Here is a 222,500-nt window from a genome sequence, read left to right as displayed (position 1 = left end):
ATCGTGCCGTTCAGGCAACCCGCCGACGGCAACGTCCTCAGCGTCGGCAACCGCACCCGCAACGCCCTGCAGCGCGCGCTGCGCTGCCTGGGAGAACGCGGCTTCGCCCTCCTGACCGAACGCTGGACCGCTCTCCGGCACACCACACTCAGCCCCAGCCGGATCGGCGATCTCGTCCGCGCCGCCCTCGTCCTCGTCCATTTCGAACACCGCCGGATCAGCTGAAATTCAGTGAGAAAACGTCATTGGTCGGCAGTAATTCAGAATGGAGAACAGATAGAAGAGTGAGGGAAGATATACGAGTCGGGCGTGCAATATCTCGTGGCATCAGCCGGCCATTCCTTCTGAAAGGAGGGACTACGTCATCAGTCGGGGCGCGCACCGGCCAACCCAACCGCGCGCTGACCTGGCGTTCTACGCTAATCCCCTCGGCCACTCTCAAGCGGTTGCCCATCGGCCTGCGAGTGGTCACTCCAACGGCCGGGTACTCAGAATGAAGAAGTTCACGTTGGACGTCCCGTCCAGGCCCCCAAGCAGCAGAATGGCGTGGTGCGCATATTGATCCTGGGTGGCTCATGGTTCGTCGGCCGGGCAGTGGTCGCCGATGCAATACGGCGGGGGTGGGAGGTCACCCTCTTCAACCGGGGCCGCAGTTCCATCGCTCCAGAGGGCGCCCACCTCATCCGCGGAGACTGGGAACGCGATACGCATCTTACGCAACTCGCGGCTTGCGGGCCCTGGAATGTAGTCCTCGATGTCGCCGGCGCCGTACCGGCCGTGGTGGGCAACATGGCGCGGGTCCTTGCTCCCGCCACAGAGCACTACGTCTTCATGTCCACCATCTCGGTGTACCGCGACTGGCCCTACCGGCCGGTGGACGAGTTTTCGGCCCTGTGGGACGGTGATCCCGACCTGGACCCCGGAACGCGGCGCTGGGATCCAGATGCCTACGGGCCGCTGAAGGTGGGCTGCGAGCTGGCGATCCGCCGGGAGTTCGGCGACCGGGCGTTGTTCGTTCGCCCCCATGTGATTCTCGGCCCCGGCGAGTACGTGGGCCGCCTGCCCTGGTGGCTGAGCCGGATCAACCAGGGCGGTCACGTTCTCGCACCCGCTCCGCCTGAGAGAAGCATTCAGCCGGTCGATGTCCGGGACGTCGCCCGGTTCACCCTCGACCTGGTCGCCGCCAACGCCACCGGCGCATTCAATATCGCTGCGCCGATCGGCCGGGACACCTATGCCGACCTCCTGCATGCGTGCAGAGACGTGACCGGCTCGGCCGCCGAGTTCGTGTGGGCCGACGAAGCGTGGCTCGTCCAGCAGGAGGTTCGGGAGTGGACAGAACTCCCTCTTTGGCGGACATTGCCAGCGGCATGGGCGATGGACGCCGGAAAAGCACAGAGAGCGGGCCTGGCCTGCCGTCCACTCCGCGAGACGGTCGCCGACACCTGGAGCTGGCTACGCGAAGGCGGCGTTCCCATCGCTCACGAACGATTCGCCGAACACGGCATCAGCGCTGAACGCGAGACCGAGTTGCTCACGGCGTGGCCGAACAGCCCACGAGACCCTGGGTGAAGGCAACGGCTGATGGCCAGATCACGGCCGCGGACATAACGTGCGGTCGGCCGATAACCGACCCCGGCATATAGGGCCAGGGCGGCGCATTCCTGGGAGTGCGCATGTCGCAGGCGCGGTAGTGGCCTGGGGCGGAGTGCAGGAGGCGAAGTCGGGTGCGAAGGGGCCCGCGTAGCCACGCCACCGGTCGAGATATGGGCGATTCATCCTTGGTGCGTCGATTAAGCCGGCTCTCGCAGCAGTAGCAGCGTCCTCACTGTCTGGCGGAATGGATCGGAGTTGCTCAACCCGAGGTAATGCTTGAACTGTAGGGCCGCTCGCCGCTTCCATGCCGCCGCTAGCATGATCGATGACTCTATGTGGTGGATCAACCCCTACTGGTTAAGGGATCCGAAGGTGCGCGTCGTCTTGCCACGCAAGAGCGTCCTGCCGCTCGTCGTTGTAGTCCTCGCCGCGACCGGTGCCGCAGTCGCCTGCCAGTCCGGCAGCACGACTCCAACACCCGCGCGGACGGTGGTGTTGCCTTCGGCCACCCCCACCCCGACGGAAAAGGACGCAGTCCTCGCCGTCTACCGCGCCATGTACCCCGCTGGACGCCGGGCAGAGCAGGCCAGCCCGAAGCAGCGCAGGCCGATTCTCGCGCAGGTAGCCACCCAGCCACTACTCGATCGGATGCTGCGAGGCATCACCGCACTTCGCGCCACCGGCCGCGTCACATACGGAATGCCAGTGCTGCACGAATTCGACGTCCGCATCGACGGGGACCGGGCAACGCTTCATGACTGCCAGGACGACCGAAACACCGGACAGGCCGACGATAAAACGGGCGAGGCTCTTCTCCGCGGCACAGAGAAGGTTCACTTGATCATCTCACTGCGACGCGGCATGGATAGAGCCTGGCGAGTCTCTCAGATGGAACAAAGTGATGAGCCATGCCTCTCCAGCTACTGAGCGCCGCCATCCTGGCCTTGGGAGGCGGCCCGCCCGACCCTGGAAATAGCGACGTACCCCAGGTGAGCACACTGCCCTGGGGCTACCACCTCTCCGCCGAGCAGACGTCCCGCAACAAGCCAGTGCCAGCGGCCAGTCAAGGAACTAACGTCACGTGCTCCTATCGACGATGGCCTATAAACAGGCCACAGGGCGGCGGCCATGAACGCGCCGGCGGCAATGCCCACTACCTCATCGAGTGTTCCGACGGCTTCCGGGACATCGCCTGGAACGCATCCGGAGATCACATATGGGTCAGGCCAGATACAAGTCCCGGCGCAAATGCCGAGAAACTCGCACGTCGTGCCTACAAACTGATCCAGATCACGCCACCGTCAGTATCGACCGCTCCACCGCGTGGACGGGACGGTCTGGTCGGGCTTCCGCATTGGTTCTGGCTTGCCGATGGGCAGTGGGTGGCCAAGTCCAAGCGGGTACGCGCCGGGACGGTCTGGGCGAAGGCCACCGCCACGCCGCAGCAGATGACCATTGACACCGGCGATGGCGAGACGCTGACCTGCAACGGTCCCGGCGCCGCCTACGATCTCGCCCGGCCGCCCGAGCGGCAGAAGACCACCTGTTCCCACCTATATGAGCGTCCGGCACATGCCTACCGGGTCACGGTGTCGGTGACCTGGGGCGGCAGTTGGCGCGGCTCGGGCGGGACAGGCGGCACGCTGCCGCCGATCACCCGATCGATCACCTTCCCGGTCCGGATCGTCGAAGCCCAAGCGCTCGTTGTGAGGAGGTAGATTCCTGCTATTGAACCGCATGCGACCAAGCTGGGTGCCATTCGGATTCTGGTTCACCGTCAGCGTTCCCACCGAATCTGCCTGTGGATGTTCATTCGCTGAGAAACATCTGGTTGTCGGCGTCGGGCCGCTGTTGCGTGGCGGAGAAGATCGCCCGAGCGCGCGCGATCTGCGCGGCGGAAGGCCAGCGGCTAGTAGCGGTGATGTTCGTGTTCATCCCTAGGGGCGACGCACCAAGAGATGTACGCGCCGGATGGGCCGGATGAGGACCCGTGAAGGCACCGCGGGGACACCCCCGCGTGACCTACTACGGGCGGGGTCCGAGTGAGATGGCGGGGCCTCGCGGGCCCTTATCGAGATTATGCCTACCGGCCTGCCCGCAGTGTGGCGACGCATCCGGCTCGCAGCTGTCGGCCAAGCATCAGCTGGATCACCGCTGAGCGTCCCGGCAGCGGCGGCCGGGACGCTCGCCGAATGGGTACTACGAAATACGGCGGCCGCACCATCGGTCAGTGCCGGTCATATGGCCTGTGCTTCACAGTACGGGTGATCAGTATGGACCTTTATCCGGTGATGAACGCCGCAGATAGGGTGCCCACGGTGAGCGGGGAACGATGGGCTCCTCGCACAGGCCGCTCAGCGTGACCAGGAGCTGCCTGCCGAGGAGGTCGGGCAATGTGCCGGTCTCATCGAGAGCGACCGTGATGTCCACCTCGACATGGCCGCCTGGAGAATGTATGTCGCCGAACACAGCGGCCGGTTTGGCCGCCGCCACGCTGAACGCCGATGCATCGCCGTCGCGGAGCCAGGGCAGTTGATCAAGGGCGGTCGGCATGCAGGGGTGGCAGGTGGGCGGCGTTCTGGTCCAGGGGGTGCCGTTTCCCCGAATGCGTTCGGCTTCGTTCGCGGGGAGCAGCCAGAGGGTTCGCCCTTGGGAGGTGCGGGCAGGATTTCCGCACATCTGACAGAGCCCATCTCGCATGCAGGTCAGTTGCCGAGCGGTGTGGATGGCATGGGACACCGGCTCCCCTCGACCGGCGTCGGAGGCGGTCCGTGCCCACAGCACGCCATACGTCCAATCCCCTTCCTGCGGAATGGGGTAGGCGAGCAGCCCACCGGTGGTGTGGCGTGGACGGCCGCCAAGCGGTGCCTCGCCGCTCCAGCGGGTCACGTAGGGGACGGTGAGCCCCCGCCACAGGGGCGGTCTCATTTGATGAACCACACCATCTTCCCTTCGGCACCGCGCGGGATGATCCCCCACGTCTGTGTGCAGGCAGTCACGATGGCCAGGCCCCGGCCGTGTTCAGCGAAGAGGTCCGGGACGGTGCGCTCGGAACCGGGCCGGAGCAGGGCCGCGCCGTGGTCGCTGACCCCGCCGTAGATGGTGCCGCTGGTGGTGGCCAGGCACATCTGGATCGGCGGGGTGGCGTGGGCGAGCGCGTTGGTGACGAGCTCGCAGATGACCAGGACGATGTCCTCGGTGGTGTCGGCGCGTCCGGCCAGTCCCCGGTCGGCCAGGGTCTTGCGAACGATCTCGCGGGCCTGGGACGCGGCGCATGGCGTGGAGGGAAGGTTCCACACCTGGATGGCGGTGGCAGGCGTCATGGGCTGGTTCCCGTCTCATATGGCGGAGCGGCGGTGTCGATGACGACACGGAGGATGCCGGCGGCCATATGCGGGAAGCCGACTCCGGCGAGAGCGAAGATCCAACGGCCGTGGCGGACGGTCTGAGAGGCCCTGTGGGTAGGCACGGCATTGCCCGGACACCGGGCCGCGTGCGGATACGCCCTGCCGAGTAATGCGCCGCCGCGAGTGGCGGGTGTGCCCGGGATTGCGGGATTATGGTGGGACATCGCGTTGAAGACCTCCGGTTTTCGACCTGGCTCCGCGCCGGTGCCGCATACACCAGCCTGGGGCGTTCTCATGTGCGGACGCCTCGCGTCGGGCGCGGGCGTGCGAACTTCTCGGGGGCGACCCCGATCCGTCGCGTTGTCCACCAGCAACCAGGTTCTGTACGCCACACTGGCGCCCAGTCCTGAAACTCTTCAGCTCCATTGGTCACGGCAGCTCCGCGGAGAAGGTTGGCCATGCAAACACATGGTGCGCCGCGTACCGTGTCCCACGCAACATGCGTAGAGAAACGTGTGTCATATATCCACAAAGGACGGCATGTGCCCGATATAGGCCCCTGCGTACGGAAAGGAAAAGCTCCGTGACCGAAACCGATCACAGTCCGACCGTGCGTCTGCGCCGCCTCGGGCAGGAACTGCGGCGACTGCGCGAAGAGACCGGCCTCACCATCCGAGATGCCGCCGCGCAGCTCGAATGGTCGGCCGCCAAGATCTCGCGTATCGAAAGCGGTCATACCAAGCGCGTTGACGCGGTGAACGTCAAAGCCCTCTGCGGCATTTATGGCGTCACAGATCAAGAGACGATCGGCGGGCTGGTGAAACTGGCGCGAGAGGCGCGCCAGCGAGGATGGTGGAACGCGTACCGAGATCTCTTCCCGGGCGCGTACGTAGGGCTGGAAGCCGAAGCATCTTCGATTCGGAACTTCGAGCTGGCCATCATCCCCGGCCTGCTCCAGACTCCCGAATACGCGGCAGAGATCGTCCGGACCGCTGGCGTCCGGGAACCCGATGAGATCGAACGCAGGGTGGCCGCACGAATAAAGCGTCAGCAACTCCTCAGCCAGGCGAACCCACCGCAGTTCTGGGCCGTCATCGACGAGGCCGCGCTCCTTCGCCCACCCGGCAGCAGAGAAGCACACGAGACCCAGCTCCGGCGCCTGCTGGACACCAACCCGTCCCGGCACGTCACCATCCAGGTGCTGCCCATGTCGGTGGGGCTGCACGCCGGGCTCGGAGGGTCGTTCGTGATCCTGGACTTCGCCCACACGGCGGACCGCAGCGTGGTCTTCGCCGAGACCCGAACGGACGGTCTGTATCTGGAGGAGCCCGAAGAACTGCAAAGTTATAACCTGGCGTTTCAGCACCTGTGCGCTTCGGCGCTCAGCGTCGATGCGTCGATCGCGTATCTGTCCGACCTGATCGACAAACTGTGAGGCACCGAAATGGATCTGACTCTTGCCGAGTGGCATAAAAGCTCACGCAGCCAGGGCACCAGCGCCAACTGCGTAGAGGTCGCCCGCAACCTGCCCGGGGTCATCGCCGTCCGTGACAGCAAGGACCCCGACGGGCCGAAACTCGCCTTCTCTCCCTCCGCCTGGAGCCGTTTCATCACCGGGCTGAAAAACGGCGACTACGACATCTAGATAAACGCAACGGAGCCCTCGGCCCGCACGTCAGGGCTTCGTGCATATTCCCAACCAGAGTGACCTCCCTCAGCCGGGTCGATTGACTGGCAAGTGAGGCCGTCAGCACAGATAGTGAGCCGGCGACGGAACCAGAACCCGTCTGGCATGCTGATGCCCGGACATGCGGGCTCCGGCCCGTGCGCCGCCTATAGAAGCGAAAGCGCAGGCGGGCGGCGCCCTTGTGGTGAGCGCCACCCGCCTGCGGCGCGGGGGCCACCTCCCCGCGCTGCGCGCGGCCCTGGGGGTGGGTGGGGCCGCTGCGCGGTCTGGATGGATTGAGCGGCGCGGGCAGGGAGAGCCACCTTTGACCCCACCCGCGCCGGGCGGGCCTCCTGACAGGCCCGCCGTCGGTGCGGCGGCGCGCTGCATCCCTTGCCACGCCGCCGCACCCGATCAGGTTGGCGGGGGCCGACCCGCGGCCCGCCCACGCCTTCGAGTGACCTGTCGGCACCCGGAATCCGTGTTGCCGAACCGGCGCATGGGCGTCATCAGCACCGCCCCGCCGACGCAGAAGGCCGACGCGGACAGGCGGACTGCCCGGTGCGCCTCATGCGCGTGTCGTACGGCATGGCGGCCTCCTCGCCAGGCCGCCGCGCCGAGTCGTCCAGGTCATAGAGGACGGCCCTGCCCCAGGCGTCACCGCGCACGAGGCAGAGGACCTTTTCCGAGCGGTTGGCGGTGACCAAGGTCGCGCCGTAGTCGTAGATCTCGCCGAACGCGGGCACCTGGGCGTGCCGTACCCGGCCACGCCCGCAGGGATAGGTGTCCAGAGCGCGTAGCATCCCCTGCGGCGCGTGACCGTAGTGGCCGTCCGTCACGCCACTCACGCCACTGTCACCGGCTTCGACATCCCAGACGAACACATGCCCACGTACGGGCTGGGCCTCCATGTCGAGGGAGGTCGTGCCCTCAGCGTGGCGCCGCGTCATGAGGGTCCTCCTCGTGCGGCGGGTTGATCCGAGCATGCTCTTCGGCCAGCGCCACAGCCGCTTCGTCCACACTGAGGTACACGGCAGCCGGTCCTGTACCACGGACTTCGACCGGGGGCTGCCGACAGATCCCATCCCGCTCCACGGTCACGACCAGGCCGCACCCCAGGGACACCCGTACCGTGCCGTACCCCCACTGAACCTCCGCACGGATGCCGAAGGATGCCAGCGCGACAACGAGTCGTCGGGCGGCCTCTCCAGCCGCGGCGTACCGCAATGGGTTGATGAGCATCAAGGAGTCCATTCAGCACTTCCCGGGGAAACCGTAGGCGTTCAGATCGGCCACGCCACCGACGAACATCGCAGTAGCGCCGTCTTCCGCAGGGCCGGGCTCCGGCCATCGTGACGCCTCGACCAGCCCGGGTTCTTCCAGTTCGCAGCCTTCCAGCAGCGCGGCGATCTCCTTTTCGGAGCGCAGTGCGAGCGGCGTCGCCGCCCCGGGACAGGCCATCGCGTCGTCCGAGCAGGCATGGGAAAGTACGATCTTGCTGCCTGGCGCGAGGCGGGCGCGCAGCCGCCGGACGAACCCGGCCGCCTGCTCGTCCGTGACGAAGTGCAATACCGCGCCGGCGATGACCACCACCGGACGCCGCGCGTCGATGAGCCGCGTGAGGACCGGGTGGTTGAAGGCGGCGTCGGGCCGCCGCACATCACCGGAGACCACGGCCACAGCCGGGCTCTCCAACAGCTCCCGGCCGCGGACGACGACCCGCCGATCGTTGTTCACATACGCGACGCGAGCCTCCGGATTGACTGCGCGGGCGGTCTGATGGAGCTTGCGCCGGACTGGCAAGCCGCCTTCGAAGTCGACGAACTGGTCATGACCACGCCTGCCGAGGTCATCGACCACGCGGATCAGGAAGTCGCGGTTCGCGCGCATGGCGGCGCGCAGTCCAGGCGCGATCCCCAGCCACGCCCCGACCTCCCGGCCGCCTGGGAATACGTCGATGCCGTCGCCCAGGTAGTCATACACGCGGGCGGCATTTAGCGCATATGGGTTGAATCTTATTGATGTTGCCTCCGCCGGCTGCGGCGGCGTCGTACTCTCTTCCATCAGGTCGCACCTCCATGCGGCCGGGGAATCCGCCGAGGGCTGGCGTCGCTCGGCGGGTTCCCGCTTCCCACCTATCTGCGGCGCAAATCAGGCTGAAATAATCAGAACCAGGACACGGGGCCGATTCCGCACCATCGTCGCCTCGCCGCATAGCGCCCGCACCACCTTGCTTACCGGCCGAGGCAGCACCGGGCATCCATCACGGAAACCACGCATTCATGAAATCCGCAGGACACGGGCCTGGGGAGGCGAGAGAGTATGACACCGTCGGATATCCATCCGTGTCCGCCCTGTTGAGAGGTGCGCGAACGTGGCAGACAGGTCACCTCAAGTACCGTCGAACCGGCTCAGAGAGGTGAGGAAAGCCCAAGGCTGGAGTCAAACAGATCTTGCTCGCGAACTGGCCAAGGTAGCACAGAACGACCCGCACCGGCCGACGAGAATCCCTGCGGTGGACAGCCTCAAGAGAATGATCTATGGCTGGGAGGCTGGCGATCATTCACCGAACGCCTTCTACCGCAGGTTGTACGCGCGAGCCTTCGGTATGAGCGAGGATGAGCTTTTCGGCAGCCCGGGCCATGATGCCATTCGCAAGAGCCTTGACGAAGCGCTGCTGACCGGGGCGATAAATGATTCGGCCCTGGAAGGGTGGGAGATCGTGGCCGCCCAGTACAGCCGGGCGGCTCACACCAAGCCGCCCGGAGTCCTCCTGCATGACCTTGGTGCCGATCTGGCCGACCTTGGCCACCTTCTGAACCAGCGGCGGGCGATTTCCACGTTACGCAGGCTCACCCGGGTCGCGGCACAGATGGCCGGACTCATGTGCCTGACCTACATCAAACTCGACGAACGACATGCCTTTCTGCGCTGGGCTCGTACGGCCCGCATGGCCGCGAGAGAAGCCGGCGACCCATCAGTGGTGTCCTGGGTCCTGGCCCAGGAGGCATACGGCCACTTCTACGCTGGCGACTTCACTGAAGCGATCAGCGTTACGAGAGAAGCGCAGGATATTCGCATCTCCTGCGTTGGCGCCGTCCTGGCAGCCGCCTTGGAGGCCCGCGCACAAGCGGCTCTTGGCCCGGCACGGGCCCCTGAAGCGCGATCGGCACTGATCAGAGCCGAAGCGCTACTGGACAGTCTGGCCCGTGAGGACGTCAATGACTCAGCGTTCGGCTACAACAGGGCGCAACTGTACTTCCATCGCAGCAACGCCTACACCCACCTTGGGGAAACCACGTCTGCCTGGGCGGCCCAGGAACAGGCCCTGGCGCTGTACCAGAAGTCGGACTTCGTCGATCGGGCGCTCACCCGCCTGGATCGCACGATCTGCCTCGCCCGGACCGGCGATAGCGCTGGCGCCCTGTCATACGCGGCCGATACGCTCACTCCTCTCACTCCTGACCAGCTCACCGGAATCATCACACTCCGAGGACTGGACGTTCTGAAGGCCATACCACCCCGACAGCGAGCCCTACCTGCTGCGGCCCAGCTTCGCGAGCTGCTGACTCCTCCAGGCAAGGAGAGGTCCGAACAAGCGTGACGATCATCGTTTCAGCCGCCACCCCTGACCACATCCCCGCCATGGCGGAACTGCTGGAGGAAATGGACCGCTTCTACGGCGGTGAACCCCAAGACCCTGCCGATGTCCGGGCAGGCCAGATCCGGCAAGCCCTTTTCGCGGACCCGCCCGCCGCATACGCACTGCTCGCTTGGGTGAATGATCGGCTGGCGGGCATCGCATCGTATTCGTTTCTCTGGCCTGCGGTGGGACTCACCCGATCGCTGTACCTGAAAGAGTTGTACGTAGCGAAGTCCGCGCAACGCCAGGGAGCCGGAACCGCGCTTATGCGGGCTCTCGCCAAGGTAGCCACCGCGCACAAGTGCAGCAGGGTCGAATGGACAGCCGACGCCGACAATGACGGCGCGCGCCGCTTTTATGAACGACTCGGACAAGAGGGGCTGGCAACAAAGGTGTTCTACCGTGCCGACATTGATGCGATCGGGCGCCTTGCCGGCGGTGGTGGATGAGATCCGCCGAGGCTTCAATCCTGTTCTGCAAGCGCGCCCTTGAGAGCAGACTGAAGGGCGGTCCTGCTTGGTCGGCGTGATCATGTCTGGCCGCACGCATAACGACTTAAAGGGACAATCAGTCGGGCCCGTGCAGTTCAGCCACAATGAGCGACATACTCCATTACTTTGGGCATTGCCGGGATACCTTACAAGGCAGTGTTCCGCCGACCACCTCGGCCGTCTCACCCTCCCCTTGACCAATTCCAGCGGCGCAGATAAGTGTATGTCGGTATATGACCCTGGCCGCAACTGGCTTGCAGCATTTCTGTGCGCCATAGCCGCTACTCAGCACCCGCACGAGCAGCTGATGAGTTCGATGAGTTGAGCCAGGTCGGTGTGAGTGAAATCAGCGTCCCCATCATCTGGCCGAATGGTTCAAGTTGCTAAATCGCAGGTAATACTTCAACGGCCCTGCCACTGCATGTCCGGTAGAGCCACTACTCTGATCGATGACTCAGCGTAGTTGATCAACCTCGATCCGCAAAGGTGCCCGCCCAGTGACAATCGTTTGGTTCTGCCGCAGGCGTGCCCTGTCATTGGCAGCGGTGCTGCTCGTCACTGGCGCCACGACAGCCTGCCGGTCCAACGGCAGTAGGCCTGAACCTACCCGAACCGCGGCACTGCCTTCAGCCACCTCTACTCAAACTCCGACAACAGACCGCAATGCGGTCCTGGCAGCGTACAGCGCCCTGTATCGAGAAGGCCAACGTGCCGAGCACGCTCGCCCCGCAGAGCGAAGAGCAATCCTCGGGCGGGTAGCGACCTGGTCCCTCTTGGACACGATGCTGGAAGGCATCGCCGCGCTTCGCGCTGAAGGGCGGGTGACCTACGGCTACCCGGTCATACACTTCTTTGACGTCCGGATCGAGGGCGGTCGAGCCTCTCTGCATGACTGCCAGGACGCCCGGAAGGTCGGCCAGGCAGATGACCGGACAGGAAAGCGCATCAGCCGTGGCCTCCCTGGTACCCATATGGTCGCCGCCCTTATCAAGGAGTCCGACGGTGTCTGGCGAGTCGCGAAGGTCGATCAGTTGAAGGTGCCGTGTTCGCCAGCGGCACGAAGCCCCTCCTTGTCGCTGGCTGGCTCTTCTTCCCTGTGACCTGAGGGCACCCGGCAAGGCTCAGGCGGGCCCGGCGGCACGCTACCGCCGATCACCAGGTCGGTCACCTTCCCGGTCGCCGTCGTCGACACAAGCGCTCGTTGTAAGGGAGTAGACCCTGATGCTGCTTCAGCGGCTCAAGCCGCCCGCAGAGACGGGCCAGGTACGTCCGTTGCCGGGGCGGCGTAGTCCGATGATGTTCCTGGCCAGCGTCGGGCTGACCGCGTTGGGGGCGTTGATCGCCTGGCAGGTGTACGGCGTCGCCGCGCATCGCACGCCGGTGCTGGTGATGGCCCGGGATGTGCCGATCGGGCAGCCGATCGCGGCGCAGGATCTGCGGACGGTGGCGCTCGGCCTGGATCCGGGCGTTCAGATGGTGGAGGCGTCCGGGAAGAGCGGCATCATCGGCTGGCGCGCCGCAGTCGATCTGAAGGCCGGCGGTGTGCTGTCCCGGGGTCAGCTGACCGACGCTGTGGTTCCGGCGCCGGGCGAGACGATCGTGCCGGTGGCGCTCAAGCCCAGCCGGTTGCCCGCCCGGGGGATCCGGCCCGGCGACCGTGTGGTGGCCGCCGCCGTATCGGACGGCGCCACGCCTGCCGACCATCCGGCCCGCGTGGATCGGGTCGGGCCGCTGGATGCGGATGGGCTGGTGGTGGTCGATCTGGTCGTCCCAGCCGCCGACGGGACCGCGCTGGCCCGGCAGGCCGCCGATGGGGAGATCGCGCTGGTGTTGCGGTCGCGGGCGGGGTGAGGGCCGGGATGTTGATCGTTGTGTGCTCGGGCGGGCATAGCCCTGGGGTCACCACGACCGCGTTGGCGCTCGCGCTCACCTGGCCCCGGGAGGTGCTGCTGGCCGAGTGCGACCCGGCCGGTGGCAGCCTGCTGTCCGGCTACCTGGCAGGCCAGCCGCAAGATCGTGGCCTGGGTGAGTGGGCAGTACGGTTGCGACGCGGCGGCGACCCCGCCGCCTCCCTCGCCGAGCAGGTCGTGCATCTGAGCAGCGGGCAGCGGATATTGCCGGGGCTGGCCGAACCCGCCCAACTGACATCGGTCCAGCCGCTGTGGCCGGCCATCGCCGAGGCCTTCGCCGCGCTGCCGGGTGATGTGATCGCCGACATCGGGCGGATCGGCGGCACGGACACCCCGGCGCCGCTCCTGGCCGCGGCCGATGAGGTGCTCGTGGTGGCCCGGCCGAGTCTGCGGGATCTGTCGGCGCTCGCCCCGCGGGCGAAGGCACTGCCGCGTGCGCGGGTGCTGCTGGCCGGGGCCGGTCCGTACAGCCGCCGCGAGGTCGCCAAAACGCTCGCCGTGGAGGTGGTCGATCATCTGCCGCACGATGTTCGTGCCGCGAAGCTGCTCAGCCACGGCACCGGCAACACCCGCTACCTGGCGCGTTCTCTGTTGCTCCGCGCGGCGCGATCGCTGGCGAACACCCTGTCCGAGCGGGCCCTCCCGGAGGTGGCACGGTCGTGAGCTTTGATGTGCAGCAGGCGGTGCGGGAGTTGCTGCCGCGCCTCACCCAGGCACTCGATGACGCCCACGTCAGCGGGGATGAGGCGATCCGGGAGTACGCCCGGGCGGCGATCACCGATCTGGTCCGCGCCTACGCCGACGGACGCGCCCTGGCCGGGCGGGACACCCCCACCCTGGCCGAGGAACGGTTGCTCGCCGAGGCCGCCTACAACGAGATCTTCGCGCTGGGCCGGTTGCAGCCGTTCATCGATGACCCACAGGTGGAGAACATCGACGTCAACGGCTGCGACCAGGTGTGGATCACCTACCGCGACGGCAGCAAACTGGCCGGGCCGCCGATCGCCGACTCCGATGAGGACCTGATTCAGGACGTGCGGCGGTGGGCCGCCTACCAGGGGCAGACCGCGCGGGAGTTCTCCATCGCCCGGCCCCGGCTGCACCTGTCGGCCGGGCAGCAGACCCGTATCGCCGCGCTGATGGGGGTCACCCCGCGGCCGTGTCTGTCGATCCGCCGGCACGGCATGCTGCACGCCGATCTGGATGACCTGATGGCCACCGGCACCCTGGACAAAGGCCTGCGCGCCTTCCTCGGCGCGGCGGTCCGCGCCCGTAAGGACATCGTGATCACCGGCGGGATGGGCGACGGTAAGACCACCTTCGCCCGCGCGCTGGCCGCCGAGATCGACCCCGACGAGCGGATCGCCACCATCGAGAAGGAGTACGAGCTGTTCCTGCACCACCAGCCCGGGCGGCATCGGGACGTGCTGGCGCTGGAGGCCCGGGAGGGCAACAGCGAAGGGCTGGGCGCGATCACGATGCATCAGCTCATCGCGGACGCGTTGCGGTTCAACGCCCGGCGGATCATCGTCGGGGAGGTCCGCGGGGATGAGCTGGTGCCGATGCTGGAGGCGATGAACACCGGCGGCGCCGGATCGATCTGCACCATGCACGCCGACTCGGCTGGGCAGGTGTTCGCCCGGATGCTGATCCTGGCCGGCTCGGGTGGGCTGGCCCTGCCTGCCAGGACGCTGTTTCGCACCATCGGGATGGCGGTGGACTTCGTGGTCCACCTGGGACACGAACTGCGCCACGACCTCGACGGCCCAATCAACCACCGCTACGTCGCCGAAGTACACGAGGTACTGCCGCCGGGAGACGGGGCGGAACCGGCGGTCAACCGGGTCTATGTGCCGGGGCCGGACGGCCGGGCGGTGTCGCACACGATTCCGCAATGCATGGACGAGCTGGTGCGGGCGGGGTTCGATTCGGGGTTGTTCACCGGCTGGGGGCTGGTGTGACCGGGCTGCTGGCCGCCCTTGCCGGGGCGGCGCTGGTCGCAGGGCCGCTGCTGGCCATCACCAACATGGTGCGCCCCGCGTCGCTACGGCCACCCCGTCCGAAACAACGACGGCTGCCGCCGATTTCGGCCAAGCCGGTCCTGTACGCGCTGGCGGCCGGTGGGGTGACGTGGTGGGCCACCGGCTGGCCGGTCGCCGCTGCCGGGGCCGCCGCGGGCGCGGTCACGCTGCCACCGATGCTGACCAACCGCGCCACGACCCGGCGGATCGAGCGCCTGGAAGCCCTGGAAGCCTGGACGCGGCATCTGGCCGATGTCCTGGGCGGCAGCGCCGGCCTGGAAGAAGCGCTGCGTTCCAGCGCGGACAACCCGCCCGCGCCGATCGCCGAACAGGTGCGGGCGCTGGCCCGGCGGCTGGCCTACCGCACCCCGACCGAACAGGCGCTGCGCGCGTTCGCTGATGATCTGGACGACCCGGCCGGGGACATGATCGCCGCCGCGTTGATCCTGGCGTGCCGGGCCCGCGGCAAAGGCCTGCGCGAAGTGCTGCAAAGTCTGGCGCGTACCGTGGCCAAGGACGTCGCCGCGCGGCGGGACATCGACGCGCAGCGGGCCACGCACCGTACCACCGCCCGGTGGGTGATCGGCGCGCTGCTCGGCTACACCGCCTTCGCCCTGGCCAACCGGGCCTATGTCGCGCCATTCGGCACGCTGGGCGGGCAGCTCGTGCTGGCGGCGGTGATCGGCTTGTATGCGGGGGCGTTCGCCTGGCTGCACCGCCTGGCCCAGCCGCCGAAGACCCACCGCTTCCTTAACCCATCCAGCGGGGAGCGGTCATGATCGGGCTGGTCCTGGCCTGCGGCGCGCTCATCGGCTTCGGTATCGCGCTGGCTGTCGTGGCGCTGCTGCCGGCCGCGCCCGCGCTCGGCCCGGCGATGCAACGCCTCCAGCCCGGCGCAAGCCGTCCCAGGGCTGCCGATTGGCGGGTGCGTCTGGCCGGAAAACTGCCGGTAACCGCCCCGCAGTTGGACCTGGCCTTGATCGGCAAAACCGCTGAGGACTACCTCGCCCAGAAGGGCCTGATGATCGGTCTTGGGGTGGCCGGGCCGCCGGTGCTGTGGGCCTGGTGCGCCCTGCTCGGCGTCACTCTCCCGCCGATCATCACCTGGGGGGCCTGCGCGGCGTTCGCCGTCGTGGTGTTCTTCGCCCCCGACGCCGCCCTCCGTGGCCAGGTGATGGAGGCGCGGGCGGCGTTCCGCCAGGCCATCATCGCCTACCTCGATCTGGTCGCACTCGCCCGCGCGGCCGGAGCCGGACCGGCCGACGCCTTGGAATCGGCGGCCAAGGCCGGGCAGGGCTGGACGTTCCGGCGGCTGGCTCATGCGCTGGACCCGGCCCGCCGCACCACCGGCGGCGCATGGGACGAACTCACCCGCCTGTCCGCCGAGATCGACCTCCCCCAGCTCGGCGAGGTCGCCGCCATCGCCCAGGCCGCCGGGACCCGGGGAGCGGGGATCACCGGCACCCTCATGGCCAAGGCCCAGTCCCTGCGCGAGGCCGAGCTGTCCGCCGCGACCGCCTCGGCCCGCTCCCGTACCGAGACCATGACCGTCCCGATGGCGTTGTCGGTCATCGGTTTCCTGCTCCTGCTCGGCTATCCCGCCTTCGCCCGGATGACCGGCGGCTGACCCACCTGGAGGGTGCTCATGATGATGTACAGATACCTGCTCGCCGCGACCGTCGCACGGCTGGAGGACCTGCGATCGGCCGCCGGACGACGCCGCGAACACGGCGGCTCGACAGTGGAGTGGGTGGTCATCGCCGCCGTGGTGTTCCTGCTCGCCGTCGCCGTGGGAGCCAAGCTCACCAGCGTCGTCAACGAACACCTCGCCAAGATCAAATGAGTCGGCGGGAACGGGGATCGGCCACCCTGGAGGCCACGGTGATCTACCCCGTGGTGCTCCTGCTGATCCTGCTGGCGGTCAATGCCGCGATGTGGTTCCACGCCCGCGCCATCGCGCTGGCAGCCGCCCAGGAAGGACTGCGCGCCGGCCGCGCCCACGGCGCCGACCTCACCACCGGGCAGACAGCGGCCCGCGACTTCCTCCGGCAGACCGGCGGCAACTTCCTCACCTCCCCATCGGTCCGCGCCGAACACGCCAGCGGCAGCGTGCAGGTGATCGTCACCGGCCGGGCGATCAGCCTGATCCCGCTGCTCGACCTGGGGGTGGAGCAGGTCGCCCGCGCCCCGCTGGAACGATGGACCACCCCATGACCACCCCGCCACAGCGGGGCTCGATGGCGCTGGAAGCGGCGATCATCGCCCCCGCGCTGGCCGCCCTGGTGCTGGCGGTGATCGGGTTCGGGCGGATCACCCTCGCCCACGGCGCGATCGACGCCGCAGCACGCGATGCGGCCCGGCAGGCGTCCCTCGCCCGCGACCCTGCCTCCGCCCGCACCCGAGCCGTGGCCAGCGCGCATGCCGCGCTGGCCCGTGAGGGCCTGGCCTGCACCCCGACGGTGACCGTGAACACCGCCGCCTTCTCCGCACCGGTCGGCGCACCCGCCACCGTGGCCGCCCGGGTGTCCTGCCGGGTGGACCTGGCCGACCTCGCCCTGCCCGGACTCCCCGGAACCAAGCACCTGACCAGCGAGTTCACCAGCCCGATCGACCCCTACCGAGCCCGAGGAGACACCCGATGAACGCCGAGCGGGGATCGGTCACCGCGTTCGCCGCGGTCATCGCGCTGGCGGTGCTGGTCTGCGCCGGGCTGGTAGTGGACGGCGGCGCCAAACTCCAGGCCTACCGCACCGCGTACGCGGTCGCCGAAGAAGCCGCCCGCGCCGGAGCCGGACACGTCAACATCCCCAGCGCCTATACCGGTGGCCGCATCGAAACCAGCCCTGCCCAAGCCGTCTCGGCCGCCCGCGCCTACCTGTCCGCGGCCGGACACACCGGCAAAGTCGCCCTGGCCGGTGGCCGGACGGTCCAGGTCACCGTCACCACCTCCCGGCCCACCCGTCTGCTGTCGCTGATCGGCATCGACCAGGTCACGGCCAGCGCCACCGCCACCGCGCACCTGTTCCACGGCATCGAACAAGGACGACCGCAATGACCTGGCCGCAGCACCCGATCCTTACCAAGATCACCGCAGCCACCGCGCTGGCCGCGTTCCTGGCCGGGATCCCCACCGTCCTGCTGACCTTCTTCTGGCCGATCGACCTGCCCACGGTCGATGACCTGGCCACCCCCGGCGAGCCCGTGGTGATCGAGGCGCTTCTGCTGGCCGTGGTGTGGACCTGCTGGGCGCTGTTCACCTGGGCGGTCCTGGCCGAGGTCGCAGGGGTGATCCGGAATCGCCCCAGCCGGATACTGCTGCCGTTCCAGCGCCTGGCCGCGTATCTGATCACCGCCATCACCGTGACCGCCACCGCGCCGATCGCCGCACCACGCGGCCTGCCCGCCGCCGCAGCGACGGTCACCCCCGAAGCATCGCCCCACTCACCGATCACTCAACAAGGAGCGGACGAGCCGGTACAGGCGCACAAGACCTACCTGGTGCAGCCCCGGGACACCCTGTGGAGCATCGCCGAACAGCACCTCGGCGACCCGATGCGCTACCCGGAGATCGCCGCCCTGAACCACGGCCGCACCATGCCCGACGGGCACACCTTCACCAGTGGAGACTGGCTCCACCCTGGCTGGACCCTGCACCTGCCCGCCGACGCCACCGGCACCAGCACCCCAGGCACCTCGCCGCCCGCCCGTCCCCGCACGCACACCGTCGCCCCCGGCGACACCCTGTGGGACATCGCCGAACACCACCTCGGCACCGGCCACCGCTACAAAGACATCTTCCGGCTGAACAAGAACCGCTCCCAGCCCGGCGGGGAGAGGCTGACCCGCCCCGGTGTCCTGGAACCCGGCTGGCGACTGATCCTGCCCAAACGCAAGCACCAGCTCCGCGGTCCCGAATCTGAGCAGCACCGCTCCGGCCCACCATCTCCCTCGGCAAACGCCGCCTCCGCGATGCCGTCAGCTCCCGCCCCCGCACCGCCCCCTGCACAGCCACCCAGCGAAACGGCTGTCTCTTCACAGCCAACGGAGGACAAGCCGACACTCGCCCGGCCTGCCGACCGGCAGACTGGCTCGCCCACGACGGCCGCCGAACCTGCCCCAGAACAGAAGCTTGTAGCGGCCCCTTCTCCCGAGGTGGTCACCCTGCCCGGCGGCGGCATGATGGCGCTCTCCTTCGCCGCAGGCGTGGCCGTCGCCCTGGCCGCCACCCGGCTATGCCGACGCCGCGAACTGACCGCACCCGGCATCGACGAACCGACGCACATGCCCACCCCCGAACCACATCCAACCGCCATCAAAGCCCTCCAACGAGCCCACCACCATCACACGACCGGCACCGGCACCGGCGCGACGGACGACTACACCCTGGTCACCTCCGCCTTCACCACCGACCCACCCGCCCTGCTCGACCTCGGCACCCGCGACCAGACCACCATCGCCCTCCCGCTTGCAGGGCTGAACCTGGCCCTGACCGGACCCGGCGCCGAGGACTGCCTGCGCGCCATCGTGCTCGCCCTGCTCGCCCACGCCGACCCCCACCGCGCCGACATCATCCTCCCCGCCCCCGACGCCGAAGCCTGGTTCGGCCCATCCATCCACACCCTGGCCGGCCACCTGCCCGGCCTGCGCCTGGTCGCCACCCTGGACGCGGCCATCGACCACCTGGAAGAACAATTCGTCACCCGCCGCCGCCTCCTGCGCGACCACCACACCGACGACATCGGCCAACTCCGCGAGAACGAACCCGGCGAACCCCTGCCCGCCCTGCTGCTGGTCGCCGCATGCCCCAACGGCCACCCCTACCTGGACACTCTCATGGGCATGGCCGCCGCCTTCGGCGCCGGAGCCGTCATCGCCGGGCACTCGACGTCGGGCACCACCTGTACCATCAACCCCGATCACACCGTCACCGAAGCCGCCGGCGACCTCGCCGAACAACTTCGTGACGCCACCGTGTTCCACCTGCCGCACGACACAGCGCAAGCGGCCCTGCACACCCTGGCCACCGCCCACGGCCTGCCCCAGCAACCCCCGAGCAGTTCCTCTGAGCAACCTGCGGACATTCCGCCCTCACCGCCCGCCGCAGGCAGCCCGCTGGTCCGCTTCGCCCTGGTCGGACCACCCGTCATCGAGGTCAACGGCACCACGGTGGACCTGTCCGGCCGCGCCAAAGCCCTGGAACTGTTCACCCTGCTCGCCGTCCACCCCGCCGGTCTGAACCGCGAACAGATCTGCGACCACCTATGGCCGGAACTGGAGCCGACCCTCGCCGGCTACCGCTTCCACGCCGCCCTCAAAGACCTCCGCGCCGCCCTGCGCACCCCCGCCAGCATGGACGGGAAGGCGGCCACGTTCATCGAACGCCACGGCACCACCTACCGCATCGGCCCCGGAAGCGTCGATGTGGACCTCTGGGCCCTGCACCGCGCCCTCACCGACGCCCGCACCGCCACCACCGAAGAAGCAAAGACACACGCGCTGGAGACCGTCGCCGGCCTGTGCCGCGGCCCACTGGCGCAGGGCCTGCACTACGACTGGCTCGACCAAGACCACCGCTGGCCCCTCACCATCGCCACCGTCAAAGCACTCCTGCAACTCGGCGCCCTGCACGAGCACACCGGAGACAACGAACGCGCTTTGGAAGCCTACGATCAGGCCTGCACCCTGGACCCTGACACCGAAACCGCCGCCCGATCCGCCATCCGCCTACTCCACCCCCTCGGCCGCACCGACGAAGCCCGCCTCCGCGCCCGCCAGCTCAAAACCCGCCTCGACACCCTCGGCGTCGCGCCTGCGCCTGAGACTCAGACCCTTCTAGAGGATCTAAGCACCCCTGTTTAGGGCTCTCTTCCATCTCCTCACCGTCCGGGAGCCGATCACCAATCGAATGGGCCCCGCAAGCCACCTGCATTATCGTTGAACGCGTCTAAATCGCCGGCCTTCAACCAGAGGTTACAGATGCTGCCCACGCAGCCGTCGGCCAGCCCGCTGGCGAAGCAACTGAATGAAATCGGCACTTCCGCCCGATAGCATCGCAGGTCAGCAAGTGTCGGCCCCGCGCGTGCGGGGGTGTTCCCTCGTTTCACCACTGCGCCGAGCACGGTCCGCCGTCGGCCCCGCGCGTGCGGGGGTGTTCCCGGCACCAGGGCCTCACGCTGCCGGGCGGGCCAGTCGGCCCCGCGCGTGCGGGGGTGTTCCGGGCCCCGGAGGGAAAGAGGTCCAGCGGTCCACGTCGGCCCCGCGCGTGCGGGGGTGTTCCCACCTGCTGCTGGGTGACCTTGATGCCGCGCGGGTCGGCCCCGCGCGTGCGGGGGTGTTCCGACCACATCCTCGCGCTGGCTGGAGCATGTGAAGTCGGCCCCGCGCGTGCGGGGGTGTTCCCTCGTTTCACCACTGCGCCGAGCACGGTCCGCCGTCGGCCCCGCGCGTGCGGGGGTGTTCCCGGCACCAGGGCCTCACGCTGCCGGGCGGGCCAGTCGGCCCCGCGCGTGCGGGGGTGTTCCGGGCCCCGGAGGGAAAGAGGTCCAGCGGTCCACGTCGGCCCCGCGCGTGCGGGGGTGTTCCCACCTGCTGCTGGGTGACCTTGATGCCGCGCGGGTCGGCCCCGCGCGTGCGGGGGTGTTCCGACCACATCCTCGCGCTGGCTGGAGCATGTGAAGTCGGCCCCGCGCGTGCGGGGGTGTTCCCCCGAAGCTGGCCGAACGGTCCCACGGTGTCGAGTCGGCCCCGCGCGTGCGGGGGTGTTCCCTTCTCGCACAGGCCAGAGCAGAGGAGGCACACGTCGGCCCCGCGCGTGCGGGGGTGTTCCCTCTGCCGCTCGTAGCGGCGGTGTTGCTGGAGTGTCGGCCCCGCGCGTGCGGGGGTGTTCCCCTCAAGGTCGGCAGCCGCGGCCGACTCGTCCAGTCGGCCCCGCGCGTGCGGGGGTGTTCCCCGGACGTACCCGGTCGTGGACCGCTGGGCGATGTCGGCCCCGCGCGTGCGAGGGTGTTCCGGGATCTCCCGCTGTGAGTGAGCCACAGGTGTTGTCGGCCCCGCGCGTGCGGGGGTGTTCCCTCCGGTGGGAGGATGCACTCGATCTGATCGCCGTCGGCCCCGCGCGTGCGGGGGTGTTCCTCGCGGGGTTCCTTGTCGGGCTGGTCTACCCGTGTCGGCCCCGCGCGTGCGGGGGTGTTCCACGGCATCCATGGACTTGCCTCTCTGTGAGGTGGTCGGCCCCGCGCGTGCGGGGGTGTTCCCCCTGCCGAGCCTGCGCAGCCGACCGACTCGCAGTCGGCCCCGCGCGTGCGGGGGTGTTCCGCTGGAGCTGATCCGCAAGCTGCTCGCGCTCGCGTCGGCCCCGCGCGTGCGGGGGTGTTCCCCGTACTGATGGTGCGTCCCTCCGAGTGATGCGGTCGGCCCCGCGCGTGCGGGGGTGTTCCCGCGCCCGCCCCCGTGGGACCGGATGCTACGAGGTCGGCCCCGCGCGTGCGGGGGTGTTCCCCAGGTGTCGCGAGTGATCGCCACTGCTCAGCTGTCGGCCCCGCGCGTGCGGGGGTGCTCCCGAGATCAAGGCGTGTGCCCCGGGTACCGGCGGGTCGGCCCCGCGCGTGCGGGGGTGCTCCTCGGACGACTGATGGCTCCTGACACAGTGGTCACTGTTGTGGGAAAGGCGTGCAGGCGACCCTCGACATCAAGCCCTGCCCGTGCCGATCGGTGAGGCTGGTCAGAATCCTTCTGTTGCCACCATAGGGCCGCCACGCAGGTAGTTCACCAAGGCGTCTCGGGTGGTCGGCACAAAAGGTACCGGGATCTCATCGACTGGCACCCACATCACCCGCGAGTGCTTGTGGGGTTCTGCGTTGACCGGCCGCCCCTCCCACTGATGGGCGACGAACACCACGGTCAAAAACCCGTTGGGAGCCTCGACCCCCCACGCGCCGTGGATCAGCCCGGCCACCTTCAAATGGCCGGGATCTGCCACCAAGCCGGTCTCCTCTCGCAGCTCACGGGCGGCGGTCGCGGTGATGACCTCGCCCTTGTCGGCCTTTCCGACAGGCAGGTCCCAGTGGCCGGCGGCGAACTTGGCTTCGGACGCCCGCTGCAGGAGGAGGACGTGCCCGGCGGTGGTGTCATGCACGATGACGGCGGCGACCAGCAGCGTGTGGGAGTCCAGAGCCGCAGGGAGGGCTGTGTCGGTCACAGGCCTGATCCTCTCAGATGAGCGCCGGCTGTAGTCGCTGTAACAGCGCGGCCGCGCCCGGCACGCCGCGGCGCCGGTACAAGCCGAGAGTGGAGCGCACGGACGCCAGCGCTGAGCGGGTGCGGGATGATGCCATACCCTCGGCCAGGTCCAGCGCCTGACTCCAGGCCGCCACCGCCTCGTCCGCCCTGGCTTGAGCGGCCAGGCAGTCGCCGAGATCCATGTTCGTGAGCAGGTGGACACGCGGGAACGCGATCGGGTCCCAGGAGGTGAAGGCTGCCCGATGCTGCCGTTCGGCGCCTACATGGTCACCGATCTCGGTCAAGGTCCGGGCCGTATGGGAGGCGACGGCTCCGGTGGCCGGGCCCATCAACCGGGAGTAGCCCGGTTGGGGTGCGTCACCTTTCGCCAGGTTGTCTTCAGCGGCCAGCAATGCCCGCGCGGCGGCAGGCCTGTCCCCGAGCGCGGCGTTGGCGCGGGCGAGGGTGATGTTCAGCAATGCCTGCGTGGAGCCGTCGGCGAAACCACGGGCCCGGTCGATCGCCCCTTGGGCGAGATCCCGGCTGTGAATGGACTGCTTCAAGCTGAGAGCCTGCTGGGCGATCGCGCGCATCATCCACGCGGCATGCGCGTGCGGGTCGGCTTCGACCGCGAACTGGAAGCCGAGGAGGTAGTAGCGCTGGGCGGTGCCGTTATGGCCGAGGTCGTGATGTTTCCAGCCCAGGAGCCAAGCCAGCTCTGCTGCCGCGCTGAAGGCGTCGCGACGGGTACCTTCGCTGGGGAAGCGGCCTGAAAGCATCGGAGCGGCGGTGTCGGCCAGATAGGTCGCGACAGTGGACAGCCCGTGCCCGCCGCCGAGGATCTCATCGGCCATGCTGAACGCCCGTGTGATCTGGCGGACCACGGCGACGTCCTCGGCCCCGACACGTACTCGCCCGGTGCGGGCTCTCAGAAGCCTGGCCACCGGCTCGTGGTCGTAGTGCAACGGCATCGCCACTGCCACGGCCGTGTAGACGGCGGCGGCCAGAAAGGGGCGGTTTTCGACGTCGGCCCGGCCGAGCAGGATGGACGTCTCGACGGGCTGCATGCTCATCAAGTCGGGGGCGATATCGGCGGCGAATCCGAGTTCTTCGAGGGTCACCGGGCGGCCTGCCAGCCGCGACAGTGCCTCGGCCAGGTAGCGGGCCGTTCGTTCGCTCGGTTCGGTGCCGGCAACCCAGTGCGCGACGGCGGACTTGTTGGTGCGCAGTGTCTCGCCGTGCTCGGCTGCGACCCCGGCCACGGTGCGGGCTACCCGGTCGTAACTGACCCCCGCTGCGGTGATCGTGTCGCGCAGTCGGTGGTTGACCGGGCGCTGATCACGGGCCTTGGGCATCACAACCCCGATCGGGTAAACCGGTTAAACCCTGTCCCACATCTTCGACCATAGCCCGCCGCCCGCAGCGCGTCATTCACTGAACACAGGCGCGATCAGCAGGCTGGGCTTGCCCCTGGGCCGCTGTGCACCGGTGACTTCGTGGTGGGGGAGGTGGGCAGGTGAAGTGTGAGACCTTCCTGTACGCGGCCCAGGCTGGATTCCCTCGCTCACCGCGCGCGATGTACCGGAAACTGCGAGCGCCGATGGCTAGGCTCCGCCCGGTGACCGGCGGCTCATTCGCCCGACCGGTTGAGGAAGACCGCGCTCGAAGACCGTTCAGGAACAGGGAAGGGACCGCTGTGACCGATGTGACCACCGACAGCAGCACCGGGCAGGCCCGGGCCAACGCTGAGCTGTTGCGTGAGGAACTCGTGCGTGACCTGCGTGAACAGGGTGCGATCCGGTCGGAGGCGGTGGCCGCTGCCGTCGCCACCGTACCGCGGCACGTGTTCCTGCCCGGTGAGACGCTGGCGGCTGCCTACGCCGCCGACAACGCGCCGATCGTCAAGTCCGATGGTCACGGGCTGACCCTCAGTTCGGTGTCGGCCGTGCACCTGCAGGCCACCATGCTGGAGGCGGCGGGGATCGAGCCCGGCATGAACGTGTGCGAGGTCGGCAGCGGCGGCTACAACGCGGCCTTGATGGCCGAACTCGTCGGCGAGCATGGCCGGGTCACCACGGTCGACATCGACCCTGACATCACCGAGCGCGCCCGCGCCTTCCTCGACGAAGCGGGTTACTCTCAGGTCGAGGTGGTGCTGGCCGATGCCGAGCACGGCGTGCCCGGGCGGGCCCTGTTCGACCGGATCATCGTCACGGCCGGTAGCTGGGACATCCCACCGGCATGGCTGGAGCAGCTCTCCGCAGGCGGCCGGATCATCGTTCCGCTGCGGCTGAAGGGCACGACCCGCTGGATCTCCTTCGACCGCGACCACACCGGAGGCCTGGTGAGCCGCGGCTACGGGCTGTGCGTCTTCGTCCCGTTCCAGGGGGCAGGTTCACATGCCGAGCGGAGCATCACCATGGAGGACGGGGTGGTGCTGCACCTGGACGACGAAAACGTCCAGCTCGATGCCGGGGCGCTACGCGCGGCGCTGCACCAGCCAAGGATCGAACGCTGGTCCGGGGCCCTGTTCGACATGCCCGACGAGCAGATGCTGTTCCTGCTCACCAACGACCCCGCCATGGCACTCCTGTACGCCGATCAGCCGGTCATCGACCGGGAACTGCTCGCCCGCCCTGCGCTGAGGGGTGTGCCCGTGCTGGTCGGCGGCGACAGCTTCGCCTACCGGGCGGCCCGGCCGAACGACGAGATGAGCAGCGGATACGAAAGCGGCGTCTACGCGCACGGCCCGGCGGCAGAGGACATCGCCGACCGATATGTGGGGCTGCTGCGCAGGTGGGCGGACAAGTACCACCGCCGCGGGGCCGCGTCCATCCAATACCTGCCCGAGCTCGCGACCCCGCCGGTCCCGTCCAGCGGTGTCATCACCAAGCGCCACGGCACTGTGGTGGTGACCTGGCCCTAGACCGCCAGCGCCGTCCTCGGGCCGAACCGGCCCAAGGCGGGGCTGGGGATCCCCATCCACCCCCATCAAAGGAGGGACCGTCATGATCGTCGAATCCGCGACGCTCACGCCGGCCGCACCCGCCCCGGTCCAGGCTCTCGCCTCCCAGCAGAGCCAGGACTGGACGGGCGAGGACTGGGCGGCCGGCCTTGACGTGAGCATCGTCGAGTCGGGCGTGGCCGCCGAACAGCTCATCCGCATGACCGACGACGGCTGCAACTCGACCTGTGCGACCGCCTGTATCAGCTGCGGCACCTGAGCCTGCCCGGCATCTGACACCTGACCCGGTGCGCCCGGCCGGCGCGACCTCCTTCACTTGCCCCGGCCGGGCCACCCCGACGACGGGAGCGCGATGTACCGGTACCTCGACGCAGCAGTGTTACGCGCCCCAGCCTGGCCCCCCGGACGGCAGCTCCCATCGTGGCCGGATCTGACCGGCGAGGACGGCGACGCGTCGTGGCGGCCCTGGCTCGAACGCATCTGGACGTTGCCAGGTTTCGCAGTGGCCCTGGAGCAGGCGAGCCCCGCTCTGGCGCGACGCCTGTGTGAGATCCGCTCCGGCGCCCACGTCACCGACAGCCGGGTGCGCAGCGCGGTGCTGTCGACAATGCGCTACCTGCTGCGCGCCACGAGCCGCCCCACCCCATTCGGCCGGTTCGCCGGCGTGGCTGCGGCCCGCGTCGCCACCGCGACGGGCCCGCCCTCGGTGCGCGTCGGGGACGCGCACCGCCCGGCGGCACGCACCGCCGCCGAATGGATCAGCGAGCTCACCCACCGCCTGGAAGGCGAGCGTGCGCTGCTGCGGCGCTTACCCGTGATGGCCAACGACCTGGTGTTCGAGCGGGACGGGCGCCTGGTACTCGACCACCGTGCCAGCTTCCGGACGGGTGGCGCTCCGCAGGAGGTGAGCGTGCGCGCCACGGGCCCCGCGCGCGCGGCACTGCGTCTGGCCCGCGACCCACTTCCGGGCGCAGACCTCATCGAGCGCCTGTCGGCGCTCTCCCCGGCGACGGACGTGAGCACGATCGAGGCGCTCGTGGCCGAGCTGGTCTCCCAGCGTTTCCTGCTCACCAGCCTGCGCCCGCCCATGACCGTATGCGATCCACTGCGGCACCTGCTGGAGGAGCTAGAGGCGGTGAACGCCGGTGAGCTCGGCGAGGTGGCCGAGGCGGCCAAAGGGCTGCGCGCCGTCACCGACGAACTCGCCCAGCACTACCCCATGCCCCCGCAGGCAACAGGCACTGGCGCGTCCCGGGGCCGAGCGGCGGCGACGATGATGGCAACGCTCTGCCCCGCCGAGCGGCCACCCCTCGCGGTCGATCTGCTCCTGGACGCGGAGGTGACGATCCCCGCCGCAGTCGCCGCCGAGGCCGCCGCCGCGGCGTCCGCGCTCGTCCGGCTGGCCCGCCGCCCCGCCATCTCCGCCGGCTGGCTGTCCTGGCACGCCCGGTTCCTGGACCGGTACGGCCCCCGCGCGCTGGTACCGCTGCGCGAAGCCGTCGATTCCGATGCCGGGCTCGGCTACCCGGCCGGGTACGACGCCCTGCCGGACAGCCGCGAGCCGGACGGGCAGGCGGCGTTCACCGACCGCGACCGTACCCTGCTGGTGCTCGCCCACCAGGCCGCGCTACGCCGCCAGCGGGAGGTCGTCATCGACGATGACCTCATCGCCGCCCTCGGCATTGGCGGCGGAGTCGATGCAGGCGTACGGGTTCAGCCCAGCGCGGAGGTGAGCGTCCGGATCGACGCGCCCAGCCTCCAGGCACTGGCCTGCGGCGAGTTCACTCTCGCCGTCGTCGGAACCTCGCGCGCCGCGGGCACCCTCACCGGACGGTTCATGGACCTGTTCGACGACGAGCACCGCGCCCGGCTGACCGCGGCCTACGCGGACCTGCCCACCGGCACCCGCGGCGCGCTGGCCGTGCAGGTGTCGGCGCCCGCGCCCTACATCAGCACCGACAACGTCGCCCGCACCCCGCGCCTGCTGCCGCACGTCCTGCCCGTCGGCGACCACCCCGCCGCCGATGCCGGGTCCAGCGACGGCGGCGGCACGCACCTCCTACGGCTGCAGGACATCGCCATCACGGCCGACCTGCACGGCCTGTATCTCGTCTGGCTGCCACGCCGCCGGATCATCGAACCGAGAACTTTCAACGCGGTCAACCCCGCACGGCACACCCACCCGCTGGCCCGATTCTTGATGGAGGCGCCCCAAGCACTGCGCGCCCCGTGCACCGGCTTCGACTGGGGCGCCGCAGCCACATTGCCCTACGTTCCCGCGCTGCGCTACGGCCGCACGGTGATCTCACCTGCCCGCTGGCGGCTGCTCACCGCGGACCTGCCCGGCCCCTCCACCGGCTGGGAGCAATGGGATGCCGCTCTGACCCGATGGCGGCAGGAGGTCGGCCTCCCGCCCGAGGTGTACCTGGGTGGCGGCGATCAACGTCTGCGCCTCGACCTGAAGGTGCAGGCGCACCGCGCGCTGCTGCGCGACCAGCTCGCCCGCACCGGCAACGCCATCATGACCCCGGCGCCGGCTCTCGGCGCGGCCGGGTGGATCGGCTGCCTCCCGCACGAGATCACGATCTCCTTGGCCACCACCACCCAGCCGTCCGCGCCGCCCCCGCTGGGCGGTGCGCCGCTGACGCGCTCCCACGGGCATCTGCCCGGCGGCGAGTGGCTGTCGGTGAAGGTGTACGGACATCCCGACCGGCAAAGTGCCATCCTCACCCGTCACCTGCCCCGGCTCCTCGGCCGGCTCGGCGATGGCACGAGCTGCTGGTTCCTGCGCTACCACGACCCTGACCACCATCTCCGCATCCGGCTACGGCCGCCCGCCCAGGACCCTTGCCGCATGAACGCCTCCGCCAGCGGGGTGGTTTCGGTGGCGGAGGTCCACGCCTGGTGTGAAGAGCTATGGCAGGCCGGGCTCACCTCCCGCGTCTGCCATGACACCTACCTTCCGCAGACCGGCCGCTTCGGCGGCGCCACAGCGTACCGGGCGGCAGAGACGGTCTTCGCCGCCGATTCGGCCGCGGCCATTGCCCAGTTGGCCGCCGTCGCCGACCGTACGGCGCAGCGCGCGGTGACCGGGGCCAGCCTGCTCGACATCGCCATCGCCTTCCTCGGCGACACCCACGAGGGCATGCGATGGCTGATCAGCCACGCCCGCACGGACCCGGCCGCCCCCGACCGCGACCTCTACCAGCAGGCGATCGCGCTGGCCGACCCCCGCGACCGCAGTGCCCTCACCGCGCTGCCGTACGGCGACCAGCTCATCGATGCCTGGCGGCAGCGAGCTCACGCCCTGGCCGCTTACCGGCAGGCACTGGAAAGCGGAGGGGAGCTCACGGCAACCGTGGTGCTCCCGGATCTGCTGCACCTGCACCACGCCCGGGTCGCCGGCGCCACTGCGGCCGGGGAACGCGCATGCCTGCACCTGGCCCGCGCCGCCGCATTGAGCTGGACCGCCAGGAGGAGACCAGCGTGACCACCACCGCCATTGACACCGCCATTGACACCGCCATCGCCACCGCCCATCCAGGCGTCGGCGCGGCCGCCGAGCAGGCGCTGGCCGCCACCGACCGGGTCGCCGAGCACTTGGCCGACCCAGCCTCCTGGGCGGCGATGCCCGCTGACGGCCGGCGCTGGCCGCAATCGCTCGCCGGAGGGGCGGCGGGCATCGCCCTGCTCCACATCGAACGCGCCCACAGCGGACGCGGTGCCCCGCAGACCGCGCACGCCTGGCTCCGGACGGCCGCCTGCGGACCGCTGACGGCCGCGAGCAACGCCGGCCTGTTCTTCGGCGTCCCGACCTTGGCCTTCCTCACCCGCGCCGCCGCCGGGCCGTCCTCCTGTCACAGGGGCGTTCCCGGGCGCCTGGATGAGGCGGTCGCACGGATCACCCGCGCCCGCTTGGACGATGCCCGCGCGCGCCTGCGGCGCGGTGAGCGCCCGTTGATGAAGGAATTCGACCTCATCCGCGGCCTGACCGGGCTGGGCGCCTACTACCTGTCCCGCCACCCGGGCCACCCGCTGCTCGGCGAGGTGTTGGCCTACCTGGTGACGCTGACCGAACCCCACGATGACGAGCTGCCCGGCTGGTGGACCAGCGTGTCACCCAGCGGCGAACCCCACGCCGACTACCCCCGTGGCCACGGCAACCTGGGTCTGTCCCACGGAATCGGCTCGGTCCTGGCCCTGTTGTCGCTGGCTGTACTGCGCGACAAGGCGACAGCTAAGGACGCAGGTGCGATCAAGGGTGCGATCGAACGGATTTGCGCCTGGATCGACCAGTGGCAGCAACACGACGACGCAGGCCGCCCGTGGTGGCCTGGCCTGATCACCCACGACCAGGTACGCGAGCGGCGAGTCGATCCGGCGCTTCGACCGCGCCCGTCCTGGTGCTACGGCATCAGCGGCACCGCCCGCGCCCAGCAACTGGCCGGCCTGGCACTCGGCGACGTCGCGCGCCGGCAGCACGCGGAGGGGGCCATGCTCGCCGTACTGCGCGACCCCGCCGAGATCGGACGGCTGCCGGAGGCCGGGCTGTGCCATGGCCTGGCCGGAGTGCTGCAATCGGCGTGGCGGATGGCCACCGACGCCTCCACTCCACACCTCACCCGGGAACTGCCCGCCCTGGCCGCCCAGCTCACCGCGCTTGTCACTGCGCTTGTCACCGGGCCCGCCGCCATCGGGACGTTCGCCTCCGAGGAGTTCCTGGACGGCGCCGCCGGGGCCGCGCTCGCCCTGCACACCTTCGCCACCGGCACACCCCCGGCCTCCGGGTGGGACGCCGTCCTGCTGCTGTCGGCCTGACGAAAAGGGGATTCCCCGTGGGCACCTCCTCCTGGCACCAGGTCAACCTCACCTTCCCGGATTGGAACCACGCCGAGCAGAGCGCGGCCACCGACCTCGCCCCCATACTGGCGGCGGCCTGCACCGACGAACTCATCGCCTCCTGGTTCTTCGTCCGTAAATCACCCTGCTGGCGCCTGCGCTACCTGTCCCAGACCAAGACAGCCACACCGTACCTGCGCAGCCGTCTGGCCACCCTGCAGCGCCGCGGGATCATCGTCGGCGCGAGCGAGGTGACCTACGAACCCGAGCAGCGCGCGTTCGGCGGCGTCGAGGCCATGCGTCACGCGCACGCCCTCTTCCACGCTGACAGCCGGTACTTCCTCGCCCACCTCACCGCCGACCCCGCAACCGCGCACCGACGTGAACTGGCGATCATGCTGTGCGGCGTCCTGCTCCGCGCTGCCGGACTGGACTGGTACGAGCAAGGCGACGTCTGGGCCCGCGTCGCCGAGCACCGTGACCTGCCCGACACCGTCCCATCGGGGGCGCGTTGTGCACTGGAGGCGGATGTGCGGCGGCTGATGAGCGCCACCGGCAGCCGGTGCGCCACACCCGGCTGGTTCGACGCCTTCGCCGCGGCCGGGCAGGACCTGGCCGCGCTCGCCGCCGGAGGCCGGTTACGGCGCGGACTCCGCGACGTACTAACCCACCACGTCATCTTCGCCTGGAACCGCCACGGCCTGCCCGCCTATGTCCAAGCCGCGCTGGCGCACCGCGCGGCGGCGATTGTCTTCGGCCCCAGCCTCGCCTCCGGCGCGGCACCATGACCCGACTCGACGCCATCGTCCGGCGCTTTCCGCTCATCCCTCGCCCCCGCCCGCGCTGCGGCCCGATCGAGGAACGCATCGCCGTAGCGCGCAAACTCGCTGACGACGCCACCATGAGCGCCCCGCACGAGGGGCTGGCATCAGCCGCACAAGCGCAGAACCTTTGCGCGCTGATCGCCAGCGACTGCGGGCTGCCCGACCTCGCCCGCGCCCTATGCCGTCAGCATCACAACGCCTACCTCGACGCCCGCCCACTGACCGCGCGCCAGGCACGGCTCGCGCTCGAACCGCTCGTCAACCTCGCCCGTATCCACATCCGCGCTGGTGACGGACTCGCCGCCCACGCCCTGCTGACCGACCTCTGGCGCGCGCTCAATGACTTCGCCCCTCTGACCATCGACGCGACCACGCTGTCGCTGAGCGGACTGACCGCGAACTCGGCCGATCTCAACGACGTCCGGACCTGGCTGTGGACGGTCCTGATCGCCGACGGGCCACGTGCCCTGATCAACGCCGGGCAATGGCAGCAGGCGCGCGAGCACGTCGAACGCCACCGCGGAATCGGGCACACCTTACTCGACGGCCGCCAGATCGCCGTCGTCGCGGCCCTCCTCACCCACGGCCCAGCCGCCGCCCTGCCCCTGATCGACCAGACCCAGCCGGCCCACTCCTGGGAGAAGGCCGTCCATGCCTGCCTCACAGTGCTCTGCCACAGCGTCGCCAGCGGCGACACCACCGCCCACGCGGCCACAATGCGCCGGCGCTACCTCCACCTGCCCGTCGAACCAGGCACCCAGCTCTTCCATGCACGGCTCGGACTGACCGTCATCGACCTCCTCGGCGGCCCTCAAGAGGAGCGGGCGATACCCGTCCTCACCCACCTCCTTGAGGAAATCCGACATGCCGCTGACGGATACGCGGCCAAGGAGGTGCTGACCGGCTTCGGCAGCGACGTTCTTCCCAGCCACACCAGGCAGGAACTGACCCGGATCGTTCACTCCTCCGGGCTGCACCAAGCAGGCGTCCCAAGCCATCTGAAAGCGGAATTACTCCACGCCGCGAATACCGGCGAGCAGGCTCTCCGCCGGATCCTCAAACTCACCCCCGGCGGGCGAGCAGGATAGGGATATATGGCCATCCCGCCCGTGGAACGCCCGTAAGATCAGCTGTCTCAGCCTCCGGCGGCCAGCATGGTGGCCGCCGAACTGATTGACCACGGCACGCCAAGGGAGGCCACAGATGCTGCCCACGCTGCCGCCGACCAGCCTGCCGACAAAGCAACTGAATGAAATCGCCACCTCCGCCCGATAACATCGCAGGTCAACAAGTGTCGGCCCCGCGCACGCGGGGGTACTCCAGCTGGTGGCCGTCGAGGTAGGCGATGAACGCCGTCGGCCCCGCGCACGCGGGGGTACTCCCCAGGGGGCCGCCAGCAACTTCACGGTCCTGGCGTCGGCCCCGCGCACGCGGGGGTGGTCCTCATCCAGGCCGGGGAAGCGCGGGAACGCAGAGGGCCACACACACGCGGGGGAAATTCTGTCTCTTGCTGGGGCTTGATGACTTGGCGCAGGTCGGCCTCGCGCACGAGGACGCCACCTCGGGAGCCGTGCTGGCTGGACAGCAGGGATGGACATCGACGCGACAACGATCAAGCCATCCACCGCAAGCGGGATGAGCACCGCCGCCAACTGGCCTTCATCTTGCCGCATGCACAACTCATGCACGTACCGAAAGGACGCCACAACCGCGACCACTACCGAGAGACCGCCGCCGGCAATCGTCATCCATCGAATACGCCGCACACCAGTCACTAGACGTCACCACCGCTCCCGCTCTTCACCGTGCTCCGCAGGGAACGGGTCCGGCGGCGCGGGAGAGGCCGGATCGCCTCTAGCGTCAGCCGCCGAGAACGAACTTCTCGGTCAGAAGGGAATGCCTTCGGATTCCCTAGCTCTGGGTCCCTGGCCGGGGGCACACACTTGACCAGCCATTAGCCCTCTGAACTGGGGCTTTACGTATCCCCTTCTGGCGATCATGTGCAGGCGAGTGCCATCGAATGCAGCCGCAGGTCCATGATCCGGGGACATACGCGGGATGATCTTGCAGCCGTTTCCCCAGGTCGGCGGCGAATCGGCCGCCTGGCGCGGGGCCGTCCCCGTAGAGTCCCACCGTGGCCCGCCGCATCGACTTCTACGACGATCCTGCCGCACCAGCGCCCAACAGCCTGGTGCCGTCGGTCAACGTCGTGGTCGTGAACGAGGCCGGCGACGTGCTGATGATCCGCCGTTCGGACAACCACAACTGGGCGGTGCCCGGCGGCGCGATCGACCTGGGCGAGTCCCTGCCGCAGGCGGCCCTCCGGGAGACGCTGGAGGAGACCGGCGTCCACTGCGAGATCACCGGCCTGGTCGGCACCTACACCGACCCCCGGCACGTCATCCTCTACACCTCGGACGGCGAGGCCCGGCAGGAGTTCTCCATCGTGCTCACCGCCCGCCATGTGAGCGGCTCACCACGGCCGTGCGACGAGTCCCGCGAGGTGCGTTGGGTGCCGCGCGGTGAGATCGGTTCGCTTCATGGATCGCTCCATGCGCCTGCGACTGGATCACTATTTCGCCGCCCGGCCGACGCCGTACATCGGCTGACTCCCGATCCTGTGAATGGCGAAGGCCCCGAGGAACCCCCGGGGCCTGGTTATGGGAGCTGCCGGATCACTCCTCCAGCGCCTCAGAGATCTTGCTGTTGGCGGGTGTCCGCTGTCCTTCGATGCATTTGGCGTAGACCTTCAGGAGCACGTCCACGCCGTGCCCGGCCCGCTTGGCCACTTCGGTCGCCGGCACACCGGCGTTGAGCCACAGCGAGACTGCGGCGTGCCGCAGGTCGTACGGCCGGGCCGCCAGCGGGGAGGCGACCTGCTCGGCGGTGAAGGCGGCCCGCCGCGCCTTCTGCCAGACCCCGGAGTAGGCCGATGAGGAGAACGGTCCGCCCTTGGAGGTACGGAACAGGTGCCCGTCGTCCGCCACGCCGTACCGGTCGATGTGCGCCCGCAGGATGGCCACCAGGACGGGCGGGATCGGGATCTCGCGGGTGTCGTCCTTGGCCCGGTGCTTCAGTCCTCGGGAGTCGTGAGTCTCACCGGAGTTGGTCCACCTTTTGTTGGCTTGAGGCTGTGCCTTCTCGACCGTGAGCAGCCCCCAACCCTCCTCAGGCAGATCGCAATTCTGACGGCGCAGGGCTGCAGCCTCCTCCGGCCGGAGCGCGGCGTAGTACATGCACGCGAACATCGCGTGGAGCCGACCTCCACGAGTCCGACCGACTGCGGGAATGGCTGCCAGCAGCGCGCGTGCCTGCTCGGGGTTGACGACCGTGCGAGGGTCGATGGCGCCCGCGACCTTGGGCGGAACCCACTTCGCGTGCAGCGGATTGGCGGGCAACTCCTTGTGTTCCACGGCGAGTTCGAGCAGGTGATGCAACACTTCCCGCTTGCGCCGCACCGTGTTGGCGGCGGCGTCCTTGCCGGTGAAGGTCACTGAGATCGCATCGAGTGCGGACCGGGTGACGCGAGGGTTTGCTAGGTCGGCCAATGGTAGTGACGCCTTCTCCAGCCAGGTCCGTACCGGCACCAGCGTGCCGGGTAGCACAGCGCGCCGGTTCTCAGGCAGCAGGAGGTGCGTACGGAGAACCTCGCGCAGGTCGCTGTCCGTCGGCCGCCTGGGCAGATCGGCGACCAGGGCGGGCACCAGCGACAGCAGGCCGTACACGTCGGTCTCCCGAGTCCGGGCCGCCGAGGTGCGCCACCGACTGGCGACGTAGGTCTGTGCGAACTCCAGGAACGTCGGTCCCTCTGGGGCCTTGGCGGCGAGCATGGACAGCGGCAACCCGGTGGTGACGTCGAACGCCTCCCCCGCTTTCGTCGCCTGCCGCAGGTCGGACAGGAAGCTCGCCGCCAACGCCTTGGTCCGGAAGCTCTTGGACTTGGCCTTACGGCCTACTGTCCACCGCGCGATGTAGGCCATCGTCTTGCGGTCGGATCGGTGCTGGATCTCGCCGAGCTTGACGTCATAGCTGGTGTTCACGCCACCTCCCGGAGAGAGTCGAGCCAGGTGAGCAGATCGCTCCGCCAGACGCGCAGCTCGGCGTTGGGGAGCTGGTGCACGCGGGAGCCCGTCCGAGTTCGCGCCAGCGGTAGAAGGTCCGGCGGGAGACGCCGCCCAGTTCTTCGAGGACCTGGACAACGGTCAGCAGTTCATCGCGACGCGTCATCGAGCATCACCCCCGCTCATCCGCGAGAGGGGTTTGCCAGTGAGGGCAGCAGCAAGGAGGGCGTCTCCGGCGGTCAGGCCCTTGCCGACGTACTGCCAGCGGGATACGACGAGAACCGTGTCTTCGGCGAAGAGCGGAAGACGGCCGGTGGTGACGTCGTCGCGTTGTCGTCGGTGTTCTTCGCGGACTGCGCGGAGTGCTCCGAGGGTTGTGGAGTAGCGGCGGGATTTGGTGGAGAAGTGGCCGCAGAAGCCGAGCATGTGCGCCCATTGGGTGAGGCGGTGGTCGGCGAGGTCGTCCAGGGCGCCCAGGCGCAGGCATTCGGTGATGAGGCGCCGGGCGTGGTCGCGCAGGGGGTGGTGGTCGAGTTCGTCGAGGGTGTGGACGCGGCGGTCCAGGGTGCCGACGCACTCGGCCGCCTTGGTCGCGTATTTGGCGATGTAGGCGGCGACGGCTTGTTCGGTGAGTTCGCCGCTCGTGCGGATGGGGCGGATGTCGAGTTGGTCGCCCCAGCGGAGTGTCCGGCCGTGGGCGGGGAGTGGGATGGTGACCGCGCCTGCCGCGTGCCGTACGGCGTCCGCCAGAGCGTCAGCGGTGGCCCACGGCGGTGGTGGCGCGGCAGGGCCGCCCGGCCCGTCGAGGCAGATCACGGCGTGGAAGTGGACGATGCCGCGCCGCTGGTACTCGGCGACCTTGGCGAAGGAGATCGTGACCTGGGCACGGAGTGCTGTGAGGGGCAGGCCGGAGAGTTTCGCGAAGCGGCGGCGCAAGGCTTCGGTGAAGCGTCGCCACAGTTCCGGGGCGAGCGCGTTGAACAGGACGGTGCCGGTGTAGTCGTAACAGTCCGGGCACAGCGGTTCGCCGAGCCGGGGGTCCTCGGAGGCGTGGCGTGCCATGCAGGCCAGGATGCGCCCGTGCGAGCAGGTAACGGCGTCGCGCCGAGGATGGCAGGGCCGGACCTTACCGCCTGTCTCGTAGCGGGTGTGGACGGCTCCGAAGGATGGGGCGGTCAGGGTGATGAACAGCGCGGGGTGTGCGGTGACCGATTCGGGGACGCCTTTGCCGCCGGCCAGGCCCGCGCGGATGAGCTGGTAGGTGTCGGCGCGGTAGATCTCGGCGCAGGCCGGGCAACGGGAGGCGCGGCGGGTCTTGCACGCCACGCGGAGGATGCCGTCGGGTTCGTCGCGGGTGGTGTAGCGGTGCAGGAGCCGTCCGGTGGCCTGGTCGTAGTGCTCGACCCGGCCGCGTAGGCAGATGGGCTGGTGGCAGCCGCCGGTGGCGCGGATCTGGGCGGCCCAGCGGTGGTAGTCGGATTGGTTGAGCCGGGCGATGAGCCCGCTCATGGCCTGGCTGCGGGCGTGGGTGCGGGTGTTGTGGGGCAAGATGGGTCCGTCCTGTCCGGTGTTCTGGTGGGATGGCCCCCGGCCTGGCGCGGATCTTGGCGGATGTGTGGCCAGGCGGGGGGCGTTGCGTGGTTATGCGCCGTGGTTGTCGATGCCGCTCCCGTGACAGTCGGCGCAGGTGTCGGCGTGGTCGGCGTCGCCGTTGACGAGCCCGGTCCCGCCGCAAGTACAGCAGCAGTAGCGCCGCGCCCAGCGGGTCATGAGGTCTCCTCAGGGATGACGCAGCCCTCGTAGGAGATCAGCGCCTCGTGGCGGGCGCGGCGTTCGGCGAGTACGGCGACGGCCCGGTATTCAACGGGTCCGAAGCGGATGCCGGTGGAGTAGTGGCCGTAGGCGGCATCTTCCTGGTCGATCGCCGAGTCGAGCAGGGCGGCAATGTGGTCGACCTGTGCGCACATCTCGGCGTCCTCCGACCTGGCCGGGAAATGCAGGACGCTGACGTCGCTTCTCGGGACGGGGATGTCCGGGTTGTCGTGCAGGAAGTCGGCCATGTCACGCAATCCGGAGATGAGTGCGGTGCGGTGGTCGTTCATTGATGTGGTCCCTTCAGGGGTTGGGTGCGCGGCGCAGAGCGCGGAGCAGGTCGGCGGCGAGGTGGTCGGAGACGCCCAGGCGGGCGCGGAGCACGTCGCTGGTGATGGGCTTGCCGTTCTTGGCCTGGTGGTCGTCGGCGATGCGGCGGGCGTAGTCGATCAGTGCCGGGTCGGGTGCGGGACCACCGTTCGGGCCCTCCGCTGGTGTGGCGGAGGAGGGGCCGGAGGTCTCGGCTGTGGCCGGGGACGTCTGCGGGACGTCCCTGGGCGTTTCGGTACGGCTGGCGGTGGCGCGGCGTTCCAGCATCGAGACGGCGACGAGGAAGGCACCGGCCGGGGTGGCGGCGGTGATCCGGCCCCAGAGGGTCGGTTCGGCTTGTTGCAGGTTGGCGGCCAGCGACAGGACAATCCCGCCGGACAGGACGAGGACGGGCCAGGAGATCAGGCCGCGTTTCGTCCTTCCGGTCTTGGCGTCGCGTTGCCGTTCGCGGGCGGCCATACACAGGTCAGGTCGATGCACACCGCGATGGCGTAGGACATCGCCCCGGTCTGGCCGTTGTCGTGGGCGGTGTCGCGGATGTGGGTGAAGGAGCCGCGCCCGCGATGGCGGCCAGGACCACCATCGGGCCGGTGTCCAAGAGCCGATGGATGAAGCGAGGCATGGCGATCCCCTTGTCGCGGTGTACGTCGTCGGGGCGGTCAGGAGGCGTGGGTGTCCTGCGGCTGGGCCGTCATAATGTCGGTCCAGGCCGGGGCGAGGTCGGCGTAGGTGCGGGCGGCGTGTTCGGCGGCCTGCTCGGTGACGTAGAAGGAGCGGGCGCGGTACCACTGGCCGTCGGCCGAGGCGACGATGGCCACGCCGGGTGTCTCGGCCGGGATGGCGCGGGCCGAGGCGAGCGCGGCGGGGTCGAGGTCGCCGAGGGTCATGGTGGCGGTCTCGGGGTCGTTGACCCGGTGGCAGATCCGCCCCGAACACTGGGCCCGAAGCGCGGTGACCCCGGGTCCAAGGTCGGAGCCGACGCGCTCGCCGCAGCAGAACAGGTAGATTCCGAACGCCCGCCCGAGCTGCGCCACCCGCAGCAGCGCAGTGGAGGTGTGGGCGATCTCGTCCTTCTCGCTCTTGTCGGCCATTAGGTACAGCTCGGCCAGTTCATCGACGAGGACCACGATCGGGGTCGGGCGCATCGCGGGCGGGAGCTGCCAGATGTTGCGGGCGGAGGCCATGCGGCACACGCCCATCCGGTCGTTCATCAACGCGACAAGGTCATTCAGCAGGTCGCCGCATTCGGCTCGGGTGGTGGCCAGTGCCGACAGCCGGGGCGCGTAGGGGGTGAACTCCACCCCGCCCTTGAGGTCGAACCCGACCAGCGCCACCGGCTGCGGCGCGAGCCCGATGAGCAGGGCGTTGGCGAGGTTGGACTTCCCCGATTGGGTGGCCCCGGCGTTCAGCCAATGCGGGACGGTGCGGAAGTCGATCGTCCACGGGCCACCGGTCTCCAGCCGTCCGACGGTGACCTTGAGCAGGTCGCCCGGCGTGGGCGAGGGGTCGATTTTGATCAGTGGGTCGCGGATGGTGGCGGCCAGCACCACCCGTCCGGGGCGTGGTGAGGTGACGCGTACGGCGTGCACGCCCCAGGAGTGGGCGAGCCGTTCGGCGGCTTCGGCGTAGTCGGCGGGGATCTGCCCTTCCAGGGTGTGCAGGGTGACGCGCCAGCCGTACCGGGTCGGGCACGGCGGCCACATGAACGGCTTGGTGTCCACGCTGATGCGCTGGAACTTGCGTTTGACCCGGACGACGCCGGTCGATGCGACCAGGCCGGGGACGGTGGTGAACCAGAACCGCTGCCGCTTCTTGGTCAGGCCGCAGCCGTGGGCGATCTTCCGCCAGGTCCCGATAACGCTGAGCGCGGTGAGCGGGTAGCCGACGATGAGCCAGTAGGAGCGGTGGTGCCAGTGGCGCCAGGCGCACAGCCCGGCCGCCGTGGCGGCCAGGACTGCGAGCAGCACGAGCGGGTCAGGCACCGGTGTTCGCCTTGGCCGGGAGGAGGGCGGTGGCGCGGTAGCTGATGCCCCAGCGGCCGGCGATCTCCCAGACGTAGCCGAGGAGGCCGACGGCGTTGACCGGGTCTCCGGCGGTGATGGGCGGTTCGCCGGTGATGCCGATCTTGAGGAGTTCGATCCGGCCGGACTCGTCTTCGACGGAGACGGTGACCTCGTAGACGGTGTTGCCGTTCTTGTCGGTCTTGATCTCGCCGGTGTCGCGGTTGAGGAGGCGTGGGCGCGGAGCTTTGACGCAGGTGATGGTGAGCTTGGCGGTGTCGACCGGGATCGGGACGGTGCGCATGGCGAATAGACCTCTCGTCGGCCTGCTGAGCAGGCGTTATGGGACGAGCGGTGCCGCGCCGTCAAATCCGGAGGCGGTAGCATCGAAGTGCCAACTAGGGTGCTTTCCGCATCCGGGCCTGGGCGGGTCTCCCGCTCAGGCCACTTTCATGTGTGGCCTTGGTTTCGTCGTCCGCAGGGCCGTTGGTGCGGTGCTGCCCGGTTCGGCCCTGGAACGCGAAAAGCGTTTGTGCTGGGCTGCGACCCTCCGGTTACGGAGAGTTCCAGCGACAACACAAACGCTACATCGCTCAGAGTGATTGCGCTAGTACTTTGAGTATCAGCACACGTACTTTTTCTACGAGTCTCTACGCTCCCACGCGGTCGGCCAGCGCCCGCAGGTCGGCGGGCACCGGATCCTGCATCGTCAGCAGGTCCGAGGTGACCTGCCGTACCAGCCGGTGATTACGGACCTGCTCCGGCGCGATCTCCTCCGCCTCCAGCAACGCGGCGGTGGCCGCCTCCACCTGACGCCGCTGAGCATGCGCCCGCGCCAGATCGATGCGCAGCCGCGCCCGCCGTTCCACCGACAGGCCGGAGACGTCCACAGTGGTCCCGACCCGCAGGGCATGCCCTGCGTCGCCGAGCTCCACCGCCACGGCCACCTCGTGCAGCACCACGTTCGCGGGCCCGAACTCGGTGTTGTAGTCGTTACGGCCCTCACCCAGCCGCGCGGCCATATCCCGTGCACCGGCCAGATGCCGGTATGCGGCATCGCCCTGGTTCAGCCGGGAGGCGGCCACCGCGCGCTGCAGCGTCAAGCCGCCCCACAATGACATCGCCTCCGGCTTGCCCTCGCCCGCCATGAACCACAGGGCATCGGCGGCGGTGCGGGCGATCTCCTCGGCCTGCTCGAAGTGCCGCGCCCCTAGGAAGACGAAGCCCAGCCGGAACGCCCCGGCCGCCATCATGAACGGATCCCCGGCCCGCTCGGCTGCGTTGATCGCCCGATCGCCTGCGATCCACGCGGCCTCCGGCTCGCCGAGCTTGGCCAGCGACGCCGAACACGCCTGATAGGCCGTGGCCAGCAGCCGGTACAAATCGGCCTGCTGCTTGGCCGAAGCCGACCGTACCCCGCTCTCCAGCGTGGGGATCAGGCCACGGAGCAGATTGGTCAGCTCCACGTACCGGCTGGCATGGGTCAGCTCCCACGCGCGGTCCACCTTCGGCGCAAGCTGGGAGGCGTGCGGCGCGGGAGCCGAATGCAGCATCGCCTGCAACGAATGCGCGCCCGACAGCAACAGCCGCAGTCCGGCCGTCCCGGGCGCCTCCTCTGTGGTGGCGGCGACCACCGGGGCTTCGGCGGCCAGTTCGGCCAGCGGCAGGTCCAGCACTTCGGCGACCTTCTCCAGCACCGACATGCGATCGACCTTGCGGACGCCGCGCTCGACCTGGGAGATCCACGCCACCGAGCGGTCCACCAGTTGCGCCAGCTCGACTTGGGACAGGCCGCGCCGTTTGCGTTCCTGGGCGATACGCCGCCCCAGCGCCCGCTGATACTCAGTATTCGCTTGGCTGCTCGCGTCGCTGGTCATGGCGTGGTGCCCTTCCCGCTGGTCAGTTCCAGCCGGTCGACCTCGATCGAGGCCAGCAGCTCTTCGCGTGCGGCGAGGAAGTGCTTGGTGTGGCCGGTGGCCTCGTGGGCGTCGAAGGCGGCGCGGTCGGCGTATAGCTCGTAGAAGATCCGCTGGAGCGGCTTGCCGTCCACGCGGTGGGCGGCGTAGACGATCGTGCCGGGCTCATCGCGGCGGATGGCCTCGATGGTGTCGGCCACCAGCCGATCGAACGCATCAGCGCTGGCCTCGTCCTTGCACGTGAATCGGACGACGAGTCCGAACATGGGGCACCCTCCCTCGGGTGTGGCGGAGCGGTCGGATCGCCGCCTGGTCGTTGGATCGGTCCTCGACGATCTGACCAGTACTTATTGTGCGGCGCAAGTACTCCAAGTCGCTTGTACTTGAAGTATAGCACCAGTACTTTAAATGCTGATAGCGCTATAGATGATCTGAGCTGCATGAACGCGAGGTCTCCCCGTGACGTACACCGACACTCCCCCCGCCTGCTCCGGCCGCCAGGCCCAGCGCCCCCAACGCTGGACCCGAACCTTCCCCGGCACCAAACGCCACATCGCCGAAGCCCGCCGATTCGTCACCACCTGCCTCGCCGACCACCCCGAAGCCGACACCGCCGAACTCCCCTTCTCCGAGCTCGCCACCAACGCAATCCGCCACACCAACAGCGGCCAGGCCGGCGGACGCTTCCAAGTCACCCTGCATCGCACCACCCGCCTGCTCCTGCTCACCGTCCTCGACGAAGGCGGCCCCACCACCCCCCGCCTCACCACCGCCGACGACCTCGACCTCATCGGCCGCGGCCTCCACCTCATCTCCCAACTCGCCAACGGCTGGGGCACCCACGCCACCCAATCCAGCCGTACCGTCTGGGCCCTGCTCCACCTCACCACCCCGCACCAGCCCGCTCAGTGATCAGCTACTGGTGCCTGGCACCCCACCCCCGACACCCCCAGCCCGGATACACCCCGCTGACCTGGACCCCACCACGCACCGACACCCGCCACCGCACCCTCGCCTGGACCTGCGACTGCCAGGAAACCGTCTACGAACTACGCGCCAGCGGCGGCCTGCTCTACATCACCCGAACCCGCACGCTCCCCATCAGTACCGACGTCAGCGAGACCCACCGCCTCCCCACCCGCGAAGGCTGGGACACCTGGCACGCACTCCTCGCCGGACACGCCCGATAGACATCACCTCGAGCGGAGCCCCCTGCTACACCAGGCTCGCGACACCAAGATCAATGGCACCGCAGTGCGTTGAGTTGGATGAGGACTTTCTCTACGTCTTCAAGGCCGGTCCGCCCGCGGCGGCCCGGCACGCGTCGGGCGATCGCTGGCCGCGCTGCGGCTCTTCGGCCGGTCGCGGCCAGCGTCGCCCATGCAGTCCAGCCGTCGCCACGACGGGAGCGATTGAAAGAAGGCTGTAGCCTCATCGCGGCGACGCATTCTGCCCGGACTGCTTTGCAACATCGCCGTATCCGACCGTCTTCACTGCGTCGTAAGCGAAGTTCAAAGAAACTGCAGTACCAGACCTATGTGCTCAATGACTTCCTTGCCGCCACCCGCACGTCCCTGGCACTCAAGACCGGTTCGTTAGGGGTGGCCAGGGCCGTGACGATCGCGGACTTCGGTGCTCACCGTACGAGCTGGGGCGATCGGCTCATTAGGGGATCATGGGTCGTGCGGTTCCGTCAGGGACCGTCACCTCTCGGCCCGGTGGTGTACGGCCCGCGATCGGTCAGCCGCTGGACGGCTAGCGACAGTTCGCCGGCACCACCGGGACGAGGGCGTCGGATCGGCATCAGGGAATCGCCCCGCGAGGGCCGCAGTAATGAGCTTCCGGCAGACGTCCTCCCCGTGATCAGAGGTGCAGAACGCCGATCGGAAGGACACGCACGTTGCACACGGTGGGCTGGGACTGGGGCGGCCGGACGCACTCGGTGACGGTACTCGACGCCCGCGGCGCGAAAGCGGCCCGTTGGACACTCCCGCACACCGAGGCCGGGATCACCTCCACGCTGCGCCGCCTGGCCGACTACGGCGACCCCGCCGAACTGCGGGTGGCGATCGAGACCAGCAAGGGCCTGGTCGTCGATCGGCTGCTGGCGGCCGGGCACCCGATCGTGCCCATCCACCCGGGTATGTTCACCGCGATGCGTCCCCGGTGGGGAGCCTCCCGCGCTAAAACCGACAGCGCCGACAGCTTCATGCTCGCCGACCTGGTCCGTACCGACGGCCATTACCTGCGGACCCTCACCCCCACCCATCCCAAGACGCTGGAGCTTCAGGCGCTGTCGCGGCAGCGCAGCGACCTGGTCGCCACCCGCACCAGCCTGACCAACCAGCTCCGCGCGTTGCTGGAAGCGCACTGGCCGGGAGCGACCCGGCTGTTCGCCACCATCGAGGCGGACATCTCCCTGGCGTTCCTGGAGCGCTACCCCACTCCCCAGGCCGCCGCCACGCTCACCCCCGCCCGGCTGGACGCCTTCCTGCGCCGTCACGGCTACAGCGGCGGCAAGAGCGGCGCCGACCTTATCCAGCGGCTGCGGTCGGCACCGGCCGCCGCCAGCCGGATCAGCGCCGAGATCATCGCCACGCTGGTCGGGACCCAGGCCGGCCAGGTCCGCGCCATCGTGCAGGCCATCAAGACGCTGGAAGCGGCGATCAAGCAGGTCTTGCACGATCACCCGTACGCTGAGCTGTTCCGGGCACTGCCCCGGGTCGGCATCGTCAATCTCGCCCAGATCATCGGCGAGGTCGGCCCGATGCTGGAACGCGGCCTGACCGCCGAGCAGCTCACCGCCGAGGCCGGTATGGCCCCGGTCACCCGGGCCAGCGGCAAGGTCCACGCGGTCGGATTCCGGCACGCCGCCAACCGCGCCGCCCGCAAGGCACTGCACACCTTCGCCGACAACAGCCGCCACGACGATCCCTGGGCCGCCGGCCTCTACCGGCGCGCCCGAGACCGCGGCAAGCGACACCCCCAAGCCGTCCGCATCCTCGGCCGCGGCTGGCTACGGATTATGTTCGCCTGCTTCCGCGACGGCACACCGTATGATCCCGCCGTTCATCACGCCCGGCACCGCGCGAATGCCGCTTAAAGAGGGCTGCCGCGGCGCTTCCGGTCCTCACTCGCTGGCGCTCGCTGCGGTCCGGGTCACCTTGCCACCGGAGCACCAGGGTTCTCGCCGCGCACCGGAACAGGGCGGACCCCCGCGAGAGTCCGACCGGCAAGGCTTCACCGGCGAGCACTCACGATCGTGCGAGCGCAGCCGATGGACAGCGGGCGTATGCCGGGCCGGAGACGCGGGGGTGATCTGCTCGGCGGGGTGTGGTCACACGGTGGAGGCGAGCCAGCCGATGGTCTCCACGGCGTGGACGCCGTTGCTCTTGACCGAGCCGGTGACCAGGACCTCGTTCAGGCGGATCAGGAAGCCCTGCTCGTTGACGTCGGCGATGCGGATGCCGGGCGGGTCGGAGCCGTTGAACGTCTGCGCGAACGGCAAGACGATCACCTGGGACCCGGCCGGGAACGGGGTGGGAAAGGTGACGCGGGTGAAGGTGGACGTGTTACCGCTGGCCGTCTCGACCGGATCGTCGGAGCCCAGCTCGACGACCCCGGTCTGGATCATGGACACGAAACGCTCTCCTTCCGCTATCAGGAACGACTCCCCCAGAATTCACTAGAGGTAGACATATCGATACTTACCGTTACGGAAGAGTGGGGTTCCTGACGTCGGGCCACGTGCTCAGGTTGACTCAGGAAACTGCCGCGGACCGACTCCGTCGGCCCTTGCCACCGAGCACCTTGGGCCGATGCGAAGGGATGAATGCAAGGGAATCTGGATCACCCCATGACGCCTTCCGTGCTACTGTTTTTCCGCACCCACAAGGGCGGGTGGCGGAACGGCAGACGCGGACGGTTCAGGTCCGCGTGTTCGAAAGGACGTGAGGGTTCAAATCCCTCCTCGCCCACCCATGGAGTTCTCCGGTCACCGCTAGATCGACCACTACGAAGGCCCGAGGGCACCCCGTACCCCAGACAGTCCTCCACTGGCACATGTCGGTAGTGGAGCTTGTCATCATGCACCTCTGCCGCAGCATGTCAGAGTGTCGAACAGGTAGGCCTCCTCCCGCAGGAACTCCGCCCAAGGTTTATCAAGTGCGTACTGACGGCCTCTGAACAGCTGCGACAGGGAGCGGCGAAGGGGAACTCCCCCCAAGTGGTGGACACGCTGATACTGGATCTTGCTTGATCCAGAGGAAGCGAGAAGACCGCCGATGGCGTTGAAGGACTACAGCGACGAGTTCAGGGCCGATGCCGTGGCCTTGTACGAGTCCACACCCGGGGCGACCTACAAGGGCATCGCCGCCGACCTGGCAGTGAGTAGGGGCAGCCTGCGCGAGTGGGTGGTACGAGCGCGTGCTCAGCGCGGTGAGGCACCGGGTAGACCGCCGACCGGCTCGACCACCGCCCGGAGTCAACAGCCCGCCGGCGCGGCCGATGAGGCCGCCGAGCGGATCGCCCAGTTGGAAGCCCGAGTGCGCGAGCTCGAGGCCAGCGAGAAGAAGCTCACCACCGAACGCGACATCCTGCGCAAGGCGGCCAAGTATTTCGCCGGGGAGACGTGCGCCGTGAGGCGTTGATGGTCCGTACGAAGGTGGAAGACCTTTGTCGTCCGTCCTGTCGTGGCAGGGCGGGGAAGCTGAGGGCAGCCTGGTCCGGGTGATGCCGGGGAAGGTGGCAAGCGGCCCTGACGAAGCCGGGACGTGCCAGTACTGCCAGATGGTGCGGGTCCGGTGAGCAAGGCGGAAAGGAGTACGCGAGGAACCGTCGTCATTACGTCCCTCAATGCGAGACCGGCTCGAACCTGGTGGATAGGGGCCGGGAGCGGCGCGCACCCGCCACCGGTGTGGTGGTCCGGGGAACTCCTGGGATGGTTTGTCTCTGCCGTCCGGGGAGGCCATGAGGAAGGCCCACGGCGTACTCATGGCGATGCCGCAGGGATGCAGGCGGGCTCCTCCTTCGCCGAGCGGATCACAGCGAACACGGGAACCACCCGGTTCCAGCTCCCGCGAGATGAGCCGCCAGCTCGGCGCGTGGGATAGGCGCATCGACCGCCGAATGGGCCGGGTGGGGCGGAGCCGCCATAGTACTTCGAGGCCGGGAGAGCCGGCCACTTGGGGAAGGGCGGCAGCGGAAGCGAGAAGACCTGGAGGCTGTAATGCCGAAAGATGCGCCCCCGAATGGGAGCGCCTGGCCAGATCAGGTCCCGTTGGGGCCTGGTCGGCGGGTATCGGAGATGCAGGCCAAGCTTCACCGTTGGGCGGCGGCCGATCCTGGCCGCCGGTTCGAGGACCTGTTCAATTTCGTGCATGACCCGGCGACGCTGCAGGTGGCGTTCGACCGGGTGGCGGGCAACCGGGGTGGCCGGACCGCGGGCGTGGACGGTGTGACCGCCGCCGATGTCCAGGAGCGGATCGGCCTTTCGGGCTTCCTGGATGACCTGCGCACTCAGCTCAAGACGGGTGCGTTCCGGCCGTTGCCGGTGCGGGAGAGGCTGATTCCCAAGCCGGGCAGGGCCGGGAAGGTGCGGCGGCTGGGCATTCCCGTGATCGCCGACCGGGTCGTCCAGGCGGCGCTCAAACTGGTGCTGGAGCCCATTTTCGAGGCCGGCTTCCTGCCGGTCTCTTATGGATTTCGGCCTCGGCGACGAGCTCAGGATGCGATTGCCGAGATCCAGCACATGGGCACCCACGGGTATCGCTGGGTGCTGGATGCGGACATTGCGGCGTGTTTCGACGATATCGATCACGCCGCGCTGATGGACCGTGTCCGTGACCGGATCAAGGACAAGAAGGTCCTGGCTCTGATCAAGGCGTTTCTCAAGGCCGGGATCATGACCGAACTCGGTGAACGCCAGGACACGCCTGCCGGGACACCGCAGGGCGGGATCATCTCTCCATTGCTGGCCAACATCGCGCTGTCGGTGCTCGATGAGCATCTGCACGGGCCGTGGCGGCCGGGCGGGGTGTTCTCCTCCCCGAAACGGAGGACCACTCTGCGGGCCAAAGGGGCCGCGACCTGGCGCATCGTCCGCTACGCGGACGACTTCGTCGTCCTGGTCAACGGCTCCGAAGAGCATGTCCACCAGGTGCGCGAAAAGATCGCTCAGGTGCTGGCCCCGATGGGGTTACGGCTGTCATCGGCCAAGACCCGGATCGTGCACATGAGCGAGGGGTTCGATTTCCTGGGGTTTCACATCCAGTGGCGCCGCAAGCGAGGCACGAATACCTGGCACGTTTACACCTTCATCGCCAAGGACCCGATCCGGCGGCTGAAGGCGAAGATTCGTGCGCTGACCCGCAAGACCTCACCGTTGAATCTGGACGCCCTGCTGGCCCAGCTGAACCGGGTCATGGGCGGATGGGCGTTCTACTTCCAGCATGCGATCGCCAAGCGCGTGTTCGCCAACCTGGACGCCTTCACCTGGTGGAGGCTGGCCAGGTTACTGCGCCAGCGGCATCGCTGGAGCTGGAAGGAGTTTCGCCGACGGCACACCACGCCCACTGGGCGATGGCTGCCGTTCTCGGCGAACGGGGTCACCTGGCGCGGCATCGAGAAGATCCCGGTCACCCGGTATCGCTATCGCGGCGCGCGTATCCCCAGCCCATGGGTTCAACCAGCCCATTAGACGGCAGCATCCGTGGAGAGCCCGGTACTCGGAGACGGGTACGCCGGGTTCGGAAGGCGGTCCGGAGAAACGGACCGGTCGCAAGACCGGCACCGCGCTCCGGGCCGACCTTACGCACTGGTGAACCGCTTCCAGTTCGTCTGCGACCATGCCGACACCTTCGGGGTGAAGCGGTTGTGCCAGGTGCTTGGCCTGAATCGGGCCAGCTACCACAAGTGGCGCGACGGCGCCCAGGCCCGCGCCGCCCGCGAGGCCGCCGACCAGGCGCTGGCCGAACAGATCCGGACGGTCCACGCCGACCTCGACGGCACCTACGGATCACCGCGGATCACCGCCGAACTGCGCGAGCAGGGTATGACGATCAACGAGAAACGTGTCGCGCGGGTGATGCGGAAGTTCGCCATCGTTGGGCTGCGTCTGCGTCGGCGCGTACGCACCACCATCCTCGAGCCGTCGGCCACGCCGGTGCCGGACCTGTTCAAGCGGGATTTCACCGCTACCGAGCCGGGCTGTAAGTACTTGGGCGACATCACCTACCTGCCCCTCGGCGACGGGGAGTTTCTCTACCTGGCGACTGTCCTGGACTGCTTCAGCCGCCGGCTGGTGGGCTGGTCGATCGCCGACCACATGCGCACCGACTTGGTCGCCGACGCACTGAGGATGGCTGCGGCGACCCGCGGTGGCCTGACCGACTCGATCTTCCACAGCGATCATGGAGCGCAGTACACCTCCAAGGACTACGCCGTCCTCTGCCACGCGCTGGGTGTCACCCAGTCCATGGGAGCCGTCGGAACCAGCGCCGACAACGCCGCCTGCGAGAGCTTCCACGCCTCCCTCAAACGAGAGACGCTCCAGGGCGAGCGCCACTACGGCGATGCCGCCACCTGCCGCCGCACGGTCTTTCGCTGGCTCACCCGGTACAACACCCGAAGGAGGCACTCGGCCAACGGGCAGCTCAGCCCGACTGCCTACGAACGTCTACACGAGGAAAGATCAGCTAGGGTGTCCCTGGCTGCATGACACACCCCAACGCGTGTCCACTTCCGTGGGGGAAGGCCCGTTCTTGACGGTCAGCACGTTGACCGCCCGCGCGAACTCCTCGTGCGGCAGCCCGAGCGGCAGCGCGTCGCACCGGCCATCCCGCTCTGGCGATCAACGAGCCGGGCGTAGCCGGGTACCGAAGTGCGCTGCGGTCCGTGTCGCGCTCAGTTCCACTGCGGCGTGAAGGTCACTCATGAGCGGCTCGGGGATGACGCCGGTGCCCAGGCCGGCCGTCTCGATGGCCGCGCTGAGCGTGTTCTGCTGGGCTGGTGTGAGCGCTGCGCGGCATGCCTGATGGGCGAGCAGGTCCCGCGCCGCGTAGCCGTCACCAGCGGCCAAGACGGTGTCGATGAGCCGGGCGATGATTGACGCCCTCTCACCGAGGCCCTCTATGAGGTCGATCATGGTCAGTCCGAGGCGGGTATGGAAGACGATCAGTCCGGCCGCGGGCTGGAGGGTGGAATGCTGCCGGCGCATGGCCGTGATCTCGGCGTCGCGACCAGGTGCTCCCATGGGTCGGTACAGATGGTGTCGTTCAGGAGCGTTGTTGGCGGCGTCGCGGTGTCCGGCCAGGCAATAAGCCGTCCTGCCGAGCCGTCCTGCCGGCCGACCAGCACAGCGCGCCCCGCAAGCGGCCCACCGAGGGACTGGACTTACTAGGACGTCCAACTATATTTTCAGCAGTGAACGCCCGCGGTGCAGGGAAGCCGGTGTGAATCCGGCACGGTCCCGCCACTGTGACCGGGGATGTGCGTCATCGCTCGACAGTGCCACTGGCGACAGCCGGGAAGGCCGGATGACGTGCGCTGATCCGGGAGTCAGGATACCGGCCGCGGGTCAGGCAGTGTTGTCCACGAGGATGGAGCGAACACGCATGGCATCGGAACGCGCCCGCGACCCAGGTGATCCGACCATGACGGCGGCGATCAGCCGCTGACCCGTCGCCCGCACGCTCATCCCGCGTGCCCGTCCTCGGATCCACCTGGTGAAAGCAGGCATGCATGATCCGCGAGTTGACCCACTTCATCGGCGGCGAACACCTCTCCGGCTCTTCGGGAGCCTACGGTGAGGTACACGACCCCAACACCGGCCAGGTCCAGGCGAGAGTCCCGCTGGCATCCGCAGAGGAGGCCAGGGCGGCGATCGCCGATGCCACCGCGGCCCAGCCCGGCTGGGCGTCCTGGAACCCGCAGCGCCGCGCGCGCGTACTGCTGGAATTCCTCCGGCTGGCGCAGGCCGAGCGCGAGTCCCTGGCCCGGCTGCTCTCCGCCGAGCACGGCAAGACCATCGCCGACGCCCACGGCGACCTCCAGCGCGGCCTGGAGGTGGTCGAGTTCGCCGCCGGCATCCCCCACCTGCTCAAGGGCGAGTTCACCGACAACGCGGGCGGCGGCATCGATGTGTACTCGATGCGGCAGCCGCTGGGCGTCGTCGCGGGGATCACGCCGTTCAACTTCCCGGCCATGATCCCGCTGTGGCAGGCGGCACCCGCCATCGCCTGCGGCAATGCCTTCGTGCTCAAGCCCTCCGAGCGCGACCCGTCGGTGCCGGTACGGCTGGCCGAGCTGTTCGCCGAAGCCGGCCTCCCACCCGGCGTGCTGAACGTCGTCCACGGCGCCAAGGACACGGTGCGGACCCTGCTCACCGACCCGCGCGTGGCCGCGGCGTGTTTCGTCGGCTCCACCGCCGTCGCCGAGCAGGTCTACACGACCGCGACGAGCCACGGTAAACGCGCCCAGTGCTTCGGCGGCGCGAAGAACCACCTGATCGTCATGCCGGACGCCGATCTGGACCAGGCGGCCGACGCGCTGGTCGGAGCCGGGTACGGTTCGGCGGGCGAGCGGTGCATGGCCATCTCGGTGGCCGTGCCGGTGGGCGAGGGCACCGCCGAGGCGCTGCTGGAGCGGCTCGTGGACCGGATCGGGAAGTTGCGCGTGGGCCGTTCCGACGATCCGGCGGCCGATTTCGGCCCGCTCGTCGGAGCAGACGCCCTGGAACGGGTCCGCGGCTACCTCGACATCGGCGTGGCCGAGGGCGCCGAACTGGTGGTGGACGGACGGACGGCCGCACCGCCCGAGCCGGGCGGCTTCTTCATCGGCCCTTCGCTGTTCGATCGGGTCACCCCGGACATGCGGATCTACCGGGAGGAGATATTCGGCCCCGTCCTGTCCGTGGTCCGGACCGATGACTACGAGCAGGCCCTGCGGCTGCCGAGCGAGCACGAATACGGCAACGGGGTGGCGATCTTCACCCGCGACGGCGACACCGCGCGCGACTTCACCCGCCGGGTGGACACCGGCATGGTGGGCGTCAACGTGCCCATCCCCGTCCCCGTCGCCTACCACTCCTTCGGCGGCTGGAAGCGCTCGATGTTCGGCGACCTGAACCAGTTCGGCACCGACTCCATCCGGTTCTTCACGCGCACGAAGACCGTCACCTCGCGCTGGCCATCGGGGACCAGGCAGGGCGCCAGTTTCACCATCCCGACGATGGACTGAAGCCGATGCCCACGCTGACACAAGAACAGCTCGCCATCGTGGACGCCGTCCGCGACTTTTCCCGCGAGCACCTGGCTCCGCACGCGATCGACTGGGACCGCCGCAAGCACTTTCCGGTGGACGTGCTGGCCAAGGCGGCCGACCTGGGGCTCGGCGGCGTGTACGTCGCCGAGGAGTACGGTGGCTCGGCGCTGTCGCGGCGCGACGGCGTACTCATCTACGAGACGCTGGCCACCGGCTGCCCCTCGATCGCCGGTTATGTCTCCATCCACAACATGGTCGCCTGGATGATCGATCACTACGGCGACGAGGCCCAGCGTTCGCGCTGGCTGCCCGGCCTGTGCTCGATGCGGACCCTGGCCAGCTACTGCCTGACCGAACCCGGCGCCGGCTCGGACGCGGCGGCGCTCGCCACCAAGGCGGTGCGCGACGGCGACAGCTACGTCCTTTCCGGGGTGAAGCAGTTCGTCTCAGGGGCGGGCGCGTCGCAGGTGTACGTGGTCATGGCCCGTACCGGCGCCCCAGGCCCGCGCGGCGTCTCCGCCTTCGTCGTCGAACGGGACGACCCAGGGCTGTCCTTCGGCGCCAACGAGGAGAAGATGGGCTGGAACGCCCAGCCCACCCGGCAGGTCATCCTCGACGGTGTCCGGCTGCCCGCCGACCGGCTGCTCGGCGGGGAGGGCAACGGCTTCCGGATCGCGATGAACGGCCTCAACGGTGGCAGGCTCGGCATCGCGGCCTGTTCCCTCGGCGGCGCGCGGGCCGCCCTGGACGCCACCACCGCCTACCTGGCGGACCGGCACGCCTTCGGCGCGCCGCTCTCGCGCGCTCAGGGCCTCCAGTTCCGCCTGGCCGACATGGCCACCGAACTGGAGGCAGCCCGTGCCCTGCTGTGGCGGGCCGCCACGGCGCTGGACGAGGGCGATCCCCAGGCGGTCGAACTGTGCGCGATGGCCAAGCGCTTCGTCACCGACACCGGGTTCGCCGTGGCCGACCGCGCGCTGCAACTGCACGGCGGTTACGGCTACCTCACCGAATACGGCATCGAGAAGATCGTGCGCGATCTGCGGGTGCACCAGATCCTCGAAGGGACCAATGAGATCATGCGCGTCATCGTCGCCCGCGGCCTGACCGGGGCCGCCTGATGGACGTCCAGACCACCCGCTCCGGGCAGATCGGCCAGATCCTCCTCAACCGGCCGAAGGCGCTCAACGCCCTCACCCACGACATGGTCCGCCACCTCGAAGTCGCGCTGCGGGAGTGGGAGGACGACGAGACCATCGAGGCCGTGCTCATCAGCGGCGCGGGTGAACGCGGGCTGTGCGCCGGAGGCGACATCCGTTCCATCTACCACGACATCCGGCAGGGTGGCGCGGCCACGCCCGCGTTCTGGCGGGATGAGTACCGGCTCAACGCGCACATCGCCCGGTACGGCAAGCCGTACGTCGCGATCATGGACGGCCTGGTGATGGGCGGCGGCGTCGGGGTGTCGGCGCACGGCGATGTCCGGATCGTCACCGAACGCACCAGGCTGGCCATGCCCGAGACCGGCATCGGCCTGATCCCCGACGTGGGCGGCACCTACCTGCTGTCGCGCGCCCCCGGTGAGATCGGCCTGCATCTGGCGCTGACCGGGGCGTCGATCGGCGCGGGCGACGCCATCGCCTGCGGGCTGGCCGACCATTACGTGCCCGCGGCGGAGCTGACGGCCTTCTGCGACGCCGTGGCGGAGCGCGGGGTGAACGCCGCGGTGGCGGTGTACGCCCACGAGGCCCCGGCCGCGGCTCTCACCGGAGAGCGTCCCTGGATCGACGCCTGCTACGCGGCCGAAAGCGTGCCGGAGATCGTGGAACGCCTGCTGGAGGCCGGCGAGAGCGCGGCCAGGGAGGCGGCCGAGCGGATCGGCGGCAACTCCCCCACGGCCCTGCGAGTGGCCCTCGCCGCGATCCGCCGGGCGAGACTTCTGAGCACGCTTTCGGAAGTGCTCCGCCAGGAGTACCGGGTCTCCTGCCGGGCGTGGCGTCACCCGGATCTGGAGGAGGGCATCCGCGCCCAGGTCATCGACAAGGACCGCGCGCCGCGCTGGGCGGCACCCGCCTCGGCCGAGGAGGTCGAGGCGTTCTTCGCCCCTCTCGAAGGTCAGGAGCTGGAGCTGTCATGACGATCGCCTTCATCGGCCTGGGGAACATGGGCGGCCCCATGGCCGCCAATCTTGTCAAGGCCGGACACGACGTGCATGGTTTCGACCTGGACGAAGCGGCGCTGGAACGCGCGGCGGCGTCGGGTGTGCGGGCGGCGCGTTCGGCGGCCGACGCGGCCGGTGACGCCGACCTGGTCATCACCATGCTGCCCACCGGACGGCACGTCCTTGACTGCTATGCGGACATCGCGCCCACGACGCGGGCGGACACGTTGTTCGCCGACTGCTCCACCATCGACGTGGCCGACGCGCGCGCCGCCGCGCGCTCGGTGGCCGACGCCGGGCATCGGGCCCTCGACGCACCCGTCTCCGGCGGCGTGATGGGAGCGACCGCGGCGACGCTGACCTTCATGGTGGGCGCGGCCGACGCCGACTTCGCCGCCGCCGAGCCGGTGTTGTCCGCCATGGGGCGCAGGGTCGTTCACTGCGGCGGGCCCGGAGCCGGGCAGGCGGCGAAGATCTGCAACAACATGATCCTGGGCGCCTCGATGATCGCCGTCAGCGAGGCGTTCGTCCTGGGCGAGCGGCTGGGATTGCCCCACCAGGCGCTGTTCGACGTGGCCTCGGCCGCCTCCGGGCAGTGCTGGGCATTGACCGTCAACTGCCCGGTGCCGGGTCCGGTGCCGGGCAGCCCCGCCGGCAACGGCTATCGCCCGGGATTCGCCGGGGCGCTCATGGCCAAGGACCTCGGCCTGGCCGCCAACGCCGTACGCGCGCACGGCGTCGCGGCGGAGATCGGCCTTCGCGCGGCGGAGATCTACGCCGCCTTCGCCGAAGGCGACGGGGCCGGGCAGGACTTCTCCGCCGTCATCAATTCGATCAGGGAACGCTCATGACCAGGTACGAAACGATCCTCACCGAGACCAAGAACCGGGTCGGCCTCATCACGCTGAACCGGCCCAAGGCGCTCAACGCGCTCAACCTCCGGCTCATGGGCGAGGTCACCGCCGCGGCGGCGGACTTCGACCGCGACCCGGAGATCGGTTGCCTGGTGATCACCGGCTCCGAGCGGGCGTTCGCCGCCGGGGCCGACATCAAGGAGATGCAGCCCAACGACTACATGGACGTCTACCTCAGCGACTGGTTCGCCGCCTGGGACCGGCTCGGCCAGATCCGCAAACCCACCGTCGCGGCGGTGTCCGGGTATGCCCTGGGCGGCGGCTGCGAGCTGGCGATGCTCTGCGACATCGTGCTGGCCGCCGACACCGCGGTCTTCGGCCAGCCGGAGATCAAGCTGGGGGTCATCCCGGGCATCGGCGGCTCCCAGCGGCTGACCCGCGCGGTCGGCAAGGCCAAGGCGATGGAGATGTGCCTGACCGGCCGGACCATGGACGCCGAAGAAGCCGAACGGGCGGGCCTGGTGTCCAGGGTCGTCCCGGCGGCCGACCTGCTCGGCGAGGCGCTGGCGGTGGCCGAGACCGTCGCCGGCATGTCCACGCCCATCGCGATGATGGCCAAGGAGAGCGTCAACCGGGCCTTCGAGACCACCCTGGCCGAAGGCGTGCGCTTCGAGCGGCGGCTCTTCCACGCCACCTTCGCCACCGCCGACCAGAAGGAGGGCATGGCGGCCTTCACCGAGAAGCGCGCCGCGACGTTCGTCAACCGCTGAGCCCGGCCGTTCCCGGCCGACCGGCCGGGAACGGCCACCAGGTCAGAAGTCCGCGTCGAAGCTGACCGAGCCGGTCACGCCCACCTGGTAGGCCGAAACCCGGCGCTCGAAGAAGTTGGCCAGCTCCTGCACGTCCTGGAGTTCCATGAAGGCGAACGGGTTCTTGGCCCCGTACAGCGGCTCGATGCCGAGCTGGGCCAGCCGCCGGTCGGCGACGTGTTCCAGGTACGCGCGCATGTCCGCGATCGACATCCCCGGCACGCCCTGGCCCAGCAGGTCTTCGGCGAACTGCGCCTCGCAGTCCACCGCCTCGGTCAGCATCTCCCTGACCTGAGCGGCAAGCTCGTCGTCGAACAGGTCCGGCTCCTCCTTGCGCGCCACGGCGACCACGTCGAAGGCGAAGGCCATGTGCATGGACTCATCCCGGAAGACCCAGTTCGTGCCGGACGCCAGCCCGTTCAGCAGCCCGCGCGAGCGCAGGAAGTAGACGTAGGCGAAGGCACCGTAGAAGAACAATCCCTCGATGCAGGCGGCGAAGCAGATCAGGTTGAGCAGGAAGGTCTTGCGGTCCTCGCGGGTGTTCAGCTCCTTCAGATCACCGAGCGAGTCGATCCACCTGAAGCAGAACTCCGCCTTGCGCCGGATCGAGGGGATGTTCTCCACTGCCGCGAACGCCTCGAACCGCTCCTGCTCGTCGGGCACGTAGGTGTCCAGCAGGTTCAGGTAGAACTGCACGTGCACGGCTTCCTCGAACAGCTGCCTGCTCAGGTAGAGCCGCGCTTCGGGCGCGTTGACGTGCTGGTAGAGGTTGAGCACCAGGTTGTTGGCCACGATGGTGTCGCCGGTGGCGAAGAACGCGACCAGGCGACCGATCAGGTGGCGCTCGGCGGGCGACAACTTGGACAGGTCGGCGAGGTCGGAGTGCAGGTCGACCTCCTCCACGGTCCAGGTGTTCTTGATCGCGTCACGGTAGCGCTCGAAGAACAGCGGGTAGCGCATCGGGCGCAGGGTCAGGCTCATGCCCGGGTCGAGCAGCATCACTGGCACGCCTCACAGGATTCGGGGTTCTCCAGGGAGCAGGCAACGACCTCATCGGGCTTGTCCGCGACGGGGACGGTGGCCTGCTGGATGCGGGTGGCGGGGCGGGAGCGCAGGTAGTAGGTGGTCTTCAGGCCGGACTTCCAGGCGTACAGGTACATCGAGGAGAGCTTGTCGATCGTCGGTGCGCTCAAGAACAGGTTGAGCGACTGGCTCTGGTCGATGTACGGCGAGCGCGCCGCGGCCATGTCGATCAGCGCGCGTTGCGGCAGCTCCCAGGCGGTGCGGAACAACCGCCGCACGTCGCCGGGCAGTTCGGCGATGCCCTGCACCGACCCCTCGGCCTGCCGGATGGCGGCCCGCACGCGCTCGATCCACAGCCCGCGCGCCTTCAGCTCGGCCACCAGGGCGTTGTTGATCTGCAGGAACTCCCCGCTCAGGGTCTCGCGCTTGAACAGGTTGGACACCTGCGGCTCGACGCACTCGTAACATCCGGCGATGGAGGCGATGGTGGCGGTCGGCGCGATGGCGATCAGCAGGGAGTTGCGCAGGCCGTGGGCGGCGATCCGCTCGCGCACGGCGGCCCAGCGCCCGGCCTGGGTGCCCTCCACGCCCCACAGGTCGTGCTGGAGCTTGCCGCGCGCCGCCCACGTCTGGTCGTAGGCGGGGTGCGCGCCGAACCGTTCGGCCAGTCCGGCGGAGGTCTCCAGCGCGGACAGGTAGATCTCCTCAGAGATCCGGGTGGACAGTTCCCTGGCCTCGGCGGAGTCGAACGGCAGCCGCAGCTTGAAGAACACGTCCTGCATGCCCATCACGCCCAGGCCGACCGGACGCCAGCGCGGGTTGCTCGCCGCGGCCTGCGGGGTCGGGTAGTAGTTGATGTCGATCACCCGGTCCAGGAAGGTGACCGCGGTGCGCACGGTGGCGCGCAGCCGTTCCCAGTCGATGCCCTGCCCGGCCAGGTGTGCCGCGAGGTTGATCGAGCCGAGGTTGCAGACCGCGGTCTCATCGTCGCTGGACACCTCGATGATCTCGGTGCACAGGTTGGACAGGTGGACCACGTTGCCCGGCTCGGCCGCCTGGTTGCACAGCCGGTTGGCGGCGTCCTTGAAGGTCATCCAGCCGTTGCCGGTCTGGGCCAGGGTGCGCATCATCTTGGCGTACAGGTCGCGGGCCTTGATCTGGCGGACGTACCGGCCGGCCTCCTCGGCCGCGCGGTAGGCCGCCTCGAACGCCTCGCCCCACAGGTCGGGCAGTTCCGGCAGCTCGCTGGGGTCGAACAGCGACCACATGCCATCGGATTCCACCCGGCGCATGAACTCGTCGGGAATCCAGTTGGCCAGGTTCAAATTGTGCGTACGGCGGGCGTCCTCGCCGGTGTTGTCGCGCAGCTCCAGGAATTCCTCGATGTCCGGGTGCCAGGGTTCCAGATAGGCACAGGCCGCGCCCTTGCGCCTGCCGCCCTGGTTGACCGCGGCCACCGAGGCGTCCAGGGTGCGCAGCCACGGGACGATGCCGTTGGAGTGCCCGTTGGTGCCGCGGATCAGCGCGCCGCGCGAACGCACCCGCGACCAGGAGATGCCGATCCCACCGGCGAACTTCGACAGTTGCGCCACCTGGGCGTACCGCTCGTAGATCGAGCCCAGCTCGTCGCGGGGCGAGTCGACCAGATAGCAGGAGGACATCTGGGTGTGCCGGGTGCCGGAGTTGAACAGCGTCGGGGAACTCGGCAGGTAGGCCAGCGACGACATGAGCCGGTAGAAGCCGATCGCCTCGGCGGGCGTCTCGGCCAGCCCGCACGCCACCCGAAGCAGCCAGTACTGCGCCGTCTCCACCACCAGCCGCGTGGACGGGTGGCGCAGCAGGTAGCGGTCATGGACCGTGCGCAGGCCGAAGTACTCCCAGCGCAGGTCCGCGTCCAGGTCGATGGCGTCATCCAGCTTGCGAGCGTTGACTTCGACGAACTCGGCGGTGCGGTCGCCGATCAGGCCCTCGGCGTGTCCCAGCCGGATCGCCTGGCTGAAGGAGGCCACGCCCTGCCCGCGGACCTCCTTGCCGATATATGCCGACAACAGCCGCGCGGCCAGGCGGGAGTACTGCGGCTCCTCGCCGATCATCTCGGCGGCGGTCTGGATCGACAGCCGGTCCAGTTCGGCGGTGGTCGCCCCGTCGTACAGCCCGCTGATCGTCTTGGTGGCCACCCGCAGCGGGTCGATGTCGGCCAGATCGCCGGCGCAGCGTTCCACCGCGCGGACGATCTTGCCGACATCGACCGGTTCGGCGATGCCGTTGCGCTTGCGGACGTGCATCTGCGTCCGACGCGGCGCGGGCGCCTCTCCCGCCGGCAGGTCTTCGGTGACCGTCACAGCTCTCTCCTCGCGAACTCGGCCAGGTCTCGAGAACACGCGCAGGAGGCGCCGGCAGGGGCGCGTACAGCCTCGCGCCGGTACCGTCGGCCGTCCCGCGCGGCCTCGGAGCAGCCGTACACGATCGGCCGCGTACGGCGCGGCCGGCAGGTCTTCGGACTCGTGGGCATGCTCGTGACGCCTACTGGCCGTCGCTTCCCAGACCCATGGCCCAGTGCGATTGACGGCGGTCGTTCCCACTCACCGCTGCGGGGCAGTCCCGGATTTCCACCGGGTTCCCTCTTGCCCCGACCACCCTGGCCGGGCGGCCGGACCGGCTGCAAGAACACCATATATAGAAGGGATCAAAAAGTCACACCCAACATCTCGTGTTGTGATGGGTCGCACAAGGCGCCGAGGCCGGGCCGGCCCGGTAGCGGACGGCGAAGCCGGTCGAAGCGGGCGGCGCCGAGGGGATCGGCCCCGCGGCATGGCCGGGCGCCGCTCTGATGGCGCGCTGTTCTCCCGGCGGCCGGTTGGCCTTATTGTGTGAACGCAGTCGGTTCGCCCTACCGGCCAGGTGGGGTGTCGCAAGAGGGAACCCGGTGGAAATCCGGGACTGCCCCGCAGCGGTGAGTGGGAACGACCGCCGTCATCTGCACTCGGGCTCGACACCCGGGGAAGCGACGGCCAGTAGGAACGTGCGAGACGCCCGCGAGTCCGAAGACCTGCCCACTGCCCGCGCGCGTCCGCGCGCGGCGACGTCAACGGCCTCGAGGGCGGGTCGGAGGAGCAGCCGGGCAGGCCACACGTGCCCGCGCTGCGGCCGTGCCTTCGTTCGAGCGCCATCGGATGTCTTCCGTGACTCGCGAAGGAGAGTTTCGTGACCGAGCGTTCGCTCGCGACCGTCTACGGCTACCCGCGCCAGGGAGCCGGCCGCGAACTGAAGAAGGCCATCGAGGGATACTGGGCGGGCAGGGTCGGCGCCGACGAACTGCGCTCGACGGCCCTGCGGCTGCGCCGTGCCACCTGGAGCGAACTCACCGCGGCCGGACTCGGCGAGGTGCCCTCCGGCGACTTCTCGCTCTATGACCATGTGCTGGACACCACCGTCATGGTGGGCGCCATCCCCGAGCGGCACCGTGCCGCGGTCGAGGCCGACGCGCTCGACGGCTACTTCGCCATGGCCCGGGGCACCCAGGAGGTCGCCCCCCTGGAGATGACCAAGTGGTTCGACACGAACTACCACTACCTGGTCCCTGAACTCGGCCCGTCCACCGTATTCGCCGCCAACCCCGAAAAGCAGCTCACCGAACTGGAGGACGCGCTGGTCCAGGGGCACAACGCCCGCCCCGTACTGGTCGGCCCGGTCACCTACCTGCTGCTGGCCAAACCGGCCCCCGGGGTGGCGGCCGACTTCGACCCGCTCTCGCTGCTGGACGAGCTGCTCCCCGTCTACGCCGAGATCCTCACCTCCTTGCGCGCGGTCGGCGCCGAGTGGGTCCAGCTCGACGAGCCGGCCTTCGCCCAGGATCAGCCGCAGGAGGTGCTCGACGCCCTCGCGGGCGCCTACCGGCACCTGGGGGGTCTCGCCGACCGTCCCAAGATCCTGGTCGCCGGCTACTTCGACCGGCTCGGTGACGCCCTTCCCGTGCTGGCCGCCGCCCCCATCGACGGGCTCGGACTCGACTTCACCGGACAGGCGTCGGCCAACCTGGACGACCTGGCCTCCATCGGCGGCCTGCCCGGCAAGCGGCTGGTCGCCGGAGTCGTGGACGGGCGCAACATCTGGATCAACGACTTCGAGCGGTCCCTGGCGACCCTGGCGACGTTGCTCGGCCTGGCCGATCGGGTAGACGTCGCCGCCTCGTGCTCCCTCCTGCACGTTCCCTATGACGTCGCACTGGAGACCGACCTCGATCCGGAGGTTGAGCGCTGGCTCGCCTTCGCCCGGCAGAAGACCGCCGAGATCGTCACCCTGACCCAGGGGATCACCCAGGGGACGACCGCCATCGCCGACCTCAGCGCCGACAACAAGGCCGCCTTGCGGTCGCGCGCCGAATCGGCGTTGACCCGCGACCCCGAGGTCCGCGCACGGGTAGCGGCCGTCACCGACGCCGACGCCCGCCGTACGCACGCGTACGCCGGGCGGGCCGCGGTGCAGCGGGCCCGGCTCAAGCTGCCGCTCCTGCCCACCACGACCATCGGCTCCTTCCCGCAGACCAACGAGCTGCGGGTCGCCCGCGCCGACCTGCGCGCGGGCCGGATCGACCAGGCCGCCTACGATGAGCGCATCGCGGCGGAGATCCGAGATGTCCTCGCCTTCCAGGAAGAGGCGGGGCTCGACGTCCTGGTGCACGGCGAACCCGAGCGCAACGACATGGTGCAGTACTTCGCCGAGCAGCTCGCCGGATACGTGGCCACGCAACATGGCTGGGTCCAGTCCTACGGCACGCGCTACGTCCGCCCGCCGATCCTGGCCGGCGACATCTCCCGCCCAGAGCCGATGACCCTGCGCTGGACCACGTATGCCCAGTCGCAGACCAGCCGGCCGGTCAAGGGCATGCTCACCGGCCCGGTGACCATGCTGGCCTGGTCCTTCGTGCGTGACGACCAGCCGCTCGGCGAAACCGCCCGCCAGGTCGCGCTCGCCCTGCGCGACGAGGTGGGCGATCTAGAGGCGGCCGGTACCGCCGTGATCCAGGTGGACGAGCCCGCCCTGCGCGAGACGCTGCCGTTGCGCGCCGCCGACCGGCCCGCCTATCTGGCCTGGGCGACCGAGGCGTTCCGGCTGGCCACCTCCGGCGTACGCGACGACACGCAGATCCACACCCACATGTGCTACGCCGAGTTCGGCGAGATCCTCGGCGCCATCGACGCCCTCGACGCCGACGTGATCAGCCTGGAGGCCGCCCGCTCCCACATGCAGGTGGCGTACGAACTGGCGGGAGCGGACTACCCGCGTGAGGTCGGGCCGGGCGTGTACGACATCCACTCCCCGCGTGTGCCCAGCGTGGCCGAGATCACCGAGCTGCTGCGCAAGGGGCTCGACGCCATCCCGATCGACCGGCTGTGGGGCAACCCCGACTGCGGGCTGAAGACCCGCGGCTGGGACGAGGTCAGAGACTCGCTGCGGAACCTCACCACGGCCGCCCGGCAGGTCCGCGAAGGCCGGGAGGGCTGAGCCACCGCAGGGCCCGGCACCCGGCCGGGCCCTGCTCTCCGCTGGGACGACGGCGAAGGGGCGATCACAATGAGCAGACCTCCGAAGGCCCACGCGGTTCGGGTGGGCGAAACCGACATAGTGGTGATGGGCCTTGACGAATACGAAAGTCTGCTGGGGGCCCGCCGTCAGGCGGGCGCGCAGGCCAGCCGGATCAAGGTCCTGCGATTACAGCTCGACCAGGCCCAGGCGTGCCTGGCCGCGATCGAGGAACTCGTCCGGGCAGGCCACACCGTGGGCGACGGATGCGCCCAGGACTGCCTGGGATGTGCCGTCACCGCCGCCCTCTCGGCGTCGCACGTCCAGCGGGATCGAGCCGACGGGTAGCCCGGACGGCCATCGGCCCACCTACATCACCGCAGATGTCGCTCCGCGGGGCCGGTGTAGGAGCTGAGCGGCCTGATCAGGGAGTTGGCCGCGAGCTGCTCGGCGATGTGCGCCGCCCAGCCGGTGATCCGGGACATCACGAAGATGGGGGTGAACGTGGGGATGTCGAAGCCCATCAGGTGATAAGCGGGGCCGGTCGGATAGTCCAGGTTGGGGGCGATGCCCTTGGCCTTCGCCATGGCGGCGGCGAGCGCGTCGTACAGCTCCATCAGATCATCGGCGCCGCGTAGCCGGGCGAGGTCGCGCAGAGCGGCTTCCATGGTCGGCACGCGGGAGTCGCCGCGCTTGTAGACCCGGTGGCCGAAGCCCATGATCTTCCGTTTGCCGGCCAGCGCCCGCGCGAGCCAGGCCGGCGCGGCGGCGGGGTCGCCGATCTCGGCCAGCATGTGCATGACGGCCTCGTTGGCGCCGCCGTGCAGCGGCCCTTTCAGCGCGCCGACGGCGGCGGTGACCGCGCTGTAGAGATCCGACAGGGTGGAGGTGACGACCCGGGCGGTGAAGGTGGAGGCGTTGAAGCTGTGCTCGGCGTAGAGGATGAGGGAGATCTCGAAGCAGCGCACCACCTCGGGCTCGGGGATCTCCCCGAAGCACATGTGGAAGAAGTTCGCCGCGAAGCCGAGCGCCGGGTCGGGCGGGATCGGCGGCAGCCCGTGCCGTCGCCGCTGGTCCAGGGCGACCGCCGTGGGCAGGCGGGCGAGCAGGTCGAGCGCGGCTCCAGGATTGGCGTCGGCGCTGTCCTCCGTGGGATCCTCCGCGCCGAGCTGGCTGACCGCGGTGCGCAGCACGTCCATCGGGTGACAGCCCTCGGGGAGCCTGCCCAAAACCTCCTGCGTGGTGCGCGGCAGTGTACGGCGGGCGCGCTCGGCCGCCGTGAAGGCCCGCAGTTGCCCGGCGTCGGGCAGCTCGCCGTGCCACAGCAGATAGGCGACCTGCTCGAAGGTGCAACCGGCGGCCAGTTCCTGCACGGGGTAGCCACGGTAGGTCAGCGAGTTGGTCTCGGGGTTGACCATCGAGATCGCGGTTGTGTCGGCCACCACTCCGGCCAGTCCCTTGCTGATCGTCGTGGTCATCGCTCCTCCTGGTAGCCGTGGCTGAACACGTCCTCGTCGAACGCGGTGTATCCGGAGTAATCCAGCAGGTCGTACAGCTCGGCCCGGGTCTGCATGCGCTCGACCAGCCCAGCCTGAGTGCCATCGGCCTCGATGACCCGCAACGCCTCGGTGACCGCGCCCATCGCCAGGCGGAGCAGGGTCACCGGGTAGATGACCACGTTGATCCCGAGGTCGCGCAGGGTCGCGGCGGGCAGCAGTTCGGATTTCCCGAACTCGGTCATGTTGGCCAGCAGCGGGACCTCGACCGCCTTGCGCACGGCCTCGAACTCGGCTGCTCCCGCCAGCGCCTCCGGGAAGATCAGGTCGGCTCCCGCGTCCGCGAACGCCTTGGCCCGCTCGATCGTGGCATCCAGTCCCTCGGTGGTGCGCACGTCGGTGCGTGCGCAGATGACGAACGAGGGGTCGCGGCGTGCGTTCACGGCGGCACGCAGACGCCGCAGCGCCTCGGGCAGTGGCGTGACCGTCTTCCCGTCCAGGTGCCCGCAGCGCTTGGGATTGACCTGGTCCTCGATGTGGCATCCGGCCACACCGGCGTCTTCGAGGATCTGGATGGTCCTGGCGGTGTTCAGCGGCTCGCCGAACCCGGTGTCGGCGTCCACGAGGGTGGGCAGCTCGGTGACCCGCGCGATGGCCTGGGCCCGCCCGGCGACCTCGCTGAGGGTGGTGAGCCCGACGTCGGGCAGGGCCAGGTCGGCGGAGAGCACGGCGCCCGAGACATAGACGCCCTCGAACCCGGCCCGCTCGATGGAGCGGGCGGCCAGCGGGCTGAAGGCCCCGGGCAGCCGGAGCAGGCCGGCTTCGCTCAGCCCGGCGCGAAGGGCCTGGCGTTTGGCCTGCGGAGTGCTCCGCGAATGCAGCATCAGAAGATCCCCCTGGTGGTGGGCGCGGACCCGAGTCCCGCGTCCAGGTTCAGCGCGGCGACATCGGCCGCCGGCAGGTCTGTCAGCCGTTCGGCCAGGCCCAGGAAGCGCTGCTGCTCGGATTCGGTCACGATGCCCTCGGCCAGCGTGCGGAACTTGGCGACGTAGTCCTTGCGGGCGAAGGGACGCGCGCCGTCGGGGTGGGCGTCGGCGACCGCACGCGATTCCTCGATGGTGGTCCCGTCGGCCAGTTCGACCACCACCCGGCCGCCGAAGGCGCGGCGCTGCGCGTCATGGTAGGCGGCGGTCCAGGAGGGGTCCTCGGTCGTGCCGATCTTGCGCCACAGTTCGACGGTGTCGGGGCGGGCGGCCCGTTCGGGGGCGTAGGAGCCGGCGTGGTGCCAGGCGCCGTCCTGGAGCGCGACCGCGAAGATGTAGGGCAGGGAGTGGTCCAGGGTCTCCCGGCTCGCGCCCGGGTCGTACTTCTGCGGGTCGTTGGAGCCGCTGCCGATGACGTGGTGGGTGTGGTGGCTGGTGTGGATGGTGATCCGGCGCACGTTCACCGGATCACCGATGCGTCCGCGCAGGTCGATGGCAAGGTCGATGAGCGCCTGGGCCTGGTACTCGGCCGAATGCGCCTTGGTGTAGGTCCGCATGACGCCGCGTGGTGGCTCCCCCGGCTCCGGCAGCGTGACCTGGTACTCCGCCTCCGGCCCGGACAGCAACCAGGCGATGACGCCGTCCTCGCCCTCGTAGATCGGCGCGGGCGCGCCCTGGCCGCGCATCGCCCGGTCCACGGCCTCGACGGCGACCTTCCCGGCGAAGGCCGGGGCGTAAGCCTTCCAGGAGGAGATCTCGCCCTTACGGGACTGGCGGGTCGCCGTGGTGGTGTGCAGCGCCTGGCCGATCGCGTGGAAGATCACTTCCTGGGGCAGGCCGAGCAGCGCGCCGATCCCGGCCGCGGCCGAGGGGCCGAGGTGGGCGACATGATCGATCTTGTGTTCGTGCAGGCAGATTCCGCTGACGAGGGCGACCTGGATCTCATAGGCCACGGCGATGGCCCGGGCCAGCTCTGCCCCGGTTCGTCCGGTGTGCTGGGCCACGGCGAGGATCGGCGGGATGTTGTCGGCGGGGTGGGAGTAGTCGGCGGCCAGGAAGGTGTCGTGGAAGTCCAGCTCGCGTACGGCGACGCCATTGGCCCATGCCGCCCATTCCGGCGACACGGCCGAATCGCGAACGCCGAGAACGGCCGCGCCGCCGGAGCGAGGAGCCGGGTGAGCCAGCGCCTGGTCCCTGGCCACCGCCACTGGTGGGCGCCGCAACGACGCGATGGCGACACCGGCGTTGTCGATCACCCGGTTGGCGATCATCTCGGCGACCTCGGGCTCCGGGGCGGGGGCATGGACGGCGACCTCGGCCAGCTTCCAGGCCAGTTGGTCCGCGACCGGGAGCCGGTCGGCGCTCGGGCTCACCCTGACCGAATGTGTGATCATCTGGTTCCTTGCGAAGACGTGGATTCTACGACCGAGCTTTACAGCCGCCCATCCCCGCAGGCCAGCCACGTAACCTGCGAAATCCCGCGAACCGCTCGGCGCGGTTTGCGAAAGCTGTGAAGCTCGCCTTCGCTAAGCTGGCCATCGTGGGGAAGATCTTCGTGGGCCCCCGACTTCGTGCCCTTCGCCGCGATCGGGAGATCAGCCAGGTCGAGCTGGCCGGGCTCGTCGGGATCTCGGCGAGCTATCTCAACCAGATCGAGCACAACCAGCGACCGCTGACCGCCACGGTCCTGCTTCGCCTGACCGAGGTGTTCGGCGTCGATCCGGAGTTCTTCGCCCCCGAGGACGACGCCCGGCTGATCGCCGACCTGCGCGAGGCTCTCGCGGGCGAGCAGATCCCCGCCGCCGCCCTGGCCGACCTGGTCGGCGGCGACCCGGAGATCGCCCGGGCGGTGACCGGCCTGCATCGCCGCCTTCTGGCCGCCACCGAGCACGTCGCCGTCCTGACCGGGGCGCAGCCGATCGCCCCCGCCCCCTACGAACTGGTCCGCGACTTCTTCTACGACCGGCACAACTACTTCGCCGAACTGGACCGCGCGGCCGAGGACCTGGCCGACGGCAGTGATCCCGGACGGTTCGCGGCGGCACGGCTGGCCGCTCACGGCGTACGGATCATGGTGTCCGGGGACGCGCGACGGCACTACGATCCCGAGACCCGCGTGCTCCGCGTCTCCCCCGCCCTCGACCACGCGCAACGCGCCTTCCAGCTCGCCACGCAACTGGCCCTGCTCGAACACGGCCCCCTGATCGCCGATCTGGTGGACGGCGCCGGCTTCGCGGACCCGGACGCCCGTGCGCTGGCCAGGATCGGCCTGGCCAACTACTTCGCCGGCGCGCTGCTACTGCCGTACCGGAGGTTCCGCGACGCGGCCGAGCGCCACCGCTACGACCTTGACAGGCTGGCGGGCGAGTTCGGTGTGGGCTTCGAGACCGTCTGCCATCGGCTCAGCACCCTGCAACGCCCCAGGTTGCGCGGCGTGCCGTTCTCCTTCGTCCGGGTGGATCGGGCGGGCAACATCTCCAAACGTCAGTCGGCCACCGGCTTCCACTTCACCAGGGCGGGAGGCAGTTGCCCGCTGTGGAACGTCTACGACGCGTTCACCACGCCCGGCCGCCTGTTGACGCAGGTGGCCGAGATGCCCGACGGGCGGCGCTACTTCTGGACGGCCAGGACCGTCCAGCGCCGCCCGCCCCGGCATGGCGTACCAGGCGCGCTGTTCGCCATCGGGCTCGGCTGTGAGTTGCGGCACGCCCACCGTCTCATCTACGCCGACGGGCTGGATCTGTCCCGCCCGCAGGTCACCCCGATCGGCCTGGGGTGCAAGGTCTGCGAGCGGGCCGACTGCGCCCAGCGGGCCTTCCCGCCCACCGGCACCCACGTGCGGGCCGACGAACACGTCAGCGGGCCGGTGCCGTACACCGCCCCGTGACCCGGCGCCAGAGCCTCAGCCGTGCCGGAAACCCTTCCCGGCGCGGTCGAGCGGGTCGGGTTCCAACCCGAGGTAGGTGGCGCGTAGTTCGTCCCAGACGGCCAGCCGGTCGAAGTTCGGGGGGTCGAGGATCTGCTGGCGGTCGGTGAGGAAGGGATTGGGCAGCAACACCGTCATCAGTTAGTCATCTCGGCCGTTGAACAGCCGTACCCCCCAGGACGTGGGGCTGCCGTCCGCGCCGATCAGGCGGTACATCTCGGCCCGGGCGCAGCGGCGCAGGGCGCCCAGCTCGGGGCCACTGGCGGTGTGCTCGCCGATGCACAGGTGGAAGTGCCAGCGACCGAAGTCGACGGTGACGTAGCCGTCGTACATGCTGATCCGCTCGGGTGCGTTGGGGGCGGCGACCTCCCAGGCGGCGCCTTGGACGATCACGCCGAACCAGATGTGCTCCCAATGCCGCTCGAACAGGAAGGTGACCAGTTCCAGCAGGCTCCTCTCGTCGGTCGGCAGCGGCCAGACGTGCAGGGTGCCGGTGCCGTGCTCCTCGACCACGGTGTGGGTCACAGTGCGGGTCACGATGTGCCTCCTGTCTGCCGCGCCCACTGCTCGCGGCGGGTCTGGGTGGGGATGAGGGCGCAGTCGCCGCATTTGCCGGCCTCCGGCAGCCGGTAGTACAGGCAGCAGCTGCGCCGCACGAAGAAGGGGTGGCCGGGAGCGGGTTCCGCCAGTTCTCCCGTGTCCTTCAGCAGGCCGGTCTCCAGCAGGTCGCGGGCGAGCGCGACGGCCCGCCCGGTCAGTTCGGACCGGTTCCGGGCCAGGGCGCGGACGGTCCCGGCCAGGGAGGAGGCGGCGTTCCCCCACAGCAGGCCGGGGGCGAGCTTGACGATGCCGCCCACGGCGTCGGCCAATGGTTCCAGTAGTCCGGTGACGACGTCGCGGTAGACCACTTCGACGACTCGTCCCGATTCTGCGGCGCCGCTCCTGGCGACCGTCCAGCCGTTCAGCGGATGCGCGCGAAGCGGAAGCGGCCCGGACGGCGCGGAGCGCCAGTACAGAGCGTGCGGCGTCAGGTCGATCAGCAGGTCGTGGGCGATCAGTGCGCCGAGCGCTGGCGACCACACCCGCGCGGCCAGCCCTTGGAACAAGATGGAGGCCGCCACCCTGGTCTCCGTGGTGCCGAGCCGTACGGCCACCGAGTCCACCCGCTCCTTCAGCGCCGACGCGTCGGCGAGGAGGTCGCTGAACGGTCGCCAGCCGTCCGTGGGCGGCCCGGCCTCCAGCTCGAAGTAGCCGCTCACGGTGCTGACGTCGGCGACCGCGTCCGTAACAGCGGTGGGGGCCGCGGGCAGCAGCGCGGGCTCGTCGTCGATGTGCCTGGCCCACGCGGCGAGTTCCGCGATGCTCGCGAACCGGTGCTTTCGGCCATCGAAAGCGGCCTCGTAGCCGTCGCCCGCGTGTTCGATGGCCAGCAGAGCGGGCCCTGGGGCGTCCGGATGCCATCCCTCCCTGGCCAGGGCGCGCGTGAGCAGCGGGTCCTCGGGCAGCCGGGCGGGCCTGGCGCGCGCGGGATGCAGCATGAACACCCCTGCCGATCGATCGAAGGACAGTTCCTCGCCGTCGAAGGAGTCGCCGATCAGCCCGCGTTCGGTCAGCTCCTCCGGGGTCCCGGTACGCAGGATGCCGTCCGGCCCGACGAGCCAGGCCCGGTCGGCCACGCGCAGCGCCAGCTCAAGGTCGTGCGTGGACACCACGATGACCAGGCCGCGCTCGCGGGCCAGGCCGCGCAGCAGGCCCATGAGCGCGACCCGCGAGGTCACGTCCAGGAAGGCCGTCGGCTCGTCCAGCAGGATCGCCGACGGCTCCTGGGCCAGCGCGCGGGCGATCAGCACCCGCTGGCGCTCGCCGTCCGACAGCTCGCTCATCTGCCGCTCGGCCAGGTGGGCGGCGTTGACCGCGCCGAGTGCCCACGAAACGACAGCGTGGTCGCCAGGACCGAGCCGCCCGGTGAAGCCGGTGTGCGGGTGGCGGCCCAGCCCGGCCACTTCCCGGGCGGTCAGCAGCGGCGGCAGCTCTCGTTCAGTGAGGACGGTGGCCAACCTGCGGGCCAGTTCCGTGGGCGGCACCGAGCCGATCGCCGTCTCGCCGATGAGCACCTCGCCGGTCAGCGGCGGCTGGAGGCCGGCCATGGTGCGCAGCAGGGTGGACTTGCCGCTGCCGTTCGGGCCGATCAGGACGGTCAGTTCGCCGGGCTCCGCAGTGGTGGACAGGTGGTCCAGGACCCGTCGTTCGCGGTGGCCGCGCCGCGCCGGGTAGCCGGCGCACATGTCGTGCAGTCGCAGTGTCATCGTCACACCGCCAGTCCGGTACGGGCCGCGCGGCTGCGCAGCAGTATGGTGATCACCACGGGGGCGCCGACGATCGTGGTGACGGCGTTCAGCGGCAGTACCACGCCGCTGCCCGGCAGCTGAGTGGCCACGCAGCACAGCAGCGCCGTGGCCGCGCCGAGGAAGGTCACGCCGGGCATCAGCAACCGGTGGTCGGCGGTGCCCAGCAGCAGTCTGGCCACATGGGGTACGGCCAGGCCGAGGAAGGCGACCGGCCCGCAGTAGGCGGTCACCGCGCCTGCCAGGACGGAGGCGACCGCCAGCGTCAGCGTACGCACCAGCCGGACGCGCACCCCCATCGTCCGGGCATAGTTCTCGCCCAGCAACAGCGCGTTCAGCGGCTTGACCCCGGCCAGCGCCAGGCCCAGCCCGGCCAGGCACACCGGCGCGAACAGCGCGAGGTCGGCCCAGGTCGTCCCGGCGAAGCTGCCCAGCCCCCAGCTGATGAACTGCTGCGCCCGCTGTGGGTCGGTGTAGACCAGCAGCAGTGTGATGACCGAGGTGGACGCCGACCCCACCATCACGCCGACCACGAGCAGCGTCACCACCGACCGCACCCGCCGCGACAGGGTCAGCACGAGGGCGAGGACCGCTCCGGCGCCCGCCGAGGCGGCCACGACGACGCCCAACCGGCCCAGTCCGGAGATCCCGGCGGTGAACGCGCCCACCGTGCCGCCCCAGCCGACGATGATCACCGCGACGCCCAGGCTGGCGCCCGAGCTCACGCCGAGGATGTACGGTTCGGCGAGCGGATTGCGGAACAGCGTCTGCATCTGCGCCCCGGCCACCGACAGGGCCGCCCCGGCCAGAGCGGCGGTGATGGCGCGCGGGAGCCGTACCGTCCAGATGATCTCCTGGACGCCCGGGTCGGCGGAAGGGGCGCGCACCAGGGCGGCAAGGGCGGCATCGAGCGGGATGGGCGTGGAGCCGAGGGTGACCGCGAGGGCGAACGTGACCGGCAGAGCCAACGCCATCGTCACCAGGACCATGCCCCGGCGCCGGTGAACAGCCGGAGCCGCAGGCAGTGCGACCGCGGTCACTTGGCCATCTTCTGGTAGAAAGCGAAGTCGTGACCCGGCGCCAGGTCCGGGTGCAGGATGGCGACCAGGTCGCCGAGGATGAGATCTGGGCGGCCGACGCCGCGCTCGTAGAAATCGTTGCCGCCGCCGGGGCCGAGGCTCTTGTTCGAGGACCAGACCTGGCCCGAGGCGAAGGCGTCGAACTTGGCGTAGCGGGGGTCGGCCTTCTCCACGTCCGCCAGGCTCTTCCAGTCCGAGGCGGTGGCCAGCCAGACGCGGGCGTCCTTGGCCTTGGCGAGTACCGCCTCCAGGTCAAGCGTGGCGCTGCCGGGACCTGGGGTGTCGGTCCAGGCGTACGTACCGCCCGCGTCCTTGATCAGCTTGCCGACGTAGCTGCCGCCGTTGGGCACCGACCACTCGCCCTGGAACATCTGCCCGGGCAGGACCGTCACCGGGGTGGCCGCCTTGGCCCTGCCGGCCAGCGCCAGGTAGTCGGCTTCGATCGTGCCGAACACCTGGGTCGCGCGCTGCTCGGTCCCGGTGAGCGCGGCCATGAGCTTGATCCATTCGGCGCGGCCGAGCGGGGTGCTCTCCAGCCACTCGGCATTGGCGACGATCTTGATCCCGGTCTGCCGGAGCGGGCCATAGCCCTTGTCCTCGGTGCCCCCGGTCATCAGCACGCCCGGCTTGGCGGCGATGACCTTCTCCGTGTCGATCTCCTGCCCTTTGGCGTACTCGGTGATCGCTCCCGCCTTCACCTTGTCCAGCACCTGCGGCGAGGTGATGAACCCAGCCGAGGCCACTCCCTTGAGACGGTCCAGGACGCCCAGGTCGGTGACGAAGGGGAGGTGTGTGGTCGAGGCCGAGTACAGCGACTCGATCGGCGTCTCGATCACCACCGCGCCCGCGACCTTCGGGTCGGGGGTACCACAGCGCAGCAGCACGTACGTCTCCGGCCCGGCGCCGGCGGCCGGCTGCTTGACCGTGATCGTCTGATAGTGCTTCGCGTAGGCGAGGGTGAAGTTGGTGGCGTGCTTCAGTGCCTGCTTGACCGGGAAGTAGTCCTTCGCTGGGTCATAGGTGGTGACACATCGCCCGTCCGCCGCGGCCGGCGGCTTGGGCTGTGCCGTCCCGGCGCAGCCGGTGACGAGCAGGAGGGCGAGCGTCGCCCCGCCAAGAGGGCGCAATGGACCCATCGGATTCTCCCGGAGGCAAGGCTGCGGCCGCCGTTCCGCGACGGCGATCGCAGCGTTCGTGGGGGCGGCGCTCCGAAAGAGTGACAGCGATGGCCACGGTCCATCCTCTCTTGGGGAGATCCGCCCCAGTTGGTCGAGGAGGCGACCGCGTGAGTCTCCTGGCTCTCGGGTCGATGCTCGTCCCGGCCTTCCCGCCCCGCGCGGGGGCAGTGGCTTCATCGGGATCCGCTCGCCGATCACAGTGGCGGGACCGCGCCGGATTCACACCGGCTTCCTCGTCCGCGCTCGCCTTTCCGACATCATTACACGAAGTAGGTCAATTCACCGAGAACTTTGCGGTGTGAGCCACGGCCCCTTTTCAGCGGCAGGTCGGGCGTGGGCACTTGTACAGGCTGTTCGGCCGTGCCGCTTGACGATTAGGAGCTGTTCGAGGTTCGGATCTTGGTGAGGTCAGTGCCGGCCTGGCCATAACTGGTAGAACTCGGATGTGGCACGCTTCGATGTGACCGATACCGAGTGGGCGTTGATCGAGCCGCATCTGCCGGTGGCGGCTACCGGGCCGCTGCCACGGCGGGTGCGTGATCAGTTCAACGGGATCTTGTGGCGGTTTCGTACCGGGTCCGGCTGGCGTGACCTGCCGGAACGCTACGGTCCTTGGTCCACGGTCTACTCCCGGTTCAATGGCTGGGCCAAGACCGGGGTGTTCCACAGGCTGATGGACGCGCTGATCGCCGAGGCGGCATCGCGTGGGCAGGTGGGGTTGGAGCTGGTCAGTGTGGACTCCACGGTCGTGCGGGCGCATCAGGAGTCGGCCGGGCTGGCGGTGGCCGGGGAGACCCTGGATGCGCTGGAGCAGGCGCTGACCGAGGAAAAGGGGGCTCCGCTTGCGGAGCAGCCGCCGGTGCTGCGGGTGATGCGCCGCAGGTCGCATCCGACCTCGAGGAAGCGGGTGCGCCGCCGGGCCACGATCGCGCGCTGACCCGGCGACGCCGCAAGGCCCGGGCGAAGGCCGCCGCGCTCGGCCGATCCCGGGGCGGGCTGAGCAGCAAGATCCATACCGCGGTCGACGCGGCCGGGCTGCCGCTGGCCTTCGTACTCACCCCTGGGCAGGCCGCCGACTGCCCGCGGTTCACCACCGTCTTAGACAAGATCCGTGTGGCCGGGCCGTCAGGCCGGCCACGGACCCGCCCGGCTGCGGTGGCCGCGGACAAGGCCTATTCCTCCAAGGCCAACCGGGCCTATCTGCGTCGCCGCCGGATCGGCGCGGTCATCCCGGAAAAGAGCGATCAGCAGGCCAACCGGAAGAAGAGGGGTTCGGCCGGCGGGCGGCCGGTCGGCTTCGATGCGGTGCGTTACCGGCAGCGCAACACGGTTGAACGCTGCTTCCAGAAGATCAAGGCCTGGCGCGGGCTGGCGACCCGGTACGACAAGTCCAGGGAAAGCTACGAGGCCGGTCTCCACCTCCGAGGCTCGATCATGTGGCTGAAACTCCTCACCCCGACCACATGATCCGAACTTCAAACAGCTCCTAGGCGCCGGGTAGCGCTGCGGGAGTTCGGGAGGCGTCGCCCCCTGGCACGATGCGGCGAAACCGGAGGCGACCGGGTCGGCCCCGTTGGGGGTCGAAGATGTCCACAAGAGCGCGTTTCGGCGCATCAGTACCTTCGTGCGAGGCGGAGACTCCCTGCGCTACCGCAGCATGCGCCCCCGCATCACCGAAGCACAGACCGCGGCGGCACACGCCTTCCAGGCCAGTCACGGCGCCGCGACACAGACTTTGTCGTGCCCATGAGCCCGGCCCTCACCACGTCGGTAAGCCGGCTGCGCCTCGATGAGGGCACCGGCACCGCACCGATCCGGTCACCGACACCAGCGCGGAATTGGTCATCGATCCGGCGGCTCTGGCCGGTCGGGAAGCCATTGACTGGACTAGGGTGCGCGCCGCCATGGACACCGACGGCGGCTGCGCCACTCTGCCGGAGGTGATGGCCCATCTGAAACGAGCCCACACCCTTGTCGCCGTCGATCAGGTCGGCCGTAAGCTCGCCGAGCGCACCCTCCGCGCCACGACGGAGGGACATACCGACATCGCGGCCTGGGCCGCGCAATGGCCCACAGTGCTGTTCGCGATCGAGGACTGCCGGCATGTCAGCCGCCGGCTGGAAGGCGATCTACTGCGCGCCGGCCATCCAGTGGTGCGGGTCACCACCCAACTGATGGCCGGGCAACGCCGCTCCGGCCGGGAGCGCGGCAAGTCCGACCCGATCGACGCGCTAGCGGTGGCCCGGGTCGCGCTGCGCGAGCCAAATCTGCCAATAGCGCACCTGGACGGCCCCTCTCGGGAGGTCAAGCTTGTGACGTGCCACAGTTAGCGTCGCTACATCTGCCACGCTTTCGTCGTGTTGGGCTGTCCAGGTCTCGCGGTCATAGGTCTTCGATGTAGTCGGCGGCGATGTCGTCGGGTGGGTTGGTGTACAGGCGCAGGTAGCGGTCGTTGGCGTGGCCGAGGCGGCGTTCGAGTTCGGCGCGGTTGTGGCCGGAGGCCTGCGACAGGCCGTAGGCGAAGGTGTGCCGGGCGTCGTGCGGGCGCAGGGTGCCGAGTTTGCGGTCGGGGTCGGGCATCTGGGCGTCGTGCAGGCGGCCGATCTCGCCGACGATGGTGTTGATGGAGCGGGCCGAGAGGCGGCCGTCGGGGCGGCGGGCGGCGATGGAGGCGGCCGACAGCAGCAGCGCGGCCGCCGCAGTGCCAGCGACGGTGCTGGCGGCGGCGTCGCCGGGCCGCTCCTGGGCGAGGTAGTCGGCCAGCGCCTGGCGGGCGTCGCGGCCCAGGAACACGGTGCGGCTGGTGCGGCCCTTGCCGCGCACGCCGACAAGGCGCGCCTTCTTGGCCTGGCGCAGCCGGTCGGGGTCGGCCGGCTCCAGCTGGTCCAGGTCCAGGCCGACCAGCTCGGCGCGGCGCAGCCCGGTGCCGAACAGCAGGTAGATGATGGCCCGGTCGCGCAGCGGGCGGGCGTGGGCGTGCACCCGGGGCGTGGCGGCGCCGCGGTGACGGCGGCCCTTGAGCTCGTGGAAGGTCTCGATCCGGTCCACGACGTTCTTGACGGTGCGTACCTGGGCGGCGGCCAATGCTCGCGGCTGCGGGGCGGGCAGTGGTAGCGGGGGGACTTTCTTGGTCGGGTCGCCGTGGCGCAGGAGGCCGGCGGGGGCGTGCGCGGTGATCCAGGTGAACAGCGCTGACAGGTGCGCGAGGTGGTTGTTGACGGTCGCGGCGGCCATCGGCGCGGGCAGGTTGTCGCGTTCGCGGTTGCCGGCGGCGGCCAGGTGGTCGCGCCAGGCTGTGATCTCGCGCGGGGTGACGGCCGAGAGCCGGTCATGCCCGAGACCGCCCGTGATCCAGGCGCCGAAGCGCTCCAGATGCCGGGAGATCTTGGCGGTGACCTCAGCTGAGCGGACTCCGCGCACGGCGAGATCGAGGTAGCGCTCCGTCCAGACCGGGAGGCTGTCGTCGGCCGGATCGAGGCGTTCGGGAATCCCGGCCACCTTTCGTGAAGTGATTTCAGCGTGACCCTGCCCGGTTAGCAAGGACGCCGAGCTGTGGGTGGAGGACGGCATGCAGCCACATTACTTCACGGAAGGGCTATTTCCTGAAGTGAACCGACCTCTCGGCAGGGGCGCCGCCGGGACTATCCGGGTTCGGCCCTTCGCTGCGGCGGGATAGCCGCGAAATTTCTCCGCCCTGGCACGAAATGATGGCCCGACTCCTTACATAGGCACAGATGTCCGTAAATCAAAGCGATGAAGGAGACCATGGGGATGCCGAGAAGACCGGACGCGGGACCAGCCCGTGGGAAGTGAGCTGGCCAGGTTCGAGTCCATGTACCGGGAGACGTATGGCCAGATCACGGCGTACGCGGCCCGCCGCTGCCACTCGCCGCAGGATGCGGCGGACGTCGTGGCGGAGACCTTTGCCATCGCCTGGCGGCGGATGGGCGAAGTGCCGGACGGAGAGCAGGCCACCCTGTGGCTGTATGGCGTGGCGCGCAAGGTGCTGGCCAACCACTATCGGGTCGAGGTGCGCCGCCAGGCCCTCAGCGTGGAACTCGACGCCGAAATGGCCGACCTCTACCAGGCCGCGCCCGACAGCGGGGTCGAGCTGACTGCAATCGCGCAGATCTTCCGGGCTCTACCGGACACCGATCGGGAGCTGTTGTCCCTGGTCGCCTGGGAGGGACTGGACCGACAGCAGATCGCCACCGTGCTCGGTATGTCGCGCAACGCCGTACGCATCAGACTCCACCGCGCCCGCAGGCGCTTCGCCCGCGCGCTCGCCGAGGCGGACGTGCACTTCACATCGGAAGGCCGGTTGGCCCCCGCGGAGGGACAGCTGTGATGAAGAACATCGACGACATCGACGAGATTACTCGTGCGCTGGCTCGGGTGGAACCGGGCCAGCCGGGAGGGCGCGCCTCTGATGTGGGGGCGCGGAAGCTGCTGGCCTCAATCGCCGCCGAGCAGCCCGGCCCGTCCGCCGTCCGCCCCCGCCGGCGCCCTGCCCAGCGGCTGGCTCTGGGGCTGGCGGGCGCGGGGGTGCTCGCTGTGGGCATCGTGGTGGGGCCGAGCCTGCTGAAGGAGAGTGGTGCTCCCTCCTACGCGGTCACCAAGGAACCCGACGGTGTCGTGTACGTCCAGGTCCGGGATTTCCGCGACGAGGCGGGGCTTGCGGAACAGCTGAAGGAGCTCAACGTCCCAGCCATCGTCGACTACGCGCCGCCGGGCAAATGGTGCAAGGAACCGCGTGGAACCCGCGTCCAGGACATTCCCCGCGGCCTGTACTCCGTGCCGGAGAACATTCCCGGGGAGCAGCACAGCCAGGGCTGGCAGATGCGGATCGACACCAAACTCTTCAAGCCGGGCCAGAAGATCGTGTGGACGATCAGCGAGCGCTGGACCAGCACGTACCTCATGAGCGGCCCGGTCGCCCCGTGCATCCTCGTGCCTGACAAGTCGCACGAGCTGAAGGAGATCAAGTCTGACTACCGGACGGCGACCACGAAGGGCGGCTCGCTCGCCGGCTTCCGGGTGGACGAGAAGACCGTCGGGGAGGTCCTGCCCGAGCTCAAGAGGCGCGGGTTGAAGGTCGAGTACTTGATCATGGCGGTCGCGCCGGACAACCCGGGCGGCTTCGGCGAACTCCGCACGCAGACCAAGCCCGTTGGCGACGACTGGATCGTCTGGGAGGCGGAGGAGCCCATCCGCAACCCGGGACTGATCCGCCTGCTCGTCACGGACAAGCGCTTCGACAGGAACCCTGTCTACGGCGGTCCACGCGACAACGTCATCAAGGAATAGGCCTGCCCGGGCTGCCATGACACATGGGCCGGCTGACGCACGGGGCTACAGTCGCTCCGCGCTCTCGACCAGGCTCGGCATGGAAAATCGCGCTGGAACTCGAGGCCGTGAGAAAGCGCCACGACACCACCGCGGCACCCGACGGACGCGGATGTGGCGGCGGGGCAGAACGTCCCCGTCGACCACAACTGCGACAACCGGAGTCGGGTTCAAGCCGCAGGTAACCGCTTAACAACGCCACGAATGCCTGGTAGCGCGACCAGGACTGGGCTGATCGGCGACCCGTTGCAGCAGCGGACTGAGCGGGGTCCCGCTATGCGCGGGTAGTCGCAACCGTGGCGCCTGCGGGTGTGGTGGGCGGTCATCGTGGGGACGGACGATAACGGGGTGAGCACCGCGAGCGAACAACACGCACAAGCCAGACCGGGCAGCGGGAGCTCCGGCCGCGTGTCCGGTGGCTTGGCCGGGCGCGCCCTGGCCATGAGCCGGTACGAGATGCTCGCGCCACACCTGCACGAGGAAGTACCGCTGGCGCAGCTGGCCGCGGCCCAGGACGAGGGCGGCGTCTCCTATCGGACGCTGCAGCGGTGGCTGGCCGACTACCGGCAAGGCGGTCTGGACGCCTTGACCCGGCCAGGCCGCCGCGACAAGGGGCTGCGTCGGTTCCCCGACGAACTCGTGGCGTTCATCGAAGGGCTGGCCCTGCGCAAGCCTCGCCCCAGCGCGGCCACCATCCACCGGCAGGCCGAAAGCCTCGCCAAGGCGCGCGGCTGGCCGTCGCCCGCCTACCGGACCGTGGCCCGGATCGTCGCCGACCTGGATCCCGCGCTGGTCACCCTCGGTCTTGAGGGCACCAAGAAGTACCGGGAGACCTACGATCTGGTCTACCGGCGCGAAGCCAAGGCTCCGAACGAGATCTGGCAGGCCGATCACACTGAGCTGGACATCTGGGTGCTCGACGACAAAGGCCGACCGGCTCGGCCGTGGCTGACCGCCATCGAGGACGACCACTCCCGCGCCATCGCCGGATACGCCGTCAACCTGGAAGCACCCTCGGCGTTGACCACCGCGCTGGCCTTCCGGCACGCGATCTGGCGCAAAGTCGAACCGAACTGGCACGTGTGCGGCATTCCGTCGGTGTTCCACCTCGACCACGGCTCCGACTTCACCTCGGCGCATCTGGAACAGGTCATGGCAGACCTGAGGGTCCGACCCGTCTTCTCGCTCAAGGGCCAGCCGCACGGCCACGGGAAAATCGAGCGGCTGATCGAGACGATCAACCAGATGTGCCTGACCCACCTGCCCGGCTACGCGCCCCGCGGCATCCCCGACCGCGCCGGCCAGGCCAAGCTGACCCTGCCCGAGCTGGATGCCGCGGTCGGCAGGTTCATCCGCGAGGTCTACAACCTGCGCACCCACAGCGAGACCAAGACACCCCCGCAGGCCCGGTGGGAGGCCGGCGGGTTCATCCCGCGCATGCCCGACTCGCTCGAACAACTCGACCTGCTGTTGCTCACCGTCGCCAAGCCCCGCGTCATCCACACCGACGGGATCCACTTCCTGTCTCTGCGCTACCTCGACCCCGTCCTGGCCTTCTACATCCGGGAGCAGGCCACCATCCGCTACGACCCCCGCGACATCACCGAGATCCGCGTCTACCTGCGCCTGCCCGACGGCGCCGAGGAATTCCTGTGCCGGGCGATCTGCCCCGAACTCTCGGGCGCCACCATCAGTCTCAAAGAGATCACCGCCGCCCGCAACGCTCGCCGCAAGCAGCTACGCGGCCACCTGACCAGCCGCAACGCCGTTGTCGACCGGCTGCTGGCTGCCCACAGCGAACCCCTGCCCGCCTCCCTGGCCAGCGCCGACCTGGCCAACTGGGCAACCCTCACCGGACCCGACGGTGATGGTGACGGCGCTCTCACCACCCAGGACGGTCCCGGCCTCAGCACCGAATCACTGACCGGCACGGACCCTGCTACTACCCACAGCGACGGCCTGCGACTCAAACGCTACTGGAATGAGTGAGCCCTCCGAGCCCCGGATAGACACCCCGCGTGGCGAAAGCAGACGACACCCCCGAGCCAGCCGCCGAGCCAGCAACGCCCTCCGACACCCCAAAGGACAACACCCCCGATCCCGCGAGCGGCCCAACCGCCGAGGCCCACCCTGACGATCGCGACAGCCTAGACCGCCCCGACGTTACCGACCGGCCTGCACCCCCCGGAGTTGGCTCTCCGCCCCGCCAGTCGGCGGGCGGGGACGGGCACCGGCCCGTCGACGTCTCCATCGTGATCACCAAAGAGCACCGGCTCTTCATCGAATTCGCCGACGCCGTACGGCGCGAACGCTACGTCGGCCTCTGCTTCGGCGCCCCAGGTGTCGGCAAGACCCAGTCAGCCCGCCACTACTCCCAATGGGACCAGCTCGCCGGCCACCTCGACGGCACCCGCCCCGTCGGCTCCAATGGCGAGGCCTCCGCCGGGCAGATCCTGGCCGCCCGCGCCGTCATGTACACCCCCAAAGTCCACAACACCCCGCACAACCTCGACAAAGAGATCTCATTCCTGTGCGATCGGCTCGGCTGGAACGTCGAACTCATGCTCAACCCCGGCCGCGGCATCGACGAACACGGCAGGCTCAACACCAGCACCCACGCCGAACTTCTTATCGTTGACGAAGCGGACAGATTGAAAGTCGGCGCCCTGGAACAGCTACGCGACCACCACGACCGCACCGGCATCGGACTCATCCTGATCGGCATGCCCGGCATCGAAAAGCGCCTCGCCCGCTACCCCCAGCTCTACTCCCGCGTCGGGTTCGTCCACCACTACAAGCCGATGTCGGCCGACGAACAAGCCTTCGTCCTGGCCAGATCCTGGCCCCACCTCAACCTAGGCGACGCCGACGATTACGCCACCACCGAAGCACTCGCCGCCATCACCCGCATCACCAGCGGCAACTTCCGCCTCACCGTCCGCCTTGTCGGCCAGATCGAACGCGTCCTAAAGATCAACAATATGTCCATCGTCACCAAGGAAGTCGTCGAAACGGCTCGCAAGAATCTCGTCATCGGCTCAATGTGATCTCCGCCAAGCACACCCGCCACAGAGACCGCGCTCCACCACACAACATCACGCCAGGGCCGTTGCCCGTCCCCCAGTCAACGGGAGGCGGGCAACGGCCTTCATAACGCCCACCAGTCCATCCCCCAACTGCCGAACCATCACGACAAGAGCCTGGCAGAAACAGCGACATCAACCGTGGCACGTCACAGCTGAGCTGAAGTTGACGGGATCCCGTCTGGTCTTGATGATCGGGCGGGATCTCGTCGTTTCAGAGGCTTTCCGAGTCGCGTTCGGGCTTCTCTGGGGCCGGCGTGGTGCGTGCCGCGGAAGGCCTGGCCGGCTCAGCGCATTCCTGCCGCGCGGACTCCTCGGCCCGCCCCGGTTTCGCCAGCAGCGACGTCACCATCGCCCCCCTCGCGGCCGTCCCCCGACCACTGCCATCACCCAATGCATAGCTGCAACTCCACACCGGTAGGCGGTGATGGCATCGCTGACCCCGAATACGCAAGATCCCTTCAGGACCTGAGCAGCGGCGCCGCTTGGACCTACCACGGGCGTGGTGGACCGTCGGCCGGGCGGTATCCGGCCCTGCGCACGGCCGGAAGGAACCGGTGGAGGCGCCCAGGCAGGAGGCCCATCTGTAACGGAGGTTCGCGGATCGGCCACAGTAGCGGCATGGAATGCGCGGAGCTGGTAGAGCTGGTCACGGAGTACCTCGAAGGCGCACTCGACGCCGAAAAGCTAGAGCGGGTGCTGGAGCATCTGACCGCATGCGACGGCTGCACGGCCTACGTCGGGCAGATGCGGACGGTCATGCACGTACTCGCCTCGGCAGGGGACGAACGGCAGGAGTTCGAGGAGGCCCCGCTGCTCGACCTGTTCCGCCAGTGGGAGCGCGACAGGCCGACCTCATGAGCATGCTGGAGGCTCTTCGCGCCGGGGATGAGCGGGCCTTCATCGAGCTGGTCCGCGAGCATCAACCGGCCATGCTGCGCCTGGCGACGATGTACTCGCCCAGCCGCGCCGTGGCCGAGGAGGTCGTTCAGGAGACGTGGCTGGCCGTGCTCAACGGCCTGGCCGGGTTCGAGGGCCGGGCCGCCCTGCGCACCTGGATCACCCGGATTCTGCTCAACATCGCCCGCCGCCGAGCCGGTCTGGAGGCCAGAGCCGTGCCGTACTCCTCGCTCGGTCCGACCCTCGACCCGGCCCGCTTCCACGGTGAAGGGCCGTACGCGGGTCACTGGATCTCCATCCCCGACGACTGGTCGGCCGTGCCGGAGGCGCACCTGGCCTCGGCAGAGGTCCGCGATCTCGTACGGCGGGTGGTCAACGGCCTTCCTCCTCGCCAGCGGGAGGTCATCACGCTGCGCGACATCGAGGGCTGGAAGGCCGACGAGGTGTCCGATCTGCTGGAGATCACGCAGATCAACCAGCGGGTACTCCTGCATCGGGCGCGGGCGGTCGTACGGCGGGCGCTGGAAATCTATCTGGAACGCCGTAACGCATGACCAGAAACACCCCTCCATTGGCGTGTCGAACCCAAGGGGAGGTTGATCCAAATGAAAGCGTACGCGGGAGTACTGCGTACCAAGGGCATGACCGCCTGGCTCGTGGTGGTGCTGGCGCAGCGCCTGCCCGTGGCGATGTCGCCGCTCGCCCTGCTGCTGCTCGGTCGCGAGGTGACGGGATCGTACGCGATAGGCGCGGTCCTGGCCGGCCTGTTCGCGATGGCGGAGGCGGTGCTCGCGGGCTGGCTGGGACGGCGCTTCGACCGCCGCTCGCCCCGCGCGGAGATGCGGCTGGTACTGCAGGTCCAGGCGGCCGCATTCGTCGGCTTGGCGGTGGCCGCCTGGACGCTGACAGGGACGACCCTGATCGTCACCCTGATCGTCTTCACGGCGGTCGCCGGAGGCGCGGCCGCGGGCGCACACGGCGGATTGCGGGCCCTGCTGGTCAAGATCGTTCCGGAACGGGACCAGCAGGCCGCACTCAGCCTCGAATCCTCCCTGACCACGCTGTTGTGGGCGGTGAGCCCGGCCGCGGTCGGCGCGCTGGCCGTCACGACAGGATCGCTCATGTCCGCCCTCGTCATGGCCGCACTCGCCGCAATCGGCGCGATGTCCGCCGGCGCCCTGCCCGAACCCGCGGTCGCGGCGTCGCACGGCAGCGCCGATCGGGGCATCTGGCGTCGTGGATGGCCCGCGATGGCACAGGAGGGCGCCGTCATGATGGTCGTCGGCGCCGCGTACACCACGCTGCCCGCCCTGCTCGGCGACGCCACGGTCGCGGGCCTCGTCCTGGCCGGATTCGCGGCGGCGGGGATCGTCGGCGGTCTGGTCTACGGCGGACGTCGATGGCCCGGCCGCTACCGCAGCCAGAGCGTCGCGCTGATCGTCGTCCTGAGCCTGGCCGCGGTGACCGCGTCCTGGACGCTGACGAGCCCGTTGCTGCTGGTCATCGGCTTCCTCGCCACGCCGGCCTTGGCCGCCCGGGCATCCGGGCTGCAGGTCCTGCTGCCCGAGCGGGAGTGGGCGGCGGGATTCTCCGGGCTGTACGCGGCGGGCGGGCTCGGCTTCGCGGCGGCTGGATTCCTCGCCGCGCCGCTCCTGGACGGCTCCACGCCGTGGATCGGACTGGCGGGCCCTGCGGCGCTGGCCGCGATCGTCACCCTGGTCAGCGGGAGAGCCGAGGCGAAGGCGCCGCTGCCCGGCCTTGTCGCCCCTGCTCTCCGGTGAGAACAGCGCAGGCCAGGACCGTGACCGCGGCCCTGGCCCGCGCCGAGGCAGGCGCAGGCGGACAGGGCGGCGGGTGAGACCGGGGGTGCGGTGCCGGTGACCGCGGCCGGCTCCGCCCCCGCCCCAGGCATCGGCCAATGGCCTGAACTGCAGGCGATGACAGACTTCTTCGTCGACTTCGAGGAACGCGGTCAGTACTACGACTGGCAGGCCGCCATGCTCGCGGTCATCGACCAGACCACAGGGGCAAGACTGACCAGCGAGTGGCTGGCACAACCACACCCGTACACAACCGTCCGCATGCCCGACGCGGCACACTGAACCCCTGAGCGCTCGGCTGGGAAACGATCTCAGGCATCTTGGGAAGCGATCTTTGTCAGGGCGTCATCGTCGCTGCTCAACCACACTCGTGAACGCCCCACCCAGGGCCGTTCTTGAGACGGCTGGACTGAAGTTGACGGGATCCCGTCTGATCATCGCGATCAGGCGGGATCCCGTCGTTTCCGGGTCGGTGAGGTCGCGGGCGGACAGCGTGGCAGGCGGTGGCGTCAGCGGAAGGCAGCGACGTTGCGCTTGGCCCAGTCGGCGAAGGTGCCGGGGGCGCGGCCGAGGATCTTCTCGACATCGGGGCTGACGGTCTGTTCGCGGAGGGTTGGGGTGCCGAGAATGTCCAGGGTGGTGTCGGCCACCGGGGCAGGCATGAAGGTGAGCATCTGGGCGCGGGCCTCCTCTCGGGTCTGGTCGATGAAGGTGACGGGCTCGCCGATGGCCTCACCGAGGGCGGCTGCGCGCTGGCGTGGGGTGGTCAGCATGGGGCCGGTCAGTTCGTAGATCGCTTTCGCGTGGCCCTGCTGAGTCAGGACGGCGGCGGCCACGGCGGCGATGTCATCGGGATCGATCACCGGGAGTCCTACTTCGCCGAAGGGCGCGGCGGTCGTGCGATTCGCCTTGATGGACGGCGCCCAGGCGTAGGCGTTGGAGGCGAAGCCGCCGGGACGCAGGATGGTCCACTCGGCACCGGAGTCCATGACCGCCTGCTCGAAGGCAGCGCTGACCTGGCCGTGGGACACGGAGTCCGGGCGGGTGGCCACCCCCTGCGAAGAGAGCAGGACGATCTTGCCCGCGGCGGCGAGCGGGGCGACGACTCGAGCGGGGTCGCCAGTCATCGCCAGGTCTCCGCCGACCAGCAGGAAGACCGCGTCCGCCGCGGAGGGGAAGTCGGCGAACGGCTGTGCGAGGTCGGCGGCGATCACGCGTACGCCGGATGGCACATCGGTCTGGGCGATGCGGCGGGAGACGGCGGCCACCTCGTGGCCCTGCTCGGCGAGGATGCGGACCAGCGTGCGGCCGATGTTTCCGGTGGCGCCCGTAACAACGATCATCAGACGTTCCTTCTTAGTTAGTTGGCTGACTGAAAAGGAACGTAGCACAGAATTGCGACATATAGTTAGTCAGGTGACTGACTCTCAGGGATCCACCCGGAGCCGTACGGCTGGCGCCAAGCGGCAGCGGCTCATGCGGGCCGCCGCCGAAGTCGTACACCGGCAGGGAGCCGAGCGCACCACCATCGCCGACATCGCGCGCGTGGCAGATGTCCCCGTGGGCAACGTTTACTACTACTTCAAGACCAAGGACGAGCTCGTCGCCGCCGCGCTGTCGGAGCACGCGCGGCAACTGGAGCTGCTCACCGACCACCTGGACCGGCTCCCCGACTCCCGCGAGCGCCTCAAGGGCTTGATCGAGGCATGGGTGGGCCAGCGCGACCTCGCCGCCCGGTACGGCTGCCCGACCGGCACGCTCGCCGTCGAGCTGGACAAACGCGATGAGGGTGGCTTGGATGTCGAGGCGGGCAGGGTCATCCGGCTGCTGCTCACCTGGGTGGAACACCAGTTCCGCGAGCTGGGCCAGCCGGAACCCGACGGCCTGGCGCTAACGCTGGTGAGCGCCTATCAGGGCATGTCCCTGATGGCCAACGCCCTGCGGGACCCGGCTGTCATGGACCGAGAGGGCGCCCGCCTGCTCGCCTGGCTCGACTCCTTGGAAGCCGCCTGAGGCTGCCGCGCCGTACCTCTCACTCAACAGCTACGGCGGAGCGGCGCGCTCAGCCCATGGCCGGCGTCGCGTCCGTAACCGTGACAGGCTCCGCGAATCGCGGACGGCAACAACGGGAAACGATCACGTCGGGTTCGGGAAGCGATCTTCCAAGGCCAGCATTTCCGCAGATCACACCCTCTCGTGAACGCCCCGTAGGGGTGAAAGACACGGCTCATCCGCTGGGAAGTGAAAGATCATCTGAAAGGCCACTTGATCCCGTCTGATGTCGCGGAAGGATGGTGGTTGCCGACAAAGGAGATGGCTATGAGCAGCGTGACGGCCGATGATTATCGCTGGCTGGAGGAGTTCGACTACCGCTTCGACTCCGGCTTCTGCTTCACCTTCGCCAAGGCGCTTGATCCGGAGGACGTGCTGCGCCGCCTGCGGGCCGTGGACGACCCCGACTACATCGGCCCGGGCGGCATTGAGGTGGGCACTGCACCGGGGGGATCCGTCGTGATCGAATGGGGTGGCTACGCGGGCATCATGCGAGACGTGGTTCGCGATCTGTCGGTCGGTGCGGTCATCGCCAGCGTCATGCGCAACGTCAACTGGACGGCCACCTTCCTCTACGCCGTCGACGGCCTGGTGCGCGCCAGGTTCGATCCCATGTACCGCGGCTACAGCCCCGCCCGCCACCCGGACGACCAACTTCTCGACCGCGAATACCTCAACATGATCCCCGGCTACCAGGATCCCGGCGACGGGTTCATCGACCGCCACCTCCAGGCCGCACTCGCCCTCGCCGAGCACCGTACTGGCGTCCGTCTGGAACGTCGGCACCTGCAATCGATGCCCTCATACACGTCCATCGCGCACTACTACTCGCTTGAGCACGGTGGCGCGCCAGAACTTGCCTGACATCACCCTCTGGCCCTATCGCGTCCGAGCCGTGCAGAGCTGCCTTGGCGGAGGCCGGGAAACGATCACTCTCTTGGCGGGAAGCGATCAACGTAGTGCTCCCTCCGCTGCAGGTGGAGCTCATTCGTGAACACCCCGGCGACAGACCGGCAACGTCGGCTGACATGTGACATGGCGCCCCCGATCTCGCAGGCGATGGCTCCTGCCGCTCTCCGAGCGTTCTCACCTATTCGCCGGCTCCCGGCGGAGAGGCGGGGCTGAGAGGGTACACATTGCCGTCGTCATGCGCGTAGATGAGGCCACCGACGACGGGGCCGATCGCCGGTTCGCCGGTGTTCACTCGCCACCTGGGTGTGCCCGTCACACCGTCCAGGGCGTGAACGGCGTCGTCGGTTCCCGCGTACACGATGCCCGCGTGAGCGATCGGGCCGGAGACGACGTCGCTTCCCAGCGGTGTGCTCCACCGTTGCGCGCCCGAGGCGGTGTCCAGGGCGTGGACGCCGCCGGGTCCGGCCAGGTAGAGGAGGTTTCCGGAGACGGTCACGCGGGTGGCCGAGTCGGTGCCGCCGGCTGGGAAGGTCCACCGCTCCTTGCCGGTACGGGCGTCGAGCGCGTGCAGGGTGCCCGCCGAGTCTCTGGCATAGAGGGCGGTGCCGATGAGTTCTGGTGCGGAATCGAGGCCGTGGCCGATCGGGGCGCTCCAGCGTTCCGCGCCAAAGGCGGCGTCCAGCGCTCGGACCCGGCTGCCGGTGCCGACGTAGACGACCTTCCCCGCCGCGGTCACGGCCGCGTCGCTGCGCGCGCTCCACCGACGGTGGCCGGTGGCGGCGTCCAGCGCGGACACGGTGCTGTCTCCCTCGTGGACGTAGACGGCACCGCCATCGATCGCGAGGTGGCCGCAGCCGCGCTCGCCGGTACGCCACAACCGCCGTCCGGAGGCCGCGTCCAGCGCGACGGCCCTCCCACCGGTGCAGAAGACGGCGAGTCCCTCCGCCACGGTCAAGTCCTCGATCTCATGGAGCACGTACTGGTCCCACTGCCATTTCGCAACGCCCGTGCGGGCGTCCAAGACGTGGAGGCGGCCTGTGTCGGAGACGTACACCTGGCCATCGACGACCTGAAGCAGCTCACCGATCGTGCGGGCCCAGCGCGGCCGGCCGGAGGCGGCGTCCAGGGCGTAGACCCGGTCGCCGCCGGAGACGTAGACGATGCCGTCCGTCACCATGGGCGCGTCCCGCAACCCGCCGTCGGTGGGGAAGCTCCAGTGCACCTGGGGAAGGGGAACGGGCGTGGGCCGGGGCAGCCCGTGGCGGGCCAGCAACTTATCGCGTAGCACCGGAGCCAGGAGCCTGAGCGCAGGACGGGAGACGGAGGCCAGCCGGACGATCACGGGCCCCACGCCGATGACGGCCTCTGGCGCGGTTCCGGTGCCCGAGGGGACGGTCCAGAAATAGTCCAGCAGGTAAGGATCCTCCGTCACCGGGTCATAGGCGTAGCCCTGCTTGATCCTGGTGGTCTCCGCGGCGAACATCCGCCGCGCGGCGGCGTCGGAGTGTGCCACCCAGTCCACCGAGACGGAGATGACGGGGGCGTCGTCCGCGGGCGGGATCCAGTCGCACTGGACGGGCTTGGGCAGCGGCCACCCGAGCAGAGAGCCCATTGCCGGTCTGGGCACGTAGCCGTCCGCCTGGGAGCGCAGGTCGGCGGCGGACAGCAGGCCGCACGCGTCCGGCCAGGCGTCGCGCGCGACGCCGCCGAACAGCTCACGCCCCGTCGCGGCCCCGTACGTCAGGGCGTAGGCGGTGACGTGCCCGCCGGACTGCACGAACGCCAGGTCCTCTGCCGTCCCCACAAGGGAGGCTTGCCCGCTGGGCGCGTCGAGTGGCAGCGCTCGCAGGCGTCCCGTGACAGGGTCGAGAGAGGTCAGGAACATCGGCAGCGGCCACCTGGCCAACTCGCTCACGATCACTTCCACGCCGTCGCCGCGCTCGGCGGGGAGACCGCCGACGTACATCGGCTCGATCCACCGGCCGCCCCGTACCGGGCCGGCGGAGGTCAGCGACTCCTCGAGGGTGGACAGCCGTCGGCCGTCCGGCGCGTGGAACGCGGCGTAGTCGCCGACGGTGACCTCGACGTACCCGTCGCCGCTGACGGTGAGATCGAGCCGGGGCCAATCGTCGGCCTCCTCCGGGTCTGGGAAGGTGAACGAGTGCGGGGGCGAGGGCAGTGTACGTGTCCAGGCAAGCCGCAGCGTGGCCGGATCCACGGACGCGAGTCGGACCCGATTGCCCGCGCAGTGGTCGAGCAGCAGCACCGAGCGGGAGCCCGCCCCGGCGACCAGGTCACAGTGCCGCTCGTACACCGTGCTCGCCAGGGTACTGCCCGAGCGCAGGTCCAGGGACAGGAGGGTGAGGGGTTCGGATCGCCGCTCGGCGAGCACGACGCCGCGCTCGGTCACCATGATCCGCGGCCCGTTGTAGGAGTCGGCGCCGGACTCGTCCCGCTCGCCGGCGAAGGTGACAGCGTGTTGCCACAAGGCCGCGCCCGTAGGCACGTCGTACGCCCGGAGCAACTGGCCAGCGCCTTTCTGGCTCGTGGTGAGCACCACGACCGTGCCGGCGGCCACCCACACCCCGTCCACGGTCGCGCCGGAGGTCGTGAAGGTCCGGATCAGCGCACCAGTGCGGGCGTCGTGGATGCGTACCGTGCTCTCACCGGCGGCCATGGCCAGCGCCTGCGCGGACGCGCCGTAGAGCGGGATCTTGTAGTCTCGGTACTCGGCATCGGCCTCGGCATCCGCCGGCGCCGACCATGTTGCGCGCCACTGGACGGGCACAGGGCCGCTACCGGGGGCGTCGGCGGACGGCGTCACCAGCAGCAGCACCGCTGTCAGCAGGGCGGCGGCGGCCCGCGCGATCAGCATGTCGTCACGGCCGTGCAGGCCCGATCGGTGGAGGTCGGCACCCAGCCGACGGTCTCTACCAGCTTGTAGGCGCTGCGGTAGGAGTCGGCGTGGCCCGTCAGCCGGAACGGTACGCCTCCCGGCCCGTTGATCACGACCTGCTCGGACCGGTCCCCGGCCAGCACCGTGGCCACGAGATCGAACTCGTAGTAGGCCGACTTGCCGATGACCGACAGGCTGAGCGTGACCCTTTCGCCCCGCTTCAGATCGATCTGCTTTTTCGTGAAGTACGCGGTGTCCGGCTTCTTCTTCGTGGTGAAGCGGATCGGTCGCCGATCGAGGTCGGCGACGAGCTCGATCGTGCCGGCCTCCCCGGCGGTGCCCTGATACAGGTAGGCGCCGTCAGCGGGCGGCGCGCGCAGGTGCACCCGCGGCCTGACGTTGATGATGCGTAAGCTGCTGCGGTTGCCCGTCAGGACGACGGTGATGTTCGCGTCCCCGATCGTGGCGACGTGGTGGCGGGCCAGCATGTCCGCCATCTCAGCGTCGCCCACCGCCCTGCCCAGCAGCGTCGCGCGGTCCCGAGGGTTGGTCACCGGCTCCCTCAGTACGAGCGGACGCTCGTCCTGCTCCACGTCCACGTGGCCGATCGTCAACGGCGGCGCGCCGCCGAGGCTGTCGACCGCGTCGGTCCCGCCGGTCGTGTACCAGGCGGTGAACACCACGCCGATCGCCGCGATGAGCACGGCGCTGACGATCCCCGCCAGCCACGTACGCGCGGCTTTCCAGCCACCGCCTGAGGCATCTTCCTGCGGCGGGTCGCCGCCCTTCTTCGCCGTGCCCTTCGTCCGTGCCTTACCCCGGCGTTTTCTGGCCATGGCAGTCTTCCCGGTGGGCGTGGATGCGCGGGTTCCGTAATCAGTATGCCCGCTCGGCGCTCACCGATCACCACAAAACGGACCCGCCACCTCATCAGTAGAGGCGGTCACGCGTCGGCCGGGAATCCGCGTGGTCTGCCCTGGCCGGGGGAGCAAGTGCGAAATTCCCTCCGGCCAGCGCTCCAGCACCCGGCGCTGCTGAGCGTGGATGTCGGCCTCGAGTTCCTCATTCATAGGGACAGCGGCCTCGCGTTCCATCTTGGTGTTGCGGTAGCGCAGGTAGGGGGCGCCGTGGCCGTCGTGGAGCAGGCAGTCGAAGGCAAGGTAGGAGGCGGAGGAGATCCGCAGGCCCATGGTGTACCGCCGTGCGGACGAGGCCTCGGCGTACGCGGTCCAAGTCGCGACCGAACTCGGTCTGCACTGCTACGACCCTCAACTGGACCGCCTGCGGATCTCGTAACCACTGCCACGCCAACCACATCGAGGCGGACGCTTCATCCGGCCTGGGAACTCGTGCCGCAGCCGGCCCCCCTCCGGATCGTCGAGCAGGGCTACTTGCACCGCTCGGAAGGTGCCGTCCGGGGGGACGGGTCGCAGGGTCATGCGCCCAGGCCGTTGAGCAGGGTGTCGATGATGCGTGTGGTCATGAGGTCGATGTCGGGCTCGGTCGTGCCGCCGCCCTGGGTCACCTCGTGGATGAGGGCGTAGTAGCAGCGGCGCGCCCATTCGATGTCGGTATCGGCCCGGAGGACCCCTTCTGACTGCGCTCGTTGGAGGAGCCGGTTGCATGTGGCCAGTACTTCGGCGTGGACGCGAGCGACCTCGGGGTCGGGTGAGATGGCGGCACGGTTCATCGCATACCCCCATCCGATCTTGACCCGCAGCACGTTGGCGGTTACTCGGTGCAGGACGATCAGCGGGGGCGCGGTGTCGGAGACGGCGCTGTCCACGGCTTCGGCGAATTGTTCGGCGGCCCAGGCTGTCAGCGCGTCCACAAGGATGGCACGCGAGGCGAAGCGACGGTGCACGGTCGTGCGGGCCACGCCGGCAGTTTCGGCGATCTGTTCCAGCGTGGCCGCCGGGTCCGCGCTCAGGGCGCGTTCCGCGCCCACGAGGATCGCGCGGACGGTCCGCTCGGCATCCGCCCGAAGAGGTCTTGCTTGCATCTTGAAAATATTACATGGGAGTAACGCCTTGCCGCTTACTTGCATCATGGATGATGCGAGTTGTAGTGTTGCCGCATCATCAATGATGCATCGAAGGGGTGAAGCCGCATGGACCTGCAGATGCACGGCAAGACCGCTGTGGTGACCGGGGCAAGCAAGGGAATTGGGCTGGCGACCGTGAAGGCGCTGGTGAGCGAGGGGATGCGGGTGGTCGCCGCAGCGCGCACCATTACGCCGGAGCTGGAGCAGACCGGGGCGATCGCTGTGCCGGTGGACCTGGCGGCAGCGGAGGGGCCGCAAAGCTTGATCGATGCCGCGCTGGCCGCGCTGGGCGAGATCGATCTGCTCGTCAACAACGTCGGTGGGGGTGACGGTGGGGCGGTGGGTGGATTCCTCTCCTTCGACGACGCCGTTTGGCAGGAGATTTACGAACTCAACCTCTTCGCGGCCGTGCGGGCGACGCGGGCCGCGCTGCCCAGCCTGCTGCGGCGAGGCGGTGTCATCGTCAACGTTTCATCCAACGGGGCACGGATGCCACATGCCGGGCCTGTGCCGTACACGACCGCGAAAGCTGCGCTGACCGCCCTCGGCAAGGCGCTGGCCGAGGAGTTCGGGCCGCACGGCGTGCGTGTCAACACCGTGTCACCCGGCCCGGTCCGCACCGCCATGTGGGAGGCCCCTGATGGGTACGGCGCCGAACTCGCCGCCTCCATGGGCATGGAGCGGGAGCAACTCGTGGCCGGGCTGCCGGCGGCCATGGGGATGACCACGGGCAGGCTCGCGGAACCTGCGGAGGTCGCGGCACTCATTACCTACCTTGCCTCGCCGCTCGCAAGCAGCACCTCCGGGGCCGACCACATCATGGACGGCGGCGCGATCAAGACGGTGTGAAACCGGATGAATGGGGCCAATGCTCCGCCGACGTGCCGCCACATGGTTCTGAGGTTTTCGACGACGAGGCCGCTCGGGGCGACGGAGTGCCGGCCGGGAAGCGATCACGTCCGAGCTGGGAAACGATCAACGAGCTCTGCTCGTGATCGCAGGTCACGAGCACTCGTGAACACCCCACCCAGGGCCGTTCTTGAAACGGCCGGACTGTAGTTGGCGGGATCTCGTCTGATCGTCGAGATCGGGCGGGATCTTGTCGTGTCAGGGGTTTCCGAATCGGGTTTGTCCTGGTTTGGGGGCTGCGGAGCAGGTGTCCGGGAAGGTCTGGGTGGTGGCCTGCTCCGGTCCGTGAGTGGCGAATGGTCGAGGCGCGCGTGCTTCAGGCGGCATCCCCGACGCCCCGCAGGCTAGATGTTCTCGTGAACGCCCCTGGAAGTGCAGGGCCGACATGGCCCGCCGCTGCGTTCGTCGGCTGCCCGGCCGTCAGTTCCTTGCTGTTCCAGGCGACTTTCGTCATACCTGAGGGTTACTTGAGGGCGCGGTCGACGAGGGTGTCGAGGACGACGATCGTCCGTGTGCCGGTGACGCCCTCCACCTGGAAGACGCGGCGGAGCACGTCCTGGAGGTCGCGTGTGCCGCCTGTACGGACCTTCAGCAGTACCGACGCGGGCCCCGCTATGACGTGCGCCTCCTCGACCTCCGGGATCGCCGCCAGCGCGGCCCCGCTGTCGCCCATCCATGACTCCCCGTCCACCAGCACGTACGCCGTCACTCCGCGCCCGAGCGCCGCCTGGTCCACCTCGACCGTGGTGCGCCTGATCACCCCGCGCTCACGTAGCTTGCGCACCCGCTCGTGCGCCGCCCCGCTGGACAGCCCCACCGCCTTGCCGAGCACGGCGTACGACCGCGTCGCGTCGTCCTGGAGCAGGCTGATCAACATCCTGTCGATTTCATCCACTGTAGGATGATATCTCACTATATCTGCGGATCGCCGAACCTTGTATGGTGGTCAGTATGATGGACACGATTCCCACGGAGTTCGAGGTGCTGGACGAGCGGTTCGCCGTGATCAGCGGAGACGATCGCGTCGAGGTCCTCCACACCGGCACGCGCTGGGCGGAAGGCCCGGTCTACTTCCCCGCAGGTCGCTTCCTGGTCTGGAGCGACATTCCCAACGAGCGGATGTTGCGCTGGGACGAGATGACGGGCGCCGTGGGCCCGTTCCGTCAGCCGTCCGGCTACACCAACGGCAACACGATCGACCGCGAGGGCCGGCTGATCTCCTGCGAGCAGGGCAACCGCCGCGTCACCCGCACCGAGCACGACGGCTCGATCACGGTGATCGCCGATCGCTGGCAGGGCAGGCGGCTCAACAGCCCCAACGACGTGGTCGTCCGCTCCGACGGGTCGATCTGGTTCACCGACCCGCCCTACGGGATCATCAGCAACTACGAAGGCGTGGCCGCCGAGCAGGAGATCGACGGCTGCCACGTCTACCGCGCCGACCCGGTCACGGGGGAGGTGCGCATCGTGGCCGACGACTTCGTCCGTCCCAACGGCCTGGCCTTCTCCCTGGACGAGCGGCTGCTCTACGTCGCCGACACCAGGGCCAGGCACATCCGCGTGTTCGAGGTGGGCGAGGACGGCGCCCTCGGGGCCGGCCGGGTGTTCGCCGAGGGCGGCGAGCAGGACAAATTCGACGGCCTGCGGCTCGACGAGACCGGGCGCGTCTGGGCCGCGGCCGGTCGGGCGGTGCTCTGCCACGACCCCGACGGCACGCTGATCGGCCGGCTCAGGCTGCCCGAGTACACGGCGAACCTGGTCTTCGGCGGGCTCAAGCGCAACCGCCTGTTCATCGCGGCCTCCTCCTCGCTCTACTCCCTGATGACCAATGTGACGGGCGCGCGCCCGGTGTGGGCCGTACGCTGAGGCACGTTCACTCCCGGGCATTGCGGCATTAGGACTCGCGGGGCGCGATCAGCCGGGTGAGTCGCTCCGGCGGGGTGTGGATGGTCTGGTCGTCCAGGCCGGCGGTGGCCTGGGCCGGCGGCTTTGGCGCGGGCGGGCCAGGTGAACGGGCCAGGTGAAGTGATCGGCGGCCTGGTCGGTGTAGGCACGGTCAACGGCGAGGACGCCGGTGGGCAGGCCAAGTGGAGCGTACCCCTGCAGAGTGGTGATCGTGTTCGCGTCGATGCGCTTGTGGAGGGTGTCGATGACCAGGCCGAGCGCCGGGTGAGGGGTGCGACCGCAAACAGTCATAGAGAGCATGCACCAGATGGCCGTGGGGCACCGGTGAAGACAGATGCGCGAACCTCAGCGTGCGAAGTGGCAAGCTCAACCGGCTGCTGCGGCGAAATCGCCACACCCGTCCTGAGGATTTCGCCTCACCCGGCTCCGGCGCCGTGCGCACCCTATGGCCGCCGATGCGATCAGCAGGCCAGCGCGGGAGGCCGCCCGCCCCGCCCCTCATACAGGTGTGCGACGGAGGCTGCATACGGCAGCGGGCCGCGCACCTGCTCTGGTGTCAGCCGGATGCCAGTACAACGTTCGGCCAGCGCCAGCGCCGCCTCGACGAATTGCTCACCAGGCTCTTGCCATTCCTCATCCTCATCGAACTCATCGGCCAGCCCAAGGTCTTCCAGATCCGGCAGGAGTCGATCCGGTTCAGCACCCCAGCGCGGCTCATCGGGGAACATCGGGTCGAGACCAGTGATCACCTTGCCATCGGCAGCGTAGATGAACCTGGCGTGCTGATCGATGTTGTTGTGAACGCTGGCCAGCACAGTGCCCGCCGACAGGGGGCGAACCGCGTCACGCATGATCCCCATGTAGCCTGCAGGCTCGACGATGACCGAGCCGCCTTCGGCAGGGCCCACCTCGATGTAGCCCTCTGCCTGCAAGGGCTCGTCCGGGTTGACCGCGAGGCGTTGCAGTACCTCCGCGGGCTGCAGCCCGGCAACAAGGGTGAAGCAGAACCCTGAGATGCCGAGGCTGCTTTGAAAATCCTCCCACCACAGGAAATCCTGTGCTGTGGCACGTGTCACAGATGGCCCCCGCTCGATCGGTGATGGGCTGTGTTCGACGCTGAGGACGCCACGCTACCGGCGAACACCGACGTTCCTGCTCGATGTTGCGCCGCGCGGCCACTCATGAGGTTTGGACTGCCGGCACAGCCCAGCCGGCACCACGCGATGCCGCAGGCCGACCCAATTCGTGAACACCCCACTCAGGCCAAAGGCCACTTCCCATGATCGGAAGTGGCCTTTCGTGCCGTACAGCAGTGCCTTGCGGGTGGGGGTGGCGGATGGGGATGGAAGGGGCGTGCCTCATCGACGGACCACGGCTTGACCCTTCCCGCGCCGAGGCTTGGCCGGGCGGATGCCTCGCCACCGGCCCCGCGTACCTCTGGGCGGCCCCTACTCGCCTGCCACGCCGGCCAGGAGCTTCGCCGTGTCCTCCGGCGACTCCACCGGGAAGTGGTGGCTGCCCAGGTCGACGAGCACGATGTCGAGCCGGTCACCGTAGCGGTCGATCGCGTCCTGCGTGGTGAGGTCACGGATCGCGAACACGGTGATCGGCTGCTTCGTCTCGCGCAGCGCCGCGTCCATGTCCCAGCGCATCAGGCCCTCGATGGAACGCAGTCCGGCGGGCTGGCGCACGGCGGACATCTTCTCGAAGTACGCGTCCTTGAGAGCCGGGTCGGTCCCGGCCGGTGAGCCTCCCTCCACCAGGCCCCGTACCCCCGCGGCGAAGTCCTCCCTGAACACGCGCAGCATCGCCGCGGCCTGCTCCTCGCTCATCGCCGGGAACAGGGACAGATAGTGCAAGGCGTCGAGCGCGACCACGTGCGAGACCCTGTCGGGCAGCAGCCGGCCCACCTCGACGGCGACCGCCCCGCCGAGGGAATGCCCGGCCACGACCACCGTGTCCACCGACTCGGCCTCCAGCACCGCGGCCACGTCACGGGCGAACTCCTCGATCGTCCATACCTCCCGCGCCGACCGCGACTCGCCATGCTCGGCGAGGTCGATCGCCAGGACGCGGTGGTCGTCGGGCAGATGGTCGGTCACCACGTCGAAGTCGCCGCGGTGGCACGCCCAGCCATGGATGAGAGCCAGAGTCGGTCCTGCCGCCGGGCCGCTGGCCGTGTAGCGGATCGTCGTGCCGCCGGGGCGCTGGACTTCCCGGTTCTGCCTGATCCTGCGCGTAGTTGTCATGTTCGTCCTCATTTCGAAATTTATAGGGATGTCTTCGTCGGAGCTCAGTCGCAGGGGACCGTGGCCATGCGCGACTGGAGCCGTAGCTGGTTCAGCCGCAGGATGAAGGCGGAGAAGGTGATCAGCGCGATCGCCAGCGCGTAGATCATGGTGGCGGACCTCAACCCCAGGGCGGTGACGGCGATGCCGCCGAGGATGGCGGGCACGCTGTTGCCCAGATAGTTGATGACGTTCGCCAGGGCGAAGACCGCGCCGCGTTCGTGTGGTCTGGCGATCCTGGCGAAGGTGCCGAACGTGGCCAGTACCGACGCGCCGAAACCGATGCCCGCGACGACGGTGCCGGCCGCGGCGAGCCAGGCGATCTCGTTCGCCACCCCGGCGAGCGAGATCAAAGTGCCGAGCCCGAGCATCGCCGCGCCGGGGGCCAACAGCGAGGACGCCGGACGGGAGCGGAGCAGGGCGACCGCGAACGCTCCGGTGCCCGCCAGCAACGTCACGACGACACCGCCGATGAGATGGCTGTGCAGCCCCAGCAGCTCCGCGGCGACCGACGGGCCGAGGGAGAGGTACATGCCGGCCAGCGCCCAGGTGGCGATCATCGCCGGCACCAGCGGGACGATGTCGGCGCGCAGGTGTGCGGGCATCGCCACCCGCGGGCGAAGGGAGGCCAGCGCTCCCGGCCGCCGCAGCGACGTCTCCGGCAGGACGGCGACGACCACCGCCGCCAGCACCATGCCTGCGAGCAGCAGCGCGTAGACCAGCCGGGTCGGCGCCGGACCGAACTCCACCAGCACACCACTGCCGACTGCGCCCAGAGCCAGCCCGGTCAAGGGCGCGACCGACGTGACCACGCCCGCCCGGACGCGGGCCTGCCGTGGTTCGAGATCGACCAGGGTGGCGCTCAGCGTGGTCGTCGCCGCCCCGGTCGCGATGCCCTGCAGTACCCGGGCGGCGGACAGCACCCACACGTCCTCCGCGACCAGGAACAACACGAGCGAGACCGCCTCCAGCCCGATCGCCGCGGCGAGCACCGGCTGGCGGCCGAGGTGATCCGACAGCGCTCCCACGACGAGCAACGAGGCCAGCAGGCCGAACACGTAGAGAGCGAAGACCACGGTCAGCACCCACGCGGTGAACCGCCACTGCTGCTGGTAGATCACGTAGATCGGGGACGGCGCACTGGAAGCGGCCAGGAAGAGCACCAGGATGGCGCCCACGGACGAGTAGGCGCCCCTCCACGGCCGGCGGTGCGGACCAGCGGCGGGCGGTGCGGTGCCAGAGGACGCGGTAGCGGAAGATTCAACAGACACTGGAGCCTCGCAGCGATCGTTGCGTTAGTGGTTGCGAACGTACCACAAAAGCAGCGATGACTGCGAATTAAAAGCAGCGATCGATGCAATAATAGAGACATGCCAGCTCAGAGCTCCCCGCCGCGCACCGACAGCCGGCCCGGAGGCCGCTCGGCCCGGGTCCGTGCAGCCGTCCACCAGGCGGTCAAGGAACTGCTCACCGACGAGGCCGGCGATGCGCTGACGATCCCGGTCATCGCCGCGCGCGCGGGTGTGCACGCCACGACCGTCTATCGCCGCTGGGGCTCCGTCGGCGAACTGCTCGCCGACGTCGCGACCAGCCGCTTCTCCGGCGATGTCGTGGTCCCCGACACCGGAAGCCTCCGCGAGGACCTGGAACGCTATGCGTACGACCTCGCCAAGGACCTCAGCGACCCGGACACTCTCGCGCTGGTACGCGCCATCGTCGGCACGGGCGGGGAAGGCGCCGGCGTGTGCCGCATGGAGCGCCAGCGACAGCTCGAAGCCATCATCGAACGGGAGCAGGGGCGGGGCAACCAGGTTCCGACCATCGAACGCGCCATAGAGGCCCTGCTCGCCCCCCTCTACTACCGGGCCGTCTTCACCGACCAGGCCCTTTCGCCCGAATGGGCACGTACCCTCGTGTCACACCTGCTACCGAGGTGACCGGATGCCGGGCGACACCCTGGAGGGCGTGCTGACCTGCGAGGACCTTCCTCCGCGCGAGCGGATCATGCGGCTTTTCGACCTGCCCGCGGCGGCGGACGCGGCCCCGGTGCGCGGGTGCCCGTTCATCGACGCGGCGGCGGAATTCCCCGACCGGCAGCATGGTCCACGCCTACGCCCGCGAGCGGAAACCGTGGATGGTACGGCAGGTCGCCGCGCTCGCCGGGCAACTGGTCACCCTCGCGGACGGGGCGGCCGGCCGCGCCATGGTGCTGGGCGCATCAGCATGCTGATCGCCGCGTACGCGCAGAGCACGGTGAGCCCGGCCCACCCCGGGAGGGGGAAGTATCCGGTAGAGGGGGCGTAGTGTCCCGTCACCTGCGGATACTCCACCAACGTCTGCTTCACCGCGAAGCCGGCGGCCGGGGTGAGGCGTAGCAGCCAGGCGGAGACCGTGTCGGGGAGCAGGGGGAATGCGGTGACGGCGAAGGGGAGGGCGATCAGCGAGACCGCGGCGAGGGGGGCTGACCAGCGGTGGTGCAGGCGTACGCCGAGTCCGTACGCGGTGACGGCGCAGAGGGCGAGAACCGTCGCGAGGCCGAGGATCACGCGGGCGCCGGTCGGCAGCGGTAGCGGGGGCAGCAGGATGCCGTTGGCCTTCAGGATCGCCATGCCTGCCGGGAGGGCGGTGCCGACCGCGATCAGGGCGGTGACGAAGGTGGCTCCCGCGACGACGAGGGCGCGGGTGAGGATCACTTGCCGGGATGCAGGCTCGCGGGATGTGCGGGTGCCATGGCGGGCCGCTACGACGACCAGGATGATCAGGGCGAGCGGGAGGCCGGGAAGTGTGTTCTCGACGGTACGTGCACCCTCCTCGGCCAGCGGGCCGATGTCGCCGGTGCCGCTGATCGTGATCACGCCGTCCTTCTCCACGGCTCCCGAGGCGTTGTGGTACTTCTCCCAGTCGGTGTGGTTCATGTCCCCGACCGAGTCGCCGGCCCATTTGCCGGTGGTACCGCCCGTGACGGTGACGTTGTCGAAGACGCCGGCGGCCTGGGTGAAGCGGACCTCCTCGATCGCGCCGCCGAGGCCGATCTCGCGGAGGGTGAGGTCGCCCGGGGAGGTGGCGAAGAGGCCGATCTGAACGGTGTCGGGCAGCCCGGCGAGTGTCGCGGTCGCGACGGTGTGCCACCGGCGGCCGTCGGCGGACTCGGATGCGGTGATCAGGTCGCCTGAGCGGGTCAGGCGCAGCCAGCGGGGGGACTGCGGCGAGACGCCTCCGGGGCCGCCGGCGACGTCGTGCCGGTAGTTGTGCTGGAAGCGGACGCCGTGGCTCCCGGTCATCATGAGTGCCGCGTACGGTGAGCCCTGCCGAGTGCCGTCCTTGATGATGATCCCGGCCTTCGCCCATGGCACCAGCCCTTGCACGATCTGATCGTGTTCGGGCGGGGGATAGGTGATCGTCCCGGTCATCGAGGTCATCCGGGCGGTGATGCCGCCCTCGCGGCCCAGGTCACGATGCAGGAACCAGAACCTGTCGCTGACGGTGGAGCCGTCGTCGGCGACGGGTACGGCGGGGCAGGGGCCCGGGCAGGACGAGTGGGTGTTGAGCGTGAACAGCAGGCCCGGCACGATGACGGTGAGGGCCGCGACCGCCAGGGCGATCAGGCGTCCCGGGCGGCGGAACGCGGTCCATTCCCGGCGGAGAAGGCAGAAGAGGCGGGGGAGTTCGGTGGCCGACATGCCGTCGGTTCTACGGATCGGTGCGTAACACGGCCCGAACCGGTGCTGTCACGCTGGTGTTAGGTTCCCCAGGGCATGCTGGGAGCGTGATCGGGCCGCGTGGTGGGACCGTGGGAGCACGGTTCACGATGTTGTACGCCGTTGTGTTCCTCCTGTCGGGCGTCGGCCTGCTGGGGCTGGCCTTCCTGCTCTCCGGCGGCGGCCTGAGTGACGTGGTCCCGGCCGGCGATCCCCCCGGCCAGGCCGGCGTCCCGGCCGTGCAGCAGCGCGTCCGGGAGTTGGAGGAGCAACTGGCCACGGTGCACGCGCAGCAGTCCCGCCAGCTGCTGGTCGGCTCGTCGCTGGCGCTGATCGTGATGGCGGTCGTCTCGCTGCTGCTCGGCCGGGTACTGGCCGCGCGGGTACTGCGGCCGCTGCGGCTCATCACGGCCGTCACGCGGCGCATCTCCGCCGACAGCCTGGGGCGGCGGCTGGCCGTCGCCGGTCCGGCGGACGAGGTGAAGGACCTCGCCGACACCATTGACGAGCTGCTGGGACGGCTGGAGGCGTCCTTCACCGCGCAGCGGCGCTTCGTCGCCAACGCGTCCCATGAGCTGCGTACGCCGCTGGCGACCATGCGCGCGTCGCTGGACGTCGCGGTCGCCAAGCCCGACCCGGCCGCCTCGACGGTGGCGCTCGCGGCCCGTCTGCGCCGCCAACTCGACCGGGTGGATCGTCTGCTCGACGGGTTCCTCGTGCTGGCCCGGGCGCAGCACGGCGCGCCGGCCGACGCCGCGCCGGTCGATCTGGGCGACCTCATCGAGGCCGCGCTGCGGGAGAGGTCCACGGACGTGCGGCGGAAGGGGTTGAGCGTGACGGTCGACGTGCCGCCGGGAACGGTGACCGTGGGCAGCCCGGCGCTGCTGGCGCGGCTGGTGGGCAACATCGTCGACAACGCCGTGACCCACAACGAGAGCGACGGATGGATCGAGATCTCCGGGCGGGCGAACGCGCAGGGCACGGCGCTGGTCGTCGAGACCGGCGGGGCCGTCCTGGACCAGCGGGAGGTCGATCGGCTGGCCCAGCCGTTCGAGCGGCTCGGCGGCGAACGTACCGGCTCCTCGGGGCTGGGCCTGTCGATCGTGGCGGCCGTGGCCGCCGCCCACGGGGGCCGGCTCGCCCTGCTCGCCCGGCCGGAAGGCGGGCTGCGCGTATCGGTCACCCTTCCGCGCACAAAGGCCACGAAGGTGGGGAAATGAGGATCCTGGTGGCGGAGGACGACGACGCCCTCGCCGAGGTCGTCGCCGAAGGGCTGCGCGACCAGGGGATGGCCGTTGACCTGGCGTACGACGGGCTCGCCGCCGCCGCCAAGCTGGACCTCACCGCGTACGACGTGGTGGTGCTGGACCGGGATCTGCCCCGCCTGCACGGCGACGCCCTGTGCCAGATGATCACCGGTCGGGCGGACCGGCCGATGGTGCTGATGCTGACCGCGGCCGGTGCGCCCGGCGACCGGGTCAGCGGGCTGACCCTGGGCGCGGACGACTACCTCGCCAAGCCGTTCCACTTTCCGGAACTGATCCTGCGCATCCGGGCACTGGCCCGCCGCAAACCGGACGCGCGGCCCCGCGTACTGCACGTGGCCGGGATCATGCTGGACCCGGTACGCCGTACCGCCGTACGCGACGGGCGGCAGCTCGACCTGTCGGTGAAGGAGTTCGCCGTACTCGACGCGCTGCTGCGGGCGAGCCCCGGCTTCCTGAGCGCCGAAAGCCTGCTTGAGCAGGTATGGGATGAGAACGCCGACACCTTCACCAACACCGTCACGGTCACGGTGGGCCGGCTGCGGCGCAAGCTCGGCGACCCGCCGGCCATCGCGACGGTGCGCGGAGTCGGGTACCGGATCGCCTGATCACCCCGCTGAGGGGCCGGGCGGCGAATCGAAGCTCGCGCCCATCCCGATACCGGCCCCGCCGTCCACCGGGATCACCGCGCCGGTCACGAACCTCAGCTGCGGTGACACGAGCGCACCGGCCAGGGCGGCGAACTCGCGGGGGTCCCCGATGCGTCCCATCGGCAGCGTGCTCCCCAGCCGGGCCTTGGAGAGTTCCGGTTGCCTCTCCAGCGTTCTGTCGATGAGCGGGGTGTCGAAGTACCCGGACATCAGGGTGTTGACGTTGATGTCGTGCGGCCCGACCTCCAGGGCGAGGGTCTGGGCGTAGCCGATCACGGCCGACCACACCGTCGCGGGCGCGGCCATGCCGACGGCCTGACGCCGGACGACGCCCGAGACGACGTTGAGGATGCCGCCGCCTTCGGCCGTCATGTGCGGCAGCGTCGCGCGCACGGACCTGGCCACGTAGAAGAAGTGGCGTTCGAACGCCTGTAGCCACACATCGTCGGTGAGCTGCGAGATCCGGCGGATCGGCGGCCCGCCGTCGTTGGTGACCAGGACGTGGACGGCCGGGCCGAACCGTTCCAGCGTCGCGGCCGTGACCTGGTCGATGTCGGCGGCGACCGAGCAGTCGGCGGCGAGCCCGAGGACCCGTTCCGCGCCGTACTCGCCGGCGAGTCGTGCCGCGGCGGCTGCGATCTTCTCCGCTCGCCGCGCGAAGATCGTGACGAGGGCGCCTTCACGCAGAAGGCGGTCGGCGATCGCGTACCCCAGGCCGTCGCTGCCGCCGCCGACGATGGCCACCTTCCCGGCCAGTCCCAGGTCCATCACTCGACTCCGATCGACGCGAGGAATGATTCGGCATTGCCGGAGAAGACGTCATCGAGGACATCTGGTGAAAAGCCCTGCTCACGCCATTCCCGCACCAGTCGCTCGTGGCCGAGCATCGGATAGTCGGCCCCGAAGAACACCCGCTTGCGGAGCCGCTTTCCGATCTCGCGCTTGAGTTCGCCGGGGAAATGGCGTGGAGACCAGCCGTGGAGTTCCATCCAGACGTTCGCCTTGTGGAGGGCGACCGCGATCATCTCCGACTGCCAGGGCCACGCCACCCGGGCCGCGATCACGTTCAGCTCGGGATGTCCGGCCGCGATGCGGTCGACGTACCGGGGATGGCAGCCCTCCAGCGTGATGCCCATGCCTCCACGGGTCCCGGCGCCGGTGGCCGACATGCCGACATGGACCAGAACCGGGCGGCCGGCCTCGGCGCACAGGTTCAGGCACGTCTCCCAGCCGGGCTGGTCCGGTGTGCCGGCCGGGGTGAACGAGTGAACCGTCAGCCCGACCAGCCCCGGGCCCTCGCTCAGGCAGCGCTCGAACTCCTTGACATGATCAGGCCGCGTGGGATCGATGCCGATCCAGTTGCCGAGCACGACGTCGGGATGCGCGCGAGCGAAGTCGAACGCGTAGTCATGCTGGTCCCGCAGCGCGCCGGCATCCATTTTGTAGGTGTACGCGAAGTCGAGCATCACCTTGGCGTTGGCCCGGCGAAAGCGGGCCGCCTGCTCTTCGTCACTGACGAAAGTCATGTCCCACTTGAAGTAATCCCGCAGGGCCGCTCGGTCCTCGGCACTCTCGTACGGGCTTCCCTTCCAGCCTCGCTCGGTGCCCCAGTGGGAATGGAAGTCGATCAGTCGGGGCGGCGCTGTGCTCAACGTTGAGTACCTTTCGAGAATGGTTGCCGGATCAGTGGACATTGCGCGGTGAGTCGCCCCAATAAGGTGCGCGTAGCGCTTTCTTGTCGACCTTTCCGACCGCCGTCTGGGGAAGCGAGTCCACGACCACGATCTCCTTGGGCACGTACATCGAGCCTTTGACCTGCTTCACGAAGGACTGCAGGGCGGGGACGTCGATCGCCCGCCCGGCGCGCCCGACCACGAACGCGGTGACCCGCTCGCCCCACCTCTGGTCGGGCACGCCGATGACGGCCGCCGAGCCGACCGAAGGGTGCCTGGTCAGAGCGGTCTCGACCTCGCTCGCGTAGATGTTGAAGCCCCCGGAGATGATCATGTCCTTCTTGCGGTCGATGATGTACAGGAGACCTTCGTCGTCCTGGCGGGCCATGTCTCCCGTGTGCAGCCAGCCGTCCTTGAGCGCCGCCGCCGTCTCCTCGGGGAGGTTCCTGTAGCCGAGCATGACCCCGCGGTTCCGCATGGCGATCTCGCCCACCTCGCCCAGGGGAACGTCATGGCCGTCGTCGTCGATCAGCCTGATGCGGTTCCCGAGCACGGGACGGCCGCAGGAGGCGAGCCGTTCCAGGTTCGCGGTCTCGTGCGCGGCCTTGGGCAGGACCGTCCCGATGCCGGTCGACTCCGTCTGTCCGTATATCTGGGCGAAGACCGGGCCGATACGCTCGCAAGCCTCGGCCAGCCGCACCGGAGACATCGGCCCGGTGGCGTACCAGATCACCTCAAGACTGGACAGGTCTCTCGTCTCCGGACGCTCATGGTCCAGCAGCGCGTAGATCATCGTCGGGAGCCCGCTGACGCAGTTGATGCGCTCGGCCTCGACGATGTCGAGGAACCGGCCGGGGTCGAAGCCCTGCTCGATCACGACGGTGCCGCCACGGAGCAACGTGGGGATGACGCCGAGCCCGGCGGCGTGGGTGAGCGGGGCCGAGGCCAGGTACCGCGGCAGGCGCGGCTGCTCGAAGTCGGCCATGTGCGCGTAGACCATCTGCACCATCGACCGATGCGGCTGCATCACGCCCTTGGGCCTCCCGGTCGTCCCGCCGGTGTACTGCAGCCATGCGACGTCCGTCTCGGTGGCCGGACCGGCGTCGAGAGGCCGGGCCCCGTGGGACTCGCCCTCGGGCAGGCCGCCCGCGGCCGGGATCACCATCAGGTGCCTGAGCGAGCCGACCTCGGCGAGGACCTGGCGTCCGTGCTCCTCCAGGGCCGCGGTCACCACCAGCACCGCGGCCTCCGCGTCGTCGCAGACGACGATGTGGTCCTCGACCGAGGCCAGGGCCTGAAGGCCGGTGAAGCGCCCGCCCAGGAGGTACGTCGCGGCCTGGACGATCCACGACTCGGGCATGTTCGGGCTGAGCATCGTGACACCCGCTCCGAGCCCCACCCCGCGGCGGGCCAGCGCGGTCATGTACTGCGCGACGAGACCTCGGACCTGAGCGTAGGTCAGTCGCCGATCACCGGCGACGAAGGCCTCGGACGAGCCGTGCCGGGTGAGGGCCGCCATGATCAGGTCGCCCAGCGTCACTCCGGAGGAGGCCGTTGTGGCAGTTGCCGGAGCGGAAGGTCGCTGCACGTTGACGGGCTGAGACATGCCTCAACGATGCGTGTTGCCCGACGGGCGTGCCACCGATGTTCCGCCAGTGATTACCGGTTACCCGCCACGTCGCGGGCCGCGTGCGCCATGGAGCGGTAGCGGCCGGGGGTCTGGCCGACGAGGTCGGTGAACGCTTCGATGAAGCTGCTCGGGTTCGCCCAGCCCAGTCGTATCGCCGTGTCGGTGACCGAGGTGCCTTCGCAGAGTTCGATCAGTGCGCGCTGGACGCGCAGCAGCGTGCGCCACTGATGGAAGCTCATCGAGAGCTCGCCGCTGAAGAGACGGCTGAGGGTGCGTTCGCTGGAGCCGGTCCTGTGGCCCAGCTCCGCCAGTGTCGCCGGGCTGGCCGGGTCGGCGTGCAGCAGGTCGGTGACCGCCTTGAGGCGGGTGTCGGCCGGCTCGGGGAGGCGCAGTGCCTCCTGCGGGGCGCGGGCCAGCTCGGTGACGACGACCTGGAGCAGCAGCCGGGCGCGCGGGCCGTCGGCCGGGTCCTGGTCGGTGACCAGCGCCAGGTACGCCTCGCGCAGCAGCGCGCTGGCCGCGAACACCGAGGGCTCGGCCGGCAACCGCTCGGCCAGTGCCGCCGGAATATGGAGTAACCGGACATCGGTCGCGCCGTACGAGCGACCGCTGTGCACCTGGAAAGGGGGCATCCAGGTGATGCGGTTCGCGGGCGCCACCCATGTGCCGACCTGGGTAACGGTGACCAGTGCTCCGGAGGCGGCGTACCTGAGCTGGCCGAAGTCGTGGAAGTGCGGGGCGATGTCCGCGCCGTGGGGCAGGGGCTCGCAGACCGAGGAGTCGTCGGTCCAGAACACCGGCTCCTGGACAGGTCCGGTCATGGGCACCCACCCTAACCCCCGACTGTGGCGGGTTGTCGGAGAATCCTGGCGCGATACCGGTGGTACGCCCGCGTTGCGGGCCTTCATCGTTGAGATATGTCCCAGCGGAGAGTCATGCGAGCCATAACCCAGTACACGTTCGGCGGCCCAGAGGTCCTCACCATCGTGGAGGTGCCCGAGCCCCGGGCCCTTCCGACCGAAGTCCTCGTCCGGGTAAAGGCGATCGGGCTGAACCCCCTGGAACCGCGCCTGCGCGCCGGTGAGTTCCCGCTGCTCGGCCCGCCGCCCTTCGTCCTCGGCTGGGACATCAGCGGCGTGGTCGAGGCGGTGCCGCAGACGTGGCGGTTCAGGCCCGGCGACGAGGTGTTCGGGATGCCGCTGTTCCCGCGGGCGGCCGGCGCGTACGCCGAGGTCGTGGCGGCCCCGGCACTGCACCTGGTGCGCAAGCCGGCGTCACTTTCGCACGTCGAGGCGGCGGCGCTGCCGATCGTCGGGCTGACCGCGTGGCAGGGCCTCGTCGACCTCGCCGGGGTGACCGAGGGCGACCGCGTCCTGGTCCACGGCGGTGGCGGCGGGGTCGGCCACGTCGCGATCCAGATCGCGAAATCGCTCGGCGCGTACGTGATCACGACCGCTAGCGGGAGCAAGCGGGAGTTCGTCGAGGGGCTTGGCGCCGACGAGGTCGTCGACTACACGACGGCCGACTTCACCGAGGTGGTCGGCGACATCGATGTGGTGCTCGACACGCTCGGCGGCAGTACCGCCGAGCGCTCGCTCAAGGTGCTCCGCCCGGGAGGACATCTCGTGACGGCGGTCGCCGATGAGGACACCGAACTCGCCGCCAGGTTCGAGGCGGCCGGCATGCGCTTCAGCGGCGTCGCGGTCGATCCCGATCCGGTCGCCCTGCGCCGCCTCGTCGAACTCGTCGAACAGGGCAGGCTCCGGGTCCATGTCCAGGAGACCTTCCCGTTCGAGCGCATCGCCGACGCGCACCGGCTGATCGAGCGCGGTCACCTCCAGGGCAAGATCGTCCTTACTCTCTGAGCGGTACGACGATGACGGCGACTCCCGGCATGTCCTGCACTTTGCTGATCACATGGGTCTCGGCTGCGCCGGGCTCCATGACGACGGTGAACGACTCGGCCATGTCCGCCATCTTGAGTTTCTGAAAAAGGTCCAAGTCATTGGATTCCTTGTAGTCCTCGCGGACTTTGGCGTAAGCGGTGGCCCGGTCCTGGAAGGTGACGCTTTCGACCCCTGGTAGATCACGCAGGGTTCGGTAGAGGTCCGCCTTCTGTTGTTCGGTGATCGCCGTGCCGCCGCCCGCCGGTCCGGTCGTCGTTCCTCCGCACGAGCCGAGCGGGTCATCCTGCCTGCAGAGAGCGATACTGATTCCCGGCCCTTCTGAACTCATCAGGGCGTACTGGCGTAGGGCCGACGCACTGATACTGCCTGCCGGTGGCGGGGCGGCGTTGGGCGCCAGGACGTACGCGGCCACGATGCCGGCGAGCGCGACCGGTGCGGCGGCGGCCAGGAGTCGCAGCCGGAAGGACAGAGCGCGCCGGCGGGGGGTGGCGAAGACGCGGGCGAGGTCGGCGTCGCGGCGGCGCTGGTAGGCGTCCTCAGTGTCGGGGCGCAGGGAGGTGATCAGGCTGTTGAGGTCGTTCATGACTGCTCCAGGAACGTGGGCCGGGCGAGGTCGAGGGCATCGGTGAGGCGGCGCCGGGCGCGGTGCAGCCGTACGGTGAACGTGTGCGCCGAGCACCCCGCGATCCGCGCGGCCTGGGCCGGGGTGAGGCCGTACCAGCTCGCCAGGAGCAGGGCCTCGGCGTCGAGTTCGGACAGCTCCGCGAGTGCCGTCAGGGCCGTCTCCCGCTCGGCCACCTGCTCGGCCACGTCACCTGCGGGGGCGAGCTCGGCGAGCCGTGCGAGCAGGGTCTGCCTGCGTACGGTGGTGCGGCGCTGCGTACGTGCCAGATTGCGGGCCACGCCCAGCAGCCACGGCAGCGGCGGCTCGGGCAGGCGGTCGAGTTTCCGCCACGCGATCACGAACGTCTCGCTGGCGATGTCCTCGGCCGCCTCCTGGTCGGCACGCAGCAGCGCGTAGCCGAGCACGCTGCGGTAGTGCTCCTCGTACAGCGCGGTCAGTCGCGCTTGGGAATCATCCACGTCTGGTAATGACCTCAGCGGCCCCTCGATCACCGCTGCCGGTTGGAAATCATGACTAGTACCCGCTCTTCGCCAGGTCCCAGAACGATCTGTGGCGACTGGCGCCCGGCAGCCAGGGCGCGAGGAACCATGCCTCCCATTCACCGTCAGGGGTCTTGATGTGCGGGTTGAGGAGGAATTCGCCGTCGTCTCCGTAGCCGACCAGGAGGGTGTCGGGCACGTACTCCCCTCTCATGTGGATGCTGTCCTGCTCCGGCCCGTAGACGAAGTAGAGCTCGTCGGGCACCGCGTCGTCGGGTGACGACCATATGCCGGCGACGTCGGGCTCAAGGTCACGGAGCCAGCCGACCTTCGCGGCCGGTAGCAGGGTGTACCCGTGCCTCTCGTCGCCCCAGCCGTTGGCGAACAGGAGGAACTGCCGATAACTCGGCGGCAGCTCCATGCCCAGCCGGTCTTCGAGCCGGCGGACCTCCGGCTCGTCGGCCGGGGGGTGAAGGCCGTGAGGCAGATCCGGCGCGGGGGGCTCAGGCTCACGGGCGACCATGCCCTTCACGGAGAAGTGACCGGACCAGCCGTACTGGGTGCTCATGGCAGGCGACCGTATCCGTCAGGGCCGACATTCACATGAGGTCAGCAGTTGAAGGAGGTGGTGGTCTGGGGGCGGCCGGAGGTGGGGTCGAGGGGGATGGGGAAGGTGCGGCCGTCGGTGACGCGGATTTCGAGGGTGTTGGGGCCGGTCCATTTGACGGAGTCGAAGGCGTCCTCGGGGACGTCGTCGTTGAAGCAGCCGAGGTCCCATTCCCTGGTGAGCAGGCCGTTCTCGCGGCGGAGGCTGAGCCAGGTCACCATGTCCGGGCCGAGGCCCGCCATGGACTGCTGGAGGTGGATCCGGTACGGGCCCGGGCCCTTGATGTAGCCGGCATCCTCGGTGCCGCCGAAGGTCAGGAAGACCCATCCCACGAACAGCGCGGCCATCAGGCCGAGCCCCGCGAGGGCGCCGATCAGGACGCGTAGCCACATCCAGGGCAGTTCGACAGCGGCCGCCGCGAGCAGCACGCAGGCCAGCGCCCCGAGGGCGAACGGGTGCTCCAGGTATTGACTGACGAGCACGAGGTCGAAATCGTGGAAGTACATCACGGCGGCGAGGCCGGCCGTGCAGATGGAGGCGGCCAGTAACGCGAGTGAGCGGCGAGACATCGGCGGATCCCATCGTGAGGTGGCATCGAGAGCATGACAGCCACCGCCGTAGCGGGGCCGCCGGATGCACACGATCACGACGAAATCCGCACAACTACGAGCTGCGCGGGACGAGCAAGGCGAAGAGCCGGATCGCGACGTTGCCGTCCGGGAGCGGGGCGTCGGCGTGGGCGGCGATCGTTTCGCCGGTGGGCCACGGGGCGTTGTCCAGCAGGACCTCGTTGGTCTGCAGGAGGCCGTCGTGGTAGGCGACGAACAGGCGCAGGCCGTGGACTTTACGGGTCAGCGGCTCGGCGCGCAAGGCGTCGAGCAGGCGGTCGAGCAGCGGGGCGGCCGGGGGCACCTGCAAGTCGGTGAACAGGTTGATCTGGGGGCCCAGTACGACCTCGAACGGGCCGCCCGGGTGCTCGTACCGCTGCCGTTCGACCTGGCCGGGGGCCGCGCCGGGGCGGAGCAGGCCCTCGGCGATGGGGTGCAGTGCGCCCAGTTCGAACATGCGCACCGCGCGGCCGATCGCCTCGCGCCAGGTGGTGCCGTGCCCGGCGAAGCTCTCCACCAGCCAGGGCTGCGCCAGGGCCGGGTGCGAGACGGCGAAGTCGACCTGGGCCATCGCCAGGCCGTCCGGGGCGGGGTGGACGTACAGTTCGGCACTGACCCGCGTCTCACCGTCGAGCGGTACGCCGTGCGCCCGCAGAAGCTCGACGAACACCGCCCGCGGCGAGGGCACGCCGCCGTCGCCTTCCCCCACCGGTGACAGGTCGCCCGCCAGGCTGCTCTCGCCGAGCGTCAGGTCCGACAGCTCCGACCCGGCGTGCAGCGCGTTGTTGATCGCGTCGAACTCGGCGCCGCGCAGCGCGATCCGCTCGATCTCGGCACGTCCGGCCCGCTGCGCGCGGTCCAGGGCCGCCGTGAACACCGGTTCGGCCAGGAGTTTCACCCGCCCGCCGGGGGTGGTCAGCGTCTCCGGGTACAGGACGCCGGGCAGCAGCCGCCGGATGTACGCCATCGGCAGGAAGATCAGCAGCCGCTCGGCCAGCCAGGGCTCGACCCCGGCCCCGGTCAGCCGATTCCAGGTCTCCTCGTCACTCGGCGGCTCCTCGCCCGCGCACAGGGCGGCGATCCCCACTTCCACGGCGGCGGCGAAGTCCTCGGATTCGACCACGGCGCAAACCCTATCCAAGGCGGTCGTCCGGGAGCGTGGAAACCACGGGAACACGGCAAGTGTCAATCCAGGTTGACACTCACGCGGCCGTCAACGTAGGTTGACGCCATGGACATCGCCTCGATCGACGTCGGTGGACGCCGGATGTGCGCCCAGGTCCGCGGCCACGGTCCCAGCCTGGTACTCGACTGCGGCGGCGCGGGTCAGGGCCTCGGCGGGGCCTGGGGGACCGGCCTGGAAGACGATCTCGCCGCGCTGGCCACCCTGGTCACGTACGACCGGGCGGGCGCGGGCCGGTCCGACGGCCCCCAGTCGCGGACCGTCGCCGACATGACCGATGACCTGCATCGCCTGCTGCGCGGCCTGGGCCTGCCGCTGCCCGCCGTTTTCGCCGGATGGTCCTTCGGCGGGCTGGTCGTCCAGCATTACGCCCTGCGCCACCCCGACGACGTGGCCGGGCTGGTCTTCGTGGACCCCACGGCCGCCCGTACCCCGCCTGGCTCGGCGCTGGTGCGCACCCTGTCGTTCGCCTTCGTCTCACGCGCGCTGCGGCTGCGCGCCCTGCTGCCCACCGCGAGCTCCCGGTCGATCCGCGAACTCGCGGGCACCCTGGCGGCCCTGCCCCGCCACATGCGCGAGGTCGCCGACGCCTTCGAGCGGGGGACCCTGCCGCCCGTCCCGGTCCGTGTGATCACCGCGGGCAAGCGCCCCCGGATGCCGAAAGCGCAGCTCGCGCACCTGAACTCCTGCCACCAGGAACTCGCCGACGGCTCTCCCCACGGACGGCTCGTCGTCGCCGAACACGCCACCCACCAGATACCGCACGAGCAGCCCGAGATCATCCGCCAGGTGATCAGCGAGATCCTATGACTTCGCCGGGATGGCGCCGGGGGTGGTGAACAGGTGGGAGAGTTCGGTGCGGTTGTTGATGCCGAGTTTTTCGTAGCTGCGGTAGAGGTGGTTGCCGACCGTGCGGGAGGCGATGCCCAGGGCGGCGGCGATCTGGGCGTTGGTCTCGCCGCGGGCCGCGCGCAGGGCGATCTGGTACTCGCGGCGGGTGAGGGCCGTGGTGTGGCCGGAGTCCAGGGCGGGGGTGCGGGCGCCCTCGCAGAGGGACGTCCATTCGGCGGCCCGCCAGGCGCATCTGCGCGCGGAGTCTCTTTTGTCCGCCGCGAGGTGGGCCGCGCTCGCCTGGGAGGCCGCCTCGGCCGCGGTCAGGGTCGCGCCCAGCGCGGCGAACTCCGCGGCCACCCCCTCCAGCCCCGGCCCGTCGCCGGCGGCCAGGGCGGTGGCGTGGCGCAGGTACAGCGCGGGCAGCGGCCCATCCACCGCGCCCGCGGCGAGGGCGGTGAGGCGGGGGAGGGCGGACGCGGGGTCGCCCAGGCGTACCGCGTCGTGCAGGAAGGACAGCTCCCACGCGGGCGCGCCCATCCGCCTGGCGCGTTCGGCCGCGCGCAGGCCGATCGCCACCGCCTCCGGGATGTCGTGCTCGGCCGCCGCGATGGCCGCCGCCGCGGAGTCCATGGCGAAGGCGAACAGCGCGAAACCCTCGCCCGCGCGGGCCTCGGCCAGCAGCCGCCGCGCGTCGTCGAGACGGCCGAGCAGCACCAGCGAGTGGGCCAGTTCGGCCGCGCCGATGTGGGCCAGGGACAGGGCGTCGGCCTCGCGGAAGAGCCGCCGGGCGTCGCGCAGGTGGCGTACCGAGGCGGCGGCCCTGCCGGTGAGCCGGGCCGAACGCCCCAGGGCCAGGGCGGACACGCCCGTCGCGTATGTCCATGCGGTGGGGTTGGCGATCATGGCGTCGTGCCAGTTCCTGGCCGTGATCTCGGCCTCCTGGAACGCTCCCGCGAACTGCAGCGCGAAGATCGGCCCGAGCACCGGCGTGCCGCGCACCCAGGGGAAGACCGCCGAATGGGCGTCCATCCGGCCCATCGCCCGCCGCCCGGTCGCGCACGCCTCACGCGTGCGGCCGGTGAACGCCGCGACCAGCGCGTGGGTCAGCAGCCGTACGGTCTCGCCCGGCTCGCTGAGCACCGGCATGTCCGCGAGGTCGCGGGCCACCCCGGCCGCGGTGTCCAGCTCACCGCAGTACGCGAGCCAGCCCGCGTACACCGGCCCCAGGTCGTCGCGCCACGGGGAGGCCAGCATCGCCGGAGCGGCCCGCTTCATCAGCCGCAGGCCCTCCTCCACCCGGCCGAAGCCCCACAGCAGATTGAGGCTCCGCACGAAGTCGAGCCGGACGCGCACCTCGGCGCTCGCCCACGTGGGCGGGTCGGCGTAGAACTCCTCGGCGCGTTCCGGCTCGCCGCTGAACACCAGCAGGTCACCGAGCAGCGGCACGGCCTCCGGGCTCCCGGCGGCCACCGCCGCGGACAGCAGCCGCCGGGTCAGCGCGAGGTCGGAGCCCGCCCACGCCTGCCTGGCCGCCGCCACCAGGGACTCGGGCGTGGCGGGAGTGCCGCTCTCCAGCCGCCACAGCGCGATCCGCAGCGTGTCGCCGCGGCGGCGGGCGCTCTTGCCCGCGATCACGTCGGCCAGCTCGGCCTGCCGGGTGCGGGCGAGGGTCACCGGCAGCGTGGCGCGTACCAGGTCACCGTGCAGCGGATGGCCGAGCCCGGCCTGGAGCCGGTCGCCCTCGCGATCGACGCGGATCAGCCCGGTGCGTTCCAGGGCCTCGACCGCCGCGTTGGAGGTGAGGCCGGTCAGGACGTTCAGGCCGAGCGAACCGGCGAAGGCCAGGAGTTCGAGTGCGTGCCGCTGGTCGTCGTCCAGCCGCTCGATCCGGGCCCGGATCAGCTCGCGCAGCCGGGGCGAGGCCGTCCACGGGCCGCGCCACAGCCAGACGCCCTCCTCGGCGGCCAGCGCGCCCGCCTCGCGCCCGGACTCCACCAGCTCGCGCAGCAGCAGCGGGTTGCCCCGGGCCGCCGCCTGCAAGCGGACCAGCGTGGAGCGCTCCACCTGCCCGTCCAGGGCCGCCGCCAGCGCGGACTCCACCTCGGTGTCGGAGAGCGGGCGCAGGTCGACGCGGCGCAGCACGCGTTCTTTCCACAGCGCGGTCAGCGTGGCGGGGGCGGGCTCGCCGTCGCGCACGGTCACCGCCACGCGGGCGCCGCCGGAGCGGGCCAGATCGGCCAGCAGCAGCACCGACAGGTCGTCGAGCAGATGGGCGTCATCGACCCCGATCACGACGTCCCGGCCCGCGGCGGCGGCCCGCAGCGACTCGGCGGCCTCCTGCACCGGGTTCCATGCGGAGAACGGCTCGGCCCGGGGCGGCAGCACGCGTTGCAGGGCGTGGAAGGGGATCTTGTCGCCCGAGGAGGCGTACGCGACCGTGCGCAGCACCTTGACCGACCGGTCGCCCCTGGCCAGCCGGTTGAGCGCGTGGCGCATCAGCTCGCTCTTGCCGGTGCCCGCCGGACCGGCGAGCACGACCCCCGCGTACGCCTCCTCGGCCCGACCGCCGCCCGCGCCCCTCGGCCGGCGTAATGCCGCGACGATCGCGCTCATTTCGCTTTCGCGCCCCACGAACGGCCATCCTGCGTTCATGGCCAATAGTATGGCCCGGACGCCGCCGTTATGCGGACTTACGGCGTACCGTTTTCCCCGCCGCTGGCGGCCGCATTCTGCTTGCGCTTGACCCACCACAGCACGTACAGCCAGGTCGCCATGGAAATCGCGCCGAATATCAGGAACAAAAGGATCATCTTCCGGATCTCTTCGGCCGTCGGGGCTTTCTCGGTGGCGATCAGCGTGAGATAGACGAAGAAGAACGACGCCGGAGCGAAGACCGCCGCCCAGAGCGGCTTGCTCCACCGGAACAGGACGTAACCGTCCAGGAAGCGCATCGGCAGCAGCGCGAACATCACCGTGCTGAGCACCGTGAGCGTCATCGTGCTGAGCAGCAGGTCGGTGAACCGCGTGACCTGCTCCAGGCTGCCCGCCTCCATCGCGCGGTCACTGGGCATCCACATCGCCGACACGGTCGCCGCCACGGCCAGGGTGAGCACCGAGGTGAGCAGGATCGCCTGGCCCTTGGTCGCCGGTTCACCGGCCTCGGCCGGGCTCGGCGCGCCGGACGCCCGCCGTACGCTGAAGACCGCGACCAGGCCGTACACGTACTCGGGCTCGAAGCGGAACACCAGCGACAGCCCGGCGCACACCCCCGCTACGACCAGCGCCACCGGCAGCACGCGCATGAACGTGGTCTTGCGGTCCTTGAAGGACACCGCGTGCGGGATCCAGCCGTACGTGAGCGTGGTGATCAGGACGGCGGCGAAGAACGCCACGACGAGCGCCAGCATGTTGGTCGGGGAGAACTTTCCCTTTTCCCACATGTCGGAGTTGCCGAGAGTGAGCAGCACGGTGGCGGCGACGGTGAACAGCATGAACTTGATCGGCGGCGACAAACGGGTGGCACGAGGCGGACGCGATCTTTCCTCCAGCGCTTTGTTGAACACGTCGGAGGGGAATCCGAGCAGTGGCAGGAGGAAGAAGGGGGCGGTCACCAGCAATATCAGCAGTATCACTAGCGCGAGTGAGATGCCCGCCTTGACCGGGTCCCACTTCAGGTCACCCAGTGACCCGAAAGATGCCGGAATACTAAACCGTAGTGCGATTTGTGACTGTATTTCCAGAAATGCGGTTGCGGACACCTCCGCACTCGCCGCCAGCGCCACGGCGACCGCGCTGGAAGACCCCATTTCCCGCAGCGCGACGGTGGGCTCCGAGGTGGAGCAGGACAGCCGTACGGTGTGGCGGCCCGGCGCGGTCTCCCTCGGTACGGTGAACGCCGCCCGGATCGTGCCGCCCGCCACGCTCAGCCGCTCGGCCGCGAGCGCGCTCCCGTCGAGCGTCAGTCGCGTGCCCGTACACCCGGGCGGGAACCCACGGCCCTCCAGGCTCACCGGCCGCCCCTGCCCGGCGGCCGGCGGATCGAGGAGCAGAGCGGGCGTACCGGCATCGAGCAGGGGGTCCCGGCCCGGACCCGAGCCCTGGCTCTCCGCCGGTGTGGGCGAAGGTCCGGGCGGCGTGGTCGCCGGAGGTGGCGACGGCACCGTCGTGGGCTCTTCAGTGGGTTCCTCGGTCGGCTCTTCGGTCGTGGGCTCGTCGGTGGGGCGCGGCGAGGCAGGTCGTGGCGATGGGCTTTCCGGGCGCGGCGTGGGGGTCTCCTCGGGCTCGGTCACTGTCGGGGTGGCGACCGCGAGCGGTTCGATGCGCAGTTTCGCCCTGTCCTCCCGGGCGGGGCCCTTCGCACAGAAGACGTAGACGGCCATAGGGTTCGAGGACTGCGGGTCCGCGGCCTCCGGCACGGTCAGCGGCTCACTGAACTCGGACGAGCTCGCCTCGAAGAGCCCTTCCCACAGCGCCCTGGTCCCCTGGGTCATCATGACCCGGTAGTTGCCGCCCGGCCCCGGGGGCTTGCCGGTCCGGCAGTACAACCCACTGCCCAGCAGCGTGAACTGCTCGCCCGGCCGGGCGGATTTCGAGGAAAGATCGATCTGGAGCCGCTGGATCACCGTGAACGTCTGCTCCGGCGAGGTCTCCTCCGACACCGTGCAGTAGACGCTGACGTCGTGCTCTCCGGCGGCGGCGTCGGGGGGCACCTGGAACGTCGCCGCCAGTCCCTCGACACTCGTCGTGCCGCCGTAGATCGGGGTGCCGTCCCACAGCACCTTGAAGGGCCCGTCGTCGGCCTCTTCGTCGGTCGCGGTGGGACAGTGCAGGCCACCGTCGCTGATCTCCACACTGTCGCCCGCGTACCCCCACGTCGGCGACAGATCAGGCGGGGTGGGTGCCGGCTCAGGTCCGGCCGCCGCCCCTCCCATGACCAAAGCCCCGGCCGCGAACAGCCGTACGATCGCACTCAGCCCCATGTTCCCCCCCGCCACGACCCGAACGTCTCCGAGTGTGCGAGGGGCAGGGGCCGCCGTCCTGAGTCATCACCGACTCAAAAACGGGGCCTTAGTGGGTCCGGGCCGCGGTGTCCTTTTCCGACGGGTCCGCAGGGGCGTACGTCCGCCGGCCGTACACGAGGGTGACCAGCGCGACCACCACGCTTAGCCCCGCCGTGGTCAGCAGCCCCACCGTGAAGCTCGCGCCCGCCGCGATGAACCCCACCACGAGCGCGCCCAGGCCGGTGCCGACGTCGAAGCCGATGTTCCAGACCGCGCTGGCGGTGCCGCGGTCGCGGGTGGGCACCGCCGCGAACGCCGCGACCAGCGTGAGGTTCTGGAGGCCGCCGTAGGAGACGCCCGCGAGCGTCATGCCCGCGACGAGGACCGCGGCCCCCGCGCCGCCGTCCGCGACCGACCAGGCGCACAGCGCCAGGGCCACGGCGCACAGCAGCAGCGCCGGCGCGATGAACCGCTGCGGGCCGTACCGGTCGGCGAGGCCGCCGACCAGCCAGCGGGCCAGCGCGGCAGTGCCGGTGAGCCCGAGCAGGCCCAGCATCGCGGTGGTCGTGCCGTAGGGGAACTGCGGCGCGAAGGTCAGCAGCGCCCCGCCCGGAGTGGTGACGGCGAGCAGCCCGAGCGTCGGCACGATCAGGAAGAGCAGCACCCGCGCCCCGCCGCCCGCCTGGCCGTCGCCGTCGGACGCACCTCTGGCCATGCCGTCCAGGCGTCGCCCGAGGGCGGCGGCGAACGGCACGGCCAGCACCGGCACCGCGCCCGCGATGAACACCGTGCGGAAGTCGAACGTCTCGGCGATCCACGCCGCGCTCGGCACCAGCACGAACTGCGGCGCGGCGATGGACAGCCCGTACACCCCGATCGCGCGCCCCCGGCGGGAGGCGTCGACCAGTTCGGCCACCGCGCTCGCGCCGCACACGGTGAGCACGGCGAACCCCATGCCGCGTACGACGGACAGCGCCAGCACCCACGGCAACTGGTCGGTGAGGGTGAGCGCCAGGGCGGGCAGGCCCAGCAGCGGCATCCCGGTGACCATGACGACCCGCCAGCCCAGCCTGCGCAGCGCCCAGGGCACCATGGTCTGGGTCACCACGGTGGCGAGCATGAGCACGGCGTTCACCAGGCCCGCGCCCGCCTCGTCGGCGCCGCCTCGCGCGGCCCACAGCGGGGCGGCCGGCAGCAGGAGGCCGAAGCTGGCGAACCCGAGCGTCGACATGCTCAGCAACACCCGCATGCCGGGCACTCGCGTCACGGCACCCCTCGCAAGTCCGGTCGTATGCGACATTTCAGACATCATTCAGCCGATCCTGCCCGACTGTATCCCGGTCGCGTACGCGGGGTCACCCCCTGCGAGGTTATGCGCGGGCCACCTCGGGGGACGGCTTGCCGGACAGCTCGGCCAGGGCGCGTTCGCGGTCGAACGCGCGTTCCCAGACGCTGACCACGATGCTGGCCAGCATCTGGCCGCAGAGGCTGATCAGCCCGCGGGCCATCGACATGAACCGGTCCACGCCGAAGATCAGCATGATGCCCGCGACCGGGATCGTGCCCGTGGTGGACAGCGTGGCCGCCAGCAGCACGAACCCCGCGCCCGCGATGCCCGCGCCGCCCTTGGAGGTGATCAGGAAGACCGCCAGCAGGCCGAGCTGCTGCGCGAGCGAGAGCTGGATGTCGAACGCCTGCGCGATGTAGAGACCGGCGAAGCCCATGTAGAGGCAGACGCCGTCGGAGTTGAACGCGTACCCGGACGGCACCACCAGGCCGACGATCGGCTTGGGGCAGCCCAGCCGCTCCAGTTTGGCGATCAGTTGCGGCATCACGGCCTCGTAGTTGGCGGTGCCGAGGGTGATCAGCAGTTCGTCCTTGAAGTAGCGGTACAGGCGCAGCACCCGGATCCCGCACAGCCGGGCCACCACGCCCAGCACGACCAGGCAGAAGACCAGGCCGGTCAGCCAGAACAGGCCGACGAACGCGCCCAGGCTGCTCAGCGTGGCCGCCCCGAACCGGCCGGTGGTGTACGCCATCGCGCCGAACGCGCCGATCGGCGCGAGGTACATGACCAGCTTGACGATGCCGAAGACCACCTCGCCGACCCGCTCGATCGCCCGTGCCACCGGGGCCCCGCGCTCGCCCAGCATGGCCACGGCGATCGCGAACAGCACCGAGACCAGCAGGACCTGCAACACGTTCCCGTCCACGAACGCGCCGACCACGCTGGCGGGGATGATGTTGACGAGGAAGTCGTACCAGTGCTGCTCCTCGCCCTTGGTGACGTACTGCTCGGCCAGGCCGCTCACCTGGATCTCACCGGGCACCGCGTGCACCCCGTCGCCGGGGCGGACGACGTTCATCACCACCAGGCCGATGATCAGCGCGATGGTCGTGATGACCTCGAAGTAGACCAGGGCCTTGACGCCCACCCGCCCCATGCTGGTGAGCGCGCCGGCCGAGGCGATGCCGGTGACGACCGTGCAGAAGATGACCGGCCCGACCAGCATTCTGATCAGCGCGATGAACCCGTCGCCGAGCGGTTGCATGGCGGCTCCCACGTCGGGGGCCACCAGGCCGAGCACGGCGCCGAGCACGAGTGCGACCAGCACGGTCACGTAGAGCTTGGTGGTGAAAGCGGTCCTCAACATCACGCGCCTCGTTCGTCAGTCGCACAGATGTGCGTCAGTTAAACAGCGAGTGTGACGGACGCGCTACATCTGGTCAAGGGTCCGTGGTATGCGTCAGGACAGCCCGATGTCGTGCGAAATGGCCAGGGCGGTGTCCATGACCCGGGGGACGTACCGTTCGCGCAGTTCGTCCAGCGAGACCCGGCCCGCGTTGGCCGACACGTTGATCGCCGCGATCACGGCCCCGGTGCCGTCCCGTACGGGGGCCGCCGCCGAGCGGACGCCCTCCTCGCGCTCGCCGTCCACCAGCGCGAAGCCCTGCTCCCTGACCCGGTGCAGCTCCTTCTCCAGCTCGACCGGGTCGGTGATCGTGTGCGGGGTGAGCGCCTTCAGCTCCACGGCCGCGAGGTGGCGGTGCAGCGCGCTCTCGGGCAGCGCGGCCAGCAGCACGCGGCCCATCGACGTGCAGTACGCGGGCAGCCGGGACCCCACGCTGAGCACGATCGACATGCTGCGCTTGGCGGGCACCCGGGCGACGTACACGATCTCGTCGCCGTCCAGCGTGGCCGCCGAGCAGGACTCGCGCAGCTCGTCGGCCAGCGCCCGCATGTGCGGCTGGGCCCGTTCCCAGATCGGCAGCGACGACAGGTAGCCGTACCCGAGCCGGAGCACCCGTGGCGTGAGCCGGAACCGGCGGTCGTCCTGTTCGGCGAAACCGAGCTTCACGAAGGTGAGCAGGATGCGCCGGGCGGTGGCGCGGGACAGCTCGGTCAGCTCCGCCGCCTCGCTCAGGGTGAGCGTCGGGTGCTCCGCGGAGAACGCCTGCAGCACGCGGAACGCCTTCTCGACGGAGTCGATGACGTCTGGCTCCTGCCTTGACATATCGTGAACCTCGCAATCTAAACTACAGGCGCACAGATGTTCGCCAGTCGCACAACAGGAGTGCTCGACACCATTGTCCATGGGAGGCGCGGCTTGGTAGGTCTGCTCTTCGTGCTGTCGCAACCGCGCGACGGTGACGAAGCGGAGTTCCACGACTGGTACGACAACGAGCACGGCCCCGCTCGCATGGCCCTGCCCGGCGTCCACAGCGGGCACCGCTACCGCGCGATCGACGGCGTACGGCCGGGCTGGCTGGCGTGGTATGACCTCGATCTCGGCGTGCTGGACACCGACGCCTACCGTGAGCTGCGCGAACGGCGCAGCGCGCGGGAGAGCGCCGTCATGGGACGGCTCGCGGCCCTCGACCGCCGCGTCTACGAGCCGCTGGACGAGCACGGCAGCGGCGGCGGGCCGGTGCTGGTGGTCCGCTCGATGAGCGTACGGCCGGGCGGCGAGGCCGACTTCCACGCCTGGTACGCCGGGGAGCACCTGCCCGCGCTGCACGCGATCCCCGGCTGGGGGCGTACCCGCCGGTACGTCCTGCGGACCGGCGAAGCACCGCACTTCCTGACACTGCACGAGATCAGCGGAACGCAGCTGTTCGACACCGACGCCTACCGCACGGCCACCGCCACACCCTGGCGGGACCGGGTCATGGCCACGCTCACCACGAATGAACGTCGCCTCTTCACTCACCATCTCACGTTCGGGGGAACACCATGCCAGCCCGCGTCGAAGCCCTCCGGCCCGGCGAACTGACCGCCGAGCAGCGCGTTCTGTACGACCGGCTGCTCGCCAGCCCGCGGGCGAGCGCGCCCCGGCCCTTCCCGCTCGCCGACGAGGAGGGGCGGCTGCGCGGCCCGTTCAACGCCATGCTGCTCAACCCCGGCCTCGGGCACGCGCTGCAGGAGCTGGGCGGGGCCGTACGGTACGGCACCGGGCTCACCGCCCGCCAGCGGGAGATCGCCATCCTGGCCGTGGCCGCGCACGAGCGGTCCGCCTACGAGTGGGAGGTGCACAGCCACACCGCCCGCCTGGAGGGCCTGACCGAAACCGAACTCGCCGCACTGCGCGACGGCTCCACGCCCCCGTTCGCGGACCCCGCGGAAGGCGCCGTCCTGCTCGCCGCCAGGGAACTGCTCACCACCGGCGACCTGGGCGATGAGACCTTCGCCGCCGCCGTGGAGTCGCTGGGCGAGGCGGGCGTGTTCGGCCTGATCACGCTGGTCGGGTACTACGGCCTGCTGGCCGCCCAGCTCCGCGTGCTGCGCGCCGACGCCTGACCACAGAGCACTCTCGGTCCGTCCTCACGAGGGGCGGGCCGAGAGTTTTCCGTGCAGCACTTTGCATGGTCATACGTAAGGATGCATACTCTTTCCTATGTCCAAGGTTCTCACCTCCCTGCCCGTCGGCGAGCGCGTCGGTATCGCCTTCTCCGGCGGCCTCGACACGTCGGTCGCCGTCGCGTGGATGCGGGACAAGGGTGCGGTCCCGTGCACCTACACCGCCGATATCGGCCAGTACGACGAGCCCGACATCGATTCGGTGCCCGATCGCGCCAAGACCTACGGCGCGGAGATCGCACGGCTGATCGACTGCCGTTCCGCGCTGGTCGAGGAGGGCCTGGTCGCGCTCACCTGCGGGGCCTTCCACATCCGCTCGGCCGGGCGCGCCTACTTCAACACCACGCCGCTCGGGCGCGCCGTGACCGGCACGATGCTGGTCCGGGCGATGCTGGAGGACGGCGTACAGATCTGGGGCGACGGCTCGACGTTCAAGGGCAACGACATCGAGCGGTTCTACCGGTACGGCCTGCTGGCCAACCCGTACCTGCGCATCTACAAGCCGTGGCTCGACGCGCAGTTCGTCACCGAGCTGGGCGGGCGCAAGGAGATGTCGCAGTGGCTGCTCGCGCACGGCCTGCCGTACCGGGACAGCACCGAGAAGGCGTACTCCACCGACGCCAACATCTGGGGCGCCACCCACGAGGCCAAGACCTTGGAACAACTGGACACCGGCATCGAGTCGGTCAGCCCGATCATGGGCGTCCGGTTCTGGGACCCATCGGTCGAGATCGCCGCTGAAGACGTCACGATCGGCTTCGACCAGGGCCGCCCGGTGACGATCAACGGCAAGGAGTTCCCGGGCGCGGTCGAGCTGGTGATGGAGGCCAACGCGATCGGCGGGCGGCACGGCCTGGGCATGTCCGACCAGATCGAGAACCGGGTGATCGAGGCCAAGAGCCGGGGCGTGTACGAGGCCCCGGGGATGGCGCTGCTGCACATCGCCTACGAGCGGCTGGTCAACGCCATCCACAACGAGGACACCCTGGCCACCTACCACGCCGAGGGGCGGCGGCTGGGCCGGCTCATGTACGAGGGGCGCTGGCTGGAGCCGCAGGCGCTGATGCTGCGCGAGTCGTTGCAGCGCTGGGTCGGCCGGGCGGTCATCGGCGAGGTGACGCTGCGGCTGCGCCGCGGCGAGGACTACTCGATCCTGGACACCACGGGCCCGTCCTTCAGCTACCACCCGGACAAGCTGTCGATGGAGCGCACCGAGGACTCCGCGTTCGGTCCCGCCGACCGGATCGGCCAGCTCACCATGCGCAACCTGGACATCGCCGACTCGCGGGCCAAGCTGGAGCAGTACGCGGGGCTCGGCATGATCGGCACCAACCACCCGGCGCTGCTCGACGTCCCGAAGGCGGTGCCGACGGGGCTCATCGGCGAGATCCCCGAGGGCGGCGCGGAGGCCATCGCCTCGCGCGGCGAGGCCCCCGCCGAAGAGGTGCTGCTGGACCGCGCCGCGATGGAGGCGGGCACCGACTGACCCGCCCCGGCCCCGCTACGCCGTACCCGGGCCGTGCGGCGGGCGGACGGCCGGGAGCGCGGCCGAAACGATGAGCACGGTGGCCTGGCCGTCGGCGGCCCGCAGCGAGTGGGCCGCCGCCGCGTCGAAGTGCAGCGCGTCACCGGTGTCCAGGGTGATCTCATCGTCGCCGACCACGGCGACCACCTGGCCGCCCACGACGTAGACCCATTCCTCGCCCTGGTGCGTGGCGGTGCGCTCGGGCCGCCCCGCGGTCAGCTCCAGGCGTACCGCCTCCAGAGCCGAACGCGGCCCGAGCCCGCTCATGATCGCGTACTGCCCGTCCTGGCCCTGGCGCACCGGCGCGCTCGCGCCGCGCACGATGTGGTGCTCGCGGGAGCGCACGTCGCCGATCAGCTCGCTCAGCGAGATCCCGTACGCCCGCGAAAGCTGGATCAGCGACCCTATCGACGGCTGCCGATCGCCCTTCTCCATCCGGGAGAGGTGGGCCGTGGAGATGCCGGTCCACTCGGCCAGCGCGGTCAGTGTGAGCCCGTGCTCCCGCCGCAGCTCCGCGAGCCGCGCGGCCACCCTCCGCTCAGGGTCGGCCTCCAGATCGCCCGCTCGATCACCGGGCCCGCCGCCGGGGGTGCCGCGCTGGGCTCGCGGCAGATGAGTGGTCACCCGGAAAATTCTAATGCGTTCACAGGTTAATCGCCTATGAGGCAATATTGATTGCCTGGCAGATTAATTGCCTGGCTGGGGTCACCGTGAGCGGAGCCGGGTCAGCGCCAGTACGGCCAGCAGCACGATGATCACCACGGACGTCACGGCCACCACGTGGACCCCGGACACGAACGCCTCCCGCCCCGAGGCGAGCAGCCGGGCCGCGACGTCCGCCGGGAGCCCCCTCGCCGCGTCCAGCGCCCCGACCAAGGTGTCCCTGGACGCCGCCGCGGCCTCGGGCGGCACGTCGGCGGGCACCGTGAGCCCGCTCCGGTAGATCGCGGTGTTCAGCGTGCCGAGTACGGCGATCCCGAGCGCCATACCGAACTCGCCGCTGGTCTCCGACAGCGCCGACGCCGCCCCGGCCTTCTCCGGCGGCGCGGCCCCGATCACCAGGTCCGCGCCCAGCACCGCCGCCGGGGCCAGCCCGAGGTAGCCGACGGTCATGCCGATCAGCGCGAGCGTGGGGCCGGAGGCCGCGTCCAGCGGCAGGATGAGCAGGAGCCCGGCGGCCGAGACGAGCAGCCCGCCGCCGACGAGCCGGCCTGCCGGGATCCTGCGCGCCAGGAACGGCGTCGCCAGGCATCCGACGATCGTCGCGGTCGCCGGGGGCACCAGCAGCAGCCCCGCGCCGAGCGGCGACAGGCCCTCCACCAGCTGGAGGTACTGGGCCATCACCAGGTAGACGCCGCCGAACGCGAAGACGTTCAGCATGGTGATCGCCAGAGCCACGCCGAACGCCCGGTTCGCGAACAACCGCAGGTCCATCAGCGGGTGCGCCAGCCCCCGCTGCCGCCGTACGAAGGCGGCCGCGAAGGCCGCGCCCACCGCCGTGGCCAGCAGCGGGACCGGGTGCGGGCCGTCCTTGGCCAGCTCCTTGAGCCCGTAGGTGACCGGCAGCACGGCGGCCAGCGACAGCGCCACGCTCACCAGGTCGAGCCGGTCCGCCGCCGGGTCGCGGTACTCCGGCAGCAGCAGCGGCCCGGCCACCAGCAGCAATGCCATGACCGGCACCCCGGCCAGGAACACCGAGCCCCACCAGAAGTGTTCGAGCAGCACCCCGGCCACCGGCGGGCCGATCGCGATGCCGCCCATGAAGCAGGTCATCCACACGCTGATGGCGACGCCGCGTTGCCTCGGGTCGGTGAACATGTTGCTGATCAACGCCAGGGTGGACGGCATCAGCGTGGCCCCCGCGACGCCGAGGACCGCCCGCGCGGCGATCAGCAGGCCCGGCGTCGGGGCGTACGCCGCCGCGACGGACGCCGCGCCGAACGCCACCGCGCCGATCAGCAGCAGCCTGCGGCGGCCGATGCGGTCGCCGAGCGAACCCATGGTGACCAGGAAACCGGCGATCATGAATCCGTAGATGTCCATGATCCACAGTTGTTCGACGCTGCCCGCGCCCAGGTCCGCCCCCAGGTGCGGCAGCGCCAGGTGCAGCACGCTCACGTCCAGCGACAGGAGCAGGCAGGGCAGGGCCAGCACGGCGAGCCCCGCCCACTCCCGCGCACCGGCCCGGGGCGCGCGCTCGATGACAGATGTGTGCACTATCAATCCTCATGTCGGACGTTTCGTGATCCGTCGTCACCTTGGCCGAGGGCGCTGTCGGTTTCCTGTCGGCTCTTCTGTCGGTTCTTCTGTCAGTGGCCTGCGTTAGCGTGGTGGACATGCGCTTCGGGGTGCTCGGTCCGCTCGCGGTCTGGACGTCGCGCGGCGAGCCGGTGGCGATCCCCGAGGCCAAGGTCCGGGTTCTGCTGGCCGACCTGCTCGCGCACGAAGGGCGGCCGGTGCCGACCGGCCGCCTGATCGACGACCTCTGGGGCGCCCGGCTCCCGGCCAACCCGGCGGGCGCGCTGCAGACCAAGGTGTCCCGGCTGCGCCAGGCCCTGCAGGGGGCCGAGCCCGGCGGTCGCGACCTGGTGGCGAGCGGGCCGTCCGGATACTTCGTGCGGCTCGGGCCTGGAGCCCTCGACGCGGCCGAGTTCGCCGTCCTGACCGGTCGCGCCCGCCGCATCGGCGACCCGGCCGCCCGCGCCGCGCTGCTGGCCGAAGCGCTCCGGCTGTGGCGCGGCCCGGCCCTGGCCGACTTCGCCGGTGAGGATTTCGCCAGGGGCGTGGCCGCCCGCTGGGACGAGGACCGCCTGCTCGCGCTGGAAGACCACGCCGAGGCGCGCCTGGTCATCGACACCGGCTCGATCGGGCCGGTGGTGGGTGAGCTGGCCGGTCTGGTGGCCGCCCACCCGTTGCGCGAGCGCCTGCGCGCCGCGCACATGCGCGCCCTCTACCTGGCGGGCCGTCAGACCGAGGCGCTGGCCGCGTACGGGGAGCTGCGCGATCTGCTCGCGGCCGAGCTGGGCCTGGCCCCCGGCCCCGAGCTGGCCGAGCTGCACACGGCGATCCTGCGCCAGGACCCCTCGCTGCTGCCCGCCGCCTCCCCGCGCACCAACCTCCCCGCCCCGCTCAGCGACCTCATCGGCCGGGCGGACGCGATCCGGGAGATCACCCGGCTGCTCGGCGCCGGGCGGCTGGTGACGCTGACCGGTCTTGGCGGGGTGGGCAAGTCCCGGCTGGCGGTGGCCGCGGCCGACCGGCTGACCGGCGGGTTCCCCGACGGCGTCTGGCTGGTGGAGCTGGCCGCGCTGTGCCGTTCCGGCGGTGGCACCGGCCCTGCGGAGCGGTGCGGGCCCGATGAGACCGACGCCACGCCCGCGCTGGCCGAGCGGATCATGACCGTGCTGGGCGTGCGGGAGACGGGCGCGTCCGCGGTGCCGCTCGCGGCGGGAGACCCGGCCGGCCCGCTCGAACGGCTCGCCGCGGCGCTCGGCGGCAGGCGGCTGCTGCTCGTCCTGGACAACTGCGAGCACCTGGTGGAGCCGGTCGCGGAGGTCGTCGCCGCGCTGCTGCGCGCCGCGCCCGGCGTGCGGGTGCTGACCACCAGCCAGGAGCCGATCGGCGTGCCGGGCGAGTTGCTGTGGACGGTCCCGCCGCTGGACTGCCCGCCGCCCGGCGCCGACCCCGCCGCCGACCCGGCCGCGCTGTCCGGCTACGGCGCGGTGCGGCTGTTCACCCGGCGCGCGGCCGCCGCCGCGCCCGGCTTCGCCCTCGACGACGGCAACGCCGCCGCCGTGGCCGCCATCTGCCGCCGGCTGGACGGCATCCCGCTCGCCCTCGAACTCGCCGCCACCAGGGTCCGCACCCTCGGCGTCCACGAACTGCTCACCCGCCTCGACGACCGGTTCCGGGTGCTCACGACCGGGCCGCGCGCGGCTCCTGAGCGGCACCGCACCCTGCGCGCGACCATCGACTGGAGCTGGAGCCTGCTGCCCGACGCAGAGCGCGCGGTGCTGCGCAGGCTCGCCATGCACGCCGGGGCGTGCACGCTGCGCGCCGCCGAGGAAACCTGCGCGGGCGGCGAGGTCGGCCGGACCGACGTCCTGGACCTGCTGGCCCGCCTGGTCGAGCGCTCCCTGGTGGTGATGACCGAGGCCGACGGCGAGCCGCGTTACTCGCTGCTGGAGTCCGTGGCCGAGTACGGCATGGCGAAGCTGGCGGAGTCGGGTGAATACGAGTGGGCGCGCGAGGCGCACGGCCGCTACTACACCGCGCTCGCCGAGGAGGCCGAGCCGCACCTGCGCGGGCCCGACCAGCGTCACTGGCTGTCACTCCTGGCACGCGAGCACGCCGACCTGCGCCGCGCGCTGCACGAGGCCGTGCGCGACCGGCTGCCCGATCGGGCGCTGCGCCTGGCGGGCTCGCTGACCTGGTACTGGTTCCTGCGCGGCCGGCTGGCCGAGGCCCGCCGCTCGCTGAGCGCGGCGCTGGCCATCAGCGAGCCGGGGCGGCCGGGGCGGGCCTTGGTCCTGGCCTGGCGTACCGGCATCGCCCTGCACGAGGGCGACGAGCACTACCTGCGGGCGGCGGGCATCGGCCGGGCCGGGCGGCGGGAGGGCATCGAGGCGATCCTTCGGCCGTTCCGCGATTCCGGCGACCCGTACGGGCTGGCGATGGCCGAGTGGTTCATCGGCTTCCCGCTGCACGGCAGCGGAGACTGGGATCTCGCCGAAGAGCTGCTGAGGCGGTCCCTGGCGGGGTTCCGCGCGCTGGACGCCCGCTGGGGGGTCGCCGCGGCGCTCGGTTCGCTGGCCATGATCGCCCTGGCCCGGGGCGATCTCGCCGGGCTGCGGCGGCAGGCCGAGCACAGCGCGGCGATCTTCGAGGAGCTGGGCGACCGCTGGGGCCGCTCCCAGGCCATCTGGTGCCTGAGCACCCTCGCCGAGATCACCGGCGACTACGCCAGGGCGGAGAGGTCGCAGCGCGAGGGGCTGCGGATGGCCGAGGAGCTGGGCCTGTGGAACGAGGTGGCCGACAGGCTCGCCGGGCTGGGCCGGCTCGCCATGCTGGCCGGCGACCACGACCGGGCCCGCGACCTCACCGAACACGCGCTCCGCGTCGCCACCGAACAGGGCTCGGTGCCCGGGCGGACCTTCGCGGAGCTCGGCCTCGGCCTCATCGCCCGCCGCGCGGGCGACCTCGACACCGCCGAACACCACTTCCGCCGCCTGCTCGGCTGGTATCGCCGCGCCGGCTACGACGCGGCCATCCCACTACTGCTCTCCGAACTGGGCTTCATCGCCGAGCTCCGCCACGACCCCGCCGAGGCCGCCCGCCTCCATCGCACCGCCCTCTCCTACGCCGAATCCCACGGCGACCCCCGCGCCCTCGCCCTCGCCCTTGAGGGCCTGGCCGGCGCCCGCTCGGCGGGCGCGGCCGAGCCGCCGGTGGGCATGGAGGGGGCGGGTGGGCATGTGGCGGCGGCGCGGCTGCTCGGCGCGGCGGCGGCACTGCGCGAGTCGTTCGGCGCCCCGCTGCCCCCGGCCGAACGCGGCGACGTCGACCGGATCACGGCCACGGCCACGGCCGCACTCGGGGCGGACACCTTCGCCACGGCGTACGCCCACGGCGCGGCCACCCAACGCACCGGCACCCTCGACGCCCTGCTCGGCGATCCACCCCCTGATACCACCCTGCCGCTCACGACGGCAGGCCGACCGGCCGCCGGGTGATGTCCGGCCGTATGCGGCGGTGTCGGTCGGGCCGTGGCCGCCGCCGAGTATGCCCATGGTGCGGCCCCGCCGTCCTGCTCGGTGATCCGCCCCTGGTTCTGCCGTGCCGCTCACGATGGCGGGCCGATCGGCTGCTGGGTGGTGTCCGGTCGTATGCGGCGGTGTCGGTCGGGCCGTGGCCGTGCTCGATGCCCTCCTGGGCGATCCACCTCCGAGCCCCTACCGCCGGGGCGTTCACGGTGATGGGCGTCAGGGGATCTCCGCCGGGTGTGGCTGGAGGAACTCCAGGCGGTTGCCGACGGGGTCGTGGGCGTAGAAGCGGCGGTGGCCGGGGAAGGCGTCGTCCCAGGTGACCGGGGAGCCGGCGGTGGTGAGGCGGGCGGCGAGGTGGTCGAGGGCGGTGGTCAGGATGCCAGGGTGGGCCTTGGCGGCCGGGCGGAAATCGGCCTCCACGCCGAGGTGGATCTCCAGGGTGTCGGCGCGCACCCAGAGCCCGCCACGGGCCGCCAGTACCGGGGGCTTGGTGACCTCGGTCATCTCCAGCACGCCGACGTAGAAGGCCCGGCACTCGTCCTCGCTGCCCGCCGGGATGGCGAGCTGGACGTGGTGCAGGCCGTAGCCGTAGGGCGAGTCGGTCAGGGCAGGGCGCATGCCACCGCCTTCCAGGTGCGGACCAGCACCGCGAGGTCCTGGGCCGGGGAACCGGCCCGCGACTCGACCGTGATGTCCACCCTCGCCCCCGCGAACACGTCGAGCCAGGCCAGGTCGTCCTCGGTGAGCGGGCGGTGCCTGGGGCGCTGGCCGGGGTAGGGCGCGGGGGTGAAGCCCTTGACCTGTACGGCCCGCGCCAGCGGGGCCAGCGCCATCGCGTCGCCCGCGAAGTCGGCGGAGGTCTCGTGCAGGCCGAGGTTGTCGATCACCAGCCCGCAGCCGTACCGGTGGCACAGGTCGGCCAGCTCCGCCGGGCCCGCCCCGCCCCGGTGGGTCTCGATGAGGACGTCGGAGACGTCGCGGTCGCGGCTGAGGGCGGCGATCTGGTCGGCGCACATCCTGCGCCCGGCCGCGCCCTCCGCCGCCAGCACCTTGACCGGCAGCCCCGGGAAGCGCCGCGCGGCGGCGAACCCCTCGCCGGTGTCCTGCTGGCCCAGCGTCACCGACACGCCGACGAAGGCGATCGGCAGGCCCGCCAGGGCCGCTATGCCGTCCTGTTCCCAGCGCTGGCCCTTGCCCGCGCGCAGATCGACGACCGTGCCGCCGCCGCCACGGGTGAGTACGGCCAGGTCGCACGCTCGCAGCCGGGGAACGGACGCGGAGGAGAGCCCCAATCGCGCGCCCATCACCCCACCGCCTTCCCCGGATCGGCGGCACATCGATGGTCACCGGTGATAAAGGAGTCAGTCGTGGGTTTTTCCGCTCGTCCAATCCCAATGGTCACAACCCGCACAGTGCCCCCAAAGGCTGGTTGGAGCCGAACCCTTCCCCGGGCATCGCGACGTGCCCGCCGCGCGGCGGAAAAAGGCTCGGTGCATCGGTTCCCCCTGTGGACCAATGTTTAAATTTAAGCTGAAGTTTCCCGGTAAACGCAAGCCTTCAGCAGATATTCATGCCGACCATGGATTCTCTACCGGGAAGCGGGGATCGTATTGCGCGATGGTGCTGAAGCGCCCGTGGCACCGGCGGTACGTGCCATGAAACGTCCAAAAAGTGATACGCATTATACCCGATGTGTCGTGATATACGCCTCCGCCGGAAATGACCCGGCCCGCCACCGCGCCCCCGCGCCCGGCGGGCGGGGGAGGCGGCGATGGGCCGGGTGAGCGGGTTCAGCGGGCGGGTGTGTGGCGGAGCAGTTCGGCGCCGTCGTTGGCGAACAGCCGCCCGTCTGGGTGCAGGGCCATCCGATAGACCGGGCGTCGGTGATGACGGTCATCTTCCAGGTGCGCGGGTCGAGGCGGTAGAGCCCGACGCCGGGCATCGAGCCGTACAGCTGGCCGTCCCGCTTGCGGAACGCCAGGTCGGCCAGTGCGTAACCGCCGTCCTGGGGCCAGTTGTACGGGGTGTACCGCCTGCTGGTGAACCGGCCGTCATCGTCGTAGCGGAACACCACGCCCGCCGTGGCGCCCCACAGCCTGCCCTGCCTGTCGAAGGACAGCGAGGAGACCGTGCGCTCGCCCGGGACCGGCGTCTTCTCCCACAGCTCGCGGCCCTTCTTGACGTCCCAGGCGATCAGCCGGGCGTCGGTCTGGGTCTCCGCCGCGCCGTATCCGCCGTAGACGGACGTGCCCGCGTACAGGACGCCGTTGCGGTAGGCCAGGGACATGATGCTCTGGTCTTTGACCAGCTTGTCATGAACCTCCGTACGGCCGGTGCGCGGATTGTGGAAGAGCAGTCGGCCGCCGAGGTAGCCGCTCTTCTTCACCGTGCCGATGGCGAGCCGGTCGCCGGCCGCGGCCATCGCGAACGGCCGGTCGCCGGACACCGCGTCGCCGTTCCAGACCTCCTTCGGATTGACGCCGAGACGCCATTCGCGGGACGGGTCGTATTCGTAAATACGGGCACGGGGATACGCACCGAGATAGATCTTCCCGCCGAACGACGCGACCTCCATCAACTCCGATATCCGGTGCGAACGGGCCTCGCCCGCATCCGGATCGGGTTGGGCTCGATGCTGGTCTCGATGATCTTCGACTGGCCGGTCCGCGGGTTGTACCAGAACATCTGCCTGATGTTCAGCCCGCCGATCATCGATTGCCCGGCGCGGCGGGTCCAGCAGCCCAAAGCGGCCCGGCCACACGGTGGCCGCTCGTCGATCCCCAGCGGGCGCGGGGCGCCCTCGAAGCCCGCTGAGTGAAGGTGGGAGAGCAGCGCGTGTACGGCGGGCGTCCACAGACCGGCGGGCCGGTGGACGGTGTCACCGACCCTGACCACTCCCTGGCTGACGTTCCCGCCCGTTAGTTCGATGCTGTCCATGGCCGGCATCGATGCCGGTCACTTACCTCCCGCGGTGCCCTCGGGGATGGTTTCGGCGGTGTGGAACAGGTCGATGACGCCCATCTGCCCGAGGCGGCGTTTGATCTGCCGGGGTATCCCGGTCAGGGTGAGGCGGCCCTGGGCGCGCTTGGTGCGTTCGAGTACGTGAATGAGCGCCGCCGCGCCCGACGAGTCGCAGAAGGTGATGCCTTCGAGGTCGATCACCAGGTCCTGGGCGGTTTCGGATTCTCTGCAGGGAAACGCGTGCAGTTCGACCAGCGGGACCGCGGTGAGGTCGAGTTCGCCGGTGAGGAAGAGAATTCGTGAGCATCCGTGGTGCTCTGTCCGGATTTCAAGGCCGGGGCAGCCGTCCAGTGTCACCATGGACCAACCTCCTTTGCGGGCTATTGCCCCAATGCCGACAGATTTAATCGTACGGTGAGCGAAATACTCGAAATATCACACCTGTGGGGTCATGGTGTAACACGCGGTGATCTTTGGCGCTGCCATGAACATCCTCCGGCCGCCGGGCGGGAACAGAGCATGCATTGATCGGGGTGGCTCGGGGGGCTCGGAGGGCGATGGTCGTGGCACTGTTTCGGGTGGCCGTGGGCGGTATCGCGGCGATGGCGGTGATCGCGTACGCCGGGGGAGGGGCCAAGGCGGGCGACGAACTGAACGTGAGCCCCCGCTCGGTCGGCAAGGGCGGGGTCGCGACCGTCACCATGGGGTGCTCCGACTACGCCAACGCCTACGTCACCTCCGACGCCTTCGGCAGGGTCGACTTCAACGGCGAGCCGAGCGTGGACGTCACCGTGTCGGCCGCCCCCGGGCGCTACCGCGTCAAGGGCATGTGCGAGAAGGACGGCCAGTGGGAGCCGGGTGACGCCTGGCTGAACATCGGCGGCGGGGGCGGCGGGTACGGCGGGCCGGGGGATCGGTTCCGCGGCCTGTTCGGGCTCGGCGACTACGGCCGTGGCGGTCATGGTCACCACGGCGACTATGGCGACCGCCACGGCCACTACGGCGACCACGACGGCGACTACGGCGACTACGGCGACTACGAAGATGACGACTACGACTACTGGCCCGACTACGGCCCGGCGACCGGCGGCGGCGCGACCGCGATGCGCCCGGTGAGCCCGGCGATGAGCGTCGGGGTGGGGGTCGGCGTGGTCGCCGCGGTCGCAGGGCTCGTGGCCCTGGTACGGCTCGGCAGGCGGCGGGTCACCGACCGGCGGGGATGACGCCCGGCGAGGCGGCGTTCAAGTTCGCCGCGTGCCTGTGCTTCGTGGCGGGCGTGGCCGTCGGCGTGGACGCGTACGCCAACCGGGACTACGCGCCGCCCGCCGTACCCGACCAGGAGGAGGCCCTGCCCGAACCCGGGCCGCGGGCGCGGGTCGCGGCGCTGCGCCGGTCGGTGCCGGTGCGCCTGGAGATCCCCGCGATCGGCGTGTCGGCCCCGGTCGAGCCGGTCGGGCGCGCCCTGGACGGCACGATCGAGGTGCCGTCCGTGCACGAGCCCAACCTGATCGGCTGGTACGAGGACGGGGCCACCCCCGGCGAACGCGGCGCGGCGACCCTGCTCGGCCATGTGGACACCGCCTCTTCCGGCCCCGCCGTCTTCTACCGCCTCGGCGAACTACGGCCGGGCGCGGAGGTCCGGGTGCGCCGCGAGGACGGCGGCCTCGCGGCGTTCGAGGTCTACGCCGTCCGCGTGTACGCCAAGGACGACTTCCCCGGCCGCCACGTCTACGGGCCCACCGGCACGCCCACGCTGCGCCTAGTGACCTGCGGCGGCCGGTACGACTCCGCGCGCGGCGAATACCTCGACAACATCGTGGCCTTCGCCCACGCGGTGCCCGCGGGCGGCGCCACCCGACGCTGAGGCACCGCGGTCCGGGCCGGGTCGGCCTTCCCGCCCGCGTCGGTGCCCGCGGGCGAGGTCAGCCGACGTTGACGTACTGGCGTGGCCGCAGCGCGTGGGCGCGCAGCGCGGCCAGTGCCGCCGCCTGGCCCCAGCCCGCCAGCTTCACCTGCTCGCCCTCGCCGACCGGCCGGGACAGGCCGAAGGCCGTCAGCCTGCGCAGCAGGGCGGTGAGCGGGCGGCCCAGGTCGTGCCCCGAGGAGGGCTGCCAGCCCTCGCCGCTGACCACGTGGGCCACGCGTTCGCGCAGCTCCGACGTACCGACCGCGTCGCCGTCCGCGAGCAGCATCAGCGCCGCCTCGCGGGCCGAAACCTCGAAGTCGTGCTCGCCCTTGGCGGGCGCGAGCAGGGCCGCCGCCGCGGCCTCCCACAGCCGCGCGGGGTCGTCGAGCAGCCGCCGGCCCGTCGTGGTGAGCAGCAGCCGCCGGCCACTGCGTACCAGCGCGCCCAGCTCACGCAGGGCCGCCTCGCGCAACGTGGGCAGCGCGGGCACGTCGGACTCGCCGCGCACCCGCGCGCCGTCCGCCCACCCGAACCGCTCGGCCGCCTCCACGCTCAGCGCCCGCGACAGGTGGTGGTTGCGGGTCAGGGCGAGCCCGCCGGGCTCGTCGGCGCGGGCCAGCAGCCAGCGCAGCGGGCCGAGCACGTCGCCCGGCGGCAGCGGCACCGGCGCGTGCAGACGTACCTCGAACGGCTGGGCCAGCTCCCGCCGCTGCGCGCCACGCCCGAGCACCCAGCGGTTCAGCCGCTCGCCGTGCACCCGGTGCAGCCAGCAGTCACCGCCGAGATCGCCGCGCGGCTCGGTCAGCCAGCGGCGGGTCAGCGCCTCCCGCTGGTCCTTCCAGGTCGGCGCGGCGGGCTCCAGCTCACCCGACACGATCGCCAGCTCAAGAGCCGCCGAACACGCCAGATGCGCGCCCAGCTCCTCCGGCCCCATGATCGAACTCCACCGCAGCTCCGGCACGTCCGGCGGCAGCACGCCCGTGGCGTCCAGCGCCGCCTGGTAGGCCGCCGCGCCCGCCTCCTCGCCCTCGCGGGCGTAGGTGCGCAGGATGTGCGTCGTGGTGTGCGAACGGCACAGCGCGGCATAGCGGTCCAGGCCGCCCAGCGCGAGCAGCCTCCCGAGAGCCGCGGCTACCGCCGCGTGCTCCCGCTCGTCGCCGCTGACCTTCAGCGGCAGCGTGTACCAGAGGAACTCGCACACGTCGAGCTGAGTGACCGACTCCAGCGGCTCGCCGCCGGTCAGCCACTCGACGGCGGTCCTCGCGTCGTCGGCGACATCGGGTGCGGAACGCTCCAGCTCGGTGAGGAGCGCGGCGACGTCCGGTGCAGGCATGCCTCGAAGTCTGCCGTATGGACCCCGGCCGTGACGATGACCGAAACCGGTGCGTATCGGCTCGCCCACGCCGCCCACCCTAGGGACCCTTATATAAAGACGACGTATTCAGGTCAGATCCAGCCTTTCCCAAACAGCATGCGGGCGTCCCACTCCGTATAGGGGATGACCTCGGCGCTCAGCACCGGGTGCAGCCACCAGAAGTTGGCCAGGGCGAGCAGGGCGAACCCGCCCGCCACGGCGGCCCCGACCGTACGCCGCCGCTGCGACGCCGTGGCCGGGCCGATGATCAAGCCTAGTGCCAGCACCAGTGCCAGCACCATGAAGGGGATCAGCGGGGCCATGTAGAAGATGAACATCGTGCGGTTGTGCATGACCGCGTAGTAGAACCACGGGAGCCAGCCCGCCGCGTACGTGAGCAGCACCGCTCCGGCCCGCCAGTCGCGCGAGGCGACGTACCAGGCGATCATGGCGACCAGCGCGAGCAGCGCGCCGAACCAGATCACCGGCGTGCCGACGCCCAGGATCGCTTGGGAGCAGTTGTCCGTGCCGCAGACCCGCTTGGGCGACTCGTAGAAGAACGCCACCGGGCGCAGCAGCAGCGGCCACTCCCACGGCTCGGATTGGTACGGGTGGGTGGACTTCAGGCCGCTGTGGAAGCTGAGGGCCTGGAGCTGGTAGGCCACCCAGGAGCGGATCGAGTCGAAGACGAAGTAGAACGGGCCGCTGGAGGTGGCCTGGTCCCAGTTGCGGCCGTAGCCGAGCGGGGAGGCGAACCAGCCCGTCCAGGACACGATGTAGGTCATCGCCGGGGCCAGCGTCATCGCGCCCAGCGCGGTGGGGAGGTCGCGGCGGAACGTACCGACATACGGTCTGCGCAGGCCGACCGCGCGCCTGGCCCCCGCGTCCCACAGCAGGGCCATGACGGCGAACGCGACCAGGAACCAGATCCCCGACCACTTGACCGCGCAGGCCGCGCCCAGACAGACCCCGGCGGCGATCCGCCAGGGCCGCCAGCCCAGCCATGGGCCCTCCTGGGAGGCTGGACCCGACTCGTACCAGGTGACGAGCCTGGCTCTGGCCTGGTCGCGATCGACGACGAGGCAGGCGAACCCGGCCAGCACCCAGAACATCAGGAAGATGTCCAGCAGCGCGGTACGGCTGAGCACGAAGTGCAGGCCGTCAAGGGCGAGCAGCAGGCCGGCCAGGCAGCCGAGGAGCGTGGAGCGGGTCATCCGGCGGGCGAGGCGGGCCAGGATGAAGATGGACAGGGTGCCGAACAGGGCGGCGGCGAACCGCCAGCCGTAGGCGTTCATGCCGAACAGCTGCTCGCCCAGGCCGATCATCCACTTGCCGAGGGGCGGATGCACGACGTAGTCGGGGCAGGGGGCGGCGGTGGCGGGGGTGCACTTCTCCCAGATGTCGGTCTGGCCGTTGCGGAGCATGTTGTCGGCGATCGGGTTCTCGCCGGTGCCCAGCGCCTTGCGCTCCACCCAGAAATTGACCAGGGACCAGCCGCCCTTGGCGTAGTAGGTCTCGTCGAAGACGATCTCGCGGGGGCGGGCCAGGTAGCTGAAGCGGAGGATGGCGCCGAACAGCATCATCGCGAGGGGGGCCAGCCAGCCCCACATGGCGGTGCCGGGCATGGGCGGCACGAGCCGGTCGCGCAACGACGGCTGCGGAACGTCCTCACCGGACGCCCGCTTGAGGTGGTCGTCAGCCTGGTAAGAAAAGTCCGTCACCGCCACCCGGCCATGCTACGGGTCCGTCGGTGTCGCGCGGATAAGAAACACCACCTAAGTCACAATTCGGAGACCCGCTGGGGGGTGGGCGGGGGTGCAGGTCTTGGCTGGTCAGCCTGCGCTGACCAGGCCCCGAGGCTCCTGACAGCGCCCCCGACTCCCTCGTCTATGCCCTGTCCGAAACCGGACAACCCCCCGCCCCCTCCTGGAGCCCCACCCCCGCTATCACCTCACCCCGCCCGTCTGACCATCCCGCCCGTCTGACCACCGCGCCGTCCTGGAGTTGCGCGCCGTTACCCACCCCCCACCCCCACCGCCCCTCCGGGGCGATACCCCCCCGCCTCCGGCGCAGGGGCCGCGCTCCCGCGCGAGAGGCCGCGCTTCGCTCGGACGATCTCCCTCATGTCGGGCTCCGCCCGACGCTGGCGCCACCAGATCACCCTTTGGCGCCCACTCGACAACAAGCACACTCACCACCAGGCCAACGGCCGACATCAACTGGAGGGCAGACGGAGCTGCGGAGAGCTATCGTTCCTTCCCATACAGTCACGCTTCGTCCGAGACCAGAACGGCCACGCCGTGGAGTCTCACAACGGGTCGGCGAAATGTCCGTTTCTAAGAAAGTGCTCGATTTCTTTGCCCAGGCCGAGTAACCCTGCAGGTCAATCAGGGTGCTCCCCACGTGCGCGGGGATGGTCCGTCGGGGAGTTCTGATGACACAGCCGCGCCGGGGTGCTCCCCACGTGCGCGGGGATGGTCCCCCTCCCCAACCTTCGGCTTGTTCTTGCCTGAGTGCTCCCCGTGCAGGCGGGGGGCCCAGGGCGTGGGGTGCTTCCCCGCCTGCGTGGGGAGGCCAGGGGTGATAAGGATGGCGAAATGGAGCGTCGTCATGCTTCCCACGTACGCGGGGGGTACGCAGGGATGGTCTTGAACATGAGGATGCTCGGCGACTTGTCATGATGGCTCTCGTAGTCATGATCGCGCGGTAAACCGAGGGAGGTGTAGTCCATGCCCTATCCCCCCAAACTTGCGGCCGCCCTGTCAGGCGCGACAGTGCGCGAGCTTGCCCACTGGCGCAGGATGGACATGAGCCGCAAGGCCGTACTCATACCCGAAATCTCCCAGCGCCCGATCCTCTACTCATTCCGCGATGTCTTGGCCCTGCGGACGTACGTGAAGCTGCGTAACGACGCCTCGTTGCAGAAGATCCGACAGGCGCTGGGCACGCTCCGCTACGACATTCAAGAATGCGAGCACCTGTTGATGTACCGACTGGTCACTGCCGGGGGCACCGTTCACTTGGCGGAGCCGGGGCAGGCAGCGGACCTTGCTCCGGGGAAGGCGAACGCAGTCGTTCACGACCTGGTCGGCGTGCTTCGACCCTTCCGCCATGACGGCTGGTACGTCCCGGACCTCCTCCGGCCGCGCCGGCATGTCACCGTTGATCCATCGATCAGGGGCGGGATGCCAGTGGTCGAAGGCACCCGAGTGCCTTACGGTGAGGTCGCGGCACTACTCCGCGACGGTGTACCCGCCGAGCGCATCATCGAGTACTACCCCAGCGTCACAGCGGCGGGCGCTTTGGAGGCGGCCGACTTCGCCGACTACGTGGATGCCATGAGCAAATGATCTGGATGGCGCACGCTCGCCCGCGTACGTCGTCTGCCGCGTTGAGGTCCGGATTCTGTACGGCAGGGCCCAGTACTCGCCGTCCCGCCATGCTGAGTCCAGCTCTTGCGTCCGGGGTTTCGCGTGTGTCGTGGTACCTCGCCGTTCCAGCACCCACCCCTTAGTGAGCCTTCCAGGCCATCGCGGCGTTTGATCGGTTCCCGCCGTTACCCGCCTACATCGGCTCACTGGCGGCCCGCCACCGAGCTTGCCCGCCGTACCTAACCCCGTGATCAAGCATCTCGGACGGATAGCGTGGGGCTATGAGTGCGCCGCGCCCCCATACTCCTTGGAGCGACCCGGAAGCGATACTCCGCGAGTTGCCGGAGAAGTGGCGGCCAGTGTTCCTCGCCCAGTACCACGAAGCGCGGGAGCCAGAGGGCTACCACCAGTTGCCTGAGGTGCTCAAGCTCTGGTGGCTGAACTCGCTCGCGTTCGCCGACCCCGCCTACGACCAGCGAGCCGAGGACGCCGCCCGAGGGGTGGGTGAGGTCGTGCCGATGGAGCAGGCGATTCCCGACTGGGAGAAGCGCCTGGCTCAGATGCGGCGTAGCTGAGGTGCTGTGGGCCGGCCGGTCTGCCTCGGGCACTACGACGTCTCAGAGGGTACGGCGGGCGGGTCACCCTGTGGGGAAGATGCGACCCACCCGCCGTACGTCATGGGGTGGTGCGGCCGGACGGGGCTACCGAACTCGCCCGGGCGCGCTTGGCGGCCCTTGCCCAAGGGCTCGCCGGCGGGCCCCACCCCGGGGCCCGTATGCGGGCCTGTCACCCCAGGCCCGCGTTTGAGGCACGGCGACGTGGCGTTCCCTCACGCGCCTCGCCGCCGCGCCGCTCTGTGGTTCGCCACCAGTGGCGCTACCACCACTCGTGGGTGATGGTGATGGGCCCGCCGTCCTCGCGGTGGGCGGCGATCACCGTCTCGCCGTACTCGTAGGCGTTGCCGAACGCCGACAGGCGCACTCTCTGGACTCGGCCACGCCCTTGTGGAAAGCCCTCCAGTGCCTCAAGCATGGCTTTCTCGGCCTGGTCGGCGTCGTCGGTCACTCCGGACGCGCCCCTTTTGCCCTCATCGACCACCCATATGGCGAATACAACGCATTTGGGGGACGGCTGTGCGGCAGGGGCTTCGGTAATACCCTGCATGGTGGGTCGCACCTCCTTGCGGCCAAGGAACCCGTCGAGCGGGCAGCGCACGACGGGTTCCGTGTTTTTACTGTGAGTCACCGTGCGTAGTGCAATCATGGGGAGTGAGTGACCGTGCGGCCAGCCGAAAAGTGTGCGCAGGCTTATAACACCGCCGCGCACCGTGTGACATGTGTGAGGAAAGCATGGCTCTCGGACCTATGTGGCAAATGCTCGGTACGGCGATGCGGTTCTACCGCAGCAAGGATGGCCTGAGTCAGCGTGAGGTCTCCGAACGCGTACGTACTGATCACAGCGCCATCGTTCGGTGGGAAAAGGGACAAGCCCGACCAGCGGCCGAATTGGTACGCGAGTACGACAAGGTCGTCGGGGCAGGCGGGCTGATTATCGAGCTGCACGCGGAAGCAGTCGCGTTGGAAAAGCAGCAGAAGGGTAAGCTGACCTCAAATTCCACGTCGGGTGATGGGGATGACGAAATGGAACGCCGTGCGACGATGCGCCTATTGGCCGCCCTATCGGCCGGAGCGGCCCTCCCTTCCAGTGCGCTAGAGATCATCCGGCCCCAGGTGCCAGAGGGATTCGACCACGCCGACGATCTTGCCGAGCTGGAGTCCCTTGCCTATGAGCATGCCTGCACGATCGGGAGCCTCCCACCACGAGAATTCATCGCGGATCTGCTCCCGGGGCTTGCCGATGTACGGCACGCTTTGACGCATCGCACCGATCTCGACATGGCCGACCTCCATCGGGTGAGCAGTCAGCTCTCCGCTCTGATGGCCATGGCCCTGCTGGAGACGGGCGACTTCACGGCCTCGCGGCGTTGGTGGCGCAGCGCCCGGGACTCCGCCGACGCTTCCGGTGACCTCAACCTGCGTGTGTGGGTACGCGGACGGCATGCGCTCGTCGAGTCGTCCAAGCTGGGGACGCCCGCCATGGCCCGCATCGCGGCCGAAGCCGAACGGCTGGCCAATGGGACGGCGAGCGCGGGCCTGATGGAGGTCCGTGTGGCCCAGTACAGCCTCCGGGCGAGGGAGGGCGACGCCGCCGGGCGTGGGCCGGGCCTGCTGGCGGCCCTCGATGACCTCGCCTCTCGGCTCTCCGATGAGGTGACCGGTGAGGACAAGGCCATTTGGGGGTGGTCCGATCGGCGTCACACGAAGTCGTGCACCGGCCTGCGGGTGCTCATGGGCGACCTGGAGGTCTATGACCTGCTGACCGGTCAGGTGGAGGAGGAGTCCGATCCCCGCACGCACGCCATGCTCAAGGTCAGCAGGGGACTCTGCCTGGTACGGGCGGGCGACGCCGGCCAGGGTGTGGCCGAGGCCGCAGCGGCGTACGGGGCCCTGCCCGACGAGCATCGGACGACGGCTGTGAAGGGATGGACACGCCAGGTCGTCACCGTCCTGCCAGCCCAGGCGGCCTCGCTCCCGGCTGCCAGAGAGCTACGCGCGCTGACCACGAGCTGAATTGGGCACCGGCAGGCGCAATGCCCGTAGTCGCGGAAGTAATCAAAATCACCGCTCTTGCCTGAAGAGCCCGCAGGTCAGCAAGTATGCTCCCCGTGCGCGCAGGGATGGTCCCTTTGTCTTGAGCGCCCCGGCAGTCCCTCCGCCATGCTCCCCGTGCGCGGGGATGGTCCCTTGTGTGATCGGGCGCCGATCCGGCCGGATTCATGCTCCCCGCGCTTGCGGGGATTGCCCCCCGCGCACTGGTTTCCTGCGTGGACGCCCGGATGCTTCCTGCGCGCGGGGATGGCCCGTCCCGGGCTGTGGCCTAGGCCAGCGACTCGCCATGCTTCTGTGCGCGGGGGAGGGTCTGGTGGTGGTCATGTCGTAGTGCCGCGTCGAGTGTCCTCCCGTTGGTGTCATGCATGGCCTGGTGGTGAGTGTGTTCGTTGTCGAGTGGACGCGCCGGGTGAACTGGTGGCGCCAGCGTCGGGCGGAGCCCGGCATGAGGGAGATCGTCCGAGCGGAGCGAGGGCCTTTGTGCGCGCGAAGCGCGGCCTCTTGCGCAGAGCGCGGGTTTTTCGCCGGAGGCGGTCGGGGTCGTCTTGGAGGGCGACGTACTGCGTCCTTGGCGCTCGGGTCGAGGGGGGCGGGCTGGGCTTAAGGGACGGGCTGCTTGGTTCACGGCGTGGGTTAGGTGATCTGGATGATGTGTTTGCCGCGTACGCCGCCGGCTTCGAGGGCTTGGTGGGCGGTGGCGATGGCGGACAGGGGGTGGATGGTGTCGACGACGGGGCGGAGCATGCCTGCTTCGGTGTAGCGGGTGAGGTCGGCGAAGTCGGGGTGCTTGGGGTTGCCGCTGAAGAAGCGGATGCGGCGGGGGCCGTGGCGGGTGGAGGCGGCGATGTAGCGGAGGCTGGGGCCGATGTGGTCGATGTCGAAGGCGATGGCGACCATGCGGCCGCCCGGGGGCAGCAGGCGGTGGTAGGTGGGGTGGTCGGTGCCGACGGTGTCGAAGATGACGTCGAAGGGGGGCAGGTCGCCGGGGTGTGTCGTGGTGTAGTCGAGGGCTTCGTCGGCGCCGAGGGCGCGGACGAAGTCGAGGTTGCGGGGGCCCGCGAGGCCGGTGACGTGGGCGCCGAGGGCCTTGCCGTACTGGACGGCGATGCTGCCGACGCCGCCGGAGGCGCCGCGTACGAGGAGGCGTTCGCCTCCGCGGAGGCGGGCCTTGTCACGCAGGGCGGTGATCGCCGTCGTGCCCACGACCAGGGAGGCGGCCTCGGGAGGGGAGAGGCCGGCCGGGCTCAGGGCGATCTGACGGGGACGGACCGTCACGTACTCGGCCGCGCTGCCGAACCGGCCCCGCGGCAGCGCCCCCCACACCCGGTCGCCCAGCCCTAGCCCGCGTACGGCTGGGTCGGCAGCGGCGATCTCGCCCGCGAAGTCGATGCCGATGCGCTTGGGGAAGCGGCGGCCGGTGATCAGGCGCAGGCGACCGGCCCGGCCGGTGAGTTCGCCGCCGTTGACGCTGACGGCGTGGACCTTGATCAGTACCTCGCCCGGCCCGACGGCCGGGACGGGCACGGTGCCCTCGTACAGCACCTCCGGGCCGCCGTAGGTGTCGAAGAGTGCCGCGCGCATGTCGGTAGGTCGCATGTTCTGTTGCCCCTCTCTGTCGCTCGCCTCACGCTAGCCTGCTAAGTGGACGATCCCCTCCACTTGAGCGGAAGTGAGAGAAATGGCTGCTCGGGCTTCTCAGAACGGCATGATCGAGGCCCCACGCGGATTGCGGGCGGATGCTCGGGACAATCGTGAACGCATCCTGAAAGCCGCCCGTGAGGTGTACGCGACGCGGGGGATCGATGTGCCGATCAGTGTCATCGCGCGGCGGGCCGGGGTGGGGGTGGCGACGCTCTATCGGCGGTTTCCGACGCGGGACTCGTTGGTGAGTGAGGCGTTCGCGGAGCAGTTCGCGGAGTGTGCGGGGGTGTTGGACGAGGCGCTGGCGGACCCTGATCCGTGGCGCGGGTTCTGCTCGCTGATCGAGAAGGTGGCGGAGATGCAGATCGCGGACCGGGGGTTCACGGCCGCGTTCTTGTCGCGGCTTCCGGCTGAGCCGGAGCACGAGCGGGTGCGGGCCCGGGCGGAGCGGGACATCGGGGTCCTGGTACGGCGGGCGCAGCAGGCCGGGCGGCTGCGTCCCGACTTCGACCCGACCGATGTCTTCCTGCTGCTGCGCGCCAACTTCGCGCTGGCCGAGGTGGCGGCGCCGCTGTCGTACGCGGCCTCGCGGCGGCTGGTCGCGTACCTGATCCAGTCGTTCGAGGCAGGTCAGACGAAACCGCTGCCGCCGCCCGCCGCGCTGGGGGTGCGGCAGATTCACGAATCCCTGGTACGCGGTCGCGGGATGTGAGGCAAACGGCCGGAGGTCGTTCTCACTTGGGGTGAACGGGCGAGGGCGTTGATTAGGGTCCGAAACCGCTGGTCACCGTCCATCAACTGGCCACCGTCCATCAAGGAGACGACATGAAGGCAGTCGCGATCAAGGCGTTCGGAGGTCCCGAAGGGCTCGCGGTCATCGACCTCCCCGACCCGGTTCCCGGCCCCGAGCAGGTACTGATCACCACGGAGGCCATCGGCATCGGTGGTGCCGATGGCCAGATCCGGCGGGGCGAGCTGGCCGCGTACGGGTTCAAGGAAGGGCACGTCCTCGGCGGCGAGGTCGCCGGCACCGTGGCGGCGGTCGGCGACGGCGTGGACCCATCCTGGGTCGGCCGGCGGGTGTGGGGGTTCACCGGCTTGGGCGGCGGCTATGCCGAGCAGGCGGTCGCCTCGGCCGAGACGATCGTTCCTCTTCCTGCTGACTTGTCAGCCATTGACGCGATGACGATAGGTTCCCCCGGGAAGGTGGCCCACTTCAGCCTCGCCCATGCCCACTTCAAGCCCGGTGAGTCGGTACTCGTGCGCGGGGCGGCGGGCAGCATCGGGATCATGACGATCCAGCTCGCGGCCCAGGCCGGGGCCAGTACGGTGGCGGTCACGACGTCGTCGGCCGAGCGCGGCGTGCGGCTGCGCGAACTGGGCGCGACCCATGTGCTGGACCGCTCCGGCAAAAGCCCGGATGCCCCCGCGACATACGACGTGATCATCGACATCGTGTCCGGTCCGGACATGCCGTCCTTCTTCGCAAGGCTCAACCCGAACGGCCGGCTGGTGGCCGTCGGATTTCTCGCGGGCCCGCCCCCGGCGGACTTCGGCATGGAACTGTTCAAGGAGTTCCAGAAGTCGCGGTCGTTCGCCACCTTCAGCGCCTTCACCGTCGCCAAAGCCGACTGGCGTGCCGTCCAGGCCGAGCAGTTCGCCGCCGCGAGCCGGGGCGAGCTGCGCATGGTCGTACACGAGGTACTGCCGCTGGAGCAGGCCCAGGAGGCGCACCGCGCGATGGACTCCGGCGAGGTGTTCGGCCGGATCGTGCTCACCCCGTAGGACCGGATCGTGCTCACCCCGTAGGGCCGGATCGTGCTCACCCCGTAGGACCGTAACGGGCGGTGAGTTCACCGCCGATCCGGGCCAGTTCGGCCTGGACCGGCGAAGGCTCGACGACCTCGACCAGCGCGCCCCAGCCCGCCAGGTGCCGGGCGATGTCCAGCGCGGTCGGCGCGCCCAGGCGGACCCGGGCGCGCTCGCCCTCAGTGGCCACGACCTCGCAGTGCCGCCCGAACTGATCGGCGAGGATCGGCACGTACCTGGGCTCGATGAGCACGGTCGCCCAGGTACGCGAGCGGCGCTGCTCGACCTCCCCCACGACCTCCTGCCAGGCGGCGGCCAGGGCGAAGTCGTCAGGGCGTTCGGCGGGCAGGTCGGTGGGCTCGGCCTGGACGATCCGATCGACGCGGAAGGTCCGCCTGCCGCGTTCGGTACCGGCGATCAGGTACCAGATGTCGTCCTTGTCCACCAGGCCCCACGGGTCGATCAGCCGCTCGGTCCGCTGCCGGTCGCGGCCCTGGTACGTCAGGCGGACCTTGCGGCGGCGGATCACCGCGGTCTGGAGCAGGCCGACCGTGCCGGGGCGGTGCCGATCCCGCTCACCCCAGCGGGTGGGGTCGGTCATGGTGGCCCCGGCGGCGGCCTCCGCGTCGGCCCGGAAGGTCTGCGGCAGCGCCCGCACCAGCTTGCGCAGCGCCGCCTTGATCTCGTCCGACACGGCCGCGGCCGGGCCCGCGAGCAGGAACAACGCCTGCGCCTCGGTCGCCGACAGGCCGCTGAGGTCGGTACGGGCTCCGCCGACCAGCGACCAGCCGCCGCCGCGCCCCGGCTGCGGGTACACAGGGACGCCCGCCGCCGACAGCGCCTCCAGGTCGCGGCGGGCGGTGGCGACGGAGATCTCCAGCTCTCCGGCGAGTTCGGCGGCGGTCACCCGGCCCCGGGACTGCATGAGCAGCAGGGCGGCGACGAGACGGTCAGCACGCATGTCCCCAAGTTTCGCCATAAAAGTAGTCAGTTGGTGAGCACTTTAGCCCGCAGGATGGTGAACGTAACCGACCGAAGGGAAGTGAGCAGCGATGCTGCGAGGATTCACCACCATCAACTACTGGGCCGACGACCTGGACGCGGCGCGGCAGTGGTACCAGGAGCTGCTGGGCGTCGAGCCGTACTTCGTGCGCCCGGTCGAGGGGCCGCCCGCGTACATCGAGTTCCGGATCGGCGACAGCCAGGCCGAGCTGGGGCTGCTCGACCGCCGCTACGCGCCGCCCGGCGCGTCGAAGGAGCCGGGCGGGGTCGTCATGTACTGGCATGTGGACGACATCGAGGCCACCTACGCCAAGCTGCTGGCGATGGGGGCCGGGGAGTACCAGCCGATCACCGAGTGGGGGGAGTCGGGGTTCGTCACGGCGTCCGTGCTGGACCCGTTCGGGAACGTGCTGGGGATCATGTACAACCCGCACTACCTGGAGATGCTGGAGACACGATCGGCCGTCAGATGACGCCCACCCGCATCGCGTACGCGACCGCGTGGGCGCGGTTGCGCAGGTCATGGCGGCGGTTGATCGCGTACATGATGTTCTTGACGGTCCGCGGGGAGTAGTTGAGGCGTTCGGCGATCTCGCCGGTGTCCAGGCCGTCGGCGAGCAGCCGGAGGATCTCGATCTCCCGGTCACTGAACGCGGAGACGTCGGGCGCGGGGTCGCGGGAGTCGAGCTGCGACCGGTGCAGCCGCCCGAGCAGGCCCCCGGCCAGCCGGGGCGGCATCAGGCCGCCGCCGTCCGCCACCGCGGCCACCCCGCGCACCAGCAGCTCCGCGGTCACGTTCGCCCGCGGTACGACGCCCATGACCTGGTAGCGCACCACCATGAGCAGGTCTTCGGCGGACAGCAGGTCGGCGATGAGCACGATCGGCGCGCCCAGCTCCTGAGCGGCCCGGGAGAGTACGTCGCGGCGCTCCACCTGAGTCCCGGTCGCGGCGACCACCACCACGTCGGGACGTTCCGGCCCGGTGTCCGGCAGCACGATCACCCGCACCGCCTCATGTCCCGGGGCCGGTGCGCGCAGCAGGGCCTTCAGCCCGGCCCGGCTGAGCGGGTCGTCGGTCCGTACGGCGACACGGACCGCCTTCGCGCCCACGCCGCCCACCCCACCCACGCCGGCGATGCCCTGCGGGCGAGCACTCGGTGACGTCTGCATGAGCAGATCATCCAGCACCCCACAACCCGCCAGGCACGTTCCTCCGCCCCCGGCCCGGAAATCTACAGCAGGCGGTACGTCAGAACTCCAGCCTGCTGTATTGCGCCGCCGCATCCCCTCCGTCTCCCGTTACCACCACCCCACCACCTGGATCGCATTTGTTGCCATTAAGGCAGCAGATAGAGACTTTTGGGCAAGAAGGGTGGTCCTTAAGGGCAGCCTCAGTCCGCACCCCTCTGGTCGAAACCCGCTCCTTGGTTACTGTCGCCCCTGTCTGAGCGAGATGCCCGGCGATCGGATCGCCGGCGGGGAAAGGACATGCCATGTCGGCAGCGCCGGAGCAGGCCAACCAGGACGACATCACGGAGGCGCCGCTCTCCGACGAAGAACTCGACAACGTCAGCGGCGCCTGGGCCTTCCAGAGCCAGCAGGACACCATCATCAACCCGCGCGCGGAGAAACTCCTCAGCGACAACCTGAAGAGCTACATCTGACCTGGAGCCCCGAGTTCCAGATGCGGGTCCACCAGCACGACAACGAGATGCACGCCATCAGCCGGATCACCGGCTGAGCAAGCCCCCACCAGGGTTCACCGACGATGATCCAATTCCGTAGCGAGGCGATGGCGCGTGCCCAGGCCCCGGATGTCCTCGATCAGCCCGTCCGGCTGACCGGCCCGCGTACCTGGCTCGTGCTGGCCGCCCTCGCCCTCGTGGTCGTCGTCGGCGCCGTCTGGGCGTTCACCGGCACCCTCCACACGTCCGTGAACGCCCGCGGCCTGCTGACCCTGCCCCGGGGCGGCTTCCCCATCCAGGCGATCAGGGGCGGCCAGGTCTCCGAGGTCTTCGTGAAACCGGGCGGCGTGGTACCGCGCGACGGCCGGGTCGCCGCCGTCCGCAGCGGCGGCGCCACGGTCGTCGTCCGTTCGCCCGCCCAGGGGCGGGTCTTCTCGGTCCCCGTCCGCCACGGGCAGGTGGTGCGAGCAGGGGAGACGCTGGCCGTGGCCGAGTACGCGGGCGGCCCGGACGACCGGCCGGTGGCGGTGCTGTTCGTGCCCACCGGCCAGGCGGCCGATGTCCGGGCGGGCGGCCGGGTCGATCTGACGATGGAGCCCGCCGCAGGGGCATCGGGGATACTGCGCGGCCGGGTCAAGGCCGTCGATCCGGCCATCTGGACCTCGAAGGACGTGGCGGCGTTCGTGGGCGACGAGGGCATGGCCCGGCTCGTCAGCGGCCCCGGTCCCGTCCACCGGGTGACCGTGGAGCTGACCCGAGCAAGCACCACACCACCGCGTACCCCGGTCACCGGCGCGATCCTCAGCCCCCCGACCCGGCCGATCGACTGGATACTCCCGTGACCGGCTCCACCGCACACCGCCCGGTACGTACCCCGACGGTGTTGCAGATGGAGGCCGTGGAGTGCGGGGCGGCCTCGCTCGCCATGATCCTGGCCCACCATCACCGGCACGTCGATCTCCAGCGGCTGCGCGTGCTGTGCGCGGTCTCCGGCAGCGGCTCCAAGGCCGGTCAGCTGCTGCGCGCAGCCCGTACGTTCGGCCTGGTGGCGGCGGGCAAGCAGATGAGCCCCGCCGCGCTCGCCCGGCTGAGCCCGCCCGCGATCCTGTTCTGGGAGTTCAACCACTACCTGGTGTGGGAGGGGTACGGACGCCGCCGGGGCAGGCCGGTCGTGTACGTGAACGACCCCGCCCAGGGCCGCCGGGTGCTGACGGAACAGGAGTTCGGCGAAAGCTTCACCGGCGTGGTGCTGACCATGAGCCCGGGGCCGGACTTCCGGCCAGGCGGCCGCCGCCCGTCAATCTGGGCGGACGTCCGGGACCGCTTCAAAGGGGTCTATCCCGCGCTGGCGGCGGCACTGCTGGCGAGCCTGCTGCTGGCCGCGCTGAGCGTCGTGTCCCCGGCGCTGGTCCGGGGCTTCGTGGACACCGTGCTGACGCCCGGCGGCGCGAGCCACGTCGTGCCGTTCTTCACCTTCATGGCCGGGACGCTGCTCCTCAGCGTCGTACTCCTGAAGCTCGAACAGACCGGGCTGCTCCAGGTCGAGATGTACGTCTCCACCGTGTGGAGCGCCCGTTTCATGCGGCGCCTGCTCCGGCTGCCCATCGGCTTCTTCGCCCATCGCAGCCCGGCCGACCTGGCCGAACGCCTGGCCGTGAACCACACCGTCGCCGCCGCGCTCACCGGTACCGTCACACCCGCCGTCACCGGCGTGATCATGGTGTGCTGCTACGCCACGCTGCTGTGGATCTACGATCCGCTGCTCGCGCTGGCCGGGATCTCGGCGTCGCTGCTCAACGTCATCCTGATCCGCACGGTGGTGCGGATGCGGCGTACCGCCGTCGCGCGCCTGAACGTGGAACGGGCCAAACTGTACGCGGTCGCCTTCAGCGGCCTCCAGCTCATCGAGACCATGAAGGCCACCGGCGGCGAACGCGGCTACTTCCGCCGCTGGGGCGACCGGCAGGCCGCGCTGCTCACCGAGCAGCAACGCGTGTCCCAGCCGCTCGCCCTGCTGTCCGCGCTCGGCATGCTGCTGACCACGCTGTCCGCCGTGGCGGTCCTGCTGCTCGGCGGCCTTGCGTCCATCGAGGGCCGGATCGCGATCGGGACCCTCGTCGCCGCCCAGACGCTGCTCGCGGGCTTCAACCGGCCGGTCGGCGAACTGGTCGGCCTGGTGCCGCGCATGCAGGACACGGCCGCTCACCTGGCCCGCCTCCGGGACGTCGAGTCCACAGAGAAGGACGCCGTCTTCGCCCTGCCCGCCCACGGCGGCCCCGGCCGCCTGGCGGGCCACCTCCGCTTCGAGGACGTCACCTACGGCTATGACCGGCTGTCGCCGCCACGGTTGCAGGGGCTGTCGTTCGAGGTGCGTCCCGGTGAGCAGATCGCCCTGGTGGGCGGCTCGGGCAGCGGCAAATCGACCGTCAGCAGGCTGATCGCGGGCTTCGGCGAGCCGTGGCAGGGCCGCATCCTCATCGACGGCCGTCCGCGCGCGGAGCTGGGCCGCGACCTGCTCACCGCCTCTGTGGCGTTCGTCGACCAGGAGATCCACCTGTTCCAGGGGACGGTACGCGACAACGTCACCCTGTGGGACCCGTCGATCCCGGACGAGGACGTCCTTTCGGCCCTGCGGGACGCGAAGCTGGACGAGGTGGTCGCCGCCCGGCCCGGCGGCATCCACAGCCTCGTCGAACAGGACGGGCGCAACTTCTCCGGCGGGCAGCGCCAGCGCCTGGAACTGGCGCGGGCCCTGGTCCGCTCGCCCGGCCTGCTGATCCTGGACGAGGCGACCAGCGCCCTGGACGCCGAGACCGAGGCCCGGATCATCGAGGGGCTGCGGCGGCGCGGCTGCGCGTGCGTGCTGATCGCCCACCGGCTCAGCACGGTGCGCGACAGCGACGAGATCCTCGTCCTGGACGCCGGACGGGTCGTCGAACGGGGCACCCACGACCGCCTGGTACGCCAGGACGGCGTCTACGCGGCCCTGATCCGGGAGAGCTGACCGTGGCCGACGACCAAGGAGGAACCCGGCGGCTCCGCGCCCCCAGGAGTCAGGCCGCCCCCACCCAGGAGACCGGACTGCTGGCCGGGCTCGGCGAGGAGGTGCAGGTCGGCGCGGCCCGGCACGTCATGCTCGGCGGGGAGCACTTCGTGTGGGTGATCGACGGCGGGCCTGCCGACCTGTTCGCCGTCGATCCCGTCGGCCGGGGCGCCTGGCACTTCGTCGGCCGGGTGACGGCCGAGGCGGTGATCCCCGGCTCCGCCCGCACGACCCGGCACGCGCTGGTGCTGCGCACCGAGCCGGGCTGCCGGGTACGCCGGGTGCCGCTGTGGCGGCTCGGCCGCCTGCCCGGCTCCGGCCTGCCGCCCGACCGGCGCGAGGCGCTGGCGGCGGCGGTGGAGCACGGGATCACGCTGCTGCGCGACGGCATCCGGCCGCAGGACGCCGGAGCCGGGCCGATGAACGCCGAGGGCCGGACGGTACACCTGGTGGCGGGCCAGGTCGCCCGGGCCGGGGACGGCGTGGCCTGGGCGGTGGTCGACTCCGGGCGCGTCCAGGCGGGTGCGGAGCGGGAGGCGGGCGAGCTGGTCGTCCTGGCCCCCGGCGACGTGATCACCGCGGTCACCGACGCCGAGGTGGTGCTGCGACAGACCGGCGACCTGCTGGCCAAGGGCGTCGTGTGGGAACTTCTGGCCCGGCAGCACGCCGAGTACATGGCCGCGGTGGACCGCTGGATCGACCGCAAGCGCCGCACCGCCGACGAACGCCTCCAGGCCGGACGCCAGGCGGACGAGGGCGCGCTGCGCGAGGCGGTGTCGGCGCTGCGGGACGTCGCCCAGGCCACGCCCGCCCGGCGGCCCGCCGTTCCGGCCGGGGACGTGGACGCCGCCCTGGCCGTGTGCCGGCTGGTGGGCCGCGCGGCCGGGATCAGCGATGTCCGGCCGCCGCCGCCCGGCGCGGCGCACAGCCGGGTGGACCCGGTGACCAGGATCGCGGTGGCCTCGGGCATCCGCACCCGGCCGGTCCGCCTGGCGGGGGAGTGGTGGCGGTCCGAGTCCGGGCCGCTGCTCGCCCACCGGGCCGACGACGGCGGCCCGGTCGCCCTGCTGTGGCGGCGCGGCGGCTACGACATCGCGCATCCGGACGGACGCCGGGCGCGGGTCACCGAGGAGAGCGCGCGGGACCTGCGTTCCGACGCCGTCATGTTCTATCGCTCGCTGCCGCACGACGGCGTGGGGGGAGCGGGGCTGCTCTGGTTCGGGCTGCGCGGCGCGGGGGCGGACCTGGCCCGGCTGCTGCTCGGCGGGCTGGCGGCGTTCGCGCTGAGCCTGGCGGTCCCGATCCTGACCGGGCGGGTGATCGGCGAGTACGTCCTGGCGGCCCGCACCGACCTGCTGGTGCAGGCGTGCCTGGCGCTGGTGATGACCGGGATCGTGGCCGCCGCGTTCGCGACCGTCAACTCGGTGGCCATGCTGCGGCTGGAAGGCCGGTTGGACGCCACCTTGCAGGCCGCGGTGTGGGACCGGCTGCTGCGGCTGCCCACCTCCTTCTTCGCCCGCTACTCCACCGGGGAGCTGGCCAACGCGGCGCTCGGCATCAACGCCATCCGGGCGCGGCTGACCGGCATCGCCACCGTCGTACTGAACGCCGCGCTGCTCGGGCTGGTCAACCTGGGCCTGCTCATCGCCTGCAGCCGTCCGCTGGGGCTGCTCGCGGTGGCGTTCGCGGGGGCGCAGGCCGCGGTGTTCGCCCGGCTCGCGGTGCGGCGGCTGCGCTGGCAGCGCAGGCTGGTCGAAGTGGAGTACGGGCTGTCGGACCAGGTGTTCCACACCCTGCGCGGGCTGCCCAAGCTGCGGGTGGCGGGCGCGGAGACCTACGCGTACGCGCGGTGGGCGGCGGTGTTCGCCGAGAGCCGCGAACTGTACCGGAGGCTGGAACGCAGCCAGATCGTCATCACGGTCATCAACGCGGTGTCCGTGCCGGCCGGCACGTTCCTGCTGTTCCTGATGCTGGCCGGTCCCGCCGCGCGGTCCATGTCGCTCGGCGACTTCGTCACCTTCCTGATGGCGTTCACCGCCATGCTGACCGCGATGACCCAGGTGGTCACCGCGGTCTCGGCGGCCGGGGAGGTGTACCCGATGTTCGAGAAGGTCCGCCCGCTGCTGGTGGAACCGCCGGAGGTGGCGGCGGCGAGCGTCGTGCCGGAGGCGCTGACCGGTGACATCGAGGTGGCCGGGGTCTCCTTCCGGTACGCGGAGCGGGGGCCGCTCGTGCTGGCCGACGTCTCGCTGAAGATCAACTCGGGTGAGTTCGTCGCCGTGGTCGGCCCCACCGGGTGCGGCAAGTCCACGCTGCTGCGGATGCTGATCGGCTTCGAGCGGCCGACGTCGGGCACGGTCCGCTACGACGGGGCCGACCTCGCCCGGCTCGACCTGGCCGAGGTCCGGCGGCAGTGCGGCGTGGTGCTGCAACACGCGCAGCCGTTCGCGGGCACGGTCCTCAGCAACATCTGTGGCGCGGAACCCTACTCGGTGGAGGAGGCGTGGGCCGCCGCGCGGGCGTCCGGGCTGGAAGAGGACATCAAGCGGATGCCGATGGGCATGCACACGCCGCTCGCCGACGGCGCTCCGACGCTGTCCGGCGGCCAGCGGCAGCGGCTCATGATCGCGCAGGCGCTGATCCGGCAGCCCAGGATCCTCTTCTTCGACGAGGCGACCAGCGCCCTGGACAACGAGACGCAGGCGATCGTCACCGAGAGCACCCGGCGGCTGAACGCGACCCGCGTGGTGATCGCGCACCGGCTGTCCACCGTGCTGCGGGCCGACCGCGTGGTGGTCATGTCCGAGGGGCGGATCGCCGAGATCGGCACCCCCGCCGAGCTGCTGGCCCGCCCGGACGGGCTGTTCCACCGCCTCGCTCGCTCCCAGGCCATCTGATCAGCTCCAGAGAGGCCGGATCTCCCGTTTCGCGGCCTCGAAGGCGGCGGCGGAGATGTGCCATTCGCAGTGGTCGATCCCCTGGTCCGGCCACTTCGCGAACAGGTGCCAATCGCCCGGGGGCGGCAGGGGCGCCGCCCAGTAACCGATCGACCGGGCGTTTCCCCGGCCCGATGCCCGGAAGGTCACGATCAGCGGGGCCGGTCCGCCGGTCCGTACGCCGACGCGGAACGCGCCGCGCACCATCTCCTGCAGATCGGCCTCCACGCCAGGGGTGCGGCACTCCATGTGGATCACCAGCCCCGTCGAGTGCACGCTGATCTGGTCCACGTAGACCGCCGCCCGGGGCCCGTAGGCCGGGGTGCGGTCGAAGAGTAACCGGCCCGGGATCTCGTCCTCGGGGATGTCCTCCCCGGACGGGGGTTTGCCGAAGAACAGCACGCCGTACGCCTTTTCGGGAGCCATTGGACAAGAGTGCGGTAGCTTCCAGGCGTGAGCAAGGGGAACCCGTGCCCGGCGGCGGTGATGTGCCATTCTCCGCTGAACCCCCTGAAAAGATAGGGGCGTGACGGAGCAAGGGAAGCTGGTGCTGGCGGGCGCGCCGATCGGGCGGGTGGGCGACGTCGGGCCGCGCCTGGCCGAGGCGCTGGCCGGGGCCGATGTGGTCGCGGCCGAGGACACCCGGCGGCTGCGCAGGCTCGCCGCCGACCTGGGCGCGCAGATCGGCGGCCGGGTGGTGTCCTACTACGACGCCAACGAGGCCGAACGCGCCGCCGAGCTGGTCGAGTCGCTGCGCGCGGGCGCGACCGTGCTGGTCATCACCGACGCCGGGATGCCGGGCGTGTCCGACCCCGGCTACCGGCTGACCAGGCTCGCCGTGGAGGCGGGCGTACCGGTGACCGCGCTGCCCGGCCCGTCGGCGGTGACGACCGCGCTGGCGGTGTCCGGGCTGCCCAGCGACCGGTTCTGCTTCGAGGGCTTCCCGCCGCGCAAGCCGGGGGAGCGGACCAGGCGGCTCACGTCCCTGGCCACCGAGGAGCGCACGATGGTGTTCTTCGAGGCCCCGCACCGGCTGGCGGCCACGCTCGCCGCGATGGCGGAGGCGTTCGGGACCGAGCGCCCGGCCGCCGTGTGCCGGGAGCTGACCAAGACCTACGAGGAGGTACGCCGGGGCGGCCTCGGTGAGCTGGCCGAATGGGCCGAGGCGGGCGTCAAGGGGGAGATCACCCTGGTGGTCGCCGGGCACACCGCCACCGCCGGGCCGCCCGACCTCGCCGCGCTCGCCGAGGAGGTGGCCCGGCTGGCGGCGACCGGGGTGCCGCGCAAGCAGGCGGTGGCCGACGTCGCCAGGGCGGCGGGCGTTCCCAAACGGGAGCTGTACGACGTCGTTCATCGTGCCTGACGGATCAACGCCACATAGGGTGCGTTTCGTGTCTATTGCCCACATCTCTCCCCGGCGTCTCATACCGCCCCTGCCGGGCGGCGACCGCTGGGGCTGGATCGCCCCCCTCGGCGTCGCGTTATTCGGCGCCTACCTGCGGTTCGCCGGGCTCGCGTTGCCGCACTCGCTCATGTTCGACGAGACCTACTACGCCAAGGGCGGCTGGGCCCTGGTCAACTTCGGCGTCGAACGCAAGGCACTGGGCAGCGTCACCGACCCCGTCGCCGACAAGATGATCCTGCGCGGCGACCTGAACATCTGGGAGAAGTGCACGCCCCCCGAGGCCACCCCCTGCGCCGAATACGTGGCCCACCCGCCGCTCGGCAAGTGGATGATCGGCGCGGGCGAGCAACTGTACGGGATGACCCCGCTCGGCTGGCGGTTCGTCGCCGCCCTGGCCGGCGCGCTGTCCATCCTGATCCTGGCCAGGGTCGCCCGCCGGATGACCCGCTCCACCCTGCTCGGCTGCCTGGCCGGGCTGCTGCTGTCCCTGGACGGCATGCACTTCGTGCTCAGCCGCACCGCGCTGCTGGACATCTTCCTGATGTTCTGGGTGCTGGCCGGATTCGCCTGCCTGGTGGTCGATCGAGATCAGTCCAGGGAGGCACTGGCCGCCTGGCGTGCCGCGAGCCCGCTCTCCCGGTACGGGCCGTACCTGGGCCCGCGGCCCTGGCGGCTGGCGGCCGGGCTGTGCCTGGGCGCGGCCTGCGCGGTCAAGTGGTCGGGGATCTGGTTCCTGCTGGTCTTCGCGCTGATGTCGCTGCTGTGGGACGCGGGGGCCAGGCGGGCGGCCGGGCTGCGCCGGCCGTACCGGGGGGTGGCCCGCCGCGACCTGCCGACCGCGCTCGCCGCCATGGCGCTGGCCCCGGCCGTCACCTACCTGATGACCTGGAGCGGCTGGCTGGCCTCCCCCTACGGCTACGGCCGCAACTGGGCGCAGGCCGCCTCGCAGGGCAGCCCCTTCTACTGGCTGTTCGACTCGCTGCGCTCGCTGATGAGCTACCACATGTCGGTGCTCGACTTCCACACCGGCCTGCAGACCCAGCACGACTACTCCTCCGAACCCTGGGAGTGGCCGCTGCTGATCCGCCCGGTGCTGTTCTACTACCAGGGCTCGGAGGGCAAGTGCGGCGAGGGCCCCTGCTCGCAGGCCATCCACGCGGCCGGGACGCAGGCCATCTGGTTCGGCGCGCTGGTCGCGCTGCTCGCCATGATCGCGTGGTACGTCGCCTCGCGGGACTGGCGGGCCGGTGCGGTGCTCGGCGCGTTCGGCGCCGGGTGGCTGCCGTGGTTCTACTACGCCGTGGCCGACAACCGCACGATGTACGACTTCTACATGGCCCCGATGCTGCCGTTCATGGTGCTGGCCCTGGTGCTGGCGGCGGGCCTGATCATCGGCCCGGCCGACGCGCCCGCCCGCCGCAAGGCCATCGGCGCGGCGGCGGTCGGCGCGTTCGCGCTGCTCGTCGTGGTGAACTTCGGCTGGCTGCACCCGGTGCTCACCGGCGACCTGATCACGTATCAGCAGTGGCAGGCGCGGATGATGCTGCAGAGCTGGGTCGCGCACTAGCCCGGCGCAGCGCGCGCGGCAGGCGTACGCCGTGCCGCAGCGTGATCCCCGCCGCCAGGAACGCCAGCGGCACGGCGGGCAGCACGTACCGGTAGTCGAACTCCGCGGTCGCCGCGGGGGCCAGGATCAGGCCCACCGCGGCGAGCCACGGCAACAGGACCGGCCCGCCCAGCCTGCGCCAGCGGACCGCCACGCCGTACAGGCCGATCAGCATGACCACGCCGAGCACGATGCCGGGCAGGTGGATCGCCCGCTGGTAGCCCTGCATGAAGTCGGCCCACGGCGCGACGATGCGGGTGGCGGCCGAGCCGTGCTCGTACTTGAAGGCGTCGGAGTCGGCCCGGCCGCGGTACAGCTCCCAGTTGGGCAGCGGTTTCTCGGCGCGCGGGAACTCGTACTGCATGTAGGTGTTGGCGTCGGGGTAGACCGGGCGGTCCCAGCGGAACGCGCGGAAGAAGTCGCGGGCCACCACCGTCAGGTAGTCGCCGGGCTGCGAGGTGATCGCGCGCATCGCGAACCGGCTGGCGTTCTCGTTCATCTCGACACTGAACTTGCTGCCCGCAGGGAAGATGTGGAACTTCTGGCCCTGCTGGTTCCACCACAGGAAGCCCTGCCCGGAGCTGCCGCGTTTCTCCTTCGGCACGACGATGCACAGCAGCGCCAGATCGAGGTCGCGCTTGTCCACGCCCATCTTGTGGCAGTCGGCGAACAGCGCCGTGCGCATGTACAGGATCGGCCCGTCGCTGCTGGTCATCCCGAACTTGCCGTACGCCGACGCGAACCACCCCATATAGCCCAGCACCGGCACCGCGCACGCCGCCACCATGGCCACGATCGGCCGCCACCCGGCCCGCTTGATCAGCATGTAGACCACGACCAGGCCCAGGATGGCCAGCCCGATGGTGCGGGTCAGCACGGTGAACGCGAGCATCAGCCCGATCGCCGCGCCGATGCGCCAGGACATCTTCCGGTGCCACAGCACCAGCGTGATCGCGCCCACCACCAGCAGGATGAACAGCGCGTCCGACATGATCAGGTGTTCGAGCTGGATCTGGTACGCGTCGAACAGCACCGGCACCGCGGCCAGCGTCGCCCCCCAGCCCGGCAGCCCGAACCTGCGGTGCAGCAGCAGGTAGACCAGCAGCGCGGTGGCCAGGCCCATCAGGTGCTGGGTGAAGACGACGAAGCCGAAGCTGTGCGCGGGCTCCAGCGCCATCAGGTAGAAGCCGTAGCCGTTCGGGCGGATCGGGTGCGGCCGGTAGGGGTGCAGCGCGACCGAGACGTATTCATAGGAGTCGTTGAACCACAGCGCCGGCCGGTAGCCGAGCATGGCGACGACACGCAGCAGCCCGCCCAGCGCGAACGCCGCCGCGAACCATCGATGACATCGCAGTATGGCGAGCAGACGCATGCCCCTGCCCACCGCGGGCATCTTCAACCGCGGCCTCTCAACAACGCCCACCATGAGTTAAAGGATGCCAGCCGTTTGGCGGTCTTGACCCGGACACGGCCGGTCAGAGGGCATCATAGTGAAATTGCACGTGCCGCGAACGAAGGGTTGAGACGTGGAACTGACCGTGGTCATGCCCTGCCTGAACGAGGCGGAGACCGTGGAGACCTGCGTACGCAAAGCACTGACGTGCATGCGCGAACACGACATCGACGGCGAGGTCGTGATCGCGGACAACGGCAGTACCGACGGTTCGCAGCAACTCGCGAGAGACGCGGGCGCGCGTGTCGTCCACGTGGAGGAGAAGGGGTACGGCAACGCGCTGATCGGCGGCATCCGGGCGGCACGCGGACGCTACGTGATCATGGGCGACGCCGACGACTCCTATGACTTCACCGCGTTGCTCCCTTTTGTGGAGCAGCTCCGCGACGGAGCCGACCTGGTCATGGGCAACCGCTTCAAGGGCGGCATCGCCCCCGGCGCGATGCCCCCGCTGCACCGCTACCTCGGCAACCCGGTGCTGTCGTTCGTCGGGCGGCTGTTCTTCCCCTCCGCGATCGGTGACTTCCACTGCGGGCTGCGCGGCTTCCGGCGCGACTCGATCCTCCGGCTGGGGCTCCAGACCGGCGGCATGGAGTTCGCCAGCGAGATGGTCGTCAAGTCCACCCTCCAGGGTCTCGACGTCCGCGAGGTGCCGACCACGCTTTCCCCGGATGGCCGTTCCCGCCCGCCGCACCTGCGCTCCTGGCGGGACGGCTGGCGTCACCTGCGCTTCCTGCTCCTGTACAGCCCGCGCTGGCTGTTCTTCCTGCCCGGCCTCGCGCTCATGGTGCTCGGCGTGGTGGCGGGCACCGCGCTGGCGTTCGGGCCGGTGTGGATCGGCGAGCTGGCCTTCGACGTCGATACGCTGGTCGGCGCGTCGGCCGCGGTGGTGATCGGCTTCCAGGCGGTGCTGTTCGCGCTGTTCACCAAGGTGTACGCGGCCGAAGAGGGGTTCCTGCCGGAAGACCGCAGGATCAAGCGGCTGGTCGATGTGATCACGCTGGAACGCGGCCTGGTGGCCGGCGGCCTGCTGGCGCTGGCCGGTCTGGCGGGCCTGGTCGCCTCGCTGGTCCACTGGCAGGTACGCAGCTTCGGCGAGCTGGACCCGCGCGAGTCGCTGCGCCTGGTGGTGCCCTCGGCGACCGCGCTCATCATGAGCCTGCAGACGGTGTTCGCCGCGCTGTTCATCAGCATCCTGGGCATCCGCCGCACCAAGGAGACCCCGATCGACGTCGCCGCCTCGGCCGCGGAGGAGGCCGCCGAGCAGGTGTCCAAGGAGACCGCCGCGGAGGCCGCTGTAGAGGCCGCCGGGGAGACCGCTGTGGAGACCGCCGGGGAATCGGCGCCCGCGAAGGCGTAATCCGGTTCGGGCGGACGGCCCCGGGGCTCTAGGCTTAGTACATGTCCCAGTCCCAGCACATCCTGACCGCCGTCGCCTGGCCCTACGCCAACGGGCCCAGGCACATCGGGCACGTCTCCGGGTTCGGCGTGCCCTCCGACGTCTTCAGCCGCTACCAGCGGATGGCGGGCAACAAGGTGCTGATGGTCAGCGGGACCGACGAGCACGGCACGCCCATCCAGGTGCAGGCCGACAAGGAGGGCGTGACCGCCCGTGAGCTGGCCGACCGCTACAACCGGGTGATCGCCGAAGACCTCACCGCGCTCGGCCTGTCCTACGACCTGTTCACCCGCACGACGACGCTCAACCACTACGCGGTCGTGCAGGAGATCTTCAAGGGCCTCTACGACAACGGATACGTCTTCCCCCGCACCACCATGGGGGCGATCTCCCCGTCCACCGGGCGCACCCTGCCCGACCGCTACATCGAGGGCACCTGCCCCATCTGCGGCTACGACGGGGCGCGCGGCGACCAGTGCGACAACTGCGGCAACCAGCTCGACCCGGTCGATCTGATCAACCCCAAGTCGCGGATCAACGGCGAGACGCCGAAGTTCGTGGAGACCGAGCACTTCATGCTCGACCTGCCCGCCTTCGCCGGTGCGCTCGGCTCCTACCTGCAGGCCAAGCAGGGCGAGTGGCGGCCCAACGTGCTGAAGTTCGCGCTCAACCTGCTCGGCGACCTCCAGCCGCGGGCGATCAGCCGCGACCTCGACTGGGGCGTGCCCATCCCGCTCGACGGCTGGCGCGACCGCCACGACAAGCGGCTCTACGTCTGGTTCGACGCGGTGATCGGCTACCTTTCGGCGTCGGTGGAGTGGGCCCGCCGTTCCGGCGACCCCGACGCCTGGCGGCAGTGGTGGCAGAATCCCGACGCCCAGGGCTACTACTTCATGGGCAAGGACAACATCGTCTTCCACGCCGAGATCTGGCCCGCGATCCTGCTCGGCTACAACGGCGAGGGCGCCAGGGACGGCAAGCCCGGCTCGCTCGGCCGTCTCGACCTGCCCTCCGAGGTGGTCTCCAGCGAGTTCCTGACCATGGAGGGCCGCAAGTTCTCCTCCTCCCGCCAGGTCGTCATCTACGTCCGCGACTTCCTGTCCCGCTACGACGCCGACGCGCTGCGCTACTACATCGCGGTGGCCGGGCCCGAGTCCCAGGACACCGACTTCACCTGGAACGACTTCGTCAACCGCAACAACGGCGAGCTGGTCGCGGCCTGGGGCAACCTGGTCAACCGGTCGATCTCGATGGCCGCGAAGAACTTCGGGGCCGTCCCCGAGGCGGGCGAGCTGACCGACGCCGACCGGGCGCTGCTGGCCGCCTCCAAGGCCGCCTTCGCGCCGGTCGGGGCGGAGCTGGCCAGGTCTCGCTTCAAGAACGCGGCGAGCCAGGCGTTCGACGTGGTACGCGACGCCAACCGCTACCTCGCCGAGCAGGAGCCGTGGAAGCTCAAGGGCGACCCGGCGCGGCAGCAGTCCATCCTGCACGTCGCGCTCCAGGTGGTCGACGACGTCAAGACGATGCTGACGCCGTTCCTGCCCACGTCCTCCAACAAGATCCACGGCATGCTGGGCGGCGAGGGCGTCTGGTCGGGCATGCCGGAGATCCGCGAGGTCGGCGAGGAGGGCGGGCGCGACTACCCGATCATCACCGGCGACTACACCGGGGCCGCCCGCTGGGAGCACCGGCCGATCGCGCCGGGCACGCCGCTCGCGCCGCCGTCCCCGCTGTTTCCCAAACTGGACCCCAAGGTAGTGGACGATGAGCTGGGCCGGATGGGCGGCGACTGAGCGATGGGCCGCGGCCGGGCCGACCTGACCCCTCCGCAACCGCCCGCCCCGCTCGGGGCGGAGGTGTTCGACAGCCACTGCCACCTCGACGTGATGGTCGGCAACCGGATGGCCTCGGCGCACGACCCCATGGCCCAGGCCGCCCAGGCGGCCAAGGCCACCGTCGAGCGCATCCTGGCCGAGGCCGCCGCGGTCGGGGTCACCCGGGTGATCACGGTTGGCTACGACCTGCCCTCCTCGCGTTGGTGCGCCGACGCCGCGGCCGTCCACCGCGCCGTCCGCGCGGCGGTGGCCATCCACCCCAACGACGCCCACGAGGCCACCCCCGAGGTGCTGGCCGACATCGAGGAACTGGCCAGGGAGCCGCAGGTGGTGGCGGTCGGCGAGACCGGGCTCGACTACTACCGCGACTGGGCGGCCAAGTCCGACCAGCACGCGTCGTTCCGCGCGCACATCGAGATCGCCAAGCGGGCGGGCAAGGCGCTGGTGATCCACGACCGCGACGCGCACGACGACGTGCTGCGGGTGCTGGCCGAGCAGGGCGCGCCCGACGTGGTGGTGTTCCACTCCTTCTCGGGGGACGCCGACCTCGCCGAGCGGTGCGCGCGGGCGGGCTACTACATGTCCTTCTCCGGGCCGCTCACCTACAAGAACGCCACGGCGCTGCGCGAGGCCGCCGCCGTCGCCCCGGCCGAACTGCTGATGGTCGAGACCGACGCCCCGTACCTCCCGCCGGTCCCGCACCGGGGCAAGCCCAACGCGCCCTACCTGCTGCCGCTCACGCTGCGCTGCCTGGCCGAGGTCCGCTCGGTCCCCGCCGAACACCTGGCCGCCCAGATCCAGTCCAACGGCGAGGCCGCCTTCGGCCCCTGGTAGTCGTTCGATACGCCGGGGTCAGCCGGCGATGGCCGCGCCGAAGTCCACCGGGGCGGTGCCGGGGGCCGGGGTGATCGGGGTGGACGCGCTCTGGTTGCGGCCCAGCAGGCCCGCCGATCCGCCGGGGGCGGTGTCCGGCGAGCCGATCAGCAGGCGGTTGCCGGTGAAGGCCACCGCCCAGCCGAAGTGCGCCCCGGCGGCGGGGGAGGTGATCAGGCGGCCCGCCGTCCGGTCGGCCAGCGGGACCAGCCACACCGCGCCGCGCGCGTCCGGGCCCGCGTACGGGACGCCGGCCGCCAGCCGTACGCCGTCGTCCGGCGTGGCCGGGCTCAGCGCGACCGAGAAGCCGAACCCCGCGCCCGCGCGGTCGCCCCTGGCGACCGTGACGCCCTTCTTCAGCCCGCCCGCGAAGACGTGTACCAGGCCCGCCCCGGCCAGCGGCGCGCTCACCGCGAGCCTGCCGTCCGAGGCGGCCAGCGCGTACCCGAACCGGTCGCCCGCCGCAGGGCGTACCGGTTCGCCCGCTTTTCGTAGTTCCGCCAGCCCCCACCGCACCCCCGCGTACTCTCCGCCGCCGCTCAGCGGGTCGAGCAGGACCGTCAGCGCGCCGGTGTCCCGGAGGCCCTGGCCGTTCTGGATTCCCGCGCCGTCCTCGTTCTCGTACGGCGTGCCGACCGCCAGGTCCACCCCGGCCGGGTCGCCGGTGAGCCGATCCAGGGCCAGCGACCAGCCGAACATGTCGCCCGCCTCGCTGCTGCCGGGCACGCCCACCCCGTTCTGGGTGATCCGGGTCAGGGCGGTGCGGCGGTCGGCGGGGAAGAGGTGGACGGCCCCCGCGTCGTGGACGCCGTTGTCGTCCTCGTGCGGCGCACCGACGGCCGCCACGCCGCCGCCGTCCGGGCTGTAGGCGACGGACCAGCCGAAGTGCGCGTCCAGCTGGGGTTCGCGGGCGGTGATCCGGTCGGCGCGGCCCGTACCGCCGTACACGACGTACGCCGCGCCCGCGTCACGGATGCCGCCGACGTCCGCGTACGGCGCGCCCACCAGCAGGTCGGCGCATCCGTCCGCGTCGAACCGGCCGATCGTCACCGACCACCCGAACGCGTCGCCCGCCGCCGCGTCGGGCGCGCTCACCGGCACCGGCGTGCCCCCGCCGGGGCTCCCTGCCGCGAACTGGACCACCCCTGCTCCCGCCAGCCCCCGCACATCGGCGAACGGGTCGCCGATGGCGACGTCGTGATCGCACTTCGCGGCCCGTGTTCCCGCGGGCATGATCGGAAGGGCGGCCAGCAGCAGGGCCGCGATCAGCATCCTGGTCATCAGAGGTTCACCGTGAGGGGGGTGTCGTCGGTCAGGGCGGCGCGCAGGCGGGTGGCCGTGCGGGCCGGGGGCAGGTCGTACACGGTCACGCCGCTGACCTGGGCGCCCGCGGTGAGGGCGGCGGGGAGTGAGGTGGAGGCCGGTTCGGGGTCGTGCGGCGCGCCGCGGTCGTCGTAGAGGGTCATCGTGCCGGGGGTGAGCGGCACGAGTTCGCCGCCGGGGTTCAGCAGGATCCAGCGGACCACGCAGAACCGGCCGCGCTTCGGAGTCGCGCCCGCGTACTTCGTCAGGCCGCACTGGGCCGGGCGCGGGATGATGAGCTGCGGACCCGTCAGCGGTTCGCCGAGCGGTAACCGGCGTCCGATGTCCGGTCCCCGCCGGGCGGCGGCCGGGGCGGGCGCAGGATCGTCCCGGGCCTGGGTGATCACCAGGACGGCCCCCGTCACGAAGAGCGCGACGACGGCGGCAGCGGCGGCGACGAGCACCCGGCTGCGGCCCTTCGGCCTGGCCGGGCGCAGGCCGAACCCGGCGAGCGTCTGCGTCGCGTCCTGGCCGATGTTGGCCGGGGGCTCCCACGACTCGGCGACCAGCGTCTCCTGCGCGGCGGGCGGGGCCGGCGCGGTGATGCCGCCGCCCAGCAGGGCCAGTACCAGCTCCTGGGCGGTCGGACGCCGGTCCGGGTCGGGGTCGGTGGCCCGGCGTACCAGGTCGTTCAGCGGGGCGGGCAGGACGCCGAGGTCCGGGCGGCCGTTCAGCACCCGGCCGGCCAGCACGATCGCGTCGCCCTGGCCGAACGGGTGGCGTCCGTTGCCCGCGTAGGCGACGAGGCAGCCCCAGGCGAAGATGTCGGCGGCGGGGGTGATCGGCAGCCCGCGTACCTGCTCGGGGGCCCACCAGCCCGGACTGCCGACCAGCTCGCCGGACAGGGTCATGCCCTGGGTGCCGTCCAGCGCGCGGGAGATCCCGAAGTCGATCACGCGCGGGCCGGAGATGGACAGGATCACGTTGGCCGGTTTGAGGTCGCGGTGCACCAGCCCGGCGACGTGGATCGCGGCCAGCGCGGCGGCGACCCCGAGCGCCACGCCGTGCAGGGTGCCCGCCTCCAGCGCGCCGTACCGGGTGATCTGCCGGGACAGCGCCAGGCCCTCGATGTACTCGGTCACCATGTACGGCCGGCCGTCGCGGTCGTCGCCGTTGTCGAGCACCTGGGCCGTGCAGAACGAGGCGACCCGGCGCGCGTTGTCCACCTCCGCGTGGAACCTGACCGCGAACCCCGGCTCGGCCGCGTACTCCGCCTTCACCACCTTCACCGCGACCAGCCGCCCGGCCGGCGCGGTGGCCAGGTAGACCGTGCCCATACCGCCCTCACCGAGGCGGCCGACCAGCTTGTAGGGGCCGATGGCCTCCGGATCGGCGGGGGTGAGTCGCATGGGATCGGGGTCCATGGTCATATTCGCGCTCGCTCCCGGCGTGGAGTCGTGGTCGTCACCCTTGCGCCCCCGTGGGACAACGTTATCCACCTTGGATCCCTTCGTGCAGGTTCTGGCGGCCACCCTGGGCTGTTCGGTGCGAGACACTTGGGTGGATGACATGGGGAGAGGAATCGTGACCCTTCTCGGGCCGGTGGAAATCCGGGAATTGGCGGGGCGGCTGGGTCTGCGCCCCACCAAGAAGCTCGGCCAGAACTTCGTGATCGACGGCGGCACCGTCCGCCGGATCGTCCGCACCGCCGGGCTCGACGGCGACGACGTGGTGATCGAGGTCGGTCCGGGGCTCGGCTCGCTCACGCTGGCGCTGCTGCCGGAGGCCGCCCGGGTGATCGCCGTGGAGATCGATCCGGTGCTGGCCGCGCAGCTTCCGCGTACCGCCGCCGACCGCGCGCCCGAGCTGGCCGGACGCCTGGACGTGGTGCCCGCCGACGCGCTGCGGGTGACGGCGGCCGAGCTGCCCGGGTCGCCGCCGACCGCCCTGGTCGCGAACCTCCCCTACAACGTCGCCGTGCCCGTGGTGCTGCACCTGCTGGCCGAGCTGCCGTCGCTGCGCAAGGGGCTGGTGATGGTCCAGTCGGAGGTGGCCGACCGGCTGGCCGCGCCGCCGGGTTCGCGGGTGTATGGGGTGCCGTCGGTCAAGGCGGCCTGGTACGCGGACGTGCGCAGGGCCGGGCCGGTGGGGCGTACGGTGTTCTGGCCGGTGCCCAACGTGGACTCGGGCCTGGTCGCGCTGACCCGCCGCGAGCCGCCCGCGACCACGGCCTCCCGGGCGGAGGTCTTCGCGGTGATCGACGCGGCTTTCGCGCAGCGCCGTAAGACGCTGCGGGCCGCGCTGGCGGGCTGGGCCGGCACCGCGGCGGCCGCCGAGGAGGCGCTGCGCCGGGCCGGAGTGGACCCGTCGAGCCGGGGCGAACGGCTGGCGGTGACCGATTTCGCACGGGTCGCCGAGCACCGCCCATTGCATGGTTGATCAGCGTATTCCCTGACAAGGATGGGCATTTACGGTCTGTCGGTTTCCCTGTAAACGGCGCGTTCGCGGGGTAATACCTGACGCATGATGATCTCACCTGGTTTCGTGTGGACGCAGGTGGCGGCGGTCGGCTCGGCGATGTGGCTGCACGTGCCCGCCGATCCGGCGCCCACCGCCGCCGACCCTTATGCCACCGTCATGCCGTACGAGTCTCATGCCTGGACCGAGGCGCACGCCGCCGGGGAGGCGGCGCTGGCCGAGCGGACCGCGCGGCGGGAGGCCCGGCGCGCCCGGGGACGGCTCGCCGCGACCGCCGCGCTGAGCATGATGGGCGTGCCGTTCTCCTGGGGCGGCGGCTCCGCCGAGGGCGCCACCCGGGGCATCGGCAAGGGCAGCGGCACGGTCGGCTTCGACTGCTCCGGCCTGGCCCTCTACGCCTGGGCGCAGGCCGGAGTCCGGATCGCCCACTACACCGGCACCCAATACCGGCAGGGCCGCCGGGTGCGCGAGAAACGGCTGCGCCCCGGCGACCTCGTCTTCTTCGGCGAACGCCGGGGCGACCCCGACCACGTCGGCCTCTACCTGGACGACGGCGTCATGGTCCACGCCCCGCAGACCGGGGACGTGGTCAGAAAGACCGACTACCTCGCCTCGCCGTACTACAGCCGCCGCTACCGGGGCGCGATACGACCGGGACTGCGTCCCGTCGCACCTCCGCTGGGCCCGCCACTGTGGCACAAGTCCGAGATCGTGCCAGCGCCCGTGCCCGTGCCCGCGCCGGTGCCTGTGCCCGTGCCTGGGCCTGGGCAGCTCGTCCCGGAGCCGATCAGTCCCACGGAGGACATGGGGCCCGCTAGCATACGACCCGGCCCGGACGACGGTTTCGCGGCCGGGAACGTGCCGAGGAGTGACGAGCGCCCCGATGGACTCCGTGACGGTCCGAGTGCCGGCCAAGGTCAACCTGCAGCTCGCGGTAGGCCCGCTGCGCGATGACGGTTACCACGACCTGGTGAACGTCTTCCACGCCGTCTCCATCTACGACTACGTCACCGCCGTCGCGGCGGATTCCTTCTCCGTGCGGGTCGTGGGTGAGGAAGCGGATTTGGTACCGGACGGACCGGACAATCTCGCCATCAGAGCGGCCAGGGCACTCGCGGCCCGCGCCGATCGGCCGCTCGCCGCCCGGCTCACCATCAGAAAGTCGATCCCGGTCGCCGGGGGCATGGCGGGCGGCAGCGCCGACGCCGCCGGAGCGCTGGTCGCCTGTAACGACCTGTGGAAACTCGGCCTGCCCCGGGAAGAGCTTCTGGACATCGCCGCCGAGATCGGCAGCGACGTGCCGTTCGCGCTGTTCGGCGGCACCGCCGTGGGCACCGGCCGGGGCGAACGCCTGACCGCCGTACCGACCGGCGGACGCTTCCACTGGGTGTTCGCGCTCGCCGAGGGCGGGCTGTCCACCCCCGCCGTCTACGGTCGCTGTGACCGCCTGCGCGAAGCGCGCGGCGAACGGCCCGCGCCGCCGAAGGAGAGCCCGGCCCTGATGGCGGCCCTGCGCGAGGGCGACGCCGACGCGCTCGGCGCGGAGCTGGTCAACGACCTGCAAGAGGCCGCCGTGGCGCTGCGCCCCTCGCTCGCCGCCACCCTCGACGCCGGACGCGAACGCGGCGCGCTCGGCGCGATCGTCTCCGGTTCCGGCCCGACCTGCGCCTTCCTTGTGGCCGGGGAGTCCAAGGCCGATGACCTGGCCCGCGCCCTCACCGGTTCGGCCGTCTGCCGCGCCGCCGTCACCGCCTACGGGCCCGTGCGGGGCGCTCTGGCCGGAGCCGGTGGTCATCCGGTGGGGATAACCTGAATGCGCGATGAATCTGGTCAATCTTGAGTCGGTGACCCACGCCTACGGCCCGGTGCCGCTGCTGCGCGAGGTCTCTTTGGGCATCGCCGCCGGTGAGCGGATCGGTGTCGTCGGCCGCAACGGCGGTGGCAAGACCACGCTGGTGTCGGTGATCGCGGGCACGGTCCAGCCCGATTCCGGGCGGGTCACGCACAACCGGGGGCTGCGCGTCGGCGTGCTGTCCCAGGGCGACGATCTCGATCCGGCGCGTACGGTGGAGTCCGCGGTGCTGGGCGACCTGGCCGAGCACGAGTGGGCCGGGGACCAGGGGATCCGCGAGATCCTGAAGGGCCTGATCGCCGACATCGACCTGTCCTCTCTCGTGGGGTCGCTGTCGGGCGGGGAGCGCCGCCGTACCGCGCTGGCCCGGCTGCTCATCGGCGAGCACGACCTGATCATCCTGGACGAGCCCACCAACCACCTGGACATCGAGGCCATCGACTGGCTGGCCGGGCACCTGGTGGGGCGCAAGTCGGCGCTGCTGGTCGTGACCCACGACCGCTGGTTCCTGGACGCCGTCTCGACACGGACGTGGGAGGTCGTGGACGGCGCGGTCGAACGCTACGAAGGCGGATATGCCGCCTATGTGCTGGCTAAGGCCGAACGCGCCCGCCTCGCCGCCGCCACCGAGGAACGCCGCCAGAACCTCATGCGCAAGGAGATCGCCTGGCTGCGCCGGGGGCCGCAGGCGCGTACGAGCAAGCCCAAGTTCCGCGTGGAGGCGGCGCAGGCGCTGATCGCCGACGAGCCGCCCGCCCGGGACGAGGTGGAGCTGGTCCGGTTCGCGGCGGCCCGGCTCGGCAAGACCGTCTACGACCTCTTCGACGTCACCCTGCACGCGGGCGGGCCCGGCGAGGGGCCGCTCGTCCTCGACCGGTGCACCTGGCAGCTCGGGCCCGGCGACCGGATCGGCCTCATCGGGGTCAACGGGTCGGGCAAGTCCAGCGTGCTGCGGCTGCTGGCCGACGCGGTGCGGCCCGACGTGGGGCGGGTGGTGCGGGGCAAGACCGTGCGGCTCGCGTACCTCTCCCAGGAGCTGGTGGAGCTGGACCCTGGGCGGCGGGTGCTGGAGGTCGTGGAGGAGATCCGCAAGTACATCAAGGTCGGCAAGCGCGAGTGGACGGCTTCGCAACTGCTTGAGCGGCTGGGGTTCCGGGGCGAGGCGCAGTGGAAGGCCGTGGGCGACCTTTCCGGAGGGGAACGGCGGCGGCTGCAGGTTCTGCGGCTGCTGATGGACGACCCCAACGTGCTGCTGCTCGACGAGCCGACCAACGACCTGGACATCGAGACCCTGAACGAGCTGGAAGACCTGCTCGACGGGTGGGCGGGGACACTGGTCGTGGTCAGCCACGACCGATACTTCCTGGAGCGGGTCACGGACCGCTCGCTGGCGCTGCTGGGGGACGGGCGGCTGTCGATGCTGCCGGGGGGCGTGGACGAGTACCTCTCCCGCCGGGCCACGGCCGTCGCCTCGGCACCGTCCGCTCCGGTCGCCGTTCCGGCTCCGTCTGACGGGCGTTCGGCGAAGGAGGAGCGGGAGCTGCGCAAGGAGCTCTCCCGCCTGGAACGGCGCTTGGACCGGCTGGGAGAGCGGGAGACGGGCCTGCACACGGCAATGGCCGAGGCGGCGGACGACTACGAACGCCTGGCCCGCCTGGACGCCGAGCTCAAGGAAATCCAGTCCGAGAAGGAAACAGTCGAATCCGACTGGCTCGCCCTGGCCGACCGCCTGGACTGAACCGGAGCCGCCAGCGCCCCCTTGACCGCCTCCGGCGACCCGCCTTCGCTTCGCTCAGCCGTACTTTTCGCGCCAGGCTCTGCCCGACGTACTGCCCCGGCGACCCGCCGGCACCCCTAATCGTCTTCGCTTCGCTCAGCCCTGCTTTCCATGTCGGGCTTCGCCCGACGTCCCCGCCTCCGGCGGGTGGCGCTTCGCGTGTACGGCAAGCCCCCTGCTCGCCGCTGGCCCGTGCCCAATACCGCTCCGGAGCCCGGCATTTCCCGCGCGCCGTGGCCGCTCCCTGTACCTCGCATCAGCCAAGACGGAACCCTTTCCAGACCACGGCGCCGCCTTGTTGCGCCCCACCGTCAGCCGAAAGCCTCAGGCGAAACGAGAAGGTGAGATCGCCGCCGAGGCCGCCTTGGCCATGCTCGGTCAGTTGGAAGGCGCCCGTTTGGACCTGCGACCCCGCCCGGCGGGCACCGCCCCCAAGTGGCCGAGGCTGCTGCACGAAAAGTTCTTGGCCTCGGCCCACGCGACCCCGCACTCGGACTGCCGGTACTTCTGGAACACATCGATGTGCTTTGCCGGATTTCGGCGACACTGCCGGGCCCGGCCCCGTCCTCGGGATTTCGCCTGTCGATCGGCAGACCGGCGCAGGCCAAGCGTCATCTGATTGGACAGCTGGAATTACAGCCATTGATTGCACCTTGATTGTTCAGTCCGCGCCCCCGACACAAAACAACAGCCGACCGGTAGCAATGAACCCGAGGAAGGCGAACAGGCCCTCGGCGACGGGGAGCCCTACGACGGGAGAGCGCATGAGGATGCTGAAGAAGACGCTGGTGACCATGGCTGCGATGGCAGCCCTGCTCAGCGGCGGACTGGCATCCGCCGGCGTCGCCGCGGCGGCACCAGCGGGAGCGATACATCAAGCGGCCGTTACGGCTGATGAGTGGGACGGGCCGATCGACCTGTGGACGACCTACCCCTTGGAAAAGGGACAGGAAATCTGCCGCACGGTCGGGCAGATCGGTATGTCGATCGGGTCGTGGAGGGCCTATCAGTGCCGAGACGATGGGGCGTTCACGACCTACCTGTACGTCATGCGCTAGACAGCGTGCGCCGCTGACCGCCTCCACACAGTGCATCCGGGCCCGACCTGGTCGGTCCCGGATGTCCCGGTATTCAGCTGCCCGTTGTCGTGGCTTTCCGGGCGGCTCTTGGAGAGTTGCAGATGGTCTCTGTCATGCGGCGTGCGGGGCTGGGATGATCGGGGTGTGGCGATCCAGGTGTCGGTGTGCGGGCCGCGGGACTGCAGTCCGGACGATGAGTCCAACGCCCGGGAGGTCGGGCGGTTGCTGGCCGGGCGGGGGGCGGTGGTGATCTGTGGGGGCTACAGCGGGGTCATGGCCGCCGTGGCCGCAGGCGCTCGTACGGCGGGTGGGACGGTGGTGGGCATCCTGTCCCGTGCCGACCGCGAGCAGGCCAATCCCGACCTGTCGATCGTGATCCCGACCGGCGTGGGAGAGGCCCGCAACAACATCATCGTGAACTCGGGCGATGCGGTGATCATCGTCGGCGGCTCCTGGGGCACCCTGTCCGAGCTGGCCCTGGCGAAGCGTCGCGGCAACGTCCCCGTCGTACAGCTCGGCGGCTGGCGCCTCCTCGACCACGACGGCCGGCCCGTCCCGGGCCTCCGGTACGTCTCCTCCCCCCGAGAGGCCCTTGCCGCAACCGGCCTCTGGTAGTAGCCCCCAACGCCGGCTTTCCATACAGCGTGCCGCCCGCACTGCCTCCGGAGCGCCGTCTGTGCCGCGGACGGCGTTGATACCGAGGCACAAGAAGTAGCGCTTGATAAGCCATCCTTGGGCCTAATTGAACTAATCAAACTTCGCGGGTCGCCGCGTGCCTGCGAAGGTGTTCATGTCTCGTCGGCGGCCCCGAGCCCTGCGGAGGTGCGGTCGGGGTGGTCGGCGCGGACCCAGGAGTACACGCGGGCGATGCCGTCGCTGATGGCGATCTTCGGCTCCCAGCCCAGGTCCGTCCGGGCGGCCGTGGAGTCGAGGGCACTGCGCTGGAGTTCGCCCGGCCGGGGCGGGGCATGGAGGGGGGCGACCTCGTGGCCCGCCGCCGTGGCGATCAGATCGACCAGGTCGAGGACGCTGGTCTCGCGGCCCGTGCCGATGTTCCACACTCCGGCCCGGTCGGCTTCGCCCGCGGCGATCAAGGCCGCGACGATGTCGGCCACGTAGACGTAGTCGCGGGTCGCCTTGCCGTCGCCGTAGATCGTGGGGCGCCGCCCGGCGTACACGGCTCCGCTGAAGATCGACACTACTCCCGCCTCCCCGCTGGGGTCTTGGCGCGGCCCGTACACGTTGCCGAGTCGCAAGGCGGCGTGCCGGGTGCCGTGCAGGCGGTTGAACAGGGCGAGGTACTGCTCGGCGCACAGCTTGGCGGTGCCGTACGGGGCCTCGGGCTCGGCCGGCGTGCCCTCGGGGGAGGGGATCGCCGCGGCGGCGCCGTACAGGGCACCACCGGTGGAGGTGAACACCAGGCGCGCCCCGATGTCCCGGGCGGCGTTGAGCAGGTTGATCGTCCCGCCGATGTTGACCGCGGCGTCGCGCGCCGGGTCCGCGACCGAGGTCCGTACGTCGATCTGCGCCGCCAGGTGGTAGATGACCTCGGGGCGGGCCTCTCGTATGGCGGCGGCGACCGCCGGGGCGTCGGTGATGTCGATCCGCCGCAGGTCCGTCGCGTCCGGGAGCCGGGTGGCGCGGCCGGTGACCAGCGAGTCCACGACGGTGACGGTGTCGCCACGGGCGTGCAGGGCGTCGGTGAGGTGGGAGCCGATGAACCCGGCCCCGCCGGTGACGAGGGTTCGCATGGGCGATGAGCTTATGGTGTCCGGCCGCTGTGAGTTGCGTGATCGCCGCCGGTACGCCGACAGGTGACGCTTCATCGCCAACAGGGCCAGGTTGCGCCTGAGTGGTTTGTCGTACTTCAGATCGAGCGGCAGTTTGAAGCCGCCAATTGTGACTCTTGTAACGTTCCACAGAAGCTGGTCGATATTCGGCTGAGAGTCGATCGAAGTGGGGCGTAATGCCGTTTGAAATGCTGATGGTTCTCGTCGGCGGTGCGGGTGTTGTTCTATTCGGGGGATATCTCAGATGGGCCTGGAATGAGCGTAAGCCGTTTCTCGCGATCATCTTTTTCCTGCTGCTCCTGCTCATGCTGGGCATCGCCGGGTTCTTCGTCTCGCGGATGTGATGGCCGGGCGCGTTGATCGGGCGTTGAGGTGGCTGTGAGGTGGGGGCGGACACTTGGGGGCGGCACTTCATGGCACCCCCCACTTGTTCGGAGGCTGGCAGTGAGCACGGCGATCATGCGGGCGGCCTCGGTCGCGCTGGCGTTGGGGATGGGCGTTTCGACGCTCGTCGGGGCGGGGCCGGCGTCGGCCGCCGCGTTGGACTGGCGCTGCACGATGGGCAGTCACAGTACTAATCCGCCGATCGGTACGTCCTACACCAACTGGGTCGTCGGGCAGCGGACCAATGGCGGCGGAAGTGGTCCGTGGGCGATCAACTGGACCAGGCGGTACTGGCTGACCGAGGAGAATTACCTGTCCGGCGGAGTCACCAAGCAGCGTTTCCTGAACACCTCGGTCGCGGCGTGCGAATTCAGTCTCGGGCTCTCGTCGGTCACCGAGCTGACGCCGCAGGGCGCGACCGAGCAGCCCCCGTGTACGGCGCCGGGCGACTATATCCAGGCCGAGGGCGGCGACATCATGGCCTATCGGTTCATCGGGGAACGCACCAGCCCCGGCGCGCTGGGGATCTACCGGAAGTACCGTTTCTGGCACAAGGAGCGGCAGTCGTCGCCGGGAAGCTGGTCGTACCAGGCGAGCAGTGTGGCGGTGTGCCTGCTGCCGCGTGCCGGAGGCTAGGGCTCGCGGGCGGGGGGCACGTCGATCGCGCGCATGGCGGCGAGGTAGCGCTCGTACGCGCGCCGGGCCTCGCCGTGGCGGCCCGCTGAGCGCAGGACGCGTACCAGGTCCAGGTGGGAGCGCTCGTCGTAGTGGTCCCGGCCCAGGATGCGCAGCAGCCAGCGGGCCGCGTCGTCCACGTCGGCGGCGTCGAGCGCGAGGTCGGCCAGGGTGCGCACCACGCGCAGGTAGGTGGCCCGTGCCAGTTCGCGTACCGCGCCGGACCACTCCTCATACGGCTCGTCCTCCAGGAAGTCGCCGGTGTAGCGGCGTTCGGCGGCGATCAACAGGGCGCGGCCGTGTTCGGGGCGGCTCAGGCCGTACTCGGCCTCCTCCAGGAAGGTCTCCACGTCGATGCCGACCTGGGAGGTGTCCAGGGCGACGGCTCCCGAGCCGGTGCGTACGAAGTGATCGGCGGCCACCCGGCGGCCGGGATCGAGTACCGAGCGCAGGACCGAGAGCGCGACCGACATCCGGTGCGCGACGCGCGCGGGCTCCTCGCCCGGCCACAGGAACTCGGCGATCTCCTCGCGCGCGACCGCCCGCCCGCGCCGCGACACCAGGATCCGCAGCAGGCCGCGGGCCTTGCGGGACTGCCAGGCCGACGGGGGCAGCGGTACGCCGTCCACCACGACCTCGAACCCGCCCAGTGTGCGAACCGTGACGACCGGCGACACAGGGGTGAGCGGCACGCCCGCGGCCTGGAGGCGTTCGGCGGCCTGGCGGGCGGCGAGGCGTTCGGCGGAGGTCGCCCTAGGGAGGTGGCCGCGTACCGCGCGCAGCCGATCGACGTGCAGCAGCGCGCCGGTGACCTGCCAGGTCGCCAGGGCCTCCGCCAGCGCGAGCCGGGCCTGGGCGGGGTCGCGCTCGGCCGCCGCCCGCAGTTCCAGGGCCTCGGCGAGAGCGGCCTTGTCGTGGTGGCGGCGGGCCGGTTCGGTCGCCTGCCGGGCCGCGCGGAGCGCGCGTTCGAGGTCGCCGGTCAGCGCGGCGACCCGGCCGCGGACGACCAGCGCCCGCGCCGCCCGCCGGCCCCCGGAAGCGGAGGCGGCCCGGGCGGCGAGCCGCTCGGCGGCCTCGGGGTCGTCCTGGTGGACGACCAGCGCGAGCCCGCACAGCGCGGGCACGAGCGCCTGCCGATTCCCGGCGGACTCCGCGATGCGCACGGCCTCCTCGTACGCGGCCTGGGCGAGCTGCCGCTGCCCGCGCAGCCGGTGGATGTCGCCCAGCCCGGTCAGCGGACGGGCCGAACCGTCGCGCTGGTGCAGCGACAGCACGTACTCCAGATGGCCGGTCGCCTCGTCCAGCCGTCCCATCGCGGTCAGCGCCTCGGCGGCGTTGCACAGCGCGCCGGGCAGGTACGCCCTCGCCGCACAGACCTCCGCCAGGGCCGCCGCCGCCAGCGCTTCGGCCAGCGCCTCGGCGTACTCGCCCTCGTCCAGCAGCAGGCCGGAACGGCTGGTGCGGATGCGCGCGGCCTGCACGAGGTCCCCGGCCCGCTCGGCCAGCCGCAGGGCCCGTTCATGATGCTCGGCGTCGCCGGCCGGGTCGCCGGACAGCATGGCGTGCAGCGCCAGCGCGGTGTGCGCGGCGGCCTCGGCGGCGGGCCCCGCGGCGGTACCGGCGGAAAACGCGCGGGCGGCGAGGTCCCCGCAGGCGGCCGGGTCGCCGGTGAGCCAGTGGGCGGTCGCGTGCCAGGAGTGCAGCATGGCCTCCTCGGCCGGGTCCGGTACGCCGGAAAGGTGGGCCTTGCCGAAGACCTCGATCGCCTCATGCGGACGCGCCCGCAGGCAATGCACGCTGCCCAGCCGCCAGGCCAGCGCCGCGTCCATCCCCTGCTCCGCCAGCGGGACCAGTACGGCCAGGGCCTCCTCGTAGCGTCCGGTCACCGTGAGCGCCTGGCCGAGCAGGAGCCGTAGCCGCCGGCAGCGCAGCGCTTGCGGCAACCCCCGGACGGCTTCGGCGACCAGCGGCGCGGAGCCGTTCGCGATGGCCCGTTCGCCGTCGGTGAGCAGCACTCCCGCGCAGGCGGCGTGATCGCCGAGCCCCCGGTGGGCGGTGATGGCCGCCGCGGGGAGCCCGGCGTGTTCGTACCAGGCCGCGGCCTGGCGCAGTAGCCGCCGCCGGGCCGGGACGGGGAGCGGGCGGCAGGCCAGGAGTACCGCCCCGACCAGCGGAACCAGCCGATACGCCGCCCGGCCGGTCGGTGACGCGCACGGCACCAGCAGCCCGGTACGCACCAGCACGTCCAGATCCCTTTCCGCCCTCCCGATGCCGAGGGCCCCGCACAACTCCGCATCGACCGGGTCCAAGTGGGCCAGATCGGCCAGCAACCGGCAGATCGCCGGGGGGAACGCGGCCAGTACCTCCGTCCGCACGAACCCGGCCAGCGCCGTGCCGGGGGCGGCGAGCCTGGCGGCGACCAGTTCGGCGGGCAGGTCGGTGGGCAGTTCGGCGGGCAGGTCGGCGAGCATGGACGCGCCCGCGCTCAGCTGCCCGCCCGCCAGATGGACCAGCGCGGGCCAGCCCGCGGTCAGGGCGTGGACCTGGCGGGTGGTGCTCGCGTCGCGGATGCCGTACTCCCGGCCCAGTACCGCGGCCACCGCCGCCGCCGACAACGCGAGGTCGGCGGGGCCGAGCACCCGCAGGCCGGGCAGCCGCGCGCCGCCGGGGGGCGGCAGCCGCGAGACGATCACCACCTTGGCGGCCGGCCCCGTACGGTCCAGCAGCAGCCTGACCTGCCCGGCGGGGAACGCGCGCAGGTCGTCGATGACCAGCCAGTCCCCGCCGTCCCGGCCCTCTGGCGGTACTCGCGAGTGCCAGTTCACCGAGGCCCCGCGCAGCCAGCGGCGCACCGCCTCGGTCTTGCCGTACCCCGCCGCCGCGACCACCGCCGTGCAGCGCGCCGTCAACGGCATGGCCGTACCCCTCGCCACCCTGACCTCCCTGCGCCGGGCCGGGGGCACCGCGGGGCCGCCCTGGCGGTGGGACATGCCTGCATTACGAGACCTACGGATCACTGAATCCCGCGCGGGGCACGCTGTCCAGATGTGAACAGTCTGTTCAACATGCAATGTTGACAACGAAGCGATGAATCGCCCATCCTGGTCGTATGTCCACTTCTGATCCCTTCACCCAGCCGCAGCCCGCCCAGGTGCGGGCGCACCGCGTCCACGCCTCGCTCAACCGCATCGCCGAGCGGCACGCGGCCACCGACGAGCAGCGCTCCCGCCAGATCCACCCCTCGGTCATCGCCCCGCACGAGGCCGTCAGGATCGTGTCGTTCCTGCTCAGCGGGGTGGCGACGGCCGACGACGGCGAGCCCGAGGTCGACCACGCCGACATCACCGCCGCACTGACCCTCCTCCCGGTGGCCCGCGAGGAGATGGACCGGCTCGAAGCCGGCCTCCTCGGCATGGCCAGGGGCCGCGGCATGACCTGGCAGGAGATCGCCTTCGGCCTGGGCCTCGGCACCCCCCAGGCCGCCCGCCAACGCTACGAACGCCTGACCGACCGCACCACCGACCCCACAGAGCCGGCCGACGCCTGAGCGCCGTACCCGGCGGGGGGCGGGTTCGAGCGGCATCCGGAGCTGGGGTGGCACCCGGTCGGACCGGTACTTGATTTGTTGTGGCGGGATGAATCGGGAGTGTTGCGGTAATCCGGGAACGCCTGGAGGGACTACTGGGTGTGGACGATCCCGAAGAGCGATTCACAGATCTCTACGACCGGCACTACCGCAATGTGCTCGGGTACACGCTGCTGCGGGCCGAGCGTGATGTGGCCGAGGACGTCGCCAGTGAGACGTTCATCGTGGCGTGGCGGCGGCTGAGCGACGTTCCTGAGGCGGCGTTGCCGTGGCTTTTGGGGGTGGCCCGCAACCTGCTGGCCAAGCAGCGTGACTCCCGCCACCGGCGGCAGGCGCTGGTCGATCGCATCGTGGCCCTTTCCAGTCAGCGGGACATGGAGACCTGGGACGTGGCCGAGCACGTCATCGACAGAGAGCAGGCCCTCGCGGCGCTGTCGGCCTTACGCGAGAAGGACGTGGAGGCCATGGTGTTCGCGACCTGGTACGGCCTGACGCCCGAAGAGGCGGCGATGGCCATGGGCTGTTCGGTACGGACCTACAACGTCCGGCTGCACCGTGCGCGTAAACGCCTGGACCAGGCGCTTCGCGTGGAGACCACCTTCGCCAGAGCAGTTCCCCAGGGGCGTCCCGCCCGGAGGATCGCATGACCGACCGCATTTTCCGCGACCTGAAGCCCGCGCAACTCACCGAGATCACCGAGGAGACCTATATGCGCCGCCGTTCCGCCGACCTCGCCCGCGCCGCCGAGACGCCGCGTACCGAGACCGCCCCGCGCAGGCTGCGCCGGTCGTTCCTGCTGACGGGGGGCGTGATGGCCACCGGCCTCGCCGCGGCGGCGGCCGTCATCGTCTTCTCGGGCAGTACGCCGGTCCCCGACGGGGCGCCGCTCGTCGCCTCGGACACCCCGAAGGCCGCCGACACCACGAAGGACGCCGCGCAGAGCACCGAGGTCAAGGCCGAGCCGGTCAACGCCCGCTCCTTCCTGCTGGCCGCGGCCGCCACGACCGCCAAGCAGGAACCGGCCGGGTCCGGAAACTACTGGTACCGCCGCGAGGTCACCCAGAGCAAGCTGACCCACGCGATGGGGGACTACTTCGCGAAGGTGCGGGAGTACGCGGCGGAGCGTAAGAAGAAGATCGCCGACGCCAAGGGCGATCGGGCCGCGGCCAAGGCCGCGGAGAAGGAGTATTACCGCAAGATGAACGAGCTCAAGAAGGGAACGCTGCCGTACACGGTGTACGAGACGGTGACGGCGGAGAAGTGGTTCGCCGGGAAGCAAGGGCTCGACAACCGTAATGTGAGGAAGTACGGGGACGTCGCCTTCGGTTCCCCCGAGGACGAGGCGGCCTGGCGGAAGGCGGGCTCGCCGAAGCTGACGGAGAGGTCGGCCAAGCAGCGCAGCAGTACGAACGATCTCAATCTGATTTTCTCCATCGGCAACCCGAGCCTGACCCTGCAGAACGTCTCGAAGCTGCCCACCGACAAGAAGGCGCTGAAGCGCAAGCTGGACCAGCTGTGGAAGGCGAGCCCGTCCGCCGCGGACAGCAGCAGGTCAGAGCACCTGTGGCAGACCAGCCAGGACCTGCTGACCGGCCCGATCACGCCCGGCACCCGCTCGGCCCTGTTCAAGATCCTCGCCGAGCAGCCGGGAGTCACCGCGAAGAGCCAGTTCACCGATGCTCTGGGGCGCACCGGGGTGGCACTCTCCGTCAAGGACAAGGGCGGGGACATCGTCCGGCTGACCTTCGCCGAGGAGACGGCCGAACTGCTCCAGTACGAGATGGTCGAGGGTGACAAGCCGCTGCTCCGCGTGGCCATCGAGCAGGTGGGCTGGACCGGCAAGAACACCGCCCGCCCGTAGTCCCGCCCGTGAGACCCGCCCGCCCGGCCGACCACCCCAGGCCGCGCGGGCGCCGGCGTTTCCGAGGCTAATAGGTACGGGCCGCGAGGAGGGCGGCGGCCAGGCCGAGGGCGAAGGCGGGGGCGGCGAGGGTGTGGGGTCCGGCCAGGGTGATCAGTACGCCGCCCAGGCCGCCGCCGAGTGCGATGCCCAGGTAGAGCGCGGAGCTGTTGAGCGCGACCGTGAACGGGCCGCCGGTCTCGCTCAGGGCCAGCAGCCGGTACTGCTGCGGCACCAGGTACATCCAGCCGGTCGCGCCCCACACGAACAGCGCGACGGCCGCCGCCGCGAAGGACCGCGACCACAGGGGGAGCAGGGCGAGGTCCAGGGCCATGCCGCCGACCGCCGCGACCGCGATGGCCCGGGGGCCGAAGCGGTCGGTGAGCGGGCCCGCGATGCCGTTGCCCGCGACCGCGCCGACACCGAAGATCAGCAGCAGCAGGGCCAGCGCCTGGCCGCTGCTCGCGGTGGCGGGAGCGAGCAGGGGGGCGATGTAGGTGTAGACGACGTGTTCGGCGGTGACGGCGAGGAGCGTGACCGACAGGGTGATCAGCACGGCGGGATTCCGCAGGCCCGCCAGCCGTTCGGCGATGGTGTGATGGCCCGCAGGCTCCAGGCGGGGCAGCAGTGCCAGCGCGCCCCCAAGGGCCAGCGCGCCGAGCCCGGCCACGCCGAGCAGCGTCGCCCGCCAGCCGAACGCCTCGCCGACGAACGTGCCGAGCGGCACCCCGAGCGCGGTGGCCACGGTCAGGCCGCCGATCACCACGCTGAGCGCGGCGCCCCGGCGTTCCTCCCCGGCCAGCGCCGCCGCGGCGGCCGACGCCTGCGGCGTGTACCCGGCGGCCCCGGCCGCGGCCACCACCCGCCCGGCCAGGACGACGGCGAACGAACCGGCGAAGGCCGAGATCAGGTTGCCCGCGACGAAGACGGCCAGGGCCACGGCCAGCACGGTCCGCCGGGACAGGCGGCCGGTGAGGGAGGCGTTGACGGGCGCGAGCACGGCGTAGGCGAGGGAGAAGACGGTGATGAGCTGCCCGGCCGTACCGGGGGAGACGGCGAGTTCGGCTGCGAGTTCGGTGAGCACGCCCGCGATCACGAACGCGTCGGTCCCGATCGCGAACGCCCCGGTCGCCAGCAGCCACAGCACCGGCGGCAGCCGCGCGCCCCGCCCCTCGGGCCGGCGGGGAGCGGCCTCGCCGGGGCGGGCCGTCATGCGCGGGGCAGGGCGAGGTCGGACCACACCTGGTCGAGGGCGTCCACGAAGGCGGTCACGTCGTCGGGGGTGTGCCGGGAGGTGGGGGTGACGCGCAGGCGTTCGGTGCCCTCGGGGACGGTGGGGGCGTTCACCGGCTGGACGTAGTAGCCGTGCTCGGCGAGCAGGCGTTCGCTGACCCGCTTGCACAGGTGCGGGTCGCCGACCAGGACCGGCACGACGTGGCTGTCGGCGGAGACCAGCGGGATGCGGCGCTCGTGCAGCGCCGCCTTCAACTGGGCGCTGCGCGCCCTGACCGCCTCGCGCTGGGCGGGGTCGCGGCGTACCTGCCGTACGCTCGCCAGCGCGCCCGCGACCACCGGCGCCGCCAGGGACGTACTGAAGACGAACGACGTGGCGAAGGACCGCACCGCGTCCACCACCGCCTCCGGTCCGGTGATGTAGCCGCCCGAGCCGCCGAGCCCCTTGCCGAACCCGGCCATGATCACCGTGATCCGGTCGCGCAGCCCCAGCTCCTCCGCGTACCCGGAGCCGGTGGCGCCGTAGACGCCGACCGTGTGGACCTCGTCCAGGTAGGTCAGCGCGCCCGCCTCCTCGGCGGCTTCCACGATCTCGGCGGTGGGGGAGAAGTCGCCCTCCATCGAGTACAGCGACTCGAACACCACCAGTTTCGGCACCTCAGGTCCGTGTTCGGCGAGTAATCGGCGTAAGTGGCCGACGTCGTTGTGGCGGAAGATCCGCTTGCGTGCGCCGCCGCCCTTGATGCCCTGGATGATCGAGGCGTGGTTCAGTTCGTCGGAGAAGACCACCAGTCCGGGGAGCTTCTTGCCGAGGACGGACAGCGCGGCCTCGTTCGCGCCGAATCCCGTGCTGAACAGCAGGGCGCGCGGCTTGCCGTGGAAGGAGGCCAGTTCGGCCTCCAGCGCATGATGGTAGACGCTGGTGCCGGAGATGCTGCGCGGGCCGCCGGTACCGAGCCCGACGGTGCGGACCGCCTCGGTCACCGCCCCGACGACGGCCGGGTGCCCGCTCATCGCCAGGTAGTCGTTGGAGCACCAGACGACGATCTCCCGGTCGCCTTCGCCGCTGTGCCAGATGGCACGGGAGGCCAGGTCGGCGCGGCGTTCCAGGTTGAGGTAGGTGCGATATCGGCCGAGCCGCTTGGCGGTGGCGATCTCACCGTCCAGGTGGGCCAGGGCGTCCATCTCAGGGTCCTTCCTTGTCGGGCGGTAGGGCCACGGTGCGGAGCATGAGCGGACCGGCGATGCCCAGGGCATCACTCATACGGTGTATATCCCGGTATTTCCCGTAGGGGCAATACGGTATGGATCAATGCTATGGAGGCAGGCGTGACCGCTCAGGGGGCGGCGTCGAACGGCACGAGCAGGCTGCGCAGCAGCCCGGCCAGGGTGTCGCGCTCGTCGGCGCGGAGGCAGGCGAGCAGGTCGTGCTCGCGGCGGAGCAGGTCGGCGAAGGCGGCGTCCACACGGTCGCGGCCCGCCGGGGTGAGCGAGACCAGGACCCCGCGCCGGTCTTCCGGGTCGGGGCGGCGGCGGACCAGCCCGGCCGCGGCGAGGCGATCGATCCGGTTGGTCATCGTGCCGGAGGTGACCAGGGTGGCGCGCAGCAGCGCGCCGGGGCTCAGCTCGTACGGCTCACCGGCCCGGCGCAGGGTGGTGAGCACGTCGAACTCCCACGGCTCGAGGTCGTGCTCGGCGAAGGCGGCGCGGCGGGCCCGGTCGAGGTGGCGGGCCAGCCGGGACACCCGGCTGAGCACCTGCAACGGCGCGACGTCCAGGTCGGGACGCTCCTGCCGCCAGGCCGCCACCAGCCGATCGACCTCATCGCGGTCGCCGGGCCGGGACGCGCCCACCTCGTTCGTCATGGCAAGAAGTCTAGCTGTCTTGACGTCGAGATATCTGGTTCGCTAGTACTTATCTTGATGTCAAGAGATATGTGGGACCCCGCCGTATACCACCGCTTCGCCGGCGAACGCGCCCGGCCCTTCTTCGAGCTGCTGGCCCGGGTGCGTGCCGACGAACCCCAGTATGTCGTGGACGCCGGATGCGGGCCCGGCGAACTCACCGCCGAACTCGCCCGGCGCTGGCCGGACGCCGAGGTGCACGGCTTCGACTCCTCGCCCGCGATGATCGGCAAGGCCGCGGCGCACGCGGCCGACCGGCTCACGTTCGAGGTCGCCGACCTGCGCGAATGGCGTCCGTCGCGGCCGGTGGACGTGCTGGTCAGCAACGCCGTCCTGCATTGGCTGCCCGACCACCGCGACCTGCTGCCCGCCTGGGTGGCCGCCCTCGCGCCGGGCGGGTGGCTGGCCATCGGGGTGCCGGGCAACTTCGACGAACCGAGCCACACCACGGTCCGCGCGCTGTGCCGTTCGCCGCGGTGGCGCGACCGGCTGGCCGACCTGGGCGAATATCGGTCGGTGGGCACGCCCGCCGAGTATCTGCACCTGCTCGCCGGGCTCGGCTGCCGGGTGGACGCCTGGGAGACCACCTACATCCACCTGCTGCCGGGCGAGGACGCCGTGCTCGGCTGGATCAGCGGCACCGTGCTGCGGCCCATCCTGGAGCGGCTGGGTGAGGGGCCGGAGCGGGAGGCGTTCCTGGCGGAGTGCCGCACGGCGCTCGACGCGGCCTACCCGCGCGGGCCGCACGGGACGCCGTTCCCGTTCCGCCGGGTCTTCGTCGTCGCCCAGGCAGGCCCGCACGACGTGTGAAATATGGCCGAAAGGGGCATGCGCTGATGGGTCGCGAAGTTTGTTTACCTTGCGGTGGCATCATGGCCACGTATCCGCTACCTGGACATAATGCGGGGTTACTGTGGCACTTGAGATCGAAGACAAGTTCGATGTTCCTGTGGACTTCCAAGTCCCCGAACTGACCGGAGTACGCGGCTGCGGGGAAGCGGTCGGGCCGAAGACCCACCAGCTCGTGGCGATCTACTTCGACACCGCCGACCTGCGCCTGGCCGCCCGGGGCATCACCCTGCGCCGCCGCCGCGGCGGCGCGGACCCCGGCTGGCACCTGAAGCTGCCCAAGGCCAAGGGCGTGCGCCAGGAGATCACCCATCCGCTCACCCGGAGCACCAAGATCGTTCCCCCGGCGCTGGCCGGGCTCGTCCAGGCGTACACCCGCGGGGCCGAACTGGTCCCGGTGGCCGAGCTGGACACCCGGCGCAGCGTGACCCTCCTGCACGACATCGCGGGCAACGCCGCCGTGGAGGTCGCCGACGACCGGGTCAAGGGCACGGTCTTCGGCGAGGAGCCGCGGATCGAGCGGTGGCGTGAGGTGGAGGCCGAGCTGATCGGTGACACCGACCCGGCCGTACTGCGCCGGGTCGGCAAGCGGCTGCGCAAGGCCGGGGCCGCCCCGGCGGCGTCGGCGAACAAGCTGTCCCGGCTGCTCAACGGGGCCGCCCCCAAAGCCGCCCCGAGCCCGGTGGCCGTTCCCGGCAGCGCGGGCGAGGTCGTCCTGAACTACCTCGCCGCCCAGGTCGCCGCGCTGCTCGCGCAGGACCCCCGGGTCCGGCAGGAGGGCGATGACGCCGTCCACCAGATGCGGGTGGCCTGCCGCAGGCTGCGCAGCGCGCTGAAGGCGTTCAAGAAGATCGTCGCGGCGAGCCCCGAGGTCGCCGCGATCCAGGGCGAGCTGCAGTGGCTCGGCAACGAGCTGGGCACCATCCGCGACCTGGAGGTCATCCGGGCCCGGTTCGCCCGGCACTTCGCCGCGCTGCCCACCGAGCTGGTGGTCGGCCCGATCACCGACCGGCTCGGCGACGACCTGCTGGTCAAGGAGCGCGCCGGCTACGAGCAGATCCGGCAGACCCTGTCCGACCAGCGCTACTTCGACCTGCTCGACGCGCTGGACGCGCTGCTGGCCGCGCCGCCGTTCACCAAGCAGGCCGGAAGGCCGGCGGACGCCCCGCTGGCCGCCGTCGCCGAACGGCAGTGGCGGCGGGTGACCGACGCCTACGACGTCGCCCAGGCCAAGCCGGACGAGGACGAGCGCGAGATCGCCATGCACGACGTGCGCAAGGCCGCCAAGCGGGCCCGGTACACGGCCGAGGTGCTCGGCATGCGCGAGCTGGCCAAGATCGCCGAGGAGGTACAGGAGACCCTGGGCACCTACCAGGACGGCGTGGTGACGCAGGAACTGCTGGCCCGCGAGGCCGGGAACGCCCGCCTGGCCGGTGAGGACACCTTCACCTACGGCGTGCTGACCGGACTGGAACGGGCCACCGGCGAACGCGCCCACGTCGCCTTCCCCGCCGTCTGGACGCGGACGACGGCCGCCGCCCGCGCGTTCTTCGACGGCCGCCGGGATCGGGCGCTGTAGTCACGCCGGGTGACGGGCCTCACGTACTGTAGCGTTCCAGGGCGACGATCTGACCCGCGGTGTGGTGCAGTACGGCGAAGGCGCCCTTGCGCAGGTGGGTGTCCCGGCCGGGGCCCTCGTGCCGGTCGCGCCACACGGCGTCGATCAGCGGTGGCAGTGTCTTGCCGTGCCCGCACAGCACGGCGGGCACGCCCGCGTCCATCAGGTCCAGGGCCAGCCGCAGCGCCGCCGCCGGGTCGGGGGCGGTCTCGGTGAGCGCGGCGTCCTCGCGGACGGGCAGGCCGTGCCCGGCCGCGTACGGCCGGAGCGTTTGCACGCAGCGCAGGCTCGGCGAGCTGACCAGGACCCGCGGACGGAACCCGGCCAGCGCCTCGGCGATCCCGGCGGCCTGCGCGCGGCCGTCCTCGTCGAGCGGGCGCTCGTCGTCATCGCCCGTCCACTCCTGGCGCGAACCCGCCAGGCCGTGCCGTACGAAGATCAGCGGGACGGTGGTGAGCGGCGCGGCGCGCAGGCCGCGCAGCAGGCCGGCGTCCCACTCGTAGGTGAGCCGCCGCCTGGCCTCCTCCACCGGCAGCCAGGCCAGCTCGTCGACCTCCTCGGTCACCTCGAAGCCGGGGCCGCCGAGCGCCCGCGCGGCCCAGTAGTCGACGCGCTTGAGCCTGCCGTTCTTCAGGTAGTGGATCGGCGGCAGCGCCCGGCCGAGCACCGCGTCGATCCCGGTCTCCTCGCAGACCTCGCGTAACGCCCCGGCGATGACGTGCTCACCGGCCTTGAGCTTGCCCTTGGGGAAGGACCAGTCGTCATAGCGGGGGCGGTGGACCAGGACGACCTCGGGACTGTCCTCGTCGCCGCGCCACACCACCGCCCCCGCCGCCCGGATCATGTCCGTGGGGTGGACGTCGAGCTCAGTCATCGATGGTCCTCCACCGGCGGGTACCGATGAGATGGGTCTGCACGTCCTGGAGGGGTTCGCCGTTGTCGTCGCGGTGCCGCCGGACCCATGAGCCGTCCGAGCACAGCCACCAGGTGCTGGTCCTGTCGGAGGTGCACAGGTCGAGGAGTTCGCTGAGGTATTCGCGGTGCTGCGGGCTGGTGACCTTGACCAGGGCCTCCACCCGGCGGTCCAGGTTGCGGCGCATGACGTCCGCGCTGCCGATCCAGATCTCCGGACGCCGTCCCGCGCCGAACTCGTAGATCCGCGAGTGCTCCAGGAAGCGGCCGAGCACGCTGCGCACCCGGATGTTCTCCGACAGGCCGGGGATGCCGGGCCGCAGTGTGCAGACCCCGCGCACGCACACGTCGATCGGCACGCCCGCCCGGGAGGCCCGGTACAGGGCGTCGATCATCTCCTCGTCCACCAGGCTGTTGCTCTTGATCCGGATGCGCGCCGGACGCCCGGCCGCAAGGTGGCCGATCTCCCGCTCGATCCTGGCGATCAGGCCGCCGCGCATCGAGTGCGGAGCCACCAGCAGGCGGCGGTAGGCGGAGTGGTTGGAGTAGCCGGTGAGGTGGATGAACAGGTCGGTGACGTCCTCGCCGACCAGCGGGTCGGAGGTCAGCAGGCCGAAGTCCTCGTACAGCCGGGCGGTCTTGGGGTTGTAGTTGCCGGTGCCGATGTGGCAGTAGCGGCGCAGCTCGCCGGACGCCTCCTGGCGTACGACGAGGGCGAGCTTGCAGTGCGTCTTGAGCCCGACCACCCCGTACACCACATGGCAGCCGGCCCGCTCCAGCTTGCGCGCCCAGGAGATGTTCGCGTGCTCGTCGAACCTGGCCTTGATCTCCACCACGACCACGACCTGCTTGCCCGCCTCGGCGGCGTCGATCAGCGCGTCCACGATGGGGGAGTCGCCGCTGGTGCGGTAGAGGGTCTGCTTGATCGCCAGGACGTTCGGGTCCTTGGCGGCGTCCTCGACCAGGCGCTGCACGCTGGTGGCGAAGGAGTCGTAGGGGTGGTGGACCAGTACGTCGCGTTCGCGCAGCACGGCGAACAGGTCGTCCTCGGCGTGGACGGCCTCGGCGGGGACGAACGGGCGGTAGCTCAGCTCGCCGCGGTCGAGGTCGGCGATGGCGTGCAGGCCGGTGAGGTCGAGCGGGCCGGGCAGCCGGTAGATCTCGTGGTCGGCCACGTCCAGCTCCTCGACCAGCAGGTCGAGGACCTCGTCGGTGATGTTCTCCTCGACCTCCAGGCGCACGGCGGGGCCGAACCGGCGGTTGCGCAGCTCGCGTTCGAGGGCCTGCATGAGGTTCTCGGTGACGTCCTCGTCCACTTCGAGGTCTTCGTTGCGGGTGACCCGGAAGACGTGGTGCTGGACGATCTCCATGCCCTTGAAAAGCTGGCCCAGGTGGGCGGCGATGACGTCTTCCAGCGGGACGAAGCGGTCCTTGGAGGCGGCCACGAAGCGGGGAAGCTGGCTCGGCACCTTGACCCGGGCGAAGACGGTCTGGCCGGTGACCGGGTTGCGGACGATGACGGCCAGGTTGAGCGACAGGCCGGATATATAGGGAAACGGGTGGGCGGGATCGACGGCCAGCGGGGTGAGCACCGGCCGGATCCGCTCCCGGAAGAGCTTGCGCAGGCCGGTGCGCTCATCGCGGCCGAGGTCGTCCCAGCGGACCAGTTCGATGCCCTCGCCGCTCAGCGCCGGGCGGATCTGCGCGTGGAAGCAGGCCGCGTGCCGCAGCGCCAGCTCATCGGCGATGGCGGCGATCCTGGCCAGCTCCTCGCGCGGCTTCAGCCCGCTCTTGGTGCGCAGCAGCAGGCCGGTGGCCATCCGCCGCTTGAGCCCGGCCACCCGGACCCGGAAGAACTCGTCGAGGTTGCTTGCGAAGATCGCCAGGAAGCGGACGCGTTCGAGGAGGGGCAGGGACGCGTCCTCTGCCATCTCGAGCACGCGCTGGTTGAACTGGAGCCACGACTCTTCCCGGTTGAGGAAGCGCTCCGGGGGGAGAGGTGACTCATCCTGCCCGTCTGGCGGTGGTTGCACGAGTTCGGCGGACATATCAAAGAATATTGCTCAGCTTGTTGAACAGAACGTTAATTTCGGCTCAACGAGTGCGGTCATTGCTCCCGCAGACCGACGTTCTCCCGGCTTCTGTCCTACTCTAACCCGATCCGTACCCTTCGTCCTGTACGCGAATCGGGGCGTGCGCGACCACCGCCGGCCTGGCCTGCTGCTCGGGTTGTGGCTGGGCAGGGCGGGTCACCGTCCTGCCGGCGGCGCGGGCCTCGCGGGCGCGCAGCCGCTCCTGCTCCCTCGCCTCCCGCTCGCGGGCCTTCTCCAGCTCCCTGGCCTCGCGTTCGCGGGCCTTCTCGCGCTCGCGCAGCTCGCGTTCCCTGGCCTTCTCCTGCTCGCGGGCCAGCTTCTCCTGCTCCTTGCGCTCCTTCTCGCGGGCCTTCTCCCGCTCCCGCTGTTCGCGCAGGCGCTGCTTCTCCTGCTCGCGGGCGTACTTCTCCTGCTCCTTGGCCTCGCGTTCGCGGGCCTTCTCCAGCTCGCGCAGTTCCTTGTCGGTGGCGGGGCGTACGGGCGGCGGGGGCTGTGCCTTTTGGGCGCTCTGGGCCTCGACCCTGCGGCCCGCGGGGCTGAGCCGCGGGTTGGGGTTGAGGCCGGTCAGGCCGTTCCAGGCGAGGTTCACCAGGTTGGCGGCGACCTCCTCGCGGCCGGGCGCGCGTACATCAAGCCACCACTGGCCGGTCAGCGCGACCATGCCGACCAGCATCTGGGCGTACATCGGCGCGAGCTTGGGGTCATAGCCGCGGTTGGCGAACTCGTCGGCCAGCATGTCCTCCACCTGGCTGGCGATCTCGCTGATCAGGCTGGCGAACGTGCCGGTGCCCGACGCCGCGTGCGAGTCGCGGACCAGGATGCGGAACCCCTCGCTGCTCTCCTCGATGTAGTGCAGCAGCGCGAGGGCGGCCCGCTCCAGCTTGGCCAGCGGGTGCGAGGCCGACAGCGCCTCGGTGATCATCGTCAGCAGCCGCTGCATCTCGCGGTCCACGACCACCGCGTAGATGCCCTCCTTGCCGCCGAAGTGCTCGTAGACCACGGGCTTGGACACCTGGGCGTGCGCGGCGATCTCCTCGACCGAGGTGCCGTCGAAACCCTTCTCAGCGAAGAGGGCACGGCTCACCGCGATCAGCTGCTCCCTGCGTTCCTTGCCTGACATGCGTCTGCGGGACCGGGATTCGCTCACAGGATTCATAATGCCCGCACTTCTGGCGGCGGTGGGACCGGCAGTGGGAACAGGAGAGGGAACAGCCGAGGGAACACGGGCCGCCTCGGTGTCGGCGGCCCGGCCGGTCAGATGGGGTGTCCGGGGGGACTCAGCCAAGTCGTTTCGCCGCCAGCCGTTCGGGGTCGGGCCACCGCACGTCGTAGGCCCAGCCGGCCTTCTCCAGCATGCGGATGACACCGGCGCTCAGGTCGATCTGGCCCTTGAGCGCGCCGTGCCTGGCGCAGGTCGGGTCGGAGTGGTGCAGGTTGTGCCAGGACTCGCCGAACGACGGGATCGCCAGCCACCAGACGTTGCGCGACTTGTCACGTACCTGGAAGTCCTCTTCGCCGAAGACGTGGCAGATCGAGTTGATCGACCAGGTCACGTGGTGCAGCAGCCCGATACGCACCACCGTGCCCCAGAAGAACGCGGTCGCCGCGCCCCACCACGACCAGGTCACCAGGCCGCCGATGATCGGCGGCAGCAGGAGGGAGGAGATCGCCATGACCGGGAACCAGGAGTGCATCTTGCGCACGTCGGGGTCCTTGTAGAGGTCGGGGGCGTACTTCTCGCGGTTGGCCCGGGTGGGCTCGAACAGCCAGCCCATGTGCGCGTACAGCAGGCCCTTGGACATCGCCTTGAACCCGGTGCCGAACCGCCACGGCGAGTGCGGGTCGCCGTCCTTGTCGGAGAACTTGTGGTGCTTGCGGTGGGTGGCCACCCAGTCCAGTACGGACATCTCCAGCGAGAGGCTGCCGGCGATGCCGAGCGCGATCTTCAGCGGGCGCTTGGCCTTGAAGGAGCCGTGCGTGTAGTAGCGGTGCAGGCCGACCGTGACGCCGAGGCCGGTCACGACGTAGAAGACGAACGCGATGACGATGTCGATCCAGCTCAGCCCCCATCCCCAGGCGAACGGGACGGCGACCGCGAGGGCGATCAGCGGCGTGGCCACCACGACGCCGAAGGTGATGATCTCCGATCTCGTCTTGAGTTCTGGATCAATATCCGGCTTGGGGCGTTGCGCCGTGTTTTCGGTGGCGACGGTCATAGGGCTGCCTCTCGCTACGTGAATGGGAGCGATGTCCTAGCTACGCAACCGTAACTTACGCCATCGTAGGTAAGGAAGACCTCAGTCCCGAATATGTCCGGAGTGACGATCCGGAAGGTTTCCGGTGGGACTGGGGTGGCCTGTGGGTGTGGTAGTGACCCACCGCATATCCGACTATATGCGCATAGTGCGGGCAGTGATGCGGTACGTGAGCGGGCGCCCGCCGGGGCGGCCAAAAGATCCCGGGTGCTTGCGCAACTCGATCGTCGGAGGGCGTTCGCGCCAGGTAGGGTGTGCTCGGTGGGCTGAGTTGGGTGGTCCGCGAGGGGTCTCGCACCGCTTGGGTCGGTCCGTAATCCGGCGTTGGGTAATTGGCAGCCCGCTGTCTTTTGGTGTCAGTTGTCCAGGTTCGAGTCCTGGCGCCGGAGCACTGTCGTATGTGGTTCGTCGGGTCACCCGGGATGGTCGGGTGGGGTGAGAGCCATCGTGAGGCGGGCAGGTATCCTCACGGTGTCGGGTGGATTGCGGCGCGGGGCCCAGGTGGTAGCCGTACGCCATCCTCATCAGGTTTGAGTAGATCATCCGTTTTGTTCACAGCATCCGAACCATCCACAGCCGCGACGCCGAGGGAGCTCAGTCCGTGAGTGTGCCGCGCCCGGCCGCCGTCGTCGTCCTCGCCGCGGGCGAGGGCACACGGATGAAGTCCGAACGACCGAAAGTCCTGCACGAGCTGTGCGGCCGGGCGATGCTCGACCATGTGCTCACCGCCGCGCGCGGGCTCGAACCCGAGCGCCTGATCGTCGTCATCGGGCACGAGCGGGAGCGAATGCGCGAGCATCTGGCCGCCACCAGCCCCGACGCGCTGGCCGTGGTGCAGGCCGAACAGCGCGGCACCGGCCACGCGGTGCGCACCGCCCTGGAAGAGATCGGCACGATCGGCGGCACCGTCCTGGTCACGTACGGCGACACGCCGATGCTGCGCCGCGAGACGATGGCCCGGCTGCTCGGCGTACACGCCGAGGAGGGCAACGCGGTCACCGTGCTGACCGCCGAGGTGCCCGACCCGACCGGTTACGGGCGGATCATCCGCGACCCTGACGGCGCGGTGCTGGAGATCGTCGAGCACAAGGACGCCACCCCCGGGCAGCGCGCGATCCGGGAGATGAACTCCGGGGTCTACGCCTTCGACGGGCAGCTCCTGGCCGACGCGATCAAGCGGGTCGGGGCCGCCAACGCCCAGGGCGAGGAATACCTCACCGACGTCCTGGCGATCCTGCGCGACGACGGCCACCGGGTCGGCGCCTTCGTGGCCGCCGACCACGTCGAGGTGGAGGGCGTCAACAACCGGGTCCAGCTCGCCGCCGCCCGCCGGGTGCTGAACGACCGGATGCTGCACGAGCACATGCTGGCCGGGGTGACCGTGATCGATCCCGCCAGCACCTGGATCGACGTGGACGTCGAGCTTGAGGCCGACGCCGTGATCCACCCCGGGTGCCAGCTGCACGGCCGTACGACGGTCGCGGCCGGCGCGCAGATCGGCCCGGCCACCACGCTCACCGACACCGAGGTCGGGGCCGACGCCGTGGTGCGCAACTCCGTCTGCGAGGGCGCGCGGATCGGCCCGCAGGCCCAGGTCGGCCCCTACACCTACCTTCGCCCCGGGGCCGTGCTGATGCGCAAGGCCAAGGCGGGCGCACACGTAGAGATAAAGAACTCCCAGGTCGGCGAGGGTGCCAAGGTGCCGCACCTCAGCTATGTGGGAGACGCCACGATCGGCGCGGGCGCCAACATCGGCGCGGCGACCGTGTTCGTCAACTACGACGGCGTGGCGAAGAACCACACCACCGTGGGGGAGCACGCCTTCGTCGGCTGCGACACCATGCTGATCGCGCCGGTGACGATCGGCGACGGCGCGCATACGGCGGCGGGTTCCACGATCACCAATGACGTGCCGCCCGGGGCGATAGCGGTCGCCCGCGGACGGCAACGCAATATTGAAGGGTGGGTCGCGCGCAAGCGTGCGGGCACCAGGTCGGCCGAGGCGGCGCTTCGCGCGTCGGCCGCCGCGCCGACCGCCGATCAACAGGAGAAAGGCACGTGAGCAAGCGATCACGTCGGCACGTCATCGAATCATCCGGTGAGGTGGCACGGTGAGCGGCATGAAGGCGACCGGGGAGAAGAACCTCATGTTCTTCTCCGGAAGGGCTTATCCCGAGCTGGCCGAAGAGGTCGCGGCCCATCTCGGGATCGAGATGACCCCCACCAGACTGCACGACTTCGCCAACGGTGAGATCTACGCCCGCTACCTGGAGTCCGTACGCGGATGTGACGCCTTCGTGATCCAGAGTCACACTGCTCCGATCAACCAGTGGATCATGGAACAGCTGATCATGGTGGACGCGCTCAAGCGGGCCTCGGCCAAGCGCATCACCGTGGTCATGCCGTTCTTCGGGTACGCCCGCCAGGACAAGAAGGGCCGCGGCCGGGAGCCGATCACCGCCCGGCTGATCGCCGACCTGTTCAAGACCGCGGGAGCCGACCGGCTCATGTCGGTCGACCTGCACACCTCCCAGATCCAGGGCTTCTTCGACGGCCCGGTGGACCACCTGTTCGCGATGCCGGTCCTCGCCTCCTACCTGAGCGACAAGCTGGAGCCAGAGAACACCACGATCGTCTCCCCCGACACCGGCCGGGTCCGCCTGGCCGAGCGGTGGGCCGACAAGCTCGGCACCCCGGTCGCCTTCATCCACAAGCGCCGCGACCTCGACGTGGCCAACCAGGTGAAGGTGCACGAGGTGGTCGGTAAGGTGCGCGGCCGTACGTGCGTGCTGATCGACGACATGATCGACACGGCGGGCACGATCTGCAAGGCCGCCGACGCCCTCTACGAGCAGGGCGCGACCAACGTGCTGGTCGCGGCCACCCACGCGGTGTTCTCCAGCCCCGCCGTGGACCGGATGAAGAACTCCCGGATCTCTGAGGTCGTGGTGACGAACACGCTGCCGCTGGCGGGCGACAAGCGGTTCGACAAGCTGACCGTGCTGTCCATCGCCCCGCTGATCGCGCAGGCGATCAGTGAGGTCTTCAACGACGGCTCGGTGACGAGCCTGTTCGAGGGGGACAGCTAGCCCTCTGGCTCGTCCTTCAGGTTCGACCGGCTTAGGGTTCGACCGGCGTCCGCTGCCGCGGGCGCCGGTCTTCTTTTGGCGGGTCTATATGGACGTGGCGTTCATATCTGTAGTTATATGTACGCATCGTTCATATCGAGCGCTGGAGGAACCCATGAACGCAGTCGGCACCCGTCGCGTCGCACTGGTCACCGGAGGGTCGGGCGGCATCGGCCGGGCCGCGGCCCTGCGGCTCGCCGCGGACGGCATGGCCGTGGCCGTGCACTACGCCGGTAACCGGGCGGCGGCCGAGGAGACCGTCGCCGAGATCACCGAGGCCGGCGGCGCGGCCATCGCGGTCGCGGGCGACATCGCCGACGAGGACGCCATGGCCGCGGCGTTCGACGCCGTGGAGTCGGCGTTCGGCGGCATCGACGTCGTGGTGAACACCGCGGGGATCATGATCCTCGCCCCCATCGCGACCTTCGACCTCGCCGACCTGGACCGGATGCACCGCACCAACATCCGCGGCGCCTTCGTCGTCTCCCAGCAGGCCGCCCGCCGGGTCCGCGCGGGCGGAGCCATCATCAACTTCTCGACGTCCGTCGTCCGCACCCAGATGCCGAACTACGCGGCCTACGTCGCCAGCAAGGCCGCCGTCGAGGGCCTGACCCTGATCCTCGCCCGCGAACTGCGCGGCCGTGACATCACCGTCAACGCCGTGGGCCCCGGCCCCACCGCCACCCCGCTGTTCTTCAACGGCAAGAACGAGGCCACGGTCGACGCCCTCGCCAACGCCGCCCCACTGGAACGCCTCGGCGAGCCCGCCGACATCGCCGAGACCGTCTCCTTCCTGGCCGGCCCGGCCCGCTGGATCAACGGCCAGGTGATCTACCCCAACGGCGGCCTCGCCTGATCCCCTCCCCGTCGAGTACGGAAAGGAAAGCCCTGATGTCCAACGTGATCCTGATCACCGGTGCCGCGACCGGAATCGGCAACCTCGCGGCCCGCTCCCTGGCCGCGGCCGGGCACACCGTCTACGCGAGCATGCGCGACGTCGCGGGCCGCAACGCCGGCCACGCGGAGGACCTGCTGGGACACGCCCTTCGCGAAGGTCTCGACCTGCGGGTCGTCGAACTCGACGTCACGTCCGACCCGTCGGCCGAAGCCGCCGTCCGCACCGTCATCGGCGAGGCGGGACGCCTCGACACGGTCGTGCACAACGCCGGTCACCTGAACGTCGGTTATGTCGAGGCATTCACTCCCGAGGACGTCCAGCACCTGTTCGACATCAATGCCATCGGCATTCAGCGGGTCAACCGGGCGGTGCTCCCGCACATGCGGGAACGCCGGTCGGGGACGCTGCTCTACGTGGGCAGCACCACATCGGTGGTCGTACCGCCCTTCCTGGGCCCGTACGTGGCCTCCAAGTTCGCCGCGGACGCCCTGGCGCAGGTCACCGCGTACGAGGTGGGCCAGTTCGGCATCGAGACCACCATCGTGATGCCCGGCCCCTTCACCCAGGGGACGGACCACTTCCGCAACGCGAGCCGCGCGACCGACCAGGAGCGCAGCCGCGCCTACGCCCACCTGGACCCGATGGTGGCCCGCAACGAGGAGGCCACCGCGGCCCTCTTCACGCCCGGCGTGGACGCGCATCCGAGGGCCGTGGCCGAGGAGATCACCCGGATCCTCGCCCTGCCGAGAGGCGCCCGCCCGTTCCGGACGGTCGTCGATTTCACCGAGGCCGGTGTCGAGGAGGTCAACGAGCTGGCGCGGCGCGCGCAGGAGCGGTTCATCACCCGTATGGGCTTCGGCGAACTGCTGCGTGTCAGGGGCGGACGGGACTGACGCGCCCGCCTGCCTAGACTGAACCTTTTTCAACCGGTCGCCTGGACCAGGTCAGGGGCGCCTCCACCGGACTCGGCCCGGGCACGGTAGCCCGGCAGGACGCCTCGTCATACGGATACGGAATCCCACTTGCCGCCTCTGACCGGGGAACGTGAGGTTGAAAAGGTTCACTGACGAGATCCGGTAACGACACAGCAGGAGTGAACGTGGCCACAGAGCCCAGGGACGCCGTCGCCGGAGAGCGCGGCCAGCGCGGGCGGGGACGCCGGCCGGCGGACGAGGTACGGGCCGACGTGCTTCGCACGGTCGGCGAGGTCCTGCTCACCGAGGGCATCGCGGACCTGACCTTCGAGCGGGTGGCCAGGCTGTCGAGCGTCAGCAAGACGACCCTCTACAAGTGGTGGCCCTCCAAGGGCGCCCTGGCCATGGACGGCTACTTCCACGCCGTGCAGGAGCGGCTGGCCTTTCCCGACACAGGGGACATCCGCGCGGACCTGATCAGCCAGTTGCGCGCGTTCGCCCGGGTGATGACCGAGACACCGGGCGGGAGGGTCCTGGCCGAACTGATCGGCCAGGCCCAGACCGACCCCGACCTGTCCGCCGCCTTCCGGCGGCTGTACTCCTCGGGGCGGCGCGCGCTGGCCGGTGAGCGGCTGCGCCGGGCACAGGAGGCCGGGCAGGTCCGGGCCGAGATCGATGTGCGGGTCCTCGTCGACCAACTGTGGGGAGCGGTCTACCACCGGCTGCTCATCCCGGACGAACCGGTCACCGACGACTTCATCATCGCGTTGGTGACCAACCTTCTGGACGGGATCGGCTTCGGCGACGTATAGACTGGTCAGGTTGCGCCCGTAACGCCTTCCGCTAGGGCGGGCCAGGGTGGGCGCACATTCCACCCGAAATCATCGATGTCCCTAGGAGATCAGCCGTGTCCGAAGTACGCATCAACGTCGAGCAGCGCACCGCGTTCGGCAAGGGAGCCGCCCGCAAGATCCGCCGCGCCGACAAGGTGCCCGCCGTCCTCTACGGGCACGGCACCGACCCCCGGCACCTCACCCTGCCGGGCCACGAGCTGATGATCGCGCTGCGCACGCCCAACGTGCTCATCCGCCTCGCCGGCGACGGCGTCGACGAGCTGGCCCTGCCCAAGGGCATCCAGCGCGACCCGCTCAAGGGCTTCCTGGAGCACATCGACCTGCTGCTGGTCCGCCGGGGCGAGAAGGTCGCGGTCGAGATCCCGGTCAACGTCGTGGGCGACGTCGTGCCTGACGGCATGCTTGAGCAGCTCATGATGTCCGTCCCGGTCGAGGCCGAGGCCACGCACATCCCGCAGGGCGTCGAGGTCGACATCACCGGCCTGGAGATCGGCACCCAGATCACCTCCGGCGACCTGCGCCTGCCGTCCGGCGTCTCCCTTACCGCCGACGCCGAGGCCCTGGTGCTGCACATCACCTCCAAGCCGACCACGGTCGAGGAAGAGGCCCCGGCCGAGGGCGCCGAGGCCGAGGCCGAGGCCCCCGCAGAGGCCGCTGCCGAGTCCGAGTAACCCCGCAGAGCCAGGGCCCCAGCGGGTCCTGGCAGGCTCTGCGTTTCGCGGTGGGCTGGGGGCCCGGCAGGTCCTCAGCCCGGCGGCCTGCCCGCTTCGGGTCACCCTTCGCCGATCGGCTCGACCGGCTCAGGGCGGCCGGTTCGGGCCCTTGGCCCGGCGGGTTCGGGCCTGACGGCTCTGCCCGCCCCGGATCACCAGGCCCGGGGGCCGGTCCCTCTCCGCCGGCGGGCAACCCCCGTTCGGCCGGCTTGGGGTGCTTTGTCGTCGGGGCGTACGGCCCGGTGGGTGTGTCACGCTGGTGGGGCGGTCGGGGGGATCCCGGGCCGCCCGTTGTGGTTTGGAGGTGTCCGTGGAGCGATGGCTGGTCGCGGGCCTGGGCAACCCCAGGCCGGAAGACGTCGGCAACCGGCACAATGTCGGTTTCATGGTGGCCGATGAGCTGGCCGCGCGGGCCGGGGCGCGGTTCAAGGCGCACCGGGCCGGAGCGGCGGTGGTCGAGGGACGCGTGGCCGGGGTGCCCGCCGTGCTCGCCAAGCCCCTGTCGTTCATGAACCTCTCCGGCGGCCCCTGCAAGGCCCTCGCCGACTTCTACAAGGTCGACCCGGCCCGGGTGATCGTCGTCCACGACGAGCTGGACGTCCCGTACGGGGCGCTGCGCGCCAAGCTCGGCGGCGGCGACAACGGTCACAACGGCCTCAAGTCGATCACCAAGTCTCTCGGCACCCGCGACTACCTGCGGGTGCGCTTCGGCATCGGCCGCCCCCCCGGCCGGATGGACCCGGCCGCCTTCGTACTGCGCGACTTCGGCACCGCCGAGCGCAAGGACCTGCCGTTCCTGGTGGACCGCGCGGCCGACGTCGTGGAGTCGCTGCTGACCAAGGGCCTGGAGGCCACCCAGAACGCCTTCCACGCGAGCGACCTCAAACTCTCCGGCCCTCCTCGCTGAGCGGGCCGGCACCCTCGCCCGCCGTGCCGTGACCGGCCGAGGTCGCCGCTCCCGGCCAGGCCATCAGGTTCTGGAGGAGTTCGGCCTGCTCCATGGCGTCGTCAAGGGCGTTGTGGGTGTGCGGGCGTTTGGCGGCGAGGTGGCGGGGCATCTGGCGTTTCGTCGACCAGCCGATGGCCACTCCGGCTTTTGCGGCATACAGCGTTTTGATGTCGATGCATCGCGAATGCCCGAAGGGCGATGACCCCAGAAAGTTCATGAAGTACCAGTAAATCCACATCCAATCAAAAGAAAGCGGATAAGCCGCCAGCACCGGCGTCGAGTTCCGGCAGACCTGCTTGATCCACGCCGCCGCCTGCGCCATCGCCTCCGCCGGGTCGCCGCCCTCGCGTACCAGCCGGTCCCTGTCCAGGCCGCTCACCGCCATGGCCTGCGGCACGAAGTCATCGCTGATCGGCCGCAGTTCGACGTAGAAAGTATTCGTGTCCGGGCTTATCGCCTCGAAGTGCCGGCCGCGCATCCGCCCGGCGACGGTCATTCCCAAGCTCGTCATCGAGTACGGTCCGGGAATCGGGCCATCCGCCTCGATGTCCACGGAGATATACGTTTCAGTCTTCAACTCGGCCGCCTCCGTCGCGCTGATCGGTATTACTCACTCTCGGTTGATCCTTTGCTACAGTATGAAGCCGCCGCGCGCTCTTCGGCCGGCTGGGGAGTCCGCCTTGTCCTCGGGCGGGCCATGGGGGTCGGTGAGTGGTCGACAGGAGGGGTGCGTGTTCGACGGTGAGCTATCCACGGCCCCGGCGAGGCCGCGCGACGGCCGGCGGGTGTCCGCCCCCGCGGATCGCTGCCGCCCGCCCCTGTGGGTGCGACAGTATCGCGGGCGGGCGATGTTCTCCGACGCCGTTTGCGCCGTGCTGGCCGGGGTGGTGGCGGTGGCCGTCCGGTTCGGGGAGGTGACCCCCTATGTCGCTCCCTACCTCGCGCTGAGCGCCGTGCTGCCGCCGCTCTGGACGGCGGCGATCACGGTCAACCGCGCCTACGAGCCGCGCATGCTGGGGGCGGGCACCGAGGAGTTCCGGCGGGTGGTGCAGTGCGGGCTGGCGCTGACCGCGGGGCTGGCCATCGGCGCGTACGTCACCAAGACCGAAATCGCCCGCGGCTACGTCGTGCTCGCGCTGCCGCTGATGACCACGCTCACCCTGGCGGCCAGGCAGGGACTGCGGCGCGGCCTGCACCGCAGGCGCGAGCGGGGCGACTGCATGCGCCGGGTGGTGGTGGCCGGTCACCCCGCGGGCGTGGCCGAGCTGGTGCGCAGGTTCCGGCTGGAGCCCGAGCACGGCATGCAGGTGGTGGCCGCCTGCCTGCCCGCCGCGGGCGGCCCGCGCGAGGTCGCCGGAGTGCCCGTGCTCGGCGACTTCACCGACGTGGCCCTGGTGGTCGGCCAGACCACCGCCGACACCGTGGCGGTGCTCGGCTGCCCCGAGATGGACGGCGTGGCGCTGAGCCGCCTCGCCTGGCGGCTGGAGCGCACCCGCACCGAACTGGTCGTGGCGCCCGCGCTGATGGAGGTGGCGGGCCCGCGTACGACCATCCGCCCGGCCGCCGGGCTGCCACTGCTCCACGTCGAGCACCCCGACCTGTCCGGCCCCCGCCAGCTGGTGAAGAACCTCTTCGACCGCACGGCCGCCGTCGTGCTGCTGGTCGCGCTCGCGCCCCTGCTGGCCGTGCTCGCCGTCGCGGTGCGCTCAAGCAGCCAGGGGCCCGCCCTGTTCCGGCAGACGCGGGTGGGGCGGGGCGGGGCCGAGTTCACCATCTACAAGTTCCGCACCATGGCACCCGACGCGGAGCTGCGCAAGGTCGAGCTGGTCAGCGACGTCGACGGGGTGCTGTTCAAGATCCGTGCCGATCCGCGGGTCACCCCGTTCGGGGCGTGGATGCGCCGCCGTTCGCTGGATGAGCTGCCGCAGCTCATCAACGTCCTGCTCGGGCACATGTCGCTGGTCGGCCCGCGTCCGCCGCTGCCGCAGGAGGTCGCCTGCTACGGCGACGACGTACGGCGGCGCCTGCTGGTCCGCCCTGGCCTGACCGGTCTGTGGCAGGTGAGCGGCCGGTCGGATCTGTCGTGGGAGGAATCTGTACGGTTGGACCTGCGTTACGTTGAAAACTGGTCCTTGATGTTGGACTTGCAGATCCTGTGGAAGACCTGGTCGGCTGTCGCCCGGGGAGCTGGAGCGTATTGATGACGATTAGGGACGACCACGCGCTGGCCGCTGATCTGGCCACCGAGGCCGGCGAGCGGCTGCTCGCCCTGCGGGCCGAGCGCGGCTTCGACGACCCCCGGGCGTTAAAGGACGCGGGCGACCAGAGTGCGCACCGCTTCCTGACCGAGGCGCTGGCCCGGCTACGGCCCTCCGACGCCATCCTGTCGGAGGAGGCCACCCGCGAGGAGCGGATGGACCCGCGGCGGCTCGCCGCCGACCGGGTCTGGATCGTCGACCCGCTCGACGGCACCCGCGAGTACGCCGAGGAGGGCCGGTCCGACTGGGCGGTCCACGTGGCGCTGTGGGAGCGCGGCGCGCTGGCCGCGGGCGCGGTGGCGCTGCCCGCCCAGGGCCGCACGCTGACCACCGCCGACCCGCCGGTGCTGCCCGCGGCCCGGCCCGGGGCGCGGATCAGGATCGCGGCCAGCCGGACCCGCCCGCCGGAGTTCGTGCAGAAGCTCGCGTACCTGGTCGGCGGCGATCTGGTGCCGATGGGCTCGGCCGGAGCCAAGATCTCCGCCGTGCTCACCGGCGAGGTCGAGGCATACGTCCACGCGGGCGGCCAGTACGAGTGGGATTCGGCCGCTCCCGCGGCCGTCGCGCTCGCCGCGGGCGCCCACGCGAGCCGGATCGACGGCTCGCCGCTCACCTACAACCAGGCCGACCCCTCACTACCAGATATTCTGGTTTCCCTACCGGACCTGGCGGGGACCTTGCTCGCCGGTATCCGGGACCTTCACCGCTGACCGAGCCGACCGGTTCCACCCCGGAGGAGAGACACCGATGTTGCAGGCCGACTACACAACGTCGCAACTCGACGTCCTTGAGGCCGAGGCGATCCACATCATGCGTGAGGTGGCCGCCGAGTTCGAACGTCCCTGTCTGCTCTTCTCCGGCGGAAAAGACTCGATCGTCATGCTGCGCATCGCGGAGAAGGCGTTCTGGCCCGCGCCGATCCCCTTCCCGCTGATGCACGTCGACACCGGGCACAACTTCTCCGAGGTGATCGACTTCCGCGACCGCCGGGTGGCCGAGCTGGGCGTGCGGCTGGTCGTCGCGAGCGTCCAGGCGTCCATCGACGCCGGGCGGGTGGTCGAGGAGACCGGCCGCCGGGCCTCCCGCAACCGGCTGCAGACCACCACGCTGCTGGACGCGATCGAGGAGCACGAGTTCGACGCCGTCTTCGGCGGGGCCCGCAGGGACGAGGAGAAGGCCCGCGCCAAGGAGCGCGTGTTCTCCTTCCGCGACGACTTCGGCCAGTGGGACCCGAAGAACCAGCGCCCCGAGCTGTGGAACCTCTACAACGCGCGCATCCGCAGGGGCGAGCACATCCGCGTCTTCCCGCTGTCCAACTGGACCGAGCTCGACGTCTGGGACTACATCCGCCGCGAGGACATCGAGATCCCGTCGATCTACTTCGCGCACACGCGCAAGGTGTTCGCCCGCGACGGGATGCTGCTCTCCGACGCCGACGTGGTCAACCGCGGTGACGACGAGCCGGTCTTCGAGACGACCGTGCGCTACCGTACGGTCGGTGACATGACCTGCACCGGCGCGGTCCAATCGGCCGCGTCCAGCGTCGAGGAGATCATCGCCGAGGTCGCCGCCACCCGGATCACCGAGCGCGGCGCGACCCGGGCCGACGACCGCACCTCCGAGGCCGCCATGGAAGACCGCAAGCGGGAAGGCTACTTCTGATCACATGGACATCCTGCGTTTCGCGACGGCGGGCTCGGTCGACGACGGCAAGTCGACGCTGATCGGGCGGCTGCTCTACGACTCCAAGGCGATCTTCGAGGACCAGCTGGAGGCGGTGGAGCGCACCAGCCGCGACCGTGGCACCGAGTACACCGACCTGTCCCTGCTCACCGACGGCCTGCGGGCCGAACGCGAGCAGGGCATCACGATCGACGTGGCCTACCGCTACTTCGCCACGCCGAAGCGGAAGTTCATCATCGCCGACACGCCCGGCCACATCCAGTACACCCGCAACATGGTGACCGGGGCCTCCACGGCCGACCTGGCGATCATCCTGATCGACGCCCGCAAGGGCGTCCTTGAACAGTCGCGGCGGCACGCCTTCCTGACCACCCTGCTCCGGGTGCCGCACCTGGTGCTCGCGGTCAACAAGATGGACCTGGTGGACTACTCCGAGGAGCGGTTCAACGAGATCCACGAGGAGTTCACGGCGTTCGCCAGCAAGCTCAATGTGGGCGATCTCACGTTCATCCCGATGTCGGCGCTGCACGGCGACAACGTGGTGTCGCGCTCGGAGAACATGCCCTGGTACAACGGCGGCTCCCTGCTCCATCACCTGGAGAACGTGCACATCGCCTCCGACCGCAACCTGGTCGACGTGCGCTTCCCGGTCCAGTACGTGATCCGCCCGCAGCGGGCCAACGACCACGACTTCCACGACTACCGGGGCTATGCGGGCCAGGTGGCGGGCGGCGTGCTCAAGCCCGGCGACGAGGTCATCCACCTGCCCAGCGGCCTCACGACGCGGATCGCCTCGATCGACACCTTCGACGGGGCGGTGGACGAGGCGTACCCGCCGATGTCGGTCACCCTCCGGCTGGAGGACGACATCGACATCTCGCGCGGCGACATGATCTGCCGGCCCAACAACCAGCCGAGCGCGGCGCAGGAGCTGGAGGCGATGGTCTGCTGGATGACCGACGCCACCAAGCTGACGCCGCGTACCAAGCTGAGCATCAAGCACACCACCCGCACGGCACGGGCCCTGGTCCGCGACCTGCACTACCGGCTCGACGTCAACACGCTGCACCGCGACGAGACGGCGCAGTCGCTGGGGCTCAACGAGATCGGGCGGGTGTCCCTGCGGGTCACCCAGCCACTGTTCGTGGACGACTACGCCCGTAATCGGATGACGGGCGGCTTCATCCTGGTGGACGAGTCCACCAACAGCACGGTGGGCGCGGGCATGGTGGTCGAAGCTCGCCCATGACCCTCCCGGGGGGCGCCCATGCGCCCCCCAAGGCCACACCCAACGGTCCCGGGAACCAGGAGCGGCCACGCCCCGCGCACCCTAAAGGCCTGGCCTTCGCTGCGCTCAGCCGTATCTTCAGTGTCGGGCTTCGCCCGACGCCCCCGCTGGTCGCCGTTGTCCCGGCTCTGTGGTGTGGCCGGTGGGTCTGTACGGCGTGCCCCCTGCTCGCCGCCACTTCGTGCTCAGTACGGTCCGGTGTCCGGCATTTCGCGTGTGTGGTGGCTGTTCGCCGTACCTGGCACCGGCTGAATCGGGCCCCGCCAGCCCAGAGCGACCCCTGCTGCTTCCTCGCCGGGCTTCGCCCGGCGTTCTGGTCTCCGACGGGCTGGGAACCGCCCTTCGGGAGGAGGGGGATGGCGTCCCGCCGAGTGGTGTAAATGGGAGCGTTCAAATCGGACATCGCGCAGGTCGGCCATGCCAGGCTGCGGGGAGGTTCCACCACTCCGCGGGACGCGGTCAGGAGGGGCCGCGCTCCAGGCGCCCTAAAGGCGTGGCCTTCGCTTCGCTCAGCCGCAGTTTCCACGTCGGGCTTCGCCTCCGGGGCGGTCGCCGTTGTTGTGGCCGGTGAGCCTGTACGGCATGCCCCCTGCTCGCCGCTGGTCTGTGCCTGGTACTGCTTTGGTGTCCGGCATTTCGCGTGTGTGGTGGCCGTTCGCCGTTCCTGGCACCGGCTGAATTGGGCCCCGCCAGCCTAGAGCGACCGCTGCTGCTTCCTCGCGGGGCTTCGCCCGGCGTGCTGGTCTCTGACGGGGCTGGGGCCGCCCTTCGGGGGTTGGCCGGGCTTTGCGCGTTCTAAGGGCGTGGTCTTCGCTTCGCTCAGCCGTGCCTTTCACGTCGGGCTTCGCCCGACACTCTCAGGCTGGTCGCCGTTGTCCCGGCCCTGTGGTGTGGTCGGTAAGTCTGTATGGCGTGCCCCCTGTTCGCCCCTCTCCGTGGTCAGTACTGCTCTGGTGTCCGGGGTTTCGCGTGGGTGGTGGTCGGTGCTGTACCTGGTGTCGGCGCTCGGACGCTCCGCCTCCGGGGGCCGGAGGCGGTGCTCTCACTGTCGGGGGGCCCGTTCCCGATGTGCTTCGGGCCTTCGTGGTGTGCGCGGGTGCTCAATCGTCCGCGGACTCCAGGGTCTGGCCGAGACCGTACTGTCCCGCGAGGGCGGCGTAGCGCATGGCGCGGGCCATGTGCCCTGGGAGGGGTGCGCGGGCGACCGCGGTGTTGACCAGGACGGCCGACGCCCCCAGTGACATGGCCTGCACGACGTGTTCGGGTGAGCCGATGCCGCCCTCGACGATGACCGGGATGTCCACCTCCTGGATCACCTCGGCGATGGCTCCCGGATCGCTGATTCCCCAGCCGGTGCCCACAGGCGCGGCCATCACCCGCAGCGCGCAGCAACCCAGCTCGGCCAGTTCGGCGGCCACCTCGGGGTCCGGCATGATGAACGGAAGCACCGCGAACCCATCGTCGAGCAGCTCGGCCGCGGCCTCCACGGTCTCGCCTTCGTGCGGCCGGTTGTCCGTGGGGCGGACGTCGAGCTTGACGATGTCGATGCCCAGCGTCGCGTGCAGCATGCGGGCGGTGCGCAGTGCCTCTGCCTTGCCCCGGGCGTACGAGGTCGTGCCGATCCAGGTGAAGTGGTCGAGGTCCAAGACGTCGTCCAGGTCGGTCAGCAGGACGCTGGGTTTGTCGTGCCTAAGGTCGTATGTGGTGATGAAGACATCGCAATCGCCCTCCCGTAGCACCTCGGCGATGAGGTGGACCGACGTGTACTGCTCGATGCCAAGGATCATGGGCGAACGGAATACACGGCCGCCGACTGTGAGCCATGGTGTGCCTGCGCCCTCGGCGGTTGATGCTCCGGCCGGCATAGCGCCGGAAAGTTGGCCGTTCATGTTTCCTCCTGGTAGGCGAGCTTTACATGCAGGTGATCGTGGCCGCATTAGGCGATTCGCTGCACGCCGGAGGACTTTCAGAGTTCGGTGGCCTTGCGATAAGCACCGCAGTGGTGCCCGGCTGAAGAGTCCGCGTTGAATGGCTTTATTGCCCTCCCTGCTCCGGTTACTATTCGCCAAAAAGGTGGCCAATGGGTAGGCCGTTTCTTGCTCGTTTCTTGCTCGTTTTCTGCTCGCTGCCGGAAGGGGGCGCGCCCGCACGTTCCCTATTGCTCAGCCGCCGGGCTTCCGCGCGTTCGTGTCCGGAACGGGCGGGGGGATCTTGAGTGCGCGGGCGCGGATGGCCGAGAGCATGACCCGTCGGACGAAGCCGCTGCCGAGCCGGATCAGCAGCCAGTACCGCAGGAACGCCTGCCGTGCCGCCGGGCTGGTGGCCTGGATGCGGGTCTCGGTGATGAGGCGGATGCGGCCGTCGCCGACATCCTCAAGGAGGAAGCTGAACGTGGCCTTGGCGAAGCCGGGACGGTCGAAGGCGAGGAAGTCGTCGGGACCGGTGACCGAAGAGACGTTCTCGGCCCGTCCCAGTCGCCACCACTGGCCGATCACACCGTCCACCACCTCGCGGCCCGGGTCCTCGGCGAGCGTGATGAAGTTCGGCAGATCGCGTTGCGCGTGGCCGTTGCGCAGGCGGGAGGCAAGGTCGCGGATGGCGAACAGCGGCCTGGCGAGGCGGATGTCCGTGGGGTTCGGGTGTTTGATCGCGTGCCAGATCTGATCGCGGGAGGCGGGGATCAGGATCGAGTGGCGTTCGGTGGCGTCGGGGAACGGCATGAGCCGGTCGGTGAGCGGGAGGTTGCCCGGCACAGGAGGCCTCCATACGGTTGCGTATATTCCAACTATACGGTGCCGTATATGAGGTGGCCTCGGCCGGGCGGGTCCTGTGGACCCGGGTCGTGCAGACGGGACAGGCGGCGGCGCGGCTCTGTGAGCGGATCGCGCCGCCGCCGCGCGTGGACCGGTCTGCGAGCAGAGCGGGACCGTGGACTGGGCGTCAGGGGGTGCGCAGGGCCTCGGGGTGGGCGGCGAAGTAGTCGGTGATCGGGGTGGGCTTGCGGCCGGTGAGGCGTTCGACGGCGTGGGTGGTGATGTCGAACCAGCCGTCGCGCTTGTAGGAGCCCAGGCCCGTCCAGCCCTGGACGTACATCTCGGGGAGTCCGCGGCCGGACAGGATCGTGGCCAGCTCGGCGTCGGAGACCTCCTCGTAGCGGACGGGGCGGCCGGTGACCTGGGCCAATGCGTCGGCCACGTCGGCGTCGCCCACCGCTTCGGGGCCGGTCACCTCCAGGAGCTGGCCTTCGCAGCCGCCCTCGGCCAGTACGGCGGCCGCCACGGCGGCGCTGTCGTCACGCGTGATGTGCCCGACGCGGCCGCCTCCCCCGTTGCCCGGCAGCACCCCGCCGGCGACGGCCATGGCCGGGATCCCGATGAGGTTCCACATTTCCGGCCACTGGTTGAAGCGCAGCGCAGTGAACGTCAGCCCCGACTCCGTCAGCAGCCGTTCGGTCTCCTGGTGGTTGCGGATGAGCGCCTGGGGCTGGCCGGGCTCGCCCGCCCTGGTGAACGACGTGTAGATCACATGGCCCACCCCGGCCTTGGCCGCCGCCTCGATGGCGTTGACGTGGCCGCGCGGGGCTCCGGTGAGGGAGCCGAGGCTGATCAGGAGCAGCCTCTCGGCGCCCTCGAAAGCGGCGCGCAGGCTGTCCGGGGCGTCGAAGTCGGCGTACCTGGTGGCCACCCCGAGGTCGGCGACGGCGTCGGGGGTGCGGGACAATGCGACCACGCGGGCGGCGTCCGCCCGCTGGAGCAGGTGCTCGACGGTGCGGCGTCCGAGCTGCCCGGATGCTCCACTGACCATGATCATAAAGGACCCTCCTGGAATCGACGTGCTCATCCAGATCTTTGGCCAGCAGGCGAAGGGCCGGAAAGAAGGAACATTCATGTCCACTGTCGCCATGACCGTCCCGGTCACGGTTTCCGATCACGAGGAGTGCCCCGCGACCGGCGTACTGCGCCGGGTGGGGGACAAGTGGAGCGTCGTGCTCCTTTCGGTGCTGTCGCGCGGCGCGCACGGGTTCAATGAGCTGGATCGGTCCGTGGAGGGTCTGAGCCGCCGGATGCTGACCCGCACGCTGCGCGCGCTCGAAGAGGAGGGGCTGGTCAGCCGCACGACCCAGCCGGGCGTGGCGCCGCGGGTGGACTACGCGCTCACCGAGCTCGGGCGTTCGTTCCTGGAGGCGGTCCGTGCGCTGTCCCTGTGGGCGGTCGCGCACCAGGACGATCTCGCGGCTGCCCGCGCCCGTGCGCGGTAGGGGCCTTCAGTACGGCATGCCCCCCACTCGCCGCCCACCGTGCGTGGCCGCGCCCCGCCGCCCGGGTTTCGCGGGTGCCGGGGCCGCTCGCCGTTCCAGCACCGGCTGACAAGGTTCGTCTCCACACCGTCGGCGCTGGGAGGAGCCGCAGGCCAAGGCGTGGAACGGCGTCCCTGGGAGCGGGCCCGGTGAGCCGGCACGGGACGCGTACCTGGAAAGACCGCCGTGGACCGGTGGCGACCCGGCGCCTGCTGCGCGCGTGCCGGGGCACCCGCCGATGAGGTACTTCAGGGGGCTGTGCGCGGGCCGTTCCCGAGCGGAACCGGCCCGGCTAGAGGATGGTGATCTTGGAGACCTTGTAAATCGTCCCCTTGATGTTGGGCGACGGGGCGTACTTGTGACTCCATCCCTGCCACTTGTCGAGGATCATCCCCTTGCTGCGCTGCCCCCGGTCGTCAATATATTCGATGGCCACCCTGTTGTTCCCGGAAGAGATGGTCCAGACATTGTAGTAGGCCACGTTGACCGTGCCGCGATTGGCGAAGCAGTGGGTGTCCAGCTTGTACTTTGCCACTTGGTTCTGGACGACCAGCCAGTCGTCCCTGGAGGGCTTCCCGCAAGTGACCTTGTCGATCGCGTACGCGGGGGAGGGGAGCGCCACCATGGCCGTCAGAGCGACGGCGCCGGCGACGAGGGCATGGCGAAGAAATGACTTCATTGGCCTTTTTCTCTTGGGAAGATCTGTACGGCCCGAGATGGTTCCGTGAGCCCATGCCCATACAACAGTCCACTTCGTGTTCAATGCCTGCCCACTATCTGCTCACCCTGATGCCGGCCAGCCTGGTGTACTCCTCGTGGGACGAAGTGAATTTCATGGTGCCCTTCGCCGGATCGGTGACCACGAAGTACAGCCAGCGACCCGAGGCCGGATGCAGTGCGGCCCTGATGGCGGCGGTGCCCGGACTGCCGATCGGCCCCGGCGGGAGGCCGAGGTGCTTGTAGGTGTTGTAGGGGGACGGGCTGATGATGTCCTCGCGCGTCGCACTGACGCCGTACTTGCCCAGCCCGTACAAGAGCGTGCTGTCCACCTGCAGCCGCATCTTCCGGTCCAGCCGGTTGTAGAGAACCCGGGCGATCTTCGGCATGTCCCCGGGCCGGAACGCCTCCGCCTGGACGATGCTGGCCACGGTCAGGATCTCCAGCGGCGTCCGGCCGGCGCGCCGGGCGCCCTCGGCCAGGGCGGTGTCCTCGGCGGCCCTCCGGTACCGGGCCACCATCGCCCCGAGGATCTCGCCCGGGGTCGCGGTGGGCGCGAACTCGTAGGTGCCGGGGAAGGCGAAGCCTTCGAGCCTCCCCCGGGCGTAGGAGGGCAGGCCGAGCGCGGCGGCGCCGTCCTTGGCGGCCCGCTCGAAATCCGCCACCGGCCTGCCGGTGCGCGACGACAGCGCCTCGAAGACCCGGGCGAGCCGTGTTCCCTCCGGGACGGTCACGGTGATGGCGTTCCGCTGCACGGCGACATCGAGGGGGACCCGCGACGACGACAGCCCGTGCAGTACGGCCGTGGACCCGACCGCCAGCGCGGTGACGGCGCCCGCCGCCACCAGCGCCAGACCACGGCCCTGGAACCAGCGGGGACGGCCCTGGAGGAACCGGCCCGGGGCGGGCGGGGGCTCTTCTCCGGCCATGTCGGCGAGGGTGTCACGCAGCAGGTTCTCGATGTTCATCTGAACTCCCTCACGGTGGTCAGCTCAGGCGCCGTCTTCTTCAGGCGTTCCAGCGAGCGGTAGATCTGGCTGCGTACCGACCCCACCCTGACGCCCAGCAGCCGCGCGATCTCGGTCTCGGACAGATCCTCGAAGTAGCGCAGCACGAGCATGGTCCGCTGCCGGGGGGTGAGCCGGGCGAGGGCCGCGCGCATCACCAGACGCAGGTCGGCGGCGTCGGCGTGGCCGTCGCCGGTCTGGTCGGGCGGGCGGCCGGTGGACACCTCCGCGACGCGCGAACGCCGCCGCCACCAGCTCACCTGCTCGTGGTACATGACCCGGCGGACGTAGCCCTCGATGGCGCCCGGGTCGCGCAGACCCCGCCACTTCGCGGCGGTCTTGGTCAGGGCCGACTGCACCAGATCCTCGGCGGCGTGCCGGTCGCCGGTCAGCAGGTACGCGGTGCGGAACAACGCCCCCGACCGGTCGATGACGAACTGCCGGAAGTCCGCCTCAAATCCTGGATCCACCCGTCCTCCTTGCGATGTTCACAGGCAAGGACGCGGACGGCACGCCGATCTATGCCGACCCGGGCGAGGATCCTCGAACCCGGTCAGACGGGCTGGATCCGGGCGCGCAGCAGGCAGAACTCGTTGCCCTCGGGGTCGGCCAGGACGTGCCAGCTCTCGGCGCCGGTCTGGCCGACGTCGGCGCGGCGCGCGCCGAGCGCGAGCAGCCGCGCAAGCTCGGCGTCCTGGTCGCGGTCGGTGGCGTTGACGTCGATGTGCAGCCGGAGCTTCTTCGGCCGCGGGTCGCTGGTGGGGCTGAGGACCAGTACGGGCAGGGGGCCGCCGAAGCCGACGCCGGGCGGTCCGATCCCGATGCTCCCGTCGTCCTCCCGGCCGATCTCGACGTAGCCGAGGACCTCGCTCCAGAACGTGGCGAGCCGTTCCGGGTCGGCGGCGTCGATGACCAGCTCACTGATGCGGCATGCCATGTCCGTCAGTGTAGGCAGACAGCGGACATAAAGTGGCTTTCATGTTCCGTGATGATGATCTCGCGCTGCTCGCGCGTCCGCTCTATGCCTTCCTGACCGTCGCGCCCAGTGGCGAACGCTGGCCCGCGCCGCGCCCGGTGTGGTTCGAGGTGGCCGACGACGGTGACCTGCAGATGTTCTCGGTACAGGGGGCGCCCAAGCTCGCCCGGCTCCGGGAACAGGCCCGCGCATCCGTCGTCGTCGCGGCTCCCCCCGGCGAACCCGAGCACTGGGTGTCGGTGGAGGGCTCGGTCACCCTGCACGACGAGGGCGGCGCCGACCTCGCCGCCCGCCTGGCCCAGCGCTACTGGGACATGGGCAACCCGAACTACCAGAAGATCCTCGACGACTGGCGTGCCGGTGGTGTGGTGCGGATCGTCCTGCGCCCGGAGGCGGTCAGCCGCTTCCCCGCCTGAACGGCGGCTTCGGCTTGCGGGGCGGGGGCAGGGTGACGACCTTGCGCAGGTGGGTGCCGGTCGTCTGCATGATCTCGGCGAGCTGGCCCACCTGTTCCTCGGTGAGCGCGTCGAGCAGGCCCGCCCGGACCGTGCCGACGTGCCCCGGGGTCGTGCGTTCGAGGACGGCGCGGCCCTCGGGGGTCAGGCCCATCAGGACCTTGCGCTCGTCGTCGGGGTCGGTCTCGCGGCGGAGCAGGCCCGCCTTCTCCAACTGGGCGATCTGGTAGCTGAGGCCGCTGCGTGAGGTGACCATCATGGTGGCCAGTTCGGTGATGCACAGGGACGTGGCCGGGTGCTCCCGCACCCGGTGCAGGATCTCGTACTGGACCTGGGTGACCCCGCCGTCCTCGCGCAGCCGGCCCTCGACCAGGCGGTGGAGCAGGTCGTAGGTCTCCAGCAGGCCGTTCCAGGCGCGCGTTTCGGTCTCGGTCAGCCGGGGAGATCCGCTCATGGTGCTCAGCCTACCGATTGCGTCGAATTCGAAACAGGCGTAGCATCCCGCTCGTTGCGTCGAATTCGACGCAGTCAACGGCGAGGGAGACGAGATGCAGGAAACCGGGTTAACCGGGCGGGTGGCTCTGCTGACCGGGGCCTCCGGCGGGATCGGGATGGCGCTCGGACGTCGGCTGATCGCCGCGGGGGTCACGACGGCGTTCACGTACGCGAGCCACGCGGACGAGGCCGGCACGCTGGTGAAGGAGGCCAAGGAGGCGGGCCTTTCCGCCATCGCCGTCCAGGCCGACCTCGCCGACCCGGCGGCGCCGGCCGCGCTGGTCGAGACGGTCGTCGGGGCGCTCGGGCCGATCGACGTCCTGATCCCCAACGCGGGGCTCGGCGAGCCGTGCCACTACGCCGACGTGGACCTCGCGATGTGGGACCGCAGCTTCGCGGTCAACCTGCGCGCGCCGTTCCTGCTCGCCCAGGCGGTGCTGCCGGGGATGGCCGAGCGCGGCTTCGGGCGGGTGCTGTTCACCTCGTCGCTGGCGGCCTTCACCGGCGGGATCGTGGGCCCCCACTACGCCGCCGCCAAGGCGGGCCTGCACGCGCTCGCGCACCACCTCGCCTCCCGGGTCGCGGCGGCCGGGGTGACGGTGAACGTACTGGCCCCGGCCATGATCGAGGACACCCGCATGCTGCCCCCGGCGGCCGACCGCAGCCTGCTCCCGGTCGGCCGGTTCGGCCGCCCGGAGGAGGTCGCCGACCTCGCCATGGCCATGCTCGGCAACGGCTACCTCACCAGCCAGGTCATCGGCCTGGACGGCGGGGCGTATCCGCGCTGATCCCCCCGCCCAGTTCCAGCGCCTCCTCCAGGGTCACCGCGCAGGCCACCATGTCGGCCGGATCGGGCGCCCGCCAGGACTCCCGGCCGCGCAACGCGGCCAGGAAGGCCGTGGTGGCGTGCCCGGCCGACGGCGGGGGCAGGCGCTCCACCCGCCGGGTCCCGCCGACGTGGGCGGCCACTTCGCCGTCGCGCACGATCACCGTTCCGCGCGTGCCGTGCAGGCGGACCAGCAGGCCGCCGGGGCGGGTGGTCCAGTCGGCGTGGACGGTGACGGGCACGCCGTCCCAGTCCAGCAGGGCCGTCCCGCCGATGTTCACGGCGTACTCGGGACGGTGGCGCAGTACCGCGCCCCGCACCGCGATCTCCGCCCCCGGACGCAGCCAGCGCAGCAGGTCCACCAGGTGAACGCCCAGGTCGGCGAACGCACCCCCGGGCCCGGCCCGGCGCGGATCGAGCATCCAGGCGGCGGAATCGGCGGTCAGCGTGCCGTCCAGGAGACCGGCGTGGGAGAAGGACAGGTCCGCCGCGACCGGTTCGCCGAGGTCGCCGTCCGCCAGCAGCCGCGCGGCCCGGCGCAGCGACGGCGCGCAGCGCAGGAACATCGCGGTGGTGACCGGGGCCCGCGCGCGGCAGGCCAGGGCCGCCAGCGCGGCCGTCTCGGCGGCACCGGCGGCCAGCGGCTTCTCCACCAGCGCGGGCAGCCCCGCCGCGACGGCCCGGCGGAGCAGGTCGCGGTGCCCGGCCGTGGTGGAACAGATGATCACGGCGTCCGCGTGCTCCAGTACCGCGACCGGTTCGGCGTCGTCGTCGGCGGCCACGGCGGCGAGGTGGTCGGGGAGGTGGACATGGGCCGTGCCCAGGACCGCGACGCGGGTCCTGGGCAGGCTGGTCCACGATTGTGGGCGCGAGGTCACCGGACCTCGGCCATCGCTTCCGGCGCGTTCAGCTCGGCGTGCCGGCCGAAGACGCGGTCGCAGTAGACCAGGGGGGCCTGGTCGCCCACGTGCGCCTCCTCGACCCGGCCGACGAGGATGGTGTGATCGCCGCCGTCGAGCAACTGGTGCATGGAACACGCCACCCGCGCGGCGGCCTCGGAGATGCCGGGCAGGCCGAGTTCGGCGGGCTCGGTGTCGCCGGCCGCGAACCTGTCGATGCCGGAGGTGGCGAAACGCACCGCCACCCCGGACTGCTCCTTGGCCAGGATATTGATCATGAAGTGCCGGGCGGAGGCGAACGCGGCGTGCGTGCTCGCCTGTTTGTCCAGGCAGATCAGTACCAGCGGGGGCTGTAAGGAGAGCGAGATGAAGGAACTCGCGGTGAAGCCCCAGCGGCGTCCCGACCGGTCGATGGTGGTGGCCACCGTCACGGGCCCGGGCACCCGGGACATCGCGCTGGTGAACTCCTCAACGTCTATGGTCATGTCGGCTTCCAGAGTCTCGGGGATGGAAACGATCAGGGCGGCACGGCGCGGCCGGGCCGCCCGGGCGGCCGGGGGCGCGCTGTCCTGCCCCGCCCCCGAATCCGTGATCGCGCGACCCGTCAGGCGGGCTGCTTCCGGAAGTCCACGATCGTCTTCAGGCCGGTCGTCGATCGGTAGTTGCCGAAGATGTCCACGAGACCGTCGTAGTCATCGAAGCTGTGCACGGTGGACAGCAGGCGCCTGCCGTCCACGATGCCCGACACGAGCATCTGCACGGCCGACTGGATGACGTTGGCCGTCTTGTGCATGGGGAACGCGCTGACGTCGAACGGCGAGGCGCTGATGTTGATGCCCTTGGCCAGCATCAGCCAGGTGTCGAACCGCTGCATCTCCTGCGACGCGCCGTAGAGGACGTATCTGCCCTTGGGCTTCATCTTGCGCATGGCGACCCGGCGCGGGTCCTTCTCCTCGTCCTCGACGTGGACGGTGGGCAGGCAGTCGAAGACGTAGTCGAAGGTGTTCTCCGGCACCTCCTCGATCAGCTCGTCCGGCAGGTAGGCGCGGTCGGAGAAGTGCTCGACGGCGTGCTCGTTGCGGCGCGGGTTGGCGTCCACGGAGACGACCGAGGTGGGGGCGAGCAGCCGCTTGATGACGCTGCCGGCGATGATGCCGATCGGGCCGGTGCCCAGGACCAGCACCTTGTCGCCGATCTGGGGCGGGTTGCCGAGGATCGAGCGCAGCGCGCCCGTGGTGGGCTCGATGAAGGACGCCTGAAGGTCGTCCAGGGCGTCCGGCACCTTGACCGCGGCCGCGCGGTTGTCGTCGAAGAAGTTGCGGTCGGCCCAGAAGACGTCCTTCTTGACCTCGCCGGAGAAGATCGGCCGCACCGTCCGGTACTCGGCGAAGCCCCCGAAGTCGGTCTGGCCCCAGTACACGACCCGGTCACCTAACCGGATATCGGGGTTGTCGAACTCGGGACCTATCTCCACGACCTTGCCGAGGTACTCGTGGCCCAGGATGATCGGATATTCGGAGGGGAAAAGATGACCCTCATAGAAAGAGATGTCGGTCGAGCAGATCGAGACGCACAGCGTTTGCATCAGAAGGCCGTCGGCCGGCACGTCCGGCCGGGGAAGCTCGGCCAGGATGGTCTTGCGCGGAGCGATGAGCTGAACTGCCTTCATGGTGTGCACGAAAGGTTCCTGCCTTCCTCGAGTGGTGTGCTGGTGACGTGGGAAGCGCGGGCCGCGGACACCCCTATCGGCGCATCCGCAGCTCGCCGCCGAGCAGGTACTGGCCCACCATCTCGATGTTGGTGTGGGACAGCGTGATGTGCTTGGCCGCCGAATGGATGTCACGGAAGTGGCGTTCGAGCAGGTTGCCCGCGTAGACCGAGCTGGTTCCTGCGAGTTTGAACAGGATGTCCACCGCCGCCGTGGTGTTCTCCGCGACGGTCGCGGCGCTGAGCCGGACCAGCGCGCTCAGCGGGTCGCCGCCCTTCTGGCCGTGCTCGGTGGCGTGCCAGGCGGCGTCGGCCAGCATCAGCCGGGCCGAGCGGACCAGGATCTCGGCCCGCGCCACCCGCTCCTGGACGACGTGCCCGGCGTCCAGCGTCTTGGTGGAGGCGGCGGCGACCTTGGAGCGGGACAGGTCCTTGAAGGCGGTGAGCGCGCCCGCGGCCGTGCCGAGCACGGTGGAGGCCGAGCCGAACAGGCCGAAGTCGTAGTAGCTGATCGCGTAGCCGCGCGCGGGGCGCTCGGGCGGCGGCAGGTACATCGCCGCGCCCTCGACCGTGTGGTCCTCGGCCACGAAGGTCTCGCCGATCTCGTAGTGGTGGCTGCCGGTGCCGCGCAGGCCCAGGGAGTGCCAGGTGTCCTGCATGCGCACCTCGGACTTGGGCACGAACGCGTGGCGGATCTCCGGCCCGGCCGCGGTCATCCGCGGCTTGCCGCCGTCGGTGACCACGGCCGCGCACACCAGCCAGTCGGCGTGCGCGGAACCGCTGGCGAAGGCCCAGGTGCCGCTGAGCCTGTATCCGCCGGGCACCGCCTCGGCGCGGCCCGTGGGGTTGACCGAGCCGACCACCAGGCCGGAACTCTCCGCGAAGAGCTTGTGCGCGGTGGCCTCCGGCAGGTAGTCCGACAGCCTGCCGATCGCGCCCTGCACGCCCATCTGCCAGGCCACCGAGGGGTCGATGGCGGCCAGGGCCTGAAGTACGCGAGAGCCGGTGTCCAGGGTGACCTGCGAGCCGCCGAAATCGCGGGACACCAGCATCCGGTGGATTCCGGCGTCGCGCAGCGCGTCGAACACCGGCTGCACGGAATGGCGCCGGCGTTCCGACTCGTCCCGGTGCTCTTCGATCACCGGCGCGATTTCGGCGACCTTCTGCAGCCATTGATCGGCTTCCCCGGAGAGCGGGACCTCATCGATCAGGGCGGGGTGGTGAGACGGTTCTTTCATCTGCCCCTCTTTCATCTGCTGCCTCCTCGATCTCGGGGGAAACAGTAAAGGACCGTACGTATGTGCAACAACATACGTACAGTCCTTTGAACATCGGGTACCGCGCGGCGTTGGGCGCGTTATGGGGAGAAAGCACGAGGTCGAGCCGCCCGCTGGTGTTCGGGGCGACCCGACCTCTGCCGGCCGTTCGTCAGTATGAGATCTCCGGCACATTGGCCACCGGGTCGTACGCGCCCTCGGCCCCGCCGTCCTTGGTCACCTCGTCCGCGAATTCCTGCCAGACGCGAATGCACTGGCGGGCCGCCGCCAGAATCGTGTCCTTGGAGTGCGGCGGAATGCTGGCGATTATCTGATCGCGATGCATCGAGGCCAGCAACCGGTTGTCCAGCATGCGCAGCAGCATCCGGCCCGTCTTGGTGAAGCGCAGCGAGGGGTCCCGGCACAGCAGCGCGAGCGCGTCCCTGCAGACGCGGTGCTCGGGGTCGGCGCGCCTTCTGCCATCGGACTCACCCCGGCCGCCCGCCGTGACCGGCGCGCGCGCCGGGCCGTCGCCGCCGGCCCGGGAGGCGACCTTCACATGGCCGCCGCGCTGCCCGGACGGCACCGGGTCCTCATGGCGGGCCAGCCGGTTGCGCACGTCGCGCGCGGTGCCGGTGGAGACGCCGGCCGCGGAGGCTATCATGCGCAGCGACGCCTGCGGGTGCCTTTGGATGTATTCGGCGGCCCGCCTGCGTCCGGCCGCCGCGTCGACCGGCCGGACCCGCCCGTCCAGGCCCAGCCGGGTGTGCGAGTGCGGAATTTCTTCAGATGCACGTTTCCTGATTTCGGCGACGGTCTTCATGGACAGCCCGGCAGCCGCCGCCACCGCGCGGTCGGACCAGTCGGGATGGCTGATCAGGATGCGCTTGGCGGCCACCGACCGCTCCTTGGCCGACAGGTGCAGGCCGTGCCTGACGTTGGTGCGTACCGCGACCACGAAGGCGTCCTCGTCGCTGCCCTCGAAGAAGCGGACGTTGACCTCGGTGCGCCCCGTCAGGACGGCGGCCCGCAGCCGGTGCATGCCGTCGATCACCCGCATCGTGGACCGGTGCACGATGATCGGCGGCAGCGGGTCGGCCGCCATCAGCCTGCGGATGTGCTGCACGTCCATCTCGCCCAGGCGGGGCGAGTCGGCCGAACGCAGCACGCCCACCGGCACCATGACGACCCCCGTCAACCGTGGTGTGCCTCCACATGCCAGTTCATCACCATCCCCCGTCGATGTTCCAGTGGTTTCCGCAAGGGCTCTGACAGGCATCACTGCTTCCCCTCTGCTGTGGCCCGCGTGCCTGAAACTGGATGACGACCCAGATGACTCGGAGGACGGCCGGGGTGACGGCCGTCCGGCGGCTACACGCCGCTCATCCGTGACATCGTGAGCAATTCGGCATGACCCCGTTCGCCGGATGCGCGGGCGAGCGCGCCGTCGTCGCCGGAGAGCAGGTTCCGGTAGACGTACGCGGCCGAGACCATGGTCATGTGGTGGTGCCAGCCCGGGAAGGAGCGGCCCGCGAAGTCGAGGACGCCGAAGTCCGTCTCCAGGTCCTTCATCACCGCCTCGGCACGTGCGGCGTGCCGGTCGAGGGCGAGTACGGCTTCCGCGGCCTGGTCCAGGATGCTGGTGATCCAGTATCGGCGGGTCCGGTGGTCGCCCCGCCACCACTGCGTGAGCAGCCGGTACGTCTGCGGCGCGCCGGGCAGCCGCACCGCTCTGGCGGCGATGGCCGGCCCCCGCGGGCCCTCCGCCGCCTGCGGTGGCTCCTGCCGCCACACCTCGCTCACCGTGGTGGGCCGCACGGCTGTCGCCCGTCCCGCCGCCCGTCCCGTCGCCCGGAGCGGGCCTGCGGCGGCCAGCACCGGGTGCGCGGCGCGTACTTCGATGACGAAGTCGATCCCGCGCGCGCTGAGTTCGTCGGCCAGCCTGCTGATGTCCATCCCGACACGCAGGTCCGCCACCAGCGGCGGCGTCGGCCCGGGCCGCCGGGCCCGCATGTGGTCGGCGAGTTCCAGTACGTGCATGCACAGCGGCAGGGCGGAGACGTGCCCGGGGATGCGGGCCCGCCGCCTGCGCTGCTCGTCGCCGCTCCAGGCCGGGTCCAGGAACAGGTGCCAGTCGACCGGCATGGCCTGCTCCTCGGAGGACAGGAACATGCCCACCGCCACCTGGCAGTTCAGCGTTCGGCCCGCGTGCGGGACGAAACGGCGGTGCACGCCCACGGAGTGCTCGCCCCGCTTGGGGATGCTCAGGATCCCGGCGGCCCACGCGGTCACCGGCATGGTCGCGCCGATCGACCTGCCCAGCGCCTCCCTCGCCGGGGTCCAGTCCCACGGGCTGGAGTTGATGAACTGCTGCAGGCCATGGGAGGCGTTCAGGCCGGTGGCGGCGGCCCGGGCCATGTGCTGCAACGATTTCTTGCCCGGCACGTTGAGCAGCCCTCTCAGGTACGTGCGGGCCCATCGGCGCTGGTCGCTGCGCGGAAGGTAGCCGAAGACCTCCTCGATGAAGTCAGAGACAGAAATTCGCCTTATGGGCGCAAGGTCGACGCCCAGCCCCCACGGTTTCTTACTCTCCCCGTTCGGCATTTACGGACATCCGTTTCGGTTAAGTCGCGCGTCAACATCACAAAACTACCTACGCGAATGTTTCTTTGGACCATATGTCAGCATTTGTCATGACGACTTTTGGACTTCGGCCCCTCAGCAGGGGGAACGCGGCCTGCGGGCGCGTGCTGGAACGATACGAATGCGGCACAAAGCCCGATATCCGAACGTGATTCGACAACCGAACGCAGTTCTGCCGCGTCTTGTCGAGGAGGCGGCGAAATGTGTGCATAGCGCAGTCAAAGAGGCCGTCCACCGAATGCGGGGATGCGCTGCGCCGATGCGTTTCCGGGTCCAGAGCCAGACCCAGACTCTGGCTCTGGCTCGCCGGATCACCGTTGATCCGCGGCCCGGGAGAACTGCCGGTATCACCGGGATCTGTCGGGGTGTGCCGGTTCAGAGGGTGCGTGGCCGGCCACGGTCACGCCTGTGCCTGCCGCACCCTGGAGGGTGTTGTGCTCATGCGCCCGCCGGTGCGCGGGCGGGCTTCGGTACGTCCGACCGCGCCGCGCTCGTGACCGGGAGCGCGGCGCGGCGATCGGACGACGTTCGCCGGACACCCCGGACCGGGGGTCCGGCGGGTGTCACGAGTGGACCGCGGACGCGGGTGCCGGGTTCGCGGCGGCGGCCACCGCGGTCTTCCTGGGCAGGGTCAGGCTGACCAGCGCGCCGATGAGCATGCCCGCCGCCGTCAGCAGTACGGCGAGCGAACCGCCGTCGGCGACCGCGGCCCGCAGCGCGGCCCCCGTCTGGCCGGTCACGGCCGCGTTGGCGACCGCGATCAGCACGGCGAGGCCGATCGCGTTGCCCAGGTTGAGCGAGGTGGAGGCCAGGCCGTTGGCCACGCCCTGCTCCTCGCCCGCCACGCCGGTGGCGGCGGCGATCCACATGCCCGTCCACACCACGCCCTGGCCGAGGCTCAGTACGACGATGCCGGGCACGGTGGCCGCGAAGCCCGCCTGGTCGTCGAACGCGAGGGCGAAGGCGATCGTGCCCGCCACCCCCACCACGAAGCCGCCGAGCAGCGTCGCCCGGGTGCCGATCCGGCCGACCAGCCGTTCGCCGAGCTGGGTCCCGGTCGCGATGGCCACCGAGGGCACGAGGAAGGCCAGGCCGGTCTCCAGCGCGCTGAACTGGAACACGTTCTGGAGCAGCATGGTCATGAAGTACGGCAGAGCGCCGAACGTCCCCATGTACAGACCGGTGACACTGACGCCGACGACCAGGCTGCGATTACGGAACAACCGGAACGGCATGAGCGGGTCCCGGCTGCGCGACTCGATGATGGCGAACAGCGCCAGCAGGACGACGGCCGCCGCCCCGGCGGCGAGGATGGCCGGCTGGGTCCAGCCGACCTCGGGGCCCTGCACCAGTACGAAGACCAGCAGCGTGGCGCCCGCCGTGACGGTCAGCGCGCCGGGCAGGTCGAAGCGCCGCCGCTCGGTCGCGCGCTGGTCGCGCGGTACGACGGCGAGCGCCGCGATGGCGCAGATCCCGGCCAGCGGGACGTTCACGAAGAACACCGCGGGCCAGCCGAAACTCTGGGTCAGCACGCCGCCGAGCAGGGAGCCCACGGTGAGCCCGCTCGCGCCCGCGCCGCCCCACACGGCTAAGGCGCGGTTGCGCTTCGGGCCCTCCTCGAAGAGCGTGCCGATCAGCGAGAGGGTCGAGGGCAGCAGCAGCGCGCCGCCGATGCCCTGGATCGCCCGCGCCGCGATGATCACCGCCGGGCTGGTGGCCAGCCCGCCGGCCAGCGACGACAATGCGTAAATGGTGAGGGCGAGCACGAAGATCCGCCGCCTGCCGAGCAGGTCGGCGGCGCGCCCGCCGAGGAGCAGGAACCCTCCGGCGAAGACGACGTAGGCACTGACCACCCACTGCAGGGTCTGGTCGGAAAAGCCCAGGTCGGCCCCGATGTCAGGGAGGGCGACGTAGACGATGAAGATGTCCAGGGAGAAGATCAACTGGGCCAGCGCGAACAGCGCCAGGCTCCAGCCGAGCCGGCCGTCGGCGGGCCGCCGGGCCGATGGGGCGAGTGGTGTGGACATGAGCGCGGCATTCCTTCGGGGTCTCTCGACACGATACGACTGTACGTGAACTTACGTATCACAAGTCATCTGTGTTTGGTATGAAAGTTCGCAGAGGGAAGTACAATCGACCTAGGTTGGAAGGATGAGTGCCCTGCACCCCACGCGCGACCAGATCCGCCTCGAAAACGTGCTGACCGCCCTCGGTAACCCCATGCGGCTGGCCGTGGTCCGCGTGCTCCTCGACAGTGGCGAGATGCCCTGCGGCGCGATCTTGGACAACGTCTCCAAATCCACGATGACCCACCACTGGCGCGTACTGCGCGACGCCGGGGTGATCTGGCAGCGCCCCGCCGGCAGGGAGAACCTCCTCTCCCTCCGCCGCGAAGACCTCGACGCCCGCTATCCCGGCCTGCTCGACGCGGTGCTCAACGGGGTTCTGGTCGACTCGGCCGCGCTGCGGGAAGCATGATCGGCGCGAGCATGTCCCACAGCCGCCGCACGCGTTCGGCGGCCATGTGGCCGTTCTGCCGCGCGGTGGTGTGATGGACGCCGATCAGCAGCCCGAGCAGCAGAATGCCCAGTAGCTCCGGGTCCTGGCCGGCGTCGATGCCGCCGCCACGCTGCGCGTCGCGGATCAGACCCGTCAGGGTGTCCAGCAGATTGGACTGAACGGTCGGGGGCCGCCCCTGCGCGTGCGCCTCGTCCCAGGTGAGGCGCAGTCCCGCGGTGAAGCACGCGTCGGACCCGAGTATCTCGATCAGCCCCAGCGTCAGGTCGCGCAGCGCGGCCAGCGGCGGGCGGGACGGGTCGGCGGCCTGGCGCAGCAGTTCGTCCCAGGTGCGCTGGAACTTCTCCGTCAGCGCGGTGGCCAGATGCGACTTGGACGGGAAGTGGGCGTACAGCGCGCCCTTGGAGAGGGAGGTGTGCGCCACGATGTCGTACAGGTTGGTCGCGGCATAGCCGCGGGCGGCGAACTCCTCGGCGGCGGCCTCCAGGATGGCCTTACGGGACCGGCTCGACCTCTCCTGCTGTTTCATGCTGAGCCCTTTCGCTGAGATCTGGTCGGATACGGTCCTGTGCGGCTGTGGCGGGCGCGGGGGCGGCGGCAGAAGCCTTGTGCGCGATTCCCTGCGCTGCGAACAATAATTTCCGATCTGCATTATTTGCAAGCCTGGTTACCGCTTACCTGTGCAATTGTCAGTAGGGCGGGCGGTGGGCGCGGAACGGCTTGTTCAAGGCTCTCACCTGCATTTATCCGGTGTGGTGCGGGGTGCTGGGCGGGTGCGGGCGGGTGTACGCCGGTGCCTGGGGCGATTGGCATATGCGCTGGTGGCGGCCGGTTCGTAAGCCGACTTGGCAAAGTCGCAGCGAGGTCCCGCCGACCGGGACTCTGCCGGAGACGGTGCCTGTTGCGCGAATTATGACGCGACTTCGCACATACAGCTCGTTGGGTGTCAATGTGTTCCCGGTGTCTCTTGGCGGCAATGTCTTCGGCTGGTCGGCGAGCCCGGCCGAGTCGTTCAGGGTGCTCGATGCCTACACCGCCGCGGGCGGAAACTTCATCGATACCGCCGACAGTTACTCGGCCTGGGCGCCCGGCAACGAGGGCGGCGAGTCGGAGCGCATCATCGGCGACTGGCTCGCGTCCCGCCGCAACCGTGCGGACGTCGTCATCGCCACCAAGGTCAGCGCCCATCCCCAACACCGCGGACTGGCCCCGGCCACCATCGCGGCCGCCGCCGAGGACTCACTGCGCCGCCTGCGCACCGACCACATCGACCTCTACTACACGCACTTCGACGACCTGTCGGTGCCGGTCGAGGACATCATCGCGGCCCTCGACCGCCTGGTCACCCAGGGCAAGGTCCGTGCCATCGCGGCCTCCAACATCACCCCCGAACGCCTGGAGGCGTCCCTGGCCTTCTCCGCCCGCGAGGGATGTGCCCGGTATGTCGCCTTGCAGCCGCACTACAACCTGATGGAGCGCGAGTTCTACGAGACGTCCCTGCGGCCCATCGCCCTACGGCACGACCTGGCGGTCTTTCCCTACTTCTCGCTGGCGGCGGGGTTCCTGACGGGCAAGTACCGGCCCGGCGAGCCCATCGACAGCGTGCGCGAACCCCGCGTCACCAAGTACCTGGGCACCGAACGCGGCCACCGCGTCCTCGCCACCATCGACCAGATCGCCGCCACCCGCGCCACTTACCCGGCCACCATCGCCCTCGCCTGGCTCCTCGCCCAACCCTCCATCACCGCCCCCCTCGCCAGCGCCCGCACCCTCGCCCAACTCCCCCCGATCCTCGCCGCCGCCGACTTCGACCTGAAGGACGACGAACTCACCGCCCTCTCCGAGGCATCCACCTGACCCGAGCGAGCGGTATCCGGGCAGCGGTGAATCTTGCGGGGATCGAGTCCCGGCTGTATGCCGGGACCTGCGCAAGCGCGGCTTCGCCGCCGACGTGTCCACGGTGTCCAGGCGACGGTGGATCTCGTGGATACCGAGCCCTGGGCGAGCGCCAGAACCTGCGCAAGCGCCGATCTCCCCGCCCCTTCCTGAAGCGGCAGTACCCGCGTTCGCACAGGCCCGGCACGCCCTACCGGTGTCGGGGCCGGCGTTGCGGCCGGTACGGCATGCCTCCTGCTCGCCGCCCGCCGCTGTGACCTGGGCTCCGGTGTCCGGGTTTCGCGGGAGGAAGTGATCGCGCGTCGTTCGAGCACCGGCTGACAGCCGGGGGTATCGCAGGTTGGAGCGGTGGGCGAGTTCGTTCTGTGCAGGCTCCGATTCGCCTCCGGGTCATGTCCCGCAACGTCCACCCCGCCTTGACACGCCGCTGCGGCGACCGGTGTCGTGGCTGGTACAGCATGCATTCCGCTGGCCGTGCGCTGTTGTGGCCTGGGCTCAGGTGTTGTCCGTGGCCATGTAAAAGTCCCCACAGGTGGCCAGTTCAAGGCCACCACAGGTGGCCGGTTCAGGTCCCCACTTCGTCTTCGCGCTGGTTGGTGTGTCGCGCGGCGATGTGTGCCCTGAGCGGTGATCGTGACGGTGTCAGCCAGTCACGAGATCACCGCTCAGGGGGTCTGCCCGGCCATGAAGTCTTCGGGGGAAATCATGGACATCATCGCCGCCTACCAGGAGGTAGGCACCTATCGCGGAGC

The 222,500-nt window shown here is 70.3% G+C and carries 199 protein-coding genes, 2 tRNA genes, 6 pseudogenes, 1 CRISPR repeat array and 4 riboswitches; of the genes and pseudogenes, 112 read left to right on the top strand and 95 right to left on the bottom strand.

What is annotated here, in order from left to right; genetic code table 11:
* The 4 genes and pseudogenes from DP939_RS28350 to DP939_RS45575 all read left to right on the top strand — a co-directional run.
* A pseudogene (locus tag DP939_RS28350) lies at positions 1-225 on the top strand (IS5/IS1182 family transposase); the annotation flags it as partial.
* A 324-nt stretch (positions 226-549) separates the two neighbouring features.
* Positions 550-1,572, top strand: coding sequence for an NAD-dependent epimerase/dehydratase family protein (locus tag DP939_RS28345; RefSeq protein WP_113983843.1), 1,023 nt, complete (start codon positions 550-552; stop codon positions 1,570-1,572).
* 342 nt (positions 1,573-1,914) lie between these two features.
* On the top strand, positions 1,915-2,523 hold the full coding sequence (locus DP939_RS28340) for a hypothetical protein (protein ID WP_147268181.1): 609 nt from the start codon (positions 1,915-1,917) through the stop codon (positions 2,521-2,523).
* A 62-nt stretch (positions 2,524-2,585) separates the two neighbouring features.
* Positions 2,586-3,314 (top strand): hypothetical protein, encoded by a 729-nt coding sequence (locus DP939_RS45575; RefSeq protein ID WP_147268180.1) that lies wholly within the window; start codon positions 2,586-2,588, stop codon positions 3,312-3,314.
* A 91-nt stretch (positions 3,315-3,405) separates the two neighbouring features.
* Here DP939_RS45575 and DP939_RS48850 read toward each other — a convergent pair whose 3' ends face one another.
* The 3 genes from DP939_RS48850 to DP939_RS28330 all read right to left on the bottom strand — a co-directional run bounded on the left by DP939_RS48850 (position 3,406) and on the right by DP939_RS28330 (position 4,919).
* Positions 3,406-3,531 carry a hypothetical protein gene (locus tag DP939_RS48850; protein ID WP_263972352.1) on the bottom strand — a complete coding sequence of 42 codons (126 nt, stop codon included), beginning with the start codon at positions 3,529-3,531 and terminating at the stop codon, positions 3,406-3,408.
* A gap of 333 nt (positions 3,532-3,864) precedes the next feature.
* Positions 3,865-4,485, bottom strand: coding sequence for a hypothetical protein (locus tag DP939_RS45570; protein WP_147268179.1), 621 nt, complete (start codon positions 4,483-4,485; stop codon positions 3,865-3,867).
* Positions 4,486-4,520: 35 nt separating this feature from the next.
* The gene (locus tag DP939_RS28330; RefSeq protein ID WP_113983825.1) at positions 4,521-4,919 is read right to left on the bottom strand and encodes an ATP-binding protein; all 399 of its coding nucleotides are present in this window, start codon (positions 4,917-4,919) and stop codon (positions 4,521-4,523) included.
* 607 nt (positions 4,920-5,526) lie between these two features.
* On the opposite strand from DP939_RS28330, the gene DP939_RS28325 reads away from it, so the two are divergent.
* Positions 5,527-6,378, top strand: a complete 852-nt coding sequence (locus DP939_RS28325; RefSeq protein ID WP_225878542.1) for a helix-turn-helix domain-containing protein — start codon at positions 5,527-5,529, stop codon at positions 6,376-6,378.
* A gap of 9 nt (positions 6,379-6,387) precedes the next feature.
* A complete protein-coding gene (locus DP939_RS28320) occupies positions 6,388-6,588 on the top strand; it encodes a DUF397 domain-containing protein (RefSeq protein ID WP_113983823.1) in 201 nt (66 codons plus the stop codon).
* Positions 6,589-7,118: 530 nt separating this feature from the next.
* Here DP939_RS28320 and DP939_RS28315 read toward each other — a convergent pair.
* Positions 7,119-7,559, bottom strand: coding sequence for a hypothetical protein (locus tag DP939_RS28315; RefSeq protein ID WP_113983822.1), 441 nt, complete (start codon positions 7,557-7,559; stop codon positions 7,119-7,121).
* 304 nt (positions 7,560-7,863) lie between these two features.
* Positions 7,864-8,673, bottom strand: coding sequence for an SAM-dependent methyltransferase (locus tag DP939_RS28305; protein ID WP_113983820.1), 810 nt, complete (start codon positions 8,671-8,673; stop codon positions 7,864-7,866).
* A 451-nt stretch (positions 8,674-9,124) separates the two neighbouring features.
* On the opposite strand from DP939_RS28305, the gene DP939_RS28300 reads away from it, so the two are divergent.
* The 13 genes from DP939_RS28300 to DP939_RS28245 all read left to right on the top strand — a co-directional run bounded on the left by DP939_RS28300 (position 9,125) and on the right by DP939_RS28245 (position 20,533).
* Positions 9,125-10,213, top strand: a complete 1,089-nt coding sequence (locus DP939_RS28300; RefSeq protein ID WP_113983819.1) for an XRE family transcriptional regulator — start codon at positions 9,125-9,127, stop codon at positions 10,211-10,213.
* Complete coding sequence (locus DP939_RS28295; RefSeq protein WP_113983818.1) at positions 10,210-10,701, top strand: GNAT family N-acetyltransferase; 492 nt, start codon at positions 10,210-10,212, stop codon at positions 10,699-10,701. The genes DP939_RS28300 and DP939_RS28295 overlap by 4 nt, the downstream gene beginning before the upstream one ends.
* Positions 10,702-11,525: 824 nt before the next feature.
* The gene (locus tag DP939_RS45565) at positions 11,526-11,843 is read left to right on the top strand and encodes a hypothetical protein (protein ID WP_147268178.1); all 318 of its coding nucleotides are present in this window, start codon (positions 11,526-11,528) and stop codon (positions 11,841-11,843) included.
* Between the two features lie 121 nt (positions 11,844-11,964).
* Positions 11,965-12,594 carry an SAF domain-containing protein gene (locus DP939_RS28290; protein ID WP_113983817.1) on the top strand — a complete coding sequence of 210 codons (630 nt, stop codon included), beginning with the start codon at positions 11,965-11,967 and terminating at the stop codon, positions 12,592-12,594.
* An 8-nt stretch (positions 12,595-12,602) separates the two neighbouring features.
* Positions 12,603-13,316: a MinD/ParA family ATP-binding protein gene (locus DP939_RS28285; RefSeq protein WP_147268177.1), complete on the top strand. Its 714-nt coding sequence runs from the start codon at positions 12,603-12,605 to the stop codon at positions 13,314-13,316.
* Positions 13,313-14,614, top strand: coding sequence for a CpaF family protein (locus tag DP939_RS28280; RefSeq protein WP_158578724.1), 1,302 nt, complete (start codon positions 13,313-13,315; stop codon positions 14,612-14,614). Before DP939_RS28285 ends, DP939_RS28280 begins: the two co-directional genes overlap by 4 nt.
* Positions 14,611-15,453 carry a type II secretion system F family protein gene (locus DP939_RS28275; RefSeq protein WP_158578722.1) on the top strand — a complete coding sequence of 281 codons (843 nt, stop codon included), beginning with the start codon at positions 14,611-14,613 and terminating at the stop codon, positions 15,451-15,453. Before DP939_RS28280 ends, DP939_RS28275 begins: the two co-directional genes overlap by 4 nt.
* The gene (locus tag DP939_RS28270) at positions 15,450-16,301 is read left to right on the top strand and encodes a type II secretion system F family protein (protein WP_113983813.1); all 852 of its coding nucleotides are present in this window, start codon (positions 15,450-15,452) and stop codon (positions 16,299-16,301) included. Before DP939_RS28275 ends, DP939_RS28270 begins: the two co-directional genes overlap by 4 nt.
* Before the next feature lie 18 nt (positions 16,302-16,319).
* A complete protein-coding gene (locus tag DP939_RS28265) occupies positions 16,320-16,517 on the top strand; it encodes a hypothetical protein (RefSeq protein WP_147268176.1) in 198 nt (65 codons plus the stop codon).
* Positions 16,514-16,888 carry a TadE/TadG family type IV pilus assembly protein gene (locus DP939_RS28260; protein WP_113983811.1) on the top strand — a complete coding sequence of 125 codons (375 nt, stop codon included), beginning with the start codon at positions 16,514-16,516 and terminating at the stop codon, positions 16,886-16,888. The genes DP939_RS28265 and DP939_RS28260 overlap by 4 nt, the downstream gene beginning before the upstream one ends.
* Complete coding sequence (locus DP939_RS28255) at positions 16,885-17,316, top strand: TadE/TadG family type IV pilus assembly protein (RefSeq protein ID WP_199565460.1); 432 nt, start codon at positions 16,885-16,887, stop codon at positions 17,314-17,316. Before DP939_RS28260 ends, DP939_RS28255 begins: the two co-directional genes overlap by 4 nt.
* On the top strand, positions 17,313-17,729 hold the full coding sequence (locus DP939_RS28250; protein WP_113983809.1) for a pilus assembly protein TadG-related protein: 417 nt from the start codon (positions 17,313-17,315) through the stop codon (positions 17,727-17,729). Before DP939_RS28255 ends, DP939_RS28250 begins: the two co-directional genes overlap by 4 nt.
* Positions 17,726-20,533, top strand: coding sequence for a LysM peptidoglycan-binding domain-containing protein (locus DP939_RS28245; RefSeq protein ID WP_113983808.1), 2,808 nt, complete (start codon positions 17,726-17,728; stop codon positions 20,531-20,533). The genes DP939_RS28250 and DP939_RS28245 overlap by 4 nt, the downstream gene beginning before the upstream one ends.
* Before the next feature lie 207 nt (positions 20,534-20,740).
* Positions 20,741-22,293: direct repeats of the CRISPR family, unit length 28 nt; unit sequence GTCGGCCCCGCGCGTGCGGGGGTGTTCC.
* Positions 22,294-22,394: 101 nt separating this feature from the next.
* On the opposite strand, the gene DP939_RS28240 is transcribed toward DP939_RS28245, so the two are convergent.
* Positions 22,395-22,871 carry an NUDIX domain-containing protein gene (locus tag DP939_RS28240; protein WP_113983807.1) on the bottom strand — a complete coding sequence of 159 codons (477 nt, stop codon included), beginning with the start codon at positions 22,869-22,871 and terminating at the stop codon, positions 22,395-22,397.
* A 13-nt stretch (positions 22,872-22,884) separates the two neighbouring features.
* Positions 22,885-24,246 carry a tetratricopeptide repeat protein gene (locus DP939_RS28235; protein WP_113983806.1) on the bottom strand — a complete coding sequence of 454 codons (1,362 nt, stop codon included), beginning with the start codon at positions 24,244-24,246 and terminating at the stop codon, positions 22,885-22,887.
* Positions 24,247-24,587: 341 nt separating this feature from the next.
* Between DP939_RS28235 and fxlM the strand changes: the two genes are divergently transcribed.
* The 7 genes and pseudogenes from fxlM to DP939_RS28195 all read left to right on the top strand — a co-directional run bounded on the left by fxlM (position 24,588) and on the right by DP939_RS28195 (position 34,128).
* Positions 24,588-25,817 (top strand): methyltransferase, FxLD system, encoded by a 1,230-nt coding sequence (fxlM, locus tag DP939_RS28230; RefSeq protein WP_199565459.1) that lies wholly within the window; start codon positions 24,588-24,590, stop codon positions 25,815-25,817.
* Between the two features lie 82 nt (positions 25,818-25,899).
* Positions 25,900-26,115, top strand: a complete 216-nt coding sequence (locus DP939_RS28225) for an FxLD family lanthipeptide (RefSeq protein WP_113983805.1) — start codon at positions 25,900-25,902, stop codon at positions 26,113-26,115.
* A 93-nt stretch (positions 26,116-26,208) separates the two neighbouring features.
* Positions 26,209-29,346 (top strand): lantibiotic dehydratase, encoded by a 3,138-nt coding sequence (locus DP939_RS28220; protein ID WP_113983804.1) that lies wholly within the window; start codon positions 26,209-26,211, stop codon positions 29,344-29,346.
* Positions 29,286-30,674, top strand: a complete 1,389-nt coding sequence (locus DP939_RS28215; protein WP_113983803.1) for a lanthionine synthetase C family protein — start codon at positions 29,286-29,288, stop codon at positions 30,672-30,674. The genes DP939_RS28220 and DP939_RS28215 overlap by 61 nt, the downstream gene beginning before the upstream one ends.
* A 17-nt stretch (positions 30,675-30,691) precedes the next feature.
* Positions 30,692-31,483: a thiopeptide-type bacteriocin biosynthesis protein gene (locus tag DP939_RS28210; protein WP_113983802.1), complete on the top strand. Its 792-nt coding sequence runs from the start codon at positions 30,692-30,694 to the stop codon at positions 31,481-31,483.
* A complete protein-coding gene (locus tag DP939_RS28205) occupies positions 31,480-32,607 on the top strand; it encodes a hypothetical protein (RefSeq protein WP_113983801.1) in 1,128 nt (375 codons plus the stop codon). Before DP939_RS28210 ends, DP939_RS28205 begins: the two co-directional genes overlap by 4 nt.
* Before the next feature lie 1,046 nt (positions 32,608-33,653).
* Positions 33,654-34,128: pseudogene (locus tag DP939_RS28195) on the top strand (NUDIX hydrolase).
* Between the two features lie 66 nt (positions 34,129-34,194).
* On the opposite strand, the gene DP939_RS28190 reads toward DP939_RS28195, so the two are convergent.
* From DP939_RS28190 to DP939_RS28150, 8 genes are all read right to left on the bottom strand, one after another.
* A complete protein-coding gene (locus DP939_RS28190; RefSeq protein ID WP_113983800.1) occupies positions 34,195-35,559 on the bottom strand; it encodes a tyrosine-type recombinase/integrase in 1,365 nt (454 codons plus the stop codon).
* Between the two features lie 183 nt (positions 35,560-35,742).
* Entirely contained in the window at positions 35,743-37,089 is a 1,347-nt protein-coding gene (locus DP939_RS28180) for a replication initiator (protein ID WP_113983841.1), read from the bottom strand.
* 257 nt (positions 37,090-37,346) lie between these two features.
* A complete protein-coding gene (locus DP939_RS28175) occupies positions 37,347-37,682 on the bottom strand; it encodes a hypothetical protein (RefSeq protein WP_113983799.1) in 336 nt (111 codons plus the stop codon).
* A gap of 13 nt (positions 37,683-37,695) precedes the next feature.
* On the bottom strand, positions 37,696-38,202 hold the full coding sequence (locus tag DP939_RS28170; RefSeq protein WP_318656320.1) for a hypothetical protein: 507 nt from the start codon (positions 38,200-38,202) through the stop codon (positions 37,696-37,698).
* 179 nt (positions 38,203-38,381) lie between these two features.
* A complete protein-coding gene (locus DP939_RS28165) occupies positions 38,382-39,704 on the bottom strand; it encodes an FtsK/SpoIIIE domain-containing protein (RefSeq protein WP_113983798.1) in 1,323 nt (440 codons plus the stop codon).
* Positions 39,697-40,026, bottom strand: a complete 330-nt coding sequence (locus DP939_RS28160) for an SCO3933 family regulatory protein (protein WP_113983797.1) — start codon at positions 40,024-40,026, stop codon at positions 39,697-39,699. Before DP939_RS28160 ends, DP939_RS28165 begins: the two co-directional genes overlap by 8 nt.
* Before the next feature lie 346 nt (positions 40,027-40,372).
* Positions 40,373-41,599 carry a helix-turn-helix domain-containing protein gene (locus tag DP939_RS28155; RefSeq protein WP_113983796.1) on the bottom strand — a complete coding sequence of 409 codons (1,227 nt, stop codon included), beginning with the start codon at positions 41,597-41,599 and terminating at the stop codon, positions 40,373-40,375.
* A complete protein-coding gene (locus DP939_RS28150) occupies positions 41,596-41,904 on the bottom strand; it encodes a putative quinol monooxygenase (protein WP_113983795.1) in 309 nt (102 codons plus the stop codon). The genes DP939_RS28155 and DP939_RS28150 overlap by 4 nt, the downstream gene beginning before the upstream one ends.
* A 193-nt stretch (positions 41,905-42,097) precedes the next feature.
* Here DP939_RS28150 and DP939_RS28145 point away from each other — a divergent pair, with 193 nt between their 5' ends.
* From DP939_RS28145 to DP939_RS28135, 3 genes are all read left to right on the top strand, one after another.
* The gene (locus DP939_RS28145; RefSeq protein WP_113983794.1) at positions 42,098-42,550 is read left to right on the top strand and encodes an ATP-binding protein; all 453 of its coding nucleotides are present in this window, start codon (positions 42,098-42,100) and stop codon (positions 42,548-42,550) included.
* Positions 42,547-42,828, top strand: a complete 282-nt coding sequence (locus DP939_RS28140) for a hypothetical protein (protein WP_113983793.1) — start codon at positions 42,547-42,549, stop codon at positions 42,826-42,828. The genes DP939_RS28145 and DP939_RS28140 overlap by 4 nt, the downstream gene beginning before the upstream one ends.
* A gap of 719 nt (positions 42,829-43,547) precedes the next feature.
* Complete coding sequence (locus DP939_RS28135; RefSeq protein ID WP_113983840.1) at positions 43,548-44,741, top strand: IS110 family RNA-guided transposase; 1,194 nt, start codon at positions 43,548-43,550, stop codon at positions 44,739-44,741.
* Positions 44,742-44,975: 234 nt separating this feature from the next.
* Here the strand turns inward: DP939_RS28135 and DP939_RS28130 are convergent, their stop codons facing one another.
* Positions 44,976-45,272 (bottom strand): hypothetical protein, encoded by a 297-nt coding sequence (locus tag DP939_RS28130; protein ID WP_225878545.1) that lies wholly within the window; start codon positions 45,270-45,272, stop codon positions 44,976-44,978.
* 260 nt (positions 45,273-45,532) lie between these two features.
* Here DP939_RS28130 and DP939_RS28125 point away from each other — a divergent pair.
* From DP939_RS28125 to DP939_RS28110, 4 genes and pseudogenes are all read left to right on the top strand, one after another.
* Positions 45,533-45,615 (top strand) — tRNA-Leu (locus DP939_RS28125).
* Between the two features lie 306 nt (positions 45,616-45,921).
* Positions 45,922-46,287 (top strand): transposase, encoded by a 366-nt coding sequence (locus DP939_RS28120; RefSeq protein ID WP_113983791.1) that lies wholly within the window; start codon positions 45,922-45,924, stop codon positions 46,285-46,287.
* Between the two features lie 656 nt (positions 46,288-46,943).
* On the top strand, positions 46,944-48,335 hold the full coding sequence (gene ltrA, locus DP939_RS28115; protein ID WP_199565458.1) for a group II intron reverse transcriptase/maturase: 1,392 nt from the start codon (positions 46,944-46,946) through the stop codon (positions 48,333-48,335).
* Between the two features lie 117 nt (positions 48,336-48,452).
* Positions 48,453-49,355, top strand: a pseudogene (locus DP939_RS28110) (IS3 family transposase); the annotation flags it as partial.
* A 132-nt stretch (positions 49,356-49,487) separates the two neighbouring features.
* Here the strand turns inward: DP939_RS28110 and DP939_RS28105 are convergent.
* Positions 49,488-49,889, bottom strand: coding sequence for a hypothetical protein (locus DP939_RS28105; protein ID WP_113983788.1), 402 nt, complete (start codon positions 49,887-49,889; stop codon positions 49,488-49,490).
* 164 nt (positions 49,890-50,053) lie between these two features.
* Positions 50,054-50,225: riboswitch (cobalamin riboswitch) on the top strand.
* Between the two features lie 152 nt (positions 50,226-50,377).
* On the opposite strand from DP939_RS28105, the gene DP939_RS28100 reads away from it, so the two are divergent.
* Genes DP939_RS28100 through DP939_RS28080 form a run of 5 tightly spaced genes read left to right on the top strand, consistent with a single transcriptional unit; the run spans position 50,378 to position 55,683 of the window.
* On the top strand, positions 50,378-51,874 hold the full coding sequence (locus DP939_RS28100) for a CoA-acylating methylmalonate-semialdehyde dehydrogenase (RefSeq protein ID WP_113983787.1): 1,497 nt from the start codon (positions 50,378-50,380) through the stop codon (positions 51,872-51,874).
* 5 nt (positions 51,875-51,879) lie between these two features.
* On the top strand, positions 51,880-53,019 hold the full coding sequence (locus DP939_RS28095) for an acyl-CoA dehydrogenase family protein (RefSeq protein ID WP_113983786.1): 1,140 nt from the start codon (positions 51,880-51,882) through the stop codon (positions 53,017-53,019).
* Complete coding sequence (locus tag DP939_RS28090; RefSeq protein ID WP_113983785.1) at positions 53,019-54,035, top strand: enoyl-CoA hydratase/isomerase family protein; 1,017 nt, start codon at positions 53,019-53,021, stop codon at positions 54,033-54,035. Before DP939_RS28095 ends, DP939_RS28090 begins: the two co-directional genes overlap by 1 nt.
* Positions 54,032-54,910 carry a 3-hydroxyisobutyrate dehydrogenase gene (gene mmsB, locus DP939_RS28085; protein ID WP_113983784.1) on the top strand — a complete coding sequence of 293 codons (879 nt, stop codon included), beginning with the start codon at positions 54,032-54,034 and terminating at the stop codon, positions 54,908-54,910. The genes DP939_RS28090 and mmsB overlap by 4 nt, the downstream gene beginning before the upstream one ends.
* On the top strand, positions 54,907-55,683 hold the full coding sequence (locus DP939_RS28080) for an enoyl-CoA hydratase (protein ID WP_113983783.1): 777 nt from the start codon (positions 54,907-54,909) through the stop codon (positions 55,681-55,683). The genes mmsB and DP939_RS28080 overlap by 4 nt, the downstream gene beginning before the upstream one ends.
* A gap of 42 nt (positions 55,684-55,725) precedes the next feature.
* Here the strand turns inward: DP939_RS28080 and DP939_RS28075 are convergent, their stop codons facing one another.
* Both DP939_RS28075 and DP939_RS28070 read right to left on the bottom strand, forming a co-directional pair.
* Positions 55,726-56,721, bottom strand: coding sequence for a ribonucleotide-diphosphate reductase subunit beta (locus tag DP939_RS28075; RefSeq protein ID WP_113983782.1), 996 nt, complete (start codon positions 56,719-56,721; stop codon positions 55,726-55,728).
* Complete coding sequence (locus DP939_RS28070) at positions 56,721-59,087, bottom strand: ribonucleoside-diphosphate reductase subunit alpha (RefSeq protein ID WP_225878541.1); 2,367 nt, start codon at positions 59,085-59,087, stop codon at positions 56,721-56,723. The genes DP939_RS28075 and DP939_RS28070 overlap by 1 nt, the downstream gene beginning before the upstream one ends.
* 128 nt (positions 59,088-59,215) lie before the next feature.
* Positions 59,216-59,415, bottom strand: a riboswitch (cobalamin riboswitch).
* Positions 59,416-59,609: 194 nt separating this feature from the next.
* Positions 59,610-59,816: riboswitch (cobalamin riboswitch) on the top strand.
* Positions 59,817-59,949: 133 nt separating this feature from the next.
* On the opposite strand from DP939_RS28070, the gene metE reads away from it, so the two are divergent.
* Together metE and DP939_RS28060 are read left to right on the top strand one after the other, a co-directional pair.
* On the top strand, positions 59,950-62,250 hold the full coding sequence (gene metE, locus DP939_RS28065) for a 5-methyltetrahydropteroyltriglutamate--homocysteine S-methyltransferase (RefSeq protein WP_113983781.1): 2,301 nt from the start codon (positions 59,950-59,952) through the stop codon (positions 62,248-62,250).
* 69 nt (positions 62,251-62,319) lie between these two features.
* A complete protein-coding gene (locus tag DP939_RS28060) occupies positions 62,320-62,616 on the top strand; it encodes a hypothetical protein (protein ID WP_147268175.1) in 297 nt (98 codons plus the stop codon).
* Positions 62,617-62,642: 26 nt separating this feature from the next.
* Here the strand turns inward: DP939_RS28060 and DP939_RS28055 are convergent, their stop codons facing one another.
* Genes DP939_RS28055 through DP939_RS28045 form a run of 3 tightly spaced genes read right to left on the bottom strand, consistent with a single transcriptional unit; the run spans position 62,643 to position 66,141 of the window.
* Positions 62,643-63,746 carry a bifunctional 2-methylcitrate synthase/citrate synthase gene (locus tag DP939_RS28055; RefSeq protein WP_113983779.1) on the bottom strand — a complete coding sequence of 368 codons (1,104 nt, stop codon included), beginning with the start codon at positions 63,744-63,746 and terminating at the stop codon, positions 62,643-62,645.
* Positions 63,743-64,648 (bottom strand): methylisocitrate lyase, encoded by a 906-nt coding sequence (prpB, locus tag DP939_RS28050; protein WP_113983778.1) that lies wholly within the window; start codon positions 64,646-64,648, stop codon positions 63,743-63,745. Before prpB ends, DP939_RS28055 begins: the two co-directional genes overlap by 4 nt.
* Entirely contained in the window at positions 64,648-66,141 is a 1,494-nt protein-coding gene (locus tag DP939_RS28045) for an MmgE/PrpD family protein (protein WP_113983777.1), read from the bottom strand. Before DP939_RS28045 ends, prpB begins: the two co-directional genes overlap by 1 nt.
* A gap of 146 nt (positions 66,142-66,287) precedes the next feature.
* On the opposite strand from DP939_RS28045, the gene DP939_RS28040 reads away from it, so the two are divergent.
* On the top strand, positions 66,288-67,634 hold the full coding sequence (locus DP939_RS28040) for a short-chain fatty acyl-CoA regulator family protein (protein ID WP_113983838.1): 1,347 nt from the start codon (positions 66,288-66,290) through the stop codon (positions 67,632-67,634).
* A gap of 15 nt (positions 67,635-67,649) precedes the next feature.
* Here DP939_RS28040 and DP939_RS28035 read toward each other — a convergent pair.
* The 4 genes and pseudogenes from DP939_RS28035 to DP939_RS28020 form a co-directional block, all read right to left on the bottom strand.
* A pseudogene (locus DP939_RS28035) lies at positions 67,650-68,186 on the bottom strand (DUF7676 family protein).
* Between the two features lie 20 nt (positions 68,187-68,206).
* Positions 68,207-69,979 (bottom strand): ATP-binding cassette domain-containing protein, encoded by a 1,773-nt coding sequence (locus tag DP939_RS46360; RefSeq protein ID WP_158578718.1) that lies wholly within the window; start codon positions 69,977-69,979, stop codon positions 68,207-68,209.
* A gap of 2 nt (positions 69,980-69,981) precedes the next feature.
* A complete protein-coding gene (locus DP939_RS28025; RefSeq protein WP_225878540.1) occupies positions 69,982-71,058 on the bottom strand; it encodes a FecCD family ABC transporter permease in 1,077 nt (358 codons plus the stop codon).
* Complete coding sequence (locus DP939_RS28020) at positions 71,055-72,233, bottom strand: ABC transporter substrate-binding protein (RefSeq protein ID WP_113983776.1); 1,179 nt, start codon at positions 72,231-72,233, stop codon at positions 71,055-71,057. The genes DP939_RS28025 and DP939_RS28020 overlap by 4 nt, the downstream gene beginning before the upstream one ends.
* A 136-nt stretch (positions 72,234-72,369) precedes the next feature.
* Positions 72,370-72,555: riboswitch (cobalamin riboswitch) on the bottom strand.
* Positions 72,556-72,720: 165 nt separating this feature from the next.
* On the opposite strand from DP939_RS28020, the pseudogene DP939_RS28015 reads away from it, so the two are divergent.
* A pseudogene (locus DP939_RS28015) lies at positions 72,721-73,742 on the top strand (IS5 family transposase).
* A gap of 437 nt (positions 73,743-74,179) precedes the next feature.
* Positions 74,180-74,605, top strand: coding sequence for an IS110 family transposase (locus DP939_RS28010; protein ID WP_147268174.1), 426 nt, complete (start codon positions 74,180-74,182; stop codon positions 74,603-74,605).
* Between the two features lie 52 nt (positions 74,606-74,657).
* On the opposite strand, the gene DP939_RS28005 is transcribed toward DP939_RS28010, so the two are convergent.
* On the bottom strand, positions 74,658-75,773 hold the full coding sequence (locus tag DP939_RS28005; RefSeq protein WP_158578716.1) for a tyrosine-type recombinase/integrase: 1,116 nt from the start codon (positions 75,771-75,773) through the stop codon (positions 74,658-74,660).
* A 304-nt stretch (positions 75,774-76,077) separates the two neighbouring features.
* Between DP939_RS28005 and DP939_RS28000 the strand changes: the two genes are divergently transcribed.
* The 8 genes from DP939_RS28000 to DP939_RS46355 all read left to right on the top strand — a co-directional run bounded on the left by DP939_RS28000 (position 76,078) and on the right by DP939_RS46355 (position 83,706).
* Positions 76,078-76,623 carry an RNA polymerase sigma factor gene (locus DP939_RS28000; protein WP_318656319.1) on the top strand — a complete coding sequence of 182 codons (546 nt, stop codon included), beginning with the start codon at positions 76,078-76,080 and terminating at the stop codon, positions 76,621-76,623.
* A complete protein-coding gene (locus DP939_RS27995; protein ID WP_113983773.1) occupies positions 76,623-77,582 on the top strand; it encodes a hypothetical protein in 960 nt (319 codons plus the stop codon). The genes DP939_RS28000 and DP939_RS27995 overlap by 1 nt, the downstream gene beginning before the upstream one ends.
* Positions 77,583-78,029: 447 nt before the next feature.
* Positions 78,030-79,610 carry a Mu transposase C-terminal domain-containing protein gene (locus DP939_RS27990; protein ID WP_147268173.1) on the top strand — a complete coding sequence of 527 codons (1,581 nt, stop codon included), beginning with the start codon at positions 78,030-78,032 and terminating at the stop codon, positions 79,608-79,610.
* 29 nt (positions 79,611-79,639) lie between these two features.
* Positions 79,640-80,668 (top strand): AAA family ATPase, encoded by a 1,029-nt coding sequence (locus DP939_RS27985; RefSeq protein WP_199565455.1) that lies wholly within the window; start codon positions 79,640-79,642, stop codon positions 80,666-80,668.
* Positions 80,669-81,325: 657 nt separating this feature from the next.
* Entirely contained in the window at positions 81,326-81,565 is a 240-nt protein-coding gene (locus DP939_RS48080) for an anti-sigma factor family protein (protein ID WP_113983771.1), read from the top strand.
* The gene (locus DP939_RS27975; protein ID WP_113983770.1) at positions 81,562-82,158 is read left to right on the top strand and encodes an RNA polymerase sigma factor; all 597 of its coding nucleotides are present in this window, start codon (positions 81,562-81,564) and stop codon (positions 82,156-82,158) included. Before DP939_RS48080 ends, DP939_RS27975 begins: the two co-directional genes overlap by 4 nt.
* Before the next feature lie 51 nt (positions 82,159-82,209).
* A complete protein-coding gene (locus DP939_RS27970) occupies positions 82,210-83,385 on the top strand; it encodes an MFS transporter (RefSeq protein WP_113983769.1) in 1,176 nt (391 codons plus the stop codon).
* 156 nt (positions 83,386-83,541) lie between these two features.
* Entirely contained in the window at positions 83,542-83,706 is a 165-nt protein-coding gene (locus DP939_RS46355; RefSeq protein ID WP_158578714.1) for a hypothetical protein, read from the top strand.
* A 227-nt stretch (positions 83,707-83,933) separates the two neighbouring features.
* On the opposite strand, the gene DP939_RS27960 is transcribed toward DP939_RS46355, so the two are convergent.
* Positions 83,934-84,767: an NAD(P)H-binding protein gene (locus DP939_RS27960; RefSeq protein WP_113983767.1), complete on the bottom strand. Its 834-nt coding sequence runs from the start codon at positions 84,765-84,767 to the stop codon at positions 83,934-83,936.
* Positions 84,768-84,840: 73 nt separating this feature from the next.
* Between DP939_RS27960 and DP939_RS27955 the strand changes: the two genes are divergently transcribed.
* The gene (locus tag DP939_RS27955) at positions 84,841-85,437 is read left to right on the top strand and encodes a TetR/AcrR family transcriptional regulator (protein WP_113983766.1); all 597 of its coding nucleotides are present in this window, start codon (positions 84,841-84,843) and stop codon (positions 85,435-85,437) included.
* A gap of 306 nt (positions 85,438-85,743) precedes the next feature.
* Entirely contained in the window at positions 85,744-86,340 is a 597-nt protein-coding gene (locus DP939_RS27950) for a DUF6461 domain-containing protein (protein WP_113983765.1), read from the top strand.
* A 226-nt stretch (positions 86,341-86,566) separates the two neighbouring features.
* Here the strand turns inward: DP939_RS27950 and DP939_RS27945 are convergent, their stop codons facing one another.
* The 4 genes from DP939_RS27945 to DP939_RS27930 all read right to left on the bottom strand — a co-directional run bounded on the left by DP939_RS27945 (position 86,567) and on the right by DP939_RS27930 (position 91,412).
* A complete protein-coding gene (locus tag DP939_RS27945) occupies positions 86,567-89,263 on the bottom strand; it encodes an outer membrane protein assembly factor BamB family protein (protein ID WP_113983764.1) in 2,697 nt (898 codons plus the stop codon).
* On the bottom strand, positions 89,257-90,120 hold the full coding sequence (locus DP939_RS27940) for a hypothetical protein (RefSeq protein ID WP_113983763.1): 864 nt from the start codon (positions 90,118-90,120) through the stop codon (positions 89,257-89,259). Before DP939_RS27940 ends, DP939_RS27945 begins: the two co-directional genes overlap by 7 nt.
* Positions 90,121-90,180: 60 nt before the next feature.
* A complete protein-coding gene (locus DP939_RS27935) occupies positions 90,181-90,474 on the bottom strand; it encodes a hypothetical protein (RefSeq protein ID WP_199565453.1) in 294 nt (97 codons plus the stop codon).
* 245 nt (positions 90,475-90,719) lie between these two features.
* On the bottom strand, positions 90,720-91,412 hold the full coding sequence (locus tag DP939_RS27930) for a TetR/AcrR family transcriptional regulator (protein ID WP_225878539.1): 693 nt from the start codon (positions 91,410-91,412) through the stop codon (positions 90,720-90,722).
* On the opposite strand from DP939_RS27930, the gene DP939_RS27925 reads away from it, so the two are divergent.
* A complete protein-coding gene (locus DP939_RS27925) occupies positions 91,395-92,177 on the top strand; it encodes an SDR family NAD(P)-dependent oxidoreductase (RefSeq protein ID WP_113983761.1) in 783 nt (260 codons plus the stop codon). The genes DP939_RS27930 and DP939_RS27925 overlap by 18 nt on opposite strands.
* A 523-nt stretch (positions 92,178-92,700) precedes the next feature.
* Here the strand turns inward: DP939_RS27925 and DP939_RS27920 are convergent.
* A complete protein-coding gene (locus DP939_RS27920) occupies positions 92,701-93,132 on the bottom strand; it encodes an Lrp/AsnC family transcriptional regulator (protein ID WP_113983760.1) in 432 nt (143 codons plus the stop codon).
* Between the two features lie 56 nt (positions 93,133-93,188).
* Here DP939_RS27920 and DP939_RS27915 point away from each other — a divergent pair, with 56 nt between their 5' ends.
* Complete coding sequence (locus tag DP939_RS27915; RefSeq protein ID WP_113983834.1) at positions 93,189-94,103, top strand: SMP-30/gluconolactonase/LRE family protein; 915 nt, start codon at positions 93,189-93,191, stop codon at positions 94,101-94,103.
* Positions 94,104-94,151: 48 nt separating this feature from the next.
* Here the strand turns inward: DP939_RS27915 and DP939_RS46350 are convergent, their stop codons facing one another.
* The 4 genes from DP939_RS46350 to DP939_RS27895 form a co-directional block, all read right to left on the bottom strand.
* Complete coding sequence (locus DP939_RS46350; RefSeq protein ID WP_158578712.1) at positions 94,152-94,433, bottom strand: hypothetical protein; 282 nt, start codon at positions 94,431-94,433, stop codon at positions 94,152-94,154.
* Between the two features lie 170 nt (positions 94,434-94,603).
* On the bottom strand, positions 94,604-95,218 hold the full coding sequence (locus DP939_RS27905; RefSeq protein ID WP_113983758.1) for a DUF6461 domain-containing protein: 615 nt from the start codon (positions 95,216-95,218) through the stop codon (positions 94,604-94,606).
* Positions 95,219-95,590: 372 nt separating this feature from the next.
* Complete coding sequence (locus tag DP939_RS27900) at positions 95,591-96,391, bottom strand: alpha/beta fold hydrolase (protein ID WP_113983757.1); 801 nt, start codon at positions 96,389-96,391, stop codon at positions 95,591-95,593.
* A 44-nt stretch (positions 96,392-96,435) separates the two neighbouring features.
* Complete coding sequence (locus tag DP939_RS27895) at positions 96,436-97,608, bottom strand: MFS transporter (protein WP_199565452.1); 1,173 nt, start codon at positions 97,606-97,608, stop codon at positions 96,436-96,438.
* A 192-nt stretch (positions 97,609-97,800) separates the two neighbouring features.
* Between DP939_RS27895 and DP939_RS27890 the strand changes: the two genes are divergently transcribed.
* Positions 97,801-98,367, top strand: a complete 567-nt coding sequence (locus DP939_RS27890; protein WP_113983755.1) for a TetR/AcrR family transcriptional regulator — start codon at positions 97,801-97,803, stop codon at positions 98,365-98,367.
* A gap of 234 nt (positions 98,368-98,601) precedes the next feature.
* Here the strand turns inward: DP939_RS27890 and DP939_RS27880 are convergent, their stop codons facing one another.
* On the bottom strand, positions 98,602-100,110 hold the full coding sequence (locus DP939_RS27880) for a DUF1349 domain-containing protein (RefSeq protein WP_113983754.1): 1,509 nt from the start codon (positions 100,108-100,110) through the stop codon (positions 98,602-98,604).
* A 128-nt stretch (positions 100,111-100,238) separates the two neighbouring features.
* Here DP939_RS27880 and DP939_RS27875 point away from each other — a divergent pair, with 128 nt between their 5' ends.
* Both DP939_RS27875 and DP939_RS27870 read left to right on the top strand, forming a co-directional pair.
* Complete coding sequence (locus DP939_RS27875; protein WP_113983753.1) at positions 100,239-101,348, top strand: sensor histidine kinase; 1,110 nt, start codon at positions 100,239-100,241, stop codon at positions 101,346-101,348.
* Positions 101,345-102,001, top strand: coding sequence for a response regulator transcription factor (locus tag DP939_RS27870; RefSeq protein WP_113983752.1), 657 nt, complete (start codon positions 101,345-101,347; stop codon positions 101,999-102,001). The genes DP939_RS27875 and DP939_RS27870 overlap by 4 nt, the downstream gene beginning before the upstream one ends.
* Here DP939_RS27870 and DP939_RS27865 read toward each other — a convergent pair whose 3' ends face one another.
* The 4 genes from DP939_RS27865 to DP939_RS27850 are packed head-to-tail and all read right to left on the bottom strand — an operon-like array spanning position 102,002 to position 106,167.
* Positions 102,002-102,811 carry an SDR family oxidoreductase gene (locus tag DP939_RS27865; RefSeq protein ID WP_113983751.1) on the bottom strand — a complete coding sequence of 270 codons (810 nt, stop codon included), beginning with the start codon at positions 102,809-102,811 and terminating at the stop codon, positions 102,002-102,004.
* Positions 102,811-103,695, bottom strand: a complete 885-nt coding sequence (locus tag DP939_RS27860) for an amidohydrolase family protein (protein ID WP_158578711.1) — start codon at positions 103,693-103,695, stop codon at positions 102,811-102,813. The genes DP939_RS27865 and DP939_RS27860 overlap by 1 nt, the downstream gene beginning before the upstream one ends.
* A gap of 31 nt (positions 103,696-103,726) precedes the next feature.
* The gene (locus tag DP939_RS27855; protein ID WP_113983749.1) at positions 103,727-105,322 is read right to left on the bottom strand and encodes an AMP-binding protein; all 1,596 of its coding nucleotides are present in this window, start codon (positions 105,320-105,322) and stop codon (positions 103,727-103,729) included.
* A gap of 53 nt (positions 105,323-105,375) precedes the next feature.
* Positions 105,376-106,167, bottom strand: coding sequence for an AraC family transcriptional regulator (locus DP939_RS27850; protein ID WP_113983748.1), 792 nt, complete (start codon positions 106,165-106,167; stop codon positions 105,376-105,378).
* A gap of 114 nt (positions 106,168-106,281) precedes the next feature.
* Here DP939_RS27850 and DP939_RS27845 point away from each other — a divergent pair, with 114 nt between their 5' ends.
* On the top strand, positions 106,282-107,211 hold the full coding sequence (locus DP939_RS27845) for an NADP-dependent oxidoreductase (protein WP_113983747.1): 930 nt from the start codon (positions 106,282-106,284) through the stop codon (positions 107,209-107,211).
* On the opposite strand, the gene DP939_RS45560 is transcribed toward DP939_RS27845, so the two are convergent.
* From DP939_RS45560 to DP939_RS27820, 5 genes are all read right to left on the bottom strand, one after another.
* The gene (locus DP939_RS45560) at positions 107,201-107,836 is read right to left on the bottom strand and encodes a permease-like cell division protein FtsX (RefSeq protein WP_147268171.1); all 636 of its coding nucleotides are present in this window, start codon (positions 107,834-107,836) and stop codon (positions 107,201-107,203) included. The genes DP939_RS27845 and DP939_RS45560 overlap by 11 nt on opposite strands.
* On the bottom strand, positions 107,833-108,336 hold the full coding sequence (locus DP939_RS27835; RefSeq protein ID WP_158578710.1) for an RNA polymerase sigma factor: 504 nt from the start codon (positions 108,334-108,336) through the stop codon (positions 107,833-107,835). Before DP939_RS27835 ends, DP939_RS45560 begins: the two co-directional genes overlap by 4 nt.
* 55 nt (positions 108,337-108,391) lie before the next feature.
* Positions 108,392-108,925, bottom strand: coding sequence for an SMI1/KNR4 family protein (locus DP939_RS27830; protein ID WP_113983744.1), 534 nt, complete (start codon positions 108,923-108,925; stop codon positions 108,392-108,394).
* A 41-nt stretch (positions 108,926-108,966) separates the two neighbouring features.
* On the bottom strand, positions 108,967-109,533 hold the full coding sequence (locus tag DP939_RS27825; protein WP_113983743.1) for a hypothetical protein: 567 nt from the start codon (positions 109,531-109,533) through the stop codon (positions 108,967-108,969).
* A 94-nt stretch (positions 109,534-109,627) separates the two neighbouring features.
* Positions 109,628-110,695, bottom strand: a complete 1,068-nt coding sequence (locus tag DP939_RS27820) for a DUF6348 family protein (RefSeq protein ID WP_113983742.1) — start codon at positions 110,693-110,695, stop codon at positions 109,628-109,630.
* A gap of 108 nt (positions 110,696-110,803) precedes the next feature.
* On the opposite strand from DP939_RS27820, the gene DP939_RS27815 reads away from it, so the two are divergent.
* Positions 110,804-111,565, top strand: a complete 762-nt coding sequence (locus DP939_RS27815) for an alpha/beta fold hydrolase (protein ID WP_113983741.1) — start codon at positions 110,804-110,806, stop codon at positions 111,563-111,565.
* Here the strand turns inward: DP939_RS27815 and DP939_RS27810 are convergent.
* The 5 genes from DP939_RS27810 to DP939_RS27790 all read right to left on the bottom strand — a co-directional run bounded on the left by DP939_RS27810 (position 111,560) and on the right by DP939_RS27790 (position 120,104).
* Entirely contained in the window at positions 111,560-114,241 is a 2,682-nt protein-coding gene (locus tag DP939_RS27810) for a helix-turn-helix transcriptional regulator (RefSeq protein WP_113983740.1), read from the bottom strand. The genes DP939_RS27815 and DP939_RS27810 overlap by 6 nt on opposite strands.
* Positions 114,242-114,279: 38 nt before the next feature.
* Positions 114,280-116,568: an FGLLP motif-containing membrane protein gene (locus tag DP939_RS27805; RefSeq protein WP_147268170.1), complete on the bottom strand. Its 2,289-nt coding sequence runs from the start codon at positions 116,566-116,568 to the stop codon at positions 114,280-114,282.
* Between the two features lie 88 nt (positions 116,569-116,656).
* On the bottom strand, positions 116,657-117,856 hold the full coding sequence (locus tag DP939_RS27800; RefSeq protein ID WP_199565451.1) for an MFS transporter: 1,200 nt from the start codon (positions 117,854-117,856) through the stop codon (positions 116,657-116,659).
* A 103-nt stretch (positions 117,857-117,959) separates the two neighbouring features.
* Entirely contained in the window at positions 117,960-119,243 is a 1,284-nt protein-coding gene (dctA, locus tag DP939_RS27795) for a C4-dicarboxylate transporter DctA (protein ID WP_113983737.1), read from the bottom strand.
* Between the two features lie 93 nt (positions 119,244-119,336).
* The gene (locus DP939_RS27790; protein WP_113983736.1) at positions 119,337-120,104 is read right to left on the bottom strand and encodes an IclR family transcriptional regulator domain-containing protein; all 768 of its coding nucleotides are present in this window, start codon (positions 120,102-120,104) and stop codon (positions 119,337-119,339) included.
* Positions 120,105-120,197: 93 nt separating this feature from the next.
* Between DP939_RS27790 and DP939_RS27785 the strand changes: the two genes are divergently transcribed.
* The 3 genes from DP939_RS27785 (at position 120,198) to argG (ending at position 122,933) form a co-directional block, all read left to right on the top strand.
* A complete protein-coding gene (locus DP939_RS27785; RefSeq protein WP_113983735.1) occupies positions 120,198-120,863 on the top strand; it encodes an EthD domain-containing protein in 666 nt (221 codons plus the stop codon).
* Positions 120,824-121,387 carry a carboxymuconolactone decarboxylase family protein gene (locus DP939_RS27780; RefSeq protein WP_113983734.1) on the top strand — a complete coding sequence of 188 codons (564 nt, stop codon included), beginning with the start codon at positions 120,824-120,826 and terminating at the stop codon, positions 121,385-121,387. The genes DP939_RS27785 and DP939_RS27780 overlap by 40 nt, the downstream gene beginning before the upstream one ends.
* Positions 121,388-121,484: 97 nt before the next feature.
* Complete coding sequence (gene argG / locus DP939_RS27775) at positions 121,485-122,933, top strand: argininosuccinate synthase (RefSeq protein ID WP_113983733.1); 1,449 nt, start codon at positions 121,485-121,487, stop codon at positions 122,931-122,933.
* A 15-nt stretch (positions 122,934-122,948) separates the two neighbouring features.
* On the opposite strand, the gene DP939_RS27770 is transcribed toward argG, so the two are convergent.
* Entirely contained in the window at positions 122,949-123,596 is a 648-nt protein-coding gene (locus DP939_RS27770) for a helix-turn-helix domain-containing protein (protein WP_147268169.1), read from the bottom strand.
* Between the two features lie 81 nt (positions 123,597-123,677).
* Positions 123,678-125,195 carry an MFS transporter gene (locus DP939_RS27765; protein ID WP_404828612.1) on the bottom strand — a complete coding sequence of 506 codons (1,518 nt, stop codon included), beginning with the start codon at positions 125,193-125,195 and terminating at the stop codon, positions 123,678-123,680.
* Positions 125,196-125,308: 113 nt separating this feature from the next.
* On the opposite strand from DP939_RS27765, the gene DP939_RS27760 reads away from it, so the two are divergent.
* Positions 125,309-128,704 (top strand): BTAD domain-containing putative transcriptional regulator, encoded by a 3,396-nt coding sequence (locus tag DP939_RS27760; RefSeq protein ID WP_113983731.1) that lies wholly within the window; start codon positions 125,309-125,311, stop codon positions 128,702-128,704.
* Positions 128,705-128,953: 249 nt separating this feature from the next.
* On the opposite strand, the gene DP939_RS27755 is transcribed toward DP939_RS27760, so the two are convergent.
* The 5 genes from DP939_RS27755 to DP939_RS27735 all read right to left on the bottom strand — a co-directional run bounded on the left by DP939_RS27755 (position 128,954) and on the right by DP939_RS27735 (position 132,058).
* Positions 128,954-129,355, bottom strand: coding sequence for a VOC family protein (locus tag DP939_RS27755; protein ID WP_113983730.1), 402 nt, complete (start codon positions 129,353-129,355; stop codon positions 128,954-128,956).
* The gene (locus tag DP939_RS27750) at positions 129,340-130,041 is read right to left on the bottom strand and encodes a hypothetical protein (protein WP_147268168.1); all 702 of its coding nucleotides are present in this window, start codon (positions 130,039-130,041) and stop codon (positions 129,340-129,342) included. Before DP939_RS27750 ends, DP939_RS27755 begins: the two co-directional genes overlap by 16 nt.
* Before the next feature lie 377 nt (positions 130,042-130,418).
* On the bottom strand, positions 130,419-131,312 hold the full coding sequence (locus DP939_RS27745; protein WP_113983728.1) for a hypothetical protein: 894 nt from the start codon (positions 131,310-131,312) through the stop codon (positions 130,419-130,421).
* On the bottom strand, positions 131,312-131,674 hold the full coding sequence (locus DP939_RS47145) for a hypothetical protein (RefSeq protein WP_199565450.1): 363 nt from the start codon (positions 131,672-131,674) through the stop codon (positions 131,312-131,314). The genes DP939_RS27745 and DP939_RS47145 overlap by 1 nt, the downstream gene beginning before the upstream one ends.
* Before the next feature lie 18 nt (positions 131,675-131,692).
* Entirely contained in the window at positions 131,693-132,058 is a 366-nt protein-coding gene (locus DP939_RS27735) for an STAS domain-containing protein (RefSeq protein WP_113983727.1), read from the bottom strand.
* A 203-nt stretch (positions 132,059-132,261) separates the two neighbouring features.
* On the opposite strand from DP939_RS27735, the gene DP939_RS45555 reads away from it, so the two are divergent.
* Positions 132,262-132,921, top strand: coding sequence for a hypothetical protein (locus tag DP939_RS45555; protein ID WP_147268167.1), 660 nt, complete (start codon positions 132,262-132,264; stop codon positions 132,919-132,921).
* Positions 132,918-133,562: a class F sortase gene (locus tag DP939_RS27730; RefSeq protein WP_113983726.1), complete on the top strand. Its 645-nt coding sequence runs from the start codon at positions 132,918-132,920 to the stop codon at positions 133,560-133,562. Before DP939_RS45555 ends, DP939_RS27730 begins: the two co-directional genes overlap by 4 nt.
* Positions 133,563-133,620: 58 nt before the next feature.
* Here the strand turns inward: DP939_RS27730 and DP939_RS27725 are convergent, their stop codons facing one another.
* A complete protein-coding gene (locus DP939_RS27725; RefSeq protein ID WP_113983725.1) occupies positions 133,621-134,937 on the bottom strand; it encodes a hypothetical protein in 1,317 nt (438 codons plus the stop codon).
* A gap of 113 nt (positions 134,938-135,050) precedes the next feature.
* The gene (locus tag DP939_RS27720; protein WP_199565462.1) at positions 135,051-136,583 is read right to left on the bottom strand and encodes a dolichyl-phosphate-mannose--protein mannosyltransferase; all 1,533 of its coding nucleotides are present in this window, start codon (positions 136,581-136,583) and stop codon (positions 135,051-135,053) included.
* 1,182 nt (positions 136,584-137,765) lie between these two features.
* Between DP939_RS27720 and DP939_RS27715 the strand changes: the two genes are divergently transcribed.
* Entirely contained in the window at positions 137,766-138,308 is a 543-nt protein-coding gene (locus DP939_RS27715; protein WP_225878537.1) for a DUF433 domain-containing protein, read from the top strand.
* A gap of 302 nt (positions 138,309-138,610) precedes the next feature.
* Positions 138,611-138,904 (top strand): DUF6247 family protein, encoded by a 294-nt coding sequence (locus tag DP939_RS27710; RefSeq protein WP_225878536.1) that lies wholly within the window; start codon positions 138,611-138,613, stop codon positions 138,902-138,904.
* A gap of 301 nt (positions 138,905-139,205) precedes the next feature.
* On the opposite strand, the gene DP939_RS27705 is transcribed toward DP939_RS27710, so the two are convergent.
* A complete protein-coding gene (locus DP939_RS27705; RefSeq protein WP_113983721.1) occupies positions 139,206-139,394 on the bottom strand; it encodes a hypothetical protein in 189 nt (62 codons plus the stop codon).
* Between the two features lie 308 nt (positions 139,395-139,702).
* Here DP939_RS27705 and DP939_RS27700 point away from each other — a divergent pair, with 308 nt between their 5' ends.
* Positions 139,703-140,959, top strand: a complete 1,257-nt coding sequence (locus DP939_RS27700) for a helix-turn-helix domain-containing protein (protein ID WP_158578709.1) — start codon at positions 139,703-139,705, stop codon at positions 140,957-140,959.
* Positions 140,960-141,631: 672 nt separating this feature from the next.
* On the opposite strand, the gene DP939_RS27695 is transcribed toward DP939_RS27700, so the two are convergent.
* Positions 141,632-142,594 carry an NAD(P)-dependent alcohol dehydrogenase gene (locus DP939_RS27695; RefSeq protein ID WP_225878535.1) on the bottom strand — a complete coding sequence of 321 codons (963 nt, stop codon included), beginning with the start codon at positions 142,592-142,594 and terminating at the stop codon, positions 141,632-141,634.
* 82 nt (positions 142,595-142,676) lie between these two features.
* Here DP939_RS27695 and DP939_RS49145 point away from each other — a divergent pair.
* The 3 genes and pseudogenes from DP939_RS49145 to DP939_RS27685 all read left to right on the top strand — a co-directional run.
* Positions 142,677-142,880: pseudogene (locus tag DP939_RS49145) on the top strand (helix-turn-helix domain-containing protein); the annotation flags it as partial.
* A gap of 3 nt (positions 142,881-142,883) precedes the next feature.
* Positions 142,884-143,351, top strand: a complete 468-nt coding sequence (locus tag DP939_RS27690; RefSeq protein WP_318656322.1) for an SbtR family transcriptional regulator — start codon at positions 142,884-142,886, stop codon at positions 143,349-143,351.
* 113 nt (positions 143,352-143,464) lie between these two features.
* A complete protein-coding gene (locus tag DP939_RS27685; protein WP_113983717.1) occupies positions 143,465-144,424 on the top strand; it encodes a zinc-dependent alcohol dehydrogenase family protein in 960 nt (319 codons plus the stop codon).
* A gap of 37 nt (positions 144,425-144,461) precedes the next feature.
* On the opposite strand, the gene DP939_RS27680 is transcribed toward DP939_RS27685, so the two are convergent.
* Positions 144,462-145,409, bottom strand: a complete 948-nt coding sequence (locus DP939_RS27680) for a helix-turn-helix transcriptional regulator (RefSeq protein ID WP_113983716.1) — start codon at positions 145,407-145,409, stop codon at positions 144,462-144,464.
* 91 nt (positions 145,410-145,500) lie between these two features.
* On the opposite strand from DP939_RS27680, the gene DP939_RS27675 reads away from it, so the two are divergent.
* Positions 145,501-145,923: a VOC family protein gene (locus DP939_RS27675; protein ID WP_113983715.1), complete on the top strand. Its 423-nt coding sequence runs from the start codon at positions 145,501-145,503 to the stop codon at positions 145,921-145,923.
* Here the strand turns inward: DP939_RS27675 and DP939_RS27670 are convergent.
* Complete coding sequence (locus DP939_RS27670) at positions 145,916-146,620, bottom strand: helix-turn-helix transcriptional regulator (RefSeq protein WP_158578708.1); 705 nt, start codon at positions 146,618-146,620, stop codon at positions 145,916-145,918. The two genes, DP939_RS27675 and DP939_RS27670, sit on opposite strands and share 8 nt — an antisense overlap.
* 323 nt (positions 146,621-146,943) lie before the next feature.
* Between DP939_RS27670 and DP939_RS46345 the strand changes: the two genes are divergently transcribed.
* The 4 genes from DP939_RS46345 to DP939_RS27655 all read left to right on the top strand — a co-directional run bounded on the left by DP939_RS46345 (position 146,944) and on the right by DP939_RS27655 (position 153,075).
* Positions 146,944-147,114, top strand: a complete 171-nt coding sequence (locus DP939_RS46345) for a hypothetical protein (protein WP_158578707.1) — start codon at positions 146,944-146,946, stop codon at positions 147,112-147,114.
* 104 nt (positions 147,115-147,218) lie between these two features.
* Positions 147,219-147,977, top strand: a complete 759-nt coding sequence (locus DP939_RS27665; protein ID WP_113983713.1) for an HlyD family secretion protein — start codon at positions 147,219-147,221, stop codon at positions 147,975-147,977.
* The gene (locus tag DP939_RS27660) at positions 147,974-150,139 is read left to right on the top strand and encodes an NHLP family bacteriocin export ABC transporter peptidase/permease/ATPase subunit (RefSeq protein ID WP_199565449.1); all 2,166 of its coding nucleotides are present in this window, start codon (positions 147,974-147,976) and stop codon (positions 150,137-150,139) included. Before DP939_RS27665 ends, DP939_RS27660 begins: the two co-directional genes overlap by 4 nt.
* Positions 150,140-150,141: 2 nt before the next feature.
* Positions 150,142-153,075 carry an NHLP bacteriocin export ABC transporter permease/ATPase subunit gene (locus DP939_RS27655; RefSeq protein WP_113983711.1) on the top strand — a complete coding sequence of 978 codons (2,934 nt, stop codon included), beginning with the start codon at positions 150,142-150,144 and terminating at the stop codon, positions 153,073-153,075.
* On the opposite strand, the gene DP939_RS27650 is transcribed toward DP939_RS27655, so the two are convergent.
* Positions 153,076-153,540 (bottom strand): hypothetical protein, encoded by a 465-nt coding sequence (locus tag DP939_RS27650; RefSeq protein ID WP_147268165.1) that lies wholly within the window; start codon positions 153,538-153,540, stop codon positions 153,076-153,078.
* Between the two features lie 100 nt (positions 153,541-153,640).
* On the opposite strand from DP939_RS27650, the gene rsmI reads away from it, so the two are divergent.
* Together rsmI and DP939_RS27640 are read left to right on the top strand one after the other, a co-directional pair.
* On the top strand, positions 153,641-154,477 hold the full coding sequence (rsmI, locus tag DP939_RS27645) for a 16S rRNA (cytidine(1402)-2'-O)-methyltransferase (protein ID WP_113983709.1): 837 nt from the start codon (positions 153,641-153,643) through the stop codon (positions 154,475-154,477).
* Positions 154,478-154,505: 28 nt separating this feature from the next.
* Positions 154,506-156,086 (top strand): dolichyl-phosphate-mannose--protein mannosyltransferase, encoded by a 1,581-nt coding sequence (locus tag DP939_RS27640; RefSeq protein WP_225878534.1) that lies wholly within the window; start codon positions 154,506-154,508, stop codon positions 156,084-156,086.
* Here DP939_RS27640 and DP939_RS27635 read toward each other — a convergent pair.
* A complete protein-coding gene (locus tag DP939_RS27635) occupies positions 156,031-157,551 on the bottom strand; it encodes a hypothetical protein (RefSeq protein WP_113983708.1) in 1,521 nt (506 codons plus the stop codon). The two genes, DP939_RS27640 and DP939_RS27635, sit on opposite strands and share 56 nt — an antisense overlap.
* Before the next feature lie 100 nt (positions 157,552-157,651).
* Here DP939_RS27635 and DP939_RS27630 point away from each other — a divergent pair, with 100 nt between their 5' ends.
* Genes DP939_RS27630 through DP939_RS27620 form a run of 3 tightly spaced genes read left to right on the top strand, consistent with a single transcriptional unit; the run spans position 157,652 to position 161,646 of the window.
* Positions 157,652-158,938: a glycosyltransferase family 2 protein gene (locus tag DP939_RS27630; protein ID WP_199565448.1), complete on the top strand. Its 1,287-nt coding sequence runs from the start codon at positions 157,652-157,654 to the stop codon at positions 158,936-158,938.
* Positions 158,939-158,979: 41 nt separating this feature from the next.
* Positions 158,980-160,770, top strand: coding sequence for a methionine--tRNA ligase (metG, locus tag DP939_RS27625; protein WP_113983707.1), 1,791 nt, complete (start codon positions 158,980-158,982; stop codon positions 160,768-160,770).
* A 3-nt stretch (positions 160,771-160,773) separates the two neighbouring features.
* A complete protein-coding gene (locus DP939_RS27620) occupies positions 160,774-161,646 on the top strand; it encodes a TatD family hydrolase (RefSeq protein ID WP_113983706.1) in 873 nt (290 codons plus the stop codon).
* A gap of 18 nt (positions 161,647-161,664) precedes the next feature.
* On the opposite strand, the gene DP939_RS27615 is transcribed toward DP939_RS27620, so the two are convergent.
* A complete protein-coding gene (locus tag DP939_RS27615) occupies positions 161,665-162,966 on the bottom strand; it encodes an FG-GAP repeat protein (protein WP_113983705.1) in 1,302 nt (433 codons plus the stop codon).
* Positions 162,966-164,411: a serine/threonine-protein kinase gene (locus DP939_RS49140; RefSeq protein ID WP_318656318.1), complete on the bottom strand. Its 1,446-nt coding sequence runs from the start codon at positions 164,409-164,411 to the stop codon at positions 162,966-162,968. The genes DP939_RS27615 and DP939_RS49140 overlap by 1 nt, the downstream gene beginning before the upstream one ends.
* Positions 164,412-164,556: 145 nt before the next feature.
* Between DP939_RS49140 and rsmA the strand changes: the two genes are divergently transcribed.
* From rsmA to DP939_RS27580, 6 genes are all read left to right on the top strand, one after another.
* Positions 164,557-165,426, top strand: a complete 870-nt coding sequence (rsmA, locus tag DP939_RS27605) for a 16S rRNA (adenine(1518)-N(6)/adenine(1519)-N(6))-dimethyltransferase RsmA (protein ID WP_113983703.1) — start codon at positions 164,557-164,559, stop codon at positions 165,424-165,426.
* Between the two features lie 84 nt (positions 165,427-165,510).
* Positions 165,511-166,419, top strand: a complete 909-nt coding sequence (locus tag DP939_RS27600) for an NlpC/P60 family protein (RefSeq protein WP_113983702.1) — start codon at positions 165,511-165,513, stop codon at positions 166,417-166,419.
* Complete coding sequence (locus tag DP939_RS27595; RefSeq protein ID WP_199565447.1) at positions 166,349-167,278, top strand: 4-(cytidine 5'-diphospho)-2-C-methyl-D-erythritol kinase; 930 nt, start codon at positions 166,349-166,351, stop codon at positions 167,276-167,278. Before DP939_RS27600 ends, DP939_RS27595 begins: the two co-directional genes overlap by 71 nt.
* A gap of 7 nt (positions 167,279-167,285) precedes the next feature.
* A complete protein-coding gene (locus DP939_RS27590) occupies positions 167,286-169,055 on the top strand; it encodes an ABC-F family ATP-binding cassette domain-containing protein (RefSeq protein ID WP_113983700.1) in 1,770 nt (589 codons plus the stop codon).
* Positions 169,056-169,858: 803 nt separating this feature from the next.
* Positions 169,859-170,152 carry a hypothetical protein gene (locus DP939_RS27585; protein ID WP_147268164.1) on the top strand — a complete coding sequence of 98 codons (294 nt, stop codon included), beginning with the start codon at positions 169,859-169,861 and terminating at the stop codon, positions 170,150-170,152.
* Positions 170,153-170,317: 165 nt separating this feature from the next.
* Positions 170,318-170,788 carry a TIGR00725 family protein gene (locus DP939_RS27580; RefSeq protein ID WP_113983698.1) on the top strand — a complete coding sequence of 157 codons (471 nt, stop codon included), beginning with the start codon at positions 170,318-170,320 and terminating at the stop codon, positions 170,786-170,788.
* Between the two features lie 173 nt (positions 170,789-170,961).
* Here DP939_RS27580 and DP939_RS27575 read toward each other — a convergent pair whose 3' ends face one another.
* Positions 170,962-171,924 carry an NAD-dependent epimerase/dehydratase family protein gene (locus tag DP939_RS27575; protein WP_113983697.1) on the bottom strand — a complete coding sequence of 321 codons (963 nt, stop codon included), beginning with the start codon at positions 171,922-171,924 and terminating at the stop codon, positions 170,962-170,964.
* A 227-nt stretch (positions 171,925-172,151) separates the two neighbouring features.
* On the opposite strand from DP939_RS27575, the gene DP939_RS46340 reads away from it, so the two are divergent.
* The gene (locus DP939_RS46340; RefSeq protein ID WP_158578706.1) at positions 172,152-172,307 is read left to right on the top strand and encodes a hypothetical protein; all 156 of its coding nucleotides are present in this window, start codon (positions 172,152-172,154) and stop codon (positions 172,305-172,307) included.
* Between the two features lie 100 nt (positions 172,308-172,407).
* Positions 172,408-172,983 carry a hypothetical protein gene (locus tag DP939_RS27570; RefSeq protein ID WP_113983696.1) on the top strand — a complete coding sequence of 192 codons (576 nt, stop codon included), beginning with the start codon at positions 172,408-172,410 and terminating at the stop codon, positions 172,981-172,983.
* Here DP939_RS27570 and DP939_RS27565 read toward each other — a convergent pair.
* Positions 172,980-176,012 (bottom strand): tetratricopeptide repeat protein, encoded by a 3,033-nt coding sequence (locus DP939_RS27565; protein WP_147268163.1) that lies wholly within the window; start codon positions 176,010-176,012, stop codon positions 172,980-172,982. The two genes, DP939_RS27570 and DP939_RS27565, sit on opposite strands and share 4 nt — an antisense overlap.
* A 119-nt stretch (positions 176,013-176,131) precedes the next feature.
* On the opposite strand from DP939_RS27565, the gene DP939_RS27560 reads away from it, so the two are divergent.
* The 3 genes from DP939_RS27560 to DP939_RS27550 all read left to right on the top strand — a co-directional run bounded on the left by DP939_RS27560 (position 176,132) and on the right by DP939_RS27550 (position 178,469).
* Positions 176,132-176,569: a DNA-binding protein gene (locus DP939_RS27560; protein ID WP_113983694.1), complete on the top strand. Its 438-nt coding sequence runs from the start codon at positions 176,132-176,134 to the stop codon at positions 176,567-176,569.
* A 140-nt stretch (positions 176,570-176,709) separates the two neighbouring features.
* Positions 176,710-177,255, top strand: a complete 546-nt coding sequence (locus tag DP939_RS27555; RefSeq protein ID WP_158578705.1) for an RNA polymerase sigma factor — start codon at positions 176,710-176,712, stop codon at positions 177,253-177,255.
* Positions 177,252-178,469 (top strand): CU044_5270 family protein, encoded by a 1,218-nt coding sequence (locus tag DP939_RS27550; protein WP_113983692.1) that lies wholly within the window; start codon positions 177,252-177,254, stop codon positions 178,467-178,469. Before DP939_RS27555 ends, DP939_RS27550 begins: the two co-directional genes overlap by 4 nt.
* Positions 178,470-178,536: 67 nt before the next feature.
* Here the strand turns inward: DP939_RS27550 and DP939_RS27545 are convergent, their stop codons facing one another.
* From DP939_RS27545 to DP939_RS27535, 3 genes are all read right to left on the bottom strand, one after another.
* Positions 178,537-179,721: an MFS transporter gene (locus DP939_RS27545; protein WP_199565446.1), complete on the bottom strand. Its 1,185-nt coding sequence runs from the start codon at positions 179,719-179,721 to the stop codon at positions 178,537-178,539.
* Positions 179,718-180,926, bottom strand: a complete 1,209-nt coding sequence (hemA, locus tag DP939_RS27540) for a 5-aminolevulinate synthase (protein WP_113983691.1) — start codon at positions 180,924-180,926, stop codon at positions 179,718-179,720. Before hemA ends, DP939_RS27545 begins: the two co-directional genes overlap by 4 nt.
* Before the next feature lie 152 nt (positions 180,927-181,078).
* Positions 181,079-181,606: a MarR family winged helix-turn-helix transcriptional regulator gene (locus tag DP939_RS27535; protein ID WP_113983690.1), complete on the bottom strand. Its 528-nt coding sequence runs from the start codon at positions 181,604-181,606 to the stop codon at positions 181,079-181,081.
* 57 nt (positions 181,607-181,663) lie between these two features.
* On the opposite strand from DP939_RS27535, the gene DP939_RS27530 reads away from it, so the two are divergent.
* Positions 181,664-182,455 (top strand): trans-aconitate 2-methyltransferase, encoded by a 792-nt coding sequence (locus DP939_RS27530; protein ID WP_225878533.1) that lies wholly within the window; start codon positions 181,664-181,666, stop codon positions 182,453-182,455.
* A gap of 103 nt (positions 182,456-182,558) precedes the next feature.
* Complete coding sequence (locus DP939_RS27525) at positions 182,559-184,073, top strand: CYTH and CHAD domain-containing protein (RefSeq protein WP_113983688.1); 1,515 nt, start codon at positions 182,559-182,561, stop codon at positions 184,071-184,073.
* Positions 184,074-184,092: 19 nt separating this feature from the next.
* Here the strand turns inward: DP939_RS27525 and DP939_RS27520 are convergent, their stop codons facing one another.
* From DP939_RS27520 to DP939_RS27505, 4 genes are all read right to left on the bottom strand, one after another.
* Positions 184,093-184,986 carry an NUDIX hydrolase gene (locus DP939_RS27520; protein WP_113983687.1) on the bottom strand — a complete coding sequence of 298 codons (894 nt, stop codon included), beginning with the start codon at positions 184,984-184,986 and terminating at the stop codon, positions 184,093-184,095.
* Positions 184,979-187,072 carry an RNA degradosome polyphosphate kinase gene (locus tag DP939_RS27515; protein WP_113983686.1) on the bottom strand — a complete coding sequence of 698 codons (2,094 nt, stop codon included), beginning with the start codon at positions 187,070-187,072 and terminating at the stop codon, positions 184,979-184,981. The genes DP939_RS27520 and DP939_RS27515 overlap by 8 nt, the downstream gene beginning before the upstream one ends.
* Before the next feature lie 103 nt (positions 187,073-187,175).
* Positions 187,176-188,273 (bottom strand): TetR/AcrR family transcriptional regulator, encoded by a 1,098-nt coding sequence (locus DP939_RS48845; RefSeq protein WP_263972351.1) that lies wholly within the window; start codon positions 188,271-188,273, stop codon positions 187,176-187,178.
* A gap of 121 nt (positions 188,274-188,394) precedes the next feature.
* Positions 188,395-189,333 (bottom strand): acyl-CoA desaturase, encoded by a 939-nt coding sequence (locus tag DP939_RS27505; RefSeq protein ID WP_113983684.1) that lies wholly within the window; start codon positions 189,331-189,333, stop codon positions 188,395-188,397.
* 356 nt (positions 189,334-189,689) lie between these two features.
* On the opposite strand from DP939_RS27505, the gene DP939_RS27500 reads away from it, so the two are divergent.
* From DP939_RS27500 to pth, 8 genes are all read left to right on the top strand, one after another.
* Positions 189,690-189,761: transfer RNA gene (locus tag DP939_RS27500), tRNA-Gln, on the top strand.
* Positions 189,762-189,973: 212 nt separating this feature from the next.
* Positions 189,974-191,434, top strand: a complete 1,461-nt coding sequence (gene glmU, locus DP939_RS27495; protein ID WP_113983683.1) for a bifunctional UDP-N-acetylglucosamine diphosphorylase/glucosamine-1-phosphate N-acetyltransferase GlmU — start codon at positions 189,974-189,976, stop codon at positions 191,432-191,434.
* Between the two features lie 49 nt (positions 191,435-191,483).
* Positions 191,484-192,461, top strand: a complete 978-nt coding sequence (locus DP939_RS27490; protein WP_113983682.1) for a ribose-phosphate diphosphokinase — start codon at positions 191,484-191,486, stop codon at positions 192,459-192,461.
* Positions 192,462-192,615: 154 nt separating this feature from the next.
* On the top strand, positions 192,616-193,356 hold the full coding sequence (locus DP939_RS27485) for an SDR family oxidoreductase (RefSeq protein ID WP_113983681.1): 741 nt from the start codon (positions 192,616-192,618) through the stop codon (positions 193,354-193,356).
* 35 nt (positions 193,357-193,391) lie between these two features.
* Entirely contained in the window at positions 193,392-194,291 is a 900-nt protein-coding gene (locus DP939_RS27480; RefSeq protein ID WP_113983680.1) for an SDR family oxidoreductase, read from the top strand.
* Positions 194,292-194,497: 206 nt separating this feature from the next.
* Positions 194,498-195,124, top strand: coding sequence for a TetR-like C-terminal domain-containing protein (locus DP939_RS27475; protein ID WP_113983829.1), 627 nt, complete (start codon positions 194,498-194,500; stop codon positions 195,122-195,124).
* Between the two features lie 95 nt (positions 195,125-195,219).
* Positions 195,220-195,837, top strand: a complete 618-nt coding sequence (locus DP939_RS27470) for a 50S ribosomal protein L25/general stress protein Ctc (RefSeq protein ID WP_113983679.1) — start codon at positions 195,220-195,222, stop codon at positions 195,835-195,837.
* Positions 195,838-196,189: 352 nt separating this feature from the next.
* On the top strand, positions 196,190-196,786 hold the full coding sequence (pth, locus tag DP939_RS27465; RefSeq protein WP_199565445.1) for an aminoacyl-tRNA hydrolase: 597 nt from the start codon (positions 196,190-196,192) through the stop codon (positions 196,784-196,786).
* Here pth and DP939_RS27460 read toward each other — a convergent pair.
* Complete coding sequence (locus DP939_RS27460; protein WP_113983677.1) at positions 196,761-197,405, bottom strand: 3'-5' exoribonuclease domain-containing protein; 645 nt, start codon at positions 197,403-197,405, stop codon at positions 196,761-196,763. The two genes, pth and DP939_RS27460, sit on opposite strands and share 26 nt — an antisense overlap.
* A 271-nt stretch (positions 197,406-197,676) precedes the next feature.
* Between DP939_RS27460 and DP939_RS27455 the strand changes: the two genes are divergently transcribed.
* From DP939_RS27455 to cysN, 4 genes are read left to right on the top strand one after another with little or no spacing between them, the layout of a single operon-like run.
* Positions 197,677-199,029, top strand: coding sequence for a sugar transferase (locus DP939_RS27455; RefSeq protein WP_225878543.1), 1,353 nt, complete (start codon positions 197,677-197,679; stop codon positions 199,027-199,029).
* Positions 199,029-199,796 (top strand): inositol monophosphatase family protein, encoded by a 768-nt coding sequence (locus tag DP939_RS27450; RefSeq protein WP_113983675.1) that lies wholly within the window; start codon positions 199,029-199,031, stop codon positions 199,794-199,796. The genes DP939_RS27455 and DP939_RS27450 overlap by 1 nt, the downstream gene beginning before the upstream one ends.
* A gap of 37 nt (positions 199,797-199,833) precedes the next feature.
* A complete protein-coding gene (cysD, locus tag DP939_RS27445; protein ID WP_113983674.1) occupies positions 199,834-200,748 on the top strand; it encodes a sulfate adenylyltransferase subunit CysD in 915 nt (304 codons plus the stop codon).
* Positions 200,749-200,752: 4 nt separating this feature from the next.
* Positions 200,753-202,018: a sulfate adenylyltransferase subunit CysN gene (cysN, locus tag DP939_RS27440; RefSeq protein ID WP_113983673.1), complete on the top strand. Its 1,266-nt coding sequence runs from the start codon at positions 200,753-200,755 to the stop codon at positions 202,016-202,018.
* A 1,139-nt stretch (positions 202,019-203,157) separates the two neighbouring features.
* On the opposite strand, the gene DP939_RS27435 is transcribed toward cysN, so the two are convergent.
* The 3 genes from DP939_RS27435 to DP939_RS27425 all read right to left on the bottom strand — a co-directional run bounded on the left by DP939_RS27435 (position 203,158) and on the right by DP939_RS27425 (position 205,867).
* The gene (locus tag DP939_RS27435; RefSeq protein WP_113983672.1) at positions 203,158-203,922 is read right to left on the bottom strand and encodes a HisA/HisF-related TIM barrel protein; all 765 of its coding nucleotides are present in this window, start codon (positions 203,920-203,922) and stop codon (positions 203,158-203,160) included.
* Between the two features lie 297 nt (positions 203,923-204,219).
* The gene (locus tag DP939_RS27430) at positions 204,220-204,810 is read right to left on the bottom strand and encodes a hypothetical protein (protein WP_113983671.1); all 591 of its coding nucleotides are present in this window, start codon (positions 204,808-204,810) and stop codon (positions 204,220-204,222) included.
* Positions 204,811-204,997: 187 nt separating this feature from the next.
* Positions 204,998-205,867 carry an NAD(P)H-binding protein gene (locus tag DP939_RS27425; RefSeq protein WP_113983670.1) on the bottom strand — a complete coding sequence of 290 codons (870 nt, stop codon included), beginning with the start codon at positions 205,865-205,867 and terminating at the stop codon, positions 204,998-205,000.
* A gap of 76 nt (positions 205,868-205,943) precedes the next feature.
* Here DP939_RS27425 and DP939_RS27420 point away from each other — a divergent pair, with 76 nt between their 5' ends.
* A complete protein-coding gene (locus tag DP939_RS27420) occupies positions 205,944-206,315 on the top strand; it encodes a winged helix-turn-helix transcriptional regulator (RefSeq protein ID WP_113983669.1) in 372 nt (123 codons plus the stop codon).
* Between the two features lie 331 nt (positions 206,316-206,646).
* Here DP939_RS27420 and DP939_RS27415 read toward each other — a convergent pair whose 3' ends face one another.
* The 4 genes from DP939_RS27415 to DP939_RS27400 form a co-directional block, all read right to left on the bottom strand.
* Positions 206,647-207,033, bottom strand: coding sequence for a beta/gamma crystallin domain-containing protein (locus DP939_RS27415; RefSeq protein WP_113983668.1), 387 nt, complete (start codon positions 207,031-207,033; stop codon positions 206,647-206,649).
* 94 nt (positions 207,034-207,127) lie between these two features.
* Positions 207,128-208,039 carry an endolytic transglycosylase MltG gene (gene mltG / locus DP939_RS27410; protein ID WP_113983667.1) on the bottom strand — a complete coding sequence of 304 codons (912 nt, stop codon included), beginning with the start codon at positions 208,037-208,039 and terminating at the stop codon, positions 207,128-207,130.
* Positions 208,036-208,548, bottom strand: a complete 513-nt coding sequence (locus tag DP939_RS27405) for a SigE family RNA polymerase sigma factor (RefSeq protein ID WP_113983666.1) — start codon at positions 208,546-208,548, stop codon at positions 208,036-208,038. Before DP939_RS27405 ends, mltG begins: the two co-directional genes overlap by 4 nt.
* Positions 208,549-208,631: 83 nt before the next feature.
* Entirely contained in the window at positions 208,632-209,015 is a 384-nt protein-coding gene (locus tag DP939_RS27400) for a VOC family protein (RefSeq protein WP_113983665.1), read from the bottom strand.
* Positions 209,016-209,056: 41 nt separating this feature from the next.
* Here DP939_RS27400 and DP939_RS27395 point away from each other — a divergent pair, with 41 nt between their 5' ends.
* Complete coding sequence (locus DP939_RS27395; RefSeq protein ID WP_113983664.1) at positions 209,057-209,470, top strand: pyridoxamine 5'-phosphate oxidase family protein; 414 nt, start codon at positions 209,057-209,059, stop codon at positions 209,468-209,470.
* On the opposite strand, the gene DP939_RS27390 is transcribed toward DP939_RS27395, so the two are convergent.
* Positions 209,451-209,963: a MarR family winged helix-turn-helix transcriptional regulator gene (locus DP939_RS27390; RefSeq protein ID WP_113983663.1), complete on the bottom strand. Its 513-nt coding sequence runs from the start codon at positions 209,961-209,963 to the stop codon at positions 209,451-209,453. The genes DP939_RS27395 and DP939_RS27390 overlap by 20 nt on opposite strands.
* Positions 209,964-210,057: 94 nt before the next feature.
* Between DP939_RS27390 and DP939_RS27385 the strand changes: the two genes are divergently transcribed.
* Positions 210,058-210,792 (top strand): SDR family NAD(P)-dependent oxidoreductase, encoded by a 735-nt coding sequence (locus DP939_RS27385; RefSeq protein WP_113983662.1) that lies wholly within the window; start codon positions 210,058-210,060, stop codon positions 210,790-210,792.
* On the opposite strand, the gene DP939_RS27380 is transcribed toward DP939_RS27385, so the two are convergent.
* The 7 genes from DP939_RS27380 to DP939_RS27350 form a co-directional block, all read right to left on the bottom strand.
* Positions 210,758-211,708 carry a Gfo/Idh/MocA family protein gene (locus DP939_RS27380; RefSeq protein ID WP_158578704.1) on the bottom strand — a complete coding sequence of 317 codons (951 nt, stop codon included), beginning with the start codon at positions 211,706-211,708 and terminating at the stop codon, positions 210,758-210,760. The genes DP939_RS27385 and DP939_RS27380 overlap by 35 nt on opposite strands.
* Positions 211,705-212,214, bottom strand: a complete 510-nt coding sequence (locus DP939_RS27375; RefSeq protein ID WP_113983660.1) for a flavin reductase family protein — start codon at positions 212,212-212,214, stop codon at positions 211,705-211,707. Before DP939_RS27375 ends, DP939_RS27380 begins: the two co-directional genes overlap by 4 nt.
* A 119-nt stretch (positions 212,215-212,333) precedes the next feature.
* A complete protein-coding gene (locus DP939_RS27370; RefSeq protein WP_199565443.1) occupies positions 212,334-213,398 on the bottom strand; it encodes a zinc-dependent alcohol dehydrogenase in 1,065 nt (354 codons plus the stop codon).
* Positions 213,399-213,471: 73 nt separating this feature from the next.
* Positions 213,472-214,674, bottom strand: coding sequence for an acyl-CoA dehydrogenase family protein (locus DP939_RS27365; protein ID WP_113983658.1), 1,203 nt, complete (start codon positions 214,672-214,674; stop codon positions 213,472-213,474).
* 190 nt (positions 214,675-214,864) lie between these two features.
* Positions 214,865-215,890 (bottom strand): ParB/RepB/Spo0J family partition protein, encoded by a 1,026-nt coding sequence (locus DP939_RS27360; RefSeq protein ID WP_158578703.1) that lies wholly within the window; start codon positions 215,888-215,890, stop codon positions 214,865-214,867.
* Positions 215,891-216,063: 173 nt separating this feature from the next.
* Complete coding sequence (locus DP939_RS27355) at positions 216,064-217,296, bottom strand: IS701 family transposase (protein ID WP_113983656.1); 1,233 nt, start codon at positions 217,294-217,296, stop codon at positions 216,064-216,066.
* A gap of 602 nt (positions 217,297-217,898) precedes the next feature.
* Positions 217,899-219,362, bottom strand: a complete 1,464-nt coding sequence (locus DP939_RS27350) for an MFS transporter (RefSeq protein ID WP_199565442.1) — start codon at positions 219,360-219,362, stop codon at positions 217,899-217,901.
* 124 nt (positions 219,363-219,486) lie between these two features.
* Between DP939_RS27350 and DP939_RS27345 the strand changes: the two genes are divergently transcribed.
* The gene (locus DP939_RS27345) at positions 219,487-219,813 is read left to right on the top strand and encodes an ArsR/SmtB family transcription factor (protein WP_113983655.1); all 327 of its coding nucleotides are present in this window, start codon (positions 219,487-219,489) and stop codon (positions 219,811-219,813) included.
* On the opposite strand, the gene DP939_RS27340 is transcribed toward DP939_RS27345, so the two are convergent.
* Complete coding sequence (locus DP939_RS27340; protein ID WP_158578702.1) at positions 219,770-220,381, bottom strand: TetR/AcrR family transcriptional regulator; 612 nt, start codon at positions 220,379-220,381, stop codon at positions 219,770-219,772. The two genes, DP939_RS27345 and DP939_RS27340, sit on opposite strands and share 44 nt — an antisense overlap.
* A gap of 431 nt (positions 220,382-220,812) precedes the next feature.
* On the opposite strand from DP939_RS27340, the gene DP939_RS27335 reads away from it, so the two are divergent.
* Positions 220,813-221,709, top strand: coding sequence for an aldo/keto reductase (locus DP939_RS27335; RefSeq protein WP_225878532.1), 897 nt, complete (start codon positions 220,813-220,815; stop codon positions 221,707-221,709).
* Positions 221,710-222,500: the final 791 nt, after the last annotated feature.

Origin of the sequence: Spongiactinospora rosea, assembly GCF_003315795.1 — a bacterium.
GTDB lineage: Bacteria > Actinomycetota > Actinomycetes > Streptosporangiales > Streptosporangiaceae > Spongiactinospora > Spongiactinospora rosea.
This window is presented reverse-complemented; position numbering and strand designations above follow the sequence as displayed.

Bases quoted from the DNA above. Each gene is read 5' to 3' on its own strand.
- DP939_RS28340 (WP_147268181.1), top strand. From the start codon at position 1,915: ATGATCGATGACTCTATGTGGTGGATCAACCCCTACTGGTTAAGGGAT.
- DP939_RS48850 (WP_263972352.1), bottom strand. From the start codon at position 3,531: ATGAACACGAACATCACCGCTACTAGCCGCTGGCCTTCCGCCGCGCAG.
- DP939_RS28330 (WP_113983825.1), bottom strand. From the start codon at position 4,919: ATGACGCCTGCCACCGCCATCCAGGTGTGGAACCTTCCCTCCACGCCA.
- DP939_RS28320 (WP_113983823.1), top strand. From the start codon at position 6,388: ATGGATCTGACTCTTGCCGAGTGGCATAAAAGCTCACGCAGCCAGGGC.
- DP939_RS28315 (WP_113983822.1), bottom strand. From the start codon at position 7,559: ATGACGCGGCGCCACGCTGAGGGCACGACCTCCCTCGACATGGAGGCC.
- DP939_RS28305 (WP_113983820.1), bottom strand. From the start codon at position 8,673: ATGGAAGAGAGTACGACGCCGCCGCAGCCGGCGGAGGCAACATCAATA.
- DP939_RS45565 (WP_147268178.1), top strand. From the start codon at position 11,526: ATGCTGGAAGGCATCGCCGCGCTTCGCGCTGAAGGGCGGGTGACCTAC.
- DP939_RS28290 (WP_113983817.1), top strand. From the start codon at position 11,965: ATGCTGCTTCAGCGGCTCAAGCCGCCCGCAGAGACGGGCCAGGTACGT.
- DP939_RS28285 (WP_147268177.1), top strand. From the start codon at position 12,603: ATGTTGATCGTTGTGTGCTCGGGCGGGCATAGCCCTGGGGTCACCACG.
- DP939_RS28270 (WP_113983813.1), top strand. From the start codon at position 15,450: ATGATCGGGCTGGTCCTGGCCTGCGGCGCGCTCATCGGCTTCGGTATC.
- DP939_RS28265 (WP_147268176.1), top strand. From the start codon at position 16,320: ATGATGATGTACAGATACCTGCTCGCCGCGACCGTCGCACGGCTGGAG.
- DP939_RS28260 (WP_113983811.1), top strand. From the start codon at position 16,514: ATGAGTCGGCGGGAACGGGGATCGGCCACCCTGGAGGCCACGGTGATC.
- DP939_RS28255 (WP_199565460.1), top strand. From the start codon at position 16,885: ATGACCACCCCGCCACAGCGGGGCTCGATGGCGCTGGAAGCGGCGATC.
- DP939_RS28250 (WP_113983809.1), top strand. From the start codon at position 17,313: ATGAACGCCGAGCGGGGATCGGTCACCGCGTTCGCCGCGGTCATCGCG.
- DP939_RS28245 (WP_113983808.1), top strand. From the start codon at position 17,726: ATGACCTGGCCGCAGCACCCGATCCTTACCAAGATCACCGCAGCCACC.
- DP939_RS28235 (WP_113983806.1), bottom strand. From the start codon at position 24,246: ATGCCCAAGGCCCGTGATCAGCGCCCGGTCAACCACCGACTGCGCGAC.
- DP939_RS28225 (WP_113983805.1), top strand. From the start codon at position 25,900: ATGATCGTCGAATCCGCGACGCTCACGCCGGCCGCACCCGCCCCGGTC.
- DP939_RS28220 (WP_113983804.1), top strand. From the start codon at position 26,209: ATGTACCGGTACCTCGACGCAGCAGTGTTACGCGCCCCAGCCTGGCCC.
- DP939_RS28215 (WP_113983803.1), top strand. From the start codon at position 29,286: ATGCCTGCACCTGGCCCGCGCCGCCGCATTGAGCTGGACCGCCAGGAG.
- DP939_RS28205 (WP_113983801.1), top strand. From the start codon at position 31,480: ATGACCCGACTCGACGCCATCGTCCGGCGCTTTCCGCTCATCCCTCGC.
- DP939_RS28180 (WP_113983841.1), bottom strand. From the start codon at position 37,089: ATGAGCGGGCTCATCGCCCGGCTCAACCAATCCGACTACCACCGCTGG.
- DP939_RS28175 (WP_113983799.1), bottom strand. From the start codon at position 37,682: ATGAACGACCACCGCACCGCACTCATCTCCGGATTGCGTGACATGGCC.
- DP939_RS28160 (WP_113983797.1), bottom strand. From the start codon at position 40,026: ATGCGCACCGTCCCGATCCCGGTCGACACCGCCAAGCTCACCATCACC.
- DP939_RS28155 (WP_113983796.1), bottom strand. From the start codon at position 41,599: ATGACCAGCGACGCGAGCAGCCAAGCGAATACTGAGTATCAGCGGGCG.
- DP939_RS28150 (WP_113983795.1), bottom strand. From the start codon at position 41,904: ATGTTCGGACTCGTCGTCCGATTCACGTGCAAGGACGAGGCCAGCGCT.
- DP939_RS28130 (WP_225878545.1), bottom strand. From the start codon at position 45,272: ATGATCCAGACCGGGGTCGTCGAGCTGGGCTCCGACGATCCGGTCGAG.
- DP939_RS28120 (WP_113983791.1), top strand. From the start codon at position 45,922: ATGGCGTTGAAGGACTACAGCGACGAGTTCAGGGCCGATGCCGTGGCC.
- ltrA (WP_199565458.1), top strand. From the start codon at position 46,944: ATGCAGGCCAAGCTTCACCGTTGGGCGGCGGCCGATCCTGGCCGCCGG.
- DP939_RS28105 (WP_113983788.1), bottom strand. From the start codon at position 49,889: ATGGGAGCACCTGGTCGCGACGCCGAGATCACGGCCATGCGCCGGCAG.
- DP939_RS28100 (WP_113983787.1), top strand. From the start codon at position 50,378: ATGATCCGCGAGTTGACCCACTTCATCGGCGGCGAACACCTCTCCGGC.
- DP939_RS28095 (WP_113983786.1), top strand. From the start codon at position 51,880: ATGCCCACGCTGACACAAGAACAGCTCGCCATCGTGGACGCCGTCCGC.
- DP939_RS28090 (WP_113983785.1), top strand. From the start codon at position 53,019: ATGGACGTCCAGACCACCCGCTCCGGGCAGATCGGCCAGATCCTCCTC.
- mmsB (WP_113983784.1), top strand. From the start codon at position 54,032: ATGACGATCGCCTTCATCGGCCTGGGGAACATGGGCGGCCCCATGGCC.
- DP939_RS28080 (WP_113983783.1), top strand. From the start codon at position 54,907: ATGACCAGGTACGAAACGATCCTCACCGAGACCAAGAACCGGGTCGGC.
- DP939_RS28075 (WP_113983782.1), bottom strand. From the start codon at position 56,721: ATGCTGCTCGACCCGGGCATGAGCCTGACCCTGCGCCCGATGCGCTAC.
- DP939_RS28060 (WP_147268175.1), top strand. From the start codon at position 62,320: ATGAGCAGACCTCCGAAGGCCCACGCGGTTCGGGTGGGCGAAACCGAC.
- DP939_RS28055 (WP_113983779.1), bottom strand. From the start codon at position 63,746: ATGACCACGACGATCAGCAAGGGACTGGCCGGAGTGGTGGCCGACACA.
- prpB (WP_113983778.1), bottom strand. From the start codon at position 64,648: ATGCTGCATTCGCGGAGCACTCCGCAGGCCAAACGCCAGGCCCTTCGC.
- DP939_RS28045 (WP_113983777.1), bottom strand. From the start codon at position 66,141: ATGATCACACATTCGGTCAGGGTGAGCCCGAGCGCCGACCGGCTCCCG.
- DP939_RS46360 (WP_158578718.1), bottom strand. From the start codon at position 69,979: ATGACACTGCGACTGCACGACATGTGCGCCGGCTACCCGGCGCGGCGC.
- DP939_RS28020 (WP_113983776.1), bottom strand. From the start codon at position 72,233: ATGGGTCCATTGCGCCCTCTTGGCGGGGCGACGCTCGCCCTCCTGCTC.
- DP939_RS28010 (WP_147268174.1), top strand. From the start codon at position 74,180: ATGGACACCGACGGCGGCTGCGCCACTCTGCCGGAGGTGATGGCCCAT.
- DP939_RS27995 (WP_113983773.1), top strand. From the start codon at position 76,623: ATGAAGAACATCGACGACATCGACGAGATTACTCGTGCGCTGGCTCGG.
- DP939_RS48080 (WP_113983771.1), top strand. From the start codon at position 81,326: ATGGAATGCGCGGAGCTGGTAGAGCTGGTCACGGAGTACCTCGAAGGC.
- DP939_RS27975 (WP_113983770.1), top strand. From the start codon at position 81,562: ATGAGCATGCTGGAGGCTCTTCGCGCCGGGGATGAGCGGGCCTTCATC.
- DP939_RS27970 (WP_113983769.1), top strand. From the start codon at position 82,210: ATGAAAGCGTACGCGGGAGTACTGCGTACCAAGGGCATGACCGCCTGG.
- DP939_RS46355 (WP_158578714.1), top strand. From the start codon at position 83,542: ATGACAGACTTCTTCGTCGACTTCGAGGAACGCGGTCAGTACTACGAC.
- DP939_RS27960 (WP_113983767.1), bottom strand. From the start codon at position 84,767: ATGATCGTTGTTACGGGCGCCACCGGAAACATCGGCCGCACGCTGGTC.
- DP939_RS27950 (WP_113983765.1), top strand. From the start codon at position 85,744: ATGAGCAGCGTGACGGCCGATGATTATCGCTGGCTGGAGGAGTTCGAC.
- DP939_RS27945 (WP_113983764.1), bottom strand. From the start codon at position 89,263: ATGCTGATCGCGCGGGCCGCCGCCGCCCTGCTGACAGCGGTGCTGCTG.
- DP939_RS27940 (WP_113983763.1), bottom strand. From the start codon at position 90,120: ATGGCCAGAAAACGCCGGGGTAAGGCACGGACGAAGGGCACGGCGAAG.
- DP939_RS27935 (WP_199565453.1), bottom strand. From the start codon at position 90,474: ATGGGCCTGCGGATCTCCTCCGCCTCCTACCTTGCCTTCGACTGCCTG.
- DP939_RS27925 (WP_113983761.1), top strand. From the start codon at position 91,395: ATGGACCTGCAGATGCACGGCAAGACCGCTGTGGTGACCGGGGCAAGC.
- DP939_RS27915 (WP_113983834.1), top strand. From the start codon at position 93,189: ATGATGGACACGATTCCCACGGAGTTCGAGGTGCTGGACGAGCGGTTC.
- DP939_RS46350 (WP_158578712.1), bottom strand. From the start codon at position 94,433: ATGACTGTTTGCGGTCGCACCCCTCACCCGGCGCTCGGCCTGGTCATC.
- DP939_RS27900 (WP_113983757.1), bottom strand. From the start codon at position 96,391: ATGACAACTACGCGCAGGATCAGGCAGAACCGGGAAGTCCAGCGCCCC.
- DP939_RS27890 (WP_113983755.1), top strand. From the start codon at position 97,801: ATGCCAGCTCAGAGCTCCCCGCCGCGCACCGACAGCCGGCCCGGAGGC.
- DP939_RS27880 (WP_113983754.1), bottom strand. From the start codon at position 100,110: ATGTCGGCCACCGAACTCCCCCGCCTCTTCTGCCTTCTCCGCCGGGAA.
- DP939_RS27875 (WP_113983753.1), top strand. From the start codon at position 100,239: ATGTTGTACGCCGTTGTGTTCCTCCTGTCGGGCGTCGGCCTGCTGGGG.
- DP939_RS27870 (WP_113983752.1), top strand. From the start codon at position 101,345: ATGAGGATCCTGGTGGCGGAGGACGACGACGCCCTCGCCGAGGTCGTC.
- DP939_RS27865 (WP_113983751.1), bottom strand. From the start codon at position 102,811: ATGGACCTGGGACTGGCCGGGAAGGTGGCCATCGTCGGCGGCGGCAGC.
- DP939_RS27855 (WP_113983749.1), bottom strand. From the start codon at position 105,322: ATGTCTCAGCCCGTCAACGTGCAGCGACCTTCCGCTCCGGCAACTGCC.
- DP939_RS27850 (WP_113983748.1), bottom strand. From the start codon at position 106,167: ATGACCGGACCTGTCCAGGAGCCGGTGTTCTGGACCGACGACTCCTCG.
- DP939_RS27845 (WP_113983747.1), top strand. From the start codon at position 106,282: ATGCGAGCCATAACCCAGTACACGTTCGGCGGCCCAGAGGTCCTCACC.
- DP939_RS45560 (WP_147268171.1), bottom strand. From the start codon at position 107,836: ATGAACGACCTCAACAGCCTGATCACCTCCCTGCGCCCCGACACTGAG.
- DP939_RS27830 (WP_113983744.1), bottom strand. From the start codon at position 108,925: ATGAGCACCCAGTACGGCTGGTCCGGTCACTTCTCCGTGAAGGGCATG.
- DP939_RS27825 (WP_113983743.1), bottom strand. From the start codon at position 109,533: ATGTCTCGCCGCTCACTCGCGTTACTGGCCGCCTCCATCTGCACGGCC.
- DP939_RS27815 (WP_113983741.1), top strand. From the start codon at position 110,804: ATGGACATCGCCTCGATCGACGTCGGTGGACGCCGGATGTGCGCCCAG.
- DP939_RS27810 (WP_113983740.1), bottom strand. From the start codon at position 114,241: ATGAACGCAGGATGGCCGTTCGTGGGGCGCGAAAGCGAAATGAGCGCG.
- DP939_RS27805 (WP_147268170.1), bottom strand. From the start codon at position 116,568: ATGGGGCTGAGTGCGATCGTACGGCTGTTCGCGGCCGGGGCTTTGGTC.
- dctA (WP_113983737.1), bottom strand. From the start codon at position 119,243: ATGTTGAGGACCGCTTTCACCACCAAGCTCTACGTGACCGTGCTGGTC.
- DP939_RS27790 (WP_113983736.1), bottom strand. From the start codon at position 120,104: ATGTCAAGGCAGGAGCCAGACGTCATCGACTCCGTCGAGAAGGCGTTC.
- DP939_RS27780 (WP_113983734.1), top strand. From the start codon at position 120,824: ATGCCAGCCCGCGTCGAAGCCCTCCGGCCCGGCGAACTGACCGCCGAG.
- argG (WP_113983733.1), top strand. From the start codon at position 121,485: ATGTCCAAGGTTCTCACCTCCCTGCCCGTCGGCGAGCGCGTCGGTATC.
- DP939_RS27760 (WP_113983731.1), top strand. From the start codon at position 125,309: ATGCGCTTCGGGGTGCTCGGTCCGCTCGCGGTCTGGACGTCGCGCGGC.
- DP939_RS27755 (WP_113983730.1), bottom strand. From the start codon at position 129,355: ATGCGCCCTGCCCTGACCGACTCGCCCTACGGCTACGGCCTGCACCAC.
- DP939_RS27750 (WP_147268168.1), bottom strand. From the start codon at position 130,041: ATGGGCGCGCGATTGGGGCTCTCCTCCGCGTCCGTTCCCCGGCTGCGA.
- DP939_RS27745 (WP_113983728.1), bottom strand. From the start codon at position 131,312: ATGGAGGTCGCGTCGTTCGGCGGGAAGATCTATCTCGGTGCGTATCCC.
- DP939_RS47145 (WP_199565450.1), bottom strand. From the start codon at position 131,674: ATGGACAGCATCGAACTAACGGGCGGGAACGTCAGCCAGGGAGTGGTC.
- DP939_RS27735 (WP_113983727.1), bottom strand. From the start codon at position 132,058: ATGGTGACACTGGACGGCTGCCCCGGCCTTGAAATCCGGACAGAGCAC.
- DP939_RS27730 (WP_113983726.1), top strand. From the start codon at position 132,918: ATGACGCCCGGCGAGGCGGCGTTCAAGTTCGCCGCGTGCCTGTGCTTC.
- DP939_RS27725 (WP_113983725.1), bottom strand. From the start codon at position 134,937: ATGCCTGCACCGGACGTCGCCGCGCTCCTCACCGAGCTGGAGCGTTCC.
- DP939_RS27720 (WP_199565462.1), bottom strand. From the start codon at position 136,583: ATGCCCGGCACCGCCATGTGGGGCTGGCTGGCCCCCCTCGCGATGATG.
- DP939_RS27715 (WP_225878537.1), top strand. From the start codon at position 137,766: ATGAGCCGCAAGGCCGTACTCATACCCGAAATCTCCCAGCGCCCGATC.
- DP939_RS27710 (WP_225878536.1), top strand. From the start codon at position 138,611: ATGAGTGCGCCGCGCCCCCATACTCCTTGGAGCGACCCGGAAGCGATA.
- DP939_RS27700 (WP_158578709.1), top strand. From the start codon at position 139,703: ATGCTCGGTACGGCGATGCGGTTCTACCGCAGCAAGGATGGCCTGAGT.
- DP939_RS27695 (WP_225878535.1), bottom strand. From the start codon at position 142,594: ATGCGACCTACCGACATGCGCGCGGCACTCTTCGACACCTACGGCGGC.
- DP939_RS27685 (WP_113983717.1), top strand. From the start codon at position 143,465: ATGAAGGCAGTCGCGATCAAGGCGTTCGGAGGTCCCGAAGGGCTCGCG.
- DP939_RS27680 (WP_113983716.1), bottom strand. From the start codon at position 145,409: ATGCGTGCTGACCGTCTCGTCGCCGCCCTGCTGCTCATGCAGTCCCGG.
- DP939_RS27675 (WP_113983715.1), top strand. From the start codon at position 145,501: ATGCTGCGAGGATTCACCACCATCAACTACTGGGCCGACGACCTGGAC.
- DP939_RS27670 (WP_158578708.1), bottom strand. From the start codon at position 146,620: ATGCAGACGTCACCGAGTGCTCGCCCGCAGGGCATCGCCGGCGTGGGT.
- DP939_RS46345 (WP_158578707.1), top strand. From the start codon at position 146,944: ATGTCGGCAGCGCCGGAGCAGGCCAACCAGGACGACATCACGGAGGCG.
- DP939_RS27665 (WP_113983713.1), top strand. From the start codon at position 147,219: ATGATCCAATTCCGTAGCGAGGCGATGGCGCGTGCCCAGGCCCCGGAT.
- DP939_RS27650 (WP_147268165.1), bottom strand. From the start codon at position 153,540: ATGGCTCCCGAAAAGGCGTACGGCGTGCTGTTCTTCGGCAAACCCCCG.
- DP939_RS27635 (WP_113983708.1), bottom strand. From the start codon at position 157,551: ATGGTGGGCGTTGTTGAGAGGCCGCGGTTGAAGATGCCCGCGGTGGGC.
- metG (WP_113983707.1), top strand. From the start codon at position 158,980: ATGTCCCAGTCCCAGCACATCCTGACCGCCGTCGCCTGGCCCTACGCC.
- DP939_RS27620 (WP_113983706.1), top strand. From the start codon at position 160,774: ATGGGCCGCGGCCGGGCCGACCTGACCCCTCCGCAACCGCCCGCCCCG.
- DP939_RS27615 (WP_113983705.1), bottom strand. From the start codon at position 162,966: ATGACCAGGATGCTGATCGCGGCCCTGCTGCTGGCCGCCCTTCCGATC.
- DP939_RS49140 (WP_318656318.1), bottom strand. From the start codon at position 164,411: ATGGACCCCGATCCCATGCGACTCACCCCCGCCGATCCGGAGGCCATC.
- rsmA (WP_113983703.1), top strand. From the start codon at position 164,557: ATGGGGAGAGGAATCGTGACCCTTCTCGGGCCGGTGGAAATCCGGGAA.
- DP939_RS27600 (WP_113983702.1), top strand. From the start codon at position 165,511: ATGATGATCTCACCTGGTTTCGTGTGGACGCAGGTGGCGGCGGTCGGC.
- DP939_RS27595 (WP_199565447.1), top strand. From the start codon at position 166,349: ATGGACTCCGTGACGGTCCGAGTGCCGGCCAAGGTCAACCTGCAGCTC.
- DP939_RS27590 (WP_113983700.1), top strand. From the start codon at position 167,286: ATGAATCTGGTCAATCTTGAGTCGGTGACCCACGCCTACGGCCCGGTG.
- DP939_RS27585 (WP_147268164.1), top strand. From the start codon at position 169,859: ATGAGGATGCTGAAGAAGACGCTGGTGACCATGGCTGCGATGGCAGCC.
- DP939_RS27575 (WP_113983697.1), bottom strand. From the start codon at position 171,924: ATGCGAACCCTCGTCACCGGCGGGGCCGGGTTCATCGGCTCCCACCTC.
- DP939_RS46340 (WP_158578706.1), top strand. From the start codon at position 172,152: ATGCTGATGGTTCTCGTCGGCGGTGCGGGTGTTGTTCTATTCGGGGGA.
- DP939_RS27565 (WP_147268163.1), bottom strand. From the start codon at position 176,012: ATGTCCCACCGCCAGGGCGGCCCCGCGGTGCCCCCGGCCCGGCGCAGG.
- DP939_RS27560 (WP_113983694.1), top strand. From the start codon at position 176,132: ATGTCCACTTCTGATCCCTTCACCCAGCCGCAGCCCGCCCAGGTGCGG.
- DP939_RS27550 (WP_113983692.1), top strand. From the start codon at position 177,252: ATGACCGACCGCATTTTCCGCGACCTGAAGCCCGCGCAACTCACCGAG.
- DP939_RS27545 (WP_199565446.1), bottom strand. From the start codon at position 179,721: ATGACGGCCCGCCCCGGCGAGGCCGCTCCCCGCCGGCCCGAGGGGCGG.
- hemA (WP_113983691.1), bottom strand. From the start codon at position 180,926: ATGGACGCCCTGGCCCACCTGGACGGTGAGATCGCCACCGCCAAGCGG.
- DP939_RS27535 (WP_113983690.1), bottom strand. From the start codon at position 181,606: ATGACGAACGAGGTGGGCGCGTCCCGGCCCGGCGACCGCGATGAGGTC.
- DP939_RS27530 (WP_225878533.1), top strand. From the start codon at position 181,664: ATGTCAAGAGATATGTGGGACCCCGCCGTATACCACCGCTTCGCCGGC.
- DP939_RS27520 (WP_113983687.1), bottom strand. From the start codon at position 184,986: ATGACTGAGCTCGACGTCCACCCCACGGACATGATCCGGGCGGCGGGG.
- DP939_RS27515 (WP_113983686.1), bottom strand. From the start codon at position 187,072: ATGTCCGCCGAACTCGTGCAACCACCGCCAGACGGGCAGGATGAGTCA.
- DP939_RS48845 (WP_263972351.1), bottom strand. From the start codon at position 188,273: ATGAATCCTGTGAGCGAATCCCGGTCCCGCAGACGCATGTCAGGCAAG.
- DP939_RS27505 (WP_113983684.1), bottom strand. From the start codon at position 189,333: ATGACCGTCGCCACCGAAAACACGGCGCAACGCCCCAAGCCGGATATT.
- DP939_RS27485 (WP_113983681.1), top strand. From the start codon at position 192,616: ATGAACGCAGTCGGCACCCGTCGCGTCGCACTGGTCACCGGAGGGTCG.
- DP939_RS27480 (WP_113983680.1), top strand. From the start codon at position 193,392: ATGTCCAACGTGATCCTGATCACCGGTGCCGCGACCGGAATCGGCAAC.
- DP939_RS27455 (WP_225878543.1), top strand. From the start codon at position 197,677: ATGTTCTCCGACGCCGTTTGCGCCGTGCTGGCCGGGGTGGTGGCGGTG.
- DP939_RS27450 (WP_113983675.1), top strand. From the start codon at position 199,029: ATGACGATTAGGGACGACCACGCGCTGGCCGCTGATCTGGCCACCGAG.
- cysD (WP_113983674.1), top strand. From the start codon at position 199,834: ATGTTGCAGGCCGACTACACAACGTCGCAACTCGACGTCCTTGAGGCC.
- cysN (WP_113983673.1), top strand. From the start codon at position 200,753: ATGGACATCCTGCGTTTCGCGACGGCGGGCTCGGTCGACGACGGCAAG.
- DP939_RS27435 (WP_113983672.1), bottom strand. From the start codon at position 203,922: ATGCCGGCCGGAGCATCAACCGCCGAGGGCGCAGGCACACCATGGCTC.
- DP939_RS27425 (WP_113983670.1), bottom strand. From the start codon at position 205,867: ATGATCATGGTCAGTGGAGCATCCGGGCAGCTCGGACGCCGCACCGTC.
- DP939_RS27420 (WP_113983669.1), top strand. From the start codon at position 205,944: ATGTCCACTGTCGCCATGACCGTCCCGGTCACGGTTTCCGATCACGAG.
- DP939_RS27415 (WP_113983668.1), bottom strand. From the start codon at position 207,033: ATGAAGTCATTTCTTCGCCATGCCCTCGTCGCCGGCGCCGTCGCTCTG.
- mltG (WP_113983667.1), bottom strand. From the start codon at position 208,039: ATGAACATCGAGAACCTGCTGCGTGACACCCTCGCCGACATGGCCGGA.
- DP939_RS27400 (WP_113983665.1), bottom strand. From the start codon at position 209,015: ATGGCATGCCGCATCAGTGAGCTGGTCATCGACGCCGCCGACCCGGAA.
- DP939_RS27395 (WP_113983664.1), top strand. From the start codon at position 209,057: ATGTTCCGTGATGATGATCTCGCGCTGCTCGCGCGTCCGCTCTATGCC.
- DP939_RS27390 (WP_113983663.1), bottom strand. From the start codon at position 209,963: ATGAGCGGATCTCCCCGGCTGACCGAGACCGAAACGCGCGCCTGGAAC.
- DP939_RS27385 (WP_113983662.1), top strand. From the start codon at position 210,058: ATGCAGGAAACCGGGTTAACCGGGCGGGTGGCTCTGCTGACCGGGGCC.
- DP939_RS27375 (WP_113983660.1), bottom strand. From the start codon at position 212,214: ATGACCATAGACGTTGAGGAGTTCACCAGCGCGATGTCCCGGGTGCCC.
- DP939_RS27370 (WP_199565443.1), bottom strand. From the start codon at position 213,398: ATGAAGGCAGTTCAGCTCATCGCTCCGCGCAAGACCATCCTGGCCGAG.
- DP939_RS27365 (WP_113983658.1), bottom strand. From the start codon at position 214,674: ATGAAAGAACCGTCTCACCACCCCGCCCTGATCGATGAGGTCCCGCTC.
- DP939_RS27355 (WP_113983656.1), bottom strand. From the start codon at position 217,296: ATGCCGAACGGGGAGAGTAAGAAACCGTGGGGGCTGGGCGTCGACCTT.
- DP939_RS27350 (WP_199565442.1), bottom strand. From the start codon at position 219,362: ATGTCCACACCACTCGCCCCATCGGCCCGGCGGCCCGCCGACGGCCGG.
- DP939_RS27345 (WP_113983655.1), top strand. From the start codon at position 219,487: ATGAGTGCCCTGCACCCCACGCGCGACCAGATCCGCCTCGAAAACGTG.
- DP939_RS27340 (WP_158578702.1), bottom strand. From the start codon at position 220,381: ATGAAACAGCAGGAGAGGTCGAGCCGGTCCCGTAAGGCCATCCTGGAG.